Origin of the sequence: Halomonas sp. KHS3 (genome assembly GCF_000830495.1) — a bacterium.
GTDB classification, from domain to species: Bacteria; Pseudomonadota; Gammaproteobacteria; order Pseudomonadales; family Halomonadaceae; genus Vreelandella; species Vreelandella titanicae.
This window is the reverse complement of record NZ_JWHY01000003.1, coordinates 1-227625: the sequence shown is the minus strand read 5'-3', so window position 1 is coordinate 227625 and position 227625 is coordinate 1. Positions and strand designations below refer to the sequence as shown.

Genomic DNA, 227625 nt, shown 5'->3' with positions numbered 1-227625 from the left:
TTCACCAGCACCCCTAGCGGGCCGTCATAAAGTGTCCCTGCTTCGCTGTCGCCATACAGTTGAATGCGCCCCTGGGCATCGCGCACTTGTACGGTGGGGCCGCGGTCGATAAACAGGCCAATAAGCGAGTTGGCTTCCTGGAGCGCACCGCCGCCGTTGTTGCGTAGGTCAAGCACGATACCTTCCACGCCCTCTTCTTTAAGGCGTTCGACTTCTTTGGCAACATCGCGAGTAGTGCTGCGATACTCCTCTTCACCCGCTTGCCAGGCGTCAAAATCGACGTAGAACGTCGGGATGTTAATCACCCCTAAGCGGTGAGGTTCTCCATCACGCTCGACTTCAATCACTTCGCCATGGGCGGCTTGGTCTTCAAGGCTAACGGTGTCACGGGTAATCTCAACGGTTTGCGAGCGGGTCATATCCACCGCTTGGGCAGGTACCACGTCCAAGCGAACAACGGAGCCTTTGGGGCCACGAATCAGATCCACCACGTTGTCCAGGCGCATGCCGACCACATTGACCATCTCACCCTCTTCCTGGCCTACGGCGATGATGCGATCCGCTGGCTCAAGTACGCCGGCGCGCTCCGCTGGGCCGCCGGGCACAAGGCTGGAAACTTTGACATATTCACCATCGGACTGAAGTAGGGCGCCAATGCCCTCAAGGGAGAGGCTCATCTGAATATCGAAGGATTCGCCCTGGCGAGGGGAGAGGTAGCCAGTATGTGGGTCGATACTGCTAGTAACGGCTGCCATCAGTACGCCAAATACATCTTCAGACTCGGTTTGCTCCAGTCGCGTTAGTTGGCCTTCATAGCGCTGGCGCAGGTTGTCTTCAATCTGTTCGCTATCCTGATCGGTCAGGGCGAGCGTTAAGGCGTCGTTTTTAAGCCGCTTGCGCCATAGCTCGTCAAGCTCGCTTTGCCGGGATGCCCAGGGCGCCTCTTCACGATCAATTTCTAAACGCTCGTTGCTTTCAAAATCGAAATCAAGGCCTTCGTCCAGCTTTGCCAGTAGCGACTCAAGGCGCGACCGTTGCCGATCACTAAAGGTGTTATAGAGATCAAACGCATCATCCAACTCACCATTGAAAAGAGCGTCTGCCATGCCCGTCTCTAAGTGACGATAGGGCTCGATATCACTGCGCAGCAGGTAGGCGCGCTGGCCGTCCAGAATATCCAAATAGCGTTGGAAAGCATCCTGCGACCACGCTTCATCAAATGTAATGTCAGCATAATGGCCGTAGCGGAGCGAGTCCGCAATTTCCACTGCCGCCTGGCGTTGTTCGTTGGTCGGCTCAAGTTGCGCTAAGGCGGCTGGGCTGGTAACAACCAGCATGACAGCCAGGGCGACCGAACGCGAAAGCGTTGCAAACAAGCTCATCAGTCAAGCTCTCCCGGATTTGTGTACACTCATTCTTCCCTAGACTCGCATATGACCCATGAGTTGCGTAGGTCGAGGGAGTATTGTAGCAGGTCGACTGCGCGATGAGACTCAATCATTACTGTTATGAGGATTTCCATGTCCGAGACTTTCAACGCTGATCGTTTAACGCGGTTATGCGATTTTCTGCGCCAATCACCGACCCCGTGGCACGCTGCAGGCAATATGGCTGAGCGATTGGAGCAAGCTGGTTTTCAGCGGCTGGAAGAGAAGGCCAATTGGCAGCTAACCCCGGGCAAGCGCTACTATGTCACCCGTAATGATTCGGCGATTATTGCTTTTCAGTTGCCTGAGTCTGAAGTGACGGCGCTGCGTATGATCGGTGCCCACACCGATAGCCCGGGGCTGCATCTAAAGCCTAACGCCACGCAGTGCTCTGCAGGCTGGCTACAGTTGGGAGTGCAGGTGTATGGCGGTGTCTTGTTAGCGCCGTGGTTTGACCGTGACCTGGGGCTGGCAGGGCGTGTGCATGTGCGCCATGCCGATGGTCGCTTGGAAAGCGTGTTGCTTAATGTCGATCAGGCAATTGCCATGGTGCCGAGCCTGGCGATTCACCTGGATCGTGATGTCAACGCAGGACGGCCGATTAACCCGCAGACGCAAATGGCGCCAGTATTGATGCAGAGCGATACGGCTACGCTAGGCGAGCTAGTGGCGCAGTGGTTAGAAGAGCAGCACGGCCTGCGTGCAGTGGAAGTAGTGGACTTTGAATTAGGCTTTTACGATGTTCAGCCACCGTCCCTGGTCGGTGTTAAGCATGAACTGGTGGCCAGCGCCCGGTTGGATAACTTGCTCTCCTGCTTCATCGGTTTAGAGGCACTCTTGGCTTGCGATGGCAGTCAAGGCGCTTTGTTGGTGGCCAACGATCACGAGGAAGTCGGCAGTGCCAGTGCCTGTGGTGCCCAAGGCCCATTCTTGGCGGATGTGCTAAAGCGCATTAATGGCCAGGTGGGCAAGGGAGACGACGAGTCGCTGATTCAACTGATTCAGTCGTCGCTGATGATTTCTTGCGATAATGCCCACGCACTGCATCCTAACTTTCGCGACAAGCACGATGAGCGCCATGGTCCAGCGATTAATGGTGGCCCGGTCATCAAGGTGAACTCCAGCCAGCGTTACGCCACCAATAGTGTCACTGGTGCGCTGTTTCGCGATGTCTGTCGTGAGGCTGACGTACCCGTGCAGTCGTTTGTTACCCGGGCGGATATGGGCTGTGGCAGTACGATTGGCCCGATTACCGCCACCGAGCTGGGTGTGCCCACTATTGATGTGGGGGTGCCTCAATGGGCGATGCATTCGATTCGGGAAACCGCGGGTACTAAAGATGTCGAGTATCTAACCCGCGCCCTAACGCTATTTCTAAACCGTCCTGCGTTAAGCTAGTCCAAGCAAATAGCTGAGTTTTACTTAGCAATAAAAGCTTGGCTACACAAATTGGCAGCACAAAAAAGCCCGCTAAATAAAATTAGCGGGCTTTTAATATGCTTGGTGGCTACGCCCTGATTTGAACAGGGGACCCCATCATTATGAGTGATGTGCTCTAACCAGCTGAGCTACGTAGCCTTTCAACGGGGGCGAATGATACTGATAACCCCGCCTTCAGTCAATGTTTTATTGCTGGTCGTATGGGTGTTGCCGCTTACACATTAAAGCGGAAGTGCACCACATCGCCATCTTTGACAATGTACTCTTTGCCTTCCAGGCGCCATTTCCCGGCGTCTTTGGCTGCCTGCTCACCGCCTAGCGATACGAAGTCCTCATAGGCAACCACTTCAGCACGGATAAAGCCTTTTTGGAAGTCGGTGTGAATCACGCCAGCGGCTTCTGGGGCTGTGGCACCTTCTTTCACTGTCCAGGCGCGCACTTCTTTAACACCGGCAGTGAAGTAGGTTTGCAGACCCAGCAGTGAGTAGCCCGCGCGAATGACACGATCAAGGCCTGGTTCATCCATGCCCATCTCACTTAAGAACATCGAGCGCTCTTCATCATCCAGCTCGGCAATTTCGGCTTCCAGCTGATTGCAAACAGGCACCACAAGCGCGCCTTCTTCAGCGGCGATTTCGTTAACAATATCCAGGTAAGGATTGTTCTCAAAACCATCTTCATTGACGTTAGCGATGTACATAGTTGGCTTCAGAGTCAAAAAGCCGAAGCTCTTCACCTGTCGCTGCTCTTCCTCGCTTAAGCCAAAGCTGCGTAGCGGTAAGCCTTCCGCAACGTGGGGCTGAATACGATCAAGAATCGCCTTAGTGGCAATGGCCTCTTTATCACCGCCTTTCACCGAACGAACCAGACGCTGGCTGGCTTTTTCGACAGTATCCAGGTCGGCCAGCGCCAGCTCTAAATTGATCGTTTCGATATCGGCGCGCGGGTCGACCTGGTTGGCTACGTGGATAACGTTGTCGTTATCGAAGCAGCGCACCACATGAGCAATCGCCTGGGTTTCACGAATGTTAGCCAGAAACTTGTTGCCTAAGCCCTCACCTTTGGAGGCCCCGGCGACCAAGCCAGCAATGTCGACGAACTCCATGGTGGTCGGCAGTACTTTTTGCGGCTTGACGATCTCGGCGAGCTTATCAAGGCGCGGATCCGGCATCGGCACGATACCCACGTTCGGCTCAATGGTACAGAAGGGGAAGTTTTCTGCATCGATGCCTGACTTGGTCAGTGCATTGAATAGTGTGGACTTGCCGACGTTAGGCAGGCCGACGATGCCGCAATTGAAACCCATAAAATGTTCCTGAGAATAAGGTGGTAGGGCGTAAAAGTAATCGCCATTCTACGAGATGCGCTAGCCATCAGCTACCGGCGTAACTTAACAGCTTTTGGCGGCGTCTATGCTGGCTTGAGGCTGTGCAGCTGGTTCATTGCTTTGGCCCAGTCTCCCGCGAGCGCTAGCGGTAGGGTGGTGACACACTCGTCCATGGCGCGAACAATGGCCTCGTGTTCGGCCTTGCCGGGACGCCCCAGTACATAATTAGTGACTTGGCGTGCCTCGCCGGGGTGACCAATGCCAATTCGTACCCGGTGAAACTGCTTCTGGCCGCCTAGTGCGCTAATAATATCGCGCAGGCCATTGTGGCCTCCATGCCCGCCACCGGTTTTGTAGCGTGCTTGGCCGGGGGGGAGGTCGAGCTCGTCGTGGGCGACCAGTAGGTTTTCAGGGGCAAGTTTGAAAAACTGGCACAAGGCTGCCACCGCGGCGCCACTGCGATTCATAAAGGTGGCAGGGTTGAGCAGGTGCAGTTCATGGTCGCCTAGGCGTACCTTGGCGTAGTGGCCGAAAAATTTCTTTTCCGGTCGTAGCTCTGCATGGGCGCTCTGCGCAATAGCCTCTACCAGCCAGAAACCGGCGTTATGGCGCGTGGCTTCATATTCCGCTCCGGGGTTGCCTAATCCAATAATGGCTGTTACCTGGCTCATCTTCCCACCTCGCACAAAATATTCAGGAGACCAAAACTATCCAGAAGACTAAAACAATCCAGAAAACATGGTTGACGCCGCGCCAGCGACGGCCCTAAAAAAAATCAAGCGCCGAGGCGCTTGATTCTAACATCGTGTCAGCATCACAAGGGCCATGCAGGCATGGCCCCAATAAGATGCTTAACGGGATACTTACTCGGCGCTGCTGTCTTCTTCGCCTTCGCTTTCACCATCTTCATCTTCTGCATCAGCACGCACTTTTACTTTCGTGATGCTGAGTACTGCATTGTCGTGCTCTTCACCGTGGGACAGGTCAACTGAGGTGACGCCGGCCGGTAGGGTAAGGTCAGACAGGTGCAGTGTCGTGCCAAGCTCAACGGCAGCGATGTCGACTTCGATAAAGTCAGGCAGGTCTTTCGGCAAGCAGCTGATCGCCACTTCGTTGGCCAGTACGTGCAGTTCGCCGCCTTGGTCTTTGATACCGACACACTTCTCTTCGCCCGTCACGTGCAGTGGCACGTTGATGGTGATTTCGTGAGTCGCATCAACGCGCAGGAAGTCGGCGTGGGTCAGCAACGGCTTGAAAGGGTGACGCTGCAGGTCACGAACAACGACTTGCTCTTCTTTGCCTTCGATCATCAGTTTGATGACGGAAGAGAAGAAAGACTCATCTTCAATCGCTTTGTAGAAAGCGGTTTTTTCAACAGCGATGGACTGCGCGCCTTTTTCGCCACCGTATACAACGGCCGGCACTTGCTGGTTCGCACGACGCAGGCGGCGGCTCGCACCTTTCCCCAGGTCGTTACGAACGCTGGCTTTCAGGATAAAATCAGACATGGAATTGCCTCTTAGTTTAAGTAAGGAAGACGCCGCCGACCGCGACCAGACGACGACGTTTCCGTGGCCCCAAAAGGGGGCTGTATCGTCAGCGGATTAGTGGAACATCGCGCTGACAGATTCTTCGTTGCTGACCCGGCGAATCGCTTCTGCGATCAGTCCAGCAACGCTCAACTGGCGAATTTTTCCGCTACGACGGGCAACGTCAGATAGCGGGATGGTGTCGGTCACCACCACTTCATCCAGTACGGAGTTGGTAATATTATCGACCGCAGGGCCGGACAGGATCGGGTGTGTCGCATAGGCCACCACGCGCTTGGCGCCGTGATCTTTTAACGCTTCACCGGCTTTACACAGCGTGCCTGCGGTGTCGATCATGTCGTCGACTACGACACAGGTGCGGCCCTCAATCTCGCCGATGATATGCATCACCTGGGCCTGGTTGGCCTGAGGGCGACGCTTATCGATAATGGCGAGATCGGCATTCAGCTGTTTGGCGATGGCACGGGCGCGAACAACGCCGCCCACGTCAGGGGAAACAACGACGAGGTCGCTGTAATTCTGACGCTCGATATCATCCAGCAGAATGGGAGAGCCGTAGACGTTGTCCACAGGAACATCAAAGAAGCCCTGGATCTGATCAGCATGTAGATCCATGGTCATCACGCGGTCAACGCCTGCTTTAACCATCATGTCCGCCACTACTTTGGCGGAAATCGGTACCCGTGCGGAGCGCACGCGGCGATCCTGGCGAGCATAGCCAAAGTAGGGAAGTACCGCCGTGATGCGAGTTGCCGAGGCGCGACGCAGTGCGTCGACCATCAGGATCAACTCCATCAGATTGTCGTTTGTCGGTGCACAGGTGGATTGTAGAATGAAGACATCCTTACCGCGCACGTTCTCATTGATCTCGACTGCGATTTCGCCGTCGCTGAATTGACCCACCGTAGCGTTACCCATACGGCTGTCTAAGCTCTCGGCAATTTTTTGAGCGAGTGCGGGATTGGCGTTCCCGGCGAAAACCATCAATTTTGACACGCGCAGCCACCTTTGCAGTGTTGGGGATCAGGGGAAAAAACGCAGGCCATTGTTGGGTTGGCTGGGGTACCAGGATTCGAACCTGGGAATGCCGATACCAAAAACCGGTGCCTTACCACTTGGCGATACCCCAGCAATAACCTAACGCACTGACCGGGCGCTTTTAGCTGCCCAGAGCGGAACTATAAATAGCCCAGAGCATCATGTAGGGGAGAGGTGTTGAGTCCGCGTGCTACCCATGCCGGCCAATGTTGTCCCGCTAATTGCGCGATTGCTTGTGCCGATTGCTGTGTATCGAAAGCAGCAAATAGACAAGCCCCCGTGCCGGTCAACCGACTAGGTGCGTGCTGTGCAAGCCAGTTCAGGGCTTCCGCAATTGGCGGATAGCGTTCCTTTACCACGGCCTCACAGTCATTGCGCCACTCCTGCGCTCCCCCCTGCAGTGCGCGCGCCATAGTAATGGGGCGGCTGTCACGTGTCAATTGCGGGTCTTGGAAGACGCCTGACGTAGACACACTAATACCCGGGTGAATAATCACAAACCAAGGGGTATCAAGCGTCACCGGGGTAAGCCGTTCGCCAACGCCTTCGCCCCAGGCGCTATGGCCATGTACGAATACCGGCACATCGGCCCCCAGCTGAAGCCCCAGACGAGCTAGTTCGACTAACGGCAGATTGAGCTGCCAGAGGTGGTTGAGCCCCACTAATGCGGTGGCTGCGTTGGAACTGCCACCCCCTAAACCGCCTCCCATCGGCAACTGCTTATCGATCGTAAGCGTAGCGCCTAGTGCAGTGCCGCTATGCTGTTGCAATAACCGTGCGGCGCGTACGATCAAATTGTCATCGTGGCTAACGCCGCTAACCTCACTGGTTAACTGAATTTCCCCGTCATCGCGGGGGGCCAACGTAAGGTGGTCGCACAGGTCGATAAACTGAAATAGCGTTTGCAGTGCGTGGTAGCCGTCTTCACGACGGCCCACTATATGCAGCATACGGTTAAGCTTGGCCGGCGCGGGAAGCGTTAATGGCGCGTTCATTGAAACGGTTACCTTTACTCTTCGCTAGCTTGCCACTGGTTGACGACCAGCGTAATACGCACATCATCGTAGTGCATGACCATGCGCCGTGGCAGCCATAAATCGTCGACTTTCTCCCAGTCGCGGTAGTCGATTTCCCAGCCGTCTTGGGTAAGATGGCTAGGAAAGCCCAGTTCGTCGGTTTCTAGCTGATAACTGCCGGTATTGTCATTATCAGGATCACCGGGCAGGCCGCGCACCCAGTTGGGCATAGCGGTGACGGGGAGTGACCAGCCCAACTGCTCTTCCATAAGCGCTTCTGGGGTTTCTGCCTCAAAGCGGCCGTCGCTATTGGAGAGGGAGAAACGTCCCTCGCGCCCCTCAAGCACGTTGCGTCCGCCGCCAAAGGGCCCGCTGATCAGCATACGGAAATAGTAGGGGGTTTGATTCCAGTCCAGGTTGGCGCTGACGTTCTCTTCTGGGGTGCGCAATCCTGCCTTGCCGACCAGCGTCCAGGTATCGAATGCTTCTACATCGGCCTGCTGGCGTTCCCACTGACCTGCCTGGCGGCCACTTTCATCCATGGGAGCCTGGGAGGCACAGCCGGCGAGCAAGAGAAGCGCGAAGCCGGCAAGCCAGAGGCGCGAAGTGTGACGTGTCAATGGCCAGCGGGGCGAGGGGGACGTCAGTGTCAACATAAACAGGCTCCATGTCAGGTGGTTATAGCGCAAGGGTAACATGATGGGGGCGCTTAAAATGGGGTTCGCAGGGTTAGGGTGCCTCTGGCGGCGTTAGTTCAGGACTTATTTAAGGACTGAGCTCAGGGCTTAGCTCAGGATAACGCTCAAGTAGCCCGTCGATCAGTGGGTGTTGGTTCGTCCGCTGCATGATTTGCTGGATCAACTGGCGCGCTTCTTCATCACGCCCCAGTGCATTTAGCACTTCGGCCAGATGCGCAGCGACCTCCTGGTCAGGTAGCTGCATATAGGCGCTTTCAAGCCAGGGCAGCGCTTCTTCAGGTTCGCCAAGGCGGAAGTAGACCCAGCCCATGCTATCGAGCACGGCAGGGTTGTCCGGATCAGCCTCGTAGGCACGCTCAATCAGCTCAAACGCCTCTTGCAAGCGCCCTGGCAAGTTAAGGTCGGCCAGTGTGTAGCCCAGCGCATTGAGCGCTTCGGCATTGTCTGGGTCGGTGCGCAGTATCTGACGCAAATCCTGCTCCATGCCCGCGATGTCGCCTGCTTCCCAACGCCGCATGGCACGCATATAAAGCAGCGATGCGTCATCAGGTGTACGGCTAATTTCGCGGTCTAATAGCGCATCAGCGTCCGCAGGTTGATTTATTTCGTCCAGCAACTGGACTTCGAGCATCACCAATTCAGTAAAGTAATTATCAAAGCGCATCCGTTCAATGCGTAGGAAGGCGCGAGCATCCAGCAGACGATCTTCCTCAATCAGCATTTGCGCGGCCGCCGCGCGAGCGGGCAAAAATTCACTGCCCTCGCTGACTTGGCGATAATAGAGCAGCGCATTATCGATATCGCCTTGCTCTTGGGTGATGGCGCCAAGTAGGTAATAGGCTAAATCTGGCACGTTAGGTTGGCCAATCAGCGGCTGCAGCAAGCGTTGCGCGGGTTCGGGGTGCCCCTCTTCCAGATAAAGCTGGGCTAGCGATAAGCGCAGATCTTCATTGCCTGCATGGCTCTCTAGCAGAGCGTTGGTTTGCACTTCAGCCGCGCTAATATTGTTAAGGCGGATTTCTGCTTGAGCCAGTAGCAGGATAAACCGCACATCGTCAGGGGCGAGTTCAAGGCCCTGTTGGGCAGCGCGTTGAGCGGCCGGGTAATCCTCAACCTCCAGTGCCAAGCGAGCTTTCACCAACCATAACGCAGCAGATTCGGGGTCGAGCAACTCGACTTGATCAAGCCGCCGCTGGGCAAGCGTTGTATCACCCAGGGCAGCCTCAATCAGTGCCGTGCCCAACAGTACATCGCTGTGATGGGGCAGTTGGTCAGTGTTTGGGCGGGCTAAATGCTCACGCAGCTGCTGGGCGATCAACGTTAATGGTGCCTCTTCAGCCACCGCGATCTCTGCAAAGGCGGTGATATCGCCATGGCCGCCAGCTTCAGCAATCGCAATGCGCTGTTCAAGGCTGTCGAGCCAATCACCACGCTGCAGTGAAAAGGCCGCCAGCAGACGATTGGGTGCTTCTGCCTGGGGGGCAAGCTCTCGCCAGCGAAGTGCCGAGGCTTCGACTAATGAAGCTTCATCGCCAAAGCGGGCCGCGAAGGTGGCGCGTTCAGCAAGCGCTGGCTCGCGATAGCGCTTAGCCGCTTCCAGGTAGCCCTGGCTCGCGTAGCGATAGTCGCCACGCTGGCCAGCAAGCTCAGCGCCCAGCAGCGTACTGAGCCCCGCGGCATCCAGCCCGCGGGTTATTGGCGGCGCATTGCGCATTGGGTCATCGGCCCAGGTGCCGAGGTGGCTATCCTGAGGGCTGGGCGTAGATTGGCAGGCGCTCAGCAGCAGAGCAGCAGAAGCGGCCAAAGGTAATCGCATCGAATGCCGGAACATAGCGCTCACTAGTGAGAAGCCCGAACAGGTAGAGCCCTTTAAACCAGGGCCCAATAAAGAAAAGCGAGGTCGCATGCGTCTCTCGATTAAGTGGCCAGATGCCCAGCATAGCGGCTTGCCTGCCTGCGGCAAAGTGGTGTGGGCCAGATGATAGCCTGCTGTGATAGAATGTTCCTCCTTGAAAAAGTGGTCAGCAAACTTTATGCCTACTTATTAAAGACTATTGTAGGCAGCTTACAGATGTTTGTAGGTAGCGCCGAACCACGCTAAAGACTTGTTTTAGCAAGCCCTAATTGACGGTGCAGCCGCTTATCATCACGACGGCTGCCAAAAAGTCCGACACACTAGCGAAGACGCATAACGCATGACGCTTCTTGCCCTGGGAATAAATCATCGTACCGCCAGCGTGGCCGTGCGTGAGCAGGTGGCTTTTACGCCAACGCAGCTTGAAACCGCATTGGCTGAATTGCGTAACCTGCCACAAATCAGTGAAGCGGCGGTGCTCTCTACCTGCAACCGCACGGAGCTTTACTGTGTCACGGATGCGGCTGGCGAGCAGGCAGTACTCAATTGGCTCGGACGCTTTCATAACTTACGCGTCGATGAGCTGATGCGCTGTGCCTACCACTATCTAGACAACGATGCAGCGCGCCATTTAATGCGCGTAGCGGTTGGCCTGGATTCCATGGTGCTGGGCGAGCCGCAGATTCTGGGGCAGTTGAAGGATGCCTATCAGCAGGCGCGCCAATCCAAGGGCTTGGGTGGCGAGCTTGAACGCCTGTTCCAGCATACCTTCGCGGTGGCCAAACAGGTGCGCACCGAAACCGGCATCGGTAAAAACCCCGTTTCAGTGGCTTACGCTGCCGTCAGCATGGCCAGCCGCATTTTCGATGACTTTAGCCGTTCTCGGGCGTTGCTAATAGGCGCCGGTGAAACTATTGAATTAGTTGCGCGCCATCTAAATGAGGCGGGGGTCCGAGAGCTTACGGTTGCTAACCGCACCCGAGAGCGCGCTGAGTTGGTCGCCGGCCCTCTGGGAGGAACGGCGATCACCCTGCAAGAGATTCCTGACGCTCTCGAGAACGCCGATATTGTGATCTCTTCCACCGCGTCCCCGCTGCCTATACTTGGTAAAGGCATGGTTGAGCGCGCGCTCAAAAAACGTCGCCATCGGCCGGTATTTATGGTCGATATCGCGGTGCCTCGGGATATTGAGCCTGAAGTGGGCGAATTAGCGGATGTGTTTCTTTACACCGTGGATGACTTGGAAGAGGTCATCCAGGAAAATCGCCGTCACCGCCAGGTTGCCGCTGACCAAGCCGAGTCGCTGATCGAACACGGGGTGGGTAGTTGGCAGCATGAGCGGCGTATTCGTAATGGTGGTGAACTGATCCGCGACTACCGCCAGCATGGTGAAGCGCTGCGCGATCTTTCCCGCGACCAAGCGTTGGAGCGGCTGGCACGAGGTGAAGATCCGGCTAAAGTCATTGAGCGCTTGGCGCATCAATTGACTAACCGTTTGCTCCACCAGCCCACCCAGGCCATACGCGATGCTGCGTCTGAAGAGCACCACGATTTGCTCAACGCCGCTCCGCGCCTGCTGTTGCCCACTAAGCCTGCTTTTGAGACTACACCAGCGCCCCCGGTTAACCGCCAGAAGGATGATACGCCCGCATGAAAGAGACTCTGCGCCAACGCTTAGACAGCTTTACCGAACGCTTTGAAGAGCTGGCGATGCTGCTGTCGGATCCCGACGTGATCAATAACCAGCAACGCTTTCGCGATTATTCGCGTGAGTATGCTGAGTTAGAGGAGCTGGTGGCGGCCTGGCAGCGCTATCGTGATATTGAAACCAATATGCACGAAGCCGAGCAGCTTAGCCGCGATAGCGACGCGGACATGCGCGAGTTGGCGGAGATGGAGCTAAGCGAAGGGCGGGAGCGGTTAGCCGAGCTGGATATCGAGCTGAAGCGCCTGCTGGTGCCTAAAGACCCTGATGATGGCCGTGGGGTGTTTCTGGAAGTGCGTGCTGGTACCGGCGGCGACGAAGCGGCAATTTTTGCCGGTGACCTGTTTCGCATGTACTCCCGCTACGCTGAAAAACGTGGTTGGCGGGTCGAGGTGGTGAGCGCCAGTCATGGCGAGCAGGGCGGCTACAAAGAGATCATTTCCCGCGTCAAAGGCGATGGTGTTTACGCCCAGCTGAAATTTGAATCCGGCGCCCACCGCGTACAGCGCGTCCCTGCGACCGAGTCCCAGGGCCGCATTCACACCTCTGCTTGCACCGTCGCAGTGATGCCTGAAGTCGATGACGTGGGCGATATCGATATCAATCCTTCGGATCTGCGCGTGGATACCTACCGCTCCAGCGGCGCCGGTGGTCAGCACGTTAACACCACGGACTCTGCGATCCGCATTACTCACCTGCCTACCGGCGTGGTGGTGGAGTGTCAGGAAGAGCGCAGTCAGCATAAAAACCGTGCCAAAGCGATGTCGCTACTGGCCGCGAAGTTGAAGCGTAACGCCGTCGATAGCCAGCGTCAGACGCAAGCAGATGCACGCCGTTCTCTAGTGGGGTCGGGGGATCGCAGTGAGCGTATCCGCACCTATAATTTCCCTCAGGGGCGGATTACCGACCATCGCATTAATTTGACGCTTTATAAACTCAATGAAGTGGTCAGCGGCGAGCAGTTGGATGACGTGATTAGCCCGCTGATTCACGAGTATCAAGCGGAACAGCTCTCAGCCCTTCAGGATGTCTAATGACCCTTGATGCGCTGTTGAAACAGGCTGCCCAACGTTTGCAGGCGGCGGGTTCCAGCTCGCCGCGTATCGACGCTGAAGTGCTGTTATGCCACGTGCTCGGGCGTGATCGCACTTGGCTCTACACCTGGGGCGATAAAATATGCTCCTTATGGGAGCAGGCCCGTTTCGATGCGCTCATCGCTGCACGTTCCCAGGGCACTCCGGTTGCCTACCTTACCGGGGAACGCGAATTTTGGGGGCTGCGCTTAGCCACCTCACCTGATACGTTGATACCCAGGCCTGATACTGAAACCCTGGTTGAGCTTGCCCTAAAGCGGGCGACGCTCCCCTCAGGCCGGCTGCTCGATCTTGGCACGGGAACGGGTGCCATTGCCCTGGCATTTGCCAGCGAACAACCTCACTGGCAGGTAGTGGGGGTGGATCTGCGCTTTGAGGCGGTCGCGTTGGCAACCCGTAACGCGCGCTCGTTAGGCATATCCAATGCTAGGTTTTTACAGAGTGATTGGTTTGCTGCTTTGGAAACGTGTGCGGATGCAGATAAGCAGTTCGATATTATCGTCAGTAATCCCCCGTATATTGCCGCCGATGATCCTCATCTAGCCGAAGGCGATGTGCGTTTTGAGCCACGCTCAGCGCTGGTTGCTAACGCCTGCGGCATGGCGGATTTGCTGCATTTGGTAAACTCCGCGCAGCGCTATCTAGCGGCTTCTGGTTGGTTGCTGCTAGAGCACGGCTATAAACAGGCCGAAATGGTGCGTGAGGCGCTTGAGCGCGCTGGCTATAAAAACGTTGAAAGTGCTCGTGACCTGGGGGGGCATGAACGGGTTACCCTGGGGCACCTTTAATAACTGCCTGATTCATCAGTATTGGATCCTGCCATGAAACCAAAAAATAGAACGCTGGACCGTATCGACCTTAAAATCCTGCGCTGCTTGCAGGAAAATGCGCGTATTTCTTACGTCGATTTAGCTTCGGAAGTGGGTTTATCCACAACCCCTTGCCTTGAACGCGTTAAGCGTTTGGAGAAAGCGGGTATTATTCGTGGTTACCAAGCCATTCTTGATCCGCGGGCTTTGAAGGCCAATTTATTAGTTTTTGTCGAGATCAGCTTAGAAACGCAGTCGCCAGCGGTCTTTGATGAGTTTCGCTGTGCTGTGGAGAAGTTACCGCAGATTCAGGAGTGCCACCTTGTCTCGGGGCAGTTCGACTACATCTTGAAGTGCCGCATTCCCGAAATGGCCGCTTACCGCCAGCTATTGGGCGATGTGGTGTTAACGCTACCGGGCGTGAAAGAGTCGAAAAGCTACGTGGTGATGGAAGAGGTCAAAGAGAGCTTCAATTTACACATTCCTGCCTTTGAGGAATTTGAGGATAAGTAAGCCGATGATGGATGACCAGGCGCTGCTGCGCTATAGCCGTCAGATCATGCTGCCCGAGGTGGATTTCGAGGGCCAAGAGCGCCTGCAATCTGCCCATGTAGTGATTATTGGGGCCGGCGGTTTGGGCTCTCCGGCAGCGCTCTATTTAGCTGCTGCTGGGGTCGGGCGCATCACCATTGCCGATGCCGATCATGTCGAGCTTTCCAATCTTCAACGGCAAATTGCCCATCAGCAGTCCAGTATTGGTTTAAATAAAGCGCACTCTGCCCAGGCCAGCATGTGCGCACTCAATCCCCACTGCCAAGTGGTTGCGTTAGACCAACATGTTGAAGGCGAATCGCTTGAGCGGTTAGTCGCTTCGGCGGATGTGGTGCTCGACTGTACCGACCGTTTCTCAAGCCGCTATGCGGTGAATGCGGCGTCCCAAAAAGCAGGTGTGCCGCTGGTATCGGGTGCGGCAATTCGCTTTTCAGGTCAGTTGGCAGTCTTTGACCCACGCAATGCCGAGTGTCCCTGCTACGCCTGCCTCTATCCGCCCGACGAAAGTGGCGATGAAGCGCTAAGCTGCTCAGAAAGTGGCGTCATGGCGCCACTGGTGGGCTTGATCGGCTGCTTTCAGGCGGTTGAAGCCTTTAAGCTGCTTAGTGGCGCAGGTTCTGCCCACCAAGGCCTCTCTACCTTTGATGGTTTAAGCGGCCAATGGCGGCACTTCCTAGTGCCTCGCGATCCCGCTTGCCCAGTGTGCGCTCAGCGCCTCTGATGTGCTGAAAGCGGCTTAATCGTTAGCTTTTGCTTCTGTGGTGTCATGCTCTGCGGCGTTCGCACTCGTGGTTGAATGCTTTTCAACGGTTGCTTTTGGCGAGGTTTTAGTCATGCTGCCGATAGCGTCGCTAAAGGCACTTTTCAGCACATCGTTGTCGGGGTTCATATCGATACTGCCGTGGAAAACGCTGCCATCTTCAAGTACCAGGCAGGGGGCAACAATAGTGCCTGAAACCTGGGCTCCCTTATGAATGGTTGCGCGGTGGTGTGCCACCAGGTTTCCGGTTACCTCGCCTGATATATGCAGTGTGTGAGCAAATACATCGCCGTTGATATAGCCATTGGCACCTAGCGTCACGGTGTGTTGTTTACATGTGATAATGCCGCTTACGCGTCCCTCTACCGTCAAATCCTCATCGCTATTAATGTCTCCCTCCACTTGCGTATGACCCCCAATAACGGAGAGGCTTGGTCGTGCACTGCTGGTTGGCGTGCCTAGTGTTGCTGATGAGCGTGTATCAGGTGGCGTTAGCGCCGCAGCCTTATTCTCAGGTGGGGCATTCTTGGCTTTGTTAAACATAGGGTGGCTCCTAGTGAATGACGCCAGAGCGCCTTTGGGGTGCGTGGTATTGAGCATTGAATACCTTAATCGGCTTGTTACTGTCTCAAAGCCTGGAGTTAAGCCAAGTGAGTGGGCTTATTCACGCCGCCGCAATATAAAAGAGCGAGTATAACGTTAGCTGGGGCAACCACATCTAAAGCGGCAGGAAGCGGTATGGGCATTCAAGTATGGTTTATTGTGCTGGGCGTTGGCGTAATGACGCTGATCGTATGGGATGGCAAGCGCCGTAAGCTAAAACAGCGCGCTTTAAGCGCCGCAGGGAGACCACACAAAGCGCCTGCAGTGGATTCCGCTTCCATCTCAGAACACCCCTTTGAAGCAATGTCGCCACCTGAAGAAGCCTCCGCTGTGACGTCTCCCGCCATCCAGTGCATGCCAGGTGGCAGCCGAATTGGGTCAGCCACTCATATTTTAGGCAAAGTGATCGCCGATGAGCCTGTGCTCATTAAGGGCCGTTTGGAGGGGACTCTTATTGCGCCTAATCATCCTGTCTCTGTGACTGCCTCTGGCCACGTCGCATCGTATCTTGAAGGCAACAGTGTCGATATTGACGGAAAAATGGTCGGTACGCTTAAAGCCAACACTAAAGCCACACTGCTGTCTCGGGCGCGTATTCAGGGGATAGTCGAGGCGCCTAGCCTAGAGTGCATGGCGGGAGCTTGGCTCCAGGTGGATGTGGCTAAGAAGGTCAACCTACACAAAATTGCCATGGTGTCTTAACCGCTAGCTGCTACATCTGTCACGCTATTTATTATACCAACGTCTAGATTCGCTCTGCAGTGCTTCAGTTGGTTTTAACCTGGCCGATACCTAATTAAATGACTTATAAACGAAAAAGGGATCAACGGGATGAAGCACCTCTCTATTAAATGGAGCCTGACTGCTGCGTTAGCCCTGCTGGTGCTTATGATTGGGTTGATCAGTGGTCTTGGTTTTTTTGCTAATCACAATAGCTCTCAGGCGCTTGAAGAACTGACGGCTACCAACGTGCGGCTGACGAATTTAGCCAACCGCACGCAAGTCAATGCACTCAGAGCACAAACGTTTTTAGACCGCTCGGCAAGTTTTAGCACTCAGGGTAATCCAGAAAAGGGGCAGGAGAGCCTTGCCATGGCTGCAGAGGCGGTAGCTGAGGCAGAGGCACGTTTTAATGAGTTTCGTGCTGTGCCAATCAATCCTGAAGGCACACTTGCACCCCACCGTGATGCGATTATCAGCGCTTACAATGCCTTTGTGACAGAGGGCATTTCGCCACTGCTCGAGGCTGCCCCTTTCCAAATCCAGCGCAGGCAGGAGGAACTGGGAGTATTAAGCGCCGAGCTGGATCTGGCCATGAGCGGTTTTATTGCTTATACCGAAGAGCGTGGCGCTAGCGTCCTTCAGCAGGTCAATCGCTTGGCGACGACTATTGGCGTCATTGCGATTACCCTTTTAGTGATTTCACTGGTGGCCGTGGTGGTCATTCGGTGGGCAATGATGCGTAGCGTTGTAAGGCCCCTTCGGCGTGCCAGTGAGCACTTTGCACGGATTGCCGATGGCGATCTGACAGGTCAAATTGAAGATCGGGGCCGTAATGAAATTGGTCAGTTGTTCGGTGGCCTAGCGGCTATGCAGGAGAAGTTAAAACAGCTGGTGATAGCGTTGAGAGGCAGTAGCGAGCAGGTTTTCAGCGGGGCGGGTGATATCTCTGCAGGAAGCCAGGATCTCTCTTCACGAACCGAGCAGCAGGCCTCCGCGCTTCAGCAAACCGCTTCCAGCATGGAGGAGATGTCGACGACGGTAAGTAAAAATGCTGAAACGGCCGAAGAAGCGGATCAGCTCTCGGTGGCGGCGTCACAGTCGGCGGAGACAGGTGGTGAAGAGGTGGAGCGCACGGTGCAACTCATGCGTGAGATTGCGGCCAGTGCGAGCCAGGTAAACGATATTATCGGCGTGATTGACTCTATTGCCTTCCAAACCAATATCTTAGCGCTCAATGCATCGGTTGAAGCCGCGCGTGCAGGCGAACAAGGTCGTGGCTTTGCCGTGGTGGCCAGTGAAGTTCGCTCACTAGCGACGCGAAGTGCTGACTCGGCCAAAGAGATTCGTAGCCTGATCGAGCAGACCACCACGAAAATTAACGGCGGCGCTGAACAAGCGGAGCGCAGTGGACAGACGATTTACCAAACAGTGGATGCGATTCGTCAAGTCACCACTCTGATGGGCGAAATTTCGACCGCGACGCGGGAGCAGAATAGTGGCATTGAGCAGATTAACGCTGCTCTTACTGAAATGGATTCGGTCACCCAGCAAAACGCTGCGCTGGTGCAACAAACCAGCTCGGCGGCTAGCGCTCTAGAGGGGCAGGCCCGCGAGCTGGCCGACTTGATGGCTACCTTCCGCATTGATGAGAGTGCTGCAAGCGCTGTTGCGCTGACGCATAAGGGCGCTACTCGGCAGCAACAAGTTGACGGCCACATTGAGCCAGCGCCACGCCAGCAGGCGACGCAAAGTAAAAAAGAGGCCGTCGATGAATGGGATGAGTTCTAGGTCTGAATTAACTACAAGCTGCCGGTGACAAGCGCACTTATCATCGGCAGCTTTTTTACATCTCAGCACACCTCAGAGGCAGCTATCGCTTACGCGCGAGCAGAAACACGCAGACGCACATAATCTGCCGTCCAGTTTCCTTGCTCATCGCGTAGGCTGTGGCCCAGCAGCGTCATGGTATTCTCAAGCACGGCATCGCGCACATCCTCGTCGAGCCCATGTAAGAACGGGCTGGCAAACGTCTCAAGCCATCCAATCATGCCGGTGGGCAGCGGAGTCGGGCGTGGGATCAGCTCAATGCTTTCTACTTTGAAACCGACGGTTTCCAGCAGATGGCCATATTCATGGGTGGTCGGGAAATACCACGGATGACGGCCGCGGGCGCTAATGCCCCGAAACTGGAGAGCGGCAATCAGCGCGGTGCAAATAGCGGCGACATTGCCATGACCACCGAACTCAGCCACAAACCGGCCTCCCGGCTTCAATGCACGCTTAACGCCTGCGAGTACCGACTGAGGGTCAAGCATCCAGTGCAGCGCCGCATTGCTAAATACCGCATCAAACTCATGGTCGAAGGGCAGTTGGTGGCCATCAACAACGCGAGCGGTAATGCCCCGTTGGCGGGCGGCATTTACCATCTCTTCTGAAGCGTCAACACCGAGAACGTCAGCGCCCAGTTGCACAAGGCGCTCTGTCAAAGAGCCGTCGCCGCAGCCAAGATCCAAAATACGTTCGCCGGGTTGAGGCGCTAACAGCTTGACCACTTCGCTGCCTAGCTTAGGTACAAAATTAGCATTCTGGGCGTAGTCGCTGGCATTCCACTCTTGCCCGGGTGCATTTTGAGGGGTATGGGTCATATCGGCTTCCTGGCGTCGTTATTATTCCGTCAAAATTCAGTTATCAACGTATAGCCATATCAGTATAGCTTGCTGGTGCCTAACTTATTAGATAGCCAATGAAAATCATAATAAATGACTCGCCAGCACTATCTATTTGATAACTTAGATATCGGCCTTGATAAGCAACTTTTAATAGTGGTCTAGTAAAAAAAGCTAGAATGACACCATTTAGCCGCTGGAAGAGGTTGTTAATGAGCCCATCTATGCCTTGCTATAGAGTTAATTCTCCCGTTGGAGTGATTGCCGATACCCACGGTTTGCTGCGTGATGAGGCACTTTGTCTGCTGCAGGGGTGCGAGCTCATTCTTCACTTGGGGGATGTAGGTAGCAAAGAGGCAGATAAAACGATTTTGCAGCGTTTGGAGACACTGGCGCCGGTGCATTGCGTTAAGGGCAATATCGATACGGCGGCGTGGGCGACGAGTTTACCGACACATCAGGACATCATTGTGAACGAGAAGCACCTGCGCCTTGTGCACCGCTTAGAGGATTACGACCCGAGGTTGGCTTGCGATGCACTTCTGCATGGCCACTCCCATAAGCCCCGCAATGAATACCAGGAGGGAATGCTGCTTTTCAACCCAGGTGCGGCGGGAAAGCGGCGATTCAAACTGCCGATTACCCTAGGCAAATTATGGATAGATCAATATGGCGTACGGGGCGCGATCATGCATTTGCTATAGCCATGTTAACGCCATCCGCAATCCTGTCATGTTGTACAAATCTGTTACCCTGTTAGTTAGCTGTTTTAAATAAGCGTTATCAAGATAAGCGAGGTTCCATGAACGACGTTATTAAGCTGCTGAAATCCCACCGTTCGATCCGTAAATTTAGCGACCGGCCGATCCCGAAAGAATTGCTGCTGGAGCTTATCCAAGCCGGGCAGGGGGCAGCGACCTCCAGCCACGTTCAGGCGTATACGGTTATCCATGTAAAAGACCAGGCGAACCGTGAGCAGATAGCAGAGCTGGCCGGTGGGCAAGGTTATATTGCCACCTGTGCAGACTTTCTAGTTTTCTGTGCCGATATGAAGCGTCCCACGGAGGCTTCAGAGCGCACCGGTGCAAACGTTGTGCGGGGCATGACCGAGCAACTGTTGGTAGCAACAGTGGATACGGCGTTGATGGCGCAAAATGTGGCAGTGGCGGCTGAGTCCGAAGGGTTGGGGATCTGTTATATTGGTGGTATCCGCAATAATCCCCAGGAGGTTAGCGACCTGCTACGCCTCCCCAAGCACGTGTACCCAGTGTTTGGTATGTGCCTCGGCTATCCGGATCAAGAGCCTGAAGTGAAGCCGCGCTTACCCGTGGAGGCGGTTCTGAAAGAAGACTACTACACTGAAGACGGCGAACAGGTAGAGTCCTTCGATACGACCATGCAGGCTTACTACCGGGCTCGCAGTAGCAGTAATAAAGACACCGACTGGTCTCGCAATCTCAAGCCTTTGTTCGATAACAAGCTGCGCCCTCATATGCGCGATTTTTTAATCAAGCGCGGTTTTGAAATGAAATAAAGTGCGCTGCACACTATTTTTAATAGGATTTTTGGAAAAGAGAACGCTCAGTCAATCGGTTGAGGTTCTATTTTCCTCGCTTTCAGGAGCTTTACCGTATGCGCGTATTTTCAAATCCCGTCGGTTCCGGCTCTCTATGGTTCGATAATCTCGCAACCGCAGATGGTACCCCCGTTGCCTACGACCCTCAGGCCCGGGCCTTTGTGCCAATGCCTCCTTTCTGTATTAACCGCGACATTATCGGTTGCAACTGGATTGCACCTGAAGAGGGAGCTTTTTGTCGTGCTTGTGCCATGACAGCGCTGGCTCCAGATCCTAGCCTTCCTAATGCGATTCCTAATTGGGCCAAGACTGAAGCAGCCAAACGCTGGGTGCTTGATAACCTCGGGCGTTGGCACTGGTTCCGCCCGGAAGATCCAGGCGCGCCGCCGGTTTTCCATTTGCTCGCCGAAGGCCGTACGCCTGTGCCGATGGGGCACATTGAAGGGGTGGTGACCATTAGTGTAGCCGAAGTAGACCCCGTACTAGTCACGACCCGTCGTGAAGCGCTTGAAGAACCCTACCGAACGATGATTGGCCATATGCGCCACGAAATATCGCATATGCTGTGGTGGCGGTTAAGCCTGCGGGAAGACTTTCTTGATGCTTTTCGTGAGATGTTTGGAGACGAACGTCAGGATTACACGGCAGCACTTCAGCGCCACTATACCGATGGCCCGCCGCCCGATTGGAAAGAGCGCTATTTAACCACTTATGCCTCTGCGCACCCTCATGAAGATTGGGCCGAGACTGCTGCTCACCTGCTGCATTTAACCGATATTGCCGATAGCTTTGCGGCATCAGATCTCTCTTCACCAGAGCTGCCTAGCCATCAATGGGAGCCGTATGCAGAGCCTGATGCAGAGCGCTTGATCTACGTGGCAGCTTCACTCACCGTGGGCGTTAATCATGTTAATCGCTCAATGGGCTTGCCGGATCTTTATCCCTTTGTCCTCTCAGAGACTGCCCGACATAAGCTCGCTTTCGTGCATGATTGGCTACGCCGAGGGGCGCAGGGGTTATGACCTGTATTGGCTACGTCGGCAATAGTGAAGAATTTTCGTCATAACCTATACTGCAGTTTAAGGATTTTTCCGTATACCAATAACAATAAAACCGATGGCGATTAGGTTATCGGCTAACCCGCATGGAGACTGCATATGACTCTTGATCGTGCTTACTACCTGCTAGCTGCTTTCTACAGTTTAATAGTGATTATTGGGGTAATTGCTATATTGGCTGGAGGAGGAACGCTGCTTGCCCCCATTCATTTGTTGTTAGGGGCATTGTCGGTGATTGGGCTTTGGGGGTATATCCTCAAGCGCGGGTTTATGAACCCGCGTATGTGGAGGCCTCTGGCCGGTGTGCTGGCGGTGGGTATCGTGATTCAAATGTTCATCATGCTGACAACGGCGCTTTCGAGCGTTTTATTAACCTGGATGCTGACCAGCAGTATTTTTTCGGTCATGCTGGTGATTATGCTCTACCGTTATGGTGACCGAGATCAACCTCTCTGGGCATCTGATGAAGAGCGCACTGCCGCTCGACAGCTAGACGTTTTATTAAGCGATAGCTCTCCATTAACGGCCATTAAGCGTGATGGAAGCCGCGAAAATAGCGTAAAAGTGACTAAATCTAATGGCGGCTATAGAGCAAGCGTGACTCGGCGTTCGCAAGAGGGCCAAGAGCGCTTCGAGGAGCGTTTCCAATATCCTGAAACGCTCGTGTTTTTCTTAGAGAAATTCACCAGCGTAACGGTTGATGATTTTAGATGTTCTGCTTCGTTGGATGATCGAGAAAGCGCCGCGGCCACGGTATAGATAAAATATTCAAGTTATTAGTGAGGTACTAACATCTTGAGCTAGCATTTCTTCTAGCTGGAGGGCCAGCGTTTGCTGTATGTGCAAGTAGAGGGGGAGCAATGATTTCTTTAATCCACTCTCTGCTTGTTGCTTATTGATGTAGTAAGCACTTCTTCTTCCATGGAAGTTGATTGTTTCGCCGACTTTGGTGAAGTGAAAGCCTGTCAGAGCAAGAAGTCGGGGCAAGCTAGGTTCCATCATTGCAAAAACTTGAATTTTACCTAGCTGCCTCCCTAAAGCATAGCCGGTGACAAATAGGCCTGTGGCTAGTAGTGGGAAGAGCTGCCTCTCTTCAGTAGAAAAAAAAGTAACATTGTGATTGGTAGTCGAGCTTTCTAAAGAAGTAGAGCTATCTTTAAGTTTTATTCTGAAAAGGCGATTCACAGCCAGTCGTGAAATTTCATAGTAACTGCCTTGGGCAAGTTTGTCGGGATGCAGCTCTGCGTGTGTAAGGCTTTGGCTGCCATAAGATTGTAATGGGAGCTGGTTAAGTGGATGAGGTCTGGAGGCCTGAGGCATAACCACCCGCACGCAGCCTGCCACTAGTCCTGTTCTGCGGTGTTCTATCAAACAATGAATAGAGTTTTGGTCATGGATATCAAATTCGAGTTTTTTTATGGGGTCGCTGGCTTCTTCGTACTCAAGTTCTTCGCAGTAAACATCATGTCTTAAACGATAAGCCAGTTGTTTCTCATGCTCAGTTATGCAGAGTTTGAATTTGAACTCTTGTATGAATCTTGTAATAAATACCGCTGACGCATCCTTGTTCTTCACTTGCAGTGGTAAAGCGCTCATGTACTATCCCTATTTAAATCCAGAGTTAAGTATAAACGGTATCCATTATTGAGCACTAATTCCACTAAATGCTTCGATGATTTTTATAGGCCTGCCTAAATGAAACCCCTGACCATAAGTTATCCCATAGGCCTTTAGTATTGGCAATAGCGCTTCTTGATCAACGAATTCAGCAATGGTTTGCTTGCCAAAACCTTTAGCGATGTCGGCAATAGCACGAACAATGACGCGGCTGTCAGGGCTAATCAGCAGGCTGCGAATAAAGGAACCATCTATTTTAATATAGTCGACGGGTAACTGCCCAAGGTAGTGAAAACTACTGAAGCCTACTCCAAAGTCGTCCAGTGCGGTACGGCAACCCAGGTCACGTACTGCTTGTAGTACGCCACGGGCGGTAGAAAAATCGGTTACCGCGGCAGTTTCCGTTACTTCCAATATAAGGTGGTGAGGATCAGCGCCGCTAGCCGTCAGCTCGTCTGCCAAGTATTGCTTCAACCCTCCGTCGTGAAGAGACTGACCCGAAAGGTTAACTGCCAGAGTGATACCTCGATCCTGCAATTGGCTAAGTGCTTTTAAACTGTGTCGCAATACCCAACGGTCGATTAAAATAATCTGCCCGCTTTGTTCGGCAATAGGAATAAAGTGCGCGGGAGAAATTAGGCTCCCGTCTGCGTCGCGCATTCTTAGCAACACCTCGTGGTGTTTTACGTCCTGATCTTCCAAACGCATGATGGGCTGCACCATCAACTCGAAGCTATCCTCCTCTAGCGCATTGTGTATGCGTTCAACCCAGTAGACTCGTGCTTGCAGTTCGTCTTTGGCATTCTCCGACTTGGAAAGTAAATGCCAGTGCTGAAGGCCACTCTCCTTCGCTTTGTACATTGCCACATCAGCGCTAGCCATTAGGTCAGCAGGCGTATTGCCATGGGTTGGAAACAGGGCAATACCAATACTGGCCGTTACTCGATGCCGCCGCTCACCCACAACGAAGCCGATACCGTCTAATAGTTGGACAATATATTGCGCGACACTGATGGCTTGATCGGCGTTGGTATCTTCTAATAGGAGAGAGAATTCGTCGCCACCTAGGCGTGCAATAACGCCGCGGGGGCCAAGGTTGCGGAAGAGGGTGTCAGCCACTTCACGAAGCAATTTATCGCCTACATGGTGGCCACTTAGCTCGTTAACCTCCTTGAACTGATTCAAATCCAGTAGCAATACTGCCCCTTTTGTCTTCGATGGGCGTTCAAGGGCGGTTTGCAGTGCATGTTGGAAGAAGCGCCGGTTGTAAAGTTCCGTTAGCGGGTCACGTTCGGCCAGCCACGTTAGCCGAGCTTCGGCAGCCTTACGTTCGGTAATATCCAGACCAACCGATATACGTGACACCTTGCCGTCATTACCCGTTTGTAACGGTGCATGGTACCAAGCGATAGTATGAGTCCTGTGATCGGGCGTACGGAGTGTTTTCTCCTCTTGCTGGGAATGGGAGAACGTATTCACCTTGGTAGAGGCACCTGCCTCGAATACATCAACAAAATGACGCCCGAGTAGCGAAGCTTCATTAAGTCCTAGCATCAACTGGGTATACTCATTGACCAAGCTAATTCGTCCAGTGTCATCCTGGGCAATGATAAATACCTGGGCCGTATCCAGCAGGCCATTAACGAAATCTCGCTCTTTGGCTAGCTCCCCAATGCGCACGGCTAGTTGGTCACCGCGCTCTTGTACTTCACTCTCTAACAATTCAAGTTGGCGTGAAAGCTCAAGGGTAATGCTCTCAAGTACATCGATCTCGTCGGGAATGCGGCGGCGGTGGTTGGGAATGGCGGCGTGTATATCGCTAAATTTTCCGTCAGCTAGGGCAGGAAGCAATCCAGCGACTCTACGCAGTCGAGCCATTGGGCCCAGCAGTATGACCAATAGCAGTAGTTCAGCGGCAATCCAGCCGAGTACGCCTACGAACAAGAGTGTGCGAGTATCCTGGTTAATTGCCTTAATTTGCTCGGTAATGTCTGATATCAGCAGCAAGTATCCGATATTGCTACGTTCATTATCCTCTTCCATGCGTACTGCGCTGAGTTCTAAATGTCTGCCATCATGTTCAAGATTTAATGGTGTTTCCATTAAACGGCGAACAGGAGCTGTATCTGACGCTCGCTGCAAAGGTGCTAGGGTTTGCTCTTCGCTTGTGAGGGCTAGCAGTTGACCATTCCATGATTTTAGCTCTCGAGTTGCCGTCATCCCGCTATCTTCAGTGGGCCCGGTGACAAGTAGTGCGACTTCACTGCCAGATACCTCCTTGGCCTGCCGAGTGACATCGGCTAGCGAGCGGGTCAGTACGACCATACCAACGCTTTCTCCCGCCACTAGCACCGGCACGGCAGCGAACTGTTGGCAGCTAGCTGAACAACGCAATGTAGTGAGTGGCTGCTCGGTGTGCATCACCCGCCTGATCCAACTCAGAATGGGAAGCTGCGTTTGTGTATTGCCGGTGCCCCAATTACCCAAGACTTGCCCCTGGGTATTAATAATTAATATTTCATCGATACCCGCCTCAAGCTGTAGAGCGGGCCACTGGGAGTCTAGTGCTTGCTCAACTGCGGCGGTATTACCTGCTTGCAAGGGCGAGCCTAAGCTTGCCGAGGCCGCGGTTAACCCTGCCAACTGACGTAAATTTTCCGATGAGCGAACTAGCGCTAAACGAATTTCTCGCTGTTGGCGTTCATAGTGCTGGCTTCGGCTTTCTTGAAACTGACGGGTAAGATTGTCGTGGCCTAGCCAGGTAAAGAGCGTTACCAGCGCCAGCAGCAGCAGGCTACTTAACGCGATGACCCGCCATGTCAGGCTAAGGCGTTGGGGCGTTCGGAAAAGGGTAAATGGTTTCATCGCGGTAGCGTCCTAGCCAGGATCGAGGTAAACGTCAGAAGCGCAGCGATAATTGAAACAACCACATGCTCCATCTTCTGCTGGTCGCTGATGAATCTGGATTATCCTGAATAGGCAGCCAACCCGTGCCATCGACATGGTGGTATTCACCTGCCAGCATGACTTGAGGGTGCGGCGTCCACTGCAGGCCAACGGTTAGGTCATCTGCGAATTGGGTATGGGCTGGAACGCTTCCCCCTGTACTCGCCTCGAAAGATTTACCGTTGCGGTCTGCGCGGTTGCTGGTAAGGCTGTCATAACGCATTAACCACTGCCAGTCATTTGCAAAACGCCGAGCGTATTGGATATACCAACTTTCCCCTGTCGTGTCGAAGTTTACAGAAGACTGATTGAAGTTTTTTAACCCTGAACGGCGCAGTGCGTATTCAGTCGTTACACTCCAGAGTTCTTGATTGTATTGGAGTGAAAATACCCAGGGTGTAAAATAAAAATCTCCGTCGCTGACACCTGATTGATGTGACTCTATTTGGGATCTCACGTTGGCATTGCTAATCGCTGCAACGACACGACCTCCATCATGTTCATAACGAACTTGGGCAATCGTAGACTGCTGAGGATCGAAGGTGCCTGATATACGCTGAAGTTGAAGCGTATCGCTTAAATCGTCACCAGCCTGAGGCTTTCCTAAGCCAAACTGTCCTCGTAGTACTCCGTTGCTTAATCTCTGTTCCAAATAGAACGTTAGGCCGTCACCTGTGAGAGCCATTGAGCGTGTTCGGTCAAAATAGATAGACTGAGGCAGTAAGATGCTGGGACGGGTAAATGCCACATCGCGGGTTTGATTATAAAATCCAAAAGGATTTTTAATCCGACCAAGCTGAACACCAAACGTACGCCCTTGGTCAGAAATCATTTGGTAATCAATGAGACCGTAATCCAGTTTAGGTTCTGCGTCGCTGCTATTGCCTCCAGCTCGACGACTTAGCACCTGAGCAGCAACGAGTACATCCTGATGGGGGCGTAAGGAGACGTTGAGGCCAATTTCGGTAAATTCTATGCTGCCTTCATCCTGGCTGCTCTGACCAAAAAAGTTGTTATTGTCAGTCACGACCAGCGCCTGACTAAGAAAGCCATGTACCTGTAAAGTATCCAGAGCGTGTTCGTCGCTTTGGGCGGGAGCAGATAAACCCATTACAACGGTGCCTAGCAAAGCGGCAAGGGCTCTGCATTCATTCCATCGAAATGACTTGGACTCTATCATCCAGATACTCCCTTTCAAGATACCCAATGGCACCCGGCGTTGAGGCGACGCGCTCGCGCATCTCTTCCTGGTCATTTACTCGGTCGGGGGCTTGACCGGTACCTGAAAAAACCATGCGATCCCAGGCTAATTGAAGTTGGTGCGGGTAAACCGCCAACTGCTCTTTGGTAAAGCGAGCATGTACTGGGTTGTTGTTACTTAAAACGAAAACCCTAACCGCTTGACCATCCGGCCAGGTGCGTTGGCGCATGGCGAAAATCGCGCGGGTAGTATCACGGTTCAGCCAGTGGGTAGTGACGTCAGGGTGAGCCACTAAAAAAAGCGGCGCTTCTCGAGCGATGGCATTCGTTGTTGCGAAAGCGAGCCCCACCAACACAATAAAAGTAGTCGCTGCCAGTAAGGCCAATCGCATTAGAGAGCCGCTTATAATGGGTAATGGCATTGGTAGTGGCTTACTGGTTGATTGATGAACGCCAGGTTCACCCGCGGTGCCGTTCTGCTCTGCGCTGAAAATGTGTATGTATTGATGACGTGTTCTCCCTCGCAGCACTAACGAGACTGTTTTTATATTCAGTCATGATGGTATGACTGAAAGATACACATCTAAAGCAACTGTGCCGTATCGATACGGCGTATACGCAAACACTACATCAATTCAAGAAAAATAACAGAAAGTTATGTCAACGAATAACGAGGATAAGCTGTGGCTATTCCATTACCGTATGCTTGTACATAATAGCTAATCGTCTGTGCGACACTGCGAATGCCATCCATCTTAAAAGGATCATCCACCATGTTCACCGGCCTAAGTGCATTCCCGCTAACCCCCATGAACGAGCAGGGCATTAATGAGTATGAGTTTGTCCGTTTAGTTGCTTATTTAGCTGAGGCAGCGGTGGATTCCATTGGCGTGCTGGGCTCGACCGGTAGCTACGCCTATTTAAACCGTGATGAGCGCGCCCGTGTTATTCAGCTTAGCGTTGAAAATGCAGTTGGCGCGCCTGTCATTGCAGGCATTGGGGCGCTACGTACTCGTGATGTGCTGGCTAATGCAGAACGCGCTCAGCAGGCAGGTGCCAGCGGCGTGCTGCTAGCGCCGGTCTCCTACCAAAAGCTCACCGACGACGAGGTCTTCGATCTATACGCCACGGTTTGCCAATCGCTGAGTGTGCCGCTCTGCGTGTACGATAACCCTGGCACAACCCATTTTGAATTTAGCGATGAGCTGCATGGGCGAATCGACCAACTGCCCCAGGTTCGCTCTATCAAAATTCCGCCGGTGAACAATGATATTGACTCTGCAAAGGAGCGAGTGACTGGGTTGCGCAAGCTGATCCCCGCTGATGTCACTATCGGCATCAGCGGCGACGCGGCAGCAGCCACCGGTCTAAATGCAGGATGTGATGCCTGGTACTCCGTTATCGGCGGGTTATACCCTAGAGCAGCGCTGGCGATAACCCGAGCTGCTCAGGCGGGGGATGTTCAACAGGCCAAGGCGCTTTCAGACGGCCTTGAGCCGCTGTGGGCACTCTACCGTGAATACGGCGGTAGCCTGCGAGTGGCGGCTACCATTGCAGAAATCACCGGGAAGGTGAGTCAGCCCTGCTTGCCCCAGCCGCTTAAAACGCTGCAAGCGGGCGATCGTAAAAGAGTAGAGCAGGTACTGGGGCAGCTTGGGCTTGAGTAAAACCTTATTATAAAAACGCCCGGCCAAGGCCGGGCGTAATATGCCATTAAACGATGGTTACTCAACGAGCTTAAGCAAGCGATCTGGATAATTGGTGAACAGGCCGTTTGCGCCCATTTCCATCAAACGCTCCATCTCATCGGTTTCATTGACGGTGTAAACGTGCACCGGCAGGCCATTTTCATTTGCTTGACGAATAAAGTCGGCATCGATGACTTCTTGGCCTTCGTAGATATAGTTAGTTCCGATTCCTGACGCGTATTCCGCTACCACCTGGAAGTCTTCATCATTAATCTCTGCTGGGCCCGGTGTCACACCAGTCCACTCCACTAAACGCGATTCGTCCTCTTCACTGGGGTAGTACCAAACGAGCTGGATTAGCGGAATGTCATCGTTTAGTTCCTGCACTTTTAACAGGCTCTCCTGCTCGAAAGACTGCACTAATACTCGGCCACTCTCGACCATGTCGTACTCTTCCAGCGTTTTTACCAGGGCTTCTTCCAAGCCTGGGTTTAGCTGCGGTGACTTGGTCTCAATGTAGTAGCGAGCATCGTGACCGAAACGCTCGAAAAGCTCATCCAGCGTGAGGATCTGTGCCCCTGCAAAGTCCGCGTCTGCTTTATCAGCATTGGCTTCATTGAACCAAGAGCCGGTATCCAGCGCTTTCAGCTCTTCCATGGTGTAGTCGTTAATCTTGCCTTCACCATCGCTGGTGCGGTCAATGGCGTCATCATGAAATACCACGACTTCACCATCGGCGGTGATTTGGGCGTCCAGCTCTAAGTAGTCGACATTCCACTCATGGGCCAATTCATAGGCCGCCATGGTGCTTTCCGGCGCGTGGCCGCTGGCCCCGCGGTGGGCGATCACTTGGAATGACTCAAGCTCTTTGAGCTGCTCCTCCAACGGTGTGGACTCCGCCAGCGCGGTGGTTGTGGCAGCACCAGCAAAAAGCCCCAGTGACATTGCGGCGAATAGCGAATGACGTTGCATTAAAGCACCTTAATTGAATGTTCGTTCAATAAGCGTACATGGCCTGGAGCGTTAAAGCCAAGTGACGAGAACTGTTCGGTGATTCATCGAGAGCCGAAGAGAGCAGCCATCAAGCGAATACGCAGTGGGGCTATATAGTCACCTAAGGGCTAGGTACCCACGTTGAGACTCTTCACCAACGCTTGCGCTTCTTTTATAGAGGTCAAACGTACAAATTGAATAGGCGCATAGCGTGGATTCACCATATCGGCAAAGTAGCGTTTACGGTTTTGCCGCCACGTTTTTAGTGACCATAGCAGAACCGAATCACGGCTTAGAAATGTTTTGCGGAAGCTTTCGTGATTACCTGTACCGGGCCAAAGCTCCTCTTGGCTGATGATGCGTTTAACAGCACGGGTGAGGGCTTGGCTAAATACTCGCCAAAAGGGGTAGTCGATCCACACCACCATATCCACTTCGCGCCACTTTATATGCCGAGTACGGTCAAAATTACCGTCCAGTATCCACTCTTGAGGTGAGGCTGCTAAAGCCTCTTCCAGCTCGGCGAAGAACTCATCGTCCGGTGCTCCTTGCCAGTTAGCGCGCCAGAATAATTGATCAAGCTGGACGCATGGGGCGTTCAAGGCATCTGCGAGCTGCTTTGCAAGGGTACTTTTGCCACTGCCACTCGTACCAACCACATTAATTTTCATGGGAGTTCTCTTTAGGTGGCGCGACATTTTAATAAGTGCTCAAAGAGGCAGCAAGCGCACCATACGGCGTCAATGAGTACCCTGGTACCGTACCACCACTTTTAGAATGGACGCCCTCTATTGCCCCTCGGGGATAGCGCTTTACAGCGGCGAGCTGTTCCCGCAGTGGCAGGGCGATATACTGATAGGAGCGCTGGTAAATAAGAGGTGCGCCGGGTACGTTTATCTAACAATGGCCGCGAAGCCAGCGATGTAGAAGGCCTGTTTGGTGAGCTAGACGAGCGTATAAGAGATGTGCGGGTAAGGCCCAGAAGGTGAAGTGTACCTACTTACCGACAGCTCCGAGGGCAGGCTACTTCGAGTAGTGCCAGCAAAATAGTTCATGACCTTAGATGCTATTGTTGGCTTGGATGCGCCTCACAGAAAGGAAAGCCCATGATCCATTCAGAGCACCATCGATCTCACCGTTCCGGCTGGCTGCGTGCCGCTGTGATGGGCGCCAACGATGGCATCGTTTCTACTAGCAGTTTAATACTGGGGGTAGCCGCAGCCAATACCACTCAAAGCGGTATTATGCTGGCGGGTATTGCGGGCCTGGTGGCTGGCGCAATGTCGATGGCAGCGGGGGAGTATGTTTCGGTAAGCTCTCAGTCGGACACTGAAAATGCTGATCTCGATATCGAACGCAAAGCATTGGCAGAGCACTATGAACTAGAGCAGGAAGAGCTTGCCGCTATCTATGAAACGCGCGGCTTGGCGCCTGAGTTGGCACGAAAGGTCGCCGAGCAATTAATGACCAAAGACGCCTTAGGCGCCCATGCGCGAGACGAGATTGGCATCACCGACCTCAGTCAAGCGCACCCCCTCCAAGCCGCACTCTCTTCAGCCGCCACTTTCACTATCGGCGCACTGCTACCGCTACTGGTCGCTTGGTGGGCGCCACCTTCACTGTTGATCCCACTGGTAGCGGTGTTCTCTCTGCTTTTTTTAGCCTTGTTGGGTGGCATAGCAGCCCGAGTGGGTGGAGCACCAATCCTAAAAGCTGCAGCAAGAGTGATGTTTTGGGGCGCTCTTGCGATGGCCTTAACCTCCGCCATCGGGCATGTGTTTGGAGTGATGGCTTAACGGAGATGAACCATGGCAAATATCGTGGTATGCGCCGATGGCACCTGGAACCGTCCTGAAGAAGACCTGGAAAATGACTTTCCCACTAATGTGCTGCAGCTGGCCCGGGCGATCAGCCCTGAGACACAGGAGGCAAAGCAGCATGTGTTTTACGACTGGGGGCTAGGTTCTTATCACAATAGCCTTAGCGCGGGGGCTACCGGCGCCGGAATTCATAAAAACATCCTTGATGGCTACCGCTATATCGTTCAAAACTACGCCCCCGGTGACAACATTTACCTATTCGGCTTCAGCCGTGGTGCCTATACCGTGCGAGCGCTTAGTGGGTTGATTAATAACTGCGGCATTCTCAAACGAGCAGAAGCCCGATTGATCGTTGAAGCCTGGAAAATCTATAAAAGCCCAACCAGAACCAACCATCCCGCGGGTAAGGCAGCTTGTAAATTCCGCGCCGATTACAGTCACCCTGCTCGGGATGTACACTTTATAGGCGTGTGGGACACCGTCGGCGCACTGGGCATCCCGTTTAGCATTATGGGCCTGTTCGAGAGCCACGATGAGTTCTACGACACCAAAATGGGTGCCAACGTGGCCATTGCTCGCCACGCTCTAGCCATTGACGAGAAGCGGGAAGATTTTATTCCCACTATCTGGACGCCCAGGCAAGGCGTAGACCTCAAGCAAGTCTGGTTTGCAGGTGTACATGCAGATGTCGGCGGATCCTATAAACCAGACAAAAGCGGCATTCAAGCTTCGGACACACCTCTTGCCTGGATGCTGGATGAGGCAAACGCTGCCGGTTTAATCACCGAGTCACATATTCGCGACAACCTAACCGACGGTGCGAAAGGCCAGGTTCACAACTCCCGCAAGCATGTCTATCGCTTTAAACAACCGTTAGATAGACCACTCGTGCTTGATGACACCCTGATGCTAATTCACCCCAGCGTAAAAGCCCGCTATGAGCGCGACGCTAACTACCGGCCTCCCTACTTAAAAGCGTTGGTGGAAGAGTACGGGTGGCAGGGGCTCACTGTGGGTAAGTGAATAAATGGGTAAGAGATCAGTACGGGTTGAATTTCGCCTAAGTGCCTGCATTGATAGAAGGGTAAGCAATTCACAAGGAGTCGTTATGACAACGTTAGTGATTGGCGCGAATGGACAGATTGGCAAGCAGTTTTGCGAACTGGCCCAAAAAGTGGGCACGCCTATCAAGGCGATGATCCGCAGTGAAGAGCAGGCAGCCTGGTTCAAAGAGCGCGGCATTGACAGCGTGCTAGCCGATCTAGAAGGTGAGTTTGAGCACGCCTTTGACGGCTGCGACCAAGTGGTCTTCACTGCGGGGTCAGGGCCCCACACCGGGCCGGATAAAACCCTGATGATTGACCTTTTTGGCGCCATTCGTACCGTCGATATCGCCAAGCAAAAAGGTCTCTCCCGCTACATTATGATCAGCGCTATGCGGGCAGAAAACCCTATGGAAGCGCCCGAAAAGCTGCGCCCCTATATGGCTGCTAAATTTGCCGCCGATGCCCACCTTCGCAACAGCGGTATGCCCTACGTTATTCTCAAGCCAGGGCGTTTAACCGACGAAACCGCCAGCCAGCAGTTTGCCAGTTCATTGGATGAAGCAGGCGACAACCAAATCTCACGAGCCAATGTCGCCCATGCACTGCTGCATGTGGTGCAAACTTCAGGTGTGACCAACCAAGAGTACCTACTATTGGACGGTAAGCGTTCGATAGGCGAGATTATTCAATAATTGGTGTGGTGGTCACTACTCAATGCACATTTGCGTACTTATTTGCCCACGCTTCAATTAAGTAGAAATACTCTTATGCATCAAGAGGTGGCTGCTGCCACCTCTTGATGTTGACTGCATTTTATTTCACAGATCAAGTGTTAGTGCCGAGAGCTTGAGCTGGCGAACACGATGATGCGCTTCGCATTGCTAAATTCACGCTAATGAATACGGCTGTATTGACTACTAAGCCGCAGAAGCCAGCATGCCAGCCGAATGGGGTGCTAACACCAAATTGAAATAATAGGGTCAGTGCAGCACCTATTGCCAAGCCAGCGAAAGCGCCAGCACGGGAAGCGCGGCGCCAGAACAATGCGCCCAGTAGCATGGGTAGTAACTGCACCACGATGCCATAGGCGCCGAGCAGTAGGTCAACCAATGAGCCGGGATTGACAAGGGCAAGTAGGTAAGCCGCAAGTGAGATTAGCACCACGCCGTAGCGAGTCAATTTGAGCGCCTTATTGTCTGGCATGTTGCGAAGTGCTGGTAAGTGCTGGCCCACGTCGCGTACCAGAATAGTAGCGGAGGTATGAGCTAGGTTTGCAGCAGTAGACATGGCAGCGGCCAGGGCGCCGGAGAGAGCTACGCCTATCAGCCAAGCCGGGAAGTCAGCTAGCTCAACTACCAGCGTTAGCAATACTCGATCGGCGGAGTCAAGCGGGCTATCCTCCAACAGTAGAACCCCAGCAAAACCAATAATTAGTAATGGTATCAACAGATAGCTGTAAAGAGGGTAGAGCACGAATACCCGCTTGAGGGTTCGCTCACTGCGAGCACTATAGAATTTCATGAAAATGTGCGGCCACATTACGCAGCCTAGAGCACTTACCAGAATAGCCGTAGAGAAAGCGCCCCAGCCCATGCCGCCTGCGCCGGGCATGGTTAGGTATTCAGGGGCTTCTCGCTGTAGTTCGCGGAACATCTCGCCGACCCCACCAAAGAATTGGTCAGCCGTCGCCAAGCCCAGAAACCACGCCACGCCCACCATCATCACGCCCTGAAGTAGGTTGGTCCAACCGATACCTTGCAAGCCGCTTGCATAGACATAGGCAGCTACCACGCCACAGGCGAGTAAACTGCCGAGCCAGAAGGGAATGGTGCCAGAGGTAGCAGCCTCGAAGAGAAGTCCTGCACCGGCGATCTGAATGGTCAAATAGGGAATCATTGCTAGCACGCTAACCACGCCGATAAATAGGCCTAGCAAGTTGCCGCGGGTTGGGTAACAGGCAGAGAGGAACTCCGCTTGAGTCAGGAAACCATGGAGGCGGCCGAGTCGCGAAATGTAGGGGGCGATCAACCACCACACGATTACGGCCAGTGCCAGGTAGGCGATAATATAGAGTGCTGGAGCTCCTTTGCTGTAGGCCCAGCCAGGTGCACCCAAGAAGGCGAAAGCAGAGAATATCTCCGCTCCGAGAATAAAGAACAGCACCAGTAAACCCATGTGTCGTCCACCGGCCACATACCCTTCCAGAGAGGAGTTTTGATTGTGGCGTGCGCTTAGTCCCACTGTTAGCACAATCAGTAGGTAGGCCAGGGTAATGGTGGTGATCAGCAGTGAATCACTCATCGTCCACCTCCTGCGCGGCATCACTACGATAGGCAATGACCAGTCCCACGAACAGGGCAAACACCCAGGCTACATACCAGAACAGGAAAAAGGGCAAACCGATTATCATCGGTTCAATACGATTCGCTACCAGTGCACCGGGCCAGATCATGGCCAGGGCACAGACAGTAAAGTAAATCAGCATTCCCCTAGAAGGGAGCGAGGGCTGAGTTTTCATGTGCATACCTCGTTTTATGAAGTTGTATGGTTGTTTCGTTATGCTTTTGTAGAGTTATAAGTAGTTGCGTTAGCCTTAGTCAGTTCGCAACGAGCGCGTTAAGGCCTATCGCTAAAAGCAACCGGCAGCCGGTGGGAATAATGTCGTCATTAAAGTCATAACGAGCGTTATGAAGTGGCGGTGTAGTGTCGCTCTTCGCTGTGCCGAGAAAGAAGTAAGCCCCAGGGCAGCGTTGCAACATGAAGGAAAAATCCTCACCGCCGAGGCTGGGAGCAACGTCGCGTATTAGGGCCGACTCGCTGAGTGTTTGCACAATGCAGGCTTCCACATGACGGGTTTCTGCCTCGGTATTGATCGTCGCCGGAAATATGCGCTGGTAATCGACGTCAATGTCACCGCCATGGGCGATTGCTACCCCTTCACAAACACGGCGAACCATATGCTCCATGCGATCCTGAGTATCAACATCAAGGCTTCTCGCTGTACCGCTGATGTGCACCTCATCAGGAATGATGGCGAAGCCGTCCAGGTCGCCACCCTGCAAACCGCATAGACTCAAGGCGGCGGGCGAGAGTGGATTAATATCACGTGCGACCACGGAGTGCAGGCTTTGAATAAGGGCGCCCGCCATACGAACAGGATCCGTCGATAGATGAGGGTTGACGCCGCCATGGCCTCCTTTGCCGCGTACACGGATATCTAGACGGTCGGTGGCCGCCATGATCGCGCCGGGTCGAATAGCCACTTGGCCTGCAGGTAGCGAAGGCCAGTTATGTAGGGCATAAATCGCCTGCATAGGAAAGCGCTCAAATAGGCCCTCTTCAACCATTGCTCGGCCGCCACCCAGGCCCTCTTCGGCTGGCTGGAAGACGAGATGAAGAGTACCCGCGAAGTCACGATGTTCAGCTAGGTAGCGAGCTACACCGAGCAGTAGAGTGGTGTGGCCGTCATGACCACAAGCATGCATCCGGCCGGGCACTGCTGAGGTATAGCTGTGTTCGTTTAGCTCCTGGATAGGCAGTGCGTCCATATCAGCACGAAGACCAATATGTCGTCCGTTGTCAGGTCGTTTTCCCGTCACGGTCGCAACGATGCCGGTCTTACCGATGCCGGCTTCAAAGGGCAAGCCGAGACGTTCTAGTTCTGTCGCGATGAGCTTGGCCGTTTCGTGTTCCTGAAACCCCAGCTCCGGGTTGCGATGTAACTCGTGTCTTATCTGGATCAGTTCAGCGTGATGGCGCTCGAAGAAGTTTGGATCAATGAGTTCTGTCATAGTCAATTCGCATGGTTGAAGATGGCCTTTTTCATCTTGGTTGTTTCGGTGATATAGAGAAAATAGTTTTTTTATTAGCTTTCCATACTAATATTGGATGGATTGCGGTAGATGTTATGGCTAGGGGCACCAGATGGATTTCAAGCGTTTAAAATATTTCCAAGTGGTTGTGGAGGAAGGCGCCATATCATCGGCGGCCCGTCGGGTACCTCTTGCTCAGCCGGCACTGTCGCGTCAATTGCAGTTGCTTGAAGACGAGGTTGGTACGACGTTGCTGATCCGTTCGCGGCACGGCATTCGGCTGACTGCCGCTGGTGAAGCGTTCTATCGTGATACCCGGCGCTTGCTGGGCGAGTTTGAGCAGGCTAAGCGTAATGCACGACGCATAGCAGATGGTCAGTTCGGTCAACTGCGACTGGGAGTAACCGTCATGCATTTATGGGTGCCGCAGATCATCGGTTTGCTCAATCGCTTTCGTGAGCGTTATCCAGAGGTCACACTGAAGGTAGAATCATTGCTTTCCGGGCCTCAGGTTGAAGCCATTCGGCGTGGCCGGCTCGATGCAGGCATGTTGTTCTTTCCGCCAGAGGACGATAGTAGCCTGTGTTGTCATTGCCTTTATGAAGATCATCTTGTACTGGTCACCAGTGCGACCTCACACCTAGCGCATCACCCTCCAAAGTTTCTTGCTGATCTTAACGACGAGAATTTTATTTGGTTTGACCGCAGTGCTACCCCGGTCTATCACGACAAGCTAATTCATGCCTTTCAGCGAGAGGGCTTCACGCCACATGTGGTGCAAGAGGGAACCGACAATGCGACGATGCTATGCTTGGTGGCTGCCGGTATGGGCTGCAGTATCCTACCGGCAATGACCATGGCTGGAGCGCCAGAAGGCGTAGTGAGCCATCGCTTAGAAGACCTCAATCTGACTTTGCCTCTGATGCTGGTTTGGCGGCGAGATTCGGGGCTGTCAGCAGTACGCCGCCTAATCGAAATTGCAGAAACTGAATCCTTAGCGACGCATGAAATGAAGGAATGAGGTTTTATCCTTCAAAGGCGGCTTTGGCAGCAGCCGGGCGAAAGTCGTCCAGGTTTTTCGCCCCACGTTTGGCGTACTGAGTTAAAGCTGCATTAGCCGCGCCATTGGCTGGGTGCAACGATAGACGATAGTTCACTCACGCATTCACCCCCTTCATGCCCTCCGGTGTATAGCGCTCGCCGATAACCGGAAGGCGAGCAGTGGCCGCCTCAAGCTGTTGCTGCTCATCGGTGGTCAGGGAGATGGACGCCGCTGCCGCATTCTCTTCAAGGTAGCGTAACCGCTTGGTGCCCGGGATCGGTACGATGTTGTCGCCTTTGGATAGCAGCCAGGCCAGAGAGAGCTGCGCAGGGGTACAGCCTTTGAGTGCTGCCATGTCGCCAATCACCTCCGCGATTCGGCGGTTAGTATCCATGGCCTGTTCAGAGAAGCGCGGCAGGTTAGAACGAAAATCGCCTTCGCCGAAATCAGCGTTCTCTTGAAACCTGCCCGTTAAAAACCCTCGGCCGAGAGGAGAGTAGGGCACGAAGCCGATGCCAAGTTCCTTGCAGGTGGGCAGCACCGCTTGCTCCACGTCCCGTGTCCAGAGCGAGTATTCGGTTTGAACCGCCGTCACCGGGTGCACGGCGTGTGCGCGGCGCAGGGTCTCGTCGCTAACCTCGCAGAGGCCAATGTGGGCAATTTTTCCCTCTTTAACCAGTTGTGCCAAGCCCTCCATGGTCTCTTCGATAGGGGTTTCCGGGTTAACGCGGTGAACGTAGTAGAGATCGATCTGTTCGATGCCCAGCCGCTTTAGCGACGCCTCGCAAGCTTGGCGGGCATAATGGGCGCTGCTATCCAGGCTACGCTGATACTCACCAGGGTTGCGAACAATGCCGAATTTGGTGGCGATACGTACGTTTGGCTTATGGCTGGCAAGAAAACGGCCAATCAGCTCCTCGTTATGGTGTGGCCCGTACATATCCGCCGTGTCAAAAAAGTCGATTCCCAGCTCCACCGCCTGAGCCAACACCCGAAGCGACTCGCTATCGTCTCGGGGGCCGTAGAACTCGCTCATTCCCATGCAGCCTAAGCCAATGGCAGAGAGGGTCAGGTCGGTGCCGAGTGTACGTTTTTGCATGCTATATCTCCTGTAATGACTTACGAAACTATTGCCCATCAAGAGAGCGTGAGCCGTTATCGAGCTCTTGTTGAAACGCGCAATAACAGCGTGGCACTATCCAATAATGAAAAAAATGAACGAGTTCGGTAAGCCGTTTTCCAGTTTTGAAAACCAGATGCCCCGCGGGTGGGTCTGGGATGACACGCGCTCTTTTCTGGCGGTGGCCCGCCATGGCACTTTGAGCGGTGCGGCAGCGGAACTCCAACTGGGTATCGCGACGCTCTCCCGGCGTATCGAGCGGTTGGAAAAAGCCTTAAAGCTGCCGTTGTTTGTTCGTCAGCAGTCGGGCTATCAGCTTACCGAGGAAGGGGCCGGGCTAATCGAAAAAGCCGAAGCGCTGGAAGCTGCCGCAGCGGCCTTTTCCAGCGGGGGCGCACTCGCTACGCAGCTGAGCGGCAGGGTGCGCTTGGCCACCGCTGAAAACCTGGCTACGTCGTTGATTCTGCCCGCATTGCCAAAATTTTATGCTCAGTACCCAGGCATCCGGCTTGAGCTGGTGACCGATATCTCTACCGTTAATCTGCACCGCCGCGACGCCGATTTGGCGCTTAGAATGGTCAAGCCCGAGCGGGGTAATGTCACCCTTCGCCGACTCGGCTCGCTGGGGTTTGGGCTTTATGCTAGCCCCAGTTATGTGGCCCAGCGTGAGGTTCACCATGACGCGGGCGATTACGACAGCGATGCCTTTATTACCTGGGGCGAAACGCATGCGCACTTGCCTGCCGCTCAGTGGGTTGAGCGCGTTCTGCAGGGGCAGGAACCTGCGCTAACTACCACCTCGCTGGCGACCCAGCTAGCGGCGGCGAAAGCGGGGCTGGGGATAGCGGTGTTGCCGCATTTTCTGGCGTTGGAGGCTGGACTGGTGTGTGTCGCTGCGGATATTGGCGTGGATCAGCCCATCTATCTCGTTATTCAGACGGATCTCACCCAATCAGGCCGTACCCGGGCCGTGGCGGATTTTCTGGCTGAGCTGGTGGCCAGTAACCGCAAGCGCTTGAGTGGGTGATATAGTCACTAAGTCTTCACTTTTTATCCGACAGGCCATCCATGACACCCACTGATATTGGCAGCGCCTACGATCAGATCACCCACCTCTGGGAAAGCGAAAAATTCAATCTCGCTAACGGGATAGAGGCGCACAAAAGGGCGCTTTCGTTTGTGAAGGGCCGAGGAAAGGCACTCGATATCGGTTGTGGGTGTACCGGCCGCTTTATCGACTTCTTGCAACAAGAAGGCTTTACGCCTGAAGGCGTGGATATTTCCGATGAAATGCTGCGCCTCGCTAAGCAGAAGCACCCTGACGTGACCTTTCACCACCAGGATATTTGCCAGTGGCAGCCGCTGGAAAAATACGACTTTATCACCGCCTGGGGGACAGCATTTGGCATATTCCGCTAGCGCAGCAGGAAAGTGTGATGACCAAACTTATCGGAAGCCTGAATAAGGGTGGGGTACTGATCTTCTCTTTCGGCGGTACCGAAGAACCTAGTGAGCATACCGATAGTTTTATGGGGCCCGAGGTCTACTACTCTACGCTTGGCACAAACGGCTTCGTATCCTTATTGATGAAGTTAGGCGCGGTGTGCAGACATCTGGAGTACGATCAGCACCCGGAGTTGCATACTTATTTGATAGTGCAGAAAAGGTAGCGTCGTGCTTTTCATCAATTAACTATTATCAGGACTGATCGTAATGTCCGCCGATGGCAAAAATATAAATAGCTTTGTCATCGAACCGGTAGATCAGCCGATCTCTTTGTGAAATGCGCCTTGACCACAAGCCAGAAAGATTGTGTCTGAGTGGCTCGGGTTTTCCGATACCAGCCGTTGGATCGTCAGAGCGGAGCATTTCTTTTAAGAGTTTGCAGAGCGCTTTATGCAGCTTCTTATCTGTTTCACGCATTTTTTCATAGGCTTCCCACGTACGGCCCTCAAATACCAGTGATCTCATTCATCTGCTCATTATCAGGTTGGTATCCTTGACCACGACTATGGGTATCTAGAGAAGCCGCAATTTGTTGCATGAGGTCTCGGTTCTGAAGCACATGCAGTGTTTCTTGCTCTCTTTCCCAGTCCTCAGCGCTAATCACCACAAACGCCTCTCCGGCACGACGGGTTACCTTTAAGGGTTCGTGCTGGCTAATCACTTGTTCTACTACGCTTTTCAGGTTGTCTCTGAATTTGTTAACACTGATAATATCCATAACGTCACCATAATGTACGGAAATTCCGTACAACTATATCTCACTAGCTCCGACAAGGCCAAGCGCAGCGATAGCTTTATCGCTGCGCTTGGCCTAGATTTCCTGAATTCATAGTTGCACGTGCTGGTAATATTGTGCAGCTAATAATACTTTGTCTGCATGATGTTGCTGTCTAAAAATCTGCTAATGGTCGATGTGAATGGTCAGTCCCTCTTTCCCCATAGCAATATGGTCAGCGAGTATATTTTGCTGATACTCCCCACCATTTTGCCGCCGGAATGGAATAGGGGATTCATTAAAAAGATTTTCGAGGCGTAGACGCCAAGCGGCTAGCTCCTTCGCTACGCTGACTTTCGAAAGTTTGCCGGTGCCATACACGGCATGGGTTGGCAGTACATCCATACCTGGGAAAAACAGGGCGCCGTGGGTGATGGGGAATAGCAATTCCTCCAAGGGGCCATTAATACCTCGGGGTGAATAGTCCTCCGCTGGGCCACCCACCATTACCGACAGTAATGCCCGTTTGCCTTTGAGAATACCGTCTCCATAGCGATAACGATTGCCTTCATCTTTGTATCCGTAAGCAAATCCATAGGCGTACACCCGGTCTATCCAGCCTTTGAGAATGGCGGGCATACCAAACCACCACAAGGGAAAGTGGAATATGACGGCGTCGGCGGCAAGCAGCTTGTCCTGCTCTGCGGCGACATCCTGCGTCTGCTGGTGAGTGGCATAGGCGTGCTGCGACTCTTGAATAAAGCCTAGCCGGTCATTATTTATACGGTTGGGGAAATCGTGCTCATCAAACGTCGCTTTCCAACCCATGCCATATAGGTCTGACTGCAGCACGGTTTGGCCTTGTCGCTCCAGTATTTGTACCGTTTCAGTTACGAACCGGCGGGTCAATGATGTGGGTTCTGGGTGCGCATACACAATCAATATGGTCTTGGACACTCTAATGCTCCTACAGGCGAATTTACTTGGTGGATACGCTAGAGATTGTGGGCAAGAATAAGCTATCAATGAAATTAATAGTTTTATGATCTACTATATAAAATATGGATAATAAAAGGCTGGATCTTAATTTGTTGGTGACCTTAGAGGCTTTGCTTGAAGAGCAAAATGTCACGAGAGCCGCCGCACGGTTGCATCTTAGTCAGCCTGCCGTCAGCGCTCAGCTGAGCCGCCTTAGGGATATGTTCAACGACCCGCTGCTCATTCCGGCTCACCGCGGGATGATGCCTACCACCAAAGCGTTGGAGTTACTTACCCCACTACGTATTGCACTGGATCAGGTGCGAGAGACGCTGATAACGCACCAGCACTTTGAACCTGCCCAAGCGTCGCTGACCATTACGATTGCATGCACCGATTACCTTCAAGCGGTCATTGGATTGGCGGTCATGAACGAATTAAGGCGTCAAGCACCTGGCATTAGAATCGCCATACGTAGTCTGGAGCCACCCAGGCTGGAAGCTCAAATGGCACGGGGTGAAGTGGATCTTGCACTCATGACACCCGAAGAGGCGCCCAAGGTTTTACGAATCAGGCCGCTGTATGATGAGAACTATGTGCTGGTTGGGTGCTGGAATCACTCACAGCTAAGTGAAGAAATGACGATTGAAGAGTATGTCCAGCTCGAGCATGTAATCGTTTCGCTCAGCGGAGGCGATTTTTCCACTCAGGTGGATCAGGTCTTACAAACATTGGGTTATAGGCGCAATGTTGTTCTGTCGACATCTTCATTCCTGTTCGTCCTTGAGATTGTTGCTCACTCACGTTTTGTGGCACTGGTGCCACGGCGTTTAGTTGCCCAGCGTTCCGACCTTAAAGTTGTTGAATCCCCCATTAAATCACTGGGATTCAAAGTCGGTATGGTGTGGCATGAGCGCAATCATGGTCACAGCGCACATCGTTGGGTGCGTGAGCAAATATCACGTATCCTTTGCGCGAAATAAACGTTGATCAAGCCGTCATATTAGCAGCGTCCAGCCCCAACTCCCGCTTAAGCCACTCTGCCAGTGGCTCGCTTCGGCGGCTATCGGCTTGGCTGGGCAACCACAGGCAGAGACGGGCGGGGGTTTCGATACTTCCCCAGGGCGCAATCAGCCGCCCGCTCTTAAGGTCGTCCTCCACCAATAGCCTCGGCGCGATGGCGATACCCAGGCCCGCCACTGCCGCTTCCATCAAGTAGTAAAGGTGATCGAACCTCTGACCTCTGCTTAGCGCCGCCTCAAGCTCTGTCAGTTCCAGCCCTTTGGCAGTGGCCCACTGCGGCCACGCCTGGGGGCGGGAAGATGTATACAAGAGCTTATTGGCAAGTAGAGATCCAGGCTTTGTTGCATCGCACTGGGCCGCCAGCTGCGGGCTTGCCACCGCACATATCTGCTCTTCCATCAGCTCGAATACCTCAACACCTGTGGGCCAGGGCGGCTCGGCAAATGCCAGGGTGGCGCTGGCATCCGTTTGTGTACCCGGCTGCTCGCTTTCACTCACCACCACCTGCAATTTCAGCTGGGGCAGCTCGTGGTGCAGACGATCCAGGCGGGGAATCAGCCAGCGGGCCAAAAGGCTGCCAGGGCAGGCCAGGGTGAAAGGAGCCTCTTCAACATCACGCTTGAGCGCTGCGCAACTATCCTTCAAGCGTGAAAACGCTTCACCAACACCACTCTGCAGTCGCTCCCCGTGCGAGGTCAGTACAATACCTCGGCCCGCTTTGGCAAAAAGTGCTACTCCAAAATGGTCATCCAGGCTCTTTAGCTGGCGGCTGACAGCACCGTGAGTCACGCTTAGCTCATCGGCAGCGGCGGTCACGCTACCCAAACGGGCAGTGGCTTCAAAGGCGCGCAGAGCGCTAAGCGGCGGCATGCTGTGTTGCATGAGACATCCTGCTGATAGTTGACTTAAGCTCACATGTTGCTGACATCTTATCGATTTTTATCCCCACCTGCTTGCGCTATTTTCACTGCATTGTTTTCACTGCAATGTTCGATAACGCACTCAGAGGTCGCGATGAATCAACCTGTAGACGTATCCCAGAGCCTGCCCGATGCCAACGGTTTGTTTGGCAACTTTGGCGGCCGCTTTGTCGCCGAAACCCTGATGCCGCTGATTCTTGAGCTGCAAGACGAATACACCACCGCCAAAAACGATCCCGAGTTCCAACGCCAGCTGGCCTATTTCCAGGGCGACTATGTCGGGCGGCCAAGCCCGCTCTACTTCGCTGAACGGCTGACCGAGCACTTTGGCGGGGCGAGCATTTATCTCAAACGCGAAGAGCTGAATCACACCGGCGCGCACAAGATTAACAACTGCATCGGTCAGGTGTTGTTGGCTAAGCAGATGGGCAAAAAGCGCATCATCGCGGAAACCGGTGCAGGCATGCACGGCGTTGCCACCGCTACCGTTGCGGCGCGCTTTGGTTTGCCGTGTGTGATCTATATGGGCGCAACCGACATCGAACGCCAGCAGCCCAACGTATTCCGCATGAAGCTGCTGGGCGCGGAAGTGATCCCCGTTACCTCGGGCACCGGTACGCTAAAAGACGCCATGAACGAAGCGCTGCGTGACTGGGTAACGAATGTCGACGACACCTTCTACATTATTGGCACCGTGGCTGGGCCACACCCGTACCCCGCCATGGTACGCGATTTCCAGGCAGTGATCGGTCATGAAACCCGCGCCCAAATGCTGGAAAAGAAAGGTCGCCTACCGGACTCGCTGGTGGCTTGCATTGGTGGCGGTTCAAACGCCATGGGGCTGTTTCACCCTTTCCTGAATGACCTCAACGTGAAGATGATTGGCGTGGAAGCGGGTGGCAAGGGCGTTAAAAGCGGCCTACATGCGGCCAGCCTGAACGGCGGCACCCCCGGCGTGCTGCACGGTAACCGCACCTACTTGCTGCAAAACGAAGATGGCCAGATTATCGACGCTCACTCGATTTCCGCCGGGCTGGATTACCCTGGTATCGGGCCAGAGCACGCATGGTTGCACGAGCAGGGGCGTGTCGAGTACGTCTCTGCCACTGACGATGAAGCGCTGGAAGCTTTTCAGGTCTGCTGCCGCCAGGAGGGCATTATTCCCGCCCTGGAGACCGCCCATGCCCTGGCCGAAGTGGCCAAGCGTGCCCCCAGCCTGCCCCGCGAGCACTTAATGGTGGTCAACCTCAGCGGCCGGGGCGATAAGGACATGATGAGCGTCGCCCATCACCTGGGTGAAAAATTCGGGGTTAAACAGCTATGAGCGCGACACAGGAGAACGTCATGACCCATACCTCTCGTCTTGAATACTGCTTTGCTTCCCTCAAGCAGCAAAACCGCCCGGCGCTGGTCAGCTACCTAACCGCTGGCGATCCTGATGCCGACACCTCCCGCCGCCTGTTGCACGGGCTGCCAAAAGCGGGGGTAGATATCATCGAACTCGGTATGCCGTTCAGCGATCCAATGGCCGATGGTCCCGCCATCCAGAAAGCCGCGCTGCGTGCCTTGAATAACGGCCAGACACAAGCCAAAACGCTGGAAATGGTGCGCCGCTTCCGTGAAGAAGACAGCACCACGCCCATTGTGCTGATGGGCTACTACAACCCCATTTACTGCTACGGCGTCGAGCGCTTCTTGACCGATGCCGCCAAGGCCGGGGTCGATGGCCTGATCGTGGTAGACCTGCCGCCCGAGCACGACGAAGAGCTCTGCCAGCCAGCGGCGCAACACAACATCGATTTTATTCGCCTGGCCACGCCGACCACCGATGCCAAACGCCTGCCCAAGGTGCTGGCGAACGCCTCTGGGTTTATCTACTACGTTTCCGTTGCCGGTGTCACTGGTGGAAGTGCACCCACGCCAGAACGGTTGGAAGGCGCAGTAGCCGGGCTTCGTGAACATACGGAGCTGCCCATCGCCGTTGGTTTTGGCATCCGTACTGCCGAACAAGCCGCCACCATTGGCCGCTTCAGCGATGCGGTCGTCGTGGGCTCAGCACTGGTTGACTGTATCGAAAATGCCAACACGCCTGATGAAGCCGTTGAGCGTGTGCATGGTCTGGTAAGTGAACTGGCGCAGAGTGTCTGGGCGTGCCGAAAATAGGCTATTTCGGTGGCGCGGCTTTATAGATCCATGACCATCTCGTGCCATGCCATACTGCCATGATTGGAGTCTGAAGGTTTCACGTAGCGATACCCCATGCGTTTGTATAGTTCGACGTGACGCTCCTTACACATCAAATGAATCGTCTGTTTGCCCAGCGCTTTCATGTGCTCGACGAAGGCTCGCATCATCTTTGATGCGTAGCCCATGCCCTGGTACGCGGGGTCTATCACCACCGACATGATGACCACGTTGGGCGCCTTGGCATCATGGCCCTCCAGTTCCTTGAACGACTCGTCGGACATCACCACTTTATGCGCGCACCCGCTGTTGATGAAACCGATCACTTCTTTGTCCAGTTCCAGGACACGAAAGCCTTGCGGGTACTGCTCGATGCGTGTGGCGATCTTTTCCTGGGTGGCTCCCTCATCGCCTTCGTAGGCGGATTCCTCGATTCGGTAGCAGCGCATGGTGTCGGCTGGTATGGCGTTTCGGAAGATAGGTTCGTTCATGGTGCAGGCTCCTTTTCTGCCAGTCGGCGGGTTGGGTAGCAATTCGTTGACAGAATGATAAAGAAAACCAAAGATGTATGTCCTGCATTCTATTCAGGTCTTTATGCAGCTTATGCACTCCACTCTGCGCCGCCTTGATCTCAATCTGCTGTTGGTTTTCGATGCGTTATTACGTCATCGTAGTGTGATTATGGCGGCCGACGAATTGTCGATGAGCCCCTCGGCGTGCAGCCACGCCCTATCACGTTTGCGTGACGCCCTCGCTGACGAGCTGTTCGTCCGCACGGGCAACGCCATGCAACCCACGGCGCAGGCCGAACTGATGGCCGATGGTGTTTCAGACGCACTGCATATTTTGTCAGACCGGCTCATTGATAGGTCTCCATTTTCGCCCGCTACCAGCGAGAAAACCTTCGTCTTCGCGGCCACCGATTACACTGCCTACGCAGTACTGCCGCTGCTGGTCGCTCGGCTGGAGCGTCTGGCACCGCATCTGCATCTCAAGGTGATCTATGCCACCCACCATGACTCGCTGGATGAGCTGCGCGAGGGGCGAATCCATTTTGCGCTGGGCGTTTCGCACGGCCAGGCGACGCTGCCGGAGGGGGTAGCGGCATGTGATTGCCTGAGTGATGACTACGTGGTGATTGCACGCAAAGGCCATGAACGGATCGGCGATTACTTATCGCTCGAACGGTACCTGGCCGAACGGCATATCGCCGCTCGGCCCTGGGAAGATGCAAGTAGCGTGATCGACGGCGCTCTGGCACAGCTGGGGCGACAGAGAGATGTAGCCGTGCAGTTGCCAAGCCTCATGGCCGCGCCCTATATCGTTGCCCAGTCGAATTATCTTTTTACGTTGCCGCGTCGGGCCGCTCTGGAATGGGTCAACACGTTGCCGTTTATCGTGCATGACGTCCCCTTCGAGGCACCTCGCTATACGCTGCGCATGCTTCATCATGTCCGTCACTCAGGGGCACCAGGTCACCGTTGGATACGCGAACAGCTGATGTTGGCATTGGATAATGCGTCAAGCGAACCTTCCGATGCCTCGATCATTTAGCCCTTAATCGCGGATGATGAAGACGGTACCATCATGGTGGAGGAAAACGTGGAGCGGAGTATCGGGGAAGGTCTGAAACCCCAGGCCGCTGCCCATCAGCCTATGTAGGCAGTGTCAGACCCGATCATCGTCACGGTAGTGGCATGGTTTGGTCTGCCGTGTGTGATCTACATGGGCACCACGGACATCGAACACCATTGGGCTGTTCTACCCATTCCTGGATGACCCGAAGGATCACATGATCGGTGTGGAAACGGGCAGCAAGGGTACCCAAAGTGGCCTGTACACCGTCAGCCTGGACGGCTGGAAAGCTTGGCGGCTAGTCTAGGTGGATCAGGAGTGAAGTAACTGTGAATACTAATGCGAGCTGAAAGGAGTGCTTTGATGAACCTAACCACGCTGCTGTTGTTTATCCCTGCCTGCTTCGCCCTCAATATGGCGCCGGGGCCTAACAATTTGCTGTCACTGACCAATGCCAAGCGCTATGGTGTTAGGGCTGCTTGTCTTGCAGGTATTGGGCGGCTGGCAGCCTTTGTTGGCATGATTACGCTTGCTGCGACCGGCTTGGCTACGCTGCTTTACACCTCTGAAAAGATTTTCCTAGTCATCAAGGTAGTGGGTGGCCTCTATCTGTTATGGCTGGCGTATCAATTATGGGGTGCCGACAGCACTGAGAGTGTTGACGGAGACACTCAGCCCAAGAGCCTATTTGAGCTGGCGCGACAAGAGTTCCTGCTTGCCGCCGGTAACCCAAAAGCCATCCTGATTTTTACCGCATTCCTACCGCAGTTTGTGGAGCCCAGCGGCAATGTAGGGCAGCAGTTTATAGTTCTAGGTGCGCTGTTTTTGCTGCTGGAATGGGTAGCGATTGCCGGTTACGCCTATGCAGGCAGCTTTTTAAGCCACTGGTTTTCACGCCCCGCCATGCGGCGTTTATTCAACCGCTGCTGCGCAGGCTTATTAGCCAGCGCAGGGGTAGGACTGCTATTGGCTAAGAAAGAGTGAAACGTTGTTGCGATTGCTGGATGCTCGTTAAGAACTTTCTTCTTAGCGAGCGATAATTTCTGCGCGAAGTACCTTCTTCCCCTGAAGCCCTTACCCTCACTACTTGATGTGCTTTTCCGAGCGCTGGTCAGGTGAATGAATAACCTTTTTTCGCAAACGGCTTGCTTGTCACCGCTTGGTGATATAAAAAGTCACCAATCGGTGACAAGGTGATGTGTTGGCGACTCATGATGACAGCCTGCTCGTTGGTTAACCCTACGGGATAGTCCTGTTAAATAGCCTGGAAGATAGTATCTGGGTATTTAGCGAGTTATTGACGCAAATAGTCTGGAGTAATTCGGAATGGGTGATCGTAAACAGTCCGAACAGCGGTTAATTCGCGCGGTAGGTGACATTGTTGCTAAACAGGGCTTTAAAAGGCTGGGGGTCAACGCCGTGGCACGTGCGGCAGGCGTGGACAAAGTGCTCATCTATCGATACTTCGATGGACTGCCAAATCTACTTAAAGCTTACGGCGAGAGCGGAGATTTTTGGCCGGGGATTGCTGAGGTGCTGAATGATGATCCTGCCGCTATAAGCTTGCTTCCCATTCAAGCGCGCTTGGAACGCGTGATCCTGGGATTGCTAAATGCACTTCGCGCCAGGCCGCAAACTATCGAGATATTGGCTTGGGAAATGGTGGAAGACAATGCCTTAACCCAGGCGCTGGCCAACACTCGCGAACGCTGGGGGCTAAAGGTGATTGAAGCCATCTTTCCCGATGCAGAAGAGTATTCACAAGATGTCTTGGCGCTGGCGAATGTGCTGGTCGCGGGCATTCAGTATCTGATGATCCGTGCCCGTCGCGATGCAGCTTATGGGGGACTATCACTACATACAGAAGAGGGCTGGATGAGAATTCAACAAAGTGTGTCACTAGCTTGCCGAACCGAAGTCGAACACTCGCTCTCTGCAAGACAGCCAAGCCGATGAAAGCGACGATGGTTGCGGGGTTTGCCCTGATCGGTTTCGTAAGCGTACTGCTCCTATGTATTGGCTTCATCATGGATTTTCGATCCTTCGATCAGACTCAGGGCGGTTACGAACCTCCTTACACTGACTTCACCGGCCAGCCGATACACTGGCAAGAGCTTGATACCACGACAGTGGGCATGGTCCATCGCGGTTATGTGGTAGACGTTCTGATCAACTGCCGCTCGGGTATGATGACGTTTGATGTGTTTGGTATGGAGATCCCGTGGCGTAGCTTTTCTGAACGTGCCTTAGTGGTGCATAAACCACGGGATGCCTGCGAAGAGCGGGGATTCTCACCCAGGTTTTAAGAGAAAACTCTCAGCAGATGGCGAATCTGATTAACTAGTAGCGAGCTAGAAACAAGTGGCCTATTCAGATGCAGAAAGAGACGCCTTGTTGAGCGTGAAGGGCGTTGGCCCCACCGTCATCAAGCTGGAAAAATAGCCCGCAATCTAAGTTAGCCATTGCGAGAGCCCAGCAAGGGCGACAAGAAGCGGTGATATGGTAGCAATACCAAGTTAATAAAAAATCGATTTTTTTTGTTAACTGAATCTTTTATGGCTGAAGTGAACAAAATATTTAAAGGCGAGGCGTGCTGAAATGAAATTCAGAAGCACAAGCGGTACCACTATCGCACTCGCTCAGTTGCTTGTTGTAAAAGGCGCAGTGGCCGAAAATCTTGAAATGCACCTTACCTATATTCAGCACGCCGCCGAGCGAGGGGCTGATCTAGTGGTGTTCCCTGAGCTTTCGCTGACCGGTTATGAGCTTGAACTACTAGAACAGCTAGCGTTGCCGAAAGATTCAGAGGTGTTCGGCACACTTTCCACAGCCGCCGTTGCCCATAATATCGTCGTGATAGCAGGCTGCCCGCTCGTTAGTGAAGGCAAAAAACCGCAGATAGGGGCGGTTATCTGCTTTCCCAACGGCGAGCGAGCATTCTATGCAAAGCAATACCTGCACGAAGGGGAAGCGGTTTACTGTTCGACTGGCAATGAAAGTTATCTATTTACGGTTAACGGTACTCGAATAGCCTTGGCCATTTGTGCAGACTTCGCCAATCCCTCCCATTCAGAAACGGCTGCCGCCCAGCAAGCGGAGGTATATATCGCCAGCGCGCTGATATCTGAAGCAGGGTACGAGGTCGATGCACAGCTACTTGCCTCTATGGCGAAACGCCACCAGTTCCCGGTGCTACTTGCTAACTACATTTCCAACACAGGTGGCTGGCAAACCTGCGGCAAAAGCGGCGTCTGGAAGGTAGATGGTGAACTCGTGATCACGGCTGACGGCACTGAAGCCTGCATTGTGATTTGCGCTATAAACGGAGGCGCACTCGGCGCCTCGCTAGTGACCAATTTACCTATCGAAGACAGCTACCCAGTGGGCTAGCCCGCCCGCTTTATGATGGGTGCACGTCAAGCGAATCCCTCGGTGCCTCGCGGCGGTCGTTCATTCCGTAGTCCCGGATGACGGAAGCGACGCGGAGCCGGTAGTCGGCAAAGATATCCTGCCGGCCCGATTTCTGGACGGAACGGTGAGGTTCGAACGTGCGCCACTGCTTCACGGCTTCTTCGTCCCGCCAGAAGGAGAGCGACAGGATCTTTCCAGGATGTGTGAGGCTCTCGAAGCGCTCAATCGAGATAAAACCGTCGACGCCTTCCAGGTGTTGGCTCAGTCCGCTGGCAGCGTCCAGGTAGTCCTGTTTCCGTTCCGAATGCGGTAGCACTTCAAATATCACGGCGATCATAAAACACTCCACGGATAGACAGATTCAACGCCCAGTGTGCCGTCCACCACCTCAACGAAGCTGCGCTCCTCCTTGAGAATAAACTTCTTCTCTTGAGCCATGGTGAAGTTCGCGTGCCCGCCTTCGTCAGACTTCAGCCGGGCACGGTAGGCCTCATAGGCAGCCAGGCTATCGAATGCGATTAGCCCCCAGGCAACATTGTTAGTGCCCTCGTAGGGAAGAAAATAACCGATAAGGTGGCCACCGCACCGGGGTATGATTTGCCCCCAGTTCTCGGCGTACGCCTTGAAAGCGTCGCGTTGGAAAGGATCGATCTCGTAGCGGATAAAGCAGGTAATGCTCATAGGGGTATCTCCTTTGAACGGTAGCTAGGACGATACCGCGTTGTCGGCCCCTTGTGGTTCGACTAGAATCGAACCATGAGTGAAGGCCCTAACATTGTGCGCGTTGCAGCGCTTATCGGCGATAACGCTCGGGCGGAGGTTCTCTCCGCCCTGATGTCTGGTCGTGCGCTGACAGCGACCGAACTGGCGGACACGGCCGGTGTTACCAAGCAGACCATCAGTTTTCACCTTGGCAAGCTGCTAGACGCAGGGCTGATCACGGTGGAGCAGCAGGGCCGTCACCGCTATTTCCGGCTGATGGGGCCGGAGGTGGCCAGTCTCCTGGAGTCGCTGATGGGCCTCGCTTGCCGCAGTGAGGGGAACCGTCTTGTTACAGGGCCACGAGATCCCGCTCTGCGCAAGGCCCGTATCTGTTACGACCACCTTGCCGGGGAGTTGGGTGTTTCAGTGTATGAACAGATGCTGCGAACGAACATCCTTTATCACCACCCGGGCGGGCTACAGCTCACTGAGCAGGGAAGGGTGTGGTTTAATCAATTTGGTATCGATACAGACGCGCTTGCTTCTTCAAAACGCTCATTTTGTAGGGAGTGTCTCGATTGGAGCGAGCGCAGGCATCACCTAGCGGGCGCGCTTGGCAGTGCGCTGCTTACCCGAATTCAGGCGCTTGGCTGGGCGAAGCGAGAAAAAAATTCTCGCGTTATCGTATTCAGCGCCCAAGGGGAGAAGTTGCTGTCGGCAATGCTCGCACCGCAGAGTGCGCCAACGGTTTCAGCCCAACAAGCCGCTGTCACCTTTTAAGATTCTATAAAACTGAGAGAAATAATGGGAAAGCTCTTTTCACTGATTATATTGTTAGCGCTTGGCTATGCCGGTATTTACTTCTATTACGGCGTTGTCGTTGAACGGGAAGTTCAGCAGCAGTTGGATGACCGCGGCCTCACCGCAGTTAGCGTGGATAACATTGAGTATGGTGTGCTGGCGCCCATTAACACGACTGCGAATATTGAAGTAACCGTCACCTATCGCGGCTCTCAGGCGACGCTAGATTTGATAGTGCAGGGCCATCCCTTATTCTCTGATGAAGTAAGTGTCGAATTCGACGGCTTACAAGCCCTGCGACTGGGGATCAATTTCGGGCAGTAAGTGGTACCCACACATGCTCAACACCAATCGAAAGCGCCACGGCCACCAGCAAAGCTGCCATCAGCCAATTAAAGCCCTTAACGATAGCAGGGCTTTTAATACGGCTGCCTACGGCGCTGCCAATCACGATATAGCTACCGGGTGCGCCCGCGGCTAACAGCGACAGCCCGAATGCCCAAAACACCAAGCTAAGCCCATGAATGTCAGCGGCAGGAAACTGCAATGTGGTAATAGGCAGGGTGGCCACAATGGCTTTGGGATTAAGCAGCTGCATGACCAGCCCATCACGATAACTGACTAGCCGCGGGGCGTTGTCTGGCTCGCTTATATCAACACTTGAACGGGCAATTTTGCTCGCGAGATAAACAATATAGGCGCAGCCCAAGGCGCTCACCACGATGAGTGCTTCATCATCGATCCATGCAGCACCCGCCCAACCTAATACTAATAAGTACGCCAGCATCGCAGTACCCACGCCAAGGCAAAACCCAATCGACTGCCTGGCTTGCCCATTGATGCCAATATTCAAGCCAAGCAGATTCACAGGCCCAGGCGAATACATAGCGCCTAGGGCATAGGCGACAATTCCTAACATGGTTAAACCTCTATGCTGGTATTTAGGTGTAAGAGCCTGTACGAAAAGTCGGCGAGCGCAGGCAGTTTTCGTGCAGAGCCTAGCGTGCGATATCACGCTGGTACTGATGGGGCGTCATGCCATAAATTCGCTTAAAGCGGCGATTGAAATGGCTGAGGTCGGAGAACCCATAGCGCAAAGCGACCTCTGTTAGAGAAGCGCCTAGGTCTAGCGCCGAACGGGCCGCATTGATTCGGCAATTAATCACATACTGATGCGGCGTAATGCCGTAATGCTGACGAAACAGGCGTAAGAAGTGGTACTTGGAGATATGCGCCGCTTGGCTGATGTCATCCAGGGAGATATCCGTATCCAAGTGGGCGTGAATATAATCTTTCGCCAGGCCCAGCAGCGCATCGGGGCGGGTGAGCACCTGGTTGGGCTGAGAAATCCCGCCGAGTTGCACAGTACGCTCGATTACCTGATAAAGCGCATTCTCCTGATCGATACAGCTACCAGAGTGAGAAGTGACTAAGCGCGCCAGTTCCAAAATGGCATTGCGTAGCCGAATGTCCTGAACAAGAGTGTTATTTGAGCGAAAGTCCGCCGTGCGCTCGTGGCCCAGAGCATCAGCAAACAGGGCATTAACCTGCTCGGGATGCGCATATACCATCAGGTAATCCAGTGAGCGCTCTCCGCCCGGTTGGCCGTCGTGAACTTCCTCTGGGTTGAACAAGATAACGTTGCCCGGTGGGCTACGATGAAACTGCCCGCCGCTGAAGAAATCCTGACGCCCCGCCAGCGTAACGCCGAATGCATACTCCTCGTGGGCATGGCGGTCGTAGCTGAAATCCTCAATAGCAGCGTGAAGCACCGTCAGCGTTGGCACGTGCTGGCTCTTGATGAATTGAAACCGGCTTGCGTTACTCATGCCGCCCCTCCTGATTAGTCACACTACAAGCTTATGCCACCACTGCACCCTAATGCTTGTACATAATTGCTAATCGGCTGCGGGGCAGAGATTGGTGAGCTGTGCTCAGAAGATGGGGGATGGCTGCGTGCTGCTATACCCGGAGGTACAGCCAGGTCTCCTGGCTCATGGCTACAAAATAGCCCCTCCAAAGAGGGACTATTTGCCGGTCAACGAATGCCACCCACACACAGGTATTTGATTTCCACGTAGTCATCGATACCGTACTTGGAGCCTTCGCGGCCGATTCCCGACTCCTTGACGCCGCCGAAGGGGGCTACCTCGCTGGAGATGATGCCCTCATTGAGACCGACGATACCGAAGTCCAGAGCCTCCGCCACTCGCCAGGAGCGGGCGAGATTCTCGGTGTAGAAGTAACTGGCCAGGCCGAAGGGGGTATCGTTGGCAAGGGTGATGGCATCTTCCTCGCTATCGAAACGGATCAGGGGGGCCACTGGGCCAAAGGTTTCCTCGTGCATCAGCAGAGCATCTCGAGAAACGTCAGTGAGAATTGCTGGGTTTAGGAAGTTGCCGCCGCGTGTGTGAGCAATGCCGCCTGTCAACAAGCGGGCGCCTCCCTTCAGGGCATCGTCGATATGCTCCTGCACCTTGGCGACGGCACGCTCGTCGATCAGCGGCCCGAGCGTTACTCCCTCCTCAAAACCGTCACCCACCGAAAGTGCTTCTACGGCGGCCTTAAGCTTGCCGGCAAACGCATCGTAGACACCGTTCTGCACCAATATCCGGTTGGCGCAAACGCACGTCTGGCCGGTATTGCGGAATTTGGATGCCATGACACCATCTACTGCCTCGTCCAGATTGGCGTCGTCAAAGATAATGAAGGGCGCATTTCCCCCCAGCTCCATGGAGACCTTCTTGACAGTGTTCGAGCAGCGCTGCATCAACTGTTTGCCGACTTCGGTGGAACCGGTGAAGGTCAGCTTGCGCACTGCTGGGTTGTCGGTCAGCTCGTTACCGACTACCGATGCCTGCCCGGTGACGATATTCAGTACCCCCTTGGGGACGCCCGCCTGCTCGGCCAGCTCAGCCAGTGCCAGGGCGGAAAAGGGCGTCGCGCTGGCTGGCTTGATCACGATGCTGCAACCCGCTGCCAACGCGGCACCTGCCTTGCGGGTGATCATGGCGTTGGGAAAGTTCCAAGGGGTAATGGCGGCGACCACACCAATCGGCTGCTTGAGCACCAGTGTTCGTCGGCCTTCGCCTGTGCTGGGAATGATGTCGCCATAGACACGCTTGGCCTCTTCGGCGAACCACTCAATGAAAGCCGAACCATAAGCGATCTCGCCGCGCGCCTCGGCCAATGGCTTGCCCTGTTCGAGGGTCAGCAACTGTGCCAGGGCCTCTTGCTGTTCCATGCACAGGTCAAACCAGCGCCGCAAAATGATGGCACGGGCCTTGGCGGTCAGCGCCGCCCATCCGGCGCCCGCTTCCTCGGCAGCCTGAATGGCTGTGCGAACTTCCTCTGCGGAGAGGCTAGGTACATGGCCGATGAGTTCACCATTGGACGGGTTATGCACCGCCACGGTACGGCCGTCGCTAGCCGAGACCCAGGCCCCATTGATATAACACTGCTGGCGTAGAAGGGTAGTCGATTGGTTCATGTCGATTCCTGTCTTTGCTGTTATGGAATAGTCAGGCTGGTGGATCAGCTCGCGTTCAATAGCCGCGCTTGCGGTCGACGACGCCAATCATTTCGTGACCTGCCTGATGCCGGGCAATATTGTCCAGCAGCATCATCACGGCACTTTCCGGTTGGGTCATGCTGGCCACATGAGGCGTCAAAAGAACCCGGGGATGGTGCCACAGGGGGTGATCCGCGGGTGGTGGTTCCGGCGCGAATACATCCAGCACGGCGGCAGAGAGCTGACCGCTGTCCAGGGCGGAGAGCAGGTCGCGATCCACTAGGTGAGCACCGCGCCCCACGTTGATCAGTGACGCACCGCGCGGCAATTGAGCAAAAAGCCTGGCATTGAGAATGCCTCGGGTGTGGTCGGTCAGCGGCAACAGGCAGACAAGGATATCGCTGCCAGCGAGGAAGTCCCCCAGCGCTGCCTCCCCCGCATAACACTTCACGCCAGGGAGTTCGCGAGCAGTGCGGCTCCAGCCACGACAGTTGAAGCCTAACTCCACTAGATGCTGCGCCACCGCTGCACCCAACTGGCCAAGGCCCAATATCCCCACACAGCATTGCGCGGCCGGGCGCACCCGCCATGTTTTCCAAACGCGCTCACGCTGCTGGGTGATGTAACTCAATAAATCCCGATGCAGCCCAAGCACGGCCATCGCCACGTACTCCTGCATGGTGGCAACGATTCCGGGCTCCTGCATGCGCACGAGTGGCACATGGCTGGGCAGAGTATCCAGGTCAAACTGGTCGACACCCGCGCCGAGCGAGAAGATCACCTCCAGATTGCTGAAGCGTTCCAGATCCTCGATTGGGGCCCAGGTACCCAGATAGCGAACATCAAGGGGATCTCCATAGTCTGGCCAGTGGTGAAATGCCATGTCCGGTGCGTGCAGGGCGAACAGCCGCTCCCACTCTCGCCCTCGTTCGGGATCCGCGTTATAAACGAAACTCATGCTGGTTCTCCCATCATCCCAAGGCTTGGCTGGCCAGGGCATAACGTTTGGTAGGGCCGCTCCTTGGAAGATCGCTTCCCGCGACCATCTGAGGAATGCGATCGACCTCGCTAATACCGATCCCGTCAAGCCAGGCGGCCAGGTCGGCATCCAGGGTGTCGAGCCTCACGAAGCTGTTAGAGTGTCGGACCAGACAGGCTTCGGTCAGGCACTTGGCGGCGTCATGCCCATCCGCCATGACTGGGCCGATGACGTATCCACGGCCAAAGTCGCGACAAATTGCGGCGCCACTTAATTGGCCATCATCCTGTTCCAGCACCAACGCCTCACCCTGTGCCAGCAGGCTGGAAAGCAGTGCTTGGCGTGGGCTGCCGATAGCCTGTTCATCCAGGGCAATTACTGCCTCGTAGTCGCTCGCACGAAAGGCCCGCAGCAAAGTGTGGGGCGGCAAAGGGGAAAGCACGTGCCCCGCCATCGAGTCGGCAACCCACCCTTGGCACTGATGCACCCAGGCGGTCTCTTTGAAACCCAGTGAGCGGTACAGATCGGCCCCTGCCTGAGTTGCGTGCAGCTCAATGCGTGTGGCGGTGATGGCCTCCAGTAACGTCTCCATCACCTTTCGGCCCAGCCCCTGGCGCTTGTAGTCCGGTGATACGATGACCAGCCCCAGTGTTGCCAGCCTGGCCTCGAATGACCAATGCATCCCGGTGGCAACGAGCTCACCGTTGTGAACACCAGCGACACCACTGCCCAGCGTCAGCAACCGCTTCCAATCGCATCGCCGATGGGGCCACCCCACGGCGTTGGAGAGCTGGACGGCCTGGTCGAGGTGGCGCTCCTCCAGGGGAAGGAAGTCGATATTCATGCCGTTGGCTGCCTGCGTGCCAGCACAAGCAGCAACACCAGTGCGAAGGAAGCGGCTGTCAGCAAGGTGCTGATGGCGGCGATGGTCGGGTCGATTTCGTCGCGCAGCGCAGTGAACATGCGCACGGTCAGCGGCTGGTTCTGTCCACCCGAAATGAAGAGCGCCACCATGGTTTCGTCCAGCGCCTGGATGAACGCAAAGATCGCACCGGTCATTACGCTAGGCATGATCTGCGGCAGGGTGACGCTCATGAACGCGCGGAAGCGGTTCATGCCAAGGCTTCTAGCCACCATCTCCTGGGTCTGGTCGAAACCGTGCAGCCCTGCCGTGACGGCGGTGATCACATAGGGCAGCGCCAGCATCACATCCGCCATGATCAAACCGGGAATGGTATAGAGCATCCCCGACAAGGCGTAGATGAAGAACACACCAGTGGCGACGATGATGATTGGCACGATCAACGGCAGTAGAAGTACGATCTTCAAATAACGCATAAGCCAGTGGGACGAGTTATTGATGGCATAGGCAGCTGCCACGCCAATCGGTGTGGCGATCAATGCCGTGGAAAACGCCACGATCAGACTTGTCTTCGCAGCAGACATCCACCCTGGATTATTGAAAAAGGTTTCATACCAGCGAAATGAGAAACTGCTGGGTGGAAAGGACAGAAAACGGCTGTCCGAGAACGACATGGGGACGACAATCAGCAGTGGCAGGATCAGAAAAATCAGCACCAGCGCCACATAGCCAATAAAGCTTATTCGGCTCAAGGATAGTTTGTTCATTTTGCACCCAGTATCTTCTCGAGAGGGACGAGTCGGCTCACTACGTAGAAAATGGCCAGCACGCAGATGAGCAGCACGACACTGACTGCACTGGCGGCACCCCAGTCGCTATAGAGCTGGATGTTGCGGCTGACCAGCATCGAGGCCATGACCGTGCGCCCTCCACCCACCAGCTCGGGGGTGATATAGAAGCCGAGGCACAGCACGAACACGAGGGTCATGCCCGCCAAAACCCCGCTGAGAGAGAGCGGGAAGAACACCCTCATGAACACATGCAGGGGAGTGCCGCCGAGACTGGCACCGGCTTGTATCAGATCGCTGGGAATTTTCTGCATGGTGGCATAAAGCGGCAAGACCATGAACGGCAGCAGGATATGCACCGTGGCAATGATGGTGCCCAGCTCGTTATGCACCAGCGCCAGCGGTGCATCGATAAGGCCTACGCCCAACAGGGATTCATTCACCACGCCTGAGCGTTGCAGCAGGATCAGCCAGGCATAGGCCCTCACCAGAACGCTGGTCCAGAATGGCAGAATCACCAGCGCCAATACCAGCATCGACCAGCGCCGTGGCAATATCGACGCGGCATAGGCAATGGGGTAACCCATCAGCAGCGCCAGCAGCGTCACGATAAAGCTGATGCGAAACGTGACCCAGAACGTATTCCAGTAAATACCTTCCGTGAAGATTCGCTGATAGTGCTCCAGAGAAAAACCGTCGGCATAGAACGATTGACCGATCAACCAGCCAAGGGGGATGAGGAGCAGCACGAAAACCACCAGCACGGCGGGCGACATCAGGAGCAGCATGAGCGCATGCTCGCGCCGCCGATAGCCCAGTGACGCATCCCGGTGACTAACGTGAGGGTAATTATTGTTGATGGCGGTCGCTTTCAAAGGATGTCTCCTATCGGGAAATCGACAAGCGTTGCCGTAACTCGTAGGCGGGCCACGGCAACGGCGCTCTTATCGCTGCATGAACTCCAGCCAGCGACGTTCCGCTTGTTCACCTGCCGAGGAAGCCCACCACTCGTATGACATCAACACCTGACGCTCGGCATTTTCGGGGAAACTCGGCAACTCCCTGGCACGCTCATCAGGAATCTTGCCCGTATCGAAGGCGGCCGGATTTCCGGGGCCGTAGTCGATATGCAGAGGTAGGTTGGCCTGATACTCAGGGGCGATGGCTGCGTTGATGAACTCGACGGCGGTATCCTGATTGGGCGCGCCTTCGATAATGCACAGATGCGTGTTCTGCAAAACCCCATCGTTATAGGTGAAGTCAGCGTCAGCGCCTTCATTGATGATGGCGCTAACTCGGCCATTCCACATCATCAACATATCCACTTCGCCATCATAGAGCAGCTGCGCCGACTGCCCGCCGGAGGTCCACCAGGTGGTGATATGCGGTTTGATCTCCTCGAGCTTGGCGAAGGCCCGGTCAACATCCAGCGGATAAAGGTCTTCTCGTGCAACACCATCAGCCATCAAGGCGGCTTCGAGCGTTCCTAGCGGGTGGTTGCGCAGTGAACGGTTACCGGGATACTCCTCCACATTCCAGAAGTCCTTCCAGCTTTGTGGCGGATTACCATCGAAGGCCTCTGGATTGTAGGCCAGTACGCTGGAATAGAACTCGTAGGCAACCGAGTAGGGCGTCTTGTACTCCTCGGGCATCGACTCGGCGTTAGGAATCTGGCTGAAGTCGAGTTCCTCTATCAGTCCTTGATTGCCGCCCCGCACACAGTTCAACGGCGGGGTGTCGACCACATCCCACACCGCCTGGCCGGTGGTGCCCTGGGTTCTGATCATCGGCCAGGCGTCGGGGGCGCTCTCCTGGATAATGGTGATGCCCAGCGCCTCGGCCACCGGGTCGAGGATGGCAACCGTTTGTGCTTCCTGGTACGCGCCACCCTGGGAGACGAAAGTGATTTCGCCGTCAGCCAGCGTTTGCCCGGCGCCAAGCGTACCGATGACCATTACTGAAGAACCAAACAGGTATTTCAAGCAGTTAGTATCTTTCATCATGCGATCTCCAACTGAGTAAATGCTTCCGACGCCCAATCAGCGCCCGATTGCATCAAGGAACTGGTAGTAACCCGCTACCAGTCGAATACCGACTTCACGCAAGGGGTAAAACGGAACGGCCTGGAGCCGCTCCGCCGCAAGCAGCGCCACGTCAGGGCTTTCGCCCATGGCATAGTCCGCCGCCAAACGCCCGAGTAAAGTCGACATAGCCACTCCAGCGCCGTTGTAACCGGCGGCGTAGCAAACTCTGTCGTCAAATCTGCCGACATGGGGTAGGGCATCCAGCGTCATGCCCACATGCCCCGACCAGCGGTAGGCGATGCTGATATCGGCAAGCTCTGGAAAGAGCGACACCATGGCTTTACGCAGAGAGTCGAATGCCGCCTGGGAATCATTTTTACCGAATGCTCCCCGGCCGCCGAATACGACCCGGCCATCGACCTTGCGAAACCAACGCATCATCCTGCGCGTTTCACCGTAGCTTCTCTCCTTGGTCATCAGGCGGCTCTGCAGCGCCATCGGAAGCGGCTCAGTCGCAATGATCGAGCTTCTGAACGGAACCAGGCGCGACTTGATAGCAGCACTGACCGGGGTGATATCCGAATAGGCATTCGTTGCCAGGATCACCTGACGCGCCTTGATCTCACCACCTGGTGTCGTGATGCGGACACCATCCTCCGTGCGGCGAATATGGCTAGCGGGACTTCGCTCGAAGACGATCTCGCCATGGCGTCGATTAATTCCCTCTGCTAGGCCCCGCACATAGTCAAGCGGATGCAAGGTGCCGACGCCAAGCCCTAGCACTCCCCCCGTAAACGCGTGGGAGCCTGTCTCTTCTGCCACCTCGCCAGCGGAAAGGCATCGCAGCGAATCATCACCCAATTCCCGTCGCATCCATTCGGCTTCTTCGGTAATCGCTTCCAATGCCCTGGCCGTATGGGCGCAGCGCAGATTGCCGCAGCGCGTGAAACGGGCACTTTTCAGGTCATACTCCTGAATCAGGGCGTCCACCTCATCCACCGCCTCATGGCAGAGCCGGTGCATGGCAGTGGCGACTGGCATGCCGTGGGTCTGGGCGATGCTGGGGAACGATAGCCGGAACTTGGCGGATACCACGCCGCCATTGCGACCGCTTGCCCCCCAGCCGATAGGATTGGCATCCACCACGATGGCTTGGACACCTCTTTCGGCCAGCCGGTGGGCCGCTGTCAATCCCGTGTAGCCGCCCCCGATGATGGCAACATCGACCGCCTTGTCACTGGAAAGGCTCCCGACGCCAGGCGCGACACGCGCCGTGTCACGCCAAAGTGAAGCAATCTGGGATGCTGGCTGCGGCCCACTCATATCACACCTTCTCTACGGCGTCGGCCAACGCCTTGAGCGTGGGGAAATGAAAGTCAGGCTTTGTCACCTGTGCGGGTTCCGGTGTACCGCCGAATCCCGACTGGCCCTGGCGACGCTCTATCCAGCAAGTGGTGTAACCCAGCTCCTTGGCAATTCCGATGTCGTGGTATTGGCTCTGGGCAACATGCAGTATTTCCGAGAACTTATAGCCATGAGCCGCCTGACGACCACGGTTGTAAGCGAAGAATTGAGGGTTGGGCTTAGCCACGCCGGTCTCGTCGCAGGTCACGCTATCGTCGAACGGATCGTCAAGGGTATGCGAATAGCAGGAGAATGCCGTGCGGTCGGCATTGGTCATTGCTACCAGACGATAGTGCTTGCGCAGGCGCTTCAGTGCCGCCACTGAATCCGCGAAGGCGGGCCAACGAAACACCGCCAACTGGAAGGCATCGGCTGAAACCGAATCCGCAGGCAGCTTCAACTCCTCTGCCAGCGAGCGGTAGACATCTGCCATGGCACTGCTCGAACGGCCAGGGTAGCGATCCCGCCCACGTTTGTAGGCCTCGAAAATGGTGTCGTCGCTCAACTCCTGAGCAGCACTTCCACCCAGCCGACGGATAGCATCCAGTACACCGGTTTCGAAATCGATCAGCGTGCCCACGACATCGAAGGTAAGAACTTTAAAATTGGAAAGTTCCATAATCGTGAATGACTCCTTTCTGAGGTGCTTTGAAGTTATGTCAGGCGACGTTTGCCGCCGGAGGGGCGCATCCCGCACGAGGCACGATAATGGTGTCCTCTGGATGCAGTACCACGCTCAGACGCTCGCCGAGCGGTGGAATCTTTTGCAGTGCCGTATGGTGACTGGGCTGCCGCATGCTGATTGAGGTTCCATCTTCCAGTTCAAGAAACAGTCTCAGGCTATCGCCCTGGTATACGGCCTCCATGACCCGACATGGCAGGCGATTGATGTCCGGTTCATGTTGGCCGTCATCTATCAGCAGTTTTTGGGTCTGGATCGCCAGCAGTAGCTCAGCATGGGGAGCGATGGGCATGGCAGAACGCAGCGTATGAGTGCCTAGCTGGACAGTGTGCTCATCAATGCGGGTTACCGGGAGTAGGGTGGAATCACCGATGAAGCTGGCCACGAAGGAGTCTTTGGGGTTGTTGTTCAGCGTTTCGGGGGCGCCGATCTGTACCAGCTCACCATCCTTGAGGATCGCGACCCTATCGCTCATGGTCAGCGCCTCACGCTGGTCGTGGGTCACATACACCACGGTGGCCCCAAGCTTGCGATGCAAGCGGCGCAGTTCAATCTGCATCGTCTCGCGCAACTGCTTATCCAGCGCCGATAGCGGTTCGTCCATCAGGATCAGTCGAGGCTCGAACACGATTGCTCTGGCAAGGGCGACGCGCTGCCGTTGGCCGCCTGACAACTGAGACACTCCACGATCCTGATAGCCATCAAGCTCGACCATGGCCAGCGCCTGTTTAACTCGCTCCGGCCACGTTGACTTGGGCAGTCGACGAGCCCGCAAGGGAAAAGCGACGTTTTCGCCGACACTCATGTGAGGAAAGAGCGCGTAACTCTGAAAAACGATGCCGATATTGCGCTTGTGGGGCGGCATGTAGGTCATGTCCTGATCACCGACCCATACCGACCCTGATGACGGCATGACAAACCCGCCCAAGGCGCCAAGCAAGGTCGTTTTTCCCGAGCCTGAAGGGCCCAGCAGCGACACGAATTCACCTGGCTCAATATTTAAGGTTATGTCCTTCAGGGCTTCCGTGCTGCCATACTGCTTACTGATTGAACGTATGGAGACACCCACGCTATCTCGCTCATCCATAGGATTTATCACCTTTCATTGTTGTGATGCCTATCGGTTGACATTGAGTACAGCAGATAAGATGTCCGGGGACAATTGCGAAAATCTTGGTGTTATCATAAGCTCAAGTTATGCCAACATTGCGCCGACAACTACCCAGCGCCAACGCTCTGTTTGTTTTTGAATCAGCGGCTCGCTGCGGTAACTTCACAAAAGCCGCCGCCGAACTGGGGGTTACCCAACCGGCGGTCAGCCGAATGCTTGCGCTTTTGGAGGAGTATCTGGAGGTAAAACTGTTCTTGCGGACGCCTGGCAAGACCGTGCTGACGGAGAGTGGTGAGATACTTTATCAAGGGGTGATCGACGGCTTTCGCAATATCGAAGCGGCGATTCAGGAAATCCGGGCGCGCAGCACCGGGCTTGAAACCGTCACGTTATCGGTGTCAACCGCCTTCACCACCCATTGGCTCATGCCGCGCATGCACAGGCTGCAGGCGCAGCTACCCCATATCGATCTGCGCTTTCAACTGATATCGGGGTCGGTCAGCGGCTCGGTCGAGGATGTTGACCTAGGGATTCGCTTCGTCACGGGGGAGGACATCCTGCATGACGCCTCGTTGATACTGCCGGAGATACTGGTGCCGGTCTGCAGCCCGGCTTATCGAAAGCAGCAACTCGAATCGCCCGGCATCAATGTCTCCACCACCCTGATTAGCCTCAGCGACAGCCGCATAGACTGGTTTGAGCTTTTGCCCAATTTCCATCTGCAAGCTTATGGAACCACTCACTCGCTGGTATTTTCGGACTATGCTGTCGTAATCCAGGCGGCCCTGCTGGGCCAAGGTATCGCCATCGGCTGGCTGAATATCGCATCCCATTGGCTGGAAACGGGCTCGCTGGTGCCCGCCACGCCAACCGCGATTGCCACCGAGCGGCTATGCCACCTGGTTCACTCACGCAAAAAGCCGCTAAGCGAGGCCGCCAAGCAGGTGCGGGAGTGGATCATCGCAGAAACCCACAATGATGTTGTGAATGTGTCGAAAAAGTATCCAGAGTTGAATCTGGAGCCTCTGCTAAAGAGTCGCTAACACTTCATTACGACGAAACGACTCCACCCGACGATTCAGACCCATGGGAAGGGATTTAGCAGTTGAACCTTCAGCCATCGGTCGAGCGCGTGAGTGTCTCCCATTCACTGATTTCGTCGGCAAGCGCCGACAACTTGCTGCGCACCAGCGCTAGTGCATCGCTTCCCAGCAGCAGATGCTCCGGCGGCGTGTCGCTGGCTATTGCGTCCAGCATTGCGCGAGCTGCCTTTGCCGGATCGCCAAGTTGCTGACCGCTTTTCTCGACGCGGGCATTACGAATCGGATCAAACAGCGCATCGTAGTCGGAGATCGAGCGCGGCGAGCGGGACATCGAGCGACCAGCCCAGTCGGTACGAAACGAGCCGGGTGCCACGGCAGTGACATGAACATTGAACGATTTCACTTCCTTGCCAAGCACCTCCGAAATACCTTCCAGTGCAAATTTACTACCACAGTAATAAGCGATGCCTGGCATCGTGATGAAACCACCCATAGACGTGATGTTGAGGATATGTCCGCGCCGACGTGAGCGCATGTATGGCAACACAGCCTTTGTGACGGCAACAGCTCCGAATACGTTCACGTCAAACTGCCGACGCATTTCGGCCAATGAGGATTCCTCCAGGATACCTTCATGGCCATAACCGGCGTTGTTGACGAGAACATCGATTTCTCCGACGTTTGCCTCTATCTCGGCCACTACCCCGTCGATGGCATCGAAGTCGGTCACATCGAGCACACGGCCCACTGCTTTCTCCGGATTGAGTGCCTCAAATGCCTGCTTGGCCCGTTCGCTGCGTACCGTGCCGACCACCTGATGGCCGGTAGCAAGTGCTTCTTGAGCCAGCGCCCGGCCAAAGCCGCTACTGACGCCTGTGATGAGTAAAAGTTTGCTGGTAGACATGCAAATAGCTCCTGTGTATCAGTGGAAGATGCACATTACCCCTTTGTATTGCCTTCTTTCAGGCATAAAATTCTTATATTATTGCCTATTCTGATAATTCCAGTCGGTATCGCGTGAAAAAGACACTTTCCACTCCGCAGACGGCTGAACAGCGGCACATGGTGACGCTGCTTCAGGCGCTGGCGCCGGAAGAAGGATACAACCTCACGGCCCTGCCCGACGTGCGCATCCTGCGTTCGGATCGTTCCTTGTCTCGTACTCCCGTGCTGTACGACCCCGGTATCGTGATTGTTTGCCAGGGGAGAAAGCGGGGTTATTTCGGCCATCAGGTTTATCTTTACGACGAGCAGCACTATCTGGCGGTCGCGGTGCCGGTGCCCTTCACGATGGAAACCGAGGCGACGCCAGAACACCCACTGCTAGCCATATATATGCATCTGGACTTTCAGCTCGCCGCGGAGCTGATGATCCAGATCGACCGCCATCAGTCTCCTACCCAGAAAAACGTGGCCCAAAGCCTAATGTCCAGCCCCATGGATGCTGAGTTGCGGGTGTCCGTGACACGTTTTCTCGAAACGATGAGTCAGCCGCTTGAGGCGGAGATTCTTGGCCCCGCGCTGGTGAGAGAACTGTATTTTCGCGTGCTCACCGGTGCACAGGGCAATGCCATGCGTGCGGCGCTGGCAATGCAGGGGCAGTTCGGGAAAATCAGCAAGGCGTTACGCCACATCCACGCGACCTACGCTCAGCCTCTTAACCTGTCGCAATTGGCTAGCGAGTCCGGTATGAGCGTTCCGACGTTTCTTAATCACTTCAAAGCCATTACGCACACTTCACCCATGCAGTACGTTAAATCCACGCGACTGCATCAAGCACGGCTGCTGATGGTTCGTCAGAGCATGACGGCTGAGGCCGCTTGCCACGCCGTCGGCTACCTGAGTGCTTCGCAATTCAATCGGGAGTTCAAACGGCTTTTCGGATTGACGCCAGCTGCCGAAACGAAGCGAATGCGGGAGAACTTCGCGCTACCGCCTGCTTTCACCAAGTCGGATTACGTCTCGTCGCATTGAGGCTGACCTGAGTTTAGTCACAACGCCGCCATGCGCAGGCTAATGAGCTGCGCTACCAAGGCGGATAGCACCGTCTTGATAAATTGAAACCGGCCTGCGTTGGTTATGCCGCCCCTCCTGATTGGTCACAACCCGAATGCTTGTACATAATTGATAATCGGCTGTGGGACAATAAGCATTCAAGGTCTGGGTAGTGGTCAGGTTGATTGTGTCGGGTGATAGCTAGCTTTAGCACTTTAGGAGAGAGTCATGGAGCACATTGCCTATAACCAAGAAGTCACTGCGCTCTTGGCTGCTTGTGATTTACCCGTTGTTGACCTGCGGGTGAATGGCGACGTCTGTTTCTTCGGATTGCGCCAAGAAGGCGATCTTTTAGGCGTGATAGGGATTGAGGTGCACGGTGACATCGGGCTTCTGCGTTCGCTTGCGATTCCCGTAGCCCATCGAGGGAAGGGGCTCGGCCAACAGCTTGTCGCCTACGCTGAAGAGTGGGCCATTCGCAGTGGCCTAAAAGCGCTATATCTTCTCACCACCACTGCCGGTGAATTGTTTAAACGGCTAGGGTATGCGGAGTTATCTCGCTCGCAGGCACCGAAAGCTATCACTGAAACACCACAGTTCGCGGGGCTATGCCCGGCCTCATCGAACTTTATGTTTAAAGAGTTAAGCGCAAGCAATAGCTAGCCTCGGCGAGCTATTGAGTGGCGATTCCAGGCCTGCGCAATAATCTTGGCGCTATATGAGAAAAGAAGGAGAAGACGTGCACCAGTTAGCCGCCCAATGGGTAGTGGGATTACTGAGAGACAGAAATATCCCTTTTCAAATCTGCGGAGGGCTCGCAGCAAAGGGGTATGGATCTAAACGAGCGTTGAACGATATTGACCTGTTCGTACCCGGCGAGCATTTTGCAGCTGTGGTGCAGGCTGGCCAAGCGAACATATCCAAGCCCGCCACGCACTACTGCGAAGAGGGCTGGGATTTAACCTATGTCCAGTTCAAGTATGAAGGCATTAAGGTGGAAGTTGGCAACGCCGACGGCGCGCAAATTTTTGATGCAGCCAGCCAGGCCTGGGTGCCGCTCAATATTGATTTTGCCCGCTATGAAACAGTGAATTTACTAGGCCTGGAGCTTCCTTTGATGTTCAAGGATGACTTGATCCGCTATAAGTCGGTGCTCTCAAGACCGGTCGATATCGACGATATTCGCGCCATAAGATAGGCAATCTCCATTTCACCATCGCCCTCAAGCGACGGGCACAGTGCCGCCATCGATCACGTACTCCGTTCCCGTAATAGTGGCCGCCAGCGGTGATGCCAGAAACCCAATCAAGTTGGCCACTTCTGCAGGCTTCGAAGGGCGGCCAATCGGGATGCCACCCAGCGAATTCATGATGATCTGCTTGCCGCCTGCGTAATCGGTGCCTGCCTCTTGGGCAATCCGCTCGGCTAGCGCAACGGCGGCTTCCGTCTCGATCCAGCCCGGCGACACCCGTACCACGCGCACCCCTTTGGGTGACACCTCTTTTGACAAGCTCTTACTATAAGTGGATAGCGCCGCCTTGGCAGCCGCATAAGCCGTGGTTGATTCGGGCAGGGGGAGTTCACGCTGAATGGAGGTCACGTGGATAATCACCCCATCGCCTTGGGCCAGCATGCCGGGCAGCAGGGCGCGATCCAGCCGCACGGCGGGAAACAGGTTGATGTCGAGCTCTTGCTGCCACTCCTCCTCCCCAAGGGCAGCGAACCCGCCGCCGGGGGCGGATGAACCACCCAGTACGTGAACGATAATATCGACGCCACCCAAGCGTTCGTTGACCGCATCGGCTACCGTGGCACAGCCTTCGGCCGTCGTCAGGTCAGCGGTTACAAACAGCTCATCGGGCAGGTCGGCGGGGCGAGTACGGGCGGTTGTTAGCACTTGCGCGCCTTCCTCGCGAAAGAGTGCCACCGCGGCCGCGCCAACCCCTTGGCTGCCCCCGGTGATCAATACGCGTCGCCCGTTCAAGTTCAGGTTCATTAGTGGATCTCCAATGACTGGATTTGCGACTCGGCAAGCTGGAAAGCGTGGTCAAGTTGAACCGGGCTGCCGGGGAAGTTGCCGGTCACGGTGGCGGTAACCACCATCGTGTTGCCTTGTTGGGAAACACTGACCGGCTCGACGCGATACTCAATCTTGTCGCGGGTGGCGCGCATCCAGGCTTGAATAGCGGGTCGCCCGCGGTGCGTCTCGCCTTCGTCGAACACACAGGCATCTTGAGTGAAGCAATCCGCAATGTGGGTGGCATCCGCACCGTTGCTGATGCTGAAGTAAGTAGTGATCGCGTCTGGCAGTGACAAACTCATGATGGTCATCTCTCGCAGGGGGTAATATGCGAGAATCTTCTGCCTAGACTGACGCGTTATCAAGAACGCACAAAAAGGTAAGTGGCTCACCCATGAGAAAGCTTTATACGCCCGCTACCGCCGCAAGCGATGTGGAAAATGTATTAAAAATGCTGGAAGGGCGCTGGAAGCTCATTATTCTCTTTCATCTCTTCGATGGAAAAGTGCAGCGCTACTCCGATTTAGGAAAACTCATCCCCGATATCTCCCAGAAAATGCTCGCCCAACAGCTGCGCCAGCTGGAAGCGGATGGCATCGTGGCGCGCAAAGTCTATCCCCAGGTGCCGCCGAAAGTGGAGTACCGCCTGACCGAATGGGGGCAAACGCTCTGCCCGGCGCTGGATGCCTTATTGAAATGGGCAGAGCAGAGGGATCACTTCAACAACCCTGACGAGCAGAACGAACAAAACGATGCCGCCACCCAATGAGAACCGCCTGATGCACTACCGCATCATGACCATCAACGACGATGACGCCGCCATTGCTCTGTAGAGCGAAAGTGAAGGCGTGCGGCTGCACGATGCCGAGTAACGCTCCAGTGAAGCTTGCGGGGGCGGGTCTCAATAGCACCTATTCTTAGCTGCCCATACGCCTTCCCTGGCTCTAAAGATGTCACTCGTTTTTCACTGACATATATGGCTGACGAAAGTGGAAACTGGCGGTTGCCGTGCAAGCGTCTCCGGGCAGATGACGCTCAGGTTCTTGGCCAGCCCGGCATCACTGACCGGGATAGCACACAAAGTGCCCGCTCGGATCTCCGCTTCGACGCAAGCCGCCAGCACCAGTGATACGCCCAGGCCTGCTTTGACAGCCTGTTTAACCGCTTCGGTACTGCCCAGTTGCATTGAAACCTTCGGGAACGGCCCTCTTTCGCCGAAGAAACTCGCCAGCAACCGGCCCGTACCTGTTCCGGGTTCACCGCCCAGCAGGCTCATTCCTGCGAGGGTTTTCCGGTCTATTTCATGCCATTCCGCACAGGGGTGATCGGGTGAAGTAATTAACACCACGGGCTCCTGTCGCCAATCCATTGCCTGGAAGCCAGATTTCGGGTGCCACCACTCCATCACCGCTATATCCAGCTCGCCGCTAGTCAGTTGTCTAGCAATGTTAGGATTGTTATCAATCACAAGATCCAGCTCAGGTACCGCCGGAATGTTCTTGAACGTGCTCACGTAGGGCTGGAGCATGTAAATACCGATGTTGGAACTTGCCCCTACGCGTAAACGCGTACCGCTAACGACTTCTCGAGCACGCTCGTCCAGTTGCAACATACTAAGCGCAAGCGGCATAAGCGCCAGGGCTGCTTTGGTGGGCTCGCAACCCGTTTTACTGCGGCGTATCAACAGGGCACCTAGCTGTTCTTCGAGCTTTTGAATGTGCTGTGAAAGCGTGGGTTGTGCGATACCGAGAGCTTGGGCGGCGGCCTGAAAACGTCGGTGCTGAACCAGTGTGGTAAAACTTTTCAGCCAGACCAAGTTCAGCATGGAGTTGTCTCAGTGATAGTGGGCGAATTAGCCGCATCCTGAGGGCATTCTCCTTGTAACGCTTGAAGAATGTTGTCGGCAGCACGCTGTTCAATCATCAGCCGCACATCCTGGACGGCAGAGCCAATGTGTGCCGTAAATAGCGTGTTGGGATGTGCTCGCAAGGTGGGGCAAATCTCTTGCGGGCGATCCTCTCGAGCCCAATCTTCCATTTCAAAAACATCCGCTGCGTAGCCGCCTAACTGCCCTGACTCCAATGCTTCCAAAACGGCAGCTTCCTGCACTACAGAACCCCGGCATGGGTTGATCAAAAAAGCGCCTGGTTGCATCAGGGCCAAGCGCGCAGTGTTCATGGTATGCAGGGTTTGTTTATTGAGCGGCAGGGCCAAAATGACAATGTCGGCTTGCCCGAGCAGCTCTTCAAGCGACTTGCGCGCCACGCCTAGCGCGGCCTCCTCAGCAGCGGGCAAGGCGTCTGGCTGAGAATACAGCAAGCTCGCGCCCCACCCCTGGAGCCGTGTTGCCACTGCCTGGCCGATGGGACCCATGCCGACGATACCCACGGTCGCGCCGGCAACCCCCAGCCCATAAAACGTGGGCTGCCATCCCTTGAACTGGCCGGAACGAACGTACTCATCGGCCGCTCGGACATGGCGGATTAGGCTAATGGTTAGCCCGATGGTTAGCTCAGCCGTTGGCACCGTCAGCAGATCCGGCACGAAGGTCAGCCAAACGCCATGACGCGTACAGGCCTCCACATCAAAATTATCGTATCCCTTCAGGGCGGCACCAATAACTTTCAGCTTGGGACAGCCCGCTAGAAATTCCTCGCTGACCTGGTCCGGCATAAACACCATCATGGCGTCTGCGGTTGCCGCGCGGGCCTTTACCTCGGCGGCGGTCAAGGTAGTGGCTGACTGGTTGGTGATCACTTCACAGTGTTGTTCCAGCCTTTCCAACACACTGTTGTGTACCCGGTGGGTAATGAAAACCCTTGGTTTCATTTGATTTCCTTACTTGAATTTCTTACGAAGATGGCCGCTAAGGCTATCCACCATCGTCACCATAACGAGTATGACAATCAGGATGGCGCTGACTTCCTGGTACTGCATGACGCGTAAAGAGCCCATTAGCTCGAAGCCGATCCCGCCAGCCCCCACCATGCCCATCACCGTAGAGGCGCGGAAATTGTATTCCCAGCGGTAGATAGAGACATCAGCAAACTGCGGAAGCACCTGCGGGAGCACCGCGTGCCAATGAACCTGTAATCGCGTCGCGCCAGCGGCATTGGCGGCCTCTACCGGGGCTGGGTCGACATGCTCGATCGCTTCGGCAAAGAATTTACCCACCATGCCGATAGAATGAAGGCCGAGCGCGAGCACGCCCGGTAAGGCGCCAAACCCCACGGCAGCAACGAAAATAATGCCCATAATCAGCTCGGGCACCGAGCGAAGAGCGTTCAGCAGCGTGCGGGTTACGTGGAATACCACGGGGTGGGGCGAGGTATTGCGAGCGGCCAGGAACGCCAGGGGTACGGAAGCAGTGACCGCTATCGCCGTGCCGGCAATGCTCATGGCAAGGGTATCGACCAGCGGCGCTATCCAATCCATGGCGTTGGTAAAGTCGGGCGGTAGGGATTCTCCCATTAGGGTAGCGATGGCAGGCACCCCGTTGGCCAGGGTGCGAAAATCCAGCAGATCTACATACCAACTCGCCAGAAGAACCACTGCCAGCACCAAGCCCGCTTGGAAGAGCTTGCTCCGCCAGCCGCGGGCGTGTTCGTCCAACACGGCGTCAGGAGAAAGCGATGAAAGGGGTGGCGGCACTGTTTTGGACGGATTCATCATGCCCCCTTACATCTTGCCGAAGTCGAGGTTGAGCAGACTACCCATTTCCCGAATCACATCGTAATCGGCGTCCGTGATAACGGCGAAACCTTCGGCTTTTAGGTTGTCCAGAATCTCTTCATCATCGATGCTGATGAAGGCATCCTGGATCTGCTGCTTGAGTTCAGGGTCCAGGTTGGAACGCATCGCCCAAGGGTACTGAGGGTACTCCCCGCTGTGACCCAACACCCTAACCTGGTTGCGGTCTATCAGGCCGCGGTCCATTACGTGCTCAAAGATCACTTCCGATAGCCCGCCTGCATCCGCATTACCATTGGCCACGTTCACCGCCACGGCATCATGGGAGCCAACGAAATGGGCTTCATAGTCCTCGCCTGCTTCCAGCCCCGCCGATTCAAGCAGCACGGTTTTGGGAATCAGGTGGCTTGACGTAGAGGCACGGTCGCCATAGGCCATTTTCATGCCTTCGATATCCGCATAGGACTCAACGCCGGAATCGACATTGGCAATAATGATGGAGCGATAGGTGGGCTTGCCATCCACAATCATGGCGGCAAAGGGTTCGATCTCACTTTTGCTTCTTGCCATCACATAGGAGAGCGGGCCGAAGTAGGCGAGGTCGATGCGACCAAAGCGCATGGCTTCGATCATGGAGGAGTAATCCGTGGTGACGATTAACTCAATTTCTTTCCCAAGGGTACTTTCAAGATACTCTTTCAATGGCTGGTTGCGTTTGATCAGTTCAGAAGCGTTTTCATCGGGGAGTAGCGCGACTTTTAATAGATCCGGATTTGGATCAGGGTCCGCCGCCAAGGCCGGCATGGCGATTCCAAACATAAGACAGATGGCAAAGAAAAAGCTGAATAGCGGTTTCATTGGGCAATCTCCAGTTTTATCGGGGAGGGAGTGGTGGTTTGAGGGTTGGGTTCGGTGGTCTCAGCGGCGTCGGTCACAGCTCCGCGCGTGCCGTGGTAGATCTCGTTCAGGTGGCGTTGCTGTAACTGTGAGGGGGCCGCATCGAAAACGATTTGGGCATTCGCTAACCCGATAATGCGGTCAGCAAACCGCTGGGCATACTCCAGCTGGTGCAGTGAAATAATGGCGGTAATACCATCCTCACGGCATATATCTCGCAGTAGCGTTAGCACTCGCTCAGAGGTTGCCGGGTCAAGGCTGGCCACTGGCTCGTCCGCCAATATCATGGCGGGCTGCTGCGCCAAGGCACGCGCAATGCCCACCCGCTGTTGCTGCCCGCCGGAGAGTTGATCGACCCGGGTAAGCGCTTTCTCGGCCATGCCTACGCGGTCCAGGCAGTGCAGAGCAAGCGCCTGTTCCTGCCTGGGTAGCGGAAACAAACTGCGCCAGGTGCTGTGGTAAGCAAGCCGACCGGTCAGCACATTCTGGAGCGCCGTATGGCGTTCAATGAGCTGATGGTGCTGGAAAACCATGGCGGTTTTGCACCGATGGCGGCGTACCGTAGACCGGGTTTCGAGCGCACCTAGCTCGGCCGAGATCACTTTGCCAGTGCTGGGCCGCACCAAGTGGTTGAGAGAACGCAGTAACGTCGATTTACCCGCACCGGAAAGGCCGAGTAGTACCGTAAACTCCCCTTTGTGGAAATCGACGGTGGTGGGGCGGAGTGCGAGGACATTCCCAGGATATGTCACCCCCATTTTCTCGATGCGGAGCATTAAGTCAGAGGATTGAATAGGCTCCATTGGATCACCTTCTGCAATGTATAAGCTCACTTTATTGTGACTTACAATGCAACGGTAGCCCGCCTAAGTGACAAAGCTGTGTCGTTCAGGTGATAAGTTAATGACTATCCAAGGAGCGCAGGTAGCCAGTCAAACGGCTCAGATAACGCTTCTCTAGACCAATATCGTCACAAAACGAGGCCCACCAAGGCTGGGCGTACCGATCCGATATTCTGCTCTATTCGTTTGTTAATGGAGATAACCACAACGTTTAACCAAGCTGAGCCTCAATCGCGGCTTTATCAATGACCGACCAGACCTCCCTAATCTTGCCATCGCTAAACAGGTAGAACGCGTTTTCGCAAAACGTCACGTTTTTGCCATCCACCGCAAGGCCAAGGAAGCTACCTTTGGGTGTGACATCGAATCGCAACCTGCACGCGACATGGGGTGAATCAACGGCCAAAAGCTCAATGTTAAAGTGAAGATCCGGTATCTGCTCGTAATCGGCTTCCAGCATGGCGCGATAACCATCAAGCCCTAGGCGCCTGCCGTTGTGGTGGACATCGTCATGCACGAACTGGTCAAGGTTCGTCCAGTCTTGATTATTGAGGCAGGTGATGTAATCACGGTAGGTTGCTTCCAGGTCACGTTTGTTCATCCTGGTTCTCCTTTCTTGGGCAGGCGTGAAGGCATTCGCCAAGGGTATACAGGCTCAGTATCATAAGCAGCCTAAACCAAACCACAGAAGTCATCATTCATGTCGTGCCCACCTTGCCCCCATTGCCAATCCGAATTCGTCTATCAGGATCAAAGCCTGTTCATCTGCCCCGAATGCGCTCACGAATGGAACCCTTCTGAGGCTGAGGCAGAAGAGACCGTGACGGTAAAAGATGCCCACGGCACCCTGTTAGCGGAAGGCGACAAGGTAACGATGATCAAAGACCTCAAGGTCAAAGGCAGCTCATTGGTACTCAAGGTGGGCACCAAAGCGGTTATCAAGCGGCTCTTGGATAGCAAGAATCACCAACTGGACTGCAAGGTCGACGGCGTCGGCGACATGATGGTGACCGCCCACTTTGTGAAAAAAGCTTGAATAAGACCCCGGAATTCTTCGATTCACCACACGACGCAGTAAGCTGAGGCTCACCCACCATCACCACTTCACTCAGCGTTTAAGCGAAGCGTGTTTTCGGGTATCTGGTTCTAGGGCAACAAAATCAGCTCTAAGGCCTTTGACAGCGGGTTGGAAAGTATTCAAAAGCGCTATTTCCTTTCGATTTATTTAGCTAAAGTAAGACTAAAGCTTATCTGCCGGAAGGCCTTCAATGACTGATTTGATAATCCTGAGAGATTTCCTGGCCCTTTGTGAAACCAAGAGTTTTAGCCGCACGGCTGAGCATCGGCATGTTTCGGTTTCAGGCTTGAGTCGTCGTATTCAAGGCCTTGAAGAGTGGGCAGGCACCACGCTGTTTGAGCGGCGTAAAGGGGAGCTAGTGCTGACGGAGGCAGGGCAAAGCCTGCAAATGGTAGCTTCACAAGCGCTTAGCGCTTTTGATCAATTTCGCCGCTCCGTTGCTGATGATATTAACGATCAGAAAAGGCGGATACGATTTTGCTCACCACACATTATGGCTGCGATATTTTTTCCTCACTGGATGCCGCGCTTACAAGAGCAGTTCACACAGGCAAAATTTAGCATTGATGCTAATACATTGCCGGAGTGCCTAGCCACTCTAGATCAGGGAGAGGCCGACTATGTAACGGCACTATTCGATGGTGAACACCTTATTGCAAGGCGTTTGGGAGTAGAGAGTGATAGTTACACTTCAATTGAGCTAGATACCGAGTCTCTCATCCCTGTTAGCGCACCAAATGCCGCAGGTCAGCCACTGTTTAATTTACATGCTGCAGATGGCTCCCCACTCTCATTTTTGAATTATTCCCAAGAGTGCCATTTGGGTTGGTCGCTGAGTGCCATGCTGGTGAATCAAGGTTTGAATTTACAGCAACACCATGATGCTGGTCTTGCTGATAGTTTGCGTCATATGACGTTATCAAGATTGGGTGTTGCGTGGCTTCCCTATTCGCTAGTGCGGGAAGACCTTGGGGCTAAGCGGCTTGTTCGAGCGGGAGGTGCCGCTTTCGATGTGCCATTAAAAATCACCTTGCTGAGACGCACAGCGCCCCTCGCAGCAGAAGCCCAGCGGTTATGGGATGGGCTGCTGGAAATGAAAAATGTAAGAACCTTCTCTGAGGTTGTTTGAACGGCATTCCACGCTTCATTGCAATGTTGGCAATTTTTTCGCCTCTTTTATTCGGTAACGCAACCTAGCCAGAAAAGTAGCGGTGCTTGCTGATGTGGCAACAGGCGTTGCGATATCGTCGCGGCTTAGCGCCCAAAAAGGGTTAATTCTTAGGAAAGGCTCAATGCGCTGAGAACCCCTATGACGACAATGCTGCCTATGGCTTCTGCTCACAACTACCGCTGGTTCATTCTACTGATAGCCACCCTGGCTCAAGCAGCGGCATGCTTTTTCGTTCAAGGCATCGGGGCCATCAGCGTTTATATACAGGCAGATATGGCGCTCTCTGCATTTCAGATTGGGGCGCTGGTCTCTGCTGCTCAACTGGTGCCTTTAGTCGGGCTGTTAGTTGCCGGCGAGTTGCTGGACAGGTTCAGTGAACGCTTAGTGGTAGGGGTGGGAACCCTCGTAGTGGGCATCGCGCTAAGCGCTGCCGTGCTGGCTGAGAGTTACTGGGCAATGCTGCTGTTTTTGGTCATCGTAGGGGCGGGCTACAGTACCGCCCAGCCTGGCGGTAGCAAATCGGTAGCTGCTTGGTTCGATAAATCCCAGCGCGGCTTTGCCATGGGGATTCGTCAGGCGGGATTGCCGCTGGGTGGTGCGCTGGCGGCGATTATACTGCCAACAGTTGCGATCACCTGGGGGTGGCGCGCCTCTTTTCTGGTGGGTGGGCTGATTGCAATCTTCGGGGCGTTGGTCTTTATACTTTTTTACCGTACCCCTGGTGGCGTGGTGCCGGTAGCAAGAGCCTCTGAAGGTAGCGTAAAACAAGTCGTCTTATCGCGATTGGCAATGATTCGTGAACCGGCCATGAAACAGATCATGGCGTCCGGTATTAGTTTGATCTCGGTTCAGTACGGCATTTTGATTTTTACCGTGCTCTATCTGCATAGCCGCTTGCAAATGGAGGTACTGCAGGCGGCGGCGCTGCTATTCGTAGCCCAAGGGGCCGGGGTTGCCGGACGTATTTTGCTGGCGGCCTGGAGCGACCGCTGTCGCTCACGCTATTTTCCGGTAATGGGGTGCATGGTGGCGGTGATAGTAGGGCTGCTGGTATTGGTTTGGCTACCGCTTCACTCAACGCTCATGCTGAGTGGTTTGATGGCTTGGTTGGGCTTTTTTGGTTTTGGTTGGTACGGCCCTTGGGTAGCTTATGTAGCGGAGTCTGCACCTGCTGATAAAACCGGCTTTGTGCTAGGCCTGGCCATGGCGATTAACCAGCTGGCGATTGTATCGATACCACCACTCCTTGGGTGGCTGTTAGATATAAGTGGCAGTTTTATACTTGGCTGGAGTCTGCTGATCGCCATGACGTTATTGGGGCTATTAATGACCATCCAGCGGCAAGGAGACATTAATGAAAGCGATCGTGTTTGACGTATTTGGCACCATTGTTGATTGGCGCTCCAGTTTGATTCACCAGTTCAATGAGCTAGAGAAAGAGTTGGGGATTGAACTGCCTAGTGAAGTGCTGGCTGATCAATGGCGTCAGCTTTATGCGCCTTCCATGGACAGGGTACGCAGAAGGGAAATCCCCTGGACGGTATTAGATGATCTGCATCGAGAAAGCTTAGTCAAACTACTCAATCAACATGAGATTGCGCTAGACAAAGCGACCATTGATCGCGTCAATCACTTTTGGCACCAATTAGAGCCCTGGCCAGATGTTCAGAGTGGCCTACAGCGCTTGAAAGAGCACACCATCATCGCAACGCTGACCAACGGTAATGTCTCATTAATGGTCGATGTTGCCCGTCACGCCAAGTTACCGTGGGATATGATTTTTTGCGCCGAGTTATTCGAGCACTACAAGCCTGATTCGGAGGTTTATTTAGGAGCTTGCCGTCTGCTACGCCTACCGCCTGAAGAGGTAATGCTGTGTGCGGCGCATAATGCTGACCTGCGTGCTGCCCGTGCCTTGGGAATGAAAACGGCGTTTATACCCCGTCGTACAGAATATGGCCCCCAACAGAGCAAAGATTTAGAAGCAGAAGAAGCATGGGATTTTGTGGCTGAAGACCTCGTCGCGTTGAGCGAGAGTCTAATAGAGTGAGCCAACAATGCATGCCGTTAGGGCTGGATAGCATTTGTTGAGATAGTGGCAGCTATAGGTATTGAGTGTTTGAGCAGTGAGCTTATCCCCAGGCTTTATTTAATGGTAGAACGAGCAGACGCGCAAACACTGCGCGTCTAGTAACATCTTTTTATCGCAAGGAATGCAAAATGCAGTTAGCTCGATTTTTTGTCGCCATCATGTTGTTTTTTTCATATCGGCTCAAGCGGTAGCAACTGATTGGACTCCACCTGATAATCCTGATTTGCTTCAGATCTTACATGAGGCGCGACTGGATATGCAGGCCAAGCGGTACGAGTCTGCGCTGGAAAAGCATATTTGATTTCACGAGAATGCAGAGCAAATAGATGAAAGTATCTCTGCAGTCAGAACATCATTTGCACTTTATGACTGGGTGAGGCTCGGACAAGAATATCCACCGGCCATGGATGAACTTCTTCAGGTGAGAGGAGGCCTGATCACTAAGTTGATCAATGAAGAGTATGATCGAAATGCATTTCGCGATCTTGTATCAATAAATGCAGTTCTCAATGAGGATTCAAAGACAACGGAAATCTTTAAACTCCTCGACTCGGAGCAACCAGAGGCTGCCAATAGAGCTTTCAATTTCGCGCAACCGGCGTTGATCAAGGAGAAAGAATATGAACTGTATGTGAAATACGTCAATCCACAGCATGACTTTCTACGTATGAAGCATAGCTTTGAAAGCGGCATGCTAAGCGCTAACAACTCAGATTCTAATACTTCTAGATCCGATTTCTATATTAATTCATTTCGCAATAAAGCAGCGACATTAGTTGCAGTTCTTGTGGTTAATGACCGCGAATTAGAAGCAGCCGAAATTTCTACATTAGCAAAGGAAGTGCTTGATGACCCACAATTTCATGAGGAGTTGGAGGATGCGTTAGCTGGGACTGTACCTGTTCCTTGGCCTTAAGTTAATAAATATGGCAGCAGGCCGCAAACAACCCCGGGAGGTCTTGGATCAACTTCACTGATCAGCCAGCTACCCCATGCACGACGCAGTGAGCTGTAGTTCATCCAACAGCCTTAGGCAACTCCAGGTGTTTGTATGATCGAATGAGCTATAGGAGTTAATCCTCTGCTGTCAGCATGAAGGCTTCTACAGCAATTATTAGACGTGCTACTTACCTGATTTTTTTACCAAAACGATGATAAGAGTATTTGAAGACCAGGATTTTGAAGCCATAGAGGAAATTTACACCCTCGCCAAGCTAGATGAGTTCCGGTTTGAGCGAGGCCCGTTTGAGCTGATACCGCTTCGGCAAGACGAGGAGCGCCTACGAGGGCTGATGGAATCAGTGATATTTGTTTATGCTGATAAGGGCATTCGTGGGTACGGGGCAGTTTACGAAAATGAGATTCGCACGCTGCTTGTTCACCCGCTTTTTCGCCGCCAAGGCGTCGGTAATCAACTGTTTGGTCATATGATTGCCTGGATCGGAAGACCCGTTACGCTCTGCGTCGCAAGAAGCAACGTGGCGGCAAAAGCGCTCTATCAGCAATATGGTTTTAAAGTGACCGAGGAGTTTGAGGCCTGCTACAACGGTAAGCCGGTGTTAGCCAATAAGATGGAGCAGTCCAGCACTATTTTTGGAAAATCTAGTGCGGACACAGCGTTTTCTAGAAGCCGTACAAGGTAGATATCTGGAGCCGATCCAGTCTTGTTTTTTATACGGCAAAGCCGTATATTTAAGCAATGCTATTCATCGAAACGTCTACGTTCACCAAGCTATTACCGAGTTATCTTACGGATGAGGAGTACCGTGGGCTGCAAACGTATTTGTTGCAGAAACCAGATGCGGGCGACCTTATTAAAGGGTCGGGTGGTGTTCGTAAAGTTCGTTGGTCATCAACAGGTTCGGGAAAGAGTGGCGGTATCCGAGCTATCTATTATTGGAAGAAATCTGACCACGAGATATGGATGCTCACGCTGTATAGTAAAACGGAGCGCGCCAGTATCCCTGGGCACATGCTCAAGCAGATAGCGGAGGCAATCAAAAATGGTTAAAAGAAATCTTGGAGCAGAGATACTCGACGGCATTAATGAGATAAAACATTTCAAGAAAGGTAGGGGAGCGCTGCGCACTAACGAGTTAGCAGAGCCCTCGCCACCCAAAATGATTCGGTTGAAACTGAACCTATCTCAATCGGCCTTCGCAGGGCTTCTGGGAGTAAGCATACGTACCCTTCAGGACTGGGAACAAGGCCGTAGAGAGCCACAGGGCCCGGCCATTGCTCTTTTGCGTATTGCTGAACAACGCCCGGAAGTCTTTGATCAACTTCATTGATCAGGCAGCCACCCACCTCACGACGCTGTAAGCTGAGGCTCATCCACCACCACCGCGTCACGCAACGTTTCAGCGAAGCTTGCCAGGGCGGGTGTCCAGGACTCTGGTTCGGGGGCGACAAAATAGGTATCGACATTGGCGATGGACGTGGGCAGTTCCAGCGTATGAATCCCGAACCGGTGCTGGTGGGCTTCAACCGTCCCACGGGGTAGCACCGTGTAACCCATCCCGGCAGCAACGCAGCCAAGCATCGCGTCCAGGGAGCCGAACTCAAAAATCCGGCCTGCATTGACGCCGTAGGAAGCCAGCAACAGCTCGATACGCTGGCGGTAGCTGCACCCCTGGCGAAACGCCAAGAAAGCAGACGTCAGCAGTTCTTGTGAAGAGGGCATTCTCGTCATAGGTGTTGAGCCGACTAAGACAAGCTGCTCGCTAAATGCTTTGAGCAAGTGGTAGCGGCCATGCTCGAGTCGCCCGGCCACGAAGGCACAGTCCACCTGCCCGTTAAGCAACAACTCGACCAGCTCAGCCGTGGGCCCGGTCTTTATCTGGATATCAACGTCAGGCTGCGCTGCGTGGTACGCCGCCAGTATCGGCGGAAGGCGCAACGCCGTCGTGGTCTCCATGGCGCCTATACGCAGCCGCCCACACGCCTTCTCTTGGCCTTTGAACAGCGATACCGCTTCGTCGTGGGCTGTCAGCATGCGCTCGGCGTACTCCACCAGCGCCGATCCGGCACTCGTAGGGCGAACGCGTCCTGCACGGTGAATCAGCTGTACGCCTAACTCTTCCTCAAGTTTCTTGATGTGGGCCGTCACATTGGATTGCACCGTGTGCAGCTGCTTAGCCGCCGTCACGAAGCTGCCGGTTTCGGCTACGGCCATGAATAGTCGAAGTGATTTCAATTGCACGCGCCATCTCCCTGTCAGGCTATCTTTAAACAAGATAGTAGCGATCAAAACTAATCGTTTCTAGAAATAGTTCCTCGCGCGTAGTCTGACTGTGCACTAACGCGCTGCCCACCTTGCCCGAAAGGCGGCACGAAAAGGACACAACATGATGAATCGATCACTCACTACTCACGATCTGCCCGCCCTGATGACAGGGATAATGGCGACCCTGGCGGGAATTGGCATTGCGCGCTTCGCCTATACGCCGCTATTGCCTGCGATTATTCAAGAGGGTTGGTTTACCGCGAGCCAAGGCGCCTACCTGGGGGCCGCCAACCTGCTGGGGTATTTTATCGGTGCACTCGCAGCTCACTCGCTGAGTGAGCGCTTTTCTCCTCGCTTGGTGATGGCCGCAAGCTTTGCGGGTATCGCGCTAAGCTTTGTGCTCTGCGCCGGGGCAGGTGGTTTCCTCTGGTTCTTCTTCTGGCGGTTGGTGTCGGGCATTGCCGGGGCCATCTTAATGGTCGTTGGTCCCTCGCTGGCGTTGGCGGCCACACCACCTGAAAGGCGAACGCGTGTTGGTGCCATGGTGTTTACCGGTATTGGCTTTGGGGCACTGCTTTCGGCCTTCATCGTACCGTTACTTCTTGGGTTAAGCCTGACAGTCACCTGGGGCACGCTGGGGCTGCTCTGTATTGCCGCTGGCCTTTTGTGCGACTGGGGAGTGGCGCACTTAACCTCACCCATAACGGCTAGCTCGGTGGGTAATAGCTCCACAGGGTATGCGGGTGTAAAGGTCGTTGTGCTGCTTGTCATTGGTGCTTATGCCCTGGATGCGATTGGCTTTGTGCCCCATACCGTGTTCTGGGTGGACTATCTCGCCAGGGAAAACGCCCTGGGCAATCAAGCGGCTTCATTGCAGTGGGGTATCTTCGGGTTAGGCGCCTTGTGTGGGCCGTTCATGGTGGGCGTACTGGCGCATCGAGTGGGCTGGCAGGGTGGCTTGATGATCGCCTTTGCGGCGAAGGCCGCCGCTGTCTTGCTGCCGGTGTTCTCGCTTGCACTGCTCAGCCAGTCGGTTTCCTCCTTCATGGTAGGGGCAATGATCCCCGGTATTGTGGCACTCACTTCTGGCCGCCTTGCTGAGTTGGTAGGGCCAACCGCCCACAAGAAGCTCTGGGGGCAAGCCACCGCCGCCTTTGCAGCCGCCCAGGCAGTGGCGGGCTATGCCATGTCCGCGCTTTATGGCGCCTGGGGTAGCTACGCGCCACTGTTTGCCATCAGCGGCCTTATTCTCGTCGCGGGCTTTTTACTGGTGCTTCTTAGCCGTGGCGTACAGCAGAGGCATTCGTCTGGCCAACAATCTACACAGCAATCTTCAAACCAAGGGAGGCAATAATGGAGCTCTACCTAAACGCAACCTCACCCTATGCGCGCCTGGTGCGCATCGTATTACTGGAAAAAGGCCTAACGGACACCGTGACGCTGAAGTGGTGCGACCCTTGGGCAGACGATGCCGAACTCTTAAAGGCCAACCCCGCCGGGCGTATTCCGGCGTTGATAACGGAGAAGGGGATCACGTTAAGCGAGTCACTGCTGATAGCCGTTTACCTGGATGGCGTTAGCCCAAACAAGCCGATGATTCCCACGGCTGGTTTAGGTGAGGTGCTGCACCTGACCGGGTTGGGTCAAAACCTGATGGATGCCGCGTTCAATACCGTGATTGCCAGAAAGCATTACGGCAATGGAATTGATGATAGCGAGCTGGGGCAGAGGCGTTCGCGGGCCATTCAGCGGCTATTAAAGCAGCTGGACGGTGAGCTTGGCGAAATACAACAGACCTCAACTATCAATCTGGGTCACATTGCCACCTCAGTGGCGCTGGATTATCTCGCCTTTAGGCTGCCAGAGGTGAACTGGAAAAAAGACTACCCGCTGCTTCTGGCATGGCACGCTAGCGTTACTGCGCGAGAGAGCTTTCAGCAGACGGCTTTCTGTTAGGACTTTCTATTAGGAGAAGTGGGGGAGGAAGCGAGCTCAGTGCTGGATCTCAGCCCGCAACTTTTCCACTTCTTCAACCGGCAGTTCTTCAATATCTGCGATCATTTGATCATCCTTTTCGGTGCGAGCGATCAGCTTTCGGGCCGCGTTGCGTTTGCCTTCCAAGGCACGTTGCTCGGCTTCCTGACGCCCTTCCAGACGCCCTTCCTGACGCTCTTTTTGCACCAGATTTTCTAAGTTTTCTGCCAACATGTCTTTATCCTCCACCAAACTGTTGAGCCGCTCTAGATTAACTTCTGCACCAAGCCGCTGCAGATGACGTTTAATCCAGCGCGTGATGACCTTATCAATGCGTTCTTTGTTCGGATCCGCTTTGATAATGGCCACAATACGATCAACGGCTAGTTGCAGGGCTTCCCAACTCTCACCGGCGTTTTCGACGCTGAACACTCCGCTTAATGGTGTCTGAACTAAGCCTAGCTGTTCATCAGTATAGCGCCCTTCATCGACTAGGTAATAGCGTAGGTGGGGCTGATAAATCTGAAGAAAGTCGGGCGGTTCTGGGGTGATCATCTCGAAGATGTCTAGCGGTGCCGTCCATCGCTCTGAGCCGTTATACAACACGACAGGGAGCACGGGCGGCAACCCTTGGCTGGGCGTGATGATCTTCTGTTTGAATAGTTCGCTATAGAAACAGGCGACGTAGTGCAGTAGTCGAATGGGCATAGTGCGATCCACCGAGGACTGAAACTCCAGCAGAATATACAGAAATACTCGTTGGGTGAGGCCTTTCCATTTCACTTCAACCGACCACACCACATCTTCAATCTTCTCTTCAAAAAGCGGCGTAATGTAGTTGCCGCTGTGGCTCTTCAGGGTGGAGAAATCCATCAGCTTAGCAATCTCAGCAGGCGTAAAGCCTTCGATCAACTGTTGCACGAATTCGGGGTAGCTAAACAGCTCCTTGTAGCCGGTATCATGATGTTTGTGAATGGTGCCCACCATGAGTGCTCCTTATTCAATGTGCCTAAGCGAGTGCATCGCAAAAAACAATATACCTAAGAATAAATAGCGGGGGCTTGGCAAGCAACTGTTGTCGGGTTGGCGTTAGACACTGCCTGCATTTGATATATCCAGCCCTTATCACCCATGCCAGACTGCATATTCAAAATAAGAATATTAAATAATCCTTTTATGCTTTTTAGGAAATTAAGGATGCACTAAAATGGTGCCCTTTCTGAGCCAGGCCGCTGGGCGCCTGCCGCCGTGTTAGGTCAAAGATAGGGATGTCACCATGAGTGAGCCGGCAAGTGATCAAGAGGGGGCGCACTTTAAGCGCAGTATGCAGACGCGCCATTTGGTGATGCTCTCCTTGGGGGGCGTGATTGGCACCGGGTTGTTTTTGAGTTCCGGTTATACCGTGCAGCAGGCTGGGCCTATTGGGGCAGTGTTGGCCTATCTGGTAGGTGGCATTGTTGCTTGGCTGGTGATGATGTGCCTGGGCGAGCTGGCGGTGCATATGCCGAATTCAGGCGCCTTCAGCGCGCATGCCAGCCGCTATATTGGCCCCGGCACCGGCTATATGGTGGCCTGGATGTACTGGCTCACCTGGACGGTGGCGCTAGGGTCAGAGTTCACCGCGGCGGCGGTGTTCATGGGGCGCTGGTTTCCCGACATCCCCGGCTGGTACTGGAGCGGCATGTTTGCGGCGATTGTTTTTGGCGTTAATGCGTTTACCTCGCGCTTCTTTGCCGAGTCTGAGTTCTGGCTCTCATTGATCAAAGTGATTGCGGTGGTGGTGTTTGTGCTGGTGGGCGCCGTGGCGATTATTGGCTGGGTACCGCTGCATGATGCCGCTGGCGCTGAGGTCGCCTCACCGGGGCTATCGGCACTGTGGGGAGAGGGCGCCATGCCGCCCAACCTGATGGCCATTGGTACCGCCTTACTGGCAGTGATGTTTGCCTTTTCCGGCACCGAACTGATTGGCATTGCCGCCGGAGAAACGGTAGACCCGGCCCGCAATGTGCCCAAGGCGATCCTCGCGACCCTGTGGCGGTTGATCCTGTTTTTTGTCGGCACCATCGTCGTGATTGCGGCACTGTTACCTCAAGATCAAGCCGGGCTCAGTCAAAGCCCCTTTGTGGCCGTATTCCAACGCCTTGGCGTGCCGGGTGCAGCCGATATCATGAATTTTGTCATCATTACGGCGCTGCTTTCGGCGGCGAATTCAGGGCTTTATGCCTCGTCGCGCATGCTATGGACGCTCGCTGACCAAGGCACCTTGCCCAAGTCGCTTGGCCGCCTCAACAAGCGTGGCATTCCGATGAATGCCCTGCTACTCAGCATGGTCGGCGGCCTGGGCGCGCTGTTCTCCAGCGTGTATGCCCCTGAAACCGTCTATTTGGTGCTCGTCTCGATTTCCGGATTGGCCGTGGTGGTGGTCTGGATGGCGATTGCGCTTAGCCAGTTTAACTTCCGGCGCCACTACCTCCGTGAAGGCGGGCTACTGAAGGATCTGGTTTATCGCACCCCGTTCTACCCCTGGGTGCCGATTATTGCTTTTGCAGCCTGTCTGGCCGCGTGCATTGGCATTGCCTTCGACCCGCATCAACGCGTTGCGCTCTATTTCGGTGTGCCTTTCATTGGCCTGTGCTACCTGATGCACTTTGTGCGCCACCGTTCGGCCTCCCAACGTTCTGAACCTTCGCCCGACGCCGTTGAGGAAAACACCGTATGAATGAGTTGAATCCGATCAAAGCCCTGTTGGACGACGTACCCTTTATGGTCATCGACGGTGCCATGGCCACCGAGCTGGAAGCGCTAGGCTGTGACCTTAATGACGCCCTCTGGTCGGCGCGCTTGTTGGCGCAAGCCCCGGAGAAGATTCGTCAGGTGCATCAAGCCTACTTTGAAGCCGGTGCCGACTGTGCGATTACCGCCAGTTACCAGGCCACGGTGCCTGGTTTTATGCAGGCGGGGATGACGGCAGAAGAGGCGCGGGCGCTGATTCAGCTATCGGTCACCCTGGCACAGCAGGCGCGGGATGCGGTCTGGCAGCCCGGCCAGACTGACCGCCCCAAACCGCTGGTGGCCGCCTCCGTCGGCCCTTATGGCGCGTATCTGGCGGATGGCAGTGAATACCGAGGCGGCTATGACCTGGATCGCGCCGGGCTGGTTGAATTTCACCGTGAGCGTTTTGAACTCTTGCTGGCGGCGGGGGCGGATCTACTGGCTGCTGAAACTTTGCCCTCACTGGAGGAAGCGCTGGCGATCACCGATTTGCTGGCTGAGCATCCGGGCGCCCAGGTCTGGATCACTTTCTCGGCGAAGGATGGCCAACATATCAGCGATGGCACGCCGATCGCAGAATGTGCGAGGGCCCTGGCCAACTGCCCAGGCGTAGCGGCGATTGGTGTGAACTGCACGGCGTTGGCCCATATCAAATCGCTGATTGAGGAAATCCGCCGTGAGTGCGATCTGCCGGTGTTGGTGTATCCCAACTCGGGGGAAGTGTACGACGCGGTAACCAAAACCTGGCACCCGTCCCAATGCGATCATACCGGTGCCGATCTTTCCGGATTGGTACAAGGAGTTGAGCATTGGCTTGAAGCAGGTGCGTCAGGCATTGGCGGCTGCTGCCGAACGACACCGGAGGATATTCAAGCGCTGGCCCAGTGGCGCCGGTCGCGCCAGATTGTTTAGGCCTTAATGCTGAGTCTCTGCCCGTAACTTTTCTACCTCTTCGACGGGCAGTTCTTCGCTATCCGCGATCATCTGCTTCGGCGCGAACTTATAGTGTCGGCTGATAAAGTTGAGCCTCGCTTAGTGAGCCGCTTTCCAAAGCGCGCTGCTCAGCTTCTCGACGCTCTTCTTGACGTCCCTCCTGACGCTCTTTTTGCACCAGATTTTCCAGGTTTTCTGACAACATATCTTTATCCTCCACCAAACTATTGAGCTGCTCCAGATCCACCTCATGTGCATGGTGCGATCCACCAAGGATTGAAACTCCAGGAGAATGTATAGAAATACTTGCTGGGTGACGCCTACCTGGGCACACCGCTCATTCGAAGCCGCCTTTCGTTCCCAAGCATTAAAAAAACAAGTCACATGGACAAATCATTCTTCGGTGCTAGGCTGAATACTAAAATATTAATAACACCATAATGACACGGCTCATACGCAGAGTGCCCACACGGCACGCACTCTGCCGAATTCCATCTCACCATACTCCCGCATGACCGTCGAGAGTGAGTGAGTAGCCATCTCCCTAGAGTTGACCAGATTCGAATGAATGGCGTACGGCTACGTTTCTTACCTTAGGAAACAGCGACAAAAATAGCAGATCAAGAATAACAAGGGGGAGTTGAAATCATGCCTACCCAACAACCGAGATATACCCCTGCTGTACTCAAAGAGCCTGCAAATTACGGCGTTCTTGAACAGCTGGCGGGAACCTGGGTTAACTACAACCCAGACAACAAAACGACCGGGTGGGGATTACATACCACTTGCCTGCCTTCCCCAGGAACCAACTCCGAAACCATTCCCGGCAAGTTTCATTTTCTCTGCCAAGACTATAAGGAGGAGCTTACCTTTACGTTAGTACCCGGCGGAGTACGCAACCGCGGTGGCGCCAACGAACAGTTCAGCGGAGCGGTAAAGTACGAACAGAGTATTCATGATCTCGATGGCAACCTGCTTCATGACGAAAACGGTATGTACCTCTGGTTGAGTACTCTTTACAACCATCCCGCCGACGACGAATCCATCATGACCGATATCGGTTATCCCGAATTATCAGCGGGTGCTGGCTCCGACGGTCCGGTGTATGTGCCTCCTTATACGGTCTCCCGCAGCGGCACGATTCCCCATGGCAGCACTGTGTTGCTGTTGGGTACAGACTCCGAAAAGAAGGGGAAACCGGAATTTCCCCATGGCACAGCCGCCTGGGATCCCAATCACCTGGCCATCTCACCAAGTATGGGGCTGGCAGGCACCACCGCTGACACCCCCATCAATCTCGATGAACCGGCACCGCCCTGGGTTCACGACCCCAGTCTTGCGGAGAGAGATCCAAGCGGCAACAGAACCTACACGCAGCGCATTTTGGCCGACGATCACTACCCCTATTCGGTGCGTCCCGATCTTCGCTTGCGCGATGCCATTCAGGATCAGGAGATCAAAAGATTCGTACTGATTGAGATGCGCACCCGGGAGGCCGGTGGATCCGAGGGTGGACTATTGAACACTCCATTCGTAGAGCGATTCGCTCGCGTAACCGAGATGAACTTGCGGATGTGGATTGAGACTGTCTTTGAAAACGGCAAGGAAGTTCTGCAGTTGCAGTACGAGCAGATTCAGTATTTTGAATTTCAATTCGGCACTGATGGCGGCACGACCCGCTGGCCACACATTCAGATCAACACTTTACGCAAAAAAGCGTAAGAGTACGCCTGGCCGCACGGGGCCTCGACACTGTTAATGACGGCAGGCGTCGGATTCCCACCACCTGCCGCGGAAACAGGCTAATCGGGGTAACGAAACATAAGGAGATGAAAACCATGGCGCCATCAGAAACAGCGAGAGAGAACGTTTCTCCAGGCCTGTTCGACAGGCTTACAAGCACCAGTGTACCCGTATTACAGGATCTCCAGGAGGCAGCGCAGCTCGCTTTACAGGTGGAATTTACCACTATACCTGTCTACCTCTCGGCACTCTATTCCATTTCAGACACTGGGAGCCATGTCTACCAGACCCTGCGCAGCGTTGCGATGGAGGAGATGTTTCATGTCAACCAGGCGGCCAACATCATCGTTGCCTTGGGCGCGCTGCCCAAATTTACTGGCGATGCGGTTCCTACTTTCCCCGGCTATATGCCACAGGCCAACCCGAAGACGACCCCTATGGTCGGCCTGTTTCGTGCATCCCCCGATGTATTCGCTAATGTCTTTGCCGCCATCGAAAGCCCGTCGCAGTACGGCGCGCCTCCTCAGGGCGACAACTACGACAGCATCGCGCAGCTGTACGGCGCATTGGTTGCGGCGGTGGATGCCTATCCCGGAAACCCCTTCAGTACAACCGGTGTTCCTGGTCGGCAAAGAACCAATATCTATCTCGGCAAATTTGGCGGTAATGTCAACGAAGTGATGGACAAGGAGAGCTTCCACGCGGCGGTTAACGAAATCGTCGAGCAAGGAGAGGGAACCGTTCCCCCTGAAAAGCCTCTGGTTCCGGTTGAGAGCTTCGGTACTTACAACCACTATGGCAAGCGTACCGATGGCACCTACGGGCCCATCCTCGGCACCCCGTACGAGCTGAGCCATTTCCTCAAGTTCCGCGAAGTTGCGCTCGACAGCGCCAATTTCCCGGCGACGCTCCCCATCATCTCCAATCCCGATAGCAGCGACTACACCAACCCGCAGGCCAAGCGGCTGTCTGACAGCTTCGATGATCACTACAGCCTGATGCTGCACGCCTTCGAAGCCACATTCAAGGCTGGCGACTCCGACCCTTATTTCAGTGTCGTCCTTTCAATCATGCACCGGGTGCTGCCGCATCTTGCCCGAGCGTTGATGTCTACCCCGGCCTTTGCCGACGGCGACAGCTCCGTTGGCCCCAATGCCGCACCGGCATGGCGCTACAGAAGCGATACCAATCGCACCTTTGGGGAACTGACGCAGGAGCTTGAAGACGAGCTCGATCAGCTGTCGACATCACCCAGGGAAAACGCATTGCGCACGCACCTTAAGACAGCCTTGGCAGGCGACAAAGAGATAGTGACGTCAGCCAAAGCGCTGGGCTTGTAATGGGCTAACGTTGAAAGGAAATCATCATGACTGACTACAAAATTTACCCGCCTATTGGCATTGCCCGTGTGGGGAACGCGCCGGAAAAATGCTATATCGGCCCCGAGACATATCGCGGTCTGCCCATTAACCTCGACGGAAGAGACTTCACCCAGGATGACTTCCGGGATGAACAGGGACGCATGTGCCGCCAGGCTGCGCGCTTTCATATTTTTCACGGCGACGAAGAGATCACCCTGGATACGCCCGGAGTAAAGGCGATCACCTGGACCGTGCACATGGCGAACAAGAAAGCCAGTTGGTATGAGTTCGCCACCAACGAGGGAGAGCAGGGCTACGCCAGCAATCACCCCTTGCGCAACGCCGATGTGGAAGACCGACACCGCTTGATTATCGACCCAGGGCCACGCCAGATCAGCGGCGCCGATGCCGGTCCCGTCCCCATGGACCGCGATACAATTCCCGAGGGCTATAAGGGCGCAAACTTCCCTAAGGGCATTCTGTATCCCAATCGGGAGTGTATCGACACCTTAGGAGAGCTGCGTACCGACACAGCCGGTCGCCTGCTGGTGTTGGGCGGTTTGGGTGTTTCCGGAACCGAAGATGAAAGCGCCGTGATCAAACAGTACGCTAATAATGATGGCTGGTGGGACGACACCGGTGACGGCCCAGTCAGCGCGGTAATCGAATGGGACAATGGCAGTAGCAATCCGGCTGATCCGGCCTGGGTGTCTGTGGCGCCGCCTTCCTATGCGCCAGAGATCGCCAACCTGGTAACGCTCTGGGACACCATCTTCGACAGCGCTGTGCGTGCTGGACACAACCCACAGATAAATAATCAGGGCATGTGGCAAAGCGGATCCTATGGCTACAAGCCCAACTTCCAGAGCGAGATAAAACCACTACTGGAACGGGCCACCACCTACGCCTGGGTTGCGGCAATCCCTCCCAAGCCCCACAGCTTTGACATGGAGATGCTGGGGGCGGTACCTGATCATGAGGATCACTACCGTGGCCTGCGCAATTGGATTCTGGATGTTCTACGACCACCGGCAGCTGAGAACTCCATTATCTCCGGGCGGGGAGCCACCATGATGCCCTACCTAGCGGGGGACAATTGTCTTATCGGTGGGACGTTTACATCCACTTATCTACGTTTGACAGATACCCAGTTCTTCTTTGTTCAACAGTGGGCGGCGGGGCACTTTGTCAACGAGCCTGTTGCCGATAGTGGCCCTCAATCACTGACACGCAATGTTCTGGAAAACTGTGTAGGAGGTGCGTTTTCTCCCGGTATCGAGCTCACCTGGATCACCCGCAATCGAGCCATCTACAATCGTGACGACCCTTTCCGTATCAATACCGCACCGCCCACCGAAGGGCCACTCAACCTGGGCTTTACGCCTACTGCGATGGAGCCCGGGGATCTCACTCGTTACATGGCCATACCCTGGCAGGCAGACTTCAATGAGTGCTCCTCACAACCCATCGGTGAACGAGTTTTGTGGTGGTGGCCCGCACAGCGGCCTGAATTCGTCTACCTGGAACCGAAACCCCAGGGAGTACGCCAGGCGACTATGCCGATACCGGATGAGCAGACGGGAGGGCAGGTTGCCTGGATCGGCACCGATTTCGATCAGATGCGGGGAGATTTCATCTCCTTTGCCGACGACGTACAGATGGTGCAGTACTGGTCGCGGCTGGGCTTCGTGATGGAAAAAGAGGTTCAAGGCGAGCGCCGCTTTGTGGAGGTTGCACGCACCTTACCCCGACCTTTCACACCGAATGGCAACTGACTTCGATCTCGTTATCCTCGGCGCTGGCCCTGCCGGTTGCGCCACGGCTCTCGCCGCGATAGCGGCGGGGGTCGAGCGCGTGGCGATACTGGACAGGCCTGCCCGCCAGGCCTTCAAAGTGGGGGAATCCGCGGCGCCTGACGTAGTCGCTAAATTGAGGCTGCTGGGTATATCGAATGACCTTGGGGCGAGAGGGCATCGACCCTACTACACCAATCTCTCCCTATGGGCAGGAGAGCGCAGGTTCGACGATTTTCTCCATCGCTCGACAGGGGATGGCTGGCATCTAGATCGGGAGCGCTTTGACGAGGATCTGCGTCAAGCCAGTGGTGAAAAAGGCGCGCAGCTACTAACGCCTGCGGTGTTGGAATCTCTACGCTGGGATAGTAGCGAGTGGCAACTGCAAATAACGTATCAAGACAAACAGCACCTACTGAGTTGTCGTTACCTCGTCGATGCTTCCGGGCGCGGAGCTACCCTCTGCAGGCGACTGGGGGTAGAGCGAAAGCGTCTCGACGATTTGGTGGCGGTGGCGTGTAAATGGCCCAATGTCGGCAGGCTGGAGGGCATAACTCTGGTGGAATCGGTTGCTGACGGCTGGTGGTACGCTACCGGTTTGCCAGATGGTTCAGCACTGTTGGCGTTGATGTCGGATGCATCCGTTGTGCGCCAGAAGGGGCTGCGAAATAGCGAAGCATTCTATGCGCTCTGGGGCCAGACAGAAGAGCTACAACAGTGGCTGCAGCCTTCTCGCCAGCACGCACTCTCGCTTACCTGCTTTGCTGCATACAGCGGTTTTGTGACCCAAGCAGCTGGGCCGGGCTGGATCGCAGTGGGCGATGCCCTGGCTACCTTTGATCCTTTGACCTCTTCGGGAATTTCCAACGCACTGGGCGACGGTTTGGCAGCGGCACCGGTAATCACCGATTGGCTGAACAGGCATGACCTGCAAGCGGCAGAACAGTATGCGCTTCGCGCAAACAGGGGAGTTAACCGCTTTATCAAGGAGTGGCAAGGCCAATATAGCTTGGAGCGACGGTGGTCGGATCATCCATTTTGGGCTCATCGTCGTGAGGTTGGTTAGAGAGGTCGATGCACTGGCCAAGCAGGCGCAAATAAGTCGTGAAATGCACTTCACCGGAAGGATCACGGATGCCAAAGCCCCTGCCGCCCCACTGATGGTCTTCAAGCGGGATCATTGTGGACAGGCCGGCTTCGGTCAGGGCAGCATGGATCTGGTCGGCATCTATCGTCTAGGAGCGCTAGCGTGTTCTCAGTGGGAAATCCCTGCATCGGCAGCGGCTCATCAAATGCTTCCAGTGCCGAGATGGCTGCTTTCGAAGGGAAGACTCGTTGAGTAGCATTCTTTGAGAGATAGCGTCGCCCGCGTGTATCCGCATCAGCTTGCAAGTCTAGTTCATTCATCTTGGCCTCCTGGTTATTATCTCTGTTTCATGAAGCCTCATGCGGCATATAACGCCGGGTCGTGGCCCAGAATGCTAGCGCCAATAGGCTTAGCGAAGCGCCTAAAATGCACACACCCTGCCAACCTGCATGAGCATAGGCGGTGGTCGTGCTGATGGCGCCTAGGCCACTACCGATCGAATAGAACAGCATGTACAAGCCTAATAAGCGGCTATGTGCCTCAGGACGTGTGTGAAAAATCATGCTTTGATTAGTGACGTGAAGAGCCTGCCCACCCATATCAAGCAGCACAATCCCGATGATCAGCGCCCATAGCGACCACTCCATCAATGATAGTGGCCCCCACGCTAGCAGCAGCAACACCAGCGCAGCTGCACTTGTGCGCTGCCCGAGACCTCGATCTGCCCATTTTCCGGCGCGAGCGGCTGCGAGGGCTCCCACTACGCCAGCCAAGCCAAATGCGCCAATGGCCGTATGAGAAAACTCATAGGGTGGTGCGCTAAGTGGCAATACCAAGACACTCCAGAAAACGTTGAAGGCAGCAAACATTAGCATCGCCAGCACGCCGCGAATTTGCAGCACTCGCTCTTCCCGCAATAACACCAACATAGAGACAATCAGGTGTGGATAGCTCATGGAACCTGATGCAGCTTTTAGCGTCGGCAGCCGACGCCACAGAGGTAGTGCCACTGCCAGCATTATGACCGCAGAACACAAATAGACGCCTCGCCAGCCGGCCAGATCGCTTTACACCACCAGCGAATACGCGGGCAAGCAACAAGCCAATAAAAACACCTCCTTGCGCTACACCGACGACACGACCCCGTTCATGAGGGGCGGCAGCGCTAGCCGCGTAGGCGATTAACCCTTGCGTCATCGCTGTACCGAGCAAGCCAACACCGAGCATTCCTGCCAGCAGCATTGCGGTGGATTGCGACAATGCTACAACCACTAAAGAGGCCACCAACGCCAACAATTGCAGCGCCATTAGGCGACGACGATTCACCCGATCCCCTAGTGGAACGAGCAGTAGCAAGGCCAAGGCGCAGCCGACCTGAGTGGCCGTGATCACACCGCCAACGGCTGCATGACTGATACCGAAATCCAGGGCCAGTGAATCTAACAGTGGCTGTGCGTAATAGACGTTGGCGACACTTAAGCCGCTGGCCGCAGCGAAAAGTAGCACTAAGCCACGCGGCATGTCCGTTTGGACGACCGGTTTGCTGTTATCACGAAGCGATACAGGCAGTACCGAAGACGCCTTCATAGCCACCTCTCATTCAATTGGTTTCAAATAAAAACTAGTTGGATGGTAGGTAATCTGGTTTTAAAATGCAACTACATAGGTTGCCATAAACACATGGAAGGCAAATATCATGCCCCGCCGCAAATCAACACATACTGAAACCTGCCCGGTGGCACGCTCTGTCGACGTTATCGGAGATCGATGGTCGCTGCTTATCGTACGAGATGCTTTTGACGGCATGAGTCGATTCGGTGACTTTCAGCGCAGCCTGGGCATGGCTCGCAATATTCTGGCCGAACGTCTGCGTCGGTTAGTTGAAGCGGATATCCTGGAAACTCGGCCTGCATCTGATGGCACGGCCTATCAGGAATACGTACTGACAGCCAAGGGCGAGAGTCTATTTCCTGTGGTGGTGGCTCTGCGTCAGTGGGGAGAACGCAACTTGTTTTCACACAGCGAGCAGCACTCCCAGCTTATCGACAAGTCAACAGGGCAGCCGGTGCCCTATATGGCCCCTCAGACCGGTGATGGCGATGTACTGGCCCCGGATGACGCGATAGTAAGAAAACTCCAGTAGCATCATTAGTTAAGCCTCACGGCCATTGCCCAAAACGGTGGAGGAAATACGCCAGGTGGGCTAAGCACTGGCTGGTTGGCATCAACTGATACCGGTACTAGGGCAGGGTGACATCGGCTTGAGTGGCGCTAATCTGTTGAGATTTCATTGCCGACGAAAGCGTAAGGAAGTCCGCCAGTTGCTGGGTGGCACGCTTCTGTGACGCCTGAACCAACACGAGTTCCACCATTGGCAGCTCCGGAAATCCCTCCCGCTTGCCTAGAATAAGGTGGTCTTCAGCTAGCGCGCTGGTGGGAAGCACACCGATACCGAGACCTGCCGACACAGCGGCACGAATATTGTCATAAGAGGCACTGACATAGGCGCTGTAGCCGTGCTTTCCGGGCTGATCCAATGCGGCGAGCGCTGCGCTTCGGTAGCAACAGCCATCAGGAAAGATAACAAGTGGTATATCAGACATACGGTCAAAATCATGCCTTTGCGCGGCCACCCAGTGGAGAGGTTCTCGCCGCAGCAGATGACACTGCCAATGCTGGTCGCTTGGGGTGAACTCTCCCACACATTTAAAGATGGCGAGATCAAGGCCGCTGTTATCGAGTTGGAGGAGCAGTTGCGAGGAGAGCGCAGAGACAACTTCCAGGCGCAGATTGCGGTTTAGCTCGGCGCAGCGGGAAATAGCGCCATGTAGATCCACCACCTTGAAATCATCGGGAACACCAATCAGCAGACGTCCGGCAATTTCCGGTTGCTGCATGGCACTCACCGCTTCAGACGTACGGGTAAGTATCTCATTGACGGCGGGAAGAAACCGCTCGCCGTCTGCCGTCAAGCCAAGAATGTGACCTTGACGACGTTCAAGCAACTTACAGCCGAGTATCTCTTCAAGCCGCTTCAGGCTTTGGGTGACCGCAGACTGGCTGCGGTACAACTGAAGACCTGTCTGCTGAAAACCATTGCCTTCGGCCAACAGTACGAAAGCGCGCAGGTGTTCCAGCGTGACTCGCCTATCGCCCAAGGGGGAAGGTTGGCAATTAAACACACTATCTCTCCGTACCGAATATTAATTCAACTAATTATGAACGGTTAATAATTAATTTCCACTACATGTAACTCCCATGCACCATCAGTTTCATGGTGATGGTGCAAAAGCAGAATGGCGCTTTAGGGGGCTGCATGAACAATTTCGTATTAACTGGTTTGGTGGTCATTTTCAGTATCGTTTGGAGTTCGGCATTTATAGCGGGTGCCATTGCACTGACTGATTTCGACCCCTTTACGCTGCTCACCATCCGGTTTTTATTGGGTGCGTTACTGATGCTGCCCATTTGCCTTAGCTGTGGAGGCTTCCGGTTATCAACTCATGGGGATCGCACCGCTATTAGGCGCGGATTGCTGCTTGGCGTGCTTAACAACGCCCTTTACCTGGGGCTGAGCTTTGCCGCATTGCAGACGGTTCGCCCCCAGGTCGTTATTGTTATTGTCAGTTGTGCACCGCTGGCAACCAGTTTGCTATCAGCATGGTGGGGCGTAGAACCTCTTTCCCCAATGAAATTACTCGGCGCGGCGCTGGGGTTAGTGGGAGTGGTGATCATCTCTGGCGTTGCTAGCGGAATGCAGGTTGATGTCTGGGGAGTGCTTATGGCAACTGGGGGTATGCTTGCCTTTGCCAGTGGCACCGTGTTCTTCCGCGGTCAAGGCGCAGGCCTGCCCATCTTGCAGGCTAATTTCTGGCAATCCATTGCTGGCGCTGTCGCTCTTCTTCCCATGGCAATGGTATTCGGGCAACCGCTTGCCGTGCCTTCTACCGCTACGATGATAGCGATTGCACATCTGGTACTTGTCGTCACTATCGGTGGGATGAGTCTCTGGCTAGTGCTGATTCGAATCAGCGGCGCCTCGATGGCATCGAGCTACCACCTTCTTAATCCGTTTTTCGGTGTACTACTTGCTTACCTAATACTAGGGGAGCCGTTGCGCATGGCGGATTTCATTGGGGCTGGGCTGATTGTCATCGGCCTGTTTCTGAGCACTCAGGTAAGGGCGAGAGCACCGCAGTGTTAGGGCAGTCGTAGTGAATTAGAGAGCAGTGGCAAAAACATGACGCAGGTCATGGCCGTAGCCTAAAGTGTGATGCGTCGAGCATGGGATTCAACGAACTTTGCTGCTAGGCTCATTTTACTAGAGCTAAAAAAGCCGCAGGGAACAATCTAATGCCACAGGCACCTCGCATCGAGCTTCACCCCGTTAGCCAACGCGTGCAGGTGCATGTGGGTGGCAAGTTGTTTGCCGCCTCCAGCCAAGCCTTCGAACTACGCGAAACTGGCTACCCGCCACGCCACTACTTCCCACGTGAAGACGTGCGGATGGATTTGCTTACCACCTCAGAAACGACGACCCACTGCCCGTTTAAAGGCAGCACGGTGTATTTCTCGTTAGGCGAAAATAAAGATATTGCCTGGAGCTACGAACAGCCGATTGAAGGGATGGAAGCTATAACGGGTAAGGTGGCGTTTTATGAGCAAATTAGCAAATGACGCCTTTTGGACCCAAAGCGGACACAAAAAACTTATCATATCCGCCGCATTCTTTCCTGAAGCTGTTAGTTTAATTTATTAAGATAACTAAGGATTAAATAAGTATGGAAGAAGAAAGATCGTACAGCTTACCATTGAAAGCTCTTCCATCATTAGAGTACTCCTATCACCTTCAGGATTTAATTGAGCTTAATGAATACCTCTCTTCCAAGGGGCTAAGGTCAAGAAATACAAGGATTGAGAGATATATAGAATATTTTTCTTTGGTTTTGGAAAAAAATGAAGATCCATGGAAGGTCTTTAAAAATTCTTTGAAAGGGCCTTTTGAAAGTCCATTAGATTGGGAGCTTTACATATTACGGGAAGTTCATGAACTTATGTGGATATTAAGAGGCATGAAGTGTAAGGAACCTTTAGGTGGTGTTGAGAAACTAGAGCTTATGATAGGAGGAAGTGATTTTGCTGCACTAGATAAAGACTCAAGCTCTAGAAACGCTCAATTTGAACTTAGGATTGCTAGTTATTTTTTGCAATGTGGCTGCCATGTCGATCTTACTACCGAAACTGATGTTATTGCCATTTCCAACAAAGAAGTCTTTTATATTGAATGCAAGAGAGTCTCCAGTAGAAAGCAATTAGCCAAAAGGATAAGAGATGCTGAGGTCCAACTGCAAAAACGAATGCCCTTAAAACATGATGGGAAAAAAGTTTTTGGCTGCGTTGCTGCAGATGTAACTAAAGTTGCATATCAGCATAATGGCTTAACATTTGCAGTTACTAGTGATCATGCAAGAGATACAATACAAAAGGATTTGCAAGATGTGGTTAGCCACTTGGAGGCTAAGCCGGACTTTGGTACAAAGAAAAGGATTTTTAATTATTGGTTTCAAATTCATATTCCCTCGTTAGTTGCTCATCCACCATCAGTAGCTACAAGATTCTCTTCATTCCATAAATTTAATGAACGCTCGAATAGAAAAGAAGTTAGGGCAGCTAAGAATTTCTGTGAGATTTTTGAGTCAGCTTCACTAATTAGCGATAAAAGAGAAAATCCACCTCAGCAACTTAAGCCTCAAACTGAATATCGTATCCCAGCAGGCGCTACTTATTCATTTGACAAAGATGTGGTTTGTAGTGTTTTGAGAGAAAAGGAAGGAAAAGAATGGCCACTTGACAAGGAGTTAGCAGTCCTAGAAATTAAAAATGATGTCCATTATTTCTATGTTGCTGATTCAATAATTGCTATGCCAATAATTGAAAAAAACATACACAAAAGTGGGTATGAAGAGCTGGAAGAGTTAGCTTTGATAATGATAGCTATTATGTTTGCACAAAGGTTCCCGTATGAGCAATCTGTTTAAATCGTTATTATATAAAAATATCTGTAATTTTTATGTGCTGTAGTAGTGAAAATGATATGGCAGTTAACGACCCAAAGCGGTCATCCTGGGAAATATTGTTGGCTAGTTAATATGTTAGGGGGAGAGAGTGGCTGAGACCTTGCAGATAGCTTTTTACATCGTTAGTCCTATTGGTACATTTCTTGCCGTTGCGACGGCTTACTACGCGATTTATCGCCAAACAAAGCCGTGTGTTGTTGTCTATTATGAACTAAACCCTGACACAACCAGCCTGATTGATCTTGTAATACGGAATATCGGGACGGGTACGGCGAGAGAAATATCCTTTTCAGTACCACTTCCCATTTTATGCTGGGGCATAGAAAAGCCCGACAGTAGCGAAAGCAAACAAATTGATCACAAAATCCCCTTTTTGGCACCAGGGAAAGAGTTGAGATTCAATGCAGGGCAATATGGTGGTCTGAAACATAGAGTACAGGATGGGATTGGTGTAAGCTCCCAGTACATCTTTCGAACTCCGTTAAGATCAAGCAAAAAAGGGACAGACTCTTCTATGCTGGATGTGAATTACATGAAGCATGCTAGCACCAAGAATAGTGCAGCTCAGGACTTATCTGATGCTCTGAAAGGAAAGAATCAAACAGTATTTATCAACATGAATAAGAGCTTGGCTAGCATCAGTAAATCGTTATCGGAACTGGCAGAAAAGAGGGATGACGCCTAGCCAACCTAACCAATCCAGGCACAGTGACGTCCTTTCCGTTGCGCTTTCGGCTCCATTCCTAGAGTGCGCATTCTGCAAGCGTTATGTTTGAGCTTATATAGTGAGGTCAATGAAATTTACATGCGCAAACGACCCAAAGCGGTCATTCTCGGTAATGCAGCAGGATCGCGAATTTTGGCTATAATGCCTAATTAAAATTAATATGGAAAAGGATCATAGGCTTTGTAGAATCTGGCAAGCTGCATTTGCCGGAAAAAGTGCCAGAGCACGTTCATTTGTTCATAGAACGCGACTTCTAATACGCTGTTATGTGTGAGGAAGAGTGCACAGCTTATGACTGACGAAGATAAGTTTCCCAAAGTTGTCTCAAGTCCTCATTATCATATTTGGACGGATGCCTTACATGCCCGCGCCTTAGCGCACCAGGCTCAAAACAAATGGGATCGTGGAACCTATGTTCGTTGGGCAATTACTACGAGCTGGACAGTCCTAGAAATGGCGTGCGAGGAAGCACTCCAGACAAATGGTATCGGCAGACGTTTTAGAGAGAATCTGGATCGCGCAGTAGCACAACTCGGTTTAGTCAGAATAGATTGGGGTAGTGGCACATGGCAGAAAATTGCTGAATTACTCCGGATTCGAAGGGAACTTGTGCATATTAATCCATCGCAGGCAGCTTTGTTTATGGAAACGAACACTGCGGAAACCGCGATTATGACAATTCGAGACGCAATAAAAGACATTTATGCAAGGGCAGGGAAAATTGGGCCACCATGGGTAGAAGACGATTACGATCGAGGTTGGGATAAAGAGCAAGGTTCGGGTGCCCATTTGACGGCCATACACGCTGGCGCAGATCCAGATTCACCTGACGTAATAAAAATTGGCTATGTTTATAAAGATAGAGAGTTTATTAGTTCGGTTTGCCCACCTGATACCGACCCTGAGTCGAAACTCACTGATCTAATCCAGAGTGTTCGTGTTCCTATCAGCCGTGTACGAGCGTACAGAGGCCAGACTCTCATTGTGGATCGCGAGTTGCCGATGCGGGGCACCTGAAAAGCATATTGGAGTGAGAGAGGCGATGCGTATATAACGCCCCTCTGTCCGTCTGGCGATATTACCTAACTCAAATCCAGAGGGAGTGGTATGGAGCACGTGTGCAACGTTATTCTGAAGAGCGTAAAGCTGCTTTCTTGACAAAGTTACTGCCACCCCACAATCGCAGTGTGGTGTCAGTCGCCACTGAAGAAGGTATCTCTGACGCGACGCTGTAAAACAGTGTCTAGAAAAAGGAACGCCTGTTCCGTGTTACACCCCAGGCGAAAACGGATGGTCACTAGACGCCAAGCTCGCCGTCGTCATCGAACCTCCCACCTTGTCAGAAACAGAGAAATCGATGTGTCTTTTGCTGCATCACAATGGCTCGTGTGGGTATTTACGCACCATGGGCTATATCCCGTATTCGTAAATTGACGAGGTCGCAGCATCGTAATTTACTATCGATGGCTAAATTGAAAAGGGCTAGGTCGCTCGTCTTTTTGGCAATCATTAGGCGAACACCTATGGCCAAGATATCTCGAAGGCGCAGAGGCGCCTTCTGCCCAACCAACTTGCCTTTATTCCAAGGTGTAGGTGTAAAAGAGATTTTAGTCAAAAAGTTCATGGCATGATCCTCCATCGGGTGGGGGTCAAAGAATGGATCAATTCGCGCACGTCATGTGCTAAGGTTAATTTACGGTCGTGGCTCGACCCAAAACGGACCTCTTAGGGGGCTAGGGATAATCTGCAAAGAAATTTGTAAGAGACATTTAAGCGGTAAGTGTGAGGTGGTAGATTAAATAGGTTGAGCCTACCTTATTTAAGACTGTTCTTGAGCTGAGCTTGATGGTTCTTTTTATTATAAGAGTGCGACTTTTATGGCTATAGATAACTACACTAGAGATGAATTTGGAAGAAGACTGAACCAAGTTGTTTCTCCATCCAGGCCAATCATATCTATTGAGCATTTGGTCGGCAGAGATGATCAACTAAAAAGAATAGAGAAGGCCTTATATGCTCCTGGAAGAAATGTATTTATTTTTGGAGAGCGAGGTGTTGGAAAAACATCGCTAGCCGCTACCGCCGCCAACCAATGGCAAAGTTCAGATTCTGAGTATATTGATATTTCATGCGCACCGGACTCGACAGTCAAGTCTATTGTGGCGAATATAGCTAGCCAGGCCATTGGATTTAAATGGAGTTCCCAAACCAAAACTGTAGAGCGAGCAACATTTGGATTTAAGTGGTTATCATATTCTTTGGGGAGTGAAATTTCACCCACTGACTTTTCTGAAAAAATAAAAAGTATAGGTGATGCTCTAGAAGTATTAAAGGAGGTTGAAGCGGTTCATTCAGAGACCCCTGTAGTCGTGGTGGATGAGGTGGATCGTATTGAGAGCGAGAAAGAAATAGATTTCTTGGCGGATCTTCTTAAACAGCTTGGAGATAAACGAGTCAATTTGAAGTTTATTTTCACTGGTGTCGGCTCGACTTTAAATGAGATATTAGGGGCGCACCGGTCAGCAATAAGGCAATTAGAGACAATTGAACTGCCAAGATTGAGTTGGGATGCCCGTTGGGACATAGCTATTAAGGCGCTCTCTGAGTTTGGCTTAGAGATTCCGAGGTCGATTTATATTAGGTTAGCTGCGGTGAGTGATGGGTACCCCTACTATGTACACTTACTTGTTGAAAAATTGCTTTGGGTTATTTTCGAGAAAGACAGTTATAAGAAGGTTGTTGATTGGGATGATTATTTTGAAGCTTTAGATCATGCTATTCATGGCATTACCGCAGAGCTAGCAAGGCCATATGAGCAAGCCATTAATCAGCGTAGCCAAGATTACGAACCGGTTGTATGGTCAACCTCCGCAGATATATGGCAGGGAGCATATCTATCAGATATGTATAATCTCTATAAAAGCATAATAGCGCAATTGGAAGATGAGCCATTATTGCCTTATCAAAAGTATTCAACAAGAGTACGCAACTTACTGAAGCCAGAAAACGGGGCGATCTTGATTAAGGGGGCAAAGCAAGGTAATTATACTTATAAGGAGAAGATGATTAGAGGTTACATTAGAATGCAGGCTGAAGCCAACCGGGTAGAGATAATAGACAAAGAGGCCGAAGCTACTATAAAAAACTATGTGCGGGTTCCAGCCAAAAATACAGGATATTTTAAATCCAAACCACCTAAGGGGCTCGGTTAATTACATTAACTGACTATCATAAGCTGATTGAGTTGGTCGATAGCCAAGTCATCTATTTTTATATTAATTCATTTTTTATATGCTTTAAGAGTAAATCTAAAGATATAGCGAATAAGCTTCGAATACAACGAGGAGGCGTCAGTTTAGCTATTGCTAGTTTCGTTCAGTTTTAATCACGCTCTTATCTATCTTGGAATAAGAACGAGGTTACCGTAATTGAACTAATCTAAGCAACCGAGATTTGGCGTGAAGTAAATAGCATTTAAGCACTTAGAGGTTTAGCTGCGCATTTTGATGGCTGGCTCCCCCAAAATGAACCAAACGCTCGCACAGTGTTACGTAAATATGTCGAAGAGTGCGAGTATTTAGAGGAAAACCACGAAGTCTTGATTCAAGCCTGATATCTGAAATGCTTGTCGGATTCTTTTTTGATTTTTGTAAACTGTTGGGTAAATTCATTCAGCGTCATTAAGAGTCTTAATCATTTATTACTAGAAACCTTTCCAGTCTATCGCTGAATTCTAACGTGATAAATCATAGAATTCTCAATATCCGCTCCTGGCCAGAAACAGAAATGCTCATGTACAAGGCGCTATCGACACAAAACGGCCTTGTCACCAAAACTGAGTGCTCATACAGGCAGGACTATGCAGCATGAGCCAAGATTGGTGCTATACTACTGAGATATATATTTAGTGCTAAGTGATGTCAATGTATTATGAGGCGATTATGCACCCGGTATAACAGTATTTTAGAGTGCGTGTGTGTCGAATTGGAATATAAAGCGCGCTAACTAATATAATTGTTAGTTTCTGAAAAAAAAGCCTAGAGGATTAGAAACATGGACTTTCCTAAAACACGTTTCATAATCAGGCTCAAAGAAGACATCACCAATAGTCAAGAAGTTATTGAGCAATTTCTCTATCGTCTAGCTCGTGTGGCGGGAGTTTATAAAGAAGAAATAACTGAATTAAACATAAGAAAAGGCTGCACTATTGTAGAGGGCTATATGAATCGTGCAGCAATTGAACGGCTATATGAATTTTATGAGTACCTGAAAGTTAATGAAGCAGATACTGACGAATTAAAGGAGCTTCAATCAATTATTAGGCAGTTTGAAATTGAAGCATTGGTTGACATTCCCGCATCTAACGAAGTTGCCAATTTCGAACCGCTACATAAAAATAAGAAAGTATTTGTTCTTGTTCATGGATGGGGGGGGGACAAAGAAAGCACATTTGGCAATTTACCCGAATATCTAAATGAACAGCTTAATATTGATATAGAGTCTTATCCATACCCTTCAGGTTGGCTTAAAGAATCTCCATCTGTTACTTTTATTGCCAGAAACTTAGATAACTGGATTAGAAATAATTGCCAAAATTGTGAAATAGGTGTTCTTGGGCATAGTCTAGGTGGCTTGGTAACTCGTTATTTTGCTGTCATACAAAAGCATCGCAGAATCTCTTTGCCTATTAAGCAAATCACCTTGGCGGCGTCGCCAACAAATGGCGCCCACCTTGCGTCTCTAGCAACAAAGATTCCATCATTCAGTTCAAGTCAAATTGAAGAGCTTCGCCCTAATTCTGGGTTTCTTGTGGATTTAAATGAAAGGTGGTCTTTATGGTGCCAGGACAATATTCCAAATTCTTGCCTACTTGCGACGATGTATTCTCTAAACGATAAGGTGGTCAGCTACACTAGCGCAATTGGAGGAGACAACGAAGCGATACCTATCTATAAAGAGGATCACATTAGCATTGTTAAGCCGAAAACTAAAGAAAGCGAGGTCGTACTTACAATAGTGCGATATGCAAAAGAGGCTGGTCTTCAAAACAAAAAGAATTCTCACTAACACCCGCATACATACAAAAAGCGCCACCAGCTTCTCGCCGGCAGTTATTTGTTGCTAGCAACATCAGAATAAGTTGAAGGTCAGCTTCTGGCCGAAAACCGACACCATTAAAACTTTAAATATAGGTTTTGCTTACATGCTCACCTAGCCCCACTAACCCTCATAACCTCCCTAGCCACCGCATCATTCAAAATCCCCCGTTTGGCTTCGATTAGCGTGAGCCAATCGCGGGCGCGGGTGATGCTGGTGTAGACCAGCTCGCGGGTTAGGATGGGGTTGGGCGTTTGCGGTAGCAGCAGGGCGGTGTGCTGAAATTCCGAGCCCTGGGATTTGTGTACCGTCATCGCGAACACAGGTTCAAATGCTTGCAGCTAGCAGGGTTTACGGCTTGATGGCTATCACTTGCGATCAGGTGGGTTTATAAAATGGGCGTGCGGTAGATACTATTCTGTCACTATCGATTCAATAGGAAGAACGCTAATGTCATTAACGCAACTGCTGGTTCCCACCTATACACAAATGCTTGGTGCGCTTTCGAGTTGGCTGAAAAAGGCACAGGCACAAATGCCTGAAGCTGACGCACAAGCGCTGCTATCCGCACGTCTCGCACCGGATATGTATCCGCTGTCGACTCAGGTTCGGTTTGCTTGTGTACAGGTTCAAGAAGCGGTTTGCCGGCTTCAAGACAAGGCGCTGACACCCACTATCAGGGCACTGCTCGAAGAAGGGCGAAACGCCGGAGAGCAACCCGGTTCATTCGCGGATGCGCAAGCGCGTATTGATGAAACCATTGCTTTGCTCGACGGCCTTTCCCGCGATGCGCTGGATGTAGACGCGGACAAGCCCCTGGTGCATGAGCTTCCCAACGGCATGGTTCTCGATTTAACCGCTGAACAATATGCGCGGGATTGGACACTGGCTCAGTTTTATTTTCACCTCATGACCGCCTATTTCATATTGCGCAGTGAGAAGGTCGAACTTGGAAAAGCCGATTATGTAGCGCACCTGTTTCCGTATATTCGCCCTGAAACGATCCCTCAAGCTTGAATGCTTGGTTATGGCGAGCAATGTGACAGCGTATCCGTTGAACGAGCTCAGCATACAGCCAGCGAAAGTTCACTGGCTGGTTTTTCTCTGCGCTGAACACCAGTCCCGCTTTAAAGTAGTGAGCCTTACTCCGCGTACCCACTCACTCTCATAACCTCCCGTGTCACCGCATCATTCAATATCCCGCGTTTGGCTTCGACCAGCGTGAGCCAGTCGCGGGCGCGGGTGATGCCGGTGTAGACCAGCTCGCGGGTGAGAATCGGGTTGGGTGTTTGCGGTAGCAGTAGGGCGGTGTGCTGAAAATCAGAGCCTTGTGATCTGTGCACCGTCATTGCGAATGCGGTTTCTACCGAGTGTAGGAAGGAAGGCATCAACCATTGTAAGGGTAATGCTAATATCGATTTTATTAGCTAAAGGCCGTAGCCATGGGAGATAATTGAATCTTTGCAATTTATACGATCCAATACTCTCATACCATTGTAATGAATGGTTTGTTTAAAATGCCCCCTAAAACCTAGGCACTTTTTTGCCTTAGGCTGTGATTTTGGTGAAGACTAGCGAGGCACCTAGTGCTATGAGTGCAATGCCAATACCCTTGTCTACAATGCCTTGCCGTTTAAGTATCCGCTTACGCATAGCAGGCGCGGCGAAGAATAGTGCAACAATGCTAAACCAGACCCAGTGAGCGGCTGACATGAATATACCATAGGTAAAATTTTGACTCAGAGTACTATCAGGTTGGACAACTTGGGTATAAGTAGCAATTACAAATAGCATTGTTTTAGGGTTGAGAGCGTTAGTGAGAAACCCCATCCTAAAAGCAGCGGCTGGTGATGGCGCGATATTTGTAGCCTCTCCAAACGTCAGCTTTGTTTTATTTGTTAGTGATTTATATCCCAAGAAAATAAGATATGACGCTCCAATGATTTTCATAGCCATAAAAAGCGTGGGAGACTCTACGATAAGTACTGCAATACCGAACATGGTGTAAAACACATGCACTTGGACGCCGCAGGCAATTCCTAGTGCTGAAAATAATCCAATCCGTGAACCGAATGCATAACTATTGCGTGTTACCATCGCAAAATCTGGGCCTGGGCTAATAACTGCTAAAACAGTTATAGTAGCTACTGCTATCAGCTCATTCATCAATGAAACTCCAATAGTGAAGGCGAGGCATCCGCCCCGCCTAATTTTCAACGCTTATTGAAAGTAATAACAAGTACATCACGGTAGCCGTGCTCATTTGAGTCTTCTGCTGTTATGGGGGTTACCCCATGAAGGGTTCTTTCATCATTTACAATTGCAGCATCGAAGGGGGTGGTGAGAGTGTGTCGAGCAAGTTCTTTTCTTTCTCGATTGTAGATGCTGGTTTCACCACTAAGCACGTTTTTACGATTGACGAGCATCATAAATACAAAGCTAACTCCATCACGATGAATTCCTTCGGGGGTAGGAAGTGCCTGATTGTCAGTAGCAATGATCCGAAATTGGTGCACCTCAATATGCCAGCCATAAAATGGGGCGATACTACTAAACGTTCGTCTGCACAATTCAAGTGCTGCCATCAATATTTTACAGTCAGCGATTGCAGGCTCTATAGGCGCAAAATCTCTAGCTATCCCGCCATTAAGGGTGTTGTAGTCAAGGCTCTGGTAATGCGGTTGGCGTGGTTCAGGTTTAACGCTTGAGCTGGGCTCTGCACTGTAAACCCCATGGCGACGAAAGCGGTACTTACCTCCATCTTTCATATGTTGGTCTTGTTCCAGGCGGTTCCAGCTGTTCTGGAAGTCTTCCCAATCCTCTAACAAACTTTCGTCATCTAACGTAATTAGGCTATGTACATGTTTAGCAGGCAGTAGTACGAAGTCATTTCTTGCGATGTTTTTGCACAGATCAATCACTTCGCTATGAACACGATCATACATGTGAGGTTGTGGTTGTGGCGGCGTTGGGGATGATATATTTTGCATAACTTCACTCCCTGTATGGTTTTATGTTGCACCTCTTATTGAGGTGATTTAATTATTGAATGCTTGCAAAGCTTATAAAAGCGATTTATCGTGAAGCAAATCTGATAGATTTCATCGAGTATATGAAACTTCCATCTCTTGCATCATTTCGCTTTTTTGAAGCGGCCGCGCAGACAGGTAGCTTTGTAAAAGCCGCCGAGTCCTTGCATGTCACACACGGTGCCGTCAGTCGCCAGGTACGGCTTTTAGAAGATGCTTTGGGGGTCGAGTTATTTGAACGGCGTAACAGAGCCATTTTCCTCAATGACGCAGGCCGCTCATTACATGAGGTTACTCATTCCGTTTTCGAGCAACTCGAGGGTGCTGTTTATCGATTACAGCATACTGCTCAGAATGAAGTGCTGACGTTATCTTGCGAACCAACCATTGCCATGAAATGGCTAATCCCACGATTACCCGCATTTCATGAAGCTAATCCTGATATCAATCTTCACCTAGTTGCTGCAGGTGGCCCAATCGACTTTGCACGAAGCGGTGTTGACTTAGCGCTTAGGCGCGATGACTTTCACTGGGAGCCTGACATTTATGCAGAGAAAGTATGTGAGGAGTGGGTGGGGCCAGTAAGTCGAGTTAAAAATAGCATCAATGACAATTTTGAAGGTGAGCGTTTGCTACATGCTGGCACTCGTCCTAATGCCTGGCCAATCTGGGAAAAGCTTTCCAATATATCGACCAAAGGAAGCGGTCGAGTTGAGTATGAACACTTCTATTTATGTATACAGGCTGCTGTTTCTGGTTTAGGTATCGCTATGGCATCTTTCTTAATGGTTCAGGACGAATTGGAAAGCGGGCAACTCCATGCACCTTATGGTTTTCTGTTGGATGGCTCAGCCTACTATCTCTTATCACCTGAGTCGCTAGGCATGAATAATAAATGCGCGCGTTTTCAAAGTTGGTTAAAGCAAGAAATGGCCGCTTGTCTGCAGTCGTAACAAGACTAAATGGTTAGTCAGCGATCCAATATCCATGTCAATAAAAGCTAAACATTACTGATAACACAGATGATATCTTTAATAAGTAAAGCGCCTTTGATCATATGGTGGCCATCGTCGCCAAGGCACCTCTATAATGCTTGAATCGGGTATCCCGTCTAGGTGACCAGGATGGAAAGCTAGTTTGTATGCATCCGTGTGCGGGACAATATGTACATTTCTAGGTCATTCATTGGCAAACCGCCAATTTCCTGGCATTCAGAGCGCCCGCCGGAAAAAATATATCCTTGGCGACCATGTATGTTCAGTACGGCGATTTCATCGATTCCCGAGAGGTACGAATCAGGAGCCCCCGTGAATACAGGCATACAAACCCCTGTCGAAATGAGAGGGCGCAATATTTGATCCGTCATGCGACGTTCTCTGGTGATAACCGTTAGCTGGTTACCCGTCAATCGGATCTCATGGGGATTCCAAGGATCCAAAGCCACCTGAAGCCTCTCCTGTGTATCGGAATCAGCAACTGCTGCTATCTGCCACCCTACTAGCAGTAGTCCTATAATAATGCTTCCCGCAACCGGATTACGCATATCTTCTCCTATGACGATTGAATAACTCTCCTAAATACCTACCTCATTAGCCAGCGCTTCAACATCGAACGGCTCAATAGCCTTGAACACTCCCGTCTTGGTCATTTTTCTCCGTAGTTCGAAGCGCTCAAGGGTAGCCGGTGGCTCAATGTTGGCTAGGGCCTTGAAATTGATTTCTCGCCACTGAGACTTGGTAACCAGTACACTGTAGAGATAGTTTTCGGTGGGCTGACCAGTTCCGGTGTCGAGGGTCGGCACGTAGGCCGATATAAGCGCTACCTGAACGGTTGGAAGACGGTGGTATATCTCACCGAGCACTCGCATCGCCACGCCATGGGCGTAGTCGCGATACAGCATGCGCCGCCTAGTGGCGGCAATTTTTTTGACAGAAACTTTCGGTTGCTTAGCGGCTAGGGTGTACTCCACATCCGGAAAGGCATCCTCCTCAGGTAGCTCGATGTCGATAGCGATGGTGCTGGCATCATCTCCGAGATCAAAACTCACGCTCGTCTCCCTGGGCCACGGGATTTCCCCCAGGTGTTCCTCAAGAATATTGGCCATGGCATCGAGGTTCGTCAGCACTAACTCGGTTTCCTGCTCACGTCGTTGCCGCTCCTGCTCGTTAAAGGCCCGCGCTGCCTCCTCCCATTCGCTAAAGGCGCGAGTATATTGTTCAGCCCGCCGCTCATTTTGCTCTTCTAGCCGACGCCTCGCAGGGGGCCAGATACGGCTCCAGAGTGTTGGCTGAAGAAGAGGATTGCGCTGGGGCTCGGGTTCGGGAAACGCTCGACTCTGAAATGCTGGCTTGTCTCGTGGGGACAGCGTATCGCAATGCACTGTTGCCAATGCAGAGAGGTCGGCGTTCAGCCGATCACATGCTTGTTGGAGCATATCGCGCATGCCTTCTCCAGCGTACTTACGAAGTACACGCAGCTCTGTCTCGTCATATGGCTGGCCATCATCGTCAGTGATCACGAACTCCCCGTCCTCTTGCACACGAACACACACCACCGCAGAGCCCCCTGCCTTGAGCTGCTGCTCAAGAGCTTTGCCGGGAGAGGGCGCTCCTGCCTGGGTGCTTCGACCTCCGCGCTTGTTGAGCTTCTCACGGTAGGCTAGGCCGGTACCCGGCAGCCCCACATTGCCATATACACCGCGACTACTAACGTTTAATTTGGCGCCACGAGGGCCTATAGAGGCCCCGATTCCGCTTTTGCTGAGGTTCAGGCTAATGCCTGGGGCAATACGGATACGCCGATTAAATCGAAGTGCCATTCTCCGCTCCCTGTCTTATTACTCGTTATTATCGTCTTCAGCCTTGTTCCTCAGCTTAGACATGGTATTGCTTAATCCTGCCCTCTGGATGCAGAGGGCACGTCACCTTGCCCACCATAGTGACGGTGGGCACGTTCCACCTTCAGCATCACTTTAAGTGCGTGCGTCGCTAGGCCTGAATAGACCTTCAATCCTGAACAGACGCAATGTGAAGGCTTTGACAGCCCATTGGCCAGGAAGGACGGCAGAATCGCCAACTGATCGACTCTGATCCATAACTAGAAACGAACGGGGAGTGCAATGTTGCTCGCCGTGCTTGGAATCTGGGGCGGCGTCGACAGCTTCTAGGTCTTATTTGGCGGTAACCGTTGATAGCTAGAATGGGACAAATTTGCTTAGGGTGCTAGGATTAATCTCATAAAAGTATAACGACAATCCTCATACGCAAGGGGGGGCTCTATACCAACAGCTTCTACCTCATCTTCATCACCACCCGAGATGCGCGAGTGATTATTGGTGGCGCCAAGCATGGTGACAGCTATCGACCCAAAAAGCGGACTATTAATAAAAAGCAGTGATCGGCTATAAATGACGGTCGGTAACAATTATTCTCGAACCTCGATTCCTCTCGGCTCTCAGTCGACTCGCATATATCGAGGCATGTTACTAACAGAACAATATTAGCTTTTTGGACGCCCTATGTGCTGTCTAGGTGCGCATCCTACATTTCGTTTGAGAGGCGCATTAATGGCAGAAAAAGCCCCAGATTTTCTTTCGTCCGGAGACATCTCGCTTCGGTTTATAGAACTCTGCCAGTTTCGTCGGCTGGGCAAAATCCGGCTGGAAATTGACAAAAAAACGACCATCTTAGTTGGCGCGAACAATAGTGGTAAAACCTCGGTTCTAGCCGCCCTTCGCCATTTCCTTGCGGATCAGCCTTCTTTCGGAGCATTCGACATCAGTATCTCGCAATGGCCAGAACTGCGAGCTTTAGGGAGAAATTGGGAGGCGCTGACCGAAGACCCATTAACAGTAGCTGGGGCCGAAGAGCTTTGGGAAAAGCAGTTCCAGATAATTCTTGCGGCCATGCCAACATTGGATCTCTGGTTTGATGCGGAGCCCGGCATGTATCACTACGTCGCACCATTCCTTTCCAAGCTCAGTTGGAAAGGAGGGGCCGTCGGTGTTCGTCTGCGATTGGAGCCAGCTGCAAGCATTGATGATCTAAAGCAACTGGCTTGGGCCTATCACAATGCGCGTTTACCGGTAAAGGACATGGGGGCGGACTCGCTAGCATGGCCAATTGACCTGCTCGATTTTTGGTTACGTGAGCCATCTAAGCTCGGCCATGTTCGCGCCTACAAGCTAAGTGCAGATAATAATCCTGTGACGAGTCCTGCGACTTACGCTACTCAGACACTCTCTGGAGATGCCAATCCAATTGAGCGCAAGCACCTATCTAGACTCATACGCGTTGACTTCGTAGCTGCCCAGCGTGGGCTTGGAAGTGAAGAAGCAGATTCTAGGTCTGTTTCGGGGCCGCACCGAGTCGGAATGTTTTCAAACCAACTTCTCAAATTTGCCCAGCAGCACTTAAACGTTTCCAGCACTGGACACGGTCACCGTGCGGATCTTATCAAAGCCGTGGCTGAGGCACAGAGAGATTTAGATGGGAAGATTCATGACGCCATCGCCGATTCAGTTGAGGAAGTGAAGGAACTTGGCTATCCGGGCTTACATGATCCCCAAGAGATTCGCTTCCGAACTCGCATTCAGACGGCGGATCTGCTCGATCATGGCACAGCTGTCCAGTACAGTATGCAAAAGGATTCACTAGAAGAGCTCCTTCCCGAACATTCTATTGGGCTTGGTTACCAGAACCTCCAGTCCCTTAGCTACCAGCTAGTTTCCTTTAAAGCTGCTCGGCTCCAGCCTGAAAAAGGTTCTCCTGAACCCGTTCACTTGGTGATGATTGAGGAGCCTGAAGCGCATCTTCACGTCCAAGTGCAGCGCATCTTTCCCGAAAAAGCGCACAAACTTATCAGCCCTTTGAAGAGCGCGTCCGGCCTTAAAAGCCAGCTGCTCATCAGTACCCATTCTAGTCATCTTGCTCATGCAGAGAACTTCGACCGACTCCGATATGTTCGTCGCATAGCCAAGAGTGCGACGAATTCAATGCCAGCGACCGAAGTGGTCAATCTTGGACAGGTCTTTGGTGATGACAAACAGACCCGTCAATTCGCGGAACGCTACTTCCGTGTACAGCATACGGATTTGTTGTTCGCCAACGCAGCTGTTTTCGTTGAGGGTAGTGCAGAGCGAATGCTTGTGCCGCTCTTTATTGAGCGAGATTTTAAGGCATTGAGGAGCCAATATGTTTCCTTTTTGGATATTGGTGGGAGCCATGCTCACCGACTCAAGCCACTCGTCGAGAAACTCCGTATTCCTACGGTCATCATTACTGACGTTGATCCCTCTGAAGAGAAGGAGGGCAAACCCAAGAAAAATGGAGAGCCTAGTAAAAGGCTCATCGCTGTTGCGAACACGGGACAAGATGGGCTTCACTGCGGTAACCAAACTCTTCGTGTATGGCATCCGAAGCTGGAACAACTGGATGATTTTAAGAACCCGACTGAAGCTCAATTAGTATGGAGTGAGGTAGCAGATTGCCTTGTGCGTTTCGCCTGGCAATTACCTGTAGAAGACGCTGGCGGCAGCTGGCCCAGCACGTTTGAGGACTCACTAGTCCTGACGAATTTGCATTGGTTTAAGAGCCTGATGGATGAAAAATTCGATGAGGATGGTGAAGAGATTGAAGCACCGAAGGGGGCACTTGGCTCGGTGGCAAAAAGGGCTGCTGAAACCGAAAGCTTTCCAGAACTGCTAGTTGCACTTCATGCGCTGATGCACAGTTCATTCGATAAAGGTGAGTTCGCTGCTAGTATTTTTGAAATGATCTCTTCGGATGAGCCGATCGTGGCTCCAAAGTATATCACGGACGCGCTGGCCTGGTTGGAGCAGCAGCTTGAGCCAATCCAGGAGTCGATGATATGAGTGTGATACCTGTTGTTGACGACAACAACCGAGATGCTGGGGTTGTCGAAGAAATTTGTGGGTATCTCACAGAGGAAACTCCGCGCAGTTACTTCTTATTTGCTGGTGCAGGTTCTGGGAAAACGCGTACGCTCGTAGAGGTGCTACGTCGGATGACAGGCGTTTTGGAGCATGAGAAAGGTAACCGTTTTTCGCGGAGCTTGAAGATGTATGGGCGCTCGATACGCGTTATCACATATACAAAGAACGCTGTCTCAGTAATTAACGGGCGTCTAGGCAACAACGACTTAGTAGTTGTTTCTACTATCCACGCTTTTTGCTGGGAACTCATTAGCGGATTCAACGATGACATTCGTACGGCGCTTATCGCTCTCGAGGAAGCTCGGTTAGAAAAGAAGACGGCGGAAGCTCTAGCGAAGCCAAGAGGAATAACGGCGGCAAAGCAGCGGGATCTGGACGAAATCAAGAAAGGTATAGAAGGGTTCAGAGAGACGAATGTGTTTATCTACCATCCGGATCGCGAGACGTATGGCCCCGGTGCACTTGCTCACAAGCACGTCCTCGATGTAACAGCATGGCTCCTTAAGAATGTGCCTACGCTCCAGACTATCCTCAAAGACCGTCATCCAGTGATACTCATTGATGAGTCACAAGACACGATGAAGGGTATGCTGGATGCCTTGATGGAACTTGCGGAGCTAAGGAGTAGTAGTCTGACTCTCGGGCTGCTGGGCGATTATCGGCAGCGTATCTATACTGACGGTCATTCTGACCTTCCCAGTTTGGTTCCTCCGGACTGGGCGACGCCCGAGCTGCAGATGAACCATCGTAGCCAGCGTCGAATCGTCACTCTCATCAACAGAATCTGGGAAGCGAAGCTTGAGGGGCGGGCCCAACCTGCAAAAGGCGTGGAACAGTGTTCCAGGACCGAGAAGACTGGTGGGGTTGTTAGGCTCTACGTCGGAGACACTAAGCTTACTCCGGAAGAGAAAGTTCATGGCGAACAGTGGTGCACAGACCAAATGCGAAAGGCAAGCGGTGCAGCTGCCTGGAGCAACGGGGAGTATCAGCTACTCGCTTTGGAACACAAACTGGTTGCAACGCGAGGCTCTTTTCTCGATGCATTTGGTGCAATGAACTTGCTTGATCCGAATGCTGCCGCACCCTCGGGTAGTGGTGAAAACAGAGGGCCTGCAGCAGTGCAAGTTTTATTGAATGAACTTGCTGAGTTAGAGACCTGTATTAGTGCCGATGGTAATGTAGATGAGTTTAAGGTCACAGAAGTTTTTCGGCGCTACGGCCTTCTCGATGATATGCCAGTAGATATGGCTGCGCGAGAATGCCGTGCCAACGAAATGCTTCAAGCTATTGAGTGTTTTGCCGCTGCCTGTGAAAACCCGATTTCGACTGTGCGGGATGTGCTTGAACCAGTCTTAACAGCAAGACTGTTCGCGGTTGATGATCGTCTTTTATCTGCTTTTATGGACAAATCACCTCCACCACCAGTGCCCGGTAGGGGCGAAGATGAGTCCAGGCAGGACCGGATGCGTCGGGGCTGGTGCGCATTGTTCGCTTCTCCCTGGAATCAGTTGCAAAAGTATCGCTCCTATCTTTCTGGACAATCAGCACTGGCAACCCACCAAGTCGTTAAGGGCTCTGAATTTCTTCATGTCATGGTCGTGATGGACGACAAATTAGCTGGAGGCAATCAGATTTCCTATGACAAGATTTTTGGCGGTACTAAGCTTAGCAAGACGGACACAGAAAACCTAGAAAAAGGCAAAGAAACGACCATCGACAGAACACTGCGCTTATTGTACGTTACTTGCAGCCGTGCTGAGGAGTCACTTGCACTTGTGCTCTGGTCATCGGATCCCGCAGCAGCCTTAGTAAGTATTAAGGACAGCGGCTGGTTTACTGAAGAGGAATTCGCAGCGATTCCGTAGATTTTAAACCGTTGGCATAAGCTTTCTAGACGAGCCTTTGCCTGATGGGAGCAGATACTAGTGTCCTATAGGGGGCGTTAATCTATGCTGATTGAATAGCAGTGGTTGCTGACGCCCACATTAAGTCTTAACAGAAAAGCAGCATCTCCCTGCGTTTAGCTTCTGCATGTGCTAAGGTTAATTTATAGTCGGGGCTCGACCCTGAGCGGACATCCCGGCAGAGGCGGCATGCTGGTTCAGCAGTGTTATGCAGCCGGCACGATAATCTATGTTGTGCTGCTTATTTATACTTGGTTTTTTTTGATTTCAATGGGATAGGTCGTAAATGAAAGGCGGTATAACCTCAATGAACGCGCCGTCGGGTTCATTGAGGTTATGTAGTGGGGGGTATAATCACTGTTGAACTAAACCGCTTCGCGGTAGCTGTCGACGAACCACGTTTTTCACCTCATCGGGCCACACTGTTGATTGACCCACGTGGGTCATACAACAGGAGTGACGACGATGACTGCCTTGCGACAGAAGATGATCGCGGCCATGCGTCAGCGTGGCTTTGCGCAACGTACCCACAACACCTACCTGATGGTGGTCACTGAACTAGCACGTTATTTCCACCGCCCGCCAGACACGTTGAGTACCGACGACCTGCAACACTTCTTTAATCACCTGGTTCAGGAGCGTGGTTTGTCCGCCGCCAGTTGCCGTGTTTATCTGCACGGCGTGCGGTTCCTGTATTTGCACGTGTTGCAGTGGCCTTCGTTTGATGTGCCGCTCACCGTCCCCAAAAAACCGCAGCGGATTCCAGAACTGCTGACCCGCGACGAGGTTCGGCGGATCCTGGCCGCCTGCCAAAACGCCAAGCATCGCATGATGCTCGAACTGTGCTACGGCTGCGGATTGCGTGTAACCGAGGTCTGCCACCTGCGAGTTAGTGACATCGACAGCCAGCGTTACCAACTCCGTGTGACGCAGGGCAAGGGCGGCAAGGATCGTATGGTGTTACTACCCGTGACCCTGCTTGATCGCTTGCGCGAATACTGGCGCGCCTATCGGCCAGTCACATGGCTGTTCCCGAGCGCTCTGTTTCCCGATCAAGCCCTACACGCCAGTGCGCCACAGAAGGCCTTTACCCAAGCCAAGCGCCTGGCCGGGATCGAGCGGGTCGGTGGCATCCATAGTCTGCGCCATGCCTATGCTACCCATGTTCTGGAGCAAGGCCTTCCCGTCCATCAGCTCCAGCGGCTACTGGGCCACCGTCACCTCCAGTCGACGATGCGCTACCTGCACTGGCTGCCGAGCCAGCAAGGGGGAGATCAGTGTCATATTGACCTGGTGGCCGCCTTGGAGGTGAGCCATGACTAAGGCCGCTACCTTGCAACAGGCGCTGACCCGCTTTCTCGATCCAACCGGTCTTGATCGCCAGCGCCAACGGGTGTGTACCCATCTGCTGGCCTGCCGAACGGAGGCGATGGGCGGGATGGTCTTGCAGTGCTCCGACTGCGCTCATGTACAGCCACACTACTTTGGCTGCCGCGATCGTCATTGCCCGCAGTGCCAAGGCCGCGCCATAGAACAATGGGCCGAACGTCAGCAGGCCAATATCTTGCCTGTGCGCTATTACCACGTCGTGTTCACGCTGCCGCACAGTCTTAATGGCTGGGTTCAGCTTCATCCCGAGGTGATTCACCGGTTGCTGTTCCAGAGTGCTTGGCAAACGCTGCGCACTTTTGGACGAGACCCCAAACGCCTTGGCGGCGAAATGGGGATGATCGCCGTGCTTCACACTTGGGGTCAGAACCTGAGCCAACATGTGCATCTGCACTGTTTGATTCCAGGCGGTGCCTTGGGTGACGATGGCCGCTGGCGTGGGGCGCATAGCAACTACTTGTTCCCGGTGCGGGCCTTGTCATGCCACTTTCGCGGGCACATGGTGAGCGCTCTGCGCAAGGCCGCCAATGCAGGCGATCTCCACCGGGTAAACCGGCCCGGAGATGTCGATGCTCAACTGAACACGCTGATGGCCACTGACTGGGTGGTTTACAGCAAGGACTGCCTTGAACACACTCATACGGTAGTTCGCTACTTGGCGCGCTACACGCGCCAGATCGCCATCAGCAACGCGCGTATCCTGGCCGTCGATGAGCACCAGGTGACCCTACGCTACAAGGACTATCGCGACCATGACCGACACAAGTCGCTCATCCTCAATGGCGAGGAGTTCGTACGCCGCTTCCTGCTTCACGTCCTGCCCAAAGGACTGATGCGGGTGCGTCACTACGGTTTTCTGGCCAATCGCTGCCGTCGGCAACGTCTGATGCAGGTTCGTCGAGCACTAGCGGTGGTTGAGCAAGCACCGGGTGCCGATATGGCTGCCAGCGATGCGGAGCTGGCCTACACCTGTCCACATTGCAAGCAACCCACATTGCGGATGATCGGGACGCTCACACCCCAGCGCCACACCTACGATCAACCGTCTAATCATAAGGATCAACACTATCGAGCATGATGTAACGCCCTACGACGACAACCGACTTGGCTAACCGGCTCGCTAGCGGGTCATGGATAAGCTCGTCCCGATGATGGATTTTAGCCATCAGGCGCGCTACATTGGGTTAAATTAGATTTGGAAGTGCTGAAATGATGGCGAAACTCACGATCAGAGCGCGTTACCCCAGACATGCCAATGCACGGCTTGGTACCTCAGGCCGCACGCTGATCAATACAATCTCCTATTAAATAGCTGCCTGATGGACGCGCCTTAGTCCAACAGGCATTTATTCGCCATGCTCCGCACGGCGAATAAATGCTTCACTGTTAGGCGCATTACAATCCATCAAGTTCAATTAAAAAAGTAAAGAGGGATAGATGATTGAAGGACGAAATTTAGACAACCTTGGTGGTGGAAATGATGCTATAGAAGCCTTGTCAATAATAAGGCACTATTTTGGTGAGGGTTATTTAAACGCCAATAATAATCATAAACTTCCAAGGCTTTGGGCGCGACTAGACAGATTGGCAACAGTTGAGCTGTATGTGTTTGGTAAATGCTTACTTAAGATTGCAAAAGAAAATGAAAAATGGTTGTTTGAAACAGTAAGGGGTATAAAACGTCAGTCACCTGATTCTTCACATGGATTCTTCACTGAAATACTTTTTCTGGGAATGTTTGGTCTTCACCGCACTAAAATCCTGCCAGCAGAAAAAAGTAAAGCAGGATATGATTTTTCGGTTAAATTTCCCAATGATATACGACACCTAATTTCAGTAAAAAATATTGATGCATCTGAATCGAATAAAGTGTTCCAGAGGAACTCCAGAAGGCTTAGAAGAAAATGGATAGGAAAAATAAAGTCTTTAAATATTCGGGTTGGTATAAGAGTCGTATCTGGTAAGAACTTGGTCGATAGTGATTTCGATGATATTATCGCGATTTTTAAAAACATTAAACCAAACTCTCTGCAAAGAACTTATCAGATAAATAAAGACATCAAGGCTATTCTTTTCAATCTGCCTGAAGATGATTACAGCTCTTCTTCGAAGTTTGTTTCTGATATGGTGCAAATATTTTGTCCACCGCCAGCTTCAGAGTGCAAAAGATACGTCAAAAAAATCAGAAGTGCGGTTGGTAATATAAGAAAACACACTGTGAAAGATGAAAAAACATCATTAGTTGTCTTTATGAGAGTTCATGTTCACGCTGATTACAACTTTATTTCTGATCAAGTAAAAGAGATAATAAACGAAGATGGAAACGCAGTTGATTGCGTTATATGTTATCAGCCAAGTTATGTTCGTGACGAAAAGAATAGCTCATTGCTAAACCACTCTTTTAAAATTGAAGCGTCAGCAAGCTTTGCTACAAGAATAGCTGGTTCTGACTGGTATAAAGTGGATATCCCACTTGGTTCATCTTCTCTAAGCCAGTCAGATGTTAAGGTTATCGACATAGAAACTGGCGATCAGGCATTCTTATCTGCTAGTGATTATTTTTTTCAGCAAGGTGATTTTTATATCAACGCTAAAAAAGAAGCAAATGGTAGTTTGTATTGTGACGACATAGGTTCACCTGCTATCGGGATCAGAAAGCATGGGGTTTTCCAAGGTCTTGTAGTAACACCAAAATCAACAGTAGAGCACGAAGAACTACTAATTATCTAGAGCTCCTAACAAGTAAATCCAGGTGACGCCAACGGTGCACCTGAGTTAGACGTTAACTTGAGTCGGCTGCAGTGACGAGAGATAAACCAGAGTAAGGGCTATATGAACTACATCTTTCTCGATACATGTGTCTTGCTGGATGTTTCCACGAAGAGGAGTGATCTCCCCCTTGTATCTGCACTAGAGGAACTGGTGTGCTCAAACAGTGTAGAACTGGTCTTAGCCGATCTGGTTATTGAAGAGTATGAGCGAAATAAAGAGAGTGTGGCGAAGAAAACTGCTCAACGTTTGTCTCAAGAGTTCAAACAGGTCAAAGCTGTGGTAAATGAGTTTGCTGGTGAAAAGCAATCCGAGACCATGGAAGTTCTAAATGATATCAATGCAAGGTTGCCGCTTTTGACTGAAGCGAACTACGCAACGATCCATAGAGTTGAAAGGTTAATTGAATCCGCAACCGTCATTCCAATTAGTGACCGTTCTAAAATCGCCGCCGTTCAACGTGGGCTTGAAAAAAGGGCTCCGTTTCATATTAGCAAAAATTCTGTCGCGGATGCTGTCATCATTGAGCAGTTTTTTGAATTTGTGAGCAGCGTCGACAGTAACCATGATACTTGCATTTTTGTTACTCATAATCACAATGACTTTTCCTCGAAAGATCATCGAAAGCCGCATGCAGATTTTGACGAAATATTCTCAATCTCGAACTCTTTATACTTCAACAATCTAGCTTCAGCTATCGATCATATTGATCCAGACTCGCTCGCTGAATTCGAGTTTGAGCACGATTTTACAGAAGAAACTCGAGGTTTAAGAGAAATGTTGGACGCTATGGATGAGCTGGTTGATAAAGTCTGGTACAACCGCCACCAAAATCGTATGTGGGGTATTGAGCATGGTGAAATTGAAGTCATACCGGAAGGAACCAAGCGCTATGGATCAAATGTAATTCATGAGCATATCCTCGAAGGTGCTATCAAGTCAGCCAAACGCGTGGAAGGAAAATATGAAGACATAGGTCCATGGAGTGACTTTGAATGGGGGATGATCAATGGTAAGTTATCGGCACTGCGTTGGGTGTTAGGTGACGAATGGGATATGTTAGATACCTAAATTTAACAAAGCATTACAACGAATAAGCCGTTGAATGCTGCGTTATGCTCAAATGAGTGGAAAATGAGTTTAGATAAATTTAAAAGAAAATTTATATCTTATAAAAGACTTCTAGAGTATGACACGTTGGGGTCTTTTGACTTTTTCACATGTATTATTTGCTTAGATAGTATTGAGAGTGCTCGGTTTAGCGAGTTCTTGGAGGCTTTAGCAGATAAAAATTATTTAGTGCTATGTAAAGTAACCCCACTGGCTGTACATGAATTCACTCATTTTGTAGATTCGACCTCTACAGTTTGGGGTATGAACCACTTAAAAAAGATGAACGAGGCATATTGCTCGAATAACGAAGTAGGTGGTTCAGAGCACGAGTTTTATAAAGCAAAGAGATTTTTAGAGCACGCAAGATCATTGCGCCTCCCCGACTACTATACGTTAATTGATGGGAGTATAACGCCGGATAGACCATGGCAGTCTAGAATTACCATGGGTGAGAAATTTGGTCTCGACGGAAAACTATCTGGAGAGCCGGTTCTTTTTTCGCATTTTTCAAATGCTCATGGCGACTTATTAGCAAGATCTCCCGTTTCAACAGTGTCAATTCTCGAAGCGTCAGCCATGGCAAATGAGATGATAACAAGACTGTCTCTAATTAGTGAACTGGATGAGGCTGACAAGCTAGTTGAGAATGGGTTATACCAACGAGAGTCGTTGAGTTTCATTTACAATCAAAATATTACGGAATATTCTGTCTGCGTACATATAGTTGCCAACCATTTGTTGTGCAAAGATATTTTTGTTGCCTTCCAAATATGTTCAATTATTACGCGACTAGTTCTTAACTTTTCTGGAGCATTAATCGAAAACGTTTTGGCGTCGGAGATCCACGATATTTTGGGCATACCTAAGAATCATGAGTTTGAAAAAAGAGTGAGGTCAGGAATACGTGGTCGAGATCTTGGAATATTGTATTTTCTGATCTGTAGTGCTCTACCAAAAAATACGGCTGACGATCCGAAGACAATGATCGCGGGAATTCGACTAGCGCTAGAAAAGATTAACTTGTCACTAGAATTGCTTCGCGAAGAGGCTCGCAAGGAGATTGAGTCGATAGCGAACGATCTGGGCAGTAGTAAGTTAAAAGCAATTCGGTTGCTGTCTATAGCTGGGTTCGATAACTTCTCCAAAATACCCTTAACTACCAGCGGCCTAAACGTATCAAATTTATCGCTACCTCGTGTGTACCTCGGTGACGGCACTGAGGTTGATATTTTCAGAAACGACAACAGTCAGCTTAAAGATGTTGGTATCGAGGAAATATTTGATGAGTTGTATGCGGGCCAGAAATGGGTCGAAAGGTTCTCCGAGGCTTGTACAGCATAACAAGTGGCTGTTGTCTGACTCACCTGCGCTGCGCACGCTGCAAAGCCAAGCGTTATATCAGCATTTCCTCAACATCTGCTCTTGGCCGAAAACCGACACTACCATCAAAGGTAATTCCAATTTTGTTACAACCTCCCCATCCCACTAACCCGCATAACCTCCCTCGCCACCGCATCATTCAAAATCCCCCGTTTGGCCTCAATTAAAGTGAGCCAGTCGCGGGCGCGGGTGATGCCAGTGTAGACCAGCTCGCGGGTGAGGATTGGGTTGGGCGTTTGTGGTAGCAGCAGGGCGGTGTGCTGAAACTCTGAGCCTTGGGATTTGTGTACCGTCATCGCGAACACGGTTTCTACAGCGTGTAGGCGGGAAGGCAGCACCCAGTGAATCGGGTTTTCTGTGTCGCTGGTCGGAAAGGCGACGCGTAAAAGAGTCCTGCCGGGAGTGCGGGGATCTGGCACCGCCATTGTGATGCCGATATCGCCGTTCATGAGTTTCAGGCCGTAGTCGTTTTGGGTGACCAGCACCGGGCGGCCTTCGAACCAGCCTTTTTCTAACGTGTGGTCGTTGCCGAATAGCAGCTTCTCACGGCGCAAAGTTTTGGCGATGCGCAGGTTTAAGCCTTCTACCCCCCAAGGGCCTTTGCGCAGTGCGCACAGCAGTTGAAAGCGGCTATAGGCGTTCAGTACTTGCTTAGCCCACGCATCGTAAACGTCTCTGTTCTCTTCAAACGCCAGTGCCGTATCAGGCCGCTCGCTATCTAATGTGTTTAGGTAGTGGCAGTAGCCGGTGGGCGGAGCGATGGGCTTGCCTTTGTAGTCGGTGCGGCCTTCGCCTGCGTTGGGAAACCGTTCCGGGCTGCCGGTGATTACCAGGCGCTCCAGGGCGCTGTCTTCGTTCAGTGCGTCAGGCTTTAGCACTAGGTGGTGCAGGTCGGCATAGCCGTTATTGAGTACGCCATGCACGGCTTGGTGTTTATCCCGTTCCCGCAATGTTTCACTTAGCGGCTGGTTAATCGCCTGGGCGAGCTGGCCGATGCCGCTTGTTTCAGTAAAGCGGTGGCTTACCCGCAGCATGGTAATGGCTTGGTCCAGCGGCTGGCCGTTGGGGTCGATTAATTCATTCGGCAGCGGGTGACCGGTGAGTTCGGCCAGCCAATGCGCCGTGGCGGGGGTGTAGTGGGCAGCGTCGGCGCGGCGGCAGAGGTCGCCCAGCACGGCGCCAGCTTCCACGGATGCCAGCTGGTCTTTGTCCCCCAGCAGCACCAGCTTGGCGCTGCTGGGCAGGGCGCTGAGCAGCGCCGTCATCATTTCGATATCCACCATTGAGGCTTCATCCACCACCAGTACATCCAACGCCAGCGGGTTGGCGGCGTTGTGGCGGAAGTGGCGGGTGTCTGATCTTGCACCTAATAAGCGGTGAAGTGTGGTGACTTCGGTTGGAATGGCGGCCTGAAGTTGCTGGGTGCTTGAATCGTCGTCGAAGTGTCGAACCAAAGCTGAAGCTCCCTCCCACAAGTTGACTAAGCCACTAAAGGGGAGCTTTGCAACTTGTCCGGCGATGGATTCATTTAGCCGGGCGGCGGCTTTGCCGGTGGGGGCGGCTAGGCGAATGCGTAGCGGGTTTGCGCTGGGTTCTGCTAGCTGCAGGGTTTGCAATAGTGCCAGCAGGCGCACCACGGTGGTGGTTTTGCCGGTGCCGGGGCCGCCGGTGATGATCGCGAACGGGCTGCGGGCAGCAAGAGCGCAGGCGGTTTTTTGCCAGTCTATGCTGTTGCTGGCGGGGAATAGGGTATCTAGGGCATCTTTGAGTATTTGGGGGTGACTATCGTCACCCTTCGCCCGCTGAAGCTCCCTCCCACCAGTTTTATCCAGTTCTGCGGTGGCTAATCGGGCGGCGATTTCCTGGTGTAGGGTTTGCTCGAATTGCCAGTAGCGGCGTAGGTAGAGTTTGCTGGTGTTGTCGCTGTGGCTCACTACCAGCGGCGAATTGCCGGGGCCGTCGCTGATCAGCGTGGGGTGGTGGAGCGCGGCCTGCCACTCGGGCAGCGTTAGCATAGCCAGCACATGGCTGGGCAGCGGCGGTGGGTCGTTCAGGTCGTCGCCTTCCGGTGGCAGCGAAAGCGCAAAATCCGGCGCTTCCAGCGTCGCAGCTATATCCAAGCACACGTGGCCACGGCCAAGCTGGTGGCTGGCCAATGCCGCGCCTAGCAACAGCAGCGGCGGGGTGTTCTGGGTTTCGCGGTCGAGGAAGCGCACCAGGGCCAGATCCAGATCCCGCAGCCAGCCACGGGAAACCCAGCGCTCACACAGCAGGAATAGCGCGGCGGTATCGCTTAGCGCGGGGTGCGGTTGGGTAGCACTGGCGGCTGATTCTGTTGGTGGTGTTACCGATGCGGTTGAATCAGGTGCCGCGGGCGGCGCGTCATCGGCGAACAGGTCAAGGTTCATGGAGCCCCCGTTCTTGGAGGCTAAGTCACGCTTACTCATACTACCGCTTCCTGGTTTGTTACTGCGGTGTCTGCCGCTGCGCCTGTAAAGAGTGCATCCAGCGCTTCGATCAGCGCGACCGGTGCTGGCACAGCGTGTACCCCGCGGGCAGTGGTGCGGCTGCCGCGCAGAAACACCGTCATCGAGCCGCCCAGGTGCTGGTGCGGGTCGTAGTCGGGCAGGCGCGCTTTCAGCAGGCGATGAAGTGCGAGCAGGTAAAGCGCGGCTTGCAGGTCGTAGCGTTTTTCGAGCATGGCGTTGCGCAAGGCGTCGGCGGTGTAGGCGCTGTCGTCGCTGCCCAGGTAGTTGGATTTCCAGTCGAGCACATAGAAGCGCCCTTCATGTTCAAAGGCGAGGTCGATAAAGCCCTTGAGCATGCCGTTGAGGGTGTCGGCATCCAATACGGGGCGTGATACCCCTGGCAGTAAGTGGTCACTGACCAGCTCATCCAGCTTGCGCGTTTGTACCTGGTGCGCGGCAAACCAGAACTCCAGTTCCACCTGGTAGCTTTCGAGTTCACATAATGCCACCTGGCTGCATTCGCTGGACTGTGAAGGGGCCGATGACAGAGATTGGGGCAAGGGAAGCGGCGTGGCGAGCAGTTCTTCAAGCCAGCCCGCCAGGGTGTCGTGCCAAGCCTGCCAGCCGCGCAGCTGCACGCGCCGCCGCAGCATGTCTTCCCGGGCGGCGGGGTCTTTCAGCGCATTGTTAAAGCCTAGCTGGCCCGCCCACTCCAGCAATCCATGCAGGAAGGTGCCGGGGCCAGGCCCTCGCGGAAACCGGTGCAGGTGAAACGCTTCGGTGTTGATGGCGTTGTCGTGGGGTTCATCCAGCACTTCCAGGGTGGTGGCTTCCTGGGGCGTGGTGGGTTCTGGCGTGGGCGTTGGCGGCGCCGCGCCTGGCATCGTTTCTGAGACGGCCCCTGAGGTACGCAGCGCCGAGTAGCTGGCGATCCACCACTGTTCACGGGCGGCGCGCAGCGGGGTGCGGGCGTGGCCCAGTGCCTGCTGTTCCGGCGCCGGGGTGAAGCGCAGCGCGGTGGGTTCCGGGGCGTTACTTAGCGCGATATCGCTGCCTCTTACCAACTCGCCTAGCGCGTGGATAAACGTGCTGGGGGCAATGGCCTTGCCGCCGTTGATCAAGTGGCCGATGGCGCTGTTCTCGCCGCTTTTTAGCGGTGCCAGACCCAACCAGGTGGCGTGGCGGGCGCGGGTGAGCGCCACATAGAGCTTGCGCAGGTCTTCGCCCAGGCGTTCGCGGTCGGCGGTGGCCAGCGTGGCTTCATCGGCGCTTAGGCTGAGTTGCAGTGTGCCGTCGCTAGCGTGCCAGCGCAGTGGCAGGTCGGTGTCGCTGACTGGGCGATGGTTGGCGATAAACGGCAGGAACACCAGCGGGTACTCAAGCCCCTTGGATTTGTGAATGGTCACTACCTTGACCAAGTCGGCGTCGCTCTCCAGGCGCAGCTTGTGGCTGTCGCCGTGGCTATCCGGGTCGGCAATGGCTTCCGCGAGAAAGCGAATCAGCGCGTGTTCGCCATCCAGTTCCTGGCTGGCGTGCTGCAGCATTTCACCCAGGTGGAGCAGGTCGGTTAGCAAACGCTCACCCTCGGCGAACTCGCCCAGCAGCCGTGCGGCGATATCAAAATCGACCATCAAACGGCGCACCAGCGGCAGCACGCCCTGGCGCTGCCACAGGCGGTGGTAGTCGCTGAACTGCTCGACCCGCGCTTCCCAGGCCAGCTCGCTCTGGTTGAGGTGGTCGAGTGCTTCAAGGCTTAGCCCAAGTACTGATGTTGCCAGGGCGGCGCGCAACTTGGCTTCCGCCTGGCGGGAGTTGGCCTGGGGCTCGGCGCAGGCGCGCAGCCAAATGGCTAACTGCGGGGCGATGGGGGAGCTGAACACCTTATCGTGATCGGAAAGGTAGACGCTCTTGATGCCCCGGCTGGCCAGCGCTAGGCGAATCGCCCGCGCTTCCTGCAGGCCGTTGACCAGCACGGCCATGTCCGAGGGGGCCAGCGGAGTGAGTCCGTTATCGCCGCTGTCATCGGCAGCTTTCGTAAAGCCCGCCTGTTGCTGGCGGCCTGCTTCCAGAAGCGCGGCCATGTGCGAGGCGCAGCGCTCGGCCATCTCGGTTTGGTAGGCGGTTTTGGAGAGCGGCTCGTCGCTTTCCAGCGGCCATAGGGTCATCGCTGCTAGCGGTTTGCCGTTGAGTACCAGCGTATCTTTGGTGCCTTTGGCGTTGACGGGGTTGAACGGCAGCGGGTTGTTGCCGCCATCAGCACGGAACAGGAAGGCGCCGGCATCATGCTGGTCGGCGTAGCTGAAGCAGTGGTTGACCGCTGCCACCATGGCACTGCTGGAGCGGAAGTTGGTGCCCAGTGTGACGTGGCGGCCATCGGTGTCGTGCCGGGCCTGCAGGTAGGTGAAGATATCCGCACCGCGAAAGGCGTAGATCGCCTGCTTGGGGTCGCCAATCAGCAGGATGGCGCTGTCGCGGCGGGGCGTTGCGACGTCATACACGGCGTTAAAGATGCGGTACTGAATCGGGTCGGTATCTTGGAATTCGTCGATCAGTGCCACGGGGAACTGGCGCTGAATCTGCGCGGCCAGGGCCTCTTTGTTGGGGCCTTTCAGGGCGCGATCCAGATGGGTGAGCAGGTCATTGGGGCCCATCTCAGCGCGGCGCTCCTGTTCGCGCTCCAGCCGGGCGCGGCACCACTGCACGGCGTGAATCAGCAGGTCGTTGCGTGGCTCGGGCAGGGCATCCAGCGCTTGCGGTAGCTGTGCCAGCGCTTCCCAGGCTTGGGGGCAGGGTGGTGCGCCCTCTTTCCAGATATCGGCCATGCCGTCGGGGGTCATGCGTTTCCAGGCGGCGTCGGTGAGCGCGGGGCGGTCGGCCTCCGTTTCGCACCACTCGCGTAGTGCGCCTAGCCAGTTGGCGCGGCTTTTGGCGTTGAAGCTCTGGCCCTTGAAGGCTTTGCGCGTGGCTGCGTCTTCCAGGGCGGGTACCAGTTCGTCCAGCCAGGCGGGCCAGGGGGCTTTGAGTTCGCTGAGCTGGGCGCTGCGTTCGGCCTGGGTGGCGGCCAGGGTTTCGCTGGGTGCGGGCTTTTCGCCACCCAAAGCTTCGCTTTCGGGCAGTAGCCGTTGCAGCGGAACGTGCAGGTCGTCCGGTGATTTCCAGTAGCGGGTGACAATGCCGAGGGCGTCGCTGTCCAGCGGGTAGTAGAAGCTGCGCCAGTAGTCGCGCACCACTTCCTGTTCCAGTTCGCGCTGGTCGTTTTCCAGGTTGAGGGAGAACAGGCTGCCGCTGTCGAAGGCGTGTTCGCGCAGCATGCGGTAGCACCAGCTGTGGATGGTGGAAACCGCGGCTTCGTCCATCCATTCGGCGGCCAGCGCCAGGCGCCGGGAGCAGGCGGGCCAGGTGGCAGGGTCGTATTGGTCGCGGAGTTCTAGGAGCAACGGATCAGCAGTTCGCTCGGCAGCAGGCCGACGCGAGGGCGCCGTGAACCCATCCGTGGGGGCTACTTTTGCCATCCCTGGCAAAAGACCCTCGCTTTGGCCTGCTCCCTTCGCTTGGTCTGTATCCTCAGCTCGAAATACTTCTGCTGCTTCTACCAGCCGGTTGCGGATCCGTTCGCGTAGCTCTTGGGTGGCGGCGTTGGTGAATGTGACGACCAGGATTTCCGGTGGCGTGAGCGGGCGGATAAACGCGGTGTCGTCGTCAACGCTGTGGCCGCCGAGTACTAGCCGCACGTAAAGCAGGGCGATGGTGAAGGTTTTGCCGGTGCCAGCGCTTGCCTCTATCAGTCGGCTGCCGTGGAGTGGGAGGCCCAGGGGGTCAAGAGATGTGATAGAAGGCATGGCGGTATCCCGAGCAGTATTCACTGGTCAGCACGGCAGGGCGCTGTAGGACGAGGCTTGTCCAACGCTTATTTGAACACGAGAAGGTAGCTGGGTAGAAGTCGGGCTTTTCTGGAAGTCGTTACTATCTCTGTTTCAGGCTGCCTGTATTCAATCAATAAATACACATCATTGTTTACAGTTATTGAATAGGTTCTGGTTCTTAATTTAAAAAGTGCATTTTAACCAGTGTGCTTGAGTAGGGATATAAAGCTGGCGTGGCTTAGCTATTGAGACCGCCGTCTTTTATATATTTTATTTGTCGTTATAAAGGAAGCGTAATGGGGCGCTTCCGTAAGCTGTTGATGATCGCCTCGGCTGCTTTAGTCAATATACGTCCCCTGCGAACACAGAGGATAGTCGTTGCAGAGGGGAGCTCGTTTTCTGCGATATCGACAATGGCCATGGTTTGGTGCTTCTCTTCATGGCTCACCGCGTAGTCGGGTAATATGGTGAGGTTGCCGGTCTGCATGACGTGCACCTTGATCAACTCGATGTGGTCGAGTTCGAAGCCAATCTTTGCGGTGAGGCCCAGCCTTAACAGGGAGGTATCAAGTGCTCGCCGAGTATGGAACGTTGGATCGAGCATTGTCAGCTCGTAGGGGGTTAAGTCTTTCAGGTTCAACGTACTATGCTTGGCCAATGGGTGTTGGTGAGGCATGGCCGCCTTGAATTGGGTCGTGAATTTTTCAACGATACTGATACCAGGATAGAAGTCATCTTGCATGGTAATTCCGAAATCCACCTGATCATTTTCAAGGGCTTGGTAGACGGCCTCTGCCCCTGAAATACGCCCTTTGAATTCGACGAGTGGATGGGTTTTTTGAAACTCTGCAATGGCGGGGAACAGCCAGGCCCTAGCAACGCCTTCGATAGTGGCATATCTCACCGTGCCTGCCGTCAATCCGTGTATATCGGCTATCTTGGCTCTTGCCAGCTCCATTTCACGCATGGTGCGCTGCATGTGGAGCGCCAGAACCCTGCCTTCTTCCGTAAGCAGCATCCCATCTGCGCAGCGATCAAACAGCGTTGTCTGGAAGCTGTGCTCAAGGTTCTGGATTTGGCGACTAATGGCCGAAGCGCTGACATGAAGGGAGAGCGACGCCTGGCGTATCGACCCCGTTTCCGCGACGGTCAAAAAGTACTTGAACATTGAAATTTGCATGTTGGTTCCCTGTTTTTTTAATTAAAACAATAATGTAGATAGGTGTTCACATTTCGGCAACGAGTCGTGCTAACAATAGCGTTTTTCTCATACCCTGACGCTCCCTATGCTCTACCTTACTGCAATGCAGTACTTGGGTATCTCTTGATAGCGACAATCGTGAGCTCAGTAAGCTATGTGAAGGCTTGTATAAATATGTGTCTGTAAACAGGTCTGTAAATATAGCTTAAGGAAATTCGAGACGCTTGCTCAACACGGTTTGTTATAAAACTAACAAGTAAAGCTAAAAAGAGATGTTGGCTTTGGCTCTACGCTTAAAGGTGACTTAAATGTTGACAGGAATGAATCGGAAGTTGTTCTGGTTAGTGCTTATATTGGCACTTATCGGAAGCTGGCTTCCCTACTTTAATATTCTCAATGAACTGGTGTGGGTAGGCCCACTATCTCTTCCTCTGGCCTGGGTATTGACCTGTAATATAGTGCTGACACTTTGTGCCATTGCACTTTATCCGCTCTACTTCAAGCCACTCTCTGAACGTATTGATGCATTTGAGCATCAGGAGGGCGGGCATGAATAGCACCGCTGTCACTATCATCATACTGATCGCGTTCATCGCTATCTTTGTCGTGATATCGCTGCGTGCCCGGCAGCATAATGCGTCGACCATTGACGATTACGTCGTGGGTGGGCGCTCCATGAATACCGCGCTGCTGCTGATGTCCATGGGGGCGACTTACTTTTCTACCTGGACGCTGCTGGGTTCATTCGGTGTCTATTATCGGGAAGGGATCTGGTTCGCGGGCTTTACCACCTGGGCGATCATTCAGGGCAGTGTGTTTATTTGGCTGTTTGGCACGCGCATTTGGTATATCGGTAAACGCTTTAACTTCATTACACCTGGGCAAATGGTAGAGCACTACTACTCAAGCCCCACGCTTCGTTTGCTGTTTTCCATTGTCGGTATCATCGCCTTGGTGCCGGTGATGCTGATTCAGGTAACGGGCAGTGCCCGTGCACTGGAAAGCCTGACCGGCGGTGCTATCCCCTATGCCGTTGGGGTTATCGTGACCTCGGTGGTGGTCGGCTTTATCGTGCTCTGGGCGGGCTTCAGGGGCACCGCATGGGCGGATGCCTTTATGGGGACATTCTTTGCCACGGTACTGGTGTTCACGGCGGTCTTCATCATCGGTAAAGCGGGCGGCTGGTCGTTTCTGCAGAACGTGGCGGAAGTTGAACCACAGCTATTGACGAATAAAGGCAATCCGGTGGCCATGCTGGAGTTATGGGTTGGGCTGAGTTTTGGCGCCTGGGCGTTGCCCCACATGTGGCAGAAGTTCTACTCGGCGCATTCAGCGAAAGTGTTGGGCAAGGTGGCCATGTTCACCCCTTTCTGGAACTCCTGGATGATGGCCTGCATTCCGCTGGTGATAGGCCTTTCAGCCAACATTCCTGGGCTGGTGCCAGGGGCGGCGGACAATAGCGATGCGATTCTGCCCCTGATCTTTGCTGAATATGCCCCTATTCTCGGCTCCTTTGTGGTCGCCGGTATCCTTGCCGCTGCCATTTCTACCATCAACAGCCAGTTGCTCTCTTCGGCAAGCTTGGTGGCTGAGGATGTATGGCGTCGGTTCTTTGATAAAGAGATGAGTGAAAAGCGCTTGCGCCTGGTCAATAAGGTGGTCATTGGGCTGATCACCAGCATTGTACTGGTGCTTGCCCTTAGCCCTTCTGGGGCTGGCTATCTGGTGCCCGTTGCCTCCCTGGGCTTCAGCCTTGGCTTGCAACTGGTACCCACCGCGCTTGGAATGCTCTATTTCCGCTGGATTACTCCCGCTGGTGCGTTAACCGGGATGGTGGTGGGTGTCATCACACTGTTCGTAAGCGCTGCTACCGATTTCACTCTGTTCTTTGGCCCGGGTATCAGCGCGATCATCGTCAATGGCATGTTGGTGGCCCTTGTTAGCCGCTTTACCCAGGCTGCGCCAGTGAACGGCGACAATGACTACCATGCGCTGTTCGCTCAGCTCTATGGCAAGCAACCTACACAGAAGGTAACTGCTCATGCAATCAGCTAAAAAAGTCGCCGTCGTTCAGGCGGGATCCCACCCCTTTGACCCTATGTTGACCGCCGAAAAAGGGGCAAGGTTAATCAGTGAAGCTGCCTCCAAAAAGGCAACGGTGGTGGTTTTTCCAGAAGCTTTTTTGGGGGGCTACCCTAAGGGTGCAAGCTTCGGTAGTCCGGTAGGCAAACGGACCGAGGAGGGACGTGATGAGTTTCTGCGCTACTACCGAAGTGCCATTGACCTTGATGGGCCGGAGCTGACCCTGATTACTGATGCAGCTCAGGCACATAACGTCTTCGTGGTCATGGGGGTGATTGAGCGTACGGCCTATACCCTCTATTGCACGGTACTGTATATAGATCCTGAGCAGGGCTTGGTGGGCAAACATCGCAAACTGATGCCTACTGGCGGTGAGCGTATCATCTGGGGGTTCGGCGATGGCTCGACGCTGCCGGTTTTCAAGACCGGTGCAGGTACGGTGGGTGCGGTGATTTGCTGGGAGAACTATATGCCCATGATGCGCTCGGCCATGTATGACAAGGGGGTCGATGTTTACTGCGCGCCCACCGCTGATGACCGCGATACATGGCTGGCCAGCATGCAGCATATCGCTCTTGAAGGACGTTGCTACGTGTTAAGCGCCTGCCAGTATCTGACTAGGGGCGATTTTCCCGACGATTATGACTGCCTGCTGGCACCGGCGAGTGAGCCGGAAACGATACTGATGCGAGGCGCGAGCATGATCGTAAGCCCCATGGGGGAAGTTCTCGCCGGCCCACTGTTTAATGAGGAGGGCATTCTCTATGCCGAGGTCTCCCAGGACGTCATCGTACGCAGCAAGCTCGACTTCGACCCGGTCGGCCACTATGCCCGCCCGGATGTATTCAGCCTGCATGTGGATACAGAAGCGAAGTCGCCGGTAAGAAGTGACTGATCACGTTTAAGCTTGCTGTGAAATCAACTCATCCGATGGCTGTTTCATGCTCCACTGGATCAGCCATCGTTGAGATGGAGTATTGCCATGACTTTTCATATCGACTACCCCCGAGTGGTACCCGAGCGGCGGCCACCCGGTCATGAACCGGCGGCCCCGCGCTATACATTGCGCTGGACACGACCGGTCAATCGACTCTGCTGTGTCTATTTTGGTATTCAGGGGCGCGAGCTTACCTGGGATGACCAGGCGGCGTTTTTCAGCCGTATCAGGGACTCTTTTGTTATCGACTCCGCGCCGGAAACTCACGAAACGCTGCGCTTTACCGATGAAACGGGCTACACCAATGCGGTGCTGGTCGCTTACTGGACCGATCCTTCGGTCTATATGGAGTGGTTGCAGGATGCTGCGTTTATCCAGTGGCTTGCACAGCCACAGCGCACTGACGATACGTTCGGCTATTGGCGGGAGACCATCCATGTCCATTATGACCGTCATGAAACGATCTACTCAGAAGGTAACTATCGAATAGGGTTGGGGCGTTGTCCTGACACCAAGGTAGTTCCCATGACTACCAATGGCTATTTTGGCGCTGCCCGTGACCGCTTTCCGGTTTCTGCGGTGGATCCACTGTCGAGCACCTTTAAGGTTAAGATGCCTGCTCCGGGTAGCAAAACGACACTCGGGCGACGTTTGTTTGCTCAAGTTCCTCATAACCTGACCTCGATTCGATCCGGTCAGTATTGGGGGAAGGCGAAGCAGGAACAGTTTGACGACTACGAGGAGTCATTACGCCCCAAATTGATGGAAGGTATGCAGTACTTGCTCGACAATAAGGAGGAAACGGGCACGCTCTGCTTGAGGGTCATGTCAAACCTTGATGATAACGGTGACGAGCGCTACGAATCCTCGGTACATGCTTACTTTGCTTCTTTGGAGGAGATGGAAAGCTGGGCCAGTTCACATCCTACTCATAAAACCATTTATGACCATGCCATTGCTAAAAACAGGCAATATGGGAAAAAACGCGAAGTGGTCACCTGGCATGAAGTCTTCCTGCTAACCGAAGGCGTGCCATTTGAGTACATCAACTGCCACCCTGAAACTGGCATATTGCCATTTTGCACGCTTTATGAGCGTTGTTAATATATTGTTAGTCGCTAAGAGTATCCTGACTCATGCCGCTTCCCCACTTTAACCAATCGGGCGCGCTTCGGCTAAGACCCTCGCTTGGGTGGGGCTTGGCTCATCAGTCGATACATAGGTGACAATTTCCACCGGCAGTTTGAGGTATTCTTCGAGTATTTGTTTGAGTTCAGCGCAAGGCTGTGGCGGTATCGCTGTCTGGGAGATCAACAGTAGATCAACGCCGCCGCCTCGCTTTGAATCATCTAGCCTTGAACCAAACACATGAGTTTCCACCGAATCACCAATAAACTCGCTCACACCAGAAAGAATGATTGCGCGATGTGTTTGGGTAATACGCATGAAGTCAGCTCCTTAACTGTATGACAGCCCCGCCACCTGATAATCTTATCGCCGAGCCACTTTAGGTGCATTTTAGTTTACGCTACCGGCGGCTTCGGTTCACTCTAACGATGGGATCTCATGCTGACATCGCTGCTGGATAATGACTTCTATAAGATCACGATGCAGAACGCCGTGATCAAACGCTTTCCTTATGCCCATGCGCGCTACGCCTTTATCAATCGTGGCGAGCATGCTTTTCCTGACGGCTTCGGCGCCGAACTTCGCCGCGAAGTCGATAAGATGGCATCGCTGCGTTTGAGCGATGAGGAGAAGCGCTATCTCGAAATAACGTGCCCTTATCTCGACCCTACGTATCTCGATTTCCTTGCCGGGTTTCATTACAACCCCAGCGAGGTGATTGTAGAGCAGCAGGGGAGCGATCTTTCGGTGATCATTGAAGGGCCCTGGTATCGCACCATTCTCTGGGAAGTGCCGCTGATGGCGTTAATCAGCGAGCTGTGGTATCGGTTGCGTGGTGTGACGATCACCCCTGACGCTGATGCGATGATTGAACAGCGCGCCCAGGAGAAGATCGAACTCTACCGCCGTTTGGGTCTGAAAATCGCTGAGTTTGGCACCCGGCGGCGCTTCTCTTCTGACGTTCACGACCGGGTGGTTGGTGCACTTAGTCACCACGGCGGTGAGGCCTTCAGTGGCACCAGCAATGTGCTGATGGCCATGCACCACGGTGTTAAGCCGATCGGCACCCACGCTCACGAGTGGTTTATGTTCCACGGTGCTCGCTTCGGTTTCAAAATGGCCAATAGTCTGGCGCTGGAGCATTGGGTGGATGTGTATCGCGGTGATCTGGGGATCGCCTTAACTGATACCTTTACCTCTAAGGCCTTTTACGACAGCTTCGATAAGAAGTTCGCCAAACTGTTCGATGGCGTTCGCCACGATAGCGGCGACCCTATCGAGTTTGCTTCCCAGACCATCGAGCACTACGAACGCTTGGGCATCAACCCGCTAAGTAAGACGATTATCTTCTCCGACGCGCTAACACCGGAGAAGGTCGAGCGGATACATGCCTTCTGCAAAGGTCGCATCGGCATGGCGTTTGGTATCGGCACCAACTTCACTAACGATGTTGGTGTTGAGCCGATGAACATGGTGATCAAGATGGTCGAGGCGCGCCCGGAAGGGCAGGGCTGGCTGCCGGTGATCAAGCTTTCCGACGTGGCGGAAAAGAACACCGGCGACCCGGAGATGATCTCGCTGGCGAAGCGCATCTTGTCGCTGAATGGGAAGAATGCTTAGCCTCTAATCTGTTCGAAACATGGAAACCGCTTGTGGCTGATACCTCCAAACCACCCCATAATCCTCATGATCGGTTCTTTCGTAGCGCGATGGAAAACCACGCCGTCGCGCAGGGGTTCATGCAACATTATTTGCCCAAAAAAATCAGTGCTGCCTTGGATTTGGACAGTCTCAAGCTGGAGCATGATAGCCACCTCGATTCAGCCCTGCGAGAAACCGTCTCCGACTTGGTGTACCGTTGTCAATTGGCGGGGCAACCTGCGTATCTAGCTGTATTGGTCGAACATCAGTCAAGCCCCGACCCACACATGCCCGTGCGTATCGGGCACTATTTGTTTGGGATGCTGACCAAGCAGTTGAAGCAGCGCCCCAAGGAACCCCTGGCACCGGTTCATGCACTGGTGTTCTACCACGGCCGTCAAACACCCTACCCCTACTCGATGGATCTTGCTGACTGCTTCAAAGATCCGCTGGGGCTAATGGAGACGCTGTTCCAGGGGCCAATACCATTAGTAGATGTAAATCAGCTTGATGACGAAGCACTAAAACAACAGCAATGGATAGGCTTGGTTGCTCGAGTGCTAAAGCACATTCGCGAACCGCACATCGATCCTTACCTGATGGAATGGCTGCGTGACTGTGCGAGCTTTGATGAGCACAGTCGCCAGCAGTTGGATTTCATCGCTACCTTGCTAAACTATGTGGTAGGAACAGGCAACGTGATTGACCTTGATCAGTTGATTGAAGAGAGCCATCGCTTGCCCCAGCCTATAGGAGACACCTTTATGACCATTGCCACCCAGTTGGAAGCCCGAGGTGAAGCGCGAGGTGAAGCCAAAGGCAAAATCGAGGGTAAACTCGAAACCGCTCGGAACCTCCTGCAAGAGGGGGCTGACCCCCAGTTTGTAGCCAAGGTGACGGGGTTGCCTATTGATGATGTTAAGCGCCTTCAAAACCACGCTGAATAAGGTAGGCCCTAATTTTTCACTGATCGGTGCAGTGGCGCATAGAGCGCTTCGGCCAGCGTGGCGAAGTTGTGACCCAGAGCATCCTCGTTGAATAGCTTTTCAAAGCTCGGCCATTGGTGGGAGAGGTAGGCGCTTTGGGCGACTTCGCCGGTTTGAAAGCGTCCGCCTTCGTAGGCGGTTTCGGCGGCGGCGTAGGCATCGCTTTCCCTTGCGCTATCGGCTTCCAATTCCGGCGTGCCTTGTTTGGCCAGCCAGGCGAAAGCGGCTTGCGGAGCCAGCGGTAGCGGGGCCTGCATGCCATCGCACCAGGCGCTGAGTAGGGCATCTAGCTGGTAGCGGGCATTTTCGGTGTCTAAAGGCTCCAAGCGCACATGGCCTGCTTTTGAGAGTAGCTGGGTAGTCATCGGGTGTTTGGCATTGCCCGCTAAGTGGGCGACCCAAGGGCGTAGCAGGTGCTGCCAGCGATATTGACCGCGGCCACGCCCTTGGCTGATTAAACTACTGCTGAGCAGTAGCAGGCGGCAGCGGTTGCCCGCGTCATCCTGGCGAAGCTCTCCCAGCCAATCTTCCAGCGTTACCTGCCCCTCAGCGCTTTCAACAACATGCACCGCTTGGGGCGCCGCTACTACTTGTGGCCACTCTTGCAACGCTTCTTCGTAGGCGCCAAACAGGGCGTCCATTGGTTCTGCCAGTGCTTCGCGCATTCGCTCGCCAAAGGCACCCACGGCTAGCACGCCCTGGCCTTTAAAGCGTTCCAGTGCTGCGTGCAGGGCTTCCACTCGCGGCAGGCCGTTATCCACGGCGTGGCGCTGGGCGGCGATTAACTGATCCTGCAACTGCCAGTTCTGTAGCCCGTCCAAAGTGAAGGGCTCTACATCCAGTTGGGTAAGCTCTTCTTGCTCGAAGTAGACCCCCAGACGGGTGTTGAAAAACGCCTTGGCGGGTTCGCGTAGAAAGCTGCCTAGCTGGTTCAGGGTTAACGTGCTCTGCTGTTCGCTGTCTGGTTTAAGCGTTGCTGGTCTCTCGCCTGATTGGCTTTCGCTTCGCGGTGCGTGCAGGGCGTGCCACTCGTGAGCGTATGTGAACAGTCGCGCTTGAGCGGGGGAGTCGCTGGCCTGGGAAGAGAAGTAGCGGCGGCTAAACGGTTGCAGCGGGTGCTCGGTGGTTAACGCTTCCAGCAGCGGCTCGCCGTTTTGCGTGTGCCAGCCCGCTTCCAGGTGGTCGCGCAACTGACCGACCAGCACCGAGGGCGGCATGGGGTTGTTGTCGATCTGGCTGCGGCCCACCCAGCTAATATAAAGCTGCTGGCGGGCAGAGAGCAGCGCTTCCAGAAACAGGTAGCGGTCGTCTTCCCGCCGCGAGCGGTCGCCGGGGCGGTAGTCGCTGCCCATCAAGTCAAAGTCCAGCGGCGGCTGGGAACGGGGGTACTCGCCGTCGTTCATGCCCAATAAACACACCCGCTTAAACGGAATGGCGCGCATGGGCATGAGGGTGGCGAAGTTGACCGCGCCCGCCAGGAAGCGCTGGGAAAGACTATGTTCGTCGATTTGCCCTAGCCAGTGTTCACGTACCATGGAGAGCGGCAGCGGGTCAAAAAGCTCGGCCTCTTCGGTGCTGTCCAACAGCTGCTGTAGCGCGGTTTCCAGCTTGGTGAGCATGACGCTCTCTTGAGCGTCGTCGGTCAAGAAGTAGGTTTCCAGCAGTTCACGCAGCCGGGCCACCCAGCTGGCGGCGTCGGTGGGCTGGCAGAAGGTTTCCCAGGTGCTTTCCAGTTTTTCCAGCAGATTTGCCAGCGGGCCTGCCAAAGAGGCTTCCAGCCCGCCGATATCATCGAATGGCTCGATGCCTTGCCACGCCTCTGCACTTCCCACCGTATACCCCAGTAGCAACCGGCGCAGGCCAAAGGCCCAGGTGTTCTGAGTTAGCCCTTCGGGTAGATCCAGCCGGGTGCGCTGCTCGGCATTGAGCCCCCAGCGGATGCCTGCACCCTCGATCCAGCGGCTGAGGGTGGGCAGGTCGTGTTCATCGATGCCAAAGCGTGCGCGCAGCGCGGGGACTTCCAGCAAGTCGAGCAGGTCGCTCACTGAAAGGCGCAGCTCCGGTAGGCGCAGCAGTTTTTCCAACGCAATCATCATCGGTAGGCGGTGGCGGCTGGCCTGATCCGACAGAGTATAGGGAATGTAGCGCGGGTCGTCGGGTCTAGCGTTCGCGTTGTAGCTACCGAAGGCGGAGCGGTACTGGCCGAATACGGCTTCAATATGCGGCGCGTAGCGGTCGATATCCGGCACCATGACGATGATATCCCGCGGGCGCAGATCCGGGTCGGCGCTGAAGGCCGCCAGCAGCTGATCGTGAAGTATCTCCACTTCCCGCTGGGGGCCGTGGGCGATATGAAACACGATGGAGTCGTCGCTGGCCGGGTCTAGCGCGGGCCAGTGGGTTTGGGTCTCCGCTACCGGTCGCAGCTCGCGAATATCGTCCTGTAGCTGGCTGAGCAGGCAGTTGCGCTCTTCGCCGCTGAAGGGCTCGAACATGTCGATGCGCAGCGCCTGCTGCTCGAATAGGGTTTGGTAGTTGCCCGCGTCGTCGTGTTCGTCTAGCAGGCGCAGGTAGTCGCGCCCCTGTTTGCCCCAGGCGGCCAGCAGCTGTTGGGCGTGCAGGTGCAGGGCGTCGTCGGCATCACCGGTGCCCAGCACATCCAGGGCGTCGGGCATGCCGGCCTTGCGCCGCTGGCGGTAGCGGCTGGCGCGGAGCAGGTCTTTGTGCTCGATGATATCCGCCCAGTAGTACTGGCAGGGGTTGTGCACGCAGAGCACGATCTGGCAGCAGCGCGACAGCGCCGCCAGGGCTTCTAACGTCTGTTGCGGCAGCGATGAGATGCCGAAAATAATCAATCGCCGGGGCAGGCCGGGTGGGCACGCTTGGCCTTCAAGCTGAACGGCGGCTTCCAGAAAGCGGCTGTGCACCTGGGCGCGGCTGCTATTAAGGCCCGCCTCGCCTAGATTATTAGCCACATCGTCGCGCAGTGCGCGCCATAGCTCTGGCTGCCACAGCTGGTGTGCTTCCAGCGGGCGGGCTTCGCCCCGGGCAGTGATGAGTACATCGTTGCCCTTGGCCCAGGCGTCCAGCCAGTCGGCGCGATACACCTGGTACTGATCGAACAGATCCGCCAGCCGCTCGGCCAATTGGTAGTGCTTGCGCTGGTCGCGATCCACTTCTAAAAAGCGTGCCAGCGGCGCAAAAGCTTCCTGCTCGGCAAGGCTGGGCAGCAGGCGCAATAAGCGCCATATCAACCGCGATTTATCAAACGGCGAGGTTTCGGGCACTGCGTGCTCGTCGTGCGTTAAGTGAGTCAGCACCGTGCGATAGGCCTGCCATAGAAAACGCGCAGGCAGCGTGACGTTCAATGCTGCTGCTATGCCTGCACCGCCTTGGGCCGGATCCTCCGCTAGCGCCAGTTTTAGCCACTGCCCAATGCCGTTGCTCTGCACCAGAATGGTCTCGTTCTCCAGCGGCGAGAGCGGATGTCGGCGCATCCACTCCACCGCCAAACCGCGCAAATCTTCCAGGCGATTGGCATGTACCACCATAAAGCCTGGCGTTAACGGCGTTTGCGAGAGCAGCGAGTTTGCAGACATGCACGATGTTCCTTAGTTAATCATTCCTTTACGGCAGGGGCGGGATGACTAGGATATGTTGACGTTTGGGAATGAGGCACCGGCAAGATCAGCCGAACTCACTGGTCAGAGGTGTTGCTAAAAGCAAGGAATGGGCGATAAGCGCTCTAGCTGCCCGCTTCTGGCCGCGATAGCGGTTTAATAGATAGGCGCAACCCCAAGGAGTTGGCTACTTTGCTAATGGTCGCAAAAGCCGGGTTTCCTTCCCCCGATAGGGCTTTGTAAAGCCCTTCACGGCTCATGCCTACGTCTTTGGCGAGTTGGCTCATGTTGCGAGCACGGGCGATATCACCAAGTGCGGCGGCAAGAAGAGCAGGATCATTTTCTTCCATTACTGCATCAAGATAGGCCGCAATATCCTCCTCAGTTTGAAGATAATCAGCAGTATCGTAGTGACTGAAAGTGACATTAGGAACGGTCATGGTGTTACTCCTTCCATTGCGCGGCAATGGCTTTGGCTAGTTCGATATCGTGGGATTGGGTGGCTTTATCACCACCGCACAGCAGAACCACGATTACTGGCCCCTTGGTAATATAATAGACGCGGTAGCCTGGCCCATAAGGAATTCGCAGTTCAGAAACGCCTTTACCGACCGGCTTCACATCTCCAGGGTTGCCCAGACTCAAACGTCGGATGCGGGCTTCAACCTTGGCGCGGGCACGGATATCGCGAAGCTCGCGTAGCCATCTATCGAAGACATCGGTTTTAATCAACTCGATCATGGTGATAACTATAGTTGGCAGTTCTGAGAGTGTCAACTTTGGTTGACGTCTGATCAAAAGCAAAGAAACGATGGGGGGAACGCTATGGTGTCAGAAGTTAATCATCTTGCGGGATGCGATATATATCGCCAAGCTATGCGGATACCGTGAACAACGCTAAGAGAGATTTCTAATGTCTGATTCATCGCAAAACTCCCGTCGTCACTCTTCCCAAGTGGTCGATGGCCCAGGCAAAGCCGCTAGCCGCGCCATGCTGCGCGCCGTGGGCTTTACGGATGCCGATTTCAAGAAGCCTCAGGTGGGTATTGCCTCTACCTGGAGCATGGTGACGCCCTGCAATAGTCATATTAACGAGCTGGCTGAGTTTGCCCGTGACGGTGCCGATGCAGGCGGTGGTAAAGGTGTTATTTTCAATACCATCACCATTTCCGATGGTATTGCCAACGGCACCGAAGGGATGAAGTATTCACTGGTGTCGCGGGAGGTGATCGCCGACTCCATCGAAACCGTCGCCGGTTGTGAAGGCTTTGATGGCTTAGTCGCCATTGGCGGTTGTGATAAAAACATGCCGGGCTGTCTGATGGGCCTGGCGCGTTTGAATCGCCCCAGCGTGTTCGTCTATGGCGGCACCATTATGCCCGGCAAGGGGCATACCGATATCGTTTCGGTCTTCGAGGCGATGGGTGCGCACTCCCGTGGTGATATCGACCTGATTGAGCTTAAGAACATCGAAGAAACGGCGATCCCTGGCCCTGGCTCCTGTGGCGGCATGTACACCGCCAACACCATGGCGTCGGCGATTGAAGCCTTGGGCATGAGCCTGCCGGGTAGCTCGGCGCAAAATGCCATCTCCCAAGAGAAGCGTGACGACTGCAAAGCGGCGGGCGAGGCGGTGCTGGCGCTGCTGGCGGACGATATCAAACCCTCCGATATTATGACCCGCGAGGCGTTCGAGAACGCGATAACTGTCGTCATTGCTTTGGGTGGCTCTACCAATGCGGTGCTGCACCTTATTGCCATGGCGCGCACCATCGGCGTTGAACTGTCACTGTCCGATTTCACTGAAATAGGTAAGCGCGTACCGGTGCTTGCCGACCTGCGCCCCAGCGGCCACTACATGATGAGTGAGCTGGTGGCGATTGGCGGTATTCAGCCGCTGATGAGAATGCTATTGGATGCGGGCTTGCTCAACGGCAACTGCTTGACCGTCACCGGCAAAACGTTGGAAGAGAACCTTGCTGAGGTTGAGCCTTACCCTGCTGAACCGCCGATTATTGCATCGCTGGGTAATCCGATTAAAACGGAAAGCCATCTGCGCATGCTCTACGGCAACTTGGCACCGGAAGGCGCGGTAGCGAAGATTACCGGGAAGGAGGGCACTCGCTTCTCTGGTTCAGCGCGGGTATTTGGCTCGGAAGAAGAGGCCCAGGCGCGTATTAACGATGGCACCGTCGTTGCCGGCGATGTGGTGGTGATTCGCTATGAAGGGCCGAAAGGTGGCCCCGGCATGCGTGAAATGCTCACACCGACCTCGGCGATTATGGGCCGTGGTTTGGGTAACGATGTGGCGCTAATTACCGATGGGCGCTTCTCCGGTGGCAGCCACGGTTTTGTGGTCGGCCATGTGTCACCAGAAGCTTTTGACGGCGGCCCGTTGGCGCTGGTGAAAGATGGCGATACCATCACCATCGATGCTGAAGCGGATACCATCGACGTTGATCTCTCCGATGAAGAGCTGATGCGCCGTCGCGCCGCCTGGCAGCAGCCAGAACCCCGCTATACACGCGGTGTGCTGGCTAAGTATGCGCGTTTGGTTAGCTCGGCCAGCACCGGCGCGGTGACCGACCAGGAGTAATCCGTGTTGTCGTTATGAGCGTATCCTCATGAGCGCGCTGTCATAAAGAATTAAAGCGCAAGGCTTAGTATAAAAGCCTTGCGCTTTTTTATTGGGATAACAGGTGGCCGAAATGGTGGAGCAATCGCAGGCAAGCGAGCGCATAGGTGAGGTGTTTTGGATATTTTTAGCACTCGGCTTAACTTCTTTTGGCGGCCCGGTAGCGCACCTGGGGTATTTTCGCACGGCCTTTGTGGAACGGCGCCAGTGGCTCTCTGAGCAGGCCTATGCTGATCTAGTGGCGCTGTGTCAGTTCTTACCGGGGCCCGCCAGCAGCCAGGTGGGCTTTGCTCTTGGCCTATTGCGCGCGGGGCCTTGGGGGGCTGCCATGGCGTGGCTGGCGTTTACACTGCCCTCGGCGATTATCCTGGTGCTGTTTGCGTTTGGCGCGGCGGTGCTGGATGGCCCTATTGGCAGTGGCATTATCCATGGCTTAAAAGTGGTGGCGGTGGCGATTGTTGCCCACGCGGTGTGGGGCATGGCGCGTAATCTCTGCCCGGATAAAACCCGCACGGGAATCGCGCTTGCGGCGGTATTTACGGTGGTGCTGGTCAGTGGCCCACTGGGTCAGGTGTCGGCGATTGTGTTGGGGGGCTTAGCCGGGCTAACACTGTGTCGCGATAGCGCTGCCGCTACGGCAAGTGAGTCGCTGCATTTTCCGGTGACGCGTAAGGCAGGCATGGTGGCGCTGGGGGTATTCGCAGGGCTGTTGATTCTGCTGCCGTTATTGGCGGGGATGGCGGTTTGGCTGGATATCGCCGATGCGTTTTACCGTTCAGGCGCATTAGTGTTTGGTGGCGGGCACGTAGTGCTTCCGCTGTTGGAAGCGGAAGTGGTGCAGTCGGGTTGGCTTACGTCGGATGAGTTTTTGGCTGGTTACGGTGCCGCCCAGGCGGTACCGGGGCCGCTGTTTACGTTTGCGGCTTACTTAGGCGCGCTGCTGCCCGGTATCAATGGTTTAGTCGGTGCTTTGCTGGCGCTGCTGGCAATCTTTATCCCCGGCTTTTTGCTGTTAGTGGGCGTGCTGCCGTTTTGGAATCAATTTCGTCAGTGGGGCAGTGCCCAGGCGCTAATGCGCGGTGCCAATGCGGCGGTGGTAGGCATTTTAGGCGCAGCGCTTTATCAGCCGGTGTGGACGAGTGCGATCATTGGTGCAGAGGAGTTTGCCCTGGCGTTAACCGGTTTCTTGCTATTAACCGTATGGAAGCTGCCCGCTTGGGTAGTGGTGGTTGTTGTAGCGTTTGGGGGTATTGCGATTGCGCCATGAGCCGTCATTACGAACGAAGTGAAGTAATCTCGGGATTGGGGTAGGCGTGAAAAAAAGCTTTCTTGGCAGACCGCCGGGAGGCGGCCTGCGTGGAGTGGAGAAGTGGGAACAGCAGAAAAAGTGTCTGCTATGGCGCCTCCAGCTCTAAGGTGCGACGCAGGGCGTGAAGTTCATCCACTCCCAGATGCTCAAGCCTTCCGGCGAGCAGGTCGCTGATTTTCTGAACGGGAAGCCCTGCCCGGCGGGCAATTTCTCGGCTTCCTAAGTCTGATACGGCGATCAGACGCGTGATAATACGCATTAATCGCGTACGTTTTTCAAGTTCCCTGACGTCGAGGTCAGGGCTGCTTCGCGGAGGATCAAGCTGTTCCGCAGTGGCAGTTGCGCGTGCCGTGCTCATGTGGCTCCATCAGTCTGAAATGACAAACACACAATGCCGCCAACCGGTGCGCATTTCAATGCCTATTTTGATGAAAATTTCGCGACCTCGGCAACGCCCGCAAACGGGCTAGCTCTGGTAGACTATTCGCCTTCCTATTTTGATGTGTGCCTGACTCGGCGCACGCTGTTTTTTAATTTAGTTTCGCTTTTTATAGGCCGTTGGGCCGAGGAGTTTTGCATGTCGTCGAACAGCGCACCCAAGGTGGGCGTGATCATGGGATCCAAGTCCGACTGGCCAGTCATGGAGCACGCTGTTTCCATGCTGGAGCGTTTGGGCGTGGCTTATGAAACTCGCGTGGTGTCAGCACACCGTACACCTGACCTGCTGTTTGACTATGCCAAGAGCGCTGCCGAGCGCGGTTTGCAGGTAATTGTGGCAGGCGCGGGCGGTGCTGCTCACTTGCCAGGTATGGTGGCCTCGCAAACGCCACTCCCGGTACTGGGTGTGCCGGTGGAGTCGAAAGCGCTAAAAGGTTTGGATTCGCTGCTCTCCATTGCCCAGATGCCCGGCGGCATCGCAGTGGGCACCTTGGCGATTGGTAAAGCGGGCGCGACCAACGCAGGGTTGTTAGCAGCGCAGATCGTTGGCCTGCAAGATGCGACCGTACGCAGCGCGGTTGAAGCGTTTCGCGCCGAGCAGACTCAGAAAGTTCTCGACAACCCTGACCCGCGCCCCGAGCCGGAAGCGGAATAAGGAGTCTGGCTATGAACTCTGGTATTGCAAAAAACATTGGCGTACTGGGTGCAGGTCAATTAGGCCGCATGTTGGCGCTAGCGGGTTATCCGCTGGGTAATCGTTTCACTTTTTTAGATACTACGGGTAATCCCAGTGCTGGAATTGGCGATGTAATTGTCGATCCTAATAACCAGCACCTGGCTGAGTTTTTGGCCAAGGTTGATGTAGTGACCTACGAGTTCGAACACCTGCCCGTTCAACTGTTGCGCGAAATTGAGCAGCACAAGCCGGTTTATCCCAGCAGTCGTGCCATTGAAGTGTGCCAGAACCGGGTCGAAGAGAAGACACTGTTTGATCGTCTAGGCATTCCGACCCCTGCTTACCGGGTAGTGCAGAGCGCCGAGCAGCTTGAAGCCGCCGCCCGTGAGTTGGGTTGCCCGGTGGTGGCTAAATCGGTCACTGAAGGCTACGACGGCAAGGGGCAGGCGGTATTGAAGCAGCCCGAGCAGGCTGGCGAGGCGTGGAGTGCTATTGGCCACTCTCAGTTAGTTGTTGAAGCATTTGTCGATTTCGTGCGGGAAGTCTCGATGATTGCCGTGCGCGGTCGTGATGGTGAGGTGGTGTTCTACCCCATGGCCGAGAACCAGCATGTGGATGGCATCCTGCGCTACTCCGTGGCGCCGCTGCCTGATCTGGATGCCAGCGTGCAGCAAACCGCTGATGGCTATATTCGTGCGCTGCTGGATGAACTGGATTACGTGGGCGTGCTAGCGCTAGAGCTGTTTCAAACCCGCGATGGCAGCCTGCTCGCTAACGAAATGGCGCCTCGCGTGCATAACTCCGGTCACTGGACGATGGACGGCGCAGTGACCAGCCAGTTTGAAAACCACCTGCGCGCGATACAGGGCTTGCCCTTAGGTGATACCCAGGCGATTGCGCCCACCTGCATGATTAACGTGGTTGGTCGTGAAGGCGACAACGCAGCGATTCTAGCGCTTGCCAATACGCACCTGCATCGCTACGACAAAGCAGAGCGCCCTGGTCGTAAGCTTGCCCACGTCAATATTCTTGCGCCTAACCATGCCGAGCTGCTGGAAAAAGTTGACGTCTGCAGTGCCTTACTGCCCGAGGCACCGCCGGCTGCGTTGAGCTTCGCCATTAAACAGTAGTTTCTAAAGCCGTCTGCCTAGCCCAGACGGCTTTTTTACGCATGTTGACCAACCACACAACTTATAGCGCTAAAAATACTTAAATACGCTAAAAAGGAACGACAACAAAAATCAGCCATTAGGCAGACCTTTGGAACGCCGTCTGGGCTTAAGCCAATTGACCAATTAGCAGCACCCATAAAGCGATTAATGCAAAGTGGCCGGGGTACCACGCTAGCCATAAGCGCCGCGGCATCACTAAGTAGACAGGGGGGATTCGTTGCGCTGCGCCTGCAGCAAGTACCAGCACGATGAGGCACGTACCTACGGTAAACGATTTGGCCATGTCAGAGGCATTCATCTGCCCGGCAATCCAAAGTGCCGGAAACGCCGCCAAGCCTGCCCATAGGCGCGCTTGAAAATGGTTTTCAGCTTGGCTCAAAGCGTGCATCGCGAACATTAATAGCGGAATCAGCAGCAGCCCGTTGTGCCCGTACTCCACCCAAAAACCGAGCAAGTACCACACGGTCACACCTACCGCTGCACCGGCTAACAACCAGGGCAAACCTAACGTTTGCTGCTGGTAGTGCTGCCAGCCTTGGCGCACTAGCGCACCTAAGGTTAAACCACTGGCCAGGGTAAAGCAGACGTTGAGGATAAATGCGTCTGATGAGCGTGGCATCATCATGTAGGGGAGTTGGGCAACCAAGCCGATAATTAGAATTCGGCGCGAGTAGCGCAGTGGGTTGCGGGTATTAAACAGCCCGTGCCAGGCCACCATGGCGGCAAACAGCGGGAAGGCGATACGGCCAATGGAAGACCCGGCCCAGCTTAGATCCCAATCGCCGGGCAGCACATAGCGAGTGAGGTGATCCACGGTCATGGTGATCAGCGCCAGCCACTGCCCCCAGCCGGTCCAGTGAGAAGAGAGGCGAGGTAGCGTGCCTGCATGTGGGCTAGTCGGGTGAGCCATAAAACCTCCGTGTTGAACATGCTCGATGATACACAGACAGAGGTAGCTTTACCTAGTTCACTGAATTTTCAGCGTTAGGTAGAAACGCATCACCCCGGCGGTTGCCGGGGTGATGGACACTAAGGCTTGCTGTGATGCTTACTCTTGCCCACCGAAATAACGGTTGTAGATCTCGTCGTAAGTGCCGTCTTCTTTCACTTCAGCCAGGGCTTCGTTGAACTGCTCAGCGAGTGCTTCGTCGCGTTGACGGAACGCGATACCAAAGCCATCACCAAAATACTCTTTAGGTTCGGTGAGCATCTCGCCGACAACAACGTAGTTGCCTTCTTCGCTATCCAGTAACGTGGACTTACCGACTGGGTAGTCGAGGAACAAGATGTCCAAACGCTCGGACTCCATGTCCAGCACCATGTCATCGGCGGTAGAATAGCGGTTGATGTCGGCGACATCGCCATACATGTCGGTGACGTAATTGTCCTGCAGAGTGCCGCGCTGAACGCCGATGGTCATGCCGGCGAGCGACTCTTCATTGGTTGCATCAAGGTCGGTGCCTTCAGGAGCAAACCAGGCGGACGGTGGGGTGATGTAGGGGTCAGAGAACAGCACTTGCTCGCGACGGTCATCATTGATCGTCATGGAGGACATAATAGCGTCGTATTTACGTGCCATGAGACCCGGGATAATGCCGTCCCAGCCCTGTACAACCCATTCACATTCAACGCCGATACGCTCGCAGAGGGCGTTGCCCAGGTCGATATCAAAGCCGGTCAGCTCGCCATCCGGCGTGCGATATTCCATCGGCTCGTAAGGCACATCAACCCCGATACGTAGTTGGTCTTCTTGCGCCTGGGCGGCGCTTGCTGCAACGGCTAAGCCTAGCAGTGAGACAGACAGCAGTTTTTTCATTATGTATCTCCTTGGAAGCAGAGTTCATCTAAGCAACCACCGCCTAATGATGGCGTTGCCTATATGGCGTTGACCACGTTAGTCACAGGTTGCGTTGTGATGATCATTGATAACTTATCCTAACTCGGCGTTGACGAAAAGCGCTTGATGATTCGTAAACCAACGTTTGTTTCACACTAGGAGTTCTGTGGCTGTAGATGTGCGAGCAGCTTTTTTTCTAGATAACGAAAGAGATACAGGATGGTGAAGGTTAAACACAGGTATATCGCTGCCACAAACAAGAATGCGTCAAAAGGTGCATAAAAACGCGCATATACAAAGCGCGCCGCGCCGGTCAGGTCCATAATCGTCACTACGCTGGCAATAGCGCTGGCATGTAGCATGAAAATGACTTCGTTGCCGTAGGCCGGCAGTGCGCGACGAAAAGCGCTGGGGATAATAATGCGCCGCATGGTCTGCTGAGGTGACATGCCATAGGCACGAGCCGCTTCAATTTCACCTTTCGAGGTAGACTTAATCGCGCCGCGAAAAATCTCGGTCGTATAGGCGGCGGTGTTGAGGGTAAATGCAATGAGTGCGGGAACGAACGGTTCTTCAAGTATCACCCATAGCCAACTTTCTTGGATTCCGTCCACGAACACCACGCCGTAATAAATCAGGTAGAGTTGGATGAGTAGCGGTGTGCCACGAAAAACATAGGTGTAAGCAAAAATAGGCCACTTAATCCAGGCGTGTTTTGAACCACGCCCAATGGCAAGGGGTACCGCAGCGATTAAGCCAATGACCAGCGATAAAAAGACCAGTTGCACCGTGGTGGTCAACCCATCGCCATAGTAGGAAAGCGTTTGCAGCGTGAAAATACTGTTCTCGGCAAGCTGATTTTCGAGCCATGTCATGAAAGCGGTCATTAGTCTGCCTCCCCATAGCCAATGTTGTAGCGTTTTTGCAGACGAGCAAAGATCCATTCCGAAACGCTGGCGATGAGCAGATAGATAAGCGCGACAATAATCATGAAAGTGAAAGGTTCGCGCGTCGCTTTAGAGGCTTCTGAGGCGACACGCACCATATCAGAAAGCCCGATTACCGAGACCAGTGCGGTGGTTTTGAGCAATACCATCCAGTTGTTGGAAAGGCCAGGCAGTGCATGGCGCATCATCTGCGGAAAACGGACGCGACGAAAAACCAGCCCATCGCTCATGCCATAGGCTTTACCTGCTTCGATTTGCCCATTATCGACCGCCATAAAAGCGCCGCGAAAGGTTTCCCCCATATAGGCCCCGAAGATTAGCCCAATGGTGACAACGCCCGCGACGAAGGCATTAATATTGATAAAAATATCGATATCGAACGAGTAGTAAATCCAGTCGGTGATCATGTTGACGCCAATTTGGCCGCCGAAAAAAAACAGCATCATCAACACGAGGTCGGGCACACCGCGAATAAGTGTGGTGTAAAGCGTGGCAAGACGATGAGCTAACCAGTTGCGCGACATCTTCGCGCTGGCGGTCAGGAGCCCTAAAATAATCGCTAAAATCAGCGACAACACCGCTAATTGGATGGTGACGCCAGCCCCTTCGATCAGCCGGGGGCCATACCCTTGTAAATCAATCATGGTCAGCCTCGCGGATCAGTAATTAGGTGCCAGGAATTGCTGCAGGCGCGGTGATTGCGGGTTGCCTAACACTTGATCGGGCGGGCCAGCCTCTTCCACCAGGCCCTGGTGAAGGTAAATCACTTGGCTAGAGACATCACGGGCAAACCCCATCTCGTGAGTCACCACGACCATGGTGCGCCCCTCTTCAGCGAGGTCGTGCATGACTTTCAATACGTCACCGACCAATTCCGGGTCAAGGGCGGAGGTGGGTTCGTCAAACAGCATCACTTCTGGATCCATCGCCAGTGCGCGGGCAATAGCGCCGCGCTGCTGTTGGCCGCCGGACATCTGTGCTGGGTAGGCGTTGGCGCGGGCCGTTAAGCCAACCCGATCGAGCAGTGCATGGGCGTGCTCCAAGGCTTCTTTTTTGGGTTTTTTCAGCACATGAATCGGCGCTTCGATGATGTTTTCGAGCAGCGTCATGTGGGCCCACAGGTTAAAGCTCTGGAACACCATGGAGAGCTTGGCGCGCATTTGTACCACCTGCTTCCAATCTTCAGGTTCGCGGCCGTGCTTCGTGGTCTTAAAGCGAATGGGTTCGCCATGGACAATGAGGTCGCCATCGTCGGGCTGTTCAAGCAAGTTCATGCAGCGCAAAAAAGTACTTTTACCCGATCCAGAGGCACCAATCAGGGTAATCACATCGCCCTTTTGGGCTTGTAATGAAAGACCTTTCAGAACTTCCGTATCGCCAAAGCGTTTTTTAATATTACGCACTTCAAGGGGAGTAGGCGTAGCGGCCATATCATTGGCTCCAGTACAGAGTTGCCGCAGCAACAAGTGGGTTTGTTTGATGCGGCTGGCGCGAAAAAGGGGCGATTCTATCAGGCTGGGCGCATTATGCGCGCTTTCCTTCTAACATTATGCACTCGACGATAGTCGTATCGACGTCGAGGGTCCTGTTGTCGCCTCACCATTGTTATTGTCTTGGCTAAAGTAGATCCTGCTTGGGGGGTTAAACGATAGGCGCCACCAACAGCGCGGCACGGGCGCCCACCTCTACTTGTGCGTTAGGAAACACCACATGAAGGGGCGTATCGCCTACCCGAAACTCACCCGACTTACCGTCTTGGGCCAGCAGAGTGCCGGGCTCAAAGCGGCTGAAGTTGGCTGTGTCCTCGGCAAAACAGAGTGTAAAGTCCTCCGAGTGACGCATTAATTCGTGTTGAACCTGGAAAAACTGCATTTGCGTGGCGGGCTGATTGGGTGGCGTATGTCCTTCACTAAGCGCGGTGAGTAGTGTACGCATCGGTTGTAATGATGCCATATCGTTGTGGCCAAAAGGCGCTACCCGCCCTAGCTCAAAGGTAAATGCCTGAGCGGCGTGATAGTGCTTGCTGTAGTGGGAGAATGTCCAGCTGTGCTGATGTTGGTGCAGCACCGCCTGCATACCCGCCGCCGCCAGCCAGCCCCACTGCTCAGCATCGGTGGAGGATTCGGCAAAAGGCTCCACTACAAAACGGGGGTAGCGGCTATCCCGAATTGCGGTATGTAGGTCGTAGTGCAGTTTGGGGCGCCCGGCATGGCGGGCATAAAAACTATCCACCGCGGCCATTAATTGCCTGGCGCGATCTGGCTCCTCGCCCTTGGCGGCTAGTTCGCGGCTAAACAGCCGGTTTAAATTGGTGGTAAGGAAACGCTGCTGCGCCTTAAGCGCGGGCAGGTTGCCTAAAATCACCAGCACAGGAGCGCCGAGCGATATGCTGCCCGCTTCTACGCCGCTTAACCATTCACCCACCAGTTCAACCGGTGCGGTTTCATTGCCATGGATCGCCGCTGAAAAAATGCACGTGTGGGCGCTTTGGCTTACCGTGTTAGGGGTGAGCTCCAAAATACCAGGCGCATGCAAATGATAAGTGCCGCTGGCGAAGACGCCTTGGCTGGCGGTGGGGAGTTGCCCATCAAGCGACCAGTCGAGCCATTGGCCTAGCATTGTCGCTCCTCAGTTAACTGTTTTGAGTATCGTTGTCAGTATAAAAGCGAGCCTAGGTTTACCACGCTGGGCGTATGCCACAAGCCCGCAGGTCGTTCGCGTGTAAAACCCTAGCGTATTCGTGAAAAAGCGTCTTCATGAAACACGCGGAAGCTGAAAAGTGGCTTTATTTAATCGCTAACAGCAAAAAACGCCCATGGGGTGCATGAGCGTTTTTCAATTTGTTCATCACGTTACGCTGAACGCTGGCGCTGCATTTCTTCCTGGTACTCGCTAGCAAGCGATGTCTTTTGTTTATCTTGCAGGCCACGGCCCGCCAGCTGGAAAACCTCTTGCTCTTCTTCATCCAGGTGGTGAGTGACTAAATCCTGGAGCTGTTTGGCGTGGGTCAACCAGTGGGTTGCACTGTAGTCAGTTTCATCAAGCAGTTCTAAAAGCTCATCAATTTCATGATGTTCGGCAACGCTATGGCGGGCTTTTTCCTGAGTCAGGTCGATTGACATCATTGGGATATAGAGCGCCCGCTCTTCGGCAGCGGCGTGATAATGCAGCTCTGCCCGTACCTGCTGATACAGTTTATCTCGCTCATCGCTGTCTCCATGTGTTTCAACTAAGCGGGCGAGCAGGTCGCGCTGAATATCGTGATCCTTGCGCAGGGCTTCAAAAATCGTCATTCCAGACTCCTTGGATACGTTTGATGTAGGCAAGTCAAAAGCTAGTGGTGGTTGGCGTAAAGTGCAAGATGGCGTTCGTCGATGAAATCGACGCCCACGGACGAAAACATTCGCTTTTTTCTATGCTTGAGTGCGCTATGTTGTGTTTACTACTTATTAGGCGACGCCCACTTTAGGCGACGCTCACTGCACTACTCATAACTGCACTATTCATAAGTGAAGGAGATAGTAATGACAAAGGTACTGGTACTTTATTATTCCATGTATGGCCATATTGATACGCTGGCTCAGGCCGTGGCAGAAGGCGCAAAGGGTGTGAGCGGTGTTGAGGTGGCGGTGAAACGCGTTCCTGAAACCATGCCTGAAGAGGCGTTCAAGAATGCAGGCGGTAAGCAGGATTACGACACGCCGGAAGCGACGCCTCAAGAGCTTGCCGATTACGATGCGATCATTTTCGGTACGCCCACCCGCTTTGGGAATATGGCCGGTCAAATGCGTACCTTTCTGGATCAGACCGGTGGCCTGTGGGCGAACGGTGCTCTGCGTGGCAAAGTCGCTAGCGTGTTCACTTCTACCGGTACTGGCGGCGGTGATGAGATGACCATCACCTCTACTTGGACCACGCTGGCCCACCACGGCATGATCATCGTGCCGATTGGTTACGGTCTCGAAGAGCAATTTGATATTTCCAAAGTCAGCGGCGGTACGCCTTACGGCGCCGCAACCATTGCTGGTGGTGATGGCTCACGCCAACCTGACGAGCGTGAGCTGAAAATCGCCCGTTTCCAGGGCGAGTTGGTCGCGAAAACGGCGGCTAAACTGGCCAGTTAATTAGTTCACTAGCCAAGACATATACGAGTCAGCCATGTAAAAGCCTCGCTGGATATATCCGGCGAGGCTTTTTTGGGCTGGGATATTGGCTGGGATTATAGTCTTACTACGCTCCACGTGCCGCCGTGTAAATTGTGTAGACGGATTGGCTGGCCGTCATAAATAGTCGATTGCGGCTCTTGCCCGCAAAACACACGTTCGAGCAGACTTCAGGTAGCAATACTCGGCCCAGCAAGGTGCCTTCCGGTGAGAAAACCACTACTCCGTCGATACCTTCACCACCATTGGCACTTGACCAGATATTGCCATCCACGTCGCAGGTCATGCCGTCGAAAATCGTGTCTTCGCTGGTCACGATAACTTGCCGGTTACTGACACTGCGACCATCTTCACCCAGCGACCAGCGAATAATTCGCGCGGGTTCGTCGAAATGGGTGGGGGCACTGTCACTGGCGTAGAACCCTTCGCCATCCGGCGTTAATACAATACCGTTTGGCTTATAAATATCGTCGGTCAGCATGATGGGCTCATCCAGGCTGTCATCGACGTAATAGATGGCCGTTTCTAGCTCCAGGTCTCGTTTTTTGCCCTCGTAGTCGAAGTGAGCACCATAGCCTGGATCAGTGAAGATCACTCCACCCGAGGGCAGTGCCACCACGTCATTAGGGGCATTGAGCGGTTTGCCCTGATAGCGCTCTGCGAGCACCGTTGTGCTGCCGTCCCACTCGTAGCGTAAAACGCGTGAGGGATAGTGCTCGCAAGCAATTAGCCGCCCCTGATGATCGAAGGTATTACCGTTAGAGTGGCCGACATTGTCTCTCAATACGCTGACTTGACCAGTGGATTCGTCCCAGCGCATCTGCTTGGCACGAGGTATGTCGCTGAAAACAACATAACGACCTACGGCGTTCCATGCTGGCCCCTCTGTCCACAGACCTCCACTCCAGTGGCGTTCTAGAGGACTGTTAAAAATCATGTAATCACTAAAGCGGGAATCTTCGACTTTCCAGGCATCGATTGGGTATCGTTCCGGGGTGGAACCTTGTGAGCTCTGCAAAGCAAAAAGCTGGGGCGATGTGCCAACAGCGGCCAGGGCGGCCGATGCCGAAAGGAACTGACGGCGTCCAAGTTTCATAGCATTGTCCTGATGGTTGTTTGTTGATGTTGTTATGAGCGAAGTGAAACTGATGTTTCTTCCACCCTCAGGACAAATGTAGAACATAAGCGATTAAAAAACATACATTGGCTGCCCGGTTGGATTCAACCAGACAGCCAATCTTTATGCCATATGTGTGTCAGTGCGAAATAGCGTTGGCAATCGCCTTGCCTAGGCTTGCAGTGGTGCCTTCTCCACCCACATCGCGGGTAAGTACGGTGGCATCCCCTTCGCTCAATACTTCCTCAATGGCCGTGACTATTGCGTCACCGGCTTCTTTGTAACCGAGGTGCTCCAGCATCATGGCGCCTGACCAAATTTGACCGATAGGGTTGGCAATACCCTTACCGGCGATATCCGGCGCGCTGCCGTGTACTGGCTCGAACAAGCTCGGAAAGTTGCCTTCTGGGTTGATGTTGGCTGAAGGGGCAATGCCTATCGTGCCGGTGCAGGCGGGGCCGAGATCAGAAAGAATATCGCCAAACAGATTGCTGCCCACGACGACATCAAACCAATCCGGGTGGAGAACGAAGTTGGCGGTAAGAATATCGATATGAAATTTATCCACCGCGATTTCAGGGTAGCCCTTCGCCATTTCGACCACACGTTCATCCCAATACGGCATAGTGATTGAGATGCCGTTGGACTTGGTCGCGGAGGTGAGCTTTTTACGCGGGCGAGTTTGGGCCAGTTCAAAGGCGTATTTCAATACGCGGTCTACGCCGGTGCGGGTCATGACCGTGTCTTGAATGACCACTTCACGGTCGGTGCCTTCAAACATTTTGCCACCAACGCTTGAGTACTCGCCTTCAGTGTTCTCACGCACCACGTAAAAGTCGATATCCCCGGGTTTACGGCCTGCTAGCGGGCTTTTAATGCCGGGCATGAGCTTGCAGGGGCGCAGGTTGATGTACTGATCAAAGCGGCGCCGGAATTGCAGCAGTGAGCCCCACAGGGAAATATGGTCGGGTACTTTGTCGGGCCAGCCCACAGCGCCATAAAACAGCGCATCAAAACCTTTTAACTGCTCAAACCAATCATCCGGCAGCATTTTGCCGTGTTCCAGGTAATAGTCGCAGCTGCCAAACTCAAAGGTGGTGAACTCAAGATCAAGATTAAAGCGCTTGGCGGTCGCTTCAAGGGCGCGGATGCCTTCAGGCATGACTTCGGTGCCGATGCCGTCACCGGCGATAATGGCAATACGGTGGGTCATAGTGGTTCCTTACCTTGTTAGTTACTTTTTATGCTTGTGAGTCGTGAGTCGTGAGTCGTGAATAGTAAATAGAGTGTAGCGGCTATTTTGATGGAGATAATCAGGCTACCATTCAAGTTATTGTTGCGTGAAAGTGCAGAATGACTGAGGAGCGATATGGCGCACCTGGATGATTTGGCGTTTTTTCAGCACTTGGCGCGGGCGGGAAGCCTGACGGCGACTGCTCGCGAGCTGGGGCTATCGCTCTCGGCTGTAAGCAAGCGGCTAAAACAGTTGGAGGCGCGCCTGGGAGTAGAGCTCGCGGCTCGCACCACGCGGCGATTGACGCTAACCGCAGAGGGTGAGCGCTATTTGGCCCGTGGCGCGCTGATTTTAGATGAGTTGGATGAGCTGGAAAATTCACTGGGTGAGGGAGTCGATCAGGCGCTTAGCGGACGTTTGCGGGTAAACGCCACTTTTGGCTTTGGGCGCCGCCATATTGCGCCACTGCTGTCCCGCTTTTGTGCCGATCACCCCGAGGTGGAAGGGTGGTTGGAGTTAACCAATTTTCCGCTCAATCTGAGCGATCACGGCTTTGATATTGGTATTCGCGTGGGCGAGCCACCGGAGTCCCGCTTGGTCGCTCGGCGTATTCTGGCCAATCGGCGGGTGCTCTGTGCGTCGCCTGCCTACATTGCCCAGGCGCCGTCTTTGCAAGTACCGGCAGATTTACAGCAGCACGCTTGTTTGGTGATTCGCGAGAACGACAGTGATTTCCCCCTCTGGCGCTTTGAACAAGTCGCTCAGCCTGCCAAAGGACTGCCTGGGCAGACACAGTCGATAAAGGTCAGCGGTCGATTAGCCAGCAACGATGGAGAGGTCATTACCCGCCTGGCCTTGGACGGCCACGGTGTCATGCTGCGCTCCTGGTGGGACGTTAACGAGCACCTTGCCAGTGGCGCATTGGTAGCGCTGTTGCCAGGCTGGCAGGGGGTGCGGGCAGATTTTTATGCGGTGTTTGAACAACGTCGCCATGTGCCCGCCCGGCTGCGCGCTTTTATTGACTATGTTCAGCGAGAGATAGCGGGGCGGGTACCAATATTGCCTGAAGGGAGCTAATCAGAAGCTGCTTATCGGCTAGGACAAGCCTCGCTTTGGTTAACATCAATCAGCTCTTCAGTAGGGAACTCCAGCTCGGCTGCTCGCTGACGCAGGCGTCCTTCTGTCGCGCTATCCATTTCCGCTGTACGTGAAAGTATCCACAAGTAGTCGCGGTTAGGGCCTGCCACTAACGCCCACTGGTACTCCTCATCCAGCTCAAGGACGTTATAGCCGCCGTAAAAGGGGCCAAAGAAGCTTACCTTTAAGCGCCCAACGCTTTCATCGTCAATAAAGTAGGCGCGGCCTTCAGCCTCATCCCACTCTTGCTCTTCAAGGTTGTAACCACGGTTGATTACTCGAACACCGCCATCATCGCGCAGGCTGTAAGTAGCGGTCACGCAATCAAGACCGCGTTCAAAGGAGTGATCCAGGCGGGCAATTTCGAACCACTGGCCCAGGTAGCGGTCTAGCTCAAAGTCTGTTACTGGCTGCGTGCCATCCGGAATGCCAGTGCAGCCGGTGAGTAGGGTCATACTAACGATGCTGCTTCCTAGCAGGGTTTTCATTAACGCGCTCCTTGGCGATGATTCGAGGGTGATCGACTATGGTTAGTGCTATCTGTTGCTATTTTGCCATACAGCAGGAGAAGGCGGTGATGGAGTGTTTTCGTTTACATAACAAATAAAGGAGTGTGTATGTGGTGCCAACAAGAGATTCATTTGCCCGAAATGGCGCGCGGCTTTCATTTGATTACGGATGATGTGGCCCGCGCACTGCCTTGTTTAAGTGACTGCCAGGCTGGCATGCTGCATTTACAGCTGATGCACACTTCTGCCTCGTTAACGCTCAATGAGAACACTGATCCGGATGTGCGCCACGATTTAGATGCTTTTCTGCGTCGACTGGTGCCCGAAGATTTACCCTATTTCCACCACACTCTGGAAGGGCCTGATGATATGCCCGCCCATGTAGCCGCCAGCCTGCTGGGTACACAGCTTACGCTAGCGGTGCGCGATGGACGCCTGGCTTTAGGTACTTGGCAGGGCATATGGCTGGGAGAACACCGCAATCAGGCTGGGCCACGTCGATTACTGGCCACCCTAAACGGGTGTGAAGCGCGCTAGCTTGGCGCGCCACCTCGACTCAGCGTTGCTGTATAGTGGTTAATAACCTCATATTATCTTTGAAAAAGCGCTTTTAAATGCCACGACGCTCCTTTCTTCGCCTTTCCCGACAGCGCAGGTTGCGGCTGTTCTTTTTTCTTAATCTTGCTCTGGTGACTGGGCTAATTGCTCACCAAATTTGGTTGTATGTAGCAGAACCCAAATTTGAGTCGGTGCATACCCTTGAAGTGGCGAATATTCGCGAGGTGTTGAAGGAGCGAACCGACTATCGCTTTGCGGTGGTGGGCAATATCAATAACTCGGTGAGCGTGTTTCAAAAGGAGATTGTGCCGCTCATCAATCAGAGCGGCATCGATTTCCTGATTTCCGCTGGGAATGCCGTCAATAGTGGGCAGCAGGAGAGCTACCAGGCGATTTATCAGAGTCTGGAGCAGCTCAATGTCCCTTACTTACTCACCTACGGTGAAAATGAAGATAGTGATTTCGGTAGCTATCTGTTTTACGAATATTTTGGGCCGCACTTTTACTCGTTTGTAGCGGGCAATAGCCACTTTATCTTTCTTGACGGTACCGGCAAGTCCTCTACCTCCTGGCAGCTTGATTGGTTGGAGCGTGAGCTTACGGCCTCAGAAACACAGCATCGGTTTCTATTTGTTGGTTTGCCGCTGCACAACGTAGTGCGCGACGCGCCGCTGTTTGAAGCGGACAATTATCTCAATGATTCTCGCTTAGCCGATGGCATTATGGCGCTGGCAGAGGAGCATGACGTTGACACCGTATTTTCCGCCAACTTAACGCTCTTTTCCCAGCAGACGATTAATGGCGTGGATTACGTGACCACCGGAGGCGCGGGAGGCATCCTCATCGATGCCGATAGCAGCTTTCACCACTACGTCATCGTCAATGTAGAGGGTGAGAATGTCGCTATTGCGCCGGTGCGGTTAAATGTGGATAGCCCTGGCTGGTGGCGGATGGTGAGTAGTGTGGCTTCCACGGTGTATGCATTTTTCTACGTTAGCTATACGCGGTTTTTGCTGATTGTGGGTATGTTGACTCTGCTCGCACTGCGCTTATATCGGCTAATTTTCGAAGATCGCGACTACTATCCTGATTTTGATATCGACCCAACGCCTTTCCTGGGTAAATCTCTGCGCGTAGCGATGATCTCTAATAACTACTTTCCTTTTGTATCGGGGGTATCGGTCTCGGTGGATCGCCTGCGCAATGGCTTATGTGATCTAGGCCACACCATCCAACTGTTAGTGCCGCGCTACCGAGAAACGTGGCAGGACGACAGCTCAATAAAACGCATCCCCACGCTAATGGCATTTGGGCAGAAGGGCGAGTTCCGGTTAACCAATCCGTTCAGTGCGCGTTTTCGTCGTTGCCTGCGTGGGTTTAAGCCGGATGTTATTCATGTTCATCATCCCTTTTGGCTCGGTTCCATGGGCCTGTTTATGGGGCGTCGGCTCAAGGTGCCAGTGATCTACACCTATCACACCCGCCTGGAGCACTACGCCCATTTCGTGCCGTTGCCCGGTGCGCTGTTTCGTAATTTGATTTCCCATACCCTGATCAAGCGCTTCTCTAATCGCTGCCAAGGAGTGATTGTGCCGACTTATTCCGCCGAGGAGTATCTGCGCATGATTGGAGTGAAGACTCCCTCGCTGGTGCAGCCCACAGGCATAGATGTGGCACGCTTTTCTCACGTTGAGGAGAGTGAGTTGGAAGCGCTGCGCGAGCAATTAACTATCGACCCTGCAAGTAAAATATTGATTAGCGTCTCGCGGATTAGTAAGGAGAAAAACATTGGCTTTATGCTGGAAGCCCTCGCCGAGCTTCAGTCACAGGGGCATGATGATCTTCATCTGCTACTGATTGGTGATGGGCCAGACCGGGAGGCGATTCAAAACCAAATTGATACTTTGAAACTGACCTCGCAGGTCACCCTGGTCGGAGCGGTACCGCCTGAGCGCATGGCGCTTTATTACCATCTTGGCGATATATTTGTGTTTGCTTCGACCTCAGAAACCCAGGGTATGGTGATTCTTGAAGCAATGTCGGCGGGGTTGCCGGTCGTGGCGGTGCGCTCAAGCGGTATCGATGATGTGGTGCGCCAAGGGGTCAATGGGTTCAAAACACCGCAAAATCGTCAGGCCTGGGGGCAAAGGGTGGTTGAGTTAAAAGATAACGCTGAGCGACGCCGGGAGTTGGGTAAGCAGGCCAGCCACTTTGCTGAGGAGTTTGATATTGCCAACTTTGCCTCAGCGGTGGCGGGCTTTTACGCCGAAGTGCTGGCCAAATATCACTCGCCTTCGCGGTGAGGCTGTTTTTTTGCCGCTTGGCGGCGGTTAGCATAGCGTTTAAGGCCTATTAACAAGCTAACGCCAGCCGCTAGCCCGACAGCCGCTAAGATGATTTCTTTGGTCGAGGCAGCGGTGAACAGTGCGCCTAGCTGGCTGCCCAATAAGATCACCGCTGCCAGCCCCGGTACGATGCCCAGGGTGGAGCCGATCATATAGTCGCGAAACTTAAGGTGAAAAGCGCCCGCCAGCATATTGGTGAGCGTGAACGGGGCGAGTGGCAGCAGGTTAATCACCGTCATGGTGCGAATGCCGCGCTTGGATAAGTAACCCGATAGGCCACGCAGATGACGCCCGCCATAACGCATAAGCGCCTCACGGCCTAACCAGTGGCCTACCCAGTAAGACACAATCGAGGAGGTCAATGTGCCTAGCGTGGCGTACACCAGCCCCCATATCGGGCCAAACAGTAAGCCAGTCACCACCACCAGTAGGCTAAGTGGAAACATCACCAGCAAGGCGCTGGCATAAGTGGCCATTACCGCAGCAAACATCCAGGGCGCGGTACGCCACTGGCGAATGTAAGCGATAAACTCGCTAAGGCGCGCCTGGGTGAGTAGGTCGTAGCGCTGCAGTACCTGCCACATGACGCCCAGCAGCACGACGATTACCAGCAGGCCTACGCCCTTGCCCAATGTCCGCGACATGCCCACTCCCATCGGCTAAAAAAGCGCTAGCATACGCTAGCCGTCCAATGGGATGAAGGCGCTTTTCCATTAAGTGCAGTTGTTAATCAGCGGTTTATTAGTTGTTGAGCTGGGCTTCAATGACCGGCCAAGCGGGGTCGCCGTCAGTGGTGGTGACGTCTGCCAACATTGCTTCAATGCGTTCTGGGTGGTCGTTGATCCACTGTTCGGCGACGTCGGTAAGATCCTGCTCTTCCTGGCCAAACGCCTGAATCATCCAGCTCTGCTCTTCAGCCGAAAAGGTAAACTGCTCAAAGAAGGTCACTACGTTAGGGGTGGCTTCAGCGTAGCCACTGCGCAGCAGCGTCAACACATCGCTTTCACCGTTGTTCTCACCGAACAGGTCTTCAGGATCTTCCAGGTAGCGCATGGGCAGCTCAAGGTTCATCCAGTGGGGCGTCCAGCCTACCCAGACAATCGGTTCCTCACGGGAGATGGCGTCACGTGCAGCGGAAAGCATGCCCACTTCACTGGTATCGACTACCTGCCAGTCACCTAACCCCCAGGTGTCGTTGTCAATGGCGTTGTGAAGAATCTCACTGGCAGCAGAGCCTGCGCCGAAGCCATAGATTTCACCCTCGAACTGCTCGCGATTTTCGTCTAGATCAGCAAAGCTCTGAATGCCACTCTCATACAGATATTCCGGCACCGCCAGGGTCATTTGCGCACCATCGACGTTATTCGCCACGTCAATCAGTACACCCGACTCCTTGCGGGGATTGAACATCTCACGCTGGGCGGGCAGCCAAGCCCCTAGAAAGGCGTCGATATCGCCGCTTTCGATACCCTGGTAAATCACCTGTAGGCCGATTTCCTGGGTGCTGGTTTCGTAGCCGAGTGGGTTTAATAGCTGTTCGGCGATAGCCGTTTTTACTGTAATGCCGGGCCAGGCGGGCACACCGAAATCGAGGGTTTGGTCGTCGGCGTGAGCCGCCGAGGCAAATAGCGCGGTAGTGGCGAGGGCAATGCCTGAGGCGAGAGGCTTGAGGTGTGTCATAGGATCTCCTTGCTAGGTTTTTGTCTGATAGGTGTTGTTGTTAAACAGTGATTATTGAATACCGCTAAACGTTACGGGCCAGCACGCGGAGGCGTGAAGCCAGCATGTCGCGGTCTAAATAGGTGCCCTGTAAATGGCGTGCGCCGCTGTTGGGATCGAACTCGCGCCGTCCGTGGAGTACGCGACGATTATCAAAAGCGACCATTTGACCAGGGCGAAGGGTGAACTCTAGCTGGTGCGCTTCGCTGTGGAACAGCTTCCACAATAGAGCGTAGGCGCTGTACCAGGCGTCCATCTGCTCTACTGGTAGGTGAAGGGCATCGCGAATCCAGTTATTCAGGCGCATCTCAACCAGATTGCCTGCGCTATCCAGAGTGATCACCGGTGCCCGCATTGAAATATCGTGGGTTTCATCCTGAAAGCGAAAATCAATCGGTGTTTCGCTAAGAATCGTCAGCGCTTCTGGAGACTCCTGGCGCAGAGCTTCTACGACCCGAGCGCCATCAGCAAATAACGATTCGCCGCCGCTGGCACCGTTTTGCAGGCAGTAGAGCAACTGAATGTCTGGCGGTTGGCGCCAGTTGGGTAAATCGATATGCAATGGCAACCCTACCGCGGTATAAGCCGCGTTGTTGGGATTGGGTTTGGAGCGCACATCAAAGCGGGCGCCAAAGTTGGTGGCGCGCAGGGGGCCAATACGTTCAGCTAAGCGGCTTACTTCCTCTTCTACCAATGGGCCGTCGGTAATCAGTGCCAGCCCGTCGCGTAGCATGGCGGTTAGCCAGGCTTTCTCGCCTAGAGGGGTTAAAAAATCGCTATGGCTGATGTGCTCGGGAGTGAAGTTATCGACCCAAGGCTTAGCGTTGGGTACCGCAGAAGTCAGCTCGGCTTCCGGGCGGCGCTGGTAAAGCCAGCCGCTATGAAAGGCACTGACATGACCATCTTGCCATTGCAGGTGTAAGTGCCCATCTAGCAGAGCAACGCTGGGTGGCTCAGTGATGGGTTCAAGCGGCAGGTAGAGCCTTTCCCGGGTCTGCGGATGCCGGCAGGCCGGGCAGGCGCAGTGGTCGCGCAGCCAGAGCAGGGGCAGAGTAGTTTTTTGACCATCTAGCCACTCAAGGGCAATGCCATTGTGGGCAAGCGTCGCTTGAGTGAGTACCGGGCCCGCTTGATAAGGACTTAATTCGCCCATCTCAGGGGTGTTTGCATGGGGGGGCGTTAAGGTGGTCTCTGCTGTGCTGTTCATTAAAACTCCGATTCGCTCCCTCTGTGGCATTACGTAGGGGTGTGCGTTTGTGCCAACCAGGATGCGGAGTAGCCGCAGCAGTGACAAACGATTAATCTGACCCCTAAGACATCATTTAATTTATAGGTCTCTTTTTCATGAGCCAATTACCGCCATTGTTATGGCTACAAGCCTTTGAATCTGCGGCGCGTACCTTAAGCTTTACCGCTGCAGGCAATGAGCTGGGGGTTACCCAAGCGGCCATCAGCCAGCGCGTCAGGCTGCTGGAAGACCGGGTGGGGCAAAAGCTCTTTGTTCGTCATGCACGCAGCTTAACGCTTACCCCCGCTGGGCAGGCGTGGCTGCCGAGCATTCACGATGCGTTTGTGCGTATTAGTGAGGGCACCCTGGAGGTCTTTGGCAGCACCTCTGAGCAGCCAGTGACGCTGCGTGCCACGCCGGTTATTCAGCAGTCGTGGCTGGCGCCGCGTTTAATTGCCTTCCACCGGGCTCATCCCCAGGTGTCGATTCGTGTAGTAAGTGCTATCTGGCCCGATGACTTTGGCCCCGAAGGGGCGGATATCGAGATTCGCTATGGCAAAGGGGAGTGGACGGGCGTTGAAATGCAGCCGCTAGGCGAAGAGCAACTGCTGCCCGTTTGCTCGCAGGCGTTAGCGGACACGCTTACTGCGCCGAGCGATCTGGCTGGGCATACGCTGCTGCACGCTGTCGGTTTTGGCGTGGGGTGGCCGGGGTGGCTGCAGGAAGCGGGGGTTGCTCACCTGGAAGCGCAGTGCTGGTCGCTCACTTGCGATAACCAGGTGATGACACTGGCGCTTGCTAGCCAGGGCGGTGGCGTTGCGTTAACTCACCGACGCTTAATGGAGCAGCGTAGCGATTTGGTGGCGCCTTTTGAGCTCAGTGTGCCCAGCGATGAGCGCTTCTGGTTGGTTCGCCCTAGCCGGCGCCACGTTAGCGACGAATCCGAGCTGGTATGGCGGGGGCTTTGCGATTCAATGTGATAAGTGGTTATTGCTGTTTTAAAGTCTTTTCACCAATTTCCTTGCCATTTTGGTGCAGCCGTGAAAAATGATGCGCTTTCATTGTTTAAAAAGGCGTGATCTTCATGGACTTTACTCTCCCTCCGTTGCTGACATCGCTGGTGGATCGCGGCAACGGCTTGCTCTGGGGCAGCGTGCTGATTTATCTGCTGATTGGCGCGGGTCTCTATTTTACTGTGATGACACGCGGTATTCAGCTGCGCTATTTCGGCCATATGTTTAAGCTGCTGGGCAGCTCCCGACAATCAAACGGCGGTATCTCTTCGTTTCAAGCGCTCTCAACCAGTCTGGCGGCCCGAGTCGGTACCGGTAACCTGGCGGGTGTCGCGGTGGCTATTTATTTTGGTGGCCCTGGGGCCATTTTCTGGATGTGGATGACCGCAATGGTTGGGATGGCGACCAGTTTTGTGGAGTCCACCCTGGCTCAGGCGTACAAAACAGACCACGGCGACAACACCTTCCGCGGCGGCCCTGCGCGTTATATTGAGCGTGGTTTGGGCTTGCGCTGGCTGGCTGTGCTGTTCTCTATCTGTTTGATCATTGCCTTTGGGTTAGCGTTCAACAGCGTTCAGGCCAACTCTATCGCCCAGGCCATGGAACAGGCGTTCGCCATTCCCACCTGGGCCATGGGGTTAGTTTTGATGGCTGTTGTGGCGCCGATCATCTTCGGCGGTTTGAAGTCGATTGCCAAGGTGGCTGAACTGGTGGTTCCGCTCATGGCGCTGCTCTACTTAATTCTGGCGCTGGTGGTAGTCGGGTTGAATATCAGTGACTTGCCTGCAGCGATCATGACCATTGTGCGCAGTGCATTTGGCTTTGAGCAGGCGGCCGGTGGGGCAGTAGGCTACGCGGTATCCCAGGCGATTATGAACGGCATTCAGCGCGGGCTGTTTTCCAATGAAGCGGGGATGGGCTCAGCGCCCAATGCCGCGGCCACGGCCTCTACGCGGCCAGATCATCCTGCTGCCCAGGGCTTTATTCAGATGCTCGGGGTGTTTCTGGATACCCTAGTGATCTGTACGGCCACGGCGGCCATCATCATTATGGCGGGGCCGGAGCTGATGGCGGGCGATGAGAACAACGGCATTCAGTTGACCCAAATGGCGCTTTCCAGCCATGTGGGCGATTGGGGCGGTATGTTTATCGCGGTGGCGATTCTGCTGTTTGCGTTTACCTCGGTGATTGCCAACTACTCCTACGGCGAGTCCAACATTGAGTATCTGGCCGGGCGCCGCGCCCCGGTTGCCGTGTTTATTTACCGCTTAGCGGTGCTGGCGATGATTATGATTGGCTCGGTGGCAAGCCTGGGGGCGATTTGGAACTTCGCCGACCTCTCTATGGGTATGATGGCTATTATTAACCTGGTCGCTATTCTGCTTCTCTCGCCAGTAGCTTTCGCACTCTTCCGCGACTACGAAGCGCAGTTGAAAGCGGGCAAAGAGCCTGTGTTTGATCCCAGCCTTTTTCCCAAGCTGGTTAATAAAGTCGATCCCAAGGCCTGGCCCAAGAAGTAATCAAGCTTAAGAAAACGAGCTATAGTCATTTAATCCACTGGCTGTGCCCCGCTTCGCATTTTGCGTCGCGGGGCTTTTTATTTTATTGGCCGTCGCATGATTCGATTTAATCGAATATAAGTCGGAAAACGTTGCGCTTTTGCTTATTAGAAAGCGCCGTAGAATAGCTTCCAATCCTTCCCTGTACATTTTGGAGCTTTCAATGACGACTCGTGCCCTGGTAATTACCTCTTCTATTCTGGCTGAAAACGGCCAATCCATTGCGTTGGCTAATCGCTTTATCGAGCAGGCGAGCACCCGCAACGATGTAAACGTTACTCAGCGTGACGTGGTGAAAACCTCGCTCCCTCACCTGGATATTAGCGAACTGGGGGCTTGGCAGGTGGCGGCCGCAGAGCGTACCGCTGAGCAGCAGGCGTTAGCCGCGCGCTCGGACGAACTGCTGACTGAGCTGCGCACCAATGATGTGCTGGTCATTGCGGTACCGATGTACAACCTGGGTATTCCTTCACAGCTGAAGGCGTGGTTTGACCGTGTTCTGCGTGCAGGTGAAACGTTCCGCTATACCGAAAACGGCCCGCAAGGGTTGGTAGAAGGCAAGCGAGCGATTATTCTGGCAGCGCGGGGTGGTCAGTACGCGGGTACGGAATTTGACAGCCAAACACCACACCTGAAAGCCATGCTGGGGCTGATGGGAATTAAAGAGGTTGACGTGGTCTATGCTGAAGGGCTGAATTTGGGTGAGCAGCAGCGCGAAGCTGCAATAAAAGAAGCTTTCCAAGCGATCGATCAACTGGTTGAGGGGCTTTAAGCACATTCAGAAGCGCCCTCAAGAAATAAAAGGATAGTCACATGGCTCGGCCGGAATTACTCGAACAGATTTACACTATTGTCGATCAAATTCCGCCGGGCCGGGTGACGACCTATGGCCGCATTGCCGCCATGACCGAAGGCGCGACGCCGCGCATGGTAGGTTCGGCGATGCGTCACCTGCCGGATGGCCACCAGTTGCCTTGGCATCGCGTGATCGCATCGTCTTTGAAGCTTGCCGATCACGGCGGTGCAGAACGCCAGCATCGCAAATTGCGTGACGAGGGTGTTCTGTTTGATGCCAAAGGCCGCGTACCCGCTCACCTAGTCTGGCCTGATTAAGCTTTAAGGCACTTTTAAAACAACAGCGCCGCCCAAATTGGGCGGCGTTATCGTATTTACGAATGCCTTTGATAAATGCGACTCTGTGGCGGGTCTTGGTAATGTGCTTTACACCTCACCCCTCACATTTAACGCCTCACTTTTCCCCACATTTAACCCCTCAATCCTCCAGATTGGCACCTGATTTCCACGACCAGTCGCGCCAGCGTAGGTCAAACAGATCCTTGCGGCGGTCTTTAAGGTTGGTCACCGAACCTTCGGCACGTACTACCGTTAGGCGAGTGAGGTCCAAGTCCGAGAAGAAGATCATCTCGGTATTGGGAGTAGTTTCCGCCAGTACCGCATCGTGGGGGAACGCGAAGTCAGACGGCGAGAACACCGCTGATTGGGCGTACTGGATATCCAAGTTTTCAATCGAAGGCAGGTTGCCGACGCTGCCGCAGAGCACCACGTAGCACTCATTTTCGATCGCCCGCGCTTGACTGCAATGGCGCACGCGCAGGTAACCGTTTTTGGTGTCGGTCCAGAAGGGCACAAACAGAATGTCCATATCCTGGTCGGCCAGCAGTCGGCCCAGTTCCGGAAACTCCACGTCGTAGCAGATCAGTATGCCCACGCGGCCAGCGTCGGTATCGAACACCTGTAGCTCATCGCCGCCCTCGATCACCCAGTCGCGACGCTCTTGAGGTGTAATATGCAGCTTGGCCTGGCGCTCAACGGTGCCGTCACGGTGGAAGAGGTAGGCGATATTGTAGAGTCGGTCATCGTCACCTACTTCAATCATCGAGCCGCCGACAATATTGATATTGTAGGAGACCGCCATACGTGACAGTTCAGACTTAAAACGCTCGGTGAAGCCGGCCAAAAAGCGAATCGCGCCCATTTGATCCTGCTGGGCGGCGCGGTCTTGGAGGCCCATCAACGGCGCGTTGAACAACTCTGGGAAAACGGCAAAGTCACTTTGATAGTCGGAGAGCGCGTCTACGAAGTACTCGATCTGCTGAAGCGCGGCTTCCACCGATGAAAACTCACGCATCTGCCACTGCACCGCACCCACCCGTACTTGGGTCGGTTTGTTGTCGAGCACACTGGCAGCGGGCTCAAACAAAATGTTGTTCCACTCCAATAGGGTGGCGTAACCGCGCGACTGCTCATCTTCAGGCAGGTATTTGCGCAGTAGGCGCTTTACCTGAAAATCGTTGGCCTGCTGGAAAGACAGAATCGGGTCGTAGATCTCTTTGCGCGAGACTTTATCAATGTATTGGGCAGGCGTGAGTTCATCGGCGTGCTGGTGATACTCAGGAATACGCCCACCGGCTAAAATCGCCCGTAGGTTCATTGAGCGACATAGCTCTTTACGCGCTTCATAAAGGCGGCGGCCCAGGCGATAACCGCGGTAATCTGGGTGAATCAGCACATCCAGCCCGTACATGGCGTCGCCATTCTCGTCATTGAGGATGATCTCGCGATGGCCAATCAGGTCATCGTACTTATGCGGGTTGGAAAATTCGTCGTAATCCACCTGAACGGTGAGTGCTACGCCCACCAGAAGGCCATCGTCTTCAATCGCGATTTGGCCGTCGGGGAATTCCTGAATTAATTTGTCAATGGTGCGCTTTGGCCATGCTCCGCCGATATCGCGATAGACGGCGTCCATCAATGCCTTGAGCTGATCGTAGTCATCGCTCATTAGGTTGCGCAGATTAAGATGCAGTTCTTCCAGGGACATATCAGGGCTTCCCAGCGTTAGAAATCGACGGCCATTCTAGCATTATCGGGCGCTGCTCGGCTTATCCGAGGTTAAACCACGTGCTAACGGGCGTGTCAGCGTTTGCGCCATAATGACACCCGCCAGTATCAGCAGCCCACCGGTAAAGTGGAACCCTGCCACTTGTTCACCCAAGAAGGCCATCGCAATCAGTGCGCTAAACAGTGGCATTAGGTTGATGAAAATACTCGATTGATTGGCACCGATCTGGCGAACCGCGCGCATCCACAAAAAGGTGGTGATGATCGAGGCAGGAATGCCCGCGTAGACAATCAGGCCGATATTCTGACTATCAATAGGTGTCATTGGCCCCATCAAATAAGGCGGTAACAAGAACAGCACCGCAAAACAGACCTGGGCGTAAAGCATGACCCAGGGCGGTAAATTCATCGACCAGCGTTTGAGCATCACCCCATATAGCGCGTAGCAAGTGGCTGCTACCACCATCAGCGCATCACCAAGGGCAACCTCTAGCTGTAGCAGCGAGAGCGGATTACCACGCCCTAGCAGAACGGTAACCCCCACGAAGGCCAGCACGCCGCCCACAATGCCGCCCAGGGTCGGCGGCTCGCGAAGAATCAGCGCGCTCAGCAGTACCGTTAACAACGGCACCATGGCGGCGAGAATCCCCATGTTGGTAGCGGTCGTCGTTTCTGCCGCCACATAGGCCAGCCCTTGCCATAGGCCCATGCCGAGTAGTCCAAGCAGCGCTAGCTTAGGCCACTGGCGGCGAATTTCGTCGCGGTGGCGTAACGCTGCAGGGAGTACAAACGGGGTCATCACCGCAAGGGCAAGCAGCCAGCGTAAAAAAGCGATACTGCTTGGCGCGATGGCGCCTACGCTAAGCTGATTAATGGTCATATTGCCCGACCAGATAAGCACGGTGGCGAGTGGCGGCAAAAAATACATCAAGGGCATAGCAACGGTTCCTTATCGTTAGCCGGGTAATGTGACGCGAATTTGCACACTGGGCAAGGGGGAGAACGGCAAACCTGGCAATATTCAGATAGGTAAAGGTCTGTACGTTGCGGCGAGTATGTCATACGCTTGTTTGAATGCGTTTTAACACTGTTACTAATAATACCAAGGAGTACCGTGATGACCCGTGCGCCCGCCTATCCGCACCTTTTCCGCCCGCTGACCATTGGCCATTTGACGCTGCCCAACCGCGTTTTGATGGGCTCTATGCATACCAATTTGGAAGAGGCGCCCAATGGCTTTGAACGCTTAGCGGCATTTTATGCCGAGCGTGCGCGGGAGGGGGTTAGCCTGATCGTCACCGGCGGTATTGCCCCTAATGCGGAAGGCGCCGTATTCCAGGGCGCCCACGCGCTCGTTGATGAGGCGCAGTTGCCAGAACACCGCCAGGTGGCAGACGCGGTGCATGCTGAGGGCGGTCATCTGTGCATGCAGATTCTTCATGCCGGGCGCTACGCCTACTCGCCGGATTTGGTAGCACCTTCGGCTATCCAGGCGCCGATCAATCCCTTTATGCCTAGAGCACTTTCTAGCGATGAGGTTGAGCAACAAATTGCTGACTACGTTCGCTGCGCAAGCTTAGCCAAACAGGCGGGCTACGATGGCGTTGAGATCATGGGGTCAGAAGGTTATCTGATCAATCAGTTTATCTGTCAGCGTACCAACCAGCGTGACGATGAGTGGGGCGGGGCGTTTGAAAACCGGATGCATTTTGCCGTTGAGATCGTGCGCCGTGTTCGCGAAGCGGTGGGTGAACGATTTGTGATTATCTTCCGCCTCTCGATGATTGATTTGGTCGAAGAGGGCAGCACCTGGGAAGAGGTCGTCACGCTGGGCCAGGCGATCGAAGCCGCCGGGGCGAACGTGATCAACACCGGTATCGGTTGGCACGAAGCGCGGGTGCCCACCATTGTGACCAGCGTGCCCCGCGCTGCCTTTACCGAGGTGACCCGGCGGATCAAATCAGCACTATCGATTCCGTTGATTACCACCAACCGTATCAATATGCCTGAGGTAGCCGAGCGCGTACTGGCGGCGGGCCACGCGGATATGGTCTCCATGGCGCGGCCTTTCCTGGCAGATCCCGCCTGGATACGCAAAGCCGAAGAGGGCTTGGCTGAAGAGATCAATACCTGTATCGCCTGTAACCAGGCCTGCCTGGATCACACCTTTGCCGGAAAGCTGACCTCCTGTTTGGTCAACCCCCGTGCCTGTCATGAAACCGAACTGGTGATAGAGCCCGCGCAAACCCCTAAACGCGTCGCCGTGGTGGGCGGTGGGCCCGCGGGTCTGGCAACGGCCGTGACAGCCGCTAGCCGCGGACACAGCGTGGTGCTGTTCGAACAGCGCAGTGAGCTAGGCGGGCAGTTTAACTACGCGCGTAAGATCCCCGGCAAAGAGGAGTTTAATGAAACCCTGCGCTACTACCGGGTGATGCTGGAGAAATATGCGGTAGAAGTACGTCTAAACACTACGGCAAGCGCAGAAACCCTCGCCGCTTTCGATGAGGTGGTCATGGCCACCGGCGTTAAGCCCCGGGAACTCAATCTTCCAGGTCACGACCACGGCAAGGTGTTGAGCTACGCCGAAGCGATTGAATCTCCCGAGCGTGTTGGGCGTAAAGTAGCGGTGATTGGCGCGGGAGGTATTGGTTTTGATGTGTCCGAACTGCTGGCCCACCAAGGCCACCCAGCCTTGGACATTGCCGACTGGTGCGACGAGTGGGGCGTTGATTTGGCAGTCGGCGAGCGGGGCGGTTTAAAAGCGCCGACGGCTCCAGTGGTTCCCCGCGAAATTGTCATGCTCCAGCGTAAAACTTCCAAGCCTGGCAAGTATCTGGGGAAAACCACCGGTTGGGTTCACCGCGCATCGCTTAAGCAGCGGGGAGTGAAAACTCTCACCGGCTGCGAATACCTCAAAATCGACGACGAGGGGCTGCATATTCGCCGCGATGGCGTTGACCAAGTACTTGCCGTGGATAGCATTGTGGTGTGCGCCGGGCAGGAGTCAGTGCGCGATCTACTGGCGCCGTTGGAACGCGCACGGGCGGTGGTACATATAATCGGCGGCGCGGATGAAGCTAGCGAACTGGATGCCAAGCGGGCAATTGAGCAGGGCACTCGATTGGCCGCTAGCCTATAGGCTGGATAGAGTAAATTTCATAAATCCCCATTCACCATGTTCGAGGGTAGGTTGAAGCGAGGGTCTTTCGCCATGGATGGCGAAAGTAGCGTCCATGGACGGATTCACAGCGCCCTCGCGGAAACCTGCCCTCGGCCACCGACGTGTCCCGAGATAGTTCTGTGTAGGTGAGTTGAGCGGGTGACGTTAGCCCATAAATGGCGATAGACTAAATGACTAATCTAGTTATTAAGAATAGCTAGATATTAAAGGCGCGAGTGGCACCCAGCTCGCGCCGTTCGATCGCCAGATAAAAGGACTGTCGTCATGACCTCGGAGTGTAGCCCGCGTTTTTTAGCCAGTGATAACACCTCCGGTATCTGCCCGGAGGCGATGGAATATCTACTAGAAGCCAATCGTTGCGATGACTTGGCCTACGGTAACGATCTCTGGACAGCCCGTGCCGCGGATCGCTTTCGCGAGATGTTTGACTACGACTGCGATGTCTTCTTCGTTTTCAACGGCACCGCCGCTAACTCCCTGGCACTCTCTGCAATGGGACGCAGCTACCACAGCGTTATTTGCCACGAGCTGGCGCATATCGAAACCGACGAGTGCGGCGGTCCAGAGTTCTTCTCTAACGGAGCGAAGCTGCTGACCTCTCCGGGTGCCAATGGCAAGCTAACGCCGGAAGGCATTGAGGCGCTGGTCACCAAGCGCAGCGATATTCACTACCCAAAACCTAAAGTGGTATCGCTCACGCAAGCCACCGAAGTGGGCACGCTCTACTCCCGGGAAGAGCTCATGGCGATTCGTGCCATTGCCGATAAACATGACTTGCGCTTGCACATGGACGGCGCCCGCTTTGCCAACGCTTGCGCCAGTCTAAATGCCACTCCCGCAGAAATTACCTGGCAGGTGGGAGTGGATGCGCTGTGTTTTTCGGGTACCAAAAACGGCTTAGCGTTTGGCGAAGCGATTCTGTTCTTTAACCGTGAATTAGCCGAAGATTTTTCCTACCGCTGCAAGCAGGCAGGGCAGTTGGCTTCCAAGATGCGCTTTGTCTCAGCGCCGTGGTTAGGGCTACTAGAAAGTGGTGCCTGGTTAACCAACGCACAGCACGCCAACGAGATGGCGCGCTACCTATCGGAAGGGCTGCAAGCGCTACCCGGCGTATCGCTCATGTTCCCTACCCAAGCCAATAGCGTGTTCGTTGAATTGCCGCCCCACGCTATTGAAGCGTTGAAAGCTAAAGGCTGGACCTTCTATACCTTTATTGGCGCAGGTGGCGCGCGTTTTGTATGTGCGTGGAACACCACCGTTGAATTGCTGGATGGTCTATTGGCCGATATTCGCGCGGTACTTGAGCGTTAAAGCCGTCAGTTACTCTCTTTTTTGCCGCTGTTGGGCGCTTTTGACCTAGTGATGTCGCTGCCTAAAGCAGCGACATCACTGCTTTAGCGCTTTGCGTTTATTTGAGATGCTTGGACTAACGCAACTATTCGTCTGAATAATTCTCTTATCTATATCGCTGCTGCGTTGAAGGTTTTAGTCATCACTTTTTGCTAATGCTGACTACGCTAAAAAAGCGACACCTCGTTTGGCACGCCGTTGCGAAACATTTGGCTTGACGGTGACTGCCTGGGGATGGGCCACAGGAGAGTTTCATGAGCATCTTTGATCACGTTCAAGACCGTTTTTCCCGCGTTCAGCAAGAGGACATGAGCCTGGAGGAGTATCTGGCGCTTTGTCGCCGTGATCCGAAGGTTTATGCCAGCGCCGCCGAGCGCATGCTGGAAGCCGTAGGCGAGCCTGAAGTGATCGACACGGCGAAAGACCCGCGTCTATCACGTATTTTTTCCAATAAAGTGATTCGTCGCTATCCAGCCTTTGCCGAGTTTCACGGTATGGAGGAGGCCATTGAGCAAATCGTCTCCTACTTCCGCCATGCGGCTCAAGGGCTTGAAGAGCGCAAACAGATTCTCTATCTGCTTGGCCCTGTGGGCGGCGGTAAGTCGTCGCTGGCAGAGCGTCTTAAGCTGCTGATGGAGCGGATTCCGTTCTATGCCATTAAAGGCTCGCCGGTCTACGAGTCGCCGCTTGGCTTGTTCTCACCCGAAGAGGACGGCGAACTGCTCGAGAAAGAGTACGGTATCCCACAGCGCTATTTGCGCAGCGTAATGTCGCCCTGGGCGGCAAAACGGCTAAATGAGTACGGCGGCGATATCTCCCAGTTCCGGGTAGTGCGTTTGTACCCATCACGGCTTAACCAGATCGCTATTTCCAAAACCGAGCCGGGGGATGAGAACAACCAGGATATCTCGTCGCTGGTGGGTAAAGTCGATATTCGCCAATTGGAGCTTTACTCCCAGGATGATCCGGATGCCTACAGCTTCTCTGGCGGTTTATGCCGTGCTAACCAGGGGCTGATGGAGTTTGTGGAGATGTTCAAAGCGCCGATCAAGGTGCTGCATCCACTGCTTACCGCGACGCAAGAGGGTAACTACAACCCCACCGAAGGCATGGGGGCGATACCTTTTGATGGTGTAATTCTGGCCCACTCCAACGAGTCGGAGTGGCAGGCGTTTCGCAATAATCGCAATAACGAAGCGTTCCTTGATCGGGTTTATATCGTCAAGGTGCCTTATTGTTTGCGGGTTACCGAAGAGATCAAGATCTATCAAAAACTACTCGAAGACTCTTCGCTTAACGCCGCGCCCTGCGCACCGGACACGCTGCGCATGTTGGCCCAGTTCTCGGTACTGTCACGGCTAAAAGCGCCGGAAAACTCCAATATTTACTCGAAAATGCGCGTTTACGACGGTGAAAATCTGAAAGACACCGACCCTCGCGCCAAGTCGATTCAGGAGTACCGCGACGCCGCAGGCGTTGACGAGGGTATGCAGGGTCTCTCCACTCGCTTTGCGTTCAAGATTCTCTCTAAGGTATTTAACTTCGACAGCACCGAGGTGGCTGCTAACCCAGTCCATTTACTTTATGTGCTTGAGCAGGCGTTGGAGCGCGAGCAACTGCCATCGGAAGTGTTTGAGCGCTACTTGGGCTTTATCAAAGAGTATATGGCGCCTCGTTACGTGGACTTTATTGGTAAGGAGATCCAGACCGCTTACCTCGAATCCTACAGCGAGTATGGCCAGAATATCTTTGACCGCTATGTGACCTACGCAGATTTCTGGATTCAGGATCAGGAATACCGCGACCACGAAACCGGCGAGTTACTAGACCGCCAGGCGCTCAACGAAGAGCTGGAGAAAATCGAAAAACCCGCGGGTATCTCGAATCCTAAAGACTTCCGCCACGAGGTGGTCAATTTTGTGCTGCGGGCGCGGGCGCAAAACAACGGTATGAACCCGAGCTGGCAGTCCTATGAAAAGCTCAAGGGCGTTATCGAGCACAAAATGTTCGCCAATACCGAAGAGCTGTTGCCGGTGATTTCGTTCAATGCCAAGGCTTCTCGCTCGGATCAGAAAAAGCACGAAGACTTTGTGGCGCGGATGGTCGATCGCGGCTACACCGAAAAACAGGTGCGGTTGCTATCCGAGTGGTATCTGCGCGTGCGCAAGTCCCAGTAATGGATGGTGTGCTTAAGATGAGCGTTTAAGGAGGTCGTATGACCTACTTTATTGATCGAAGGCCGAACGCGAAACATAAAAGCGCGGTGAACCGGCAGCGCTTTTTGGAGCGCTACCGTAAGCATATCAAGCGCTCGGTTGAAGAGGCCGTTAACCGCCGCTCGATTACGGATATGGAGCGTGGTGAGAACGTTTCGATACCGGCAAAGGATATCTCCGAGCCGGTCTTCCAGCATGGTCCGGGTGGGGCGCGTAATATCGTTTCACCCGGTAATAAAGAGTTTGTCGCCGGTGATAAAATCCGCCGCCCCAGTGGGCAGGGGGGCGGTGGTGGCGCAGGCGAGGGCGGCCCCTCTAATCAGGGTGAAGGCGTCGATGAGTTCGCTTTTACGCTGAGCCGCGAAGAGTTTTTGGAGTTTGTTTTTGACGGTTTAGAGCTGCCCCATTTGCAGCGCAAACCGTTGAAATCGCTTGAAGAGGTCAAAATGGTGCGGGCGGGGCTCTCCCGGGACGGTGTGCCGTCGCGGATTAGCATTACCCGCTCTATGCGCGAAGCCTATGCTCGGCGCATTGCTATGCGCGCGCCGATTAAACGGGCGTTAAGAGAGGCGATTGATGCCCTGGAGGCCGAAGAACGCAAGGACACGGTGCTGCGTAATCCCACCCGCATTGCCGAGCTGAAAGCCGAAATTGAGCGTCTGGAGAAGCGCATCGCGGGCGTACCGTTTATTGACACCTACGACCTGCGCTACCACCAACTAAGCGCACAGCCTCAGCCTTCCAATCAAGCGGTGATGTTTTGCGTTATGGATGTCTCCGGCTCGATGACCCAAAACCACAAAGACATCGCCAAGCGGTTTTTCCTGCTGCTCTATCTGTTCTTGGAGAAGCACTACGAGAAGGTCGAGTTGGTTTTTGTGCGCCACCATACGGCTGCTCGGGAAGTCAGTGAAGAGGAGTTTTTCTACTCGCGGGAAACCGGCGGTACGATTGTTTCCAGTGCGCTGAACCTGGTGAATAAAATCATCGAAAAGCGCTATCCCGTTGGCCAATGGAATCTGTATGTGGCCCAGGCGTCCGATGGTGATAACTGGGATGATGACTCGAATATTTGCCGCGACTTACTGGTCAAACAGTTGATGCCGCAGCTGCAATACTACGCCTACGTTGAGATCACGCCCCATGACCATCAGTCACTGTGGCATGAGTACGAAAGTGTGGTGAAAGAGTTCCCCGAGCGCTTTGCCATGCGCCAAATTGTGGAGGCGGGCGATATTTATCCGGTCTTTCGTGAACTGTTTAAGCGCCGCTTAAGCCAGTCCTAGTGACCTTGTATACAGGTTAGTGACCGCGTGTAGAGGAGGGGGCTATGAGTGCGACCCGCAAGCGTAAGCCGATTGCCACCGGCTCCGATTGGAACTTCAGTGTACTGGAGCGTTTTGATGCGGAGCTGGCCAGGCTCGCTGATGAGTATCGGCTAGATACCTATCCTAATCAGATAGAAGTCATCACTACCGAGCAGATGATGGATGCCTATGCGAGTGTAGGCATGCCGGTGGGCTATCACCACTGGTCGTTCGGCAAGCAGTTTCTAGCCGTCGAGCAGGCGTACAAGCGTGGCCAGATGGGCTTAGCCTATGAACTGGTGATCAATTCCGACCCCTGCATCGCTTATTTAATGGAGGAGAATACGCTGATGATGCAGGTGTTGGTGATGGCTCACGCCTGCTACGGCCACAACTCCTTTTTTAAGGGGAACTACCTGTTTCGCACCTGGACCGATGCCTCTTCAATTGTTGATTACCTGGTGTTTGCGCGTAAATATATCGCCAAGTGTGAAGAACGCCACGGCGTGCAGGCCGTTGAGCAGTTACTGGATGCTTGCCATGCGCTACAAAACTATGGGGTCGACCGTTACAAGCGGCCCTCGCCGATCTCTGCCGAGGAAGAAGCGAAGCGCCAGGAGGAGCGTGAAAGCTACCTGCAAACCCAGGTGAATATGCTCTGGCGTACCATTCCTGAGGCACCTATCAGCGATTCACCGCTGTCAACGGGGGGCCTGCATGCTGACGATGACCCATTGGGCTTGCACAGCGGCGGCCACTATCCTCCGGAACCTCAAGAGAACCTGCTCTACTTTATTGAAAAAAATGCGCCGCTGCTGGCGCCCTGGCAGCGTGAAATCGTGCGGATTGTGCGCAAGTTGGCGCAGTATTTTTATCCTCAGCGGCAGACCCAGGTAATGAATGAGGGCTGGGCGTGCTTTTGGCACTACACGCTGATGAACCGGCTCTACGACGATGGCAATGTCGATGAGGGATTAATGCTGGAGTTTCTGCAGTCTCACGCGGCGGTCATTAACCAGCCAGCGTTTGATAATCCTCACTTCAGTGGGATTAACCCCTATGCTCTTGGCTTCGCAATCTTTATGGATATTAAGCGGATCTGCGACGCACCCACCGATGAGGATCGCGAGTGGTTCCCTGATATTGCAGGCACTCCGTGGCGGGAAACGCTGGAGTTTGCGATGCGCAACTTCAAGGATGAGTCGTTTATTCAGCAGTTTTTATCACCGAAGGTGATGCGTGACCATAAACTGTTTTTGGTGGTGGATGACGATCAGGTGGAGACCCTTGAAGTCGCAGCGATTCATAACGAACAGGGCTACCGCCAGGTTCGGGAAGCGCTTGCCACTCAGTACGCGCTCTCTGTCCGCGAACCCAATATTCAAGTGGTTGAAGCGGCTATTCGTGGGGATCGCTCGCTAACACTCCATCACGTGCAGGATAGTCGCCGCCCATTAGGCCGCAGTGTTTATCCGGTGATTCGCCATCTACAGCAGCTATGGGGCTTCCCTGTTCATCTTGTCTCTTTGGAAGAGGGACGGGTAACGCGGCGTTTTCATTGGCCGGTAGAGGATGAAAGCCCGGCTTCTTAGTTGCTAGTGTGACTAAAACAAAACTACCCCGCTCAAATGGCGGGGTAGAGGTGCTTATACGACTATCAAGTTTTAAATGCTTAAGCCTGAGCAGTCCAGGATTGGCACCAGCCAGCGGGTGCTACGCTATTCTCTGGAAATAGCTGGCAACCCTCAGTGTCTGCATTAAAGAACATGCAGTTATCGCAGCGTTCGCCCTCTTCATAAGCGGGATGATCGCTGGCCTCACTGGCGTCTTCTACATAGTTAAGCGCTTGGGCGTTGCTTGCGGAAGGATCAAGACGCGGCAGCTCTTGGGCGAAAGCAGTTTTAGAAAGAATGCCAGCTCCCAGTGGAAGGGCTGCAAGACCCAACATGCTGTTGCGCATAAAGTCACGACGGCTCTTATTAGCCATGATTTCTCCTTATCGTCACGGTCTGACGTTTGGTCACGTTGTTGGGTGGTTATCCACCTCTTTGTGCTCCGCGTAGTCTTATAAGCCGGAGCTCTCTGCTACATCTTTCAATCAGTTGTATTTTCGACCTACTATTTTTTTCAACCTACTACAATTTAGGCCAGCCGTTTTCAACCCTATTCTTAAACTACATGCTAGCGGATGTATAAGGGTTGTGCGAATAGTGCTGCTGGAATAGCGACAATTGGTCACGCTGTCGCCGGGTGCTGCGCTCGCTTCCTCGTCGCTGCTATACTCTGCCCAGCTTTGACACTACTTTTATGACCATTTTCTCTTAAGGGGCGCGCCATGCAAAACGCAGTCATTTTAATCAATACCGATAAAGGCCAGGTCAAGGCCGTGGCCGAGCGCTTGGCCGATGTAGAGGGCATTAGCGAGGTGTACTCCACCTGCGGCCGCTACGACTTAGTGGCCATTGCTCGCACCCGTGATTTTGAAAGCTTGGCTGAATTGGTGACTGAGCGCCTGAACGCCGTAGAAGGTATCAGCGATACAGAAACCCTGAATGCCATGCAGGTTCACTCCCGCCACGATCTTGAAACCATGTTCTCTTTGGGTTGGTAGCCCTTTATTATTTGGTTACACGCAAAGCGTTCACGAACGCAGTGAAAATGAAAAAGCGCTAATGTAAGCATTTAACAAGGGGAAAGTCTGTTGGGAACATCGCTTTTGAGCTGGCGTCGACAGGGGCGACGCCTGGGCATTGCTGTGCTTTTTGTGGTAGTTGGCACAGGGCTGTGGGAGTTTCAGGAGCGCCAGCATAAAGATGCTTACACCTGGATGGGGGTGCCAACGTGGGAGGAGTTTCGCCCCACTACGATGCACCGAGTGCTGCGCAATGATGGCTACTTGGTAGGCTGGTCCGATGTGCGGGTCAATCCGCTATGGGTAAGTTATCAGGTTGAAGCAGTAGACGACTCGAGCATCGGCCCAAGGCCAAATTTTCAAGCCGATTGGCGCACGCTATGGCCGATAGGCACCGACAGCTACGCCGGTAGCGGTTACGACCGGGGCCATTTAGCGCCAAACTACGCCATTGCAGCGGTGCATGGGCGCAGCGCTCAGGTCGATACCTTCCTAATGAGCAATATGTCCCCGCAACGGCCCAACCTGAATCGGCAGCTCTGGCAGCGGTTAGAAGAAGCAGTGATGGATCACTTTGCGCCGCGCTTTGACCGGTTGCAGGTGATTACCGGCCCCATTTACCCAGAACACTTTATGGATAACGTGTTCAACCGGGTAGGGTTGGTCGAAGTGCCTTCGGCTTTTTACAAGATCATAGTAGCGCCGCACAACGAGGCACCATTAGCGTTGGCGTTTATCATGCCACAAGACGTTCAGGGCAATGAGCCGCTGGATGACTATTTGGTGACCATTGATGAGATTGAGGCACGCACAGGGCTTAACTTCTTTCCAGAGTTAGCAACGGAAGTAGAGTCTGTATTGGAAGGAGAATTACGTACACAGGGGTGGGCACTTGACGAAGTGGCAAGGCGCCCGGGGCGGTATCAATAGCCGTTTAAGTACTTAGTGGCTGGCATGCCTGGGGTTTAGCTTGTATCCAGCACCCAATGGCGGAAGGCGCGCATGGGCTCTGTCAGGTGTCGGTGCTGTGGCGTCAAAAGCGATAGTTTTCCTCGGCTGGGTATGGTGAGTGGCAGTGCTTGAACAAGGTTGCCTTGTCGAAGCTCGGCATCTAAAAGCCGCATCCAGCCTAGGGTCACTCCCTGGCCGGCCAACGTAGCATTCATCAGCAGTTGGAAGCTGTTGGCGCGCAGCGTATGCAGGGGAGGCTGCCATTTCAGGCCTAGTTCACGGAACCATATTTCCCAGCTTAGCCAGTCGTGGTAATGATCTTCCACCACCATAAGTGTGTGATTCACCAGCAGATGCGCAGGCTCAATGCTATTGCCATGGCGTTCCAGGTAAATGGGGCTACAAACGGCTGCTACCCTTTCATGTTCAAAAATGGCGTCAGCTACAAGGCCCGGTGGATCAACTTCATTGGGCACATGGTAATAAATACCCAGGTCGAACTCCGCCAGGTCAAGGCGATGTGGGTCTTCTACCGTCAAGATGCGAATTTCGATGTTAGGGTACGCGCGCTGAAAGTCGGGCAATTGGCGCGCCAGCCAGATCGACGCAATGGTCGGGCTTGAGGCGAGGGTTAATTGTCTGTCGTCTCCACGTCGCCTGAGACGGGCAGTTTCATCGCCTAAATCGCGAAGAAGGCGTTGCACGACTCGAAAGTAGTGCTCTCCGGTTGGGGTGAGTCGCAGTCCTTCATGATGACGCTCGAAAAGTAGGCGCCCTAGGTCATGCTCAAGACGTTTGATTTGCCGACTAATCGCGCTTTGCGAGAGATTTAGCTCGTTTCCAGCTTGCGTGAAGCTACAGTATCGTGCGGCAACCTCAAAGGCGCGCAGGCAAGATAGCGGCGGTAAAGCATCACGCATGGATCAAGCCTTAAAACAGGGAGTCAGTGATTTCAAGCATACCACTGCCGAGCGGCGGCTGCTGCCCGGCCGGGTTGCAGAGGCTAGACGGCCGTACGAGGAATCTCTCGCTGCCACGATTTATCGCTCACCAGCTTATCGTCTTCATAAGCGTGCTGTTCGGCATTCAGGTAAAACATGTGTTCATCGCAGCGCAGGTGATAGCGGCTAAATACGGTGACGGCAAAGCTGTTTTTTTCTCCTTCACGGCGAGCGCGGTACACCCACTCGATATCTGCACGTGTCCGGGTAGCATCGTCAGGATGACTGGTATAAGTCTCCTTGGCGTACTGTTCAACCTGCAAGCCGTGTTCAAGAAACTGAATATCTCCCATGTCATCTTCAATGATGACGCTGACTTCGCCGCTGCCCACATCTTCGCTGATCGTGCGCTTGGGATGGCCGGTACGCAGTGTCTTCACAGGGCAGGGAGGGGCGCTTTCTGGCGGCTCGAAAGGCATGGAAATATAGGGCGCTTTGGATCGCGGTAGCTCTAGGCTAGGCGTACCTGCCTTGAGGGTCAGATCTGCGCGCTTTTTAGGCGACCACACTAATGGGAAGCTGGCGCTGGAGAGAGCAACCCTCAAACGGTGGCCTTTGGGCAACCGATAGCCAATAAGGTCCATGGCAAGCCTTACCTGCATGGGGTCACCAGGTATGGGAGGGGTAACTGTGCCCGCGTCGTCGCGCAAGTTTAGGTTAAGTGTCCCGTAGGTGATCAAGGCACTTTCACCGCTAGGTGATACGTCGCATAGGCGTGCGTGCAGTTGGCCGCACGCCTCGCTACTTGCCAGCGTCAGTGAAACGCAAGGCTGCCCCAGGATATCGAGCCCATGTGCATAAGGTTCGGAGTCAAATGTCAGTGACAGCGCATCGTCTCGGCGCTGGTCGGGTGGGAAGTCGGCTCCAAACCAGAGCGGAATGTACTCTCCCTGCAGTGCGCCAGTAGTAAGTGGCGATGCAATCAGTTGATCCTGGCTGAGGCGGGTGCTGGGTAAAAGGCCATGGTCACCCATGGTTAGGGTAATGGATTCACTCTCGTCGTCCGGGACTGGCCAGCCATGAGTGCGAACCCACTGTCCCGGCCGCTCCTTATACTTTGGAGCGGGCGGAACGCCATCCTGAAGGTAAAAGGTGCAGGTAGGTTCGTCCATTACGCCGGTCTCAATACCTTTGAGCCAGTAATCCCACCAGCGCAGCGCTTCTTGCAGAAAGCCAATCGCCGGATCAGGCAGTGAAAAGTGTGGATACTTGTGCATCCAAGGGCCCAGTAGCGCTTTTTTCGGGCATTGAAGATGCTCCATCATTCTAGGGATCGTATTGATATAGGAGTCGCCCCAGCCGCTTATCATGTAAACGGCCGCTTCGATGTCGGCATACTCCTCGCAGATAGAGCCATGCTTCCAATACTCATCGCGATGCTGGTGAGAGAGCCAAGTTTCAGCTAGCAGCGGCATATTATTGAGGCGAGACATCCACATATCGCGCCATTTGTCGCCAACCAGTGCGGGGTCTGGCACCGCCGCAGAAAAGCTTAGCATAGTGGCCGCCCAGCCTAGATTCTCCAGCAACATATTGCCGCCCTTGTAATGAATATCATCAGCGTAGCGGTCATCGGTTGAGCAGAGCGTGATGATGGCTTTGAGCGGTTCGGGGCGCAGGGCGGCTACTTGCAGGCTGTTAAAACCACCCCAGGATATTCCCATCATGCCGAGCTGGCCGTTACACCAAGGCTGGCTGGCAATCCACTTGATCACTTCAAGGGCATCTGCCTGCTCTTGAGGGGCGTACTCATCTTCCATCAAGCCATCTGATTCGCCGTTTCCACGCATGTCTACTCGAACGCAGGCATAGCCGTGACCAGCGAAGTAGGGATGGGTCAATTCATCACGAATTGCGGTGCCATCGCGTTTTCGGTAAGGGAGATATTCCAGGATGGCTGGAACGGGGTGTGCTTCAGCGTCAACCGGTAACCAGATGCGTGCAGCTAAGCGGGTATCGTCAGCCAGTGGGATCCAAATGTTGTCTATTTCGCGGGTGCGATGCGGAAAATCCTGCTTGATAATCATGAGTCACGCTTGTTGCTGGTGAGTGTTGGAACACGACTAAGTTGATCCGGATTTTTTAGCCAGACCCAAAGCGAACCGGTTGCCATCAGCACAATGAAAAGTGCGGGAAGTCCGCCCAGGTTAGACAGCATCTTGACGCCATCAATGCCGACAAAACTCACCATCACCCAGGCGACGATACCGACAATCACCCCCCAGGTTACTTTCATGGTAATACCTGCATTGAGGTCTGAATCAGCTGTCAGCCCACGGGTGCAGAGATTGCCAATGGCATCGGTTTGAGAGTCGGCAGCCGTCACATAAGAGATATACGCAATGAACAGCAGTACTGGTATCCATAGCCCTGAAAGGGGTAGCTGCTGGAACAGCTCATAAAGAACGTTTTCCACCCCGCGGTCATTGAGGATGGTGTAAAGATCGACCCCGGTGTGGGCTTGATAGTAAAGCGCAGTTCCAGAAAAGATTAGAATCCAGACACTGGCGAATAGTGCGGGGTAGAGTAGGTTGACGCGAAGAAACTCTCGCACGGTGTAGCCGCAGGATATCTTACCGAGAAACAGGGCGGCGACGGGAGCCCAGGAGAACCAAACGGCCCAATAAAATATTGACCACCATTGTGGCCACTGATCTTCCCCCGCCGTGCCGGTAAACAGACTCTTAGTGAAAAAGTTATCGATGAATACACCAAACGACTCGACCCCGAGAGCCAGGCTGAAAATGGTGGGGCCTGCGATGAAAGCGAACACACCCAGAATAAGCAGCAGGACAGCATTAAGTGATGAAAATCGAGCAATGCCTTTTTGCAGCCCGCTGGCGGCAGAAAGAACGAACGTGGTCACGATAATGGCAACGATAACGCCAAGCCGTAGAGGGCTGGTTTCGCCACCCATGTATTGGCCTACGCCGCCCGCAAGCGTCAGGGCGCCTGTGCCCAGCGAAGAAGCCATGCCGGCTACCAGGGCGTAGAGAGAAACCGCATCAATAAGTCCTGCAAAGCGTCTGATTCCTGGGCCGAAAAGTGGCTCCAACATGCTGGAAATAGAGAAGCGAAGACGCAGGTTGTAAAACGCTAGGGCAAAGATCAATGCAGGTACGGCATAAATAGCGTAAGGCGTGAACGTCCAATGTAAAAACATGGTCGACATCGCAAACACCATGGCATCGCTTGAACCAGCTTCCAGCCCACTTGAGCTGGGAGGGCTCATGAAATGATAAAGCGGTTCGGCGGTGGTCCAAAATAAAACGCCGACGGCCAAGGTGGTGCAAAGGGTGATTGAGAACCAGCGTAAAGGTGATAAAAGAGGCTTTGCGGAAGAACCCCCAATACGAACATGGCCGATTGGAGAGAAATAAACGATAACCGCCATAATGAGAAGGTAAAGGCTACCTAGACTGAACAGCCATGAAAAATTATTCAGGATTGCTTCATTTAGTCCACTCGCAACGGCTAGAAAGGCCTCTAAATTGATATAGCTGGCAATGACTGCAGCAAATAGAACAAGAAATGTTGGCCAGAAGACCAACGGTCGCAGCGATTTCATCGGCATACCGTTTTCCCTTTATCGTTATTGCTATGCATGAACTTCATGGCATAACAACCTAACGTCATTCCAATCCTGATATAAAGCGAAGACTCGGAATGGGGGTATGCGCTGAATGCATGGGCCGCCGATGGATTAGCAGGTCATTAAAGACAGCAAACGCTTGGAGTTAAAATCTAAGATATGCGCGATCAGGAAGCCAGGATTTGAGGCGACTTAAATCCGGTGGAGATAAAGGGATGTATAGGAGATAAAAAAGGGGGGTAGTGAGAGTGGCAGAAAATCTGAAGATACTATGATGATGCGGACTGGCCCATGTAAGTCATGGTGCCCAGGAGAGGACTTGAACCTCCACGTCCATACGGACACTAGCACCTGAAGCTAGCGCGTCTACCAATTCCGCCACCTGGGCGCATCATCTAACGCTTGGATTAACTACTTACTGTTTGTGTTCGTATGGTGCCCAGGAGAGGACTTGAACCTCCACGTCCATACAGACACTAGCACCTGAAGCTAGCGCGTCTACCAATTCCGCCACCTGGGCGAACACAAACCTTGCCTTGCTTAACACCGTACTGCTTATACCAATAGATAGCATAAAAGCAGTTTGGTGCCCAGAAGAGGACTTGAACCTCCACGTCCATACGGACACTAGCACCTGAAGCTAGCGCGTCTACCAATTCCGCCATCTGGGCAAGTGGCGCGTATAATACCGGGGTGATGGTTAAATGCAAGACCCCTAACGTGCTTTTTATAACGCAAATTGTATAAACAACGTCTAAGACGGTTGGGTGATTGAACGTGCAGCGCTATACTGCGCCTATGACTAAACAAAACCCTATTCATTTCAGCCTATCAAGCGTTGAAATATCCAGCCCGCAACGCAACGCGTTTGCGCCTTTTTTATGCCTCTCGCAAATGACGCCATCAAGGATGTTGATCGCATGAAGTATTGGACGTTAAGTGATGATCCGCACGCCGAGCGCGAGGCGCATAAATATGGCAACCCAGCGCCAAGCCGGGAGTATTTGCTTGCAGCCTTAGAAAGCTATGGCAAGCCGATCACTCACGAAAATATGAGCCGCATGCTGGGGCTGGAAGACGAAGAACTTATAGAAGCCGTCAGGCGCCGCTTGGCGGCGATGGAACGCGACGGTCAGGTGCTGCGTGACCGGCGAGGCGCCTATGCGCTGATCGACAAGCTCGATCTGGTCAAAGGCAAGGTGCTGGGGCACCGAGACGGCTTTGGTTTTCTGCTGCGCGATGATGGCAAAAAGCCAGACCTGGTATTGCCCCCGCGCCAAATGCGCCGTGTTTTTCACGGTGACCACGTGCTGGCGCGCATTAGCGGACGCGATCGCCGTGGTCGTGATGAGGCGACCATTGCCGATGTGATTGCACGCAACACGCAAACTATCGTCGGAGTTTACCGTAGTAATACGCCTGAGTTTGGCATTCTAATACCGGAAAATCCGCGTATCACTCAGGAAGTGATTATTCCTCATAGCGCCTGCGGTGGCGCGAAAGATGGCCAGGTGATCTCGGCCAAAATCGTTCAGCAGCCGGCCACCCGTGTACAGCCGGTAGGTGAGGTAATCGAAGTGCTGGGTGAGCGTATGGATCCCGGTATGGAAATTGATATTGCGATTCGCAGTTACGATATTCCTGCAGAATTCCCGCCTGAAGTGCTCGACCAGATCGCCGGCATTTCAGCTGAAGTGTTGGAAGAGGATAAGCAGCACCGCGTTGACCTGCGTGACGTGCCGCTGGTTACCATTGACGATGAGTCTGCCAAAGACTTCGATGATGCTGTGTGTGCTTGGAAAACCAAATCCGGTAGTTGGAAACTGCTCGTCGCCATCGCGGACGTTTCCCACTATGTACGCCCAGGCACGCCGTTGGACGACGAAGGCCGCACACGGGGCAACTCGGTCTACTTCCCAGGTCAAGTGGTTCCCATGCTACCGGAACTGCTGTCCAACGGGCTCTGTTCGCTGAACCCACACGTGGATCGGCTGGTGCTGGTGTGCGAGATGAATATTTCGCAAACCGGTGCGATTAGCCGCTACCGCTTCTACGAAGCCGTCATGAACTCCCACGCTCGCCTGACCTATAACAAGGTGGCCGCGATTCTCGACGATAAGAGCGAAGACGGTGAGGCGCTAAGGGCAGAGCACAGTGAGCTAGTTAAGCCGCTGAAAAATCTGGAAGAGCTTTACTACTTGTTGCGCGAAGCGCGTGCCGAGCGTGGTGCGATCGATTTTGACACCACTGAAACAGCAATCATCTTTAACGATGAGCGCAAAATCGAAAAAATCGTTCCACGTAGCCGTAACAATGCTCACAAGTTAATTGAAGAGTGCATGCTGGCGGCCAACGTGGCGACTGCGCGCTTCCTGGATAAGCATGATTTGCCAGCGCTTTACCGTATCCATGAGCGCCCGACGCCGGAGCGGCTTGATAAGCTGCGCCTGTTCTTGAATGAGTTAGGTCTTGCTGTCGGCGGCGGTGATATGCCCACTCCGCAGGACTACCAGGCACTACGTGAAACGATTGCCGACCGCCCTGACTTCGATATCATTCAGACGGTCATGCTGCGCTCAATGAATCAGGCGGTCTACTCACCGCAAAACGAAGGCCACTTTGGCTTGGCCTACCAAGCCTACGCCCACTTTACCTCGCCGATTCGCCGCTATCCCGACCTGCTGGTACACCGCGCTATTCGTTCGGTGATCCGCGGTCCGCGCCAGACCAACACGGTGTTGCGCGTAGAAGGTGCGCCGGTTGAGCCGCCCAGCAAGTGGTGTCCGTATACCTTCGAGCAGATGCTTGAACTGGGTGAACACTGCTCAATGACTGAGCGCCGTGCCGACGAGGCCACTCGTGATGTAGAGAGCTGGCTGAAGTGCGAGTTTATGTCCGACAAGCTCGGCGAGATGTTCGAAGGTACCATCGCCTCCGTCACTCAGTTCGGTCTGTTTGTGCGTCTGGATGAGTTCTACGTGGAAGGCTTGGTTCACGTGACGTCGCTGCCTTCGGATTATTACCACTACGAAGCTGAGAAGCACCGTCTTAAAGGTGAGCGCACCGGCACGACCTACCGTTTGGGTGATGGTCTTACCGTCCAAGTGGCGCGTGTCGATATGGACGATCGTAAGATTGACTTTGGGCTGGGTGATGAAAAGCCGCGCCCACGCCGCCAGCCGCGTAAGAGCCGCGGTGGGGAAGGGGGCGCTGGTGCTAAAGGTGGTGGTGCTAAGGCATCTGGTAACAAACCATCCAATAGCGAGAAGCCTGCTACGCGTCGCGGCCCACGCCGTACGCGAAATGGCCCACGCAAACCATCACCGAATAAGGGCTGAGTATGAAGTCGGCGTCTTCACGGCGGGGTCCCAAGACCCCTGATGGTTTGGATCAGGTATATGGCGTTCATGCATTGCAAAGCCTGTTAGACAGAGGCGAAGCGCCCCGAGAGCTTTGGGTGCAGCAGGGGGCAGGGAGCCGCTTAAAAGAGCTGATTACCCAGGCCCAGGCGCATGGTGCTCGAGTAAAAGAGCAGCCCCGGGATTTGCTTGATCAGCTAACCCAGGGGGCGGCTCATCAGGGAGTGGTGGCGTTTTGTCCGCCGTTAACTCCTGAAGGTGAAGAGTCGCTCTGGCTTAAGCTACGCGCCTGGCCCTCGAATACACCACCGCTGTTGCTGATTTTGGATGGCGTGACAGATGTGCATAACTTTGGTGCCTGCCTGCGTAGCGCGGATGCCGCCGGTGCCCACGGCGTGATTGTGGCGAAAGATAAAGCCGCACCGCTCAATGCAACGGTGCGTAAAGTCGCTTGTGGCGCCGCCGAAGTGGTGCCGGTTTATCAAGTGACTAACCTGGCTCGCACCCTGGCCAAGCTAAAAGATGCCGGTGTCTGGATAACCGGTACGGCTGGCGAAGCTGAGGCCAGCGTTTTTGACATTGATATGACCGGCCCCACCGCGCTGGTGATGGGAGCGGAAGGCAAGGGCATGCGGCGCTTGACTCGCGAAGCCTGCGATAATCTTGCCAAGCTTCCCATGGCGGGGGAGGTCTCTAGCCTTAATGTCTCGGTGGCTACTGGTATTTGCCTGTTCGAGGCTGTCCGTCAGCGCCAGCTTGCAAGTTAACCGCCGTGCTACTAAGATACACGCGCCCGTTTGTCTGCAAGCGGGTGTTAGCTGTCGTTGAAGTATTAGCTTTTGCTGAAATGAAAAGTTCTGTTTGATGCCCCTGTGGCCGCCTAGCGCGGTGGCGGAGCACTTCAGTTAACTCCTTGCTTCCCTGTCGTCGTTTATTGCGTTAAGCAATGGCACACAAAGGAAGCTGTCAAACCGCAAGGAGATCCCATGCGTCATTACGAAATCGTGTTTATGGTCCACCCGGATCAAAGCGAGCAGGTGCCGGCAATGGTCGAGCGCTACACCAGCATCGTTACCGAAAACAGCGGCACTGTGCATCGTCTAGAAGATTGGGGCCGTCGTCACTTGGCTTACCCGATCAACAAGATCCACAAAGCCCACTACGTGCTGATGAACGTTGAATGTAGCGGCGAGACTCTCGACGAGATCGAGAACATCTTCCGTTACAACGACGCCATTATCCGCAGCCTGGTTGTTCGCTGCAAAGAAGCTGTTACTGAAGCTTCCCCGATGATGAAACCGGCAGAAGAAAAACGTCCGCGTCGCGAAGAAAAACCGCGCGCTGAAGAAGAAGAAACTGCCTGATTTTATTCACTGCACGTTTTAAGGAGCTAGTCCATGGCACGTTTTTTCCGTCGCCGTAAGTTTTGCCGCTTCACCGCTGAAGGCATCAAGCAGATCGATTACAAAGATCTGGACACGCTGAAGGCTTACATCACCGAAACCGGCAAGATCGTTCCAAGCCGTATTACCGGCACCAAAGCACGCTATCAGCGTCAGTTGGCGACCGCTATCAAGCGTTCGCGTTATCTGGCACTGCTGCCCTACTCCGATAGCCACCAGTAAGCGTTTAACGTGATGCTGGCACTAGCCCGATGGCTAATGCGGGGCACGCCTTACGCTGCAGGCGGGGCGGCCTTGGCAACGCTAGTGCCTTGGCTGTTCTGGTTAGGAGCAGCCATCGCTGCGTTGATGACGCTGCGCAGAGGTTTTGCCCCTGCGCTACCGGTCATCATCGCCGCAGCACTACCAGCCGGTTGGTGGTGGGCTCAGGGTGATGTGATTCCGCTTGCTAGCATACTGCTGGTTACGCTGATGGCCGTTATCCTGCGCGAGAGGATGCGTTGGGGAGAAACCTTGATTGTGGGGACGTTGGTCGCCTCTGTCATGGTTCAACTCGGCATCTTCAGTCCGCCAGGTGGCACTGAGCTAATGCTTGAGCAGTTGCGAGAAGGTTCAGAAGAAGTGGATCGCATGCTCACGGAATTTGCCAATCAAGGCTACGATACTCAAACCATTGCCGCACTGGTGGTGGGTGGAGTAACCGGGCTTGTGGTGCTGTTGGCAGCCATAGTGTGCTTGGCACTTGCGCGGAGTTGGCAAGCTGGGTTGTACAACCCAGGTGGCTTTCGCGAAGAGTTTCACGCACTGCGCTTGACCCCTAAAGAACTGGCCGTGCTGGTCGTCATTGGGGTGATAGGTATGCTGCTAGGCGCTCATGCGCTGGCGATGCTTGGTTGGATTCCGCTGTTGGTAGCTGGCGTTGCGTTAGTGCACGGGTTTATTGGAATAAAGGGGATGAACGGGCTGTGGCTGGTAGCATTTTATGTGCTACTGATCACGACCTGGCCCACGATTCTCATTGTGCTGCTGTTGGGGCTGATTGATACATTCGCGAACGTTCGCGCACGCCTTGCCCGCAGCAACTGACAAGAGGTTTACGAGATGGAAGTCATTCTGCTCGACAACATTGGTAAGCTGGGCGGCCTGGGTGACAAGGTCACCGTGAAGCCTGGTTATGGTCGTAACTACTTGGTGCCTTACGGCTTAGCCGTACCGGCCACCAAAGACAACATCGAAGCGTTTGAAGCACAGCGTGCTGAGCTCGAAGCGCAAGCCGCTGAGCGTAAGGCAGAAGCCGAAGCGCGCGCTGAGCAGCTAAACGACATCGAACTGTCTTTGGTTTCCAAAGCAGGCGATGAAGGCAAGCTGTTTGGTTCTATTGGTCCGCGTGACCTGGCCGACGCGATTTCCTCTGCTGGCATCGATATTGCCAAAAGCGAAGTCCGCATGCCAAATGGCCCAATTCGTCAAACTGGCGAATACGACATCACTCTTCACTTGCACGCTGAAGTGGATGCCGTTGTACGCGTAGTGGTAGTTGCAGAGTAATTGAGCGAGTAGTTAAGTTAGTAACGACGTAAAGTCGTTACTAACGGCAGCTAATACAGCTGCCTCAAAAGGCGCGGGGTTTCTCCCGCGCCTTTTGTTTTTCCGGGTATCCGCTAGTTCTGGATATTCGCTATTTTTTGGGCGTTGCCAAAACTATCCAGCCCATCCCCCGCTGGGTATTTTAAGACAACGCCTTGATCATGTTGGTAGTCGCACCGCATGCGGCTAAGATAAGCATCTTCACCGGCTACGCAGTAGTGTTTAAAGGAGCTCGCTATGCAGGACCAGCCTTCTGCTGATACAGAAACGGCAGCGCTAAAACTGCCGCCGCATTCATTAGAGGCGGAGCAGTCGGTACTAGGCGGGCTCATGCTAGACAACCAGGCCTGGGATAACGTTTCAGAGCGGTTGGTCGCTGATGACTTCTACCGCTATGAGCACCGTTTGGTGTTCAACGTGATGATTCATCTGGCTGAAGCCGGTCAGCCGCTGGATGTGGTGACGCTTTCTGAAGCGCTGGAAGCGCGTGATCACTTGGATACCGTAGGCGGCCTGGCGTTTTTGGCAGAGCTTGCTCGTAACACGCCCTCTGCCAGTAATATTCGCGCCTATGCTGATATCGTGCGTGAGCGGGCAACGCTGCGCAAGCTGATCCGTGCGGCTAATCAAATTGCCGATAGTGCCTTTACTCCCCAGGGGCGCCCGGCTGATGAATTGCTTAACGAAGCCGAGCGGTTAGTGTTCCAGATTGCCGAGGAGCGCCCCAAAACGGGCGGCCCCATTGGCATGAGCGATCTATTGACCAAGGCGGTGGATCGTATTGATGAGCTGTTTAATCTGAAAGGTGAAATGACCGGGCTTTCCACTGGTTTTCGTGATCTGGATGAAATGACCACCGGGTTGCAGCCATCCGATATGGTGGTCATCGCCGGTCGACCCTCGATGGGTAAAACGACCTTCGCTATGAACCTGGTTGAACATGCGGTGATTTCCAGCGACAAGCCAGTCATGGTGTTCTCCATGGAGATGCCCGCAGAGTCGCTCATGCTGAGGATGCTGTCTTCCCTGGGCCGAATCGATCAAACCCGTGTGCGTACCGGGCAACTGGAGGACGAGGATTGGCCGCGTTTAACCTCAGCGGTTAATCTGCTCAAAGACAAACAGCTGTTTATCGACGACACCGCGGCCTTGTCGCCTAACGAAATGCGCTCAAGGTTGCGCCGTGTGGTGCGTGAACATGGCAATATCGCACTGGTCATGATCGATTATCTTCAGTTGATGCAGATCCCTGGCTTTAGCGAAAACCGCACCGGTGAGATTTCCGAGATTTCGCGCTCCTTGAAGGGGTTGGCGAAAGAGTTTAACTGCCCTGTGGTGGCTCTTTCTCAGTTGAACCGCTCCTTGGAGCAGCGCCCCAACAAACGCCCGGTTATGTCGGATCTGAGGGAATCTGGTGCGATCGAGCAGGATGCCGACGTCATTGCCTTCGTTTATCGCGATGAGGTCTATAATCCAGATAATCCCGACAATCAGGGGATTGCTGAGTTAATTATCGGTAAGCAGCGTAATGGTCCTATCGGCACGGTGCATATGGCCTTTATCGGCAAATATACCCGCTTTGAGGATTTGGCCCCGGATAGTTACGGCCAAGCGTTCGGCGACTAAGTTAATGATGACTGGTTTGTGATGACAGGCTAGTGATAAGTAGCTTGAGGATGGGGGGCGAGTTCGTATAATGCCTCACCCACGATATGTAAAAACGGGAGCAGCAAATGGCAGGTGGATTTCGGCGCGGTAACCGGCAGCGTCTTCCTAAGTTAGAAGGTCGCGGTGAGCTAGAGGCGATAGAGCGCGAAGGCCCTTTTAAAGAGTGGCTAGGTATGCCGGATCTTTATCGCTACCATTTAGTGGTCGCAGGCGAGAAGTATAGTTACCAGACTGAAGATGGTGAGCTGCCTGTGACGGTGGGAGATAAGGTCGTGTTCCGCTACAAAGAGACTAAAGGCGGCAACTGGATTGACCGCAATTCGCTTGGCAAAGCGATCGACCCCTCTGAATATCAATAATCAATTGATATCTTGACCTTCCGGTCAGGAACTCTCTTGCACTATTGACCTCCTAGCTATTAATGTCTAGTTATTGCTTGTTGTCATTACATTGCAATGACGGGGCAACAGAAGTGTCATGGGGTACAGTCATGCTGTGCCCTGATGACATGCCGTCTGACATAACGTATGAAATAGCCAAATAATAGGAGGGAACCATGGAACTTAAGGATCTTAAGCAGTTTGTCGCCAATCACGACAATTTTGAAATTCGCGTGATTACCCATTCGGGCAGCCGTTTTTATCAGGTTGAGCTGGAAGACGTTGAAGGCGAGCGTCATATGCTGACGCAGCGTACCAAGCCAATGCTGTTTCGCTCGCTAGATGATGCCTATATGGATCTCAAGCGCGCCGGGATTCATCGCGCTTACCTAGTACAGCATGTGCCCCACGATGAAGTGATAGGCCGCGACGCGCACTATAGTGAGCCGCTCACATCGCGTATGCCGCTTGTTTTTTAACGCTGCTCTCACCCATCAACGTTTAGTCTGACGCTTTTCCCACCACTGCCCAAGCCGAATTCGGCGACGGGCAAAAAATCGGTAACCGGCATTCATTATGCCGTGTACTCCCGGTAAGCACGAAAACCTCACCAGCCGCCGATAGCCCAACACTGCATAGAGGGCACGGCTGGCATCCATGCCGATGTACCATCTCCCTTGACTATCACGCAGGTGCAACTGGCCCATCATGGCGTTAAATTCTTGCCCATACGCCTGAGCGTTAAAATCACGGGCCTGAATATCTATCAGCGCGATGTGTTCCCGATGGCGATGCTTTTCCAGCCACGCGACTTCCTGTTGGCAAAAGGGGCAGTGACCATCGTGAAATAGCGTAACTGGCGGTGCAGCATGTAGTGGCGTGTAGCGGCTCATGGTGACTCCTGGTTGGTATTGGCCGAATAACCTGCTGTGTGGCAGGGCTGCCCGTAGCCAGGCGATGTTTCCAATTGATCCAAAAAGTGCTCAGCCTGTTGGCGGATAGCCTCGCGCTTCTCGTCGGCCATGCGGTTGAGGGAGCCGTAAATCAGCTTCATGCGAGGGGTCTTACTCAGGCGCTCAGCGTTGGTTTCGAGAAAGTGCCAGTAAAGGCTGTTGAAAGGGCAGGCTTTTGGCCCCGTGACCTGCTTGGGTGAGTAACGGCAGTGCTGACAATGGTCGGACATTTTGTCGATATACTTGCCCGACGCACAGTAGGGCTTTGAGCCCATTAAGCCGCCGTCGGCATGGAGCACCATCCCTAGGGTGTTAGGCAGCTCTACCCACTCACTGGCATCTGCATAAACCGCTAAGTACCAGTCGCATAGCGCCTCAGGTTTAACTCCGCATAGTAAGGCGAAATTGCCTGTCACCATCAGTCGTTGAATATGGTGGGCGTAGCTATTGTCGATGGTCATCTGAATAGCGCGCTGCAAGCAGCGCATATCGGTATCCGCGTCCCAGTAAAACGCTGGCAGGTCGCGCTCAAAACCTAGCTGATTAGACCCTTTGTAGCTGGGCATCTGCGTCCAGTAGAGCCCTCGCACATACTCACGCCAGCCAAGAATTTGGCGGATAAACCCTTCCACGGCGTTGATCGACACGTCACCGCCATAGTAACGCTGCTCGGCGGCTTCGCAGACTTCATGGGGCGACAGCAGGCCGATGTTCATCGCAGCTGAGAGGCGCGAGTGATACAAATAAGGTGCAGAGTCACTGATTGCGTCTTGATAGCGGCCAAAATCAGCCAATCCATGGTCTATAAAATGGTGTAAATCCACCAGCGCTTGTCGACGAGTGACAGGCAGGTTGAAATTATCCAGAGACCCCATATGGTCGCCAAAATGGCGCTTGGCATCGTTTAGCGCTTCTTGGGTGATCGCATCCTGACGATGTTGAGGTAGCTCAGGGAAATCCAGTTTGGCTTTGATAGGCTGGCGATTGTCGTGGTCAAAATTCCATTTGCCGCCAACGGGCTCGTCGCCCTCCATCAAGTACCCGGTACGTTTGCGCTGTTCTCGGTAAAAGTACTCAAGGCGCAGCTGTTTGCGTCCGCTTGCCCATTGGCTAAAGTCATCGGGTGTGGTGAAAAAGCGCTCATCCTCAAGTAGTCGCCACGGAATCGTTGCGTTTTCGCGCTGCTGCATCGTCTCCCATAGCCGCCATTCGCCAGGTCGGGCAACGCGTATCTCATTGCAGCCGTACTGTTGCGCGATGCGTTCGGCTTCCTCAATAAGGGAGTGGCAATTATCTGCATCATCCAGCGCGCTGTAGTGCACTTGAAAGCCTTTTTCGCGCAGTGCCTGGGCAAAGTGACGCATGGCAGCCAAAAAGAGGCCAATTTTATGGATATGATGGGGAACATAGCGCGCTTCCTCGCCAACTTCGCACAGGGCAACCACGGCATTGGCGGGCGCGTCTTGCAGCGTTGTGAGTGAAAACGAGAGCTGGTCGCCGAGCACCAAAAGCAAAGGCTTGGACATGAGTTAGCCTGTAATTATACAAATGATGCCGATAGTATAACTTTATACCGCCACTTTGCCGAAAAGTGATAGGATTTAATCAATTGATAGAGGTACTGAGCACCATCGTTATTTTTCAGGAGCATGAGTAATGACCGAGAATGTCGTCAAGGATCAGCCGGGCGAGGGCCGCTTGGCCCATGCACCCAGCGATCATCCACCAGTAGCGCGCGCCAAGGTGGGTGTTGTGCTGGCAAACCTGGGAACCCCGGATGCCACCGACTACTGGTCAATGCGTCGTTACCTTAATGAGTTTCTTTCTGATAAGCGTGTGGTCGACTATGCCGGTTGGAAATGGCAGCCGTTGCTACAGCTGATTATTTTGACCAAGCGTCCGTTCTCATCGGGCAAGGCCTACCGGGGAATCTGGAATAACGAGAAAAACGAAAGCCCGCTGCTAACAACGACGCGTGCCCAGACCGAGAAGATGACCGCACGGTTAAAGGCGCTTTATGGTGATGATGTCGAGGTCGATTTCTGCATGCGCTACGGTAACCCCTCGACGGAAAGCGTGCTAACGCGATTAAAAGAGAAGGGTTGCGAGCGAATCGTGTTTTTTCCGCTCTATCCTCAATACGGTTCGCCCACCACGGCGACGGCGAATGATCAGGCGTTTCGCACCCTGATGAAGATGAAGTGGCAGCCTTATATACGTACGGTGCCCGCTTATTTTGAACATCCTGCCTACCTTCAGGCGTTGGCCAACTCAGTGCAAGAAGCCTACGACGGTTTCTCGACCCGGCCGACCAAGCTGGTTGCCAGCTACCATGGCGTTCCCGAGCGCTACCTGATGGAGGGTGATCCTTACCACTGTCAGTGCCAGAAAACGACGCGCCTGCTTCGCGAGAAACTTGGTTTTAGCAAAGAGGAAGTGGATACCGCTTTCCAGTCGCAGTTTGGCCCCGAGAAATGGGTCGGCCCGCAAACCGTTAAGCATGTGGCCAAACTCGCCGAGCAGGGACATAAACACATTGCGATTATGTCGCCTGCCTTCTCTTCCGACTGTGTTGAAACCTTGGAAGAGATCGAAGAGGAGATCCGCGATAGCTTTATGGAAGCGGGTGGCGAAACGTTCAGCTATATACCTTGCCTGAATGATCGCGATGACCACATTGAGGCACTGTTAGCAGTCATCAACAATGAATTAGCAGGATGGCTATCGGCCCCAAACCCTAGTGTTTAGCTAGCTACTCGTCATAACTGAAAGCTAATAGCAGCCGCCCTGCGAAATTAATCGCTGAGCGGCTGTTTGCGTTTAAGCGTTTGACTGGTCAGTCAAAACTGCCTGTTATATGGTGTACAACTTTAGAATCACTATTATTCAACGCTGGCATATCATTGGCAAAGCAAGGTGTCTAACCGCTAGCGGCTGTCTTGGTGGTGAGCCTTTCGTTTTTCAGGAGGTTTCGCTTGATACAATTTGCCGTGTTAATGGGTTTCGTACTGGCGGCGCTCTCGCCAATGTTAAACCACTGGTTCGGCCAGCGTGCCAGCCTGGTTCTGGCTCTATTTCCTGCCGGATTGGCGGCGTGGTTGGCACTTCAAGCCCCTGAGGTCATTGAGAACGGTAGCCTACTTTTAGAGTGGCAGTGGGTGCCTTCTCTGGGAATCAGTCTTACCTTCCTGTTGGACGGTCTATCGTTGCTCTTTGGGCTATTGATTACCGTTATGGGGGCCTGCGTGCTGGTATATGCCGGCGGCTACCTTAAAGATCATCCTGATCTTGCCCGGTTTCACATCGCCTTGCTCGCCTTCATGGTGTCGATGCTGGGGCTGGTACTAGCTGACGGCCTATTAACGCTATTCGTTTTTTGGGAATTGACCAGCATTACCTCCTATTTGCTGATTGGTTTTAACCACGCTGATATCAATGCACGTAAATCAGCGCGGCAGGGCTTATTCGTTACCGTGGCGGGTGGGTTAGCATTAATGGCTGGGCTGGTGCTGCTAGGGATTGCCAGTGGTAGCTGGTCGCTGGCGGAGATTCTCGATCAGGAGGCTGACCTGCGTGAACATGCACTCTACACGCCGATGCTGATCTGTTTACTACTGGGTGCTTTCACCAAATCGGCTCAGTTTCCGTTTCACTTTTGGTTACCCAACGCCATGGCCGCGCCGACTCCGGTTTCGGCTTACCTGCACTCGGCCACCATGGTGAAAGCGGGTATTTATCTGCTGGCGCGCTTACACCCGGAGCTGGGTGGCACTGCGATGTGGGTTGGCGTTCTTTCCGTGGTCGGCGCAACCACTATGCTGGTGGGTGCGTTTTTAGCGATTCATCACACCAATATCAAAAAGCTGCTCGCTTACTCGACCATTATGGCGCTGGGCACGCTGACGATGCTATTGGGCATCGGCACCGAGTACGCGATGACCGCGTTTGTTACCTTCCTGCTCGCGCACTCGCTGTATAAAGGGGCGCTGTTTATGGTCGCCGGTATTCTCGATCATGAGACCGGCACGAAAGATGTCACCCAGATGGGCGGGTTACGCTCAGTGATGCCGCTGACTGCCACCATTGCGTTGGTGGCTGCGCTTTCGCTTGCCGGTGTGCCGCCGCTACTCGGTTTTATCGGTAAAGAACTGATGCTTGAATCAGTTCTCGGTGCCGATAGCTTCCGAACACTACTGGTGCTGTTCGCCTTTCTGGCATCTATTTTAACTATCGCCGTTGCTTTCATTGTGGCGCTACGTCCTTTTTACGGTAAGCGTCACCAAACCCCGCTTGAACCACATGAAGCTCCGCCTGGTATGCTGCTTGGGCCCGCGTTGCTCGCACTAGGGTCGCTCCTGTTAGGCTTGATGCCCGCTGTGCTGGGTGCTGATGCGTTGTTAACGGCAACCGCCACTGCTATATCCGGGCAAACAGTAGAAGTGGCGCTGTCGCTTTGGTATGGCATTAACGTCGCGTTGATAATGTCGATCGTTAGCCTTGGTTTAGGCTTTTTGCTGTTTAGGCGTTGGGACAGCGTGCGTGGCAAGCTCTCTGTATTGGCACCGGTGATGCGCCATGGCCCCGAGGCTGGGTATGAAAGCATGATGAATGGCATTGTGCACTTCTCAGAGTGGCAAACTCGGCTGCTCCAAAACGGCTATATGCGTAACTACATTTTAGTGATGTTAGCGACGCTTATTGCACTGATCGGTAATTCAATTCTATTACGCCATTCGCCTGTGTTTGCCGTTGACCTGGATGTGCGTTTTCACGAGGTAGTCGTGGCTGGCACTATGGTGATGGGGGCACTGTTTGCGACCATTTCTCGATCGCGGCTGGGGGCAGTGGTTTCCGTGGGCATCATGGGTTTTTCCATTGCATTGATTTTTGTTCTGTTCAGTGCGCCAGATTTAGCGATTACCCAACTGCTGGTAGAGACCTTAACGGTTATTTTGCTGGTACTGGTGCTGTTTCGCCTGCCACGCTTCTCGAATCTTTCCACCAGCTTGGAGCGCATACGCGACGGCGTGGTGGCCGCTATGGTGGGTATCTTGATCTGCCTACTGATTATGACCTCCTGGAGCATTCAACAGTTTGAGCCCATTTCGACCTACATGATTGAGAACAGCGCGCCTTTGGCGTATGGCCGCAACATCGTTAACGTCATTTTGGTCGACTACCGTGCCCTGGATACCTTAGGTGAGATGTTCGTGTTAGCGCTTGCCGCCATCGGCGTGATCGCCATGTTAAAGCTACGCAATAACACCAAAACCACCGACAGCAGTAAAGTAGCTGCCAAGGAGCCTTACGATGGTTAAGTCAGGCACGATTATTCTTAATACCGCCGCACGGTTTTTAATGCCGCTGCAACTGATGTTTTCTATTTTCCTATTGCTGCGAGGGCATGACGAGCCGGGCGGAGGATTTATTGCCGGCTTGGTAGCGGCAGGGGCGTTTACGCTGTATCTGTTTGCCTTTGGTGTAAGTGCCACCAAAGAAGTGCTGCGCATGGTCGACCCCCGAGACCTGATTGGGGTTGGGCTATTGCTGGGAATGATCTCGGTAGTGCCTGCCTGGTTTATGGGGCAGCCATTTCTGACAGCCCAGTGGTGGACTATCCCGGTTATCGACTTTAAAGCTTCCACGCCGCTGATTTTCGATGTAGGCGTCTATTTTGCTGTGCTGGGTTCGGTCACCGGCATGGTGATGACGCTTATGGAGGTCGACAAGGATGAACCTTGAGTTAACAGGAGGCACAGCATGGAACCATTAATGGCAGTGGCGATTGGCCTGCTGTATGCGACGGCTATTTTTATGATGTTGCGTCGTTCTATCGTCAAACTGGTGATTGGTCTGATGCTGCTCTCTAATGCCGCCAATTTACTGATTTTTACCACGGCGGGCATGACCCGTGGAGCACCTCCGCTTATCCCTGAGGGGATGATGCTGCCGCCCAGCGGGGTAGCCGACCCCTTACCCCAAGCGGTTGTGCTGACGGCCATTGTGATTGCCTTTGGGGTGCTTGCCTTTGCCGTGGTATTGATTCGACGCGCCTACGAAGTCGTTAAGGCTGATGATCTCGATAAGATGAAGGATACTGATACGTGAGGCCTGAAGTTGCTCTTCCCGTCCTCTTGCCCCTGCTAACCGGGGCAGTCTCCTTGTTGTTTTGGCGCGCGCGCCCCATGCAGCGCTTTTTGGCGGTGGCAGGTAATGTTGCGCTACTCATGGTTAGCCTGTGGCTGTTTGTATCTACGTTGTCAGATGGCTATGTCACCATGCAAATGGGTAGCTGGCCAGCTCCCTTCGGGATTACCTTAATAGCCGATCTGTTAAGTGCGGTGATGGTGTTAATGACGGCTATTATCGGTTTGGCAATGGGTGTTTACTCGCTGGCCACCACTGGCCGCGGCCACGAAAAATTTGGCTACTATCCGTTAATGCACCTGCTGCTCGCCGGGGTGATGGGGGCCTTCTTAACCGGCGATATCTTTAACCTCTATGTATGGTTTGAGGTAATGCTGGTGGCCTCTTTTGCGCTGCTGATTCTGGGGGGAGAACGCGCGCAGATGGAAGGGGCGATTAAGTACGTCACCTTGAACCTGTTGGCATCGGTCATCTTCCTGACCGCGGTGGGGCTACTCTATGGCATGGTGGGTACACTCAACATGGCCGACATTGCGTTGCGCATGGATGAGGCAGAGCACACCGGTATGGTGGAAGTGCTGGCGGTCATGTTTATGGTGGCCTTCGGCATCAAAGCCGCCGCCTTTCCGCTATTTTTCTGGCTGCCAGCCTCGTATCACACCCCACCGGTCGCTGTTTCGGCGCTGTTTGCCGGGTTGCTCACCAAGGTGGGGGTGTATGCGATGTTCCGTGTCTTTACCCTGATGTTCGATCAAACCATGGGCTATCTCCAGGAGATTATGCTCTGGGGTGCTGCCTTCACTATGGTAACAGGCGTGCTCGGTGCCGCCGCCCAGCATGAGTTTAGGCGAATCTTGTCGTTTCATATCGTCAGCCAGATTGGCTATATGATCTTAGGCTTAGCTCTTTACACACCTTTGGCGATCGCCGGTGGCGTGTTTGCCATCGTGCATAACATGGTGGTGAAGACCAATCTCTTCTTGATCAGTGGTATCACCCACCGTTTGCAGGGAACCTACCAGCTTAAAAAAATGGGCGGGCTGTACCGAGATCGCCCTTGGCTTGCCGTGGCGTTCTTTCTTTCTGCATTCTCGCTGGCGGGGGTGCCGCCGCTGTCAGGCTTTTTTGCCAAATTCGTGATTGTGCGTGCAGGCCTGGAAGTTGAAGCCTATGTGGTGACCGGCATTGCACTGGCGGTGGGATTGATGACGCTTTATTCCATGGTGAAAATTTGGAATGAAGTGTTTTGGAAGTCGTTACCCGAAGATAACGACGTGCCTGCGACTGCCACGCCAACTGGTGACGACGGTCGTCTGTTAAAGCCTAGCCTGTGGATGATGTATTCGCCCGTTATGGTGTTGGCGTTATTTTCTCTGCTCATTGGTGTGCTTGCAGAACCTATTATGTGGGTGATGATGGGTATTGGTGATCAACTGTTTGAACCTTCGGGGTACATCGAAGCCGTATTGGGTGCTTCAGCCAGTGCAGACGATGTTCTGCTGCAGCCAACGGGGGCGGCAGAAGATCAACCTGAGGCGGACGCCGGGGAGACAGCGCGATGACCGGAGCCATTTGGAACCTACTGCTAGGCCTTGCTTGGGTACTGTTAAGCGGTGATTTTAGCGGCTTAAACCTCCTTGTCGGGCTAATATTTGGCTACATTACGCTGATACTCATCGAACCTCAGCTTGATTCCCTAAAAGGCTATCCTGCGCGAGTACCGCGTTTTATCGGCTTTATTGGTTTTTTTCTAAAAGAACTTGTTCAAGCCAACTTGCGTGTCGCTTTTGATATTGTCACCCCCCCTTGGCATATGAAGCCTGGGGTCATTGCGATGCCGCTTTCCGCGCGTACCGAAATGGAAATTACTCTGGTAGCCAATCTGATTTCATTGACACCAGGAACGTTGAGCCTGGATGTATCAGATGACCGTAAAGTCTTGTATATCCACGCGATGTTTTTAGACAATGAAGAGGAGCTACGGCGCAACTTAAAAGAGATGGAGCACCGGGCTTTGGAGCTATTTCGCTAATGGATACCGTCATTTTAATAAGCCAAGTCATCATGAGCCTGGCGCTTATCTTTACTTTTGTGCGTGTAGTGCGCGGGCCGAGTTTGCCTGATCGGGTGGTGGCGTTAGAGCTTTTTTCTACCACCGTGGTGGGATTGGTCGGGGTTTATGCCATCAAGTCTGACGTGGCTAGCTTTCTGGATGCCGCCATTGTGATCGCATTAATGGGGTTCTTAGCGGCAATTGCGTTTGCGCGCTTTTTGGAAAGGGGAGGCCCAAGGGATGATTGATTTCATAAAGGGCGCGTTAATCATTGGTGGTGCACTATTTATACTGCTTGCCTCAGTCGGATTGCTGCGGTTGCCCGATTTGTTAACCCGCATGCATGCCACTACCAAGGCCGCGGCGTTAGGCGTTATCTTAATTATGTTGGCAGCGGCCATGCACTTTGCTGAAGTGGGGATCGTGGCCCGCTCATTTGCCATCATCGTGTTTATCCTGATGACCGCCCCCGTGGCGGCCCACGTGATTGGCCGTGCCGGGTACTTTGTTGGCTCGAAGCTGTGGAGCGGTACCGTAAAGGATGAGTTGCGCCCGAACTATGATCCCTTAACCCATGAGCTTAAAAGCGGCCTGGAAACCCAGGAAAACGCCAAGCGCCAACCCCGCGAGACTGACCCTGACTAGGCTTGACTAGAGCAAACCACAGCGTAGTAGCCATTGAATAACCGCTGCTAAGCCACCTTCGGGTGGTTTTTTTGCGTCTGGAGATGGGGTGTATTAAGACACTAGTAATTAGTTCGCCCTTAACAAATAATGTACAATAAAAAATCATGTACAATAATTGTACTGTATAAGATAATGCGTTCATGTTTCACCCCATGCCCCGCAGAAATGTGATTAAACGTGACCATGCGACGCAAACAACACCTGCCACAGAAAGACTGTGCTCAATGCCAGCGACCGTTTCTCTGGCGGAAAAAATGGGCGCGCTGCTGGGACGAGGTGCGCTACTGCAGTGAGCGGTGCCGTCGTAGTGCCAAGTAGCCAAGCAAGCCACGGTGATAGCACCAAGTTCTGGGCAGGAATGTACCCCTAGGAGGCACAAGCATGTACAGCACGATTGATATTGTCTGGCTGCAAGACGACCTGCGTATTGCTGATAATCCTCTTTTACACTTTGCCTCTCCTCCTAGTTATCTGATGTGTATCTACGTGTTAGATGAGCGATGGTTCTTGCCATTATTTGACGGCGAATCAACGCCGCGTATTGGGCCTGCGCGGTTGCGCTTTTTATGGCAAAGCTTAATGGAGTTGCGTGGTGAGCTCCTAAAGCGTGGCAGCGATCTGCTGGTGCGCATTGGCAAGCCTAGTGATGTGGTGATTGAGTTGGCGTCAAAGCTAAACGCACGAGAGGTGCGTGTTGCTGACCATGCAGGGGTTGAGGAATTCGCGCATATTCAGGCGGTTGAGCAAGGCCTGCCTAGTCAAACGGCCCTCAATTGCATAGAGAGTGGGCGACTCATTGATCTAAAGGCGCTGCCTTTTGAGCGGGAAGCGCTGCCTGGGAGTTTTTCTGCCTTTAGGCGCAGTGTGGAGAGCGAATGTGCTGTGCCTGCCAGCCGCTGCGCTCCAATAACGTTGCCCCCTTGGCCCGAGGCGGCAAGGGGATTTCCGCCGCTAAAAGCCGTCTGTGAGCAGAGCGCTACCTGGCAGCCCGATCCTCGCCAAGGTTACGCTTATAGGGGAGGAGAGTCAGCGGCTCATGGGCGTCTGAAGGATTACTTGTGGCGTCAACAGGGCGGTGAAACCTACAAGAAAACCCGCAACGGGCTATTGGGGGCTAATTTTTCAACCCGCGTTTCACCCTGGCTGGCGCGAGGTTGCCTGTCAGCTCGTCAAGTCGATGAGGCTGTGAAAGCATGGGAAGCGGAAAACGGCAGTAATGAGTCAAGCTACTGGATTAGCTTCGAACTGCTCTGGCGGGAGTATTTTATCCGTGCCGCTCAGTTGGAAGGGGCGAAAATGTTTGGCTCACGCCAGACTGACCAGCCGTGTGCCGCTTTCGATGCCTGGCGTAACGGCACCACGGGGTTGCCGTTTGTGGATGCCGCTATGCTGGAGCTTCGCCACACTGGCTGGCTATCCAATCGTGCCCGGCAAAACGTGGCCAGCTTTTTAGTTAAAGACTTAAAGGTAGATTGGCGTTTGGGGGCGTTATGGTTCGAGCACTGCCTGATTGATTATGACGTGGCCAGCAACTGGGGCAATTGGCGCTATATTGCTGGTGTTGGGCGCGATCCTCGCCAAGATCGTTACTTTAATGTGCTCAAACAGGCGGGCCATTACGATCCCCAGGGGCTCTATGTTGCTCACTGGCTGGAGCAGCTCGAAACACTGCCCAATGGCCTTGAGCGCCATCAGCCGTGGCGTGCAGACCCCTTGAGGTTTGATGCTCCCTGCGTTGTGCCCGAGCAGTGGGAGCGATGGCTAATTCCTCGCTGTGAAGTAGGCACTTTAGCTGAGTCGTCCGCCGTGGAGAGCGTTATAAAGTAATTATCACCTTCGGCCAGACCCTAGTATCTACCTCTTTTCTAGGCCATCATTCCAGATATGCCAAGGACTGCCTAAGGATCGATATAATGTCTGGTAATTTCTCTATTGGGCGGCGCTGCAGCCCTCTTTTGTGTGTTTCCATAGTCGCAGCGCTAAGCGCTCCTTTCGCGTCAAGCGTAGCGGTCGCTAACCCTCAGCTAATGTCAGAAGTCGATACCCAGGCTGCTTCTGAGGTTAGCTATGCTAATTTTCAGCAGTGGCTTCGAGATTTTCGCCAGTACGCTGCAGGCCAAGGGGTCAGCGAAGCCACATTAAGCAACGCCCTGGATGGCGTTCGTTATCGTGAGCGTGTGATTGAACTCGACGGCTACCAGCCCGAATTTGTTCGCCCTATTTGGGAGTATCTGGATACCGCGGTTTCATCCACGCGTATTACTAACGGTCAAGAAAAGCTGGCTGATCACCGTGACACTGCTCAGCAAATGGAGCAGCGCTATGGGGTGCCAGCAGAAATAATCGTCGCCATTTGGGGCATCGAAAGTAACTATGGCAGTAATTTTGGCGATTTTTCGACCTTGGAGTCCCTGGCCACGCTGGCTTACGATGGTCGACGCCGTGACTTTGCTCGAGGTGAGCTGCTCGCGGCGTTACGGATTATTGATCAAGGTGATATCGCTGCTGAAGACATGAAGGGCTCCTGGGCTGGGGCGATGGGACATACTCAGTTTATTCCCAGTAGCTTCGAAGCCTATGCCGTCGATGGCGACGGTGACGGTCGGCGCGATATTTGGGACAGCATCCCTGATGTCATGGCATCAACGGCCAACTATCTTGACCGAGCCGGATGGCAAACCGGTCAACCCTGGGGTATTGAGGTACGCCTGCCCGAAGGGTTTGATTACGCCCAGACCGAACGCCGCAGCAGTGCCGAGTGGCGCAACCAAGGCGTACAGGCGCAGCAGGGCGAATTGCCGAACTTCGATAGCGCCGCTATCGTGGTACCCGCTGGCGCTAATGGCCCTGCATTTTTGGTAGGTGCTAATTTCCGTGCGATTTTACGCTATAACAATGCCACCAGTTATGCACTGGCCGTTGCGACGTTAGGCGATGCGATCGCTGGACGCGAGGGCATTCAGCACAGCTGGCCCCGGGATCAAGCGCCACTTACCCGTGACAATGTTCAAGAACTTCAGCGCGCATTGAACCGGGTAGGATACTCTGTAGGCGGCGCGGACGGCATTATGGGGCCCAACACCCGGCAAGGTTTGCGGAACTTTCAGCGTGATCAAGGGTTGATACCGGATGGGTTTGCGACCCAGGAGCTACTTGAACAGCTACGCCAGCGTTCGCAGTAAGCAGTGTTAAAAGGGTGCTTCTACTTTCCAAGGATGATGTTATGCAGTTGATAGGTAAGATGTTTTTTAACAGAGTGATGTTAGGTGCCGTGTTGTTAGGTGCCGTGTTGTTAGGTTCTGGTCTGTCTGCTTCCATGGCGATGGCAGATGATGACCAGGTATTCGGCTGGGTTGAAAAAGCCACCCTGCAACCCTGGGATATCGAGGTAAAAGCCAAGCTCGATAGCGGAGCATTAACCTCTTCATTAGATGCTCGCGATATAGAGATGTTCGAGCAGGATGACGAGGAGTGGGTGCGCTTTCGTTTGAAGCTTGAAGATCAAGGAAGCGGAGACGTATTCAGCGACCAAATTGAGCGGCCGCTTTATCGAGAATTGGCTGTTCGCGGAGCAGGCGGCCGCGACGAGCGTCCAGTGGTGTTGTTGGAAGTGTGTATGGGCGACACCATTTACGAAGAGCAGTTTAGTCTACGTGACCGTGAAGAAATGAACTATCCGCTGCTGCTCGGTCGTCGTACCATTAGCCACCTTGGCTTGCTGGATGTGCGTGAAACCTTCTTGCAGGAGCCCGAGTGTGGGGAAAACGCCACCGTTGTGCCCCACGACCCAGAAGATGAACAGTCCTAACTTGCCTGTCGATAAACGCTTAAAACAGCCGTGATAGAAGCGCGGTCACGGCTGTTTCAACGCGTAAAATGCGCGGGCCTAGATGCATACCCTCGCAACCTGCTAGCATTAGTTGCTCTACCTCCCAAGCAATAAAACCGCCCTCAGGGCCTACCAATAGCAGGGTAGGTTCACTTATGCCTCTTGGGCAGGCGTTGGGCATGCCAGGATGGGCTACGAGTCCGCGGCGTTCGCTGAGTAAGCCAGGCAGTTGCTGCTCCAAAAAAGGACGAAAGCCTTTGCTCAGGGTGACCGATGGTAGCTGGGTGTCGCGGGCTTGCTCTAAGCCGAGTAGCAAGTGCTGGTAGATTTTCTCCGGGCGTAACTCAGGGGATTGCCAGTAGCTCTTCTCAACCCGTTTAGTATGTAGCAGGGTGATCTCTTTGACGCCTAGTGCCGTCACATGCTCTAACGTACGCGCCAACATACGGGGACGGGGCAGAGCCAATGCCAAATGTACGGGTAACGGTGGCGGCGGTGGCTCATCAAGGTTTTCTAATTGGAAATACGCGCGCTCAGCGTTGAGCTCTTTTAGCATCGCTTTGCCCATGGCGCCGCCTTGCACACCCACGGTGAGCCGGTCGCCAGGTGCCGATCGATGGACATCACGAAGGTGTTTTAGTCGGCGTGGATCGGTGATGCAGACGTGGCCGTCATTGGTGAGATCGTTGGGATTGAGCAGAATCAAATTCATAATGATGGTCTATTGGTCACAAAGCAGGCACGGTACGCCTTGCTAAACTATTAAGGTGGCTTGCATAGGCGCGTGGTGCAGGCACAATATCAGCAACGGAACCAGTAACGGGAATAAAAAAGTCCCTATCGCGTTTAAGGAGATGCGCCGTGCGCGTAATTCGCAAATATGCAAACCGCAGGTTGTACGATACTCAGCAGAGTCGTTATGTGACGCTGGAAGACCTGCGTCGTTTAATCATCGAAGAAGAGCCGTTCAGGGTGGAAGATGCCAAAAGCGGAGAAGACCTGACGCGGACTATTCTGCTCTCTATCATTATTGAGCAGGAGCAAGCGGATAGCGAAGCGGAAGTGTTTTCAAACGATCTTCTAGCGCAGCTTATCCGGGTTTACGATATGACCTCACCGTTGCCGCTGTCGCGTTACCTCGAACAAGGTACGCAACTGATGTTGGAGCAGCAGAAACGTTTGCAGAGCCAGTGGAAACAGGCAATGCGCAACACGCCGTTAGAATTTATGCGTGAGCTTGCCGAAGAGAACATGCGCTTTTGGCAAAATACCTTGAATCAGCCGGGTCAAGCCGATGAGTCGAGTGATGCTGAGCAGCCTGAGAGCGATAGCAACGATACCAGCAAAGATAACAAACCCTCCTCCTGACCCCACTTGGTGCTGCGCTGTGGCATAATGCCGCCGATATACGCTCTCCCGTTTGAGAAGGATGCACATGAAGGTTTTGATGATAGGCGGCGGTGGTCGCGAGCACGCCCTGGCTTGGAAATTGGCGCAATCTACCCAGGTTGAGCAGGTCTTTGTCGCCCCCGGCAATGCCGGCACCGCGGCGGAAGCGAAGCTGACCAACGTAGCGATTGCCGCAACGGATCTCGACAGCCTGGTCGCTTTTGCCCGTGATGAGCAGATTGGCTTGACCGTGGTGGGGCCGGAGGCTCCCTTGGTTGAAGGTGTTGTTGACCGGTTCCAAGCGGCCGGTCTGACTATCTTTGGCCCTACTCAGGCGGCTGCTCAGTTGGAAGGCTCAAAATCATTTACCAAGGACTTCCTGGCCCGTCATGATATTCCTTCGGCTGACTACCAAACGTTTACTGACGTAGACTCTGCGCTTGCCTATTTAAGCAAAATGGGCGCACCCATTGTGATTAAGGCGGATGGCCTAGCAGCGGGCAAAGGCGTCATCGTGGCGCTGAGTGAAGCCGAAGCTGAGGCTGCTATTCGCGATATGCTGGAGGCCAATGCCTTCGGCGGTGCAGGCGCTCGCGTGGTTATCGAAGAGTTTCTGGAGGGCGAAGAGGCGAGCTTTATTGTCATGGTGGACGGCGAGCATGTGGTACCCATGGCCACCAGCCAAGACCACAAACGCGCTTATGATGGTGATACCGGCCCTAATACCGGCGGTATGGGCGCCTATTCACCAGCGCCTGTGGTCACGCCCGAGGTTGATGCACGTATCATGGAGCAGGTCATTCTGCCCACCGTGAGGGGCATGGCTGCAGAAGGCAATGCTTATACAGGGTTCTTATATGCAGGCCTGATGATCGACGCGGCGGGTAACCCCAAGGTTATTGAGTACAACTGCCGCTTTGGTGATCCTGAAACTCAGCCAATCATGCTGCGCTTAACCTCTGACTTCGCTGAGCTTTGCTTAGCGGGTGCCCAGGGCAAGCTGGATGGGCAACGCTGCGAATGGGATTCCCGTGCAGCGGTGGGCGTGGTGCTGGCGGCCGGAGGCTACCCTGGCAGCTACCGCAAGGGTGATGTGATTCACGGTTTAGCTGCGGCTGAAGAAACGGGCTGCAAAGTGTTCCACGCCGGTACCGCGCAGGATTCTCAGGGCGAGATTATTACGGCAGGTGGACGTGTGCTGTGTGTAACGGCATTGGGCAATAGCGTCTCAGCGGCGCAGCAGCAAGCGTACCAAGGCGTTAATGCTATTCACTGGGACGGCGTCGAGTGTCGCCGTGATATCGCCTTCAGGGCGATTGCCCGAGAGGAGTAAGCACGCCTTACGCTAAGCTAATACTGACGAGGAAACAGGGCATGGAGCGTGTCAAGCTGGACTTTCCCGCTGAGGCGGTCATACATCGTCACCCCTTGACCGTGAGGGTAACCGATATGAACTACGGCCGTCACTTGGGGCATGATGCGCTGGTATCACTGCTCCACGAGGCGCGCATTCAAGCCTTTGCTGCACTGGATCTGCCTGAGTGGGATATGCAGGGATACCCTTCGGTGGTCGCTGATCTCGCCGTTCAGTATCAAAGTGAAGCGCGCTGGCCCGATGGCCTAACGATTGCCACCGCTGTACCCGAGCCCCAAGGCAAAGCGTTGACGATCTATCAGCGCATCTACCAGGCAGATTCTCAGCAGGTAGTCGCTACCGCACGGATCAATCAGCTACTGATTGATCGTGCTACTGGGCGTCCTGTCGAAGTACCCGAGCAGGTTAAACAAGCGCTTTCCCACGCGAGGTATGGCTGATGTCTCGGGAGTATCCGATTATCGCGGTAACCGGTTCCTCAGGGGCGGGTACCACCACCGTGAAGCGCAGCTTTGAGCGCATGTTTCTGCGCGAAGATGTGCATGCAGCAATGGTCGATGGCGATGCCTTTCACCGCTATACCCGTGATGACCTGCACCGCATCTTCCGAGAAGAGCCAGAACGCAAAGACGAACTTTCGCATTTTGCCGTAGAGGCGAATTTGCTGGATCGTCTGGAAGGGTTGTTTAGTGAGTATGGCGAACACGGTTCGGGTACTTTTCGGCACTATATCCATGCTGAGGATAAGCAGAAAATTGAAGCAGGCTGCCGGGTAGGTACTTTCACCGAGTGGCAGTCGCTGCCCTGTGGTACCGACCTGCTGTTTTATGAAGGCTTACATGGTGGGCTGGTCACTGAGGAGTATGACATTGCCCGCCATGTGGATCTGTTGGTTGGTGTGGCGCCAACCATGAATCTTGAGTGGATTCAAAAGATCGACCGTGATACCAAGCTGCGGGGCTACTCACAAGAAGCGGTCATTGACACTATCCTGGGTCGGATGGATGACTATGTGCGCTACATCCAACCGCAGTTTTCGCGTACTCACATCAATTTTCAACGTGTGCCCACTGTCGACACCTCTAACCCCTTTGAAGTTCAGGATATTCCCACCGACGCTGAGTCGTTCGTGGTCATCCGTTTTCGTGATCCCTCCACCGTTGATTTCCCTTGGCTGCTGGCGATGATTAAGGACTCGTTTATGACCCGTCCGCACACGTTAGTGGTGCCGGGGGCGCGGATGTCGCTGGCGATGGAGTTGATTCTTGCCCCCTTGGTTAGGCATCTTCTTTCCCAGAGACGCTTTCGTTAAAAGGTAGCGGGCTTGAAGCTACCTCTCACCGGTGCAATTCATCGGTGCAATCATCAGACTGGCAGAGATAATTCGACACTTAAGTGGCAAGTAGTTAATAAAGGAGAGCTGTATGGATTGTCTGTTTTGTAAAATCATTAACCGTGAAATTCCCGCTGATATCGTTTATGAAGATGACCACGTGTTGGCATTCAATGATATTGGCCCCCAGGCGCCTACTCATCAGCTAATCATTCCTAAAAAGCATATCGCCACGCTCAATGATATCGATGAGGCTGATATTGCCACAGTAGGGCGGCTTCAGTTTACCGCCGCCAAGCTTGCCCGCGAGCAGGGGTTTGCTGAAGATGGCTACCGCGTGGTGATGAACTGCAACGAAATGGGCGGACAAACGGTCTACCATATTCATATGCATCTACTCGGTGGGCGTGCATTCACATGGCCTGCCGGTTGAGTTCGGCAGATCGCTATCGCAAGTCAACGGAGTGTTGCCATGGATCGTCAACAGAGTCGTTCAGATCGCCTGATACATCAGTTCGATACCGTTTTACGAACGCTTATGCCACACGCTGCTTCACCACAGCGCACCAGCCCCGCTGAAGGTGTGGCTGAGGGAACGTTCGACGATCAAGAGCGCCGCCATGCAGCAGGTTTGATGCGTATCAACCATACTGGTGAGGTGTGTGTTCAAGCGCTGTATCAGGGGCAGGGCGTGACCGCTAAACTTCCTCATGTGCGTCACCAGATGGAGCAGTCGGCGCTAGAGGAGATCGATCATCTTGCCTGGTGTGATGAGCGTCTAGAGCAGTTGCAGAGCCGAACAAGCTGCTTAAACCCGTTGTTTTATGCCGCTTCCTTTGGCATTGGCGTGGCCACTGGGGCGGTCAGTGATCGTATTAGTTTGGGATTGGTCGCCGCGACCGAAGAGCAGGTAGGTAAGCATCTTGATTCACACCAACAGTCGCTACCCCGTGGCGACAACCGCTCCCGCGCCATACTGCGCCAGATGGCAGTTGATGAAGCTCACCATGCTCAGCTTGCCTTAGAAGCGGGGGGCGTTCGCTTTCCGGCACCGGTGAAGTGGGGCATACGGCTGGCCTCTAAGGTAATGACTAAAAGCGCCTATCATCTCTGAGACATATTCACGCTGCATAATGGGTTAAGTGGCGGTGTAGGGAAGTCGTTACCAAGGAGAGGAGCAAGAAGATGCTAGGCAATGCAGTGCTGTTTTTAATTATTGCGATCATCGCTGGGGCGGTCGGTTTTTCTGGCATTGCCGGGGCGGCGTCCACCATTGCGCAAATTTTGTTTGTGCTGTTTCTTATTTTGTTTCTTGTGTCATTTTTTACCGGCCGCAGACGTTAGGGCTTTGCGCTAGCGTCAGTGCAAACACAAACTAAAAGGCCCCCGCTCTGCGGGGCCTTTTGCTGTCAGCATTGACTGCCAGCGTGATGCTAATGATTAAGCATCAATACGCTTATACTTCATGCGCTTAGGCGTATCGTTTCCGACCCGCTTTCTATGATCCTCTTCGTACTCCGCGTAGTTGCCTTCAAATAAGACCACTTCAGAGTCACCTTCAAAGGCCATAATGTGCGTGGCGATACGGTCAAGGAACCAACGATCGTGAGAGATCACCATCGCGCAGCCTGGGAAGGCTAGAAGCGCGTCCTCCAGTGCCCGCAGGGTTTCAATATCCAGGTCGTTGGAGGGCTCATCGAGCAGCAGCACGTTAGCGCCTTGCTTGAGCGTTTGGGCAAGCTGTAAGCGACCGCGCTCACCACCGGAAAGCTCCGACAAACGCTTCTGCTGGTCGTTACCCTTAAAGTTGAAGCGACCCACATAGGCACGCGAGGAGACTTCGTAGCCGTTAATATTAAGGATATCCTGACCATCCGAAACGGCTTCCCACACGCTCTGCTTGTCATCTAAGCCGTCGCGTAGCTGTTCGACGTAAGCGATATCGACCGTTTCACCCACCAGGACTTCGCCTTCGTCCGGCTGCTCTTTACCGGTAATCAGTTTAAAGAGCGTCGATTTACCCGCACCGTTACCACCGACGATACCAACGATCGCACCCTGGGGAATGGTGAAGGAGAGGTTCTGGTAGAGCAGCTTGTCATCGAAGCGTTTAGCCACATCACGAAACTCAATGACGTTATCGCCCAGGCGCGGGCCAGGCGGAATATAAATTTCATTGGTTTCATTGCGCTTTTGGAAGTCGCCAGACTGCATCTCTTCAAAGCGGTTGAGGCGTGCTTTGCTTTTTGCCTGGCGGCCTTTGGCGTTACTGCGCACCCACTCAAGCTCTTGCTTGATGGCTTTCTGACGCGAGGCTTCCTGCTTGGCTTCCTGGTTCAAACGCTGATCTTTCTGCTCCAGCCACTGGGAGTAGTTACCCTCGAAGGGTATGCCTTGGCCACGATCAAGCTCCAAAATCCAACCCGCCACGTTGTCCAGGAAGTAGCGGTCGTGGGTGATCGCCACTACTGTACCGTTATAGTCGTGAAGGAAGCGTTCAAGCCAAGCCACCGATTCTGCATCCAGGTGGTTGGTAGGCTCGTCAAGCAGCAGCATATCGGGGCTGGAGAGCAGTAAGCGGCAGAGTGCTACACGACGGCGCTCACCACCTGAGAGGTTGCCCACTTTGGCATCCCAGGGGGGGAGTCGCAGTGCTTCGGCAGCAACGTCAAGTTTGCGTTCCAGGTTATGCGCATCAGCAGCTTCGATAATATTTTCAAGCCGGGCCTGCTCGCTGGCTAGCGCATCAAAGTCGGCGTCGGGCTCTGCGTAGGCCGCATACACCCCATCCAACTTCTCCTGGGCATCTTTGATCGCCCCCAGTGCTTCTTCGACGGTGTCGCGGACGTTTTTCTCGTCATCTAGCTGCGGCTCCTGTGGAAGGTAGCCAACATTGATGCCAGGCATCGGACGAGCTTCACCTTCAAACTCTTTATCGACACCGGCCATAATGCGCAGCAGTGTGGATTTGCCCGAACCGTTAAGCCCCAGAACGCCGATTTTGGCGCCAGGGAAAAACGAGAGCGAAATATCCTTGAGAATTTGCTTTTTGGGCGGCACTACTTTGCCAACCCGGTTCATGGTGAAAACGTATTGCGCCATGGAGATCCGTTAAGTTGTTGAAAAGAAGAAAGCGACAGCAGCAGGCTGCTGGCTCTTATTGCTGGCTGAAGCGTGATGATAGTGGTCTGCACCAGGAAAGGCTAGGCTACTTGAGGTGTTGGCTAGCCAGGCCCGCTCATTTGCTGAGAAGGCCAAGCTGCTCAAGGATTACTCTTCTTCGTCCCAGTCATCTTCGATGGCGCGCTGAAGTCGTCGCTCTTCCAACCACGCCTCGACTTGGCGCCGCGCGCGTAAGCTGTCAGCTTTGCTCGGTTTGCTTCTGTTGTAGTGGTCGTCATTGACGGCGTCTAAGCTTTCGAACTCATCTGAGTCGAGTGTTTCGTTGCCTAAGGTTTCATGACTTAGGGTCTCACGACTTAGGGGATCACGGCTCATGTGATGTCCTCCAACCCAGCCGGCGTGCCGGCGTAACAACGGCTTCACGCGAGTACATGTGCAGTTTATTAAACACATGTCAACTGCAAAGTGAAGCGCCTAGCGCAATTCAAGCGCCTTGCCGCTATATAACGCCAGTTGGGATGAAGTTCAAGCTTTATAGTTTTTTTTAGTGAGAAAGTTAATGATTAGCTGTTTTCTCGCTGCTTTTGTAACTCCGCTAGCGCAAGCTGTGTTTCTACACGCTCCGTTACATCTTTTTGCACGCCAATGTAATACATCAGCTTGTCTGCTTCGTCATAGACCGGCGTAATGGAAAGTTCATTCCAAAACATGGTGCCGTCTTTGCGATAATTACGCAGTACTTCTCGAGAAGGTCGGCCCTCGTTTAGCGCATCTCGAATGGCGACAAGCGCGTCCTGGTCGCGGTCTTCGTTCTGTAAAAAGCGGCAATCGCGATACAGAATTTCATCAGCACTATAGCCCGTCAAGCGCTCAAAGCCTTTGTTGACGTAGATGAGGATATTTTCATCCCCTTCCTGTTCGGCAACGACAATGCCGTCTTCCGATGCGTCAACAATACGTTCGAGCAATTCTGGACTGATCAATGGAGATCGTTTCATCAAGGGGTTCCTGTTGCAGCTCCAATCCTTTCCGTCGTTCACAGTCGCTTTCGCCCATGAGCTAACGGAATTTCCAATCACTTATTATAGGCAGCATAGCAAAGGCGCCACTACATCACTGCTATTCGGCCCTATCATGGCGAGCGTTGTCACGCATTGCAATCGCGAACGTTACGCTAATGTAGGTAGAACTCTCGATAGCACGCTTGAATACATGTAGTTACCAGTGGCGCGTCACTCGACTTCAGGTAATTGATGGGTGCTAAGTATGGCCCCCACGGCGGTAGCCGCTAGCATGAGGAGTAATGTGCCGCTACCAAACCACTGGGCAAAAGCGCCAATAAGGCCACCTACAATCAACATTAATACGCCGGTTAAGGTATTCGAGAGCGCCACGTAAAGCGCACGATTATCTTGGCTGGCCATATCGACGAGGTAGGTTTTACGCCCTAAGCGTACGCCGTGGTGAACAATCACGAGTAGTGCATAAACTGCCGTATAGGGCCATATGCTGTGTGTCCACTCGCCGGGTAACCAAGCTAAACTAGCGCCCATTATGCAGCAAATGGCGGTACCGATCGCCGCATCGCGCATCACGCCACGGCTCGACTGATCCGCCCGTTTCCCCCATGCCGGGCTAGCTACCATCGCGGCCAGCCCCGACATCACAATCAGTATACCCAGGCCTCCCAGGTCGGTGCCGCTTTGGTTTTGCCCTAGCAGGGCGATGTAGGGTAGGGCGAGTGCACTTGAGAGCAGCAGCGCCCTGGCAAGGTTGAAGTGTAAAAAAGTACGGTCATCTTTTAACAGCGACAGTCCCTGTTTAATACTGTCCCAGCCGTTTTCGCCGCCTTCTACTGCCCCAGGGGCTTCTTTGATGCGTGCGGCGGCGATGGCATTGATTAGCCACCCGCAGGCAGCTATGGCCAGCAGTATCGCCACCACTAAATGGCCGGGTCGGCTCTCAAACAACATTAGCAGTGTCCCAGCGACCAGCGTTGCACCACCAGCAATGCTGCCGCTCCAGCCCATTAGCGTACCGCGGCGGCGCTTGGCAATGGTTTTGCCCAGCACATCTTTTGTGGCAATTGAGGATAAGCCACGTGCCAGTGAGAGCAGAACTAATGCTGTGAGCACTAACGCTCCGCCCAAGGTGCCGGTGGCGAACAACGCCAGTACGGCAAGCGTTAAGGCAGCGAAGGCTTGGGTCAGCGCGCCGACCACCCACACCCATTTGCGCTTAGGTTTTAAGCGAATAAACCCCGCTACGAAGATTTGCGGCAGCAGGGCACCCGATTCTCGGATGGGGACCAGCAGACCTACCATCCAGATGGGAGCGCCAATAATGCCCATCAGCCAGGGTAAGACTAAACGCGCGCTCGACAGCTCGTCAGCCAGTTTATTGCCCAAAGAGGCCCATATATGTAGAAAAAAATTACGCGGTTGTTCGTCGCAGGCGCTTTCAGGTATGTCGTCGCACATGCGGCTGTCGTCATCGCCCGTTAGCCACTCATACAGGCGAGTTTGTGAAACGTTATGCTCGGCCATTGGGACTCCTTCTTAATCGACCTATCTCAAGCGACCTGTCTCAAGAGAGCTATCTCAAGCCATCTCAAAATGACAGAATATCCTTTTAGAATGCCACATTAACTTGCCTGGGAGATCAGGGATGTCACGTATTCAAATCCGTTATTGCACGCAATGCCAATGGCTGCTGCGCAGTGGTTGGTATGCACAGGAATTGCTCTCAACCTTTGGTGAAGGTTTAAGCGAGGTCTCATTAGCCCCTTCCCATGGGGGTACGTTCGAGATCTGGTGTGATGATCTGCTGTTATGGGAGCGCAAGCGCGATGGCGGTTTCCCAGATATCAAGCTTCTTAAACAGCGTGTACGCGACCAGTTGGAGCCGGGTCGAGATTTAGGGCATATCGACCGATGAATCAGGATAGGCAAGCAATCCTGTTTGGCTTAGGGGCCGTCGCATTATGGTCGACGGTGGCAACGGCCTTCAAAGTGGCACTCGCTTGGATGAGCCCTCTAGAGCTGATGTGGCTCGCAGCGCTTGTTTCTTGGGCACTGATGGGGGCGCTGGTCATCAAGCAGGGAAATATCGCCACAGCGTTGCGCACCGGTTGGAAGACAGCAGCGTGGGCAGGGCTTATGAACCCAGTGGCTTATTATTTGGTGCTCTTCGCCGCCTATGACCGTCTCCCAGGGCAAGAGGCGATGGCACTAAATTACACCTGGGCCTTAGCGATGGCGTTTTTGGCCGTGCCTTTGCTCGGGCAGCGCTTAACGCGTATGGATATTGTTGCTGGGCTGGTCGCCTACGCAGGCGTATGGGTGATAGCAACACGAGGCGCGATTTTAAATGTCTCTTTTGCCGACCCGTTAGGGGTCGTGCTGGCACTCGCTTCGACTCTTCTTTGGGCGCTGTATTGGCTGCTTAATGCGCGGGATAGCCGACCACCCCTTGTTGGCCAGTGGCAAAACTTTAGCGTTGGCCTACCTGTGTTGACCCTATTGCTATTACTGGGCCCCGGTTACCAGTGGCACGGTTGGCCTGCCTTTGGTGCTGGTGTGTATGTGGGGCTATTTGAAATGGGGGTGGCCTTCATTCTGTGGCAGTTGGCAGTGCATAAAGTGTCGCGCACGGCCAAAGTCTCCAACCTGATTTTTCTCTCACCTCCTGTATCACTGCTGTTACTTTTCCTGGTAGTGGGAGAGCCTATTTTGCCTTCAACGTTGATTGGGCTAGTGCTGATACTGCTGGGGCTCGGGCTGCAACAAGCACAGAAAAACGAATAATTCTGAATATTTTTTTGTGTTTTAATGGTGTTCTTATTGTAATTTTTTGTGACATTTGGTTTTATAGCCTCAGGATGAGTAGGAAATTAACTAAATTAGGCTAAGCTCAGCTAATTAAGTTTTATCTACCATGTGTTTACTTCAAAAATTGGGCGCTCGTAGGGACACAGGCTCACTTCGGGATGAGACTTCGCGAGCTTACGCTTGAAGCAATAGTGCAGCATGGCTCAATGGGTCACACGAATAATGAGCTGCGTGCAATGAGTGCCACATCATAGGGAACGCTGACGATGAAAAAAAATGCCGTATCGAGACTAAAAAAAACCTTCTGTCACCATGTTTTTAAGCCGCTGACAATGACCACGTTAGCGTGTGTCCCGCTTACGGCATTAGCGCAGTCGCTACCCGCTAGCCTCTACGCGCCAGGTGCCACTGATCTTCCCAGTACTATTCAACAAACGATCATTACTAATCCCGATGTAAACGCTGCATGGGCGAACTTTAGCGCTTCTGGGAGCGATGTCAGAGTCGCAAAGGGTAATTATTTGCCTTCGATTGATATCTCTGCGGGCGTGGGTCGGCAAGACCAGCAAAATGATGGGCGCGGAAGCTATAGCAGTGACTTTGCTGAGCTCACGCTCACCCAAATGGTGTTTGATGGGTTTGCCACCCGTAGCGAAGTAGAGCGTTTGGATCGCACTCGGCTGATTGCCTATTTTGAGCTGCTGGGTGCAAGTGAAGAGGTGACGCTTGAAGCTTTTCGCACCTACCTTGATGTGCTTCGCTACCGCGAGATGGTGCGTTTAGCTCAAGATAATTACCGCGAACACCAACGTGTGTTCTCGCAAATTGAAGAGCGTGCGCTTTCCGGGGCGGGCCGTGGCGTTGACCTAGAGCAAATTAGCGGCCGTTTGGCGTTAGCCGAATCCAACTTGATGACCGAGGCGTCGAACCTGCACGATGTAACGGCTCGCTATCAGCGTATCGTAGGCGAACTTCCTCCTCAGAATATGTCGCCTGCACCTAGCTTGGCCGATGAACTACCCGCTGGTGTCAACCAAGCGATCGAAATGGCATTTGAGGGGAACCCTGAGTTCCATGCCGCGATTGAAAATATTGCTGTGCAACGTGCGGAACAAGAGGCTGCGAAGGCCGCCTTTATGCCCCGCCTGGATATACAGGGACGTACGGGCACCAATAATCAAGACGACTCGATAGCTGGGCGCAGTGATGAGCACAGTATTCAACTGGTCGCCAGCATGAACCTCTATCGCGGTGGTTCTGATAGTGCAGCTTTTGATGCGGCGGCCACGCGTATTGAACAAGCCGTCAATCAGCGCGAAACGGCCTGTACAAACGTACGTCAAACCACGCAAATTGCTTATAACGATACCCAGCGTTTGGGTGAGCAATTGAGCTATCTGAATGATCATCGCCAATCGATCAACCGGGTTCGTGGGGCTTACCAGCAGCAGTTTGATATTGGCCAACGTACTTTGTTAGACGTGCTTGATAGTGAAAACGAGTACTTCGAGGCTAGTCGAGCCTACGCGAATGCAGAGTTTGACTTAACTTTGGCTCAAGCGCGTACGCTAGCAGCAATGGGGCAACTTATGCACACCCTTGAAGTGGTGCGTGACGATATCCCCACTCTTGATGAATTGGGGTACGACGACGCCACACTTAGCGCTGAGATGGCCTGTGGAACGGAAGGGCCTCGTGGCTTTAATTTAGAAGACTTTACGCGCGGTATTTCTTCGTTACCCGCTCACGCTGATACGCTAGCGTCGTCTTACGCCGCCAATGAGCAGCCAGTCATGATTTCCCAGTACCTGCAATTGGGCCACGAGGATGTGCTGGTCACTAACGGCTAACGTGTTCGAATAGTTTGCTGTGCAGAAACAGAGTTATTCGTCGTTTGGCGGCGAAGGGTTAGCGGCTTTCGCTAATCATAGGGGAAATAGATGCCTAAATAGGCATTAGGGGAATGAGGTCTCTGTGACACAAACCAAGCTGGAAAGGCCGGCCGCTGCAAATGCTAGCGAGCAGCCAGTAGGCGATGAGTTACTCGAATGTTTGAAAGCGGTTGCCTCATTTCATCAGCATGAGGTGTCATCAGAGGCCCTTAGAGCTGGCTTGCCCTTGGAGCAGGGCAAGCTAACGCCTTCCGTATTTGGCAGGGCTGCCTCCCGTGCTGGACTGACGGCGCGAATTGTTAAAAGCAAGCTGTCGGCGCTTAACCCAGCGCTCTTCCCCGCTATTCTATTGTTGGAACCAGGTAGGGCGTGCGTGCTGTTGGGAATTGATCTCAAACAGCAAAAAGCGAACGTCATTTTTCCTGAACTATCTGAATCAAACGTTGAACTGCCCCTAGACGAACTCTATGCGGGCTATAGCGGTGAAGCTATATACGTTCGTCCTAAGTTTCTAGTGGATAACGCGTCTGAACCAGGCGTCAAGAAGCGCCGCGACCAGCACTGGTTTTGGGGCGTCATTCGCGAAAATAGATCTCTCTACCGCGATATCGTGTTGGGGTCGGTGGCGATCAATGTGTTCGCCATCGCCATGCCGCTGTTCGTGCTTAACGTCTATGACCGAGTAGTGCCCAATCAGGCAACGGAAACGCTATGGGTGCTGGCAATAGGCATCTTTATAGTGCTGTGCTTTGATTTGGTACTCAGGCTAATGCGCAGCAGCTTTGTCGACTTAGCCGCTAGCCGTGCGGATGTGAAGCTCTCTTCCTCAATCATGGCTAAAGCATTGGGCCTTCGTTTAGAAGAGCGCCCCGCATCAACCGGCTCGTTCACTTCGACGCTCCAGTCTTTTGAGTCGGTACGCGCGTTTATTGGTTCTGCGACCATTCTGGGGATTGTCGATCTTCCGTTCGTACTGATGTTTGCGGCGATTATCGCGCTGATTAATCCCTGGCTAGTGCTGCCGGTATTGGTGGGCATCGTATTTGTGCTGCTCTACGCGCTGGCTGCTCAGGGTAAGCTTCATGAACTTTCTCAAACTACCTGGGAAGTCGGCGCACAGCGCAACTCACTGTTGGTAGAGTCTATTTCCCAATTAGAAAATGTTAAGGCCCTGCGGGCTGAAAGCCGTATCCAGCGCCACTGGGAAAAATCATCGGCCTTCCTTTCCCGTACTGGCGCGCAGCTTAAGATGGTGAGCACCTCAGTCTCCAGCGTGGCCCAGTGGGCGCAGCACAGTGTGGCGGTGTGCGTCATTATCGTCGGTGTATATCAAATCATCGAAGGTAACCTCACCCAGGGTGGGTTGATTGCCGCTTATATGCTCTCTTCCCGGGCGATGGCACCTATAAGTCAGGCTGCAGCGCTGCTGGCGCAATATCATCAATCCTCCACGGCGCTTGAGTCACTCAATGCGGTAATGGATAAGAAGGTTGAGCGCCATGAAGGCAAGGCTTATGTAGAAAAGCCCAGCTTCGCCGGCAATATACGCCTTGAGAAAGTCACTCTTCGTTACCCCAATGAAGAGCGCGAGGCGCTGAAGGATGTATCGATAACTGTCAAAGCCGGTGAGAAAGTTGCGCTACTTGGCCGCATTGGTTGCGGCAAATCTTCATTAAACAAGCTAGTGCTAGGGTTTTATCAGCCAACCTCGGGGGCCGTGCTGGTTGATAACGTGGATATTCGCCAGTTAGACCCACTGCAGCTGCGCCGTCATATTGGCTATGTTCCTCAAGACGTTAGCCTGTTTTCAGGATCTCTGCGGGACAATATTGTGGCGGGTGGCGGTAGCGACCGCGTTGAGGATGAGGCATTGCTTAGAGCGATTGACTTGGCCGGCCTAGAGTCACTCGTCAACAACCATCCACATGGCGTGGATTTGCAAGTAGGTGAACGCGGCCAAGCACTTTCCGGCGGGCAAAAACAGTCTGTCGCCATTGCCCGTGCGCTAGTGCAGGATCCGCCTATTTTGCTGTTAGATGAACCGACAAGCTCTATGGATAATGCTAGCGAAGAAGCGTTTAAAGCCAACCTTAAAAACGTCGCTGCTGGCAAAACCATCCTAGTGGTCACGCACCGTACCTCGCTCCTCTCATTGGTCGACCGAATTATTGTCATGGATGCCGGCAAGGTCGTGGCGGATGGCCCGCGGGATACAGTGGTAGAGGCATTGCGTAAAGGCCAGATCGGGAGGGCATCGTAATGGCGCGTAAACCCTCTTCCACGACCGAGCAAAAAGGTTTTGACGCCATTGGCCGTTTTTCAGAAAAAGGCCAAAAACCATTTCGCCCTTTTATGGATCGGTTGTTTGCCAAGCGTGTGACCTCTGCCCACCTAAACCGCGATTGGGCAAGCGATACCGACTGGGCGCGTATGCAGCAAGAGCCCATTCGTGCACGGTTATTCCTCTATACCGTCCTGCTCACTGTGGTTGCGTTGTTAGTGTGGGCGTATTTTGCTTCTATCGATGAAGTAACCCGTGGGGCAGGGCGAGTGATCCCTGCAAGCCAACTACAGCGTATCCAGTCTTTTGATGGTGGCGTTGTTGAACAGATCTTTATTCGCGAAGGGCAGATCGTCGAGGCAGGTCAAGTGCTGATGCAGATCGACCCTACGCGCTTTGTTTCTGATTTTCGAGAAAACCGTGCCCAGCGTTATGCGCTTCAGGCGCGTGCTGAAAGGCTACGTGCGCTAGCAACGGGCACTGCGTTTGAGCCTTCCGAAGAGCTCCGTCAAGAAGTGCCTGACATTGTGATGCAAGAGCGCGAGGTTTATGAAAGCCGTCGTGAAGAGTTGCGCGAACAAGAAAATGTGCTTAATGACCGCATTCGTCAGCGTCAGGAAGAGCTGCGAGAGGCGCAAGCTCGCCGTGATACAGCCCAGCGTGAAGTCAATATGGCCAGTCAAGAGCTTAACTTGACTCGCCCGCTGTTGGCTTCGGGGGCTGTGTCTGAGGTAGAAGTGCTGCGCTTAGAGAGAGATGTATCTAGTGCCACAGGGGAGCGTAACCAAGCGGATGCCGCTGTTTCACGTTTAGAGGCCGGGGTGGAAGAAGCAGAAGGGCAATTGCTGGAGCTGGGTGCCGAACGCCGGAGTGAGTGGCGGAATGATCTGGCTCAAACGTTGGGCGACCTAAATGCATTGCAACAATCGGGAACTGGTTTGCAGGATAGGGTACGACTGACCGAAATTCGCTCGCCGGTTGATGGTATTGTTCAGCGCATACACATCAACACCATAGGTGGTGTTGCTCAGCCAGGGGAAGAGGTTGTTGAAATCGTGCCTACTGACGACCAACTGCTGGTTGAGGCGCGCATCGCCCCGCAAGATATCGCCTTTTTGCATCCTGGGCAGCCTGCGACTATCAAACTGACGGCCTATGACTATGCCATTTATGGTGGCTTACAGGCCGAGCTTGAGCGTATTAGCGCCGATACCATTACTGATGATGACGGTAATACCTTCTATCAAGTGCGGGTGCGCAGTTTAGAAAACGAAAATGTCGCCGATAAACTACAAGTAATTCCCGGCATGACGGCGCAAGTGGACATAGTAACGGGCAAGCGCACAGTGATGCAGTTTATGCTGAAACCTGTCTTAAGAGCGTGGCGTGATTCCATGGGGGAACGCTGATGAAGCATTGGTTCATTACCAGCGACGGTAGTTTAAAAGGGCGTTGGAAAAAAGCGTTTGAAAATATTGGTTCATCAGACCCTGAAGCCGTGCTCCAATCGGCTCAACCGAACGACTTGGTATGGCTTTCCACTACTGTTAAAAATTGGCCACAGTTAGTCCCTTTAATTGTTGCTGAAGGTGCTGTTGCCGTAGTGCTCAGTTATGCACCGGATGACCGGGAAGCGTTGAGAGCGTTAGATCTTGGTGCTCGTGGCTATGTGCATACCTTAGCCGCCCCTGAGGTGCTTAAGCAGGTGGCATTGGTGGTGACCAATCAAGGCATATGGGTAGGACAAGAGCTGCTAGCCAAAGTGCTGGGTGGCTCATTTAAGACGCTCCAGCAGCGCCATCAAGGCGCCTCATTTCAGTATAGTGAATATCTTGAACTGCTAACTGAGCGGGAGCGAGGAGTGGCACTCGCCGTGGCTCGGGGTGCTACCAATAAAGAGGTGGCGAGACAGTTGGATATTACCGAGCGTACCGTTAAGGCGCATTTAAGCGCTATTTTTAAAAAATTAGCGGTACGGGATCGGCTGCAGTTGATCCTTAAGCTGGCCCCGATTGCTGAACAGTTAAGTTCTTAGCATAGCCAGACATTAATTGTTGGGAGATATTCACCAATAGTGGCATCACTAATCAGTCGTTGTTGCGTTACAGAATGAGGCCTAAAAGGCCTCATTTTTTTGTCCATCGGTACAATACTTTTTAATTGCTTACTCACCTAGGATGGATTCATATGCCGCTAATCTCACTAGTGCTAATTCACTAGGATTAAGTGGTACCAAACAGTGATCGGTCAATGATCTAGGAGTGACACATGGCAACTGCAACGGTAATCGCTATTACAGGGCAAGCATGGGCGCGTGACGAAGCTGGCAATCTACGTGAGCTGCGCATTGGTGATACGCTTCAAGAAGGCGAAACGCTAATCACCTCCGATAATGGTCGCGTAGAGCTAGATTTCGCTGACGGTACGGACGCCAATGTAGTAGAGGGCGGTCAAGAGGTGGCCGTTACTGCCGACTTGGTTAGTGATCTTATCGTTGCAACGGAAGACGCCAGTGCCCAAGACGACGATCTTGATGCCCTGCTTGCCGCCCTAGACGACGGAGAGGGCGATTTACTTGACCTGCTTGACGCGACTGCAGCCGGTGGTGGTGCCGGTGGCGGTGGCGGTGGCAGCGATTTCGTACGCGTTGCTCGTATCGCCGAAGAAACCGATCCGCTTAGTTTCAGCACCGAAGGTGGTCTAGAGGGCACTGAGTTTGTTGAATTTGACGGTGGTGCTGTAGCAACGGCTACCGCTGATGAAGTGCCTGAGCAAGAACCCGAACCGACCCCCGAGCCAGAACCGACCCCCGAGCCAGAACCGGCCCCCGAACCAGAACCGACCCCTGAGCCAGAACCGACCCCTGAGCCAGAACCGACCCCTGAGCCAGAACCGACCCCTGAGCCAGAACCAACTCCAGGTACTGGAGTGACTGGTGTTATTACCCTAAGTGTTCCTCAGCAGGTCATTGAAGGTGAGTCGATCACCGTTTCAGCCAGCGTTAGCAGCGCCCCTCAGGGCAGTCCGTTGGTTATTACACTGAATAATGGGCAACAGATCACTATTGCCGCGGGTGAAACAACTGGCAGTGTGACCTTCGACAGCCGCTCGGATGATGTCTACGAGCAAGGCGAGGAAAGCCAGACTTTTGCTATCACAGGCACTACTGGTGGTGAGTTCGAGTCCCTGGATAGCAGTGCCGAAGCCACCGTCGTCACGATTGACGACAGCGACACCGTCACCGCCACCCTGAGTGCCGACAGTGACAGCGTCGCCGAAGGCGGCACCGTCACCTACACCGTGACGCTGACCGGCCCGCAAGGCGCCGATCGACACCGTCACCGCCACCCTGAGTGCCGACAGTGACAGCGTCGCCGAAGGCGGCACCGTCACCTACACCGTGACGCTGRCCGGCCCGCAAGGCGCCGACCTCAGCGGACACAACGGCCTCGAGTTCCGCCTCGCCGACGGTTCCACGGTCACCATCGCCGCCGGAGAACTCAGCGGCAGCGCCACCGTGACCGCCGCCGACGACGCCTTCGAAGGCGGCCAAGCCACCCTGGTCAACAGCATCGCCACGGTAGAGAACGACAGCGACAGTGAGTTCGAACAACTCGTCACCGCCGGTGAGACCAGCGTCACCGTCACCGACGAACCCGGCACCCCGGGTAACCCTGGCGATCCTGGTGATCCCAATGGCGGCGACGCGATCAGCGTCAGCATCGTGGCCGACCAAGCCGAGTTCAGCGAAGCCGAAGAGCAGACCTTCACGGTCAGCCTCAGTGAAGCGGTCGACCGCGAGGTCACCGTCACCCTGGACGGCGGCAACACCGTCACCATCGCCGCCGGCGAGACCGACGCCACCTACACCCGTGACCCGCAAGGCGACGACGTCTTCGTGGACGGCGAGAACGTCACCGTGGCCCTTGAAGACGCCGCGGCCACCGACGGCAGCGCGTTCGAGAACGTCACCCTGGGCGACGCCGCCGAGACCACGGTCATACGGCGAGAACGTCACCGTGGCCCTTGAAGACGCCGCGGCCACCGACGGCAGCGCGTTCGAGAACGTCACCCTGGGCGACGCCGCCGAGACCACGGTCATCGACACTATCGACACCGTCACCGCCACCCTGAGTGCCGACAGTGACAGCGTCGCCGAAGGCGGCACCGTCACCTACACCGTGACGCTGRCCGGCCCGCAAGGCGCCGA

The 227625-nt window shown here is 53.8% G+C and carries 223 protein-coding genes, 5 tRNA genes and 2 pseudogenes (1 of these 230 only partly in view); 130 read left to right on the top strand and 100 right to left on the bottom strand.

What is annotated here, in order from left to right; genetic code table 11:
* Nucleotides 1–1382, bottom strand: the 5' portion of a protein-coding gene (locus RO22_RS09920; protein WP_041158249.1) for a carboxy terminal-processing peptidase. Its footprint begins 742 nt before the window's first position; the window shows 1382 of its 2124 coding nt (coding positions 1–1382); its start codon is at nucleotides 1380–1382; the stop codon falls past the left edge of the window.
* Nucleotides 1383–1520: 138 nt separating this feature from the next.
* Here RO22_RS09920 and RO22_RS09915 point away from each other — a divergent pair, with 138 nt between their 5' ends.
* Nucleotides 1521–2825 (top strand): M18 family aminopeptidase, encoded by a 1305-nt coding sequence (locus tag RO22_RS09915; protein ID WP_041158248.1) that lies wholly within the window; start codon nucleotides 1521–1523, stop codon nucleotides 2823–2825.
* Nucleotides 2826–2928: 103 nt separating this feature from the next.
* Here the strand turns inward: RO22_RS09915 and RO22_RS09910 are convergent.
* The 9 genes from RO22_RS09910 to RO22_RS09870 all read right to left on the bottom strand — a co-directional run bounded on the left by RO22_RS09910 (nucleotide 2929) and on the right by RO22_RS09870 (nucleotide 10402).
* A tRNA-Met gene (locus RO22_RS09910) sits at nucleotides 2929–3005 on the bottom strand.
* A 76-nt stretch (nucleotides 3006–3081) separates the two neighbouring features.
* A complete protein-coding gene (gene ychF / locus RO22_RS09905; RefSeq protein ID WP_041158247.1) occupies nucleotides 3082–4173 on the bottom strand; it encodes a redox-regulated ATPase YchF in 1092 nt (363 codons plus the stop codon).
* 104 nt (nucleotides 4174–4277) lie between these two features.
* Entirely contained in the window at nucleotides 4278–4865 is a 588-nt protein-coding gene (gene pth, locus RO22_RS09900; protein WP_022522562.1) for an aminoacyl-tRNA hydrolase, read from the bottom strand.
* Between the two features lie 192 nt (nucleotides 4866–5057).
* On the bottom strand, nucleotides 5058–5702 hold the full coding sequence (locus RO22_RS09895; RefSeq protein WP_009287568.1) for a 50S ribosomal protein L25/general stress protein Ctc: 645 nt from the start codon (nucleotides 5700–5702) through the stop codon (nucleotides 5058–5060).
* Between the two features lie 96 nt (nucleotides 5703–5798).
* Nucleotides 5799–6740: a ribose-phosphate pyrophosphokinase gene (locus tag RO22_RS09890; RefSeq protein ID WP_009287569.1), complete on the bottom strand. Its 942-nt coding sequence runs from the start codon at nucleotides 6738–6740 to the stop codon at nucleotides 5799–5801.
* 58 nt (nucleotides 6741–6798) lie between these two features.
* Nucleotides 6799–6873, bottom strand: a tRNA-Gln gene (locus RO22_RS09885).
* A 49-nt stretch (nucleotides 6874–6922) separates the two neighbouring features.
* Nucleotides 6923–7777, bottom strand: a complete 855-nt coding sequence (gene ispE / locus RO22_RS09880; protein ID WP_041158246.1) for a 4-(cytidine 5'-diphospho)-2-C-methyl-D-erythritol kinase — start codon at nucleotides 7775–7777, stop codon at nucleotides 6923–6925.
* A 14-nt stretch (nucleotides 7778–7791) separates the two neighbouring features.
* Nucleotides 7792–8454, bottom strand: coding sequence for a lipoprotein insertase outer membrane protein LolB (lolB, locus tag RO22_RS09875; protein WP_022522563.1), 663 nt, complete (start codon nucleotides 8452–8454; stop codon nucleotides 7792–7794).
* Nucleotides 8455–8563: 109 nt separating this feature from the next.
* On the bottom strand, nucleotides 8564–10402 hold the full coding sequence (locus RO22_RS09870; RefSeq protein WP_081742647.1) for a tetratricopeptide repeat protein: 1839 nt from the start codon (nucleotides 10400–10402) through the stop codon (nucleotides 8564–8566).
* A 289-nt stretch (nucleotides 10403–10691) separates the two neighbouring features.
* Between RO22_RS09870 and hemA the strand changes: the two genes are divergently transcribed.
* The 5 genes from hemA to RO22_RS09845 are packed head-to-tail and all read left to right on the top strand — an operon-like array spanning nucleotide 10692 to nucleotide 15232.
* Nucleotides 10692–12005: a glutamyl-tRNA reductase gene (gene hemA, locus RO22_RS09865; protein WP_009287573.1), complete on the top strand. Its 1314-nt coding sequence runs from the start codon at nucleotides 10692–10694 to the stop codon at nucleotides 12003–12005.
* Nucleotides 12002–13090 (top strand): peptide chain release factor 1, encoded by a 1089-nt coding sequence (gene prfA, locus RO22_RS09860; protein WP_009287574.1) that lies wholly within the window; start codon nucleotides 12002–12004, stop codon nucleotides 13088–13090. Before hemA ends, prfA begins: the two co-directional genes overlap by 4 nt.
* Nucleotides 13090–13938: a peptide chain release factor N(5)-glutamine methyltransferase gene (gene prmC / locus RO22_RS09855; protein WP_027960056.1), complete on the top strand. Its 849-nt coding sequence runs from the start codon at nucleotides 13090–13092 to the stop codon at nucleotides 13936–13938. Before prfA ends, prmC begins: the two co-directional genes overlap by 1 nt.
* Before the next feature lie 33 nt (nucleotides 13939–13971).
* Complete coding sequence (locus RO22_RS09850; RefSeq protein WP_041158245.1) at nucleotides 13972–14472, top strand: winged helix-turn-helix transcriptional regulator; 501 nt, start codon at nucleotides 13972–13974, stop codon at nucleotides 14470–14472.
* 4 nt (nucleotides 14473–14476) lie between these two features.
* On the top strand, nucleotides 14477–15232 hold the full coding sequence (locus RO22_RS09845; protein ID WP_027960057.1) for a HesA/MoeB/ThiF family protein: 756 nt from the start codon (nucleotides 14477–14479) through the stop codon (nucleotides 15230–15232).
* 15 nt (nucleotides 15233–15247) lie between these two features.
* Here RO22_RS09845 and RO22_RS09840 read toward each other — a convergent pair whose 3' ends face one another.
* Complete coding sequence (locus RO22_RS09840) at nucleotides 15248–15814, bottom strand: polymer-forming cytoskeletal protein (RefSeq protein ID WP_035538778.1); 567 nt, start codon at nucleotides 15812–15814, stop codon at nucleotides 15248–15250.
* A 195-nt stretch (nucleotides 15815–16009) separates the two neighbouring features.
* Between RO22_RS09840 and RO22_RS09835 the strand changes: the two genes are divergently transcribed.
* Both RO22_RS09835 and RO22_RS09830 read left to right on the top strand, forming a co-directional pair.
* On the top strand, nucleotides 16010–16576 hold the full coding sequence (locus RO22_RS09835; RefSeq protein WP_152419273.1) for a polymer-forming cytoskeletal protein: 567 nt from the start codon (nucleotides 16010–16012) through the stop codon (nucleotides 16574–16576).
* Between the two features lie 129 nt (nucleotides 16577–16705).
* Nucleotides 16706–18385: a methyl-accepting chemotaxis protein gene (locus tag RO22_RS09830; protein WP_027960060.1), complete on the top strand. Its 1680-nt coding sequence runs from the start codon at nucleotides 16706–16708 to the stop codon at nucleotides 18383–18385.
* Between the two features lie 89 nt (nucleotides 18386–18474).
* Here RO22_RS09830 and RO22_RS09825 read toward each other — a convergent pair whose 3' ends face one another.
* Nucleotides 18475–19242 (bottom strand): class I SAM-dependent methyltransferase, encoded by a 768-nt coding sequence (locus RO22_RS09825; RefSeq protein ID WP_022522572.1) that lies wholly within the window; start codon nucleotides 19240–19242, stop codon nucleotides 18475–18477.
* A 245-nt stretch (nucleotides 19243–19487) separates the two neighbouring features.
* Here RO22_RS09825 and RO22_RS09820 point away from each other — a divergent pair, with 245 nt between their 5' ends.
* The 4 genes from RO22_RS09820 (at nucleotide 19488) to RO22_RS09805 (ending at nucleotide 22656) form a co-directional block, all read left to right on the top strand.
* Nucleotides 19488–19967 (top strand): metallophosphoesterase family protein, encoded by a 480-nt coding sequence (locus RO22_RS09820; protein WP_027960061.1) that lies wholly within the window; start codon nucleotides 19488–19490, stop codon nucleotides 19965–19967.
* A gap of 98 nt (nucleotides 19968–20065) precedes the next feature.
* A complete protein-coding gene (gene nfsA / locus RO22_RS09815) occupies nucleotides 20066–20797 on the top strand; it encodes an oxygen-insensitive NADPH nitroreductase (protein WP_027960062.1) in 732 nt (243 codons plus the stop codon).
* A gap of 98 nt (nucleotides 20798–20895) precedes the next feature.
* Nucleotides 20896–21861 (top strand): putative zinc-binding metallopeptidase, encoded by a 966-nt coding sequence (locus RO22_RS09810; protein WP_022522575.1) that lies wholly within the window; start codon nucleotides 20896–20898, stop codon nucleotides 21859–21861.
* A gap of 135 nt (nucleotides 21862–21996) precedes the next feature.
* Nucleotides 21997–22656: a hypothetical protein gene (locus RO22_RS09805; RefSeq protein WP_022522576.1), complete on the top strand. Its 660-nt coding sequence runs from the start codon at nucleotides 21997–21999 to the stop codon at nucleotides 22654–22656.
* A 9-nt stretch (nucleotides 22657–22665) separates the two neighbouring features.
* Here RO22_RS09805 and RO22_RS09800 read toward each other — a convergent pair whose 3' ends face one another.
* The 4 genes from RO22_RS09800 to RO22_RS09785 are packed head-to-tail and all read right to left on the bottom strand — an operon-like array spanning nucleotide 22666 to nucleotide 28052.
* The gene (locus RO22_RS09800) at nucleotides 22666–23493 is read right to left on the bottom strand and encodes a PEP-CTERM/exosortase system-associated acyltransferase (protein WP_041158244.1); all 828 of its coding nucleotides are present in this window, start codon (nucleotides 23491–23493) and stop codon (nucleotides 22666–22668) included.
* Between the two features lie 45 nt (nucleotides 23494–23538).
* Nucleotides 23539–26379, bottom strand: a complete 2841-nt coding sequence (locus tag RO22_RS09795; RefSeq protein ID WP_041158243.1) for an EAL domain-containing protein — start codon at nucleotides 26377–26379, stop codon at nucleotides 23539–23541.
* Between the two features lie 34 nt (nucleotides 26380–26413).
* Nucleotides 26414–27640 carry a hypothetical protein gene (locus RO22_RS09790; protein ID WP_022522579.1) on the bottom strand — a complete coding sequence of 409 codons (1227 nt, stop codon included), beginning with the start codon at nucleotides 27638–27640 and terminating at the stop codon, nucleotides 26414–26416.
* Entirely contained in the window at nucleotides 27609–28052 is a 444-nt protein-coding gene (locus RO22_RS09785; protein WP_022522580.1) for a hypothetical protein, read from the bottom strand. The genes RO22_RS09790 and RO22_RS09785 overlap by 32 nt, the downstream gene beginning before the upstream one ends.
* Before the next feature lie 381 nt (nucleotides 28053–28433).
* Here RO22_RS09785 and RO22_RS09780 point away from each other — a divergent pair, with 381 nt between their 5' ends.
* A complete protein-coding gene (locus RO22_RS09780; protein WP_041158242.1) occupies nucleotides 28434–29327 on the top strand; it encodes a dihydrodipicolinate synthase family protein in 894 nt (297 codons plus the stop codon).
* 57 nt (nucleotides 29328–29384) lie between these two features.
* Here RO22_RS09780 and RO22_RS09775 read toward each other — a convergent pair whose 3' ends face one another.
* Together RO22_RS09775 and RO22_RS09770 are read right to left on the bottom strand one after the other, a co-directional pair.
* Nucleotides 29385–30320: a glycerophosphodiester phosphodiesterase family protein gene (locus RO22_RS09775; protein WP_041158241.1), complete on the bottom strand. Its 936-nt coding sequence runs from the start codon at nucleotides 30318–30320 to the stop codon at nucleotides 29385–29387.
* Between the two features lie 149 nt (nucleotides 30321–30469).
* Nucleotides 30470–31012: an adenylate kinase gene (locus RO22_RS09770; RefSeq protein ID WP_041158240.1), complete on the bottom strand. Its 543-nt coding sequence runs from the start codon at nucleotides 31010–31012 to the stop codon at nucleotides 30470–30472.
* A gap of 106 nt (nucleotides 31013–31118) precedes the next feature.
* On the opposite strand from RO22_RS09770, the gene RO22_RS24995 reads away from it, so the two are divergent.
* From RO22_RS24995 to RO22_RS09755, 4 genes are all read left to right on the top strand, one after another.
* Nucleotides 31119–31268 (top strand): PQQ-dependent sugar dehydrogenase, encoded by a 150-nt coding sequence (locus tag RO22_RS24995; protein ID WP_233974233.1) that lies wholly within the window; start codon nucleotides 31119–31121, stop codon nucleotides 31266–31268.
* A 179-nt stretch (nucleotides 31269–31447) separates the two neighbouring features.
* Nucleotides 31448–32137 (top strand): VIT family protein, encoded by a 690-nt coding sequence (locus tag RO22_RS09765; RefSeq protein ID WP_027960072.1) that lies wholly within the window; start codon nucleotides 31448–31450, stop codon nucleotides 32135–32137.
* 12 nt (nucleotides 32138–32149) lie between these two features.
* Complete coding sequence (locus RO22_RS09760; protein WP_041158239.1) at nucleotides 32150–33184, top strand: DUF2235 domain-containing protein; 1035 nt, start codon at nucleotides 32150–32152, stop codon at nucleotides 33182–33184.
* Between the two features lie 85 nt (nucleotides 33185–33269).
* The gene (locus tag RO22_RS09755; protein ID WP_041158238.1) at nucleotides 33270–33899 is read left to right on the top strand and encodes an SDR family oxidoreductase; all 630 of its coding nucleotides are present in this window, start codon (nucleotides 33270–33272) and stop codon (nucleotides 33897–33899) included.
* A gap of 133 nt (nucleotides 33900–34032) precedes the next feature.
* On the opposite strand, the gene RO22_RS09750 is transcribed toward RO22_RS09755, so the two are convergent.
* The 3 genes from RO22_RS09750 to RO22_RS09740 all read right to left on the bottom strand — a co-directional run bounded on the left by RO22_RS09750 (nucleotide 34033) and on the right by RO22_RS09740 (nucleotide 36998).
* On the bottom strand, nucleotides 34033–35508 hold the full coding sequence (locus tag RO22_RS09750; RefSeq protein ID WP_041158237.1) for a sodium:solute symporter: 1476 nt from the start codon (nucleotides 35506–35508) through the stop codon (nucleotides 34033–34035).
* Complete coding sequence (locus tag RO22_RS09745) at nucleotides 35501–35725, bottom strand: DUF3311 domain-containing protein (RefSeq protein WP_052475592.1); 225 nt, start codon at nucleotides 35723–35725, stop codon at nucleotides 35501–35503. Before RO22_RS09745 ends, RO22_RS09750 begins: the two co-directional genes overlap by 8 nt.
* Before the next feature lie 79 nt (nucleotides 35726–35804).
* On the bottom strand, nucleotides 35805–36998 hold the full coding sequence (locus RO22_RS09740) for a M20 aminoacylase family protein (protein WP_052475591.1): 1194 nt from the start codon (nucleotides 36996–36998) through the stop codon (nucleotides 35805–35807).
* Nucleotides 36999–37131: 133 nt separating this feature from the next.
* Here RO22_RS09740 and RO22_RS09735 point away from each other — a divergent pair, with 133 nt between their 5' ends.
* A complete protein-coding gene (locus RO22_RS09735) occupies nucleotides 37132–38040 on the top strand; it encodes a LysR family transcriptional regulator (RefSeq protein WP_052475590.1) in 909 nt (302 codons plus the stop codon).
* Nucleotides 38041–38044: 4 nt separating this feature from the next.
* On the opposite strand, the gene RO22_RS25180 is transcribed toward RO22_RS09735, so the two are convergent.
* Both RO22_RS25180 and RO22_RS09730 read right to left on the bottom strand, forming a co-directional pair.
* Nucleotides 38045–38176 carry a hypothetical protein gene (locus RO22_RS25180; RefSeq protein ID WP_263364864.1) on the bottom strand — a complete coding sequence of 44 codons (132 nt, stop codon included), beginning with the start codon at nucleotides 38174–38176 and terminating at the stop codon, nucleotides 38045–38047.
* Nucleotides 38177–39160: an aldo/keto reductase gene (locus RO22_RS09730; RefSeq protein WP_041158235.1), complete on the bottom strand. Its 984-nt coding sequence runs from the start codon at nucleotides 39158–39160 to the stop codon at nucleotides 38177–38179.
* Nucleotides 39161–39266: 106 nt separating this feature from the next.
* Between RO22_RS09730 and RO22_RS09725 the strand changes: the two genes are divergently transcribed.
* The 3 genes from RO22_RS09725 to RO22_RS24985 are packed head-to-tail and all read left to right on the top strand — an operon-like array spanning nucleotide 39267 to nucleotide 40851.
* A complete protein-coding gene (locus RO22_RS09725; protein WP_084625309.1) occupies nucleotides 39267–40208 on the top strand; it encodes a LysR family transcriptional regulator in 942 nt (313 codons plus the stop codon).
* Nucleotides 40209–40249: 41 nt separating this feature from the next.
* Nucleotides 40250–40600 carry a class I SAM-dependent methyltransferase gene (locus RO22_RS24990; RefSeq protein WP_235270493.1) on the top strand — a complete coding sequence of 117 codons (351 nt, stop codon included), beginning with the start codon at nucleotides 40250–40252 and terminating at the stop codon, nucleotides 40598–40600.
* Nucleotides 40601–40617: 17 nt separating this feature from the next.
* A complete protein-coding gene (locus RO22_RS24985) occupies nucleotides 40618–40851 on the top strand; it encodes a hypothetical protein (protein WP_235270492.1) in 234 nt (77 codons plus the stop codon).
* Between the two features lie 28 nt (nucleotides 40852–40879).
* Here the strand turns inward: RO22_RS24985 and RO22_RS09715 are convergent, their stop codons facing one another.
* The 3 genes from RO22_RS09715 to RO22_RS09705 form a co-directional block, all read right to left on the bottom strand.
* On the bottom strand, nucleotides 40880–41152 hold the full coding sequence (locus RO22_RS09715) for a Txe/YoeB family addiction module toxin (protein WP_022522593.1): 273 nt from the start codon (nucleotides 41150–41152) through the stop codon (nucleotides 40880–40882).
* Complete coding sequence (locus tag RO22_RS09710; protein ID WP_035584465.1) at nucleotides 41133–41405, bottom strand: type II toxin-antitoxin system Phd/YefM family antitoxin; 273 nt, start codon at nucleotides 41403–41405, stop codon at nucleotides 41133–41135. Before RO22_RS09710 ends, RO22_RS09715 begins: the two co-directional genes overlap by 20 nt.
* Before the next feature lie 183 nt (nucleotides 41406–41588).
* Nucleotides 41589–42359: an NAD(P)H-dependent oxidoreductase gene (locus tag RO22_RS09705; RefSeq protein ID WP_035584462.1), complete on the bottom strand. Its 771-nt coding sequence runs from the start codon at nucleotides 42357–42359 to the stop codon at nucleotides 41589–41591.
* A gap of 137 nt (nucleotides 42360–42496) precedes the next feature.
* Here RO22_RS09705 and RO22_RS09700 point away from each other — a divergent pair, with 137 nt between their 5' ends.
* Nucleotides 42497–43363 (top strand): LysR family transcriptional regulator, encoded by an 867-nt coding sequence (locus RO22_RS09700; RefSeq protein WP_233974291.1) that lies wholly within the window; start codon nucleotides 42497–42499, stop codon nucleotides 43361–43363.
* Nucleotides 43364–43370: 7 nt separating this feature from the next.
* Here the strand turns inward: RO22_RS09700 and RO22_RS09695 are convergent, their stop codons facing one another.
* Nucleotides 43371–44285, bottom strand: a complete 915-nt coding sequence (locus RO22_RS09695) for a LysR family transcriptional regulator (RefSeq protein WP_041158233.1) — start codon at nucleotides 44283–44285, stop codon at nucleotides 43371–43373.
* A gap of 132 nt (nucleotides 44286–44417) precedes the next feature.
* Between RO22_RS09695 and trpB the strand changes: the two genes are divergently transcribed.
* Together trpB and trpA are read left to right on the top strand one after the other, a co-directional pair.
* Complete coding sequence (gene trpB, locus RO22_RS09690) at nucleotides 44418–45647, top strand: tryptophan synthase subunit beta (protein ID WP_041158232.1); 1230 nt, start codon at nucleotides 44418–44420, stop codon at nucleotides 45645–45647.
* A 20-nt stretch (nucleotides 45648–45667) separates the two neighbouring features.
* A complete protein-coding gene (trpA, locus tag RO22_RS09685; RefSeq protein WP_041158231.1) occupies nucleotides 45668–46486 on the top strand; it encodes a tryptophan synthase subunit alpha in 819 nt (272 codons plus the stop codon).
* A gap of 20 nt (nucleotides 46487–46506) precedes the next feature.
* Here the strand turns inward: trpA and RO22_RS09680 are convergent, their stop codons facing one another.
* On the bottom strand, nucleotides 46507–46998 hold the full coding sequence (locus RO22_RS09680; protein ID WP_041158230.1) for a GNAT family N-acetyltransferase: 492 nt from the start codon (nucleotides 46996–46998) through the stop codon (nucleotides 46507–46509).
* Nucleotides 46999–47071: 73 nt separating this feature from the next.
* Here RO22_RS09680 and RO22_RS09675 point away from each other — a divergent pair, with 73 nt between their 5' ends.
* The 5 genes from RO22_RS09675 to RO22_RS09655 all read left to right on the top strand — a co-directional run bounded on the left by RO22_RS09675 (nucleotide 47072) and on the right by RO22_RS09655 (nucleotide 51472).
* Entirely contained in the window at nucleotides 47072–48061 is a 990-nt protein-coding gene (locus RO22_RS09675) for a LysR family transcriptional regulator (protein WP_041158229.1), read from the top strand.
* 384 nt (nucleotides 48062–48445) lie between these two features.
* Complete coding sequence (locus RO22_RS09670) at nucleotides 48446–49066, top strand: LysE family translocator (RefSeq protein ID WP_041158228.1); 621 nt, start codon at nucleotides 48446–48448, stop codon at nucleotides 49064–49066.
* 342 nt (nucleotides 49067–49408) lie between these two features.
* Nucleotides 49409–50038, top strand: a complete 630-nt coding sequence (locus tag RO22_RS09665; RefSeq protein ID WP_052475589.1) for a TetR/AcrR family transcriptional regulator — start codon at nucleotides 49409–49411, stop codon at nucleotides 50036–50038.
* A complete protein-coding gene (locus RO22_RS09660) occupies nucleotides 50035–50388 on the top strand; it encodes a hypothetical protein (protein WP_041158227.1) in 354 nt (117 codons plus the stop codon). Before RO22_RS09665 ends, RO22_RS09660 begins: the two co-directional genes overlap by 4 nt.
* A gap of 292 nt (nucleotides 50389–50680) precedes the next feature.
* On the top strand, nucleotides 50681–51472 hold the full coding sequence (locus RO22_RS09655) for a carbon-nitrogen hydrolase family protein (protein ID WP_041158226.1): 792 nt from the start codon (nucleotides 50681–50683) through the stop codon (nucleotides 51470–51472).
* Between the two features lie 10 nt (nucleotides 51473–51482).
* Here the strand turns inward: RO22_RS09655 and RO22_RS09650 are convergent, their stop codons facing one another.
* Together RO22_RS09650 and RO22_RS09645 are read right to left on the bottom strand one after the other, a co-directional pair.
* Nucleotides 51483–51830, bottom strand: a complete 348-nt coding sequence (locus tag RO22_RS09650; protein WP_041158225.1) for an antibiotic biosynthesis monooxygenase family protein — start codon at nucleotides 51828–51830, stop codon at nucleotides 51483–51485.
* Complete coding sequence (locus RO22_RS09645) at nucleotides 51827–52174, bottom strand: NIPSNAP family protein (RefSeq protein ID WP_041158224.1); 348 nt, start codon at nucleotides 52172–52174, stop codon at nucleotides 51827–51829. Before RO22_RS09645 ends, RO22_RS09650 begins: the two co-directional genes overlap by 4 nt.
* A 75-nt stretch (nucleotides 52175–52249) precedes the next feature.
* Between RO22_RS09645 and RO22_RS09640 the strand changes: the two genes are divergently transcribed.
* Nucleotides 52250–52975: an ArsR/SmtB family transcription factor gene (locus RO22_RS09640; protein ID WP_041158223.1), complete on the top strand. Its 726-nt coding sequence runs from the start codon at nucleotides 52250–52252 to the stop codon at nucleotides 52973–52975.
* A 24-nt stretch (nucleotides 52976–52999) separates the two neighbouring features.
* Nucleotides 53000–53320 (top strand): hypothetical protein, encoded by a 321-nt coding sequence (locus tag RO22_RS09635; RefSeq protein WP_041158222.1) that lies wholly within the window; start codon nucleotides 53000–53002, stop codon nucleotides 53318–53320.
* On the opposite strand, the gene RO22_RS09630 is transcribed toward RO22_RS09635, so the two are convergent.
* From RO22_RS09630 to RO22_RS09580, 11 genes are all read right to left on the bottom strand, one after another.
* Nucleotides 53304–53915, bottom strand: a complete 612-nt coding sequence (locus RO22_RS09630) for a LysE family translocator (RefSeq protein WP_041158221.1) — start codon at nucleotides 53913–53915, stop codon at nucleotides 53304–53306. The two genes, RO22_RS09635 and RO22_RS09630, sit on opposite strands and share 17 nt — an antisense overlap.
* 79 nt (nucleotides 53916–53994) lie before the next feature.
* Nucleotides 53995–54825, bottom strand: coding sequence for a helix-turn-helix transcriptional regulator (locus RO22_RS09625; RefSeq protein ID WP_041158220.1), 831 nt, complete (start codon nucleotides 54823–54825; stop codon nucleotides 53995–53997).
* Nucleotides 54826–55034: 209 nt separating this feature from the next.
* Nucleotides 55035–56486 carry an NAD-dependent succinate-semialdehyde dehydrogenase gene (locus RO22_RS09620; RefSeq protein WP_041158219.1) on the bottom strand — a complete coding sequence of 484 codons (1452 nt, stop codon included), beginning with the start codon at nucleotides 56484–56486 and terminating at the stop codon, nucleotides 55035–55037.
* A 55-nt stretch (nucleotides 56487–56541) separates the two neighbouring features.
* Nucleotides 56542–57465 (bottom strand): 2-hydroxyacid dehydrogenase, encoded by a 924-nt coding sequence (locus RO22_RS09615; protein WP_041158218.1) that lies wholly within the window; start codon nucleotides 57463–57465, stop codon nucleotides 56542–56544.
* Nucleotides 57466–57478: 13 nt separating this feature from the next.
* Nucleotides 57479–58330 (bottom strand): GNAT family N-acetyltransferase, encoded by an 852-nt coding sequence (locus tag RO22_RS09610; RefSeq protein WP_052475588.1) that lies wholly within the window; start codon nucleotides 58328–58330, stop codon nucleotides 57479–57481.
* Nucleotides 58327–59115 (bottom strand): ABC transporter permease, encoded by a 789-nt coding sequence (locus RO22_RS09605; protein ID WP_041158217.1) that lies wholly within the window; start codon nucleotides 59113–59115, stop codon nucleotides 58327–58329. Before RO22_RS09605 ends, RO22_RS09610 begins: the two co-directional genes overlap by 4 nt.
* Nucleotides 59112–60011: an ABC transporter permease gene (locus RO22_RS09600; protein ID WP_052475587.1), complete on the bottom strand. Its 900-nt coding sequence runs from the start codon at nucleotides 60009–60011 to the stop codon at nucleotides 59112–59114. Before RO22_RS09600 ends, RO22_RS09605 begins: the two co-directional genes overlap by 4 nt.
* 69 nt (nucleotides 60012–60080) lie before the next feature.
* The gene (locus RO22_RS09595; RefSeq protein WP_233974237.1) at nucleotides 60081–61139 is read right to left on the bottom strand and encodes an ABC transporter substrate-binding protein; all 1059 of its coding nucleotides are present in this window, start codon (nucleotides 61137–61139) and stop codon (nucleotides 60081–60083) included.
* A gap of 36 nt (nucleotides 61140–61175) precedes the next feature.
* A complete protein-coding gene (locus RO22_RS09590; RefSeq protein ID WP_041158216.1) occupies nucleotides 61176–62483 on the bottom strand; it encodes an NAD(P)/FAD-dependent oxidoreductase in 1308 nt (435 codons plus the stop codon).
* 1 nt (nucleotide 62484) lies between these two features.
* Complete coding sequence (locus tag RO22_RS09585) at nucleotides 62485–63183, bottom strand: HAD-IA family hydrolase (RefSeq protein ID WP_041158215.1); 699 nt, start codon at nucleotides 63181–63183, stop codon at nucleotides 62485–62487.
* 40 nt (nucleotides 63184–63223) lie between these two features.
* Nucleotides 63224–64333, bottom strand: a complete 1110-nt coding sequence (locus RO22_RS09580) for an ABC transporter ATP-binding protein (RefSeq protein WP_041158214.1) — start codon at nucleotides 64331–64333, stop codon at nucleotides 63224–63226.
* A 110-nt stretch (nucleotides 64334–64443) separates the two neighbouring features.
* On the opposite strand from RO22_RS09580, the gene RO22_RS09575 reads away from it, so the two are divergent.
* Nucleotides 64444–65400 (top strand): LysR family transcriptional regulator, encoded by a 957-nt coding sequence (locus RO22_RS09575; RefSeq protein WP_041158213.1) that lies wholly within the window; start codon nucleotides 64444–64446, stop codon nucleotides 65398–65400.
* A gap of 70 nt (nucleotides 65401–65470) precedes the next feature.
* Here RO22_RS09575 and RO22_RS09570 read toward each other — a convergent pair whose 3' ends face one another.
* Complete coding sequence (locus RO22_RS09570) at nucleotides 65471–66304, bottom strand: oxidoreductase (RefSeq protein ID WP_041158212.1); 834 nt, start codon at nucleotides 66302–66304, stop codon at nucleotides 65471–65473.
* 158 nt (nucleotides 66305–66462) lie between these two features.
* Here RO22_RS09570 and RO22_RS09565 point away from each other — a divergent pair, with 158 nt between their 5' ends.
* The 3 genes from RO22_RS09565 (at nucleotide 66463) to RO22_RS09555 (ending at nucleotide 68593) form a co-directional block, all read left to right on the top strand.
* Entirely contained in the window at nucleotides 66463–67374 is a 912-nt protein-coding gene (locus RO22_RS09565) for an AraC family transcriptional regulator (RefSeq protein ID WP_041158211.1), read from the top strand.
* Nucleotides 67375–67623: 249 nt separating this feature from the next.
* On the top strand, nucleotides 67624–68058 hold the full coding sequence (arsN2, locus tag RO22_RS09560; RefSeq protein ID WP_041158210.1) for an arsenic resistance N-acetyltransferase ArsN2: 435 nt from the start codon (nucleotides 67624–67626) through the stop codon (nucleotides 68056–68058).
* 76 nt (nucleotides 68059–68134) lie between these two features.
* The gene (locus tag RO22_RS09555; RefSeq protein ID WP_022522618.1) at nucleotides 68135–68593 is read left to right on the top strand and encodes a hypothetical protein; all 459 of its coding nucleotides are present in this window, start codon (nucleotides 68135–68137) and stop codon (nucleotides 68591–68593) included.
* Between the two features lie 24 nt (nucleotides 68594–68617).
* On the opposite strand, the gene RO22_RS09550 is transcribed toward RO22_RS09555, so the two are convergent.
* Nucleotides 68618–69391: an SDR family oxidoreductase gene (locus tag RO22_RS09550; protein ID WP_022522619.1), complete on the bottom strand. Its 774-nt coding sequence runs from the start codon at nucleotides 69389–69391 to the stop codon at nucleotides 68618–68620.
* Entirely contained in the window at nucleotides 69391–69717 is a 327-nt protein-coding gene (locus tag RO22_RS09545; protein ID WP_022522620.1) for a nuclear transport factor 2 family protein, read from the bottom strand. Before RO22_RS09545 ends, RO22_RS09550 begins: the two co-directional genes overlap by 1 nt.
* A 92-nt stretch (nucleotides 69718–69809) precedes the next feature.
* Between RO22_RS09545 and RO22_RS09540 the strand changes: the two genes are divergently transcribed.
* The gene (locus tag RO22_RS09540; protein WP_022522621.1) at nucleotides 69810–70184 is read left to right on the top strand and encodes a winged helix-turn-helix transcriptional regulator; all 375 of its coding nucleotides are present in this window, start codon (nucleotides 69810–69812) and stop codon (nucleotides 70182–70184) included.
* Between the two features lie 195 nt (nucleotides 70185–70379).
* On the opposite strand, the gene RO22_RS09535 is transcribed toward RO22_RS09540, so the two are convergent.
* From RO22_RS09535 to RO22_RS09510, 6 genes are all read right to left on the bottom strand, one after another.
* On the bottom strand, nucleotides 70380–71240 hold the full coding sequence (locus RO22_RS09535; protein ID WP_009287603.1) for a LysR family transcriptional regulator: 861 nt from the start codon (nucleotides 71238–71240) through the stop codon (nucleotides 70380–70382).
* Nucleotides 71234–72244, bottom strand: coding sequence for a phosphonate dehydrogenase (locus RO22_RS09530; RefSeq protein ID WP_022522623.1), 1011 nt, complete (start codon nucleotides 72242–72244; stop codon nucleotides 71234–71236). Before RO22_RS09530 ends, RO22_RS09535 begins: the two co-directional genes overlap by 7 nt.
* Before the next feature lie 9 nt (nucleotides 72245–72253).
* On the bottom strand, nucleotides 72254–73084 hold the full coding sequence (gene phnE / locus RO22_RS09525) for a phosphonate ABC transporter, permease protein PhnE (protein WP_027960098.1): 831 nt from the start codon (nucleotides 73082–73084) through the stop codon (nucleotides 72254–72256).
* Between the two features lie 9 nt (nucleotides 73085–73093).
* Nucleotides 73094–73963, bottom strand: a complete 870-nt coding sequence (gene phnD / locus RO22_RS09520; protein ID WP_022522625.1) for a phosphate/phosphite/phosphonate ABC transporter substrate-binding protein — start codon at nucleotides 73961–73963, stop codon at nucleotides 73094–73096.
* On the bottom strand, nucleotides 73960–74805 hold the full coding sequence (phnC, locus tag RO22_RS09515) for a phosphonate ABC transporter ATP-binding protein (protein ID WP_022522626.1): 846 nt from the start codon (nucleotides 74803–74805) through the stop codon (nucleotides 73960–73962). Before phnC ends, phnD begins: the two co-directional genes overlap by 4 nt.
* Nucleotides 74806–75055: 250 nt before the next feature.
* Nucleotides 75056–75445, bottom strand: a complete 390-nt coding sequence (locus RO22_RS09510; protein WP_022522627.1) for an ester cyclase — start codon at nucleotides 75443–75445, stop codon at nucleotides 75056–75058.
* A 99-nt stretch (nucleotides 75446–75544) separates the two neighbouring features.
* On the opposite strand from RO22_RS09510, the gene RO22_RS09505 reads away from it, so the two are divergent.
* The 7 genes from RO22_RS09505 (at nucleotide 75545) to RO22_RS09470 (ending at nucleotide 81476) form a co-directional block, all read left to right on the top strand.
* Complete coding sequence (locus tag RO22_RS09505; protein ID WP_022522628.1) at nucleotides 75545–75880, top strand: zinc ribbon domain-containing protein YjdM; 336 nt, start codon at nucleotides 75545–75547, stop codon at nucleotides 75878–75880.
* Between the two features lie 232 nt (nucleotides 75881–76112).
* Nucleotides 76113–77051 carry a LysR family transcriptional regulator gene (locus tag RO22_RS09500; protein WP_022522629.1) on the top strand — a complete coding sequence of 313 codons (939 nt, stop codon included), beginning with the start codon at nucleotides 76113–76115 and terminating at the stop codon, nucleotides 77049–77051.
* A 180-nt stretch (nucleotides 77052–77231) separates the two neighbouring features.
* The gene (locus tag RO22_RS09495) at nucleotides 77232–78467 is read left to right on the top strand and encodes an MFS transporter (RefSeq protein ID WP_052475586.1); all 1236 of its coding nucleotides are present in this window, start codon (nucleotides 77232–77234) and stop codon (nucleotides 78465–78467) included.
* A complete protein-coding gene (locus RO22_RS09490; protein WP_041158208.1) occupies nucleotides 78448–79143 on the top strand; it encodes a haloacid dehalogenase type II in 696 nt (231 codons plus the stop codon). The genes RO22_RS09495 and RO22_RS09490 overlap by 20 nt, the downstream gene beginning before the upstream one ends.
* A 445-nt stretch (nucleotides 79144–79588) precedes the next feature.
* Complete coding sequence (locus RO22_RS09485) at nucleotides 79589–80101, top strand: hypothetical protein (protein ID WP_041158207.1); 513 nt, start codon at nucleotides 79589–79591, stop codon at nucleotides 80099–80101.
* A 235-nt stretch (nucleotides 80102–80336) separates the two neighbouring features.
* On the top strand, nucleotides 80337–80828 hold the full coding sequence (locus RO22_RS09480) for a GNAT family N-acetyltransferase (RefSeq protein ID WP_022522633.1): 492 nt from the start codon (nucleotides 80337–80339) through the stop codon (nucleotides 80826–80828).
* Between the two features lie 360 nt (nucleotides 80829–81188).
* A complete protein-coding gene (locus tag RO22_RS09470; RefSeq protein WP_022522635.1) occupies nucleotides 81189–81476 on the top strand; it encodes a helix-turn-helix domain-containing protein in 288 nt (95 codons plus the stop codon).
* 17 nt (nucleotides 81477–81493) lie between these two features.
* On the opposite strand, the gene RO22_RS09465 is transcribed toward RO22_RS09470, so the two are convergent.
* Entirely contained in the window at nucleotides 81494–82387 is an 894-nt protein-coding gene (locus RO22_RS09465) for a LysR family transcriptional regulator (protein ID WP_041158206.1), read from the bottom strand.
* Between the two features lie 145 nt (nucleotides 82388–82532).
* Here RO22_RS09465 and RO22_RS09460 point away from each other — a divergent pair, with 145 nt between their 5' ends.
* Nucleotides 82533–83765: a YbfB/YjiJ family MFS transporter gene (locus RO22_RS09460; protein WP_235270490.1), complete on the top strand. Its 1233-nt coding sequence runs from the start codon at nucleotides 82533–82535 to the stop codon at nucleotides 83763–83765.
* Nucleotides 83765–84367, top strand: a complete 603-nt coding sequence (locus tag RO22_RS09455; RefSeq protein ID WP_041158205.1) for a glutathione S-transferase N-terminal domain-containing protein — start codon at nucleotides 83765–83767, stop codon at nucleotides 84365–84367. Before RO22_RS09460 ends, RO22_RS09455 begins: the two co-directional genes overlap by 1 nt.
* 36 nt (nucleotides 84368–84403) lie before the next feature.
* On the opposite strand, the gene RO22_RS09450 is transcribed toward RO22_RS09455, so the two are convergent.
* On the bottom strand, nucleotides 84404–85372 hold the full coding sequence (locus RO22_RS09450) for an Rpn family recombination-promoting nuclease/putative transposase (RefSeq protein ID WP_041158204.1): 969 nt from the start codon (nucleotides 85370–85372) through the stop codon (nucleotides 84404–84406).
* Between the two features lie 289 nt (nucleotides 85373–85661).
* Here RO22_RS09450 and RO22_RS09445 point away from each other — a divergent pair, with 289 nt between their 5' ends.
* Both RO22_RS09445 and mmuM read left to right on the top strand, forming a co-directional pair.
* The gene (locus RO22_RS09445; protein WP_041158203.1) at nucleotides 85662–87104 is read left to right on the top strand and encodes an amino acid permease; all 1443 of its coding nucleotides are present in this window, start codon (nucleotides 85662–85664) and stop codon (nucleotides 87102–87104) included.
* On the top strand, nucleotides 87101–88069 hold the full coding sequence (gene mmuM / locus RO22_RS09440; protein WP_084625307.1) for a homocysteine S-methyltransferase: 969 nt from the start codon (nucleotides 87101–87103) through the stop codon (nucleotides 88067–88069). The genes RO22_RS09445 and mmuM overlap by 4 nt, the downstream gene beginning before the upstream one ends.
* Nucleotides 88070–88157: 88 nt before the next feature.
* Here mmuM and RO22_RS24745 read toward each other — a convergent pair whose 3' ends face one another.
* A complete protein-coding gene (locus RO22_RS24745) occupies nucleotides 88158–88295 on the bottom strand; it encodes a hypothetical protein (RefSeq protein ID WP_162484071.1) in 138 nt (45 codons plus the stop codon).
* A 443-nt stretch (nucleotides 88296–88738) separates the two neighbouring features.
* On the opposite strand from RO22_RS24745, the gene RO22_RS09430 reads away from it, so the two are divergent.
* The 5 genes from RO22_RS09430 (at nucleotide 88739) to RO22_RS09410 (ending at nucleotide 94330) form a co-directional block, all read left to right on the top strand.
* A complete protein-coding gene (locus tag RO22_RS09430; protein WP_052475584.1) occupies nucleotides 88739–89812 on the top strand; it encodes a peroxidase, FMP-type in 1074 nt (357 codons plus the stop codon).
* Between the two features lie 116 nt (nucleotides 89813–89928).
* Nucleotides 89929–91173, top strand: a complete 1245-nt coding sequence (locus RO22_RS09425) for a ferritin-like domain-containing protein (RefSeq protein WP_041158202.1) — start codon at nucleotides 89929–89931, stop codon at nucleotides 91171–91173.
* Between the two features lie 26 nt (nucleotides 91174–91199).
* On the top strand, nucleotides 91200–92969 hold the full coding sequence (locus RO22_RS09420; RefSeq protein ID WP_041158201.1) for a LodA/GoxA family CTQ-dependent oxidase: 1770 nt from the start codon (nucleotides 91200–91202) through the stop codon (nucleotides 92967–92969).
* Nucleotides 92959–94053 (top strand): tryptophan 7-halogenase, encoded by a 1095-nt coding sequence (locus RO22_RS09415; RefSeq protein ID WP_041158200.1) that lies wholly within the window; start codon nucleotides 92959–92961, stop codon nucleotides 94051–94053. Before RO22_RS09420 ends, RO22_RS09415 begins: the two co-directional genes overlap by 11 nt.
* A complete protein-coding gene (locus tag RO22_RS09410; protein WP_041158199.1) occupies nucleotides 94040–94330 on the top strand; it encodes a hypothetical protein in 291 nt (96 codons plus the stop codon). The genes RO22_RS09415 and RO22_RS09410 overlap by 14 nt, the downstream gene beginning before the upstream one ends.
* 91 nt (nucleotides 94331–94421) lie before the next feature.
* On the opposite strand, the gene RO22_RS24870 is transcribed toward RO22_RS09410, so the two are convergent.
* Together RO22_RS24870 and RO22_RS24865 are read right to left on the bottom strand one after the other, a co-directional pair.
* Nucleotides 94422–94904, bottom strand: coding sequence for an MFS transporter (locus RO22_RS24870; RefSeq protein ID WP_235270489.1), 483 nt, complete (start codon nucleotides 94902–94904; stop codon nucleotides 94422–94424).
* Entirely contained in the window at nucleotides 94894–95661 is a 768-nt protein-coding gene (locus RO22_RS24865) for an MFS transporter (RefSeq protein ID WP_200890242.1), read from the bottom strand. The genes RO22_RS24870 and RO22_RS24865 overlap by 11 nt, the downstream gene beginning before the upstream one ends.
* A 109-nt stretch (nucleotides 95662–95770) precedes the next feature.
* Between RO22_RS24865 and RO22_RS09400 the strand changes: the two genes are divergently transcribed.
* Nucleotides 95771–96217 (top strand): winged helix-turn-helix transcriptional regulator, encoded by a 447-nt coding sequence (locus RO22_RS09400; RefSeq protein WP_041158198.1) that lies wholly within the window; start codon nucleotides 95771–95773, stop codon nucleotides 96215–96217.
* 97 nt (nucleotides 96218–96314) lie between these two features.
* On the opposite strand, the gene RO22_RS09395 is transcribed toward RO22_RS09400, so the two are convergent.
* Nucleotides 96315–97256, bottom strand: a complete 942-nt coding sequence (locus RO22_RS09395) for a LysR substrate-binding domain-containing protein (protein ID WP_041158197.1) — start codon at nucleotides 97254–97256, stop codon at nucleotides 96315–96317.
* Nucleotides 97257–97390: 134 nt separating this feature from the next.
* Here RO22_RS09395 and RO22_RS09390 point away from each other — a divergent pair, with 134 nt between their 5' ends.
* The 7 genes from RO22_RS09390 (at nucleotide 97391) to RO22_RS09350 (ending at nucleotide 105945) form a co-directional block, all read left to right on the top strand.
* Nucleotides 97391–98278 (top strand): DMT family transporter, encoded by an 888-nt coding sequence (locus RO22_RS09390; protein WP_041158196.1) that lies wholly within the window; start codon nucleotides 97391–97393, stop codon nucleotides 98276–98278.
* Nucleotides 98279–98427: 149 nt separating this feature from the next.
* Entirely contained in the window at nucleotides 98428–98751 is a 324-nt protein-coding gene (locus RO22_RS09385) for a DUF427 domain-containing protein (RefSeq protein WP_041158195.1), read from the top strand.
* 104 nt (nucleotides 98752–98855) lie between these two features.
* Entirely contained in the window at nucleotides 98856–100112 is a 1257-nt protein-coding gene (locus RO22_RS09380; RefSeq protein ID WP_041158194.1) for a hypothetical protein, read from the top strand.
* A gap of 127 nt (nucleotides 100113–100239) precedes the next feature.
* A complete protein-coding gene (locus RO22_RS09375; protein ID WP_022522658.1) occupies nucleotides 100240–100836 on the top strand; it encodes a hypothetical protein in 597 nt (198 codons plus the stop codon).
* A 333-nt stretch (nucleotides 100837–101169) separates the two neighbouring features.
* The gene (locus tag RO22_RS09370; RefSeq protein ID WP_041158193.1) at nucleotides 101170–101895 is read left to right on the top strand and encodes a hypothetical protein; all 726 of its coding nucleotides are present in this window, start codon (nucleotides 101170–101172) and stop codon (nucleotides 101893–101895) included.
* 860 nt (nucleotides 101896–102755) lie between these two features.
* Nucleotides 102756–104090: an AAA family ATPase gene (locus RO22_RS09355; RefSeq protein WP_022522660.1), complete on the top strand. Its 1335-nt coding sequence runs from the start codon at nucleotides 102756–102758 to the stop codon at nucleotides 104088–104090.
* A gap of 841 nt (nucleotides 104091–104931) precedes the next feature.
* Nucleotides 104932–105945: an esterase/lipase family protein gene (locus RO22_RS09350; protein WP_022522661.1), complete on the top strand. Its 1014-nt coding sequence runs from the start codon at nucleotides 104932–104934 to the stop codon at nucleotides 105943–105945.
* Between the two features lie 140 nt (nucleotides 105946–106085).
* Here RO22_RS09350 and RO22_RS09345 read toward each other — a convergent pair.
* Nucleotides 106086–106316 (bottom strand): annotated as a pseudogene (locus RO22_RS09345) (ATP-binding domain-containing protein); the annotation flags it as partial.
* 109 nt (nucleotides 106317–106425) lie between these two features.
* Between RO22_RS09345 and RO22_RS09340 the strand changes: the two are divergent.
* Nucleotides 106426–106992 carry a DUF1993 family protein gene (locus RO22_RS09340; RefSeq protein ID WP_041158190.1) on the top strand — a complete coding sequence of 189 codons (567 nt, stop codon included), beginning with the start codon at nucleotides 106426–106428 and terminating at the stop codon, nucleotides 106990–106992.
* A 125-nt stretch (nucleotides 106993–107117) separates the two neighbouring features.
* Here RO22_RS09340 and RO22_RS09335 read toward each other — a convergent pair.
* The 3 genes and pseudogenes from RO22_RS09335 to RO22_RS09325 all read right to left on the bottom strand — a co-directional run.
* Nucleotides 107118–107378 (bottom strand): annotated as a pseudogene (locus RO22_RS09335) (ATP-binding domain-containing protein); the annotation flags it as partial.
* Nucleotides 107379–107523: 145 nt separating this feature from the next.
* Nucleotides 107524–108141: a LysE family translocator gene (locus tag RO22_RS09330; protein ID WP_022522665.1), complete on the bottom strand. Its 618-nt coding sequence runs from the start codon at nucleotides 108139–108141 to the stop codon at nucleotides 107524–107526.
* Nucleotides 108142–108188: 47 nt separating this feature from the next.
* Nucleotides 108189–108965 (bottom strand): 2OG-Fe dioxygenase family protein, encoded by a 777-nt coding sequence (locus RO22_RS09325; protein ID WP_022522666.1) that lies wholly within the window; start codon nucleotides 108963–108965, stop codon nucleotides 108189–108191.
* A gap of 59 nt (nucleotides 108966–109024) precedes the next feature.
* Between RO22_RS09325 and RO22_RS09320 the strand changes: the two genes are divergently transcribed.
* A complete protein-coding gene (locus RO22_RS09320) occupies nucleotides 109025–109957 on the top strand; it encodes a LysR substrate-binding domain-containing protein (protein ID WP_235270488.1) in 933 nt (310 codons plus the stop codon).
* Between the two features lie 179 nt (nucleotides 109958–110136).
* Here the strand turns inward: RO22_RS09320 and RO22_RS09315 are convergent, their stop codons facing one another.
* Entirely contained in the window at nucleotides 110137–110547 is a 411-nt protein-coding gene (locus tag RO22_RS09315; RefSeq protein WP_022522668.1) for a hypothetical protein, read from the bottom strand.
* Nucleotides 110548–110577: 30 nt separating this feature from the next.
* Nucleotides 110578–111822: a DUF4236 domain-containing protein gene (locus RO22_RS09310; RefSeq protein WP_041158188.1), complete on the bottom strand. Its 1245-nt coding sequence runs from the start codon at nucleotides 111820–111822 to the stop codon at nucleotides 110578–110580.
* A gap of 747 nt (nucleotides 111823–112569) precedes the next feature.
* Here RO22_RS09310 and RO22_RS09305 point away from each other — a divergent pair.
* The 7 genes from RO22_RS09305 (at nucleotide 112570) to RO22_RS24860 (ending at nucleotide 123473) form a co-directional block, all read left to right on the top strand.
* Nucleotides 112570–114876 (top strand): AAA family ATPase, encoded by a 2307-nt coding sequence (locus tag RO22_RS09305; protein WP_041158187.1) that lies wholly within the window; start codon nucleotides 112570–112572, stop codon nucleotides 114874–114876.
* Nucleotides 114873–116822, top strand: coding sequence for a UvrD-helicase domain-containing protein (locus RO22_RS09300; protein ID WP_041158186.1), 1950 nt, complete (start codon nucleotides 114873–114875; stop codon nucleotides 116820–116822). The genes RO22_RS09305 and RO22_RS09300 overlap by 4 nt, the downstream gene beginning before the upstream one ends.
* A 504-nt stretch (nucleotides 116823–117326) precedes the next feature.
* Nucleotides 117327–118184: a tyrosine-type recombinase/integrase gene (locus RO22_RS09295; protein ID WP_041158185.1), complete on the top strand. Its 858-nt coding sequence runs from the start codon at nucleotides 117327–117329 to the stop codon at nucleotides 118182–118184.
* The gene (locus RO22_RS09290) at nucleotides 118177–119328 is read left to right on the top strand and encodes an IS91 family transposase (protein WP_052475583.1); all 1152 of its coding nucleotides are present in this window, start codon (nucleotides 118177–118179) and stop codon (nucleotides 119326–119328) included. The genes RO22_RS09295 and RO22_RS09290 overlap by 8 nt, the downstream gene beginning before the upstream one ends.
* A 359-nt stretch (nucleotides 119329–119687) precedes the next feature.
* Nucleotides 119688–120980 (top strand): hypothetical protein, encoded by a 1293-nt coding sequence (locus tag RO22_RS09285; RefSeq protein ID WP_041158184.1) that lies wholly within the window; start codon nucleotides 119688–119690, stop codon nucleotides 120978–120980.
* Between the two features lie 102 nt (nucleotides 120981–121082).
* On the top strand, nucleotides 121083–122090 hold the full coding sequence (locus tag RO22_RS09280) for a PIN domain-containing protein (RefSeq protein ID WP_041158183.1): 1008 nt from the start codon (nucleotides 121083–121085) through the stop codon (nucleotides 122088–122090).
* Nucleotides 122091–122153: 63 nt separating this feature from the next.
* Nucleotides 122154–123473 carry a hypothetical protein gene (locus RO22_RS24860; protein WP_200890241.1) on the top strand — a complete coding sequence of 440 codons (1320 nt, stop codon included), beginning with the start codon at nucleotides 122154–122156 and terminating at the stop codon, nucleotides 123471–123473.
* 125 nt (nucleotides 123474–123598) lie between these two features.
* Here the strand turns inward: RO22_RS24860 and recD are convergent, their stop codons facing one another.
* The 3 genes from recD to RO22_RS09260 form a co-directional block, all read right to left on the bottom strand.
* Nucleotides 123599–125920 carry an exodeoxyribonuclease V subunit alpha gene (recD, locus tag RO22_RS09270; RefSeq protein ID WP_041158303.1) on the bottom strand — a complete coding sequence of 774 codons (2322 nt, stop codon included), beginning with the start codon at nucleotides 125918–125920 and terminating at the stop codon, nucleotides 123599–123601.
* 35 nt (nucleotides 125921–125955) lie between these two features.
* A complete protein-coding gene (gene recB, locus RO22_RS09265) occupies nucleotides 125956–129819 on the bottom strand; it encodes an exodeoxyribonuclease V subunit beta (protein ID WP_041158182.1) in 3864 nt (1287 codons plus the stop codon).
* Nucleotides 129820–130123: 304 nt separating this feature from the next.
* Nucleotides 130124–131023, bottom strand: a complete 900-nt coding sequence (locus RO22_RS09260) for a LysR family transcriptional regulator (RefSeq protein WP_041158181.1) — start codon at nucleotides 131021–131023, stop codon at nucleotides 130124–130126.
* A 329-nt stretch (nucleotides 131024–131352) separates the two neighbouring features.
* Between RO22_RS09260 and RO22_RS24740 the strand changes: the two genes are divergently transcribed.
* The 4 genes from RO22_RS24740 to RO22_RS09240 all read left to right on the top strand — a co-directional run bounded on the left by RO22_RS24740 (nucleotide 131353) and on the right by RO22_RS09240 (nucleotide 135167).
* Nucleotides 131353–131601: a hypothetical protein gene (locus RO22_RS24740; protein WP_022522681.1), complete on the top strand. Its 249-nt coding sequence runs from the start codon at nucleotides 131353–131355 to the stop codon at nucleotides 131599–131601.
* On the top strand, nucleotides 131594–133099 hold the full coding sequence (locus RO22_RS09250) for a sodium:solute symporter (protein WP_041158180.1): 1506 nt from the start codon (nucleotides 131594–131596) through the stop codon (nucleotides 133097–133099). The genes RO22_RS24740 and RO22_RS09250 overlap by 8 nt, the downstream gene beginning before the upstream one ends.
* A complete protein-coding gene (locus tag RO22_RS09245) occupies nucleotides 133086–134021 on the top strand; it encodes a carbon-nitrogen hydrolase family protein (RefSeq protein WP_041158179.1) in 936 nt (311 codons plus the stop codon). The genes RO22_RS09250 and RO22_RS09245 overlap by 14 nt, the downstream gene beginning before the upstream one ends.
* Before the next feature lie 87 nt (nucleotides 134022–134108).
* Entirely contained in the window at nucleotides 134109–135167 is a 1059-nt protein-coding gene (locus RO22_RS09240; protein ID WP_041158178.1) for a phenylacetaldoxime dehydratase family protein, read from the top strand.
* 48 nt (nucleotides 135168–135215) lie between these two features.
* On the opposite strand, the gene RO22_RS09235 is transcribed toward RO22_RS09240, so the two are convergent.
* Nucleotides 135216–135509 carry a nucleotidyltransferase domain-containing protein gene (locus RO22_RS09235; RefSeq protein WP_041158177.1) on the bottom strand — a complete coding sequence of 98 codons (294 nt, stop codon included), beginning with the start codon at nucleotides 135507–135509 and terminating at the stop codon, nucleotides 135216–135218.
* Nucleotides 135510–135629: 120 nt separating this feature from the next.
* On the opposite strand from RO22_RS09235, the gene pncB reads away from it, so the two are divergent.
* Nucleotides 135630–136811, top strand: a complete 1182-nt coding sequence (gene pncB / locus RO22_RS09230) for a nicotinate phosphoribosyltransferase (protein ID WP_041158176.1) — start codon at nucleotides 135630–135632, stop codon at nucleotides 136809–136811.
* Nucleotides 136812–136843: 32 nt separating this feature from the next.
* The gene (locus RO22_RS09225; RefSeq protein ID WP_041158175.1) at nucleotides 136844–137779 is read left to right on the top strand and encodes an Rpn family recombination-promoting nuclease/putative transposase; all 936 of its coding nucleotides are present in this window, start codon (nucleotides 136844–136846) and stop codon (nucleotides 137777–137779) included.
* A gap of 8 nt (nucleotides 137780–137787) precedes the next feature.
* Here the strand turns inward: RO22_RS09225 and recC are convergent, their stop codons facing one another.
* The 3 genes from recC to RO22_RS09210 all read right to left on the bottom strand — a co-directional run bounded on the left by recC (nucleotide 137788) and on the right by RO22_RS09210 (nucleotide 142179).
* Nucleotides 137788–141417 carry an exodeoxyribonuclease V subunit gamma gene (recC, locus tag RO22_RS09220; protein WP_041158174.1) on the bottom strand — a complete coding sequence of 1210 codons (3630 nt, stop codon included), beginning with the start codon at nucleotides 141415–141417 and terminating at the stop codon, nucleotides 137788–137790.
* Between the two features lie 146 nt (nucleotides 141418–141563).
* Nucleotides 141564–141878 carry an addiction module antidote protein gene (locus RO22_RS09215; RefSeq protein WP_022522689.1) on the bottom strand — a complete coding sequence of 105 codons (315 nt, stop codon included), beginning with the start codon at nucleotides 141876–141878 and terminating at the stop codon, nucleotides 141564–141566.
* Between the two features lie 4 nt (nucleotides 141879–141882).
* Complete coding sequence (locus tag RO22_RS09210; RefSeq protein ID WP_022522690.1) at nucleotides 141883–142179, bottom strand: type II toxin-antitoxin system RelE/ParE family toxin; 297 nt, start codon at nucleotides 142177–142179, stop codon at nucleotides 141883–141885.
* A gap of 172 nt (nucleotides 142180–142351) precedes the next feature.
* Between RO22_RS09210 and ilvD the strand changes: the two genes are divergently transcribed.
* Both ilvD and chrA read left to right on the top strand, forming a co-directional pair.
* The gene (ilvD, locus tag RO22_RS09205; RefSeq protein ID WP_009287633.1) at nucleotides 142352–144034 is read left to right on the top strand and encodes a dihydroxy-acid dehydratase; all 1683 of its coding nucleotides are present in this window, start codon (nucleotides 142352–142354) and stop codon (nucleotides 144032–144034) included.
* Nucleotides 144035–144146: 112 nt separating this feature from the next.
* Complete coding sequence (gene chrA, locus RO22_RS09200; protein WP_200890240.1) at nucleotides 144147–145340, top strand: chromate efflux transporter; 1194 nt, start codon at nucleotides 144147–144149, stop codon at nucleotides 145338–145340.
* A 127-nt stretch (nucleotides 145341–145467) separates the two neighbouring features.
* Here the strand turns inward: chrA and RO22_RS09195 are convergent, their stop codons facing one another.
* Nucleotides 145468–145740, bottom strand: coding sequence for an XRE family transcriptional regulator (locus RO22_RS09195; RefSeq protein WP_008958942.1), 273 nt, complete (start codon nucleotides 145738–145740; stop codon nucleotides 145468–145470).
* Nucleotides 145741–145959: 219 nt separating this feature from the next.
* Between RO22_RS09195 and purE the strand changes: the two genes are divergently transcribed.
* Nucleotides 145960–146475 carry a 5-(carboxyamino)imidazole ribonucleotide mutase gene (purE, locus tag RO22_RS09190; RefSeq protein WP_022522693.1) on the top strand — a complete coding sequence of 172 codons (516 nt, stop codon included), beginning with the start codon at nucleotides 145960–145962 and terminating at the stop codon, nucleotides 146473–146475.
* 11 nt (nucleotides 146476–146486) lie between these two features.
* A complete protein-coding gene (locus RO22_RS09185; RefSeq protein WP_041158172.1) occupies nucleotides 146487–147626 on the top strand; it encodes a 5-(carboxyamino)imidazole ribonucleotide synthase in 1140 nt (379 codons plus the stop codon).
* Between the two features lie 148 nt (nucleotides 147627–147774).
* Here RO22_RS09185 and RO22_RS09180 read toward each other — a convergent pair whose 3' ends face one another.
* The 7 genes from RO22_RS09180 to RO22_RS09150 form a co-directional block, all read right to left on the bottom strand.
* Entirely contained in the window at nucleotides 147775–148578 is an 804-nt protein-coding gene (locus RO22_RS09180) for a TraX family protein (protein ID WP_041158171.1), read from the bottom strand.
* Nucleotides 148579–148716: 138 nt separating this feature from the next.
* Nucleotides 148717–149484 (bottom strand): transporter substrate-binding domain-containing protein, encoded by a 768-nt coding sequence (locus RO22_RS09175; RefSeq protein WP_009287639.1) that lies wholly within the window; start codon nucleotides 149482–149484, stop codon nucleotides 148717–148719.
* A gap of 176 nt (nucleotides 149485–149660) precedes the next feature.
* A complete protein-coding gene (locus RO22_RS09170) occupies nucleotides 149661–150392 on the bottom strand; it encodes an ABC transporter permease (protein WP_022522697.1) in 732 nt (243 codons plus the stop codon).
* Entirely contained in the window at nucleotides 150392–151096 is a 705-nt protein-coding gene (locus RO22_RS09165; protein WP_027960125.1) for an ABC transporter permease, read from the bottom strand. The genes RO22_RS09170 and RO22_RS09165 overlap by 1 nt, the downstream gene beginning before the upstream one ends.
* A gap of 15 nt (nucleotides 151097–151111) precedes the next feature.
* On the bottom strand, nucleotides 151112–151882 hold the full coding sequence (locus tag RO22_RS09160; protein ID WP_022522698.1) for an ABC transporter ATP-binding protein: 771 nt from the start codon (nucleotides 151880–151882) through the stop codon (nucleotides 151112–151114).
* A 211-nt stretch (nucleotides 151883–152093) separates the two neighbouring features.
* The gene (locus RO22_RS09155) at nucleotides 152094–153071 is read right to left on the bottom strand and encodes a succinylglutamate desuccinylase (RefSeq protein WP_022522699.1); all 978 of its coding nucleotides are present in this window, start codon (nucleotides 153069–153071) and stop codon (nucleotides 152094–152096) included.
* A gap of 233 nt (nucleotides 153072–153304) precedes the next feature.
* A complete protein-coding gene (locus RO22_RS09150) occupies nucleotides 153305–153745 on the bottom strand; it encodes a hemerythrin domain-containing protein (protein WP_022522700.1) in 441 nt (146 codons plus the stop codon).
* 231 nt (nucleotides 153746–153976) lie between these two features.
* Here RO22_RS09150 and wrbA point away from each other — a divergent pair, with 231 nt between their 5' ends.
* Nucleotides 153977–154576, top strand: a complete 600-nt coding sequence (wrbA, locus tag RO22_RS09145) for an NAD(P)H:quinone oxidoreductase (RefSeq protein WP_041158170.1) — start codon at nucleotides 153977–153979, stop codon at nucleotides 154574–154576.
* A 106-nt stretch (nucleotides 154577–154682) separates the two neighbouring features.
* Here the strand turns inward: wrbA and RO22_RS09140 are convergent, their stop codons facing one another.
* The gene (locus tag RO22_RS09140) at nucleotides 154683–155711 is read right to left on the bottom strand and encodes an SMP-30/gluconolactonase/LRE family protein (protein ID WP_041158169.1); all 1029 of its coding nucleotides are present in this window, start codon (nucleotides 155709–155711) and stop codon (nucleotides 154683–154685) included.
* 160 nt (nucleotides 155712–155871) lie between these two features.
* Nucleotides 155872–156945 (bottom strand): tartrate dehydrogenase, encoded by a 1074-nt coding sequence (locus RO22_RS09135; RefSeq protein WP_009287642.1) that lies wholly within the window; start codon nucleotides 156943–156945, stop codon nucleotides 155872–155874.
* A gap of 156 nt (nucleotides 156946–157101) precedes the next feature.
* Here RO22_RS09135 and RO22_RS09130 point away from each other — a divergent pair, with 156 nt between their 5' ends.
* Nucleotides 157102–158043, top strand: a complete 942-nt coding sequence (locus RO22_RS09130; RefSeq protein WP_041158168.1) for a LysR family transcriptional regulator — start codon at nucleotides 157102–157104, stop codon at nucleotides 158041–158043.
* 11 nt (nucleotides 158044–158054) lie between these two features.
* Here the strand turns inward: RO22_RS09130 and RO22_RS09125 are convergent, their stop codons facing one another.
* Nucleotides 158055–158591, bottom strand: coding sequence for a lipocalin family protein (locus RO22_RS09125; RefSeq protein WP_022522704.1), 537 nt, complete (start codon nucleotides 158589–158591; stop codon nucleotides 158055–158057).
* Nucleotides 158592–158720: 129 nt separating this feature from the next.
* Here RO22_RS09125 and RO22_RS09120 point away from each other — a divergent pair, with 129 nt between their 5' ends.
* Both RO22_RS09120 and RO22_RS09115 read left to right on the top strand, forming a co-directional pair.
* Nucleotides 158721–159149, top strand: a complete 429-nt coding sequence (locus RO22_RS09120; RefSeq protein WP_039859676.1) for a secondary thiamine-phosphate synthase enzyme YjbQ — start codon at nucleotides 158721–158723, stop codon at nucleotides 159147–159149.
* A 77-nt stretch (nucleotides 159150–159226) separates the two neighbouring features.
* On the top strand, nucleotides 159227–161473 hold the full coding sequence (locus RO22_RS09115) for a glycosyltransferase (RefSeq protein WP_041158167.1): 2247 nt from the start codon (nucleotides 159227–159229) through the stop codon (nucleotides 161471–161473).
* Here RO22_RS09115 and RO22_RS09110 read toward each other — a convergent pair.
* The 3 genes from RO22_RS09110 to RO22_RS09100 form a co-directional block, all read right to left on the bottom strand.
* The gene (locus RO22_RS09110) at nucleotides 161455–162159 is read right to left on the bottom strand and encodes a TVP38/TMEM64 family protein (protein ID WP_022522707.1); all 705 of its coding nucleotides are present in this window, start codon (nucleotides 162157–162159) and stop codon (nucleotides 161455–161457) included. The two genes, RO22_RS09115 and RO22_RS09110, sit on opposite strands and share 19 nt — an antisense overlap.
* A gap of 97 nt (nucleotides 162160–162256) precedes the next feature.
* Nucleotides 162257–163195 (bottom strand): ABC transporter substrate-binding protein, encoded by a 939-nt coding sequence (locus RO22_RS09105; RefSeq protein WP_041158166.1) that lies wholly within the window; start codon nucleotides 163193–163195, stop codon nucleotides 162257–162259.
* 64 nt (nucleotides 163196–163259) lie between these two features.
* Entirely contained in the window at nucleotides 163260–164441 is a 1182-nt protein-coding gene (locus tag RO22_RS09100; protein WP_022522708.1) for a TauD/TfdA family dioxygenase, read from the bottom strand.
* 137 nt (nucleotides 164442–164578) lie between these two features.
* On the opposite strand from RO22_RS09100, the gene RO22_RS09095 reads away from it, so the two are divergent.
* The 4 genes from RO22_RS09095 (at nucleotide 164579) to RO22_RS09080 (ending at nucleotide 168147) form a co-directional block, all read left to right on the top strand.
* Complete coding sequence (locus RO22_RS09095; protein WP_022522709.1) at nucleotides 164579–165442, top strand: LysR substrate-binding domain-containing protein; 864 nt, start codon at nucleotides 164579–164581, stop codon at nucleotides 165440–165442.
* A gap of 104 nt (nucleotides 165443–165546) precedes the next feature.
* Nucleotides 165547–166995 carry an alanine/glycine:cation symporter family protein gene (locus RO22_RS09090; RefSeq protein WP_022522710.1) on the top strand — a complete coding sequence of 483 codons (1449 nt, stop codon included), beginning with the start codon at nucleotides 165547–165549 and terminating at the stop codon, nucleotides 166993–166995.
* Between the two features lie 202 nt (nucleotides 166996–167197).
* Complete coding sequence (locus RO22_RS09085) at nucleotides 167198–167806, top strand: FMN-dependent NADH-azoreductase (RefSeq protein WP_041158165.1); 609 nt, start codon at nucleotides 167198–167200, stop codon at nucleotides 167804–167806.
* 41 nt (nucleotides 167807–167847) lie between these two features.
* Nucleotides 167848–168147, top strand: coding sequence for an MGMT family protein (locus RO22_RS09080; protein WP_022522712.1), 300 nt, complete (start codon nucleotides 167848–167850; stop codon nucleotides 168145–168147).
* 160 nt (nucleotides 168148–168307) lie between these two features.
* Here the strand turns inward: RO22_RS09080 and RO22_RS09075 are convergent, their stop codons facing one another.
* Nucleotides 168308–169876: a bifunctional GNAT family N-acetyltransferase/carbon-nitrogen hydrolase family protein gene (locus RO22_RS09075; RefSeq protein ID WP_041158164.1), complete on the bottom strand. Its 1569-nt coding sequence runs from the start codon at nucleotides 169874–169876 to the stop codon at nucleotides 168308–168310.
* 42 nt (nucleotides 169877–169918) lie between these two features.
* Entirely contained in the window at nucleotides 169919–170833 is a 915-nt protein-coding gene (locus RO22_RS09070) for a DMT family transporter (protein WP_009287651.1), read from the bottom strand.
* Between the two features lie 180 nt (nucleotides 170834–171013).
* Between RO22_RS09070 and RO22_RS09065 the strand changes: the two genes are divergently transcribed.
* The 5 genes from RO22_RS09065 to RO22_RS09045 all read left to right on the top strand — a co-directional run bounded on the left by RO22_RS09065 (nucleotide 171014) and on the right by RO22_RS09045 (nucleotide 179542).
* On the top strand, nucleotides 171014–173035 hold the full coding sequence (locus tag RO22_RS09065; RefSeq protein WP_039859679.1) for an NADPH-dependent 2,4-dienoyl-CoA reductase: 2022 nt from the start codon (nucleotides 171014–171016) through the stop codon (nucleotides 173033–173035).
* Nucleotides 173036–173341: 306 nt separating this feature from the next.
* On the top strand, nucleotides 173342–174388 hold the full coding sequence (locus RO22_RS09060; RefSeq protein WP_009287653.1) for a threonine aldolase family protein: 1047 nt from the start codon (nucleotides 173342–173344) through the stop codon (nucleotides 174386–174388).
* A gap of 293 nt (nucleotides 174389–174681) precedes the next feature.
* Nucleotides 174682–176604 carry a PrkA family serine protein kinase gene (locus RO22_RS09055; protein ID WP_009287654.1) on the top strand — a complete coding sequence of 641 codons (1923 nt, stop codon included), beginning with the start codon at nucleotides 174682–174684 and terminating at the stop codon, nucleotides 176602–176604.
* 38 nt (nucleotides 176605–176642) lie between these two features.
* Nucleotides 176643–177929 (top strand): YeaH/YhbH family protein, encoded by a 1287-nt coding sequence (locus RO22_RS09050; RefSeq protein WP_009287655.1) that lies wholly within the window; start codon nucleotides 176643–176645, stop codon nucleotides 177927–177929.
* A 44-nt stretch (nucleotides 177930–177973) separates the two neighbouring features.
* Nucleotides 177974–179542: a SpoVR family protein gene (locus tag RO22_RS09045; RefSeq protein ID WP_009287656.1), complete on the top strand. Its 1569-nt coding sequence runs from the start codon at nucleotides 177974–177976 to the stop codon at nucleotides 179540–179542.
* A gap of 80 nt (nucleotides 179543–179622) precedes the next feature.
* Here RO22_RS09045 and RO22_RS09040 read toward each other — a convergent pair whose 3' ends face one another.
* Nucleotides 179623–179937, bottom strand: a complete 315-nt coding sequence (locus RO22_RS09040) for a high-potential iron-sulfur protein (protein ID WP_022522716.1) — start codon at nucleotides 179935–179937, stop codon at nucleotides 179623–179625.
* A 348-nt stretch (nucleotides 179938–180285) separates the two neighbouring features.
* Between RO22_RS09040 and RO22_RS09035 the strand changes: the two genes are divergently transcribed.
* The gene (locus tag RO22_RS09035; protein WP_008958975.1) at nucleotides 180286–180561 is read left to right on the top strand and encodes an Lrp/AsnC family transcriptional regulator; all 276 of its coding nucleotides are present in this window, start codon (nucleotides 180286–180288) and stop codon (nucleotides 180559–180561) included.
* 105 nt (nucleotides 180562–180666) lie between these two features.
* Entirely contained in the window at nucleotides 180667–181512 is an 846-nt protein-coding gene (locus RO22_RS09030; RefSeq protein ID WP_041158163.1) for a DNA/RNA non-specific endonuclease, read from the top strand.
* Between the two features lie 35 nt (nucleotides 181513–181547).
* On the opposite strand, the gene RO22_RS09025 is transcribed toward RO22_RS09030, so the two are convergent.
* The 6 genes from RO22_RS09025 to RO22_RS09000 form a co-directional block, all read right to left on the bottom strand.
* Complete coding sequence (locus tag RO22_RS09025) at nucleotides 181548–182453, bottom strand: LysR substrate-binding domain-containing protein (RefSeq protein WP_027960140.1); 906 nt, start codon at nucleotides 182451–182453, stop codon at nucleotides 181548–181550.
* Between the two features lie 83 nt (nucleotides 182454–182536).
* A complete protein-coding gene (locus tag RO22_RS09020) occupies nucleotides 182537–184561 on the bottom strand; it encodes a CocE/NonD family hydrolase (protein WP_041158162.1) in 2025 nt (674 codons plus the stop codon).
* Nucleotides 184558–186108 (bottom strand): BCCT family transporter, encoded by a 1551-nt coding sequence (locus RO22_RS09015; RefSeq protein ID WP_052475581.1) that lies wholly within the window; start codon nucleotides 186106–186108, stop codon nucleotides 184558–184560. Before RO22_RS09015 ends, RO22_RS09020 begins: the two co-directional genes overlap by 4 nt.
* Before the next feature lie 319 nt (nucleotides 186109–186427).
* A tRNA-Leu gene (locus RO22_RS09010) sits at nucleotides 186428–186514 on the bottom strand.
* Nucleotides 186515–186559: 45 nt separating this feature from the next.
* Nucleotides 186560–186646 (bottom strand) — tRNA-Leu (locus tag RO22_RS09005).
* 64 nt (nucleotides 186647–186710) lie between these two features.
* A tRNA-Leu gene (locus RO22_RS09000) sits at nucleotides 186711–186797 on the bottom strand.
* A 249-nt stretch (nucleotides 186798–187046) separates the two neighbouring features.
* Between RO22_RS09000 and rnr the strand changes: the two genes are divergently transcribed.
* From rnr to RO22_RS08955, 9 genes are all read left to right on the top strand, one after another.
* The gene (rnr, locus tag RO22_RS08995) at nucleotides 187047–189464 is read left to right on the top strand and encodes a ribonuclease R (RefSeq protein WP_027960143.1); all 2418 of its coding nucleotides are present in this window, start codon (nucleotides 187047–187049) and stop codon (nucleotides 189462–189464) included.
* A gap of 2 nt (nucleotides 189465–189466) precedes the next feature.
* Entirely contained in the window at nucleotides 189467–190252 is a 786-nt protein-coding gene (gene rlmB, locus RO22_RS08990; RefSeq protein ID WP_009287665.1) for a 23S rRNA (guanosine(2251)-2'-O)-methyltransferase RlmB, read from the top strand.
* A gap of 219 nt (nucleotides 190253–190471) precedes the next feature.
* Nucleotides 190472–190849 (top strand): 30S ribosomal protein S6, encoded by a 378-nt coding sequence (gene rpsF, locus RO22_RS08985; RefSeq protein ID WP_007113338.1) that lies wholly within the window; start codon nucleotides 190472–190474, stop codon nucleotides 190847–190849.
* A 33-nt stretch (nucleotides 190850–190882) separates the two neighbouring features.
* Entirely contained in the window at nucleotides 190883–191110 is a 228-nt protein-coding gene (gene rpsR / locus RO22_RS08980) for a 30S ribosomal protein S18 (protein ID WP_008958980.1), read from the top strand.
* A gap of 12 nt (nucleotides 191111–191122) precedes the next feature.
* Nucleotides 191123–191974, top strand: coding sequence for a hypothetical protein (locus tag RO22_RS08975; protein WP_027960144.1), 852 nt, complete (start codon nucleotides 191123–191125; stop codon nucleotides 191972–191974).
* A gap of 15 nt (nucleotides 191975–191989) precedes the next feature.
* Nucleotides 191990–192436 carry a 50S ribosomal protein L9 gene (gene rplI / locus RO22_RS08970; RefSeq protein WP_022522724.1) on the top strand — a complete coding sequence of 149 codons (447 nt, stop codon included), beginning with the start codon at nucleotides 191990–191992 and terminating at the stop codon, nucleotides 192434–192436.
* A 276-nt stretch (nucleotides 192437–192712) separates the two neighbouring features.
* Entirely contained in the window at nucleotides 192713–194101 is a 1389-nt protein-coding gene (gene dnaB, locus RO22_RS08965; protein ID WP_009287667.1) for a replicative DNA helicase, read from the top strand.
* 107 nt (nucleotides 194102–194208) lie between these two features.
* Nucleotides 194209–194502, top strand: a complete 294-nt coding sequence (locus RO22_RS08960) for a hypothetical protein (protein WP_022522725.1) — start codon at nucleotides 194209–194211, stop codon at nucleotides 194500–194502.
* A gap of 197 nt (nucleotides 194503–194699) precedes the next feature.
* Nucleotides 194700–195002, top strand: coding sequence for a DUF6482 family protein (locus tag RO22_RS08955; RefSeq protein ID WP_027960145.1), 303 nt, complete (start codon nucleotides 194700–194702; stop codon nucleotides 195000–195002).
* Between the two features lie 15 nt (nucleotides 195003–195017).
* Here the strand turns inward: RO22_RS08955 and RO22_RS08950 are convergent, their stop codons facing one another.
* The gene (locus tag RO22_RS08950; RefSeq protein ID WP_039859690.1) at nucleotides 195018–195416 is read right to left on the bottom strand and encodes a thiol-disulfide oxidoreductase DCC family protein; all 399 of its coding nucleotides are present in this window, start codon (nucleotides 195414–195416) and stop codon (nucleotides 195018–195020) included.
* Complete coding sequence (locus tag RO22_RS08945; RefSeq protein ID WP_009287668.1) at nucleotides 195413–197002, bottom strand: cryptochrome/photolyase family protein; 1590 nt, start codon at nucleotides 197000–197002, stop codon at nucleotides 195413–195415. The genes RO22_RS08950 and RO22_RS08945 overlap by 4 nt, the downstream gene beginning before the upstream one ends.
* A gap of 130 nt (nucleotides 197003–197132) precedes the next feature.
* Between RO22_RS08945 and hemH the strand changes: the two genes are divergently transcribed.
* The 12 genes from hemH to RO22_RS08890 all read left to right on the top strand — a co-directional run bounded on the left by hemH (nucleotide 197133) and on the right by RO22_RS08890 (nucleotide 208171).
* Nucleotides 197133–198224, top strand: a complete 1092-nt coding sequence (gene hemH, locus RO22_RS08940; RefSeq protein ID WP_009287669.1) for a ferrochelatase — start codon at nucleotides 197133–197135, stop codon at nucleotides 198222–198224.
* A gap of 230 nt (nucleotides 198225–198454) precedes the next feature.
* Nucleotides 198455–200794, top strand: a complete 2340-nt coding sequence (locus RO22_RS08935; protein WP_041158301.1) for a putative monovalent cation/H+ antiporter subunit A — start codon at nucleotides 198455–198457, stop codon at nucleotides 200792–200794.
* Nucleotides 200787–201218 (top strand): Na+/H+ antiporter subunit B, encoded by a 432-nt coding sequence (locus RO22_RS08930; protein ID WP_022522731.1) that lies wholly within the window; start codon nucleotides 200787–200789, stop codon nucleotides 201216–201218. Before RO22_RS08935 ends, RO22_RS08930 begins: the two co-directional genes overlap by 8 nt.
* A gap of 18 nt (nucleotides 201219–201236) precedes the next feature.
* Nucleotides 201237–201584, top strand: coding sequence for a Na+/H+ antiporter subunit C (locus RO22_RS08925; RefSeq protein ID WP_022522732.1), 348 nt, complete (start codon nucleotides 201237–201239; stop codon nucleotides 201582–201584).
* Nucleotides 201581–203185: a Na+/H+ antiporter subunit D gene (locus RO22_RS08920; RefSeq protein WP_009287671.1), complete on the top strand. Its 1605-nt coding sequence runs from the start codon at nucleotides 201581–201583 to the stop codon at nucleotides 203183–203185. Before RO22_RS08925 ends, RO22_RS08920 begins: the two co-directional genes overlap by 4 nt.
* Entirely contained in the window at nucleotides 203182–203655 is a 474-nt protein-coding gene (locus tag RO22_RS08915; protein WP_022522734.1) for a Na+/H+ antiporter subunit E, read from the top strand. Before RO22_RS08920 ends, RO22_RS08915 begins: the two co-directional genes overlap by 4 nt.
* Complete coding sequence (locus tag RO22_RS08910; RefSeq protein WP_022522735.1) at nucleotides 203655–203924, top strand: monovalent cation/H+ antiporter complex subunit F; 270 nt, start codon at nucleotides 203655–203657, stop codon at nucleotides 203922–203924. Before RO22_RS08915 ends, RO22_RS08910 begins: the two co-directional genes overlap by 1 nt.
* Nucleotides 203917–204321, top strand: a complete 405-nt coding sequence (mnhG, locus tag RO22_RS08905) for a monovalent cation/H(+) antiporter subunit G (protein ID WP_007113321.1) — start codon at nucleotides 203917–203919, stop codon at nucleotides 204319–204321. The genes RO22_RS08910 and mnhG overlap by 8 nt, the downstream gene beginning before the upstream one ends.
* A gap of 225 nt (nucleotides 204322–204546) precedes the next feature.
* Entirely contained in the window at nucleotides 204547–204681 is a 135-nt protein-coding gene (locus RO22_RS24105; RefSeq protein ID WP_083868814.1) for a DUF2256 domain-containing protein, read from the top strand.
* Nucleotides 204682–204744: 63 nt separating this feature from the next.
* On the top strand, nucleotides 204745–206190 hold the full coding sequence (locus RO22_RS08900) for a DASH family cryptochrome (RefSeq protein ID WP_009287672.1): 1446 nt from the start codon (nucleotides 204745–204747) through the stop codon (nucleotides 206188–206190).
* An 86-nt stretch (nucleotides 206191–206276) separates the two neighbouring features.
* Nucleotides 206277–207545, top strand: coding sequence for a lytic murein transglycosylase (locus RO22_RS08895; RefSeq protein ID WP_009287673.1), 1269 nt, complete (start codon nucleotides 206277–206279; stop codon nucleotides 207543–207545).
* A gap of 41 nt (nucleotides 207546–207586) precedes the next feature.
* Nucleotides 207587–208171, top strand: a complete 585-nt coding sequence (locus RO22_RS08890; protein WP_041158161.1) for an ATP-dependent zinc protease — start codon at nucleotides 207587–207589, stop codon at nucleotides 208169–208171.
* A 19-nt stretch (nucleotides 208172–208190) separates the two neighbouring features.
* Here the strand turns inward: RO22_RS08890 and RO22_RS08885 are convergent, their stop codons facing one another.
* Nucleotides 208191–208904, bottom strand: coding sequence for a 16S rRNA (uracil(1498)-N(3))-methyltransferase (locus tag RO22_RS08885; protein ID WP_027960151.1), 714 nt, complete (start codon nucleotides 208902–208904; stop codon nucleotides 208191–208193).
* Nucleotides 208905–209053: 149 nt separating this feature from the next.
* On the opposite strand from RO22_RS08885, the gene phaR reads away from it, so the two are divergent.
* The 7 genes from phaR to RO22_RS24100 all read left to right on the top strand — a co-directional run bounded on the left by phaR (nucleotide 209054) and on the right by RO22_RS24100 (nucleotide 213633).
* Nucleotides 209054–209560 (top strand): polyhydroxyalkanoate synthesis repressor PhaR, encoded by a 507-nt coding sequence (gene phaR, locus RO22_RS08880; protein WP_009287676.1) that lies wholly within the window; start codon nucleotides 209054–209056, stop codon nucleotides 209558–209560.
* Nucleotides 209561–209627: 67 nt separating this feature from the next.
* A complete protein-coding gene (gene purD, locus RO22_RS08875) occupies nucleotides 209628–210914 on the top strand; it encodes a phosphoribosylamine--glycine ligase (RefSeq protein WP_022522741.1) in 1287 nt (428 codons plus the stop codon).
* Between the two features lie 41 nt (nucleotides 210915–210955).
* Nucleotides 210956–211396 (top strand): acyl-CoA thioesterase, encoded by a 441-nt coding sequence (locus RO22_RS08870; protein WP_022522742.1) that lies wholly within the window; start codon nucleotides 210956–210958, stop codon nucleotides 211394–211396.
* The gene (locus RO22_RS08865) at nucleotides 211396–212268 is read left to right on the top strand and encodes a phosphoribulokinase (RefSeq protein WP_009287678.1); all 873 of its coding nucleotides are present in this window, start codon (nucleotides 211396–211398) and stop codon (nucleotides 212266–212268) included. The genes RO22_RS08870 and RO22_RS08865 overlap by 1 nt, the downstream gene beginning before the upstream one ends.
* Before the next feature lie 112 nt (nucleotides 212269–212380).
* Nucleotides 212381–212722: a histidine triad nucleotide-binding protein gene (locus RO22_RS08860; protein WP_022522743.1), complete on the top strand. Its 342-nt coding sequence runs from the start codon at nucleotides 212381–212383 to the stop codon at nucleotides 212720–212722.
* A gap of 39 nt (nucleotides 212723–212761) precedes the next feature.
* Nucleotides 212762–213403 (top strand): 2-polyprenyl-3-methyl-6-methoxy-1,4-benzoquinone monooxygenase, encoded by a 642-nt coding sequence (coq7, locus tag RO22_RS08855; protein WP_027960152.1) that lies wholly within the window; start codon nucleotides 212762–212764, stop codon nucleotides 213401–213403.
* Between the two features lie 71 nt (nucleotides 213404–213474).
* Nucleotides 213475–213633 carry a DUF1328 domain-containing protein gene (locus RO22_RS24100; protein WP_022522744.1) on the top strand — a complete coding sequence of 53 codons (159 nt, stop codon included), beginning with the start codon at nucleotides 213475–213477 and terminating at the stop codon, nucleotides 213631–213633.
* 96 nt (nucleotides 213634–213729) lie between these two features.
* On the opposite strand, the gene ettA is transcribed toward RO22_RS24100, so the two are convergent.
* The 4 genes from ettA to RO22_RS08830 form a co-directional block, all read right to left on the bottom strand.
* Entirely contained in the window at nucleotides 213730–215391 is a 1662-nt protein-coding gene (gene ettA / locus RO22_RS08845; protein ID WP_009287680.1) for an energy-dependent translational throttle protein EttA, read from the bottom strand.
* Nucleotides 215392–215559: 168 nt separating this feature from the next.
* Nucleotides 215560–215787, bottom strand: coding sequence for a PA3496 family putative envelope integrity protein (locus RO22_RS08840; protein ID WP_022522745.1), 228 nt, complete (start codon nucleotides 215785–215787; stop codon nucleotides 215560–215562).
* 188 nt (nucleotides 215788–215975) lie between these two features.
* Complete coding sequence (locus RO22_RS08835) at nucleotides 215976–216410, bottom strand: PAS domain S-box protein (protein ID WP_022522746.1); 435 nt, start codon at nucleotides 216408–216410, stop codon at nucleotides 215976–215978.
* A 234-nt stretch (nucleotides 216411–216644) separates the two neighbouring features.
* A complete protein-coding gene (locus RO22_RS08830) occupies nucleotides 216645–217958 on the bottom strand; it encodes an MFS transporter (RefSeq protein WP_027960153.1) in 1314 nt (437 codons plus the stop codon).
* A gap of 121 nt (nucleotides 217959–218079) precedes the next feature.
* On the opposite strand from RO22_RS08830, the gene RO22_RS08825 reads away from it, so the two are divergent.
* The 8 genes from RO22_RS08825 (at nucleotide 218080) to RO22_RS24855 (ending at nucleotide 227445) form a co-directional block, all read left to right on the top strand.
* A complete protein-coding gene (locus RO22_RS08825) occupies nucleotides 218080–218349 on the top strand; it encodes a SelT/SelW/SelH family protein (RefSeq protein WP_027960154.1) in 270 nt (89 codons plus the stop codon).
* The gene (locus RO22_RS08820) at nucleotides 218346–219218 is read left to right on the top strand and encodes a DMT family transporter (protein WP_027960155.1); all 873 of its coding nucleotides are present in this window, start codon (nucleotides 218346–218348) and stop codon (nucleotides 219216–219218) included. The genes RO22_RS08825 and RO22_RS08820 overlap by 4 nt, the downstream gene beginning before the upstream one ends.
* 290 nt (nucleotides 219219–219508) lie before the next feature.
* Nucleotides 219509–221092 (top strand): TolC family outer membrane protein, encoded by a 1584-nt coding sequence (locus RO22_RS08815; protein ID WP_009287683.1) that lies wholly within the window; start codon nucleotides 219509–219511, stop codon nucleotides 221090–221092.
* A 124-nt stretch (nucleotides 221093–221216) separates the two neighbouring features.
* On the top strand, nucleotides 221217–223394 hold the full coding sequence (locus tag RO22_RS08810; RefSeq protein ID WP_009287684.1) for a type I secretion system permease/ATPase: 2178 nt from the start codon (nucleotides 221217–221219) through the stop codon (nucleotides 223392–223394).
* Nucleotides 223394–224824 (top strand): HlyD family type I secretion periplasmic adaptor subunit, encoded by a 1431-nt coding sequence (locus tag RO22_RS08805; RefSeq protein ID WP_009287685.1) that lies wholly within the window; start codon nucleotides 223394–223396, stop codon nucleotides 224822–224824. The genes RO22_RS08810 and RO22_RS08805 overlap by 1 nt, the downstream gene beginning before the upstream one ends.
* The gene (locus tag RO22_RS08800; protein WP_027960157.1) at nucleotides 224824–225450 is read left to right on the top strand and encodes a helix-turn-helix transcriptional regulator; all 627 of its coding nucleotides are present in this window, start codon (nucleotides 224824–224826) and stop codon (nucleotides 225448–225450) included. Before RO22_RS08805 ends, RO22_RS08800 begins: the two co-directional genes overlap by 1 nt.
* Before the next feature lie 233 nt (nucleotides 225451–225683).
* Nucleotides 225684–226781: a retention module-containing protein gene (locus RO22_RS23840; protein ID WP_052475580.1), complete on the top strand. Its 1098-nt coding sequence runs from the start codon at nucleotides 225684–225686 to the stop codon at nucleotides 226779–226781.
* Nucleotides 226744–227445, top strand: coding sequence for an immunoglobulin-like domain-containing protein (locus tag RO22_RS24855; protein ID WP_318025896.1), 702 nt, complete (start codon nucleotides 226744–226746; stop codon nucleotides 227443–227445). The genes RO22_RS23840 and RO22_RS24855 overlap by 38 nt, the downstream gene beginning before the upstream one ends.
* On the opposite strand, the gene RO22_RS24665 is transcribed toward RO22_RS24855, so the two are convergent.
* A partial coding sequence (locus tag RO22_RS24665) for a hypothetical protein (protein ID WP_200890238.1) occupies nucleotides 227414–227625 on the bottom strand: 212 nt, incomplete at its 5' end. The two genes, RO22_RS24855 and RO22_RS24665, sit on opposite strands and share 32 nt — an antisense overlap.

Bases quoted from the DNA above. Each gene is read 5' to 3' on its own strand.
- RO22_RS09530 (WP_022522623.1), bottom strand. From the start codon at position 72,244: ATGAAACCAAGGGTTTTCATTACCCACCGGGTACACAACAGTGTGTTG.
- RO22_RS09355 (WP_022522660.1), top strand. From the start codon at position 102,756: ATGGCTATAGATAACTACACTAGAGATGAATTTGGAAGAAGACTGAAC.
- recB (WP_041158182.1), bottom strand. From the start codon at position 129,819: ATGCCTTCTATCACATCTCTTGACCCCCTGGGCCTCCCACTCCACGGC.
- RO22_RS09110 (WP_022522707.1), bottom strand. From the start codon at position 162,159: ATGTCGCGGACATTGGGCAAGGGCGTAGGCCTGCTGGTAATCGTCGTG.
- RO22_RS09070 (WP_009287651.1), bottom strand. From the start codon at position 170,833: ATGCCCTTGATGTATTTTTTGCCGCCACTCGCCACCGTGCTTATCTGG.
- RO22_RS09775 (WP_041158241.1), bottom strand. From the start codon at position 30,320: ATGCAACGTCATTCGCTATTCGCCGCAATGTCACTGGGGCTTTTTGCT.
- RO22_RS09320 (WP_235270488.1), top strand. From the start codon at position 109,025: ATGCTTGCAAAGCTTATAAAAGCGATTTATCGTGAAGCAAATCTGATA.
- RO22_RS09550 (WP_022522619.1), bottom strand. From the start codon at position 69,391: ATGAACCTGAACTTGAACGGGCGACGCGTATTGATCACCGGGGGCAGC.
- prmC (WP_027960056.1), top strand. From the start codon at position 13,090: ATGACCCTTGATGCGCTGTTGAAACAGGCTGCCCAACGTTTGCAGGCG.
- RO22_RS09340 (WP_041158190.1), top strand. From the start codon at position 106,426: ATGTCATTAACGCAACTGCTGGTTCCCACCTATACACAAATGCTTGGT.
- RO22_RS09750 (WP_041158237.1), bottom strand. From the start codon at position 35,508: ATGAGTGATTCACTGCTGATCACCACCATTACCCTGGCCTACCTACTG.
- RO22_RS09605 (WP_041158217.1), bottom strand. From the start codon at position 59,115: ATGAACAAACTATCCTTGAGCCGAATAAGCTTTATTGGCTATGTGGCG.
- RO22_RS08945 (WP_009287668.1), bottom strand. From the start codon at position 197,002: ATGTCCAAGCCTTTGCTTTTGGTGCTCGGCGACCAGCTCTCGTTTTCA.
- ettA (WP_009287680.1), bottom strand. From the start codon at position 215,391: ATGGCGCAATACGTTTTCACCATGAACCGGGTTGGCAAAGTAGTGCCG.
- RO22_RS08820 (WP_027960155.1), top strand. From the start codon at position 218,346: ATGAATCAGGATAGGCAAGCAATCCTGTTTGGCTTAGGGGCCGTCGCA.
- RO22_RS09840 (WP_035538778.1), bottom strand. From the start codon at position 15,814: ATGTTTAACAAAGCCAAGAATGCCCCACCTGAGAATAAGGCTGCGGCG.
- RO22_RS09660 (WP_041158227.1), top strand. From the start codon at position 50,035: ATGAAAGCGACGATGGTTGCGGGGTTTGCCCTGATCGGTTTCGTAAGC.
- RO22_RS09150 (WP_022522700.1), bottom strand. From the start codon at position 153,745: ATGACGATTTTTGAAGCCCTGCGCAAGGATCACGATATTCAGCGCGAC.
- RO22_RS24990 (WP_235270493.1), top strand. From the start codon at position 40,250: ATGACACCCACTGATATTGGCAGCGCCTACGATCAGATCACCCACCTC.
- RO22_RS09810 (WP_022522575.1), top strand. From the start codon at position 20,896: ATGCGCGTATTTTCAAATCCCGTCGGTTCCGGCTCTCTATGGTTCGAT.
- RO22_RS08950 (WP_039859690.1), bottom strand. From the start codon at position 195,416: ATGAGCCGCTACACGCCACTACATGCTGCACCGCCAGTTACGCTATTT.
- RO22_RS09785 (WP_022522580.1), bottom strand. From the start codon at position 28,052: ATGCGATTGGCCTTACTGGCAGCGACTACTTTTATTGTGTTGGTGGGG.
- RO22_RS24105 (WP_083868814.1), top strand. From the start codon at position 204,547: ATGCGACGCAAACAACACCTGCCACAGAAAGACTGTGCTCAATGCCAG.
- RO22_RS09025 (WP_027960140.1), bottom strand. From the start codon at position 182,453: ATGCGTGATGCTTTACCGCCGCTATCTTGCCTGCGCGCCTTTGAGGTT.
- rlmB (WP_009287665.1), top strand. From the start codon at position 189,467: ATGAAGTCGGCGTCTTCACGGCGGGGTCCCAAGACCCCTGATGGTTTG.
- RO22_RS09125 (WP_022522704.1), bottom strand. From the start codon at position 158,591: ATGAAAACCCTGCTAGGAAGCAGCATCGTTAGTATGACCCTACTCACC.
- RO22_RS09800 (WP_041158244.1), bottom strand. From the start codon at position 23,493: ATGAGCGCTTTACCACTGCAAGTGAAGAACAAGGATGCGTCAGCGGTA.
- recC (WP_041158174.1), bottom strand. From the start codon at position 141,417: ATGTCTGCAAACTCGCTGCTCTCGCAAACGCCGTTAACGCCAGGCTTT.
- RO22_RS09615 (WP_041158218.1), bottom strand. From the start codon at position 57,465: ATGAGTTTCGTTTATAACGCGGATCCCGAACGAGGGCGAGAGTGGGAG.
- RO22_RS09385 (WP_041158195.1), top strand. From the start codon at position 98,428: ATGCCACAGGCACCTCGCATCGAGCTTCACCCCGTTAGCCAACGCGTG.
- RO22_RS09745 (WP_052475592.1), bottom strand. From the start codon at position 35,725: ATGAAAACTCAGCCCTCGCTCCCTTCTAGGGGAATGCTGATTTACTTT.
- RO22_RS24740 (WP_022522681.1), top strand. From the start codon at position 131,353: ATGTTGACAGGAATGAATCGGAAGTTGTTCTGGTTAGTGCTTATATTG.
- hemA (WP_009287573.1), top strand. From the start codon at position 10,692: ATGACGCTTCTTGCCCTGGGAATAAATCATCGTACCGCCAGCGTGGCC.
- RO22_RS09645 (WP_041158224.1), bottom strand. From the start codon at position 52,174: ATGAGCATTACCTGCTTTATCCGCTACGAGATCGATCCTTTCCAACGC.
- RO22_RS09570 (WP_041158212.1), bottom strand. From the start codon at position 66,304: ATGTCTACCAGCAAACTTTTACTCATCACAGGCGTCAGTAGCGGCTTT.
- RO22_RS09090 (WP_022522710.1), top strand. From the start codon at position 165,547: ATGGACTTTACTCTCCCTCCGTTGCTGACATCGCTGGTGGATCGCGGC.
- recD (WP_041158303.1), bottom strand. From the start codon at position 125,920: ATGAACCTTGACCTGTTCGCCGATGACGCGCCGCCCGCGGCACCTGAT.
- RO22_RS09390 (WP_041158196.1), top strand. From the start codon at position 97,391: ATGAACAATTTCGTATTAACTGGTTTGGTGGTCATTTTCAGTATCGTT.
- RO22_RS09240 (WP_041158178.1), top strand. From the start codon at position 134,109: ATGACTTTTCATATCGACTACCCCCGAGTGGTACCCGAGCGGCGGCCA.
- purD (WP_022522741.1), top strand. From the start codon at position 209,628: ATGAAGGTTTTGATGATAGGCGGCGGTGGTCGCGAGCACGCCCTGGCT.
- RO22_RS09160 (WP_022522698.1), bottom strand. From the start codon at position 151,882: ATGGCCGCTACGCCTACTCCCCTTGAAGTGCGTAATATTAAAAAACGC.
- RO22_RS09490 (WP_041158208.1), top strand. From the start codon at position 78,448: ATGAAAGCGATCGTGTTTGACGTATTTGGCACCATTGTTGATTGGCGC.
- dnaB (WP_009287667.1), top strand. From the start codon at position 192,713: ATGCAGGACCAGCCTTCTGCTGATACAGAAACGGCAGCGCTAAAACTG.
- pth (WP_022522562.1), bottom strand. From the start codon at position 4,865: ATGAGCCAGGTAACAGCCATTATTGGATTAGGCAACCCCGGAGCGGAA.
- RO22_RS09500 (WP_022522629.1), top strand. From the start codon at position 76,113: ATGACTGATTTGATAATCCTGAGAGATTTCCTGGCCCTTTGTGAAACC.
- RO22_RS09805 (WP_022522576.1), top strand. From the start codon at position 21,997: ATGACTCTTGATCGTGCTTACTACCTGCTAGCTGCTTTCTACAGTTTA.
- RO22_RS08955 (WP_027960145.1), top strand. From the start codon at position 194,700: ATGGAACTTAAGGATCTTAAGCAGTTTGTCGCCAATCACGACAATTTT.
- RO22_RS09485 (WP_041158207.1), top strand. From the start codon at position 79,589: ATGGATGAACTTCTTCAGGTGAGAGGAGGCCTGATCACTAAGTTGATC.
- RO22_RS09075 (WP_041158164.1), bottom strand. From the start codon at position 169,876: ATGTCCCTGGAAGAACTGCATCTTAATCTGCGCAACCTAATGAGCGAT.
- RO22_RS09430 (WP_052475584.1), top strand. From the start codon at position 88,739: ATGCCTACCCAACAACCGAGATATACCCCTGCTGTACTCAAAGAGCCT.
- RO22_RS09830 (WP_027960060.1), top strand. From the start codon at position 16,706: ATGAAGCACCTCTCTATTAAATGGAGCCTGACTGCTGCGTTAGCCCTG.
- RO22_RS09330 (WP_022522665.1), bottom strand. From the start codon at position 108,141: ATGAATGAGCTGATAGCAGTAGCTACTATAACTGTTTTAGCAGTTATT.
- RO22_RS09715 (WP_022522593.1), bottom strand. From the start codon at position 41,152: ATGAGATCACTGGTATTTGAGGGCCGTACGTGGGAAGCCTATGAAAAA.
- RO22_RS09040 (WP_022522716.1), bottom strand. From the start codon at position 179,937: ATGGCTAATAAGAGCCGTCGTGACTTTATGCGCAACAGCATGTTGGGT.
- RO22_RS09170 (WP_022522697.1), bottom strand. From the start codon at position 150,392: ATGACCGCTTTCATGACATGGCTCGAAAATCAGCTTGCCGAGAACAGT.
- RO22_RS09455 (WP_041158205.1), top strand. From the start codon at position 83,765: ATGGAGCTCTACCTAAACGCAACCTCACCCTATGCGCGCCTGGTGCGC.
- RO22_RS09085 (WP_041158165.1), top strand. From the start codon at position 167,198: ATGACGACTCGTGCCCTGGTAATTACCTCTTCTATTCTGGCTGAAAAC.
- RO22_RS08895 (WP_009287673.1), top strand. From the start codon at position 206,277: ATGTCTGGTAATTTCTCTATTGGGCGGCGCTGCAGCCCTCTTTTGTGT.
- arsN2 (WP_041158210.1), top strand. From the start codon at position 67,624: ATGGAGCACATTGCCTATAACCAAGAAGTCACTGCGCTCTTGGCTGCT.
- RO22_RS24995 (WP_233974233.1), top strand. From the start codon at position 31,119: ATGGACGCCCTCTATTGCCCCTCGGGGATAGCGCTTTACAGCGGCGAG.
- RO22_RS09895 (WP_009287568.1), bottom strand. From the start codon at position 5,702: ATGTCTGATTTTATCCTGAAAGCCAGCGTTCGTAACGACCTGGGGAAA.
- RO22_RS09760 (WP_041158239.1), top strand. From the start codon at position 32,150: ATGGCAAATATCGTGGTATGCGCCGATGGCACCTGGAACCGTCCTGAA.
- RO22_RS09425 (WP_041158202.1), top strand. From the start codon at position 89,929: ATGGCGCCATCAGAAACAGCGAGAGAGAACGTTTCTCCAGGCCTGTTC.
- RO22_RS09420 (WP_041158201.1), top strand. From the start codon at position 91,200: ATGACTGACTACAAAATTTACCCGCCTATTGGCATTGCCCGTGTGGGG.
- trpA (WP_041158231.1), top strand. From the start codon at position 45,668: ATGACCCATACCTCTCGTCTTGAATACTGCTTTGCTTCCCTCAAGCAG.
- rnr (WP_027960143.1), top strand. From the start codon at position 187,047: ATGAAGTATTGGACGTTAAGTGATGATCCGCACGCCGAGCGCGAGGCG.
- RO22_RS09730 (WP_041158235.1), bottom strand. From the start codon at position 39,160: ATGCAAAAACGTACACTCGGCACCGACCTGACCCTCTCTGCCATTGGC.
- RO22_RS08870 (WP_022522742.1), top strand. From the start codon at position 210,956: ATGGAGCGTGTCAAGCTGGACTTTCCCGCTGAGGCGGTCATACATCGT.
- RO22_RS24860 (WP_200890241.1), top strand. From the start codon at position 122,154: ATGAGTTTAGATAAATTTAAAAGAAAATTTATATCTTATAAAAGACTT.
- RO22_RS24985 (WP_235270492.1), top strand. From the start codon at position 40,618: ATGACCAAACTTATCGGAAGCCTGAATAAGGGTGGGGTACTGATCTTC.
- RO22_RS09310 (WP_041158188.1), bottom strand. From the start codon at position 111,822: ATGGCACTTCGATTTAATCGGCGTATCCGTATTGCCCCAGGCATTAGC.
- RO22_RS09460 (WP_235270490.1), top strand. From the start codon at position 82,533: ATGATGAATCGATCACTCACTACTCACGATCTGCCCGCCCTGATGACA.
- RO22_RS09305 (WP_041158187.1), top strand. From the start codon at position 112,570: ATGGCAGAAAAAGCCCCAGATTTTCTTTCGTCCGGAGACATCTCGCTT.
- RO22_RS09795 (WP_041158243.1), bottom strand. From the start codon at position 26,379: ATGAAACCATTTACCCTTTTCCGAACGCCCCAACGCCTTAGCCTGACA.
- phnE (WP_027960098.1), bottom strand. From the start codon at position 73,084: ATGAATCCGTCCAAAACAGTGCCGCCACCCCTTTCATCGCTTTCTCCT.
- RO22_RS08915 (WP_022522734.1), top strand. From the start codon at position 203,182: ATGACCGGAGCCATTTGGAACCTACTGCTAGGCCTTGCTTGGGTACTG.
- RO22_RS24745 (WP_162484071.1), bottom strand. From the start codon at position 88,295: ATGTTGTCAGAAAACCTGGAAAATCTGGTGCAAAAAGAGCGTCAGGAG.
- RO22_RS08815 (WP_009287683.1), top strand. From the start codon at position 219,509: ATGAAAAAAAATGCCGTATCGAGACTAAAAAAAACCTTCTGTCACCAT.
- RO22_RS09480 (WP_022522633.1), top strand. From the start codon at position 80,337: ATGATAAGAGTATTTGAAGACCAGGATTTTGAAGCCATAGAGGAAATT.
- RO22_RS08975 (WP_027960144.1), top strand. From the start codon at position 191,123: ATGCTGGCACTAGCCCGATGGCTAATGCGGGGCACGCCTTACGCTGCA.
- RO22_RS09315 (WP_022522668.1), bottom strand. From the start codon at position 110,547: ATGCGTAATCCGGTTGCGGGAAGCATTATTATAGGACTACTGCTAGTA.
- RO22_RS09635 (WP_041158222.1), top strand. From the start codon at position 53,000: ATGGGAAAGCTCTTTTCACTGATTATATTGTTAGCGCTTGGCTATGCC.
- RO22_RS09165 (WP_027960125.1), bottom strand. From the start codon at position 151,096: ATGATTGATTTACAAGGGTATGGCCCCCGGCTGATCGAAGGGGCTGGC.
- RO22_RS08800 (WP_027960157.1), top strand. From the start codon at position 224,824: ATGAAGCATTGGTTCATTACCAGCGACGGTAGTTTAAAAGGGCGTTGG.
- RO22_RS09195 (WP_008958942.1), bottom strand. From the start codon at position 145,740: ATGAGCACGGCACGCGCAACTGCCACTGCGGAACAGCTTGATCCTCCG.
- RO22_RS09510 (WP_022522627.1), bottom strand. From the start codon at position 75,445: ATGAACAAACGTGACCTGGAAGCAACCTACCGTGATTACATCACCTGC.
- RO22_RS08885 (WP_027960151.1), bottom strand. From the start codon at position 208,904: ATGAATTTGATTCTGCTCAATCCCAACGATCTCACCAATGACGGCCAC.
- RO22_RS09770 (WP_041158240.1), bottom strand. From the start codon at position 31,012: ATGAAAATTAATGTGGTTGGTACGAGTGGCAGTGGCAAAAGTACCCTT.
- RO22_RS09350 (WP_022522661.1), top strand. From the start codon at position 104,932: ATGGACTTTCCTAAAACACGTTTCATAATCAGGCTCAAAGAAGACATC.
- RO22_RS08830 (WP_027960153.1), bottom strand. From the start codon at position 217,958: ATGGCCGAGCATAACGTTTCACAAACTCGCCTGTATGAGTGGCTAACG.
- ispE (WP_041158246.1), bottom strand. From the start codon at position 7,777: ATGAACGCGCCATTAACGCTTCCCGCGCCGGCCAAGCTTAACCGTATG.
- RO22_RS09020 (WP_041158162.1), bottom strand. From the start codon at position 184,561: ATGATTATCAAGCAGGATTTTCCGCATCGCACCCGCGAAATAGACAAC.
- phnD (WP_022522625.1), bottom strand. From the start codon at position 73,963: ATGAAACCGCTATTCAGCTTTTTCTTTGCCATCTGTCTTATGTTTGGA.
- RO22_RS09780 (WP_041158242.1), top strand. From the start codon at position 28,434: ATGTTCACCGGCCTAAGTGCATTCCCGCTAACCCCCATGAACGAGCAG.
- RO22_RS09765 (WP_027960072.1), top strand. From the start codon at position 31,448: ATGATCCATTCAGAGCACCATCGATCTCACCGTTCCGGCTGGCTGCGT.
- RO22_RS09285 (WP_041158184.1), top strand. From the start codon at position 119,688: ATGATTGAAGGACGAAATTTAGACAACCTTGGTGGTGGAAATGATGCT.
- lolB (WP_022522563.1), bottom strand. From the start codon at position 8,454: ATGTTGACACTGACGTCCCCCTCGCCCCGCTGGCCATTGACACGTCAC.
- RO22_RS09060 (WP_009287653.1), top strand. From the start codon at position 173,342: ATGACCTCGGAGTGTAGCCCGCGTTTTTTAGCCAGTGATAACACCTCC.
- ilvD (WP_009287633.1), top strand. From the start codon at position 142,352: ATGTCTGATTCATCGCAAAACTCCCGTCGTCACTCTTCCCAAGTGGTC.
- RO22_RS08910 (WP_022522735.1), top strand. From the start codon at position 203,655: ATGGATACCGTCATTTTAATAAGCCAAGTCATCATGAGCCTGGCGCTT.
- RO22_RS09665 (WP_052475589.1), top strand. From the start codon at position 49,409: ATGGGTGATCGTAAACAGTCCGAACAGCGGTTAATTCGCGCGGTAGGT.
- RO22_RS09535 (WP_009287603.1), bottom strand. From the start codon at position 71,240: ATGCTGAACTTGGTCTGGCTGAAAAGTTTTACCACACTGGTTCAGCAC.
- RO22_RS24100 (WP_022522744.1), top strand. From the start codon at position 213,475: ATGCTAGGCAATGCAGTGCTGTTTTTAATTATTGCGATCATCGCTGGG.
- RO22_RS09445 (WP_041158203.1), top strand. From the start codon at position 85,662: ATGAGTGAGCCGGCAAGTGATCAAGAGGGGGCGCACTTTAAGCGCAGT.
- RO22_RS09260 (WP_041158181.1), bottom strand. From the start codon at position 131,023: ATGCAAATTTCAATGTTCAAGTACTTTTTGACCGTCGCGGAAACGGGG.
- RO22_RS09280 (WP_041158183.1), top strand. From the start codon at position 121,083: ATGAACTACATCTTTCTCGATACATGTGTCTTGCTGGATGTTTCCACG.
- RO22_RS08930 (WP_022522731.1), top strand. From the start codon at position 200,787: ATGGTTAAGTCAGGCACGATTATTCTTAATACCGCCGCACGGTTTTTA.
- RO22_RS09415 (WP_041158200.1), top strand. From the start codon at position 92,959: ATGGCAACTGACTTCGATCTCGTTATCCTCGGCGCTGGCCCTGCCGGT.
- RO22_RS09055 (WP_009287654.1), top strand. From the start codon at position 174,682: ATGAGCATCTTTGATCACGTTCAAGACCGTTTTTCCCGCGTTCAGCAA.
- RO22_RS08835 (WP_022522746.1), bottom strand. From the start codon at position 216,410: ATGAAACGATCTCCATTGATCAGTCCAGAATTGCTCGAACGTATTGTT.
- rpsR (WP_008958980.1), top strand. From the start codon at position 190,883: ATGGCACGTTTTTTCCGTCGCCGTAAGTTTTGCCGCTTCACCGCTGAA.
- RO22_RS09695 (WP_041158233.1), bottom strand. From the start codon at position 44,285: ATGCAACACAGCATGCCGCCGCTTAGCGCTCTGCGCGCCTTTGAAGCC.
- nfsA (WP_027960062.1), top strand. From the start codon at position 20,066: ATGAACGACGTTATTAAGCTGCTGAAATCCCACCGTTCGATCCGTAAA.
- RO22_RS09575 (WP_041158213.1), top strand. From the start codon at position 64,444: ATGCCAACATTGCGCCGACAACTACCCAGCGCCAACGCTCTGTTTGTT.
- RO22_RS08925 (WP_022522732.1), top strand. From the start codon at position 201,237: ATGGAACCATTAATGGCAGTGGCGATTGGCCTGCTGTATGCGACGGCT.
- RO22_RS09650 (WP_041158225.1), bottom strand. From the start codon at position 51,830: ATGATCGCCGTGATATTTGAAGTGCTACCGCATTCGGAACGGAAACAG.
- RO22_RS09215 (WP_022522689.1), bottom strand. From the start codon at position 141,878: ATGACCGTTCCTAATGTCACTTTCAGTCACTACGATACTGCTGATTAT.
- RO22_RS09590 (WP_041158216.1), bottom strand. From the start codon at position 62,483: ATGAGTGGGCCGCAGCCAGCATCCCAGATTGCTTCACTTTGGCGTGAC.
- RO22_RS09095 (WP_022522709.1), top strand. From the start codon at position 164,579: ATGAGCCAATTACCGCCATTGTTATGGCTACAAGCCTTTGAATCTGCG.
- RO22_RS09610 (WP_052475588.1), bottom strand. From the start codon at position 58,330: ATGAATATCGACTTCCTTCCCCTGGAGGAGCGCCACCTCGACCAGGCC.
- RO22_RS09595 (WP_233974237.1), bottom strand. From the start codon at position 61,139: ATGATGAAAGATACTAACTGCTTGAAATACCTGTTTGGTTCTTCAGTA.
- RO22_RS08900 (WP_009287672.1), top strand. From the start codon at position 204,745: ATGTACAGCACGATTGATATTGTCTGGCTGCAAGACGACCTGCGTATT.
- RO22_RS24865 (WP_200890242.1), bottom strand. From the start codon at position 95,661: ATGAAGGCGTCTTCGGTACTGCCTGTATCGCTTCGTGATAACAGCAAA.
- RO22_RS09580 (WP_041158214.1), bottom strand. From the start codon at position 64,333: ATGGATGAGCGAGATAGCGTGGGTGTCTCCATACGTTCAATCAGTAAG.
- RO22_RS09655 (WP_041158226.1), top strand. From the start codon at position 50,681: ATGAAATTCAGAAGCACAAGCGGTACCACTATCGCACTCGCTCAGTTG.
- RO22_RS09250 (WP_041158180.1), top strand. From the start codon at position 131,594: ATGAATAGCACCGCTGTCACTATCATCATACTGATCGCGTTCATCGCT.
- RO22_RS09630 (WP_041158221.1), bottom strand. From the start codon at position 53,915: ATGTTAGGAATTGTCGCCTATGCCCTAGGCGCTATGTATTCGCCTGGG.
- RO22_RS09290 (WP_052475583.1), top strand. From the start codon at position 118,177: ATGACTAAGGCCGCTACCTTGCAACAGGCGCTGACCCGCTTTCTCGAT.
- RO22_RS08825 (WP_027960154.1), top strand. From the start codon at position 218,080: ATGTCACGTATTCAAATCCGTTATTGCACGCAATGCCAATGGCTGCTG.
- RO22_RS08805 (WP_009287685.1), top strand. From the start codon at position 223,394: ATGGCGCGTAAACCCTCTTCCACGACCGAGCAAAAAGGTTTTGACGCC.
- ychF (WP_041158247.1), bottom strand. From the start codon at position 4,173: ATGGGTTTCAATTGCGGCATCGTCGGCCTGCCTAACGTCGGCAAGTCC.
- trpB (WP_041158232.1), top strand. From the start codon at position 44,418: ATGAATCAACCTGTAGACGTATCCCAGAGCCTGCCCGATGCCAACGGT.
- RO22_RS09050 (WP_009287655.1), top strand. From the start codon at position 176,643: ATGACCTACTTTATTGATCGAAGGCCGAACGCGAAACATAAAAGCGCG.
- RO22_RS09870 (WP_081742647.1), bottom strand. From the start codon at position 10,402: ATGCGACCTCGCTTTTCTTTATTGGGCCCTGGTTTAAAGGGCTCTACC.
- RO22_RS09565 (WP_041158211.1), top strand. From the start codon at position 66,463: ATGGTGACGCTGCTTCAGGCGCTGGCGCCGGAAGAAGGATACAACCTC.
- RO22_RS09625 (WP_041158220.1), bottom strand. From the start codon at position 54,825: ATGAGTAACGCAAGCCGGTTTCAATTCATCAAGAGCCAGCACGTGCCA.
- RO22_RS09450 (WP_041158204.1), bottom strand. From the start codon at position 85,372: ATGGTGGGCACCATTCACAAACATCATGATACCGGCTACAAGGAGCTG.
- RO22_RS09470 (WP_022522635.1), top strand. From the start codon at position 81,189: ATGGTTAAAAGAAATCTTGGAGCAGAGATACTCGACGGCATTAATGAG.
- chrA (WP_200890240.1), top strand. From the start codon at position 144,147: ATGGTGGAGCAATCGCAGGCAAGCGAGCGCATAGGTGAGGTGTTTTGG.
- mmuM (WP_084625307.1), top strand. From the start codon at position 87,101: ATGAATGAGTTGAATCCGATCAAAGCCCTGTTGGACGACGTACCCTTT.
- RO22_RS08890 (WP_041158161.1), top strand. From the start codon at position 207,587: ATGCAGTTGATAGGTAAGATGTTTTTTAACAGAGTGATGTTAGGTGCC.
- RO22_RS09100 (WP_022522708.1), bottom strand. From the start codon at position 164,441: ATGAACAGCACAGCAGAGACCACCTTAACGCCCCCCCATGCAAACACC.
- RO22_RS09135 (WP_009287642.1), bottom strand. From the start codon at position 156,945: ATGACCCACCGTATTGCCATTATCGCCGGTGACGGCATCGGCACCGAA.
- RO22_RS09210 (WP_022522690.1), bottom strand. From the start codon at position 142,179: ATGATCGAGTTGATTAAAACCGATGTCTTCGATAGATGGCTACGCGAG.
- RO22_RS09380 (WP_041158194.1), top strand. From the start codon at position 98,856: ATGGAAGAAGAAAGATCGTACAGCTTACCATTGAAAGCTCTTCCATCA.
- RO22_RS09820 (WP_027960061.1), top strand. From the start codon at position 19,488: ATGCCTTGCTATAGAGTTAATTCTCCCGTTGGAGTGATTGCCGATACC.
- RO22_RS09495 (WP_052475586.1), top strand. From the start codon at position 77,232: ATGACGACAATGCTGCCTATGGCTTCTGCTCACAACTACCGCTGGTTC.
- RO22_RS09015 (WP_052475581.1), bottom strand. From the start codon at position 186,108: ATGCCGATGAAATCGCTGCGACCGTTGGTCTTCTGGCCAACATTTCTT.
- RO22_RS09140 (WP_041158169.1), bottom strand. From the start codon at position 155,711: ATGAAACTTGGACGCCGTCAGTTCCTTTCGGCATCGGCCGCCCTGGCC.
- RO22_RS09845 (WP_027960057.1), top strand. From the start codon at position 14,477: ATGATGGATGACCAGGCGCTGCTGCGCTATAGCCGTCAGATCATGCTG.
- RO22_RS09175 (WP_009287639.1), bottom strand. From the start codon at position 149,484: ATGAAAAAACTGCTGTCTGTCTCACTGCTAGGCTTAGCCGTTGCAGCA.
- RO22_RS09245 (WP_041158179.1), top strand. From the start codon at position 133,086: ATGCAATCAGCTAAAAAAGTCGCCGTCGTTCAGGCGGGATCCCACCCC.
- wrbA (WP_041158170.1), top strand. From the start codon at position 153,977: ATGACAAAGGTACTGGTACTTTATTATTCCATGTATGGCCATATTGAT.
- RO22_RS09505 (WP_022522628.1), top strand. From the start codon at position 75,545: ATGTCGTGCCCACCTTGCCCCCATTGCCAATCCGAATTCGTCTATCAG.
- RO22_RS09155 (WP_022522699.1), bottom strand. From the start codon at position 153,071: ATGCTAGGCCAATGGCTCGACTGGTCGCTTGATGGGCAACTCCCCACC.
- prfA (WP_009287574.1), top strand. From the start codon at position 12,002: ATGAAAGAGACTCTGCGCCAACGCTTAGACAGCTTTACCGAACGCTTT.
- rpsF (WP_007113338.1), top strand. From the start codon at position 190,472: ATGCGTCATTACGAAATCGTGTTTATGGTCCACCCGGATCAAAGCGAG.
- RO22_RS09080 (WP_022522712.1), top strand. From the start codon at position 167,848: ATGGCTCGGCCGGAATTACTCGAACAGATTTACACTATTGTCGATCAA.
- RO22_RS09755 (WP_041158238.1), top strand. From the start codon at position 33,270: ATGACAACGTTAGTGATTGGCGCGAATGGACAGATTGGCAAGCAGTTT.
- RO22_RS09835 (WP_152419273.1), top strand. From the start codon at position 16,010: ATGGGCATTCAAGTATGGTTTATTGTGCTGGGCGTTGGCGTAATGACG.
- RO22_RS23840 (WP_052475580.1), top strand. From the start codon at position 225,684: ATGGCAACTGCAACGGTAATCGCTATTACAGGGCAAGCATGGGCGCGT.
- RO22_RS09325 (WP_022522666.1), bottom strand. From the start codon at position 108,965: ATGCAAAATATATCATCCCCAACGCCGCCACAACCACAACCTCACATG.
- purE (WP_022522693.1), top strand. From the start codon at position 145,960: ATGTCGTCGAACAGCGCACCCAAGGTGGGCGTGATCATGGGATCCAAG.
- RO22_RS09675 (WP_041158229.1), top strand. From the start codon at position 47,072: ATGTATGTCCTGCATTCTATTCAGGTCTTTATGCAGCTTATGCACTCC.
- RO22_RS09680 (WP_041158230.1), bottom strand. From the start codon at position 46,998: ATGAACGAACCTATCTTCCGAAACGCCATACCAGCCGACACCATGCGC.
- RO22_RS09235 (WP_041158177.1), bottom strand. From the start codon at position 135,509: ATGCGTATTACCCAAACACATCGCGCAATCATTCTTTCTGGTGTGAGC.
- RO22_RS09540 (WP_022522621.1), top strand. From the start codon at position 69,810: ATGAGAAAGCTTTATACGCCCGCTACCGCCGCAAGCGATGTGGAAAAT.
- RO22_RS09790 (WP_022522579.1), bottom strand. From the start codon at position 27,640: ATGATAGAGTCCAAGTCATTTCGATGGAATGAATGCAGAGCCCTTGCC.
- RO22_RS09915 (WP_041158248.1), top strand. From the start codon at position 1,521: ATGTCCGAGACTTTCAACGCTGATCGTTTAACGCGGTTATGCGATTTT.
- RO22_RS09120 (WP_039859676.1), top strand. From the start codon at position 158,721: ATGTGGTGCCAACAAGAGATTCATTTGCCCGAAATGGCGCGCGGCTTT.
- RO22_RS08960 (WP_022522725.1), top strand. From the start codon at position 194,209: ATGGCAGGTGGATTTCGGCGCGGTAACCGGCAGCGTCTTCCTAAGTTA.
- RO22_RS09735 (WP_052475590.1), top strand. From the start codon at position 37,132: ATGGATTTCAAGCGTTTAAAATATTTCCAAGTGGTTGTGGAGGAAGGC.
- RO22_RS08865 (WP_009287678.1), top strand. From the start codon at position 211,396: ATGTCTCGGGAGTATCCGATTATCGCGGTAACCGGTTCCTCAGGGGCG.
- RO22_RS09035 (WP_008958975.1), top strand. From the start codon at position 180,286: ATGCAAAACGCAGTCATTTTAATCAATACCGATAAAGGCCAGGTCAAG.
- RO22_RS08840 (WP_022522745.1), bottom strand. From the start codon at position 215,787: ATGAGCCGTGATCCCCTAAGTCGTGAGACCCTAAGTCATGAAACCTTA.
- pncB (WP_041158176.1), top strand. From the start codon at position 135,630: ATGCTGACATCGCTGCTGGATAATGACTTCTATAAGATCACGATGCAG.
- RO22_RS09065 (WP_039859679.1), top strand. From the start codon at position 171,014: ATGACCCGTGCGCCCGCCTATCCGCACCTTTTCCGCCCGCTGACCATT.
- rplI (WP_022522724.1), top strand. From the start codon at position 191,990: ATGGAAGTCATTCTGCTCGACAACATTGGTAAGCTGGGCGGCCTGGGT.
- RO22_RS09295 (WP_041158185.1), top strand. From the start codon at position 117,327: ATGACTGCCTTGCGACAGAAGATGATCGCGGCCATGCGTCAGCGTGGC.
- mnhG (WP_007113321.1), top strand. From the start codon at position 203,917: ATGATTGATTTCATAAAGGGCGCGTTAATCATTGGTGGTGCACTATTT.
- RO22_RS09725 (WP_084625309.1), top strand. From the start codon at position 39,267: ATGAAAAAAATGAACGAGTTCGGTAAGCCGTTTTCCAGTTTTGAAAAC.
- RO22_RS09130 (WP_041158168.1), top strand. From the start codon at position 157,102: ATGGCGCACCTGGATGATTTGGCGTTTTTTCAGCACTTGGCGCGGGCG.
- phnC (WP_022522626.1), bottom strand. From the start codon at position 74,805: ATGGAGCCTATTCAATCCTCTGACTTAATGCTCCGCATCGAGAAAATG.
- hemH (WP_009287669.1), top strand. From the start codon at position 197,133: ATGACCGAGAATGTCGTCAAGGATCAGCCGGGCGAGGGCCGCTTGGCC.
- RO22_RS09670 (WP_041158228.1), top strand. From the start codon at position 48,446: ATGAACCTAACCACGCTGCTGTTGTTTATCCCTGCCTGCTTCGCCCTC.
- RO22_RS09545 (WP_022522620.1), bottom strand. From the start codon at position 69,717: ATGAGTTTGTCACTGCCAGACGCGATCACTACTTACTTCAGCATCAGC.
- RO22_RS09370 (WP_041158193.1), top strand. From the start codon at position 101,170: ATGACTGACGAAGATAAGTTTCCCAAAGTTGTCTCAAGTCCTCATTAT.
- RO22_RS09620 (WP_041158219.1), bottom strand. From the start codon at position 56,486: ATGAACCAATCGACTACCCTTCTACGCCAGCAGTGTTATATCAATGGG.
- RO22_RS09115 (WP_041158167.1), top strand. From the start codon at position 159,227: ATGCCACGACGCTCCTTTCTTCGCCTTTCCCGACAGCGCAGGTTGCGG.
- RO22_RS09180 (WP_041158171.1), bottom strand. From the start codon at position 148,578: ATGGCTCACCCGACTAGCCCACATGCAGGCACGCTACCTCGCCTCTCT.
- RO22_RS09585 (WP_041158215.1), bottom strand. From the start codon at position 63,183: ATGGAACTTTCCAATTTTAAAGTTCTTACCTTCGATGTCGTGGGCACG.
- RO22_RS09640 (WP_041158223.1), top strand. From the start codon at position 52,250: ATGAGTGAAGGCCCTAACATTGTGCGCGTTGCAGCGCTTATCGGCGAT.
- RO22_RS09185 (WP_041158172.1), top strand. From the start codon at position 146,487: ATGAACTCTGGTATTGCAAAAAACATTGGCGTACTGGGTGCAGGTCAA.
- RO22_RS09400 (WP_041158198.1), top strand. From the start codon at position 95,771: ATGCCCCGCCGCAAATCAACACATACTGAAACCTGCCCGGTGGCACGC.
- RO22_RS09105 (WP_041158166.1), bottom strand. From the start codon at position 163,195: ATGACACACCTCAAGCCTCTCGCCTCAGGCATTGCCCTCGCCACTACC.
- RO22_RS09740 (WP_052475591.1), bottom strand. From the start codon at position 36,998: ATGACAGAACTCATTGATCCAAACTTCTTCGAGCGCCATCACGCTGAA.
- RO22_RS09045 (WP_009287656.1), top strand. From the start codon at position 177,974: ATGAGTGCGACCCGCAAGCGTAAGCCGATTGCCACCGGCTCCGATTGG.
- RO22_RS08860 (WP_022522743.1), top strand. From the start codon at position 212,381: ATGGATTGTCTGTTTTGTAAAATCATTAACCGTGAAATTCCCGCTGAT.
- RO22_RS09300 (WP_041158186.1), top strand. From the start codon at position 114,873: ATGAGTGTGATACCTGTTGTTGACGACAACAACCGAGATGCTGGGGTT.
- RO22_RS09850 (WP_041158245.1), top strand. From the start codon at position 13,972: ATGAAACCAAAAAATAGAACGCTGGACCGTATCGACCTTAAAATCCTG.
- RO22_RS09825 (WP_022522572.1), bottom strand. From the start codon at position 19,242: ATGACCCATACCCCTCAAAATGCACCCGGGCAAGAGTGGAATGCCAGC.
- RO22_RS09710 (WP_035584465.1), bottom strand. From the start codon at position 41,405: ATGGATATTATCAGTGTTAACAAATTCAGAGACAACCTGAAAAGCGTA.
- coq7 (WP_027960152.1), top strand. From the start codon at position 212,762: ATGGATCGTCAACAGAGTCGTTCAGATCGCCTGATACATCAGTTCGAT.